The organism is Actinomadura oligospora ATCC 43269 (assembly GCF_000518265.1).
Classification (GTDB): Bacteria; Actinomycetota; Actinomycetes; order Streptosporangiales; family Streptosporangiaceae; genus Spirillospora; species Spirillospora oligospora.
The window spans coordinates 112,553-339,473 of record NZ_JADG01000007.1 but is presented as its reverse complement, the minus strand read 5'-3'; the positions used below and the strand labels follow the sequence as shown (position 1 = coordinate 339,473).

At 71.7% G+C, this 226,921-nt stretch carries 213 protein-coding genes, 3 tRNA genes, 1 other RNA gene and 1 pseudogene (2 of these 218 cut by a window edge); 127 read left to right on the top strand and 91 right to left on the bottom strand.

Features of this window, described 5'->3' with window-relative positions; translation table 11 throughout:
- The 4 genes from P696_RS0110945 to P696_RS44685 all read left to right on the top strand — a co-directional run.
- Positions 1-423, top strand: partial view of a single-stranded DNA-binding protein gene (locus P696_RS0110945; RefSeq protein WP_026412375.1) — the 3' portion only. The gene continues 135 nt to the left of window position 1, outside the view; 423 of the gene's 558 nt are visible here — the last part of the coding sequence; its start codon lies off the left edge, out of view; it ends in the stop codon at positions 421-423.
- Between the two features lie 57 nt (positions 424-480).
- Positions 481-717 carry a 30S ribosomal protein S18 gene (gene rpsR / locus P696_RS0110940; RefSeq protein ID WP_026403973.1) on the top strand — a complete coding sequence of 79 codons (237 nt, stop codon included), beginning with the start codon at positions 481-483 and terminating at the stop codon, positions 715-717.
- A 19-nt stretch (positions 718-736) separates the two neighbouring features.
- Positions 737-1,183 carry a 50S ribosomal protein L9 gene (rplI, locus tag P696_RS0110935; protein ID WP_026412374.1) on the top strand — a complete coding sequence of 149 codons (447 nt, stop codon included), beginning with the start codon at positions 737-739 and terminating at the stop codon, positions 1,181-1,183.
- 235 nt (positions 1,184-1,418) lie between these two features.
- A complete protein-coding gene (locus tag P696_RS44685) occupies positions 1,419-2,321 on the top strand; it encodes a peptidoglycan recognition protein family protein (protein WP_245627601.1) in 903 nt (300 codons plus the stop codon).
- A 50-nt stretch (positions 2,322-2,371) separates the two neighbouring features.
- On the opposite strand, the gene P696_RS0110925 is transcribed toward P696_RS44685, so the two are convergent.
- Positions 2,372-2,806, bottom strand: a complete 435-nt coding sequence (locus tag P696_RS0110925) for a MarR family winged helix-turn-helix transcriptional regulator (protein WP_026412373.1) — start codon at positions 2,804-2,806, stop codon at positions 2,372-2,374.
- Positions 2,807-2,875: 69 nt separating this feature from the next.
- On the opposite strand from P696_RS0110925, the gene P696_RS0110920 reads away from it, so the two are divergent.
- Positions 2,876-3,292 (top strand): PaaI family thioesterase, encoded by a 417-nt coding sequence (locus tag P696_RS0110920; protein ID WP_026412372.1) that lies wholly within the window; start codon positions 2,876-2,878, stop codon positions 3,290-3,292.
- A 41-nt stretch (positions 3,293-3,333) separates the two neighbouring features.
- On the opposite strand, the gene P696_RS44680 is transcribed toward P696_RS0110920, so the two are convergent.
- Positions 3,334-3,528 carry a hypothetical protein gene (locus P696_RS44680; protein WP_034484123.1) on the bottom strand — a complete coding sequence of 65 codons (195 nt, stop codon included), beginning with the start codon at positions 3,526-3,528 and terminating at the stop codon, positions 3,334-3,336.
- A gap of 93 nt (positions 3,529-3,621) precedes the next feature.
- Entirely contained in the window at positions 3,622-4,962 is a 1,341-nt protein-coding gene (locus P696_RS0110910) for an MATE family efflux transporter (RefSeq protein WP_211245691.1), read from the bottom strand.
- Positions 4,963-5,304: 342 nt separating this feature from the next.
- Between P696_RS0110910 and dnaB the strand changes: the two genes are divergently transcribed.
- The 3 genes from dnaB (at position 5,305) to P696_RS0110895 (ending at position 9,089) form a co-directional block, all read left to right on the top strand.
- Entirely contained in the window at positions 5,305-7,929 is a 2,625-nt protein-coding gene (dnaB, locus tag P696_RS0110905) for a replicative DNA helicase (protein ID WP_026412370.1), read from the top strand.
- 15 nt (positions 7,930-7,944) lie between these two features.
- The gene (locus P696_RS0110900; protein ID WP_026412369.1) at positions 7,945-8,487 is read left to right on the top strand and encodes a DUF6817 domain-containing protein; all 543 of its coding nucleotides are present in this window, start codon (positions 7,945-7,947) and stop codon (positions 8,485-8,487) included.
- Positions 8,488-8,651: 164 nt separating this feature from the next.
- Positions 8,652-9,089, top strand: coding sequence for a DoxX family membrane protein (locus tag P696_RS0110895; RefSeq protein ID WP_051467368.1), 438 nt, complete (start codon positions 8,652-8,654; stop codon positions 9,087-9,089).
- Between the two features lie 68 nt (positions 9,090-9,157).
- On the opposite strand, the gene P696_RS0110890 is transcribed toward P696_RS0110895, so the two are convergent.
- On the bottom strand, positions 9,158-9,526 hold the full coding sequence (locus tag P696_RS0110890) for a nuclear transport factor 2 family protein (protein ID WP_026412367.1): 369 nt from the start codon (positions 9,524-9,526) through the stop codon (positions 9,158-9,160).
- A gap of 138 nt (positions 9,527-9,664) precedes the next feature.
- Between P696_RS0110890 and P696_RS0110885 the strand changes: the two genes are divergently transcribed.
- From P696_RS0110885 to P696_RS44675, 3 genes are all read left to right on the top strand, one after another.
- Complete coding sequence (locus P696_RS0110885) at positions 9,665-10,723, top strand: DMT family transporter (RefSeq protein WP_211245690.1); 1,059 nt, start codon at positions 9,665-9,667, stop codon at positions 10,721-10,723.
- A 105-nt stretch (positions 10,724-10,828) separates the two neighbouring features.
- Positions 10,829-12,298 carry an AlkA N-terminal domain-containing protein gene (locus P696_RS0110880; protein WP_026412365.1) on the top strand — a complete coding sequence of 490 codons (1,470 nt, stop codon included), beginning with the start codon at positions 10,829-10,831 and terminating at the stop codon, positions 12,296-12,298.
- Between the two features lie 25 nt (positions 12,299-12,323).
- Positions 12,324-12,836: a methylated-DNA--[protein]-cysteine S-methyltransferase gene (locus P696_RS44675; RefSeq protein WP_051467294.1), complete on the top strand. Its 513-nt coding sequence runs from the start codon at positions 12,324-12,326 to the stop codon at positions 12,834-12,836.
- A 63-nt stretch (positions 12,837-12,899) separates the two neighbouring features.
- Here the strand turns inward: P696_RS44675 and P696_RS44670 are convergent, their stop codons facing one another.
- Entirely contained in the window at positions 12,900-13,442 is a 543-nt protein-coding gene (locus tag P696_RS44670; RefSeq protein ID WP_084337219.1) for a DUF3995 domain-containing protein, read from the bottom strand.
- Positions 13,443-13,671: 229 nt separating this feature from the next.
- Here P696_RS44670 and dnaN point away from each other — a divergent pair, with 229 nt between their 5' ends.
- Positions 13,672-14,820 carry a DNA polymerase III subunit beta gene (gene dnaN / locus P696_RS0110865; RefSeq protein ID WP_026412364.1) on the top strand — a complete coding sequence of 383 codons (1,149 nt, stop codon included), beginning with the start codon at positions 13,672-13,674 and terminating at the stop codon, positions 14,818-14,820.
- Positions 14,821-14,842: 22 nt separating this feature from the next.
- Here the strand turns inward: dnaN and P696_RS0110860 are convergent, their stop codons facing one another.
- The gene (locus tag P696_RS0110860; protein WP_026412363.1) at positions 14,843-15,901 is read right to left on the bottom strand and encodes a WD40/YVTN/BNR-like repeat-containing protein; all 1,059 of its coding nucleotides are present in this window, start codon (positions 15,899-15,901) and stop codon (positions 14,843-14,845) included.
- Positions 15,902-16,036: 135 nt separating this feature from the next.
- Positions 16,037-16,600 (bottom strand): helix-turn-helix domain-containing protein, encoded by a 564-nt coding sequence (locus P696_RS0110855; protein ID WP_026412362.1) that lies wholly within the window; start codon positions 16,598-16,600, stop codon positions 16,037-16,039.
- A gap of 72 nt (positions 16,601-16,672) precedes the next feature.
- Here P696_RS0110855 and P696_RS0110850 point away from each other — a divergent pair, with 72 nt between their 5' ends.
- The 4 genes from P696_RS0110850 to P696_RS0110835 all read left to right on the top strand — a co-directional run bounded on the left by P696_RS0110850 (position 16,673) and on the right by P696_RS0110835 (position 19,544).
- A complete protein-coding gene (locus P696_RS0110850; protein WP_026412361.1) occupies positions 16,673-17,332 on the top strand; it encodes a B3/B4 domain-containing protein in 660 nt (219 codons plus the stop codon).
- Positions 17,332-18,195, top strand: coding sequence for an EamA family transporter (locus P696_RS0110845; RefSeq protein ID WP_026412360.1), 864 nt, complete (start codon positions 17,332-17,334; stop codon positions 18,193-18,195). The genes P696_RS0110850 and P696_RS0110845 overlap by 1 nt, the downstream gene beginning before the upstream one ends.
- A 52-nt stretch (positions 18,196-18,247) precedes the next feature.
- On the top strand, positions 18,248-18,886 hold the full coding sequence (locus P696_RS0110840) for a class I SAM-dependent methyltransferase (protein ID WP_026412359.1): 639 nt from the start codon (positions 18,248-18,250) through the stop codon (positions 18,884-18,886).
- A 160-nt stretch (positions 18,887-19,046) separates the two neighbouring features.
- Positions 19,047-19,544, top strand: a complete 498-nt coding sequence (locus P696_RS0110835; RefSeq protein WP_157429618.1) for a hypothetical protein — start codon at positions 19,047-19,049, stop codon at positions 19,542-19,544.
- Positions 19,545-19,906: 362 nt separating this feature from the next.
- Here the strand turns inward: P696_RS0110835 and P696_RS0110830 are convergent, their stop codons facing one another.
- The gene (locus P696_RS0110830) at positions 19,907-20,152 is read right to left on the bottom strand and encodes a GntR family transcriptional regulator (protein WP_026412357.1); all 246 of its coding nucleotides are present in this window, start codon (positions 20,150-20,152) and stop codon (positions 19,907-19,909) included.
- Positions 20,153-20,296: 144 nt separating this feature from the next.
- On the opposite strand from P696_RS0110830, the gene P696_RS0110825 reads away from it, so the two are divergent.
- Positions 20,297-20,563 carry a hypothetical protein gene (locus P696_RS0110825; RefSeq protein WP_157429617.1) on the top strand — a complete coding sequence of 89 codons (267 nt, stop codon included), beginning with the start codon at positions 20,297-20,299 and terminating at the stop codon, positions 20,561-20,563.
- 119 nt (positions 20,564-20,682) lie between these two features.
- Complete coding sequence (locus P696_RS0110820) at positions 20,683-21,006, top strand: hypothetical protein (RefSeq protein WP_026412355.1); 324 nt, start codon at positions 20,683-20,685, stop codon at positions 21,004-21,006.
- A gap of 74 nt (positions 21,007-21,080) precedes the next feature.
- Here P696_RS0110820 and P696_RS44665 read toward each other — a convergent pair whose 3' ends face one another.
- Both P696_RS44665 and P696_RS44660 read right to left on the bottom strand, forming a co-directional pair.
- Complete coding sequence (locus P696_RS44665) at positions 21,081-21,977, bottom strand: glycosyltransferase (RefSeq protein WP_034484122.1); 897 nt, start codon at positions 21,975-21,977, stop codon at positions 21,081-21,083.
- Entirely contained in the window at positions 21,977-22,831 is an 855-nt protein-coding gene (locus P696_RS44660) for a GntR family transcriptional regulator (protein WP_026412354.1), read from the bottom strand. Before P696_RS44660 ends, P696_RS44665 begins: the two co-directional genes overlap by 1 nt.
- Before the next feature lie 127 nt (positions 22,832-22,958).
- Between P696_RS44660 and P696_RS55775 the strand changes: the two genes are divergently transcribed.
- From P696_RS55775 to P696_RS0110760, 10 genes are all read left to right on the top strand, one after another.
- Positions 22,959-23,120, top strand: coding sequence for a hypothetical protein (locus tag P696_RS55775; RefSeq protein WP_157429616.1), 162 nt, complete (start codon positions 22,959-22,961; stop codon positions 23,118-23,120).
- Positions 23,121-23,167: 47 nt separating this feature from the next.
- Positions 23,168-23,452 carry a WhiB family transcriptional regulator gene (locus P696_RS44655; RefSeq protein ID WP_034484121.1) on the top strand — a complete coding sequence of 95 codons (285 nt, stop codon included), beginning with the start codon at positions 23,168-23,170 and terminating at the stop codon, positions 23,450-23,452.
- A 30-nt stretch (positions 23,453-23,482) separates the two neighbouring features.
- Complete coding sequence (locus P696_RS0110795) at positions 23,483-24,400, top strand: DUF4097 family beta strand repeat-containing protein (RefSeq protein ID WP_026412353.1); 918 nt, start codon at positions 23,483-23,485, stop codon at positions 24,398-24,400.
- Positions 24,400-25,479, top strand: a complete 1,080-nt coding sequence (locus P696_RS52260; protein WP_051467292.1) for a DUF2637 domain-containing protein — start codon at positions 24,400-24,402, stop codon at positions 25,477-25,479. The genes P696_RS0110795 and P696_RS52260 overlap by 1 nt, the downstream gene beginning before the upstream one ends.
- Positions 25,480-25,496: 17 nt before the next feature.
- Positions 25,497-27,713: an FtsK/SpoIIIE domain-containing protein gene (locus P696_RS44645; protein ID WP_245627600.1), complete on the top strand. Its 2,217-nt coding sequence runs from the start codon at positions 25,497-25,499 to the stop codon at positions 27,711-27,713.
- 142 nt (positions 27,714-27,855) lie between these two features.
- A complete protein-coding gene (locus P696_RS0110780; protein ID WP_051467291.1) occupies positions 27,856-28,125 on the top strand; it encodes a hypothetical protein in 270 nt (89 codons plus the stop codon).
- Between the two features lie 72 nt (positions 28,126-28,197).
- Positions 28,198-30,207: a YfjI family protein gene (locus P696_RS0110775; protein ID WP_051467289.1), complete on the top strand. Its 2,010-nt coding sequence runs from the start codon at positions 28,198-28,200 to the stop codon at positions 30,205-30,207.
- 203 nt (positions 30,208-30,410) lie between these two features.
- A complete protein-coding gene (locus P696_RS0110770; protein ID WP_026412350.1) occupies positions 30,411-30,608 on the top strand; it encodes a helix-turn-helix domain-containing protein in 198 nt (65 codons plus the stop codon).
- 16 nt (positions 30,609-30,624) lie between these two features.
- Entirely contained in the window at positions 30,625-31,872 is a 1,248-nt protein-coding gene (locus tag P696_RS0110765) for a tyrosine-type recombinase/integrase (RefSeq protein ID WP_026412349.1), read from the top strand.
- A gap of 74 nt (positions 31,873-31,946) precedes the next feature.
- Positions 31,947-32,198, top strand: a complete 252-nt coding sequence (locus tag P696_RS0110760; protein ID WP_026412348.1) for a hypothetical protein — start codon at positions 31,947-31,949, stop codon at positions 32,196-32,198.
- Between the two features lie 92 nt (positions 32,199-32,290).
- On the opposite strand, the gene P696_RS0110755 is transcribed toward P696_RS0110760, so the two are convergent.
- From P696_RS0110755 to P696_RS44640, 6 genes are all read right to left on the bottom strand, one after another.
- On the bottom strand, positions 32,291-32,800 hold the full coding sequence (locus P696_RS0110755) for a hypothetical protein (protein ID WP_026412347.1): 510 nt from the start codon (positions 32,798-32,800) through the stop codon (positions 32,291-32,293).
- A 406-nt stretch (positions 32,801-33,206) separates the two neighbouring features.
- A tRNA-Ser gene (locus P696_RS0110750) sits at positions 33,207-33,294 on the bottom strand.
- A 10-nt stretch (positions 33,295-33,304) separates the two neighbouring features.
- Positions 33,305-33,742 carry a tRNA adenosine(34) deaminase TadA gene (gene tadA, locus P696_RS0110745; RefSeq protein ID WP_026412346.1) on the bottom strand — a complete coding sequence of 146 codons (438 nt, stop codon included), beginning with the start codon at positions 33,740-33,742 and terminating at the stop codon, positions 33,305-33,307.
- A gap of 111 nt (positions 33,743-33,853) precedes the next feature.
- Positions 33,854-34,291: a tRNA adenosine deaminase-associated protein gene (locus P696_RS0110740; RefSeq protein ID WP_026412345.1), complete on the bottom strand. Its 438-nt coding sequence runs from the start codon at positions 34,289-34,291 to the stop codon at positions 33,854-33,856.
- A 90-nt stretch (positions 34,292-34,381) separates the two neighbouring features.
- Positions 34,382-34,867, bottom strand: coding sequence for a tRNA adenosine deaminase-associated protein (locus tag P696_RS0110735; protein ID WP_026412344.1), 486 nt, complete (start codon positions 34,865-34,867; stop codon positions 34,382-34,384).
- Positions 34,868-35,142: 275 nt separating this feature from the next.
- Entirely contained in the window at positions 35,143-35,541 is a 399-nt protein-coding gene (locus tag P696_RS44640) for a hypothetical protein (protein WP_034484119.1), read from the bottom strand.
- A gap of 980 nt (positions 35,542-36,521) precedes the next feature.
- On the opposite strand from P696_RS44640, the gene upp reads away from it, so the two are divergent.
- From upp to P696_RS44635, 8 genes are all read left to right on the top strand, one after another.
- The gene (gene upp / locus P696_RS0110725; RefSeq protein WP_026412343.1) at positions 36,522-37,160 is read left to right on the top strand and encodes a uracil phosphoribosyltransferase; all 639 of its coding nucleotides are present in this window, start codon (positions 36,522-36,524) and stop codon (positions 37,158-37,160) included.
- Between the two features lie 2,073 nt (positions 37,161-39,233).
- Positions 39,234-39,491: a hypothetical protein gene (locus P696_RS0110720; protein WP_026412342.1), complete on the top strand. Its 258-nt coding sequence runs from the start codon at positions 39,234-39,236 to the stop codon at positions 39,489-39,491.
- Between the two features lie 170 nt (positions 39,492-39,661).
- Positions 39,662-39,820: a hypothetical protein gene (locus P696_RS55770; RefSeq protein ID WP_157429615.1), complete on the top strand. Its 159-nt coding sequence runs from the start codon at positions 39,662-39,664 to the stop codon at positions 39,818-39,820.
- An 8-nt stretch (positions 39,821-39,828) separates the two neighbouring features.
- Positions 39,829-40,356 (top strand): PH domain-containing protein, encoded by a 528-nt coding sequence (locus P696_RS0110710; protein WP_026412341.1) that lies wholly within the window; start codon positions 39,829-39,831, stop codon positions 40,354-40,356.
- A gap of 345 nt (positions 40,357-40,701) precedes the next feature.
- Positions 40,702-42,138, top strand: coding sequence for a helix-turn-helix domain-containing protein (locus P696_RS0110705; RefSeq protein WP_026412340.1), 1,437 nt, complete (start codon positions 40,702-40,704; stop codon positions 42,136-42,138).
- Between the two features lie 174 nt (positions 42,139-42,312).
- Positions 42,313-43,287: an ornithine cyclodeaminase family protein gene (locus P696_RS0110700; protein ID WP_026412339.1), complete on the top strand. Its 975-nt coding sequence runs from the start codon at positions 42,313-42,315 to the stop codon at positions 43,285-43,287.
- Positions 43,288-43,402: 115 nt separating this feature from the next.
- Entirely contained in the window at positions 43,403-44,119 is a 717-nt protein-coding gene (locus tag P696_RS0110695) for a FadR/GntR family transcriptional regulator (RefSeq protein WP_026412338.1), read from the top strand.
- An 841-nt stretch (positions 44,120-44,960) separates the two neighbouring features.
- Entirely contained in the window at positions 44,961-46,262 is a 1,302-nt protein-coding gene (locus P696_RS44635) for a CynX/NimT family MFS transporter (RefSeq protein WP_084337217.1), read from the top strand.
- A 441-nt stretch (positions 46,263-46,703) separates the two neighbouring features.
- On the opposite strand, the gene P696_RS0110685 is transcribed toward P696_RS44635, so the two are convergent.
- The 7 genes from P696_RS0110685 to P696_RS0110655 all read right to left on the bottom strand — a co-directional run bounded on the left by P696_RS0110685 (position 46,704) and on the right by P696_RS0110655 (position 53,349).
- The gene (locus P696_RS0110685; protein WP_026412337.1) at positions 46,704-47,021 is read right to left on the bottom strand and encodes a type II toxin-antitoxin system VapB family antitoxin; all 318 of its coding nucleotides are present in this window, start codon (positions 47,019-47,021) and stop codon (positions 46,704-46,706) included.
- A gap of 195 nt (positions 47,022-47,216) precedes the next feature.
- On the bottom strand, positions 47,217-48,098 hold the full coding sequence (ypfJ, locus tag P696_RS0110680; RefSeq protein ID WP_026412336.1) for a KPN_02809 family neutral zinc metallopeptidase: 882 nt from the start codon (positions 48,096-48,098) through the stop codon (positions 47,217-47,219).
- Positions 48,099-48,240: 142 nt separating this feature from the next.
- Positions 48,241-48,906, bottom strand: coding sequence for a GntR family transcriptional regulator (locus P696_RS0110675; protein WP_026412335.1), 666 nt, complete (start codon positions 48,904-48,906; stop codon positions 48,241-48,243).
- 153 nt (positions 48,907-49,059) lie between these two features.
- Entirely contained in the window at positions 49,060-50,367 is a 1,308-nt protein-coding gene (locus P696_RS44630; RefSeq protein WP_245627599.1) for an MFS transporter, read from the bottom strand.
- Between the two features lie 100 nt (positions 50,368-50,467).
- Positions 50,468-50,812 (bottom strand): hypothetical protein, encoded by a 345-nt coding sequence (locus P696_RS0110665; RefSeq protein ID WP_026412334.1) that lies wholly within the window; start codon positions 50,810-50,812, stop codon positions 50,468-50,470.
- Between the two features lie 329 nt (positions 50,813-51,141).
- Positions 51,142-52,197, bottom strand: a complete 1,056-nt coding sequence (locus tag P696_RS0110660; protein ID WP_026412333.1) for a M4 family metallopeptidase — start codon at positions 52,195-52,197, stop codon at positions 51,142-51,144.
- 141 nt (positions 52,198-52,338) lie between these two features.
- Positions 52,339-53,349, bottom strand: a complete 1,011-nt coding sequence (locus tag P696_RS0110655) for an ArsR/SmtB family transcription factor (RefSeq protein WP_026412332.1) — start codon at positions 53,347-53,349, stop codon at positions 52,339-52,341.
- Positions 53,350-53,518: 169 nt separating this feature from the next.
- Between P696_RS0110655 and P696_RS0110650 the strand changes: the two genes are divergently transcribed.
- Positions 53,519-54,814, top strand: a complete 1,296-nt coding sequence (locus P696_RS0110650; RefSeq protein ID WP_084337215.1) for an MFS transporter — start codon at positions 53,519-53,521, stop codon at positions 54,812-54,814.
- A 200-nt stretch (positions 54,815-55,014) separates the two neighbouring features.
- A complete protein-coding gene (locus P696_RS52255; protein WP_051467285.1) occupies positions 55,015-56,211 on the top strand; it encodes an NBR1-Ig-like domain-containing protein in 1,197 nt (398 codons plus the stop codon).
- A gap of 58 nt (positions 56,212-56,269) precedes the next feature.
- On the opposite strand, the gene P696_RS56855 is transcribed toward P696_RS52255, so the two are convergent.
- From P696_RS56855 to P696_RS0110625, 4 genes are all read right to left on the bottom strand, one after another.
- Positions 56,270-57,217, bottom strand: a complete 948-nt coding sequence (locus P696_RS56855) for a SpoIID/LytB domain-containing protein (RefSeq protein ID WP_170026400.1) — start codon at positions 57,215-57,217, stop codon at positions 56,270-56,272.
- Between the two features lie 38 nt (positions 57,218-57,255).
- Complete coding sequence (locus tag P696_RS0110635; RefSeq protein WP_026412330.1) at positions 57,256-58,155, bottom strand: peptidase inhibitor family I36 protein; 900 nt, start codon at positions 58,153-58,155, stop codon at positions 57,256-57,258.
- 75 nt (positions 58,156-58,230) lie between these two features.
- Positions 58,231-59,061, bottom strand: coding sequence for a peptidoglycan-binding domain-containing protein (locus P696_RS0110630; protein ID WP_026412329.1), 831 nt, complete (start codon positions 59,059-59,061; stop codon positions 58,231-58,233).
- A 379-nt stretch (positions 59,062-59,440) separates the two neighbouring features.
- Entirely contained in the window at positions 59,441-59,752 is a 312-nt protein-coding gene (locus tag P696_RS0110625; RefSeq protein WP_026412328.1) for a cupin domain-containing protein, read from the bottom strand.
- Between the two features lie 178 nt (positions 59,753-59,930).
- On the opposite strand from P696_RS0110625, the gene P696_RS0110620 reads away from it, so the two are divergent.
- Entirely contained in the window at positions 59,931-60,902 is a 972-nt protein-coding gene (locus P696_RS0110620; protein ID WP_026412327.1) for a 1-aminocyclopropane-1-carboxylate deaminase/D-cysteine desulfhydrase, read from the top strand.
- Positions 60,903-61,016: 114 nt separating this feature from the next.
- Here P696_RS0110620 and P696_RS57990 read toward each other — a convergent pair whose 3' ends face one another.
- The 3 genes from P696_RS57990 to P696_RS0110605 form a co-directional block, all read right to left on the bottom strand.
- Positions 61,017-61,214 carry a hypothetical protein gene (locus tag P696_RS57990; RefSeq protein WP_026412326.1) on the bottom strand — a complete coding sequence of 66 codons (198 nt, stop codon included), beginning with the start codon at positions 61,212-61,214 and terminating at the stop codon, positions 61,017-61,019.
- A gap of 946 nt (positions 61,215-62,160) precedes the next feature.
- Positions 62,161-62,248, bottom strand: a tRNA-Ser gene (locus P696_RS0110610).
- Positions 62,249-62,258: 10 nt separating this feature from the next.
- Positions 62,259-62,609, bottom strand: coding sequence for a DUF952 domain-containing protein (locus tag P696_RS0110605; protein WP_026412325.1), 351 nt, complete (start codon positions 62,607-62,609; stop codon positions 62,259-62,261).
- Positions 62,610-62,681: 72 nt separating this feature from the next.
- On the opposite strand from P696_RS0110605, the gene ffs reads away from it, so the two are divergent.
- The 5 genes from ffs to P696_RS0110585 all read left to right on the top strand — a co-directional run bounded on the left by ffs (position 62,682) and on the right by P696_RS0110585 (position 67,500).
- Positions 62,682-62,777, top strand: an RNA gene (gene ffs / locus P696_RS53615) — signal recognition particle sRNA small type.
- A gap of 39 nt (positions 62,778-62,816) precedes the next feature.
- Positions 62,817-65,348, top strand: coding sequence for a DNA polymerase III subunit gamma and tau (locus P696_RS0110600; protein WP_026412324.1), 2,532 nt, complete (start codon positions 62,817-62,819; stop codon positions 65,346-65,348).
- Positions 65,349-65,789: 441 nt separating this feature from the next.
- A complete protein-coding gene (locus tag P696_RS0110595) occupies positions 65,790-66,221 on the top strand; it encodes a YbaB/EbfC family nucleoid-associated protein (protein WP_026412323.1) in 432 nt (143 codons plus the stop codon).
- 138 nt (positions 66,222-66,359) lie between these two features.
- Positions 66,360-66,959, top strand: coding sequence for a recombination mediator RecR (gene recR / locus P696_RS0110590; RefSeq protein ID WP_026412322.1), 600 nt, complete (start codon positions 66,360-66,362; stop codon positions 66,957-66,959).
- Positions 66,952-67,500 carry a DUF5063 domain-containing protein gene (locus tag P696_RS0110585; RefSeq protein ID WP_026412321.1) on the top strand — a complete coding sequence of 183 codons (549 nt, stop codon included), beginning with the start codon at positions 66,952-66,954 and terminating at the stop codon, positions 67,498-67,500. The genes recR and P696_RS0110585 overlap by 8 nt, the downstream gene beginning before the upstream one ends.
- A gap of 126 nt (positions 67,501-67,626) precedes the next feature.
- Here the strand turns inward: P696_RS0110585 and P696_RS0110580 are convergent, their stop codons facing one another.
- On the bottom strand, positions 67,627-68,700 hold the full coding sequence (locus tag P696_RS0110580) for a TolB-like translocation protein (RefSeq protein WP_026412320.1): 1,074 nt from the start codon (positions 68,698-68,700) through the stop codon (positions 67,627-67,629).
- On the bottom strand, positions 68,687-69,232 hold the full coding sequence (locus tag P696_RS0110575) for a SigE family RNA polymerase sigma factor (protein ID WP_084337295.1): 546 nt from the start codon (positions 69,230-69,232) through the stop codon (positions 68,687-68,689). The genes P696_RS0110580 and P696_RS0110575 overlap by 14 nt, the downstream gene beginning before the upstream one ends.
- Positions 69,233-69,403: 171 nt before the next feature.
- Here P696_RS0110575 and wrbA point away from each other — a divergent pair, with 171 nt between their 5' ends.
- Positions 69,404-70,003 (top strand): NAD(P)H:quinone oxidoreductase, encoded by a 600-nt coding sequence (wrbA, locus tag P696_RS0110570; protein WP_342669010.1) that lies wholly within the window; start codon positions 69,404-69,406, stop codon positions 70,001-70,003.
- A gap of 201 nt (positions 70,004-70,204) precedes the next feature.
- Here the strand turns inward: wrbA and P696_RS0110565 are convergent, their stop codons facing one another.
- Entirely contained in the window at positions 70,205-70,546 is a 342-nt protein-coding gene (locus P696_RS0110565; protein WP_026412317.1) for a DUF5713 family protein, read from the bottom strand.
- Between the two features lie 162 nt (positions 70,547-70,708).
- Between P696_RS0110565 and P696_RS44610 the strand changes: the two genes are divergently transcribed.
- From P696_RS44610 to P696_RS0110540, 5 genes are all read left to right on the top strand, one after another.
- Positions 70,709-71,146, top strand: a complete 438-nt coding sequence (locus tag P696_RS44610; protein ID WP_211245689.1) for a hypothetical protein — start codon at positions 70,709-70,711, stop codon at positions 71,144-71,146.
- A 166-nt stretch (positions 71,147-71,312) separates the two neighbouring features.
- Positions 71,313-71,909, top strand: coding sequence for a class I SAM-dependent methyltransferase (locus tag P696_RS0110555; RefSeq protein WP_026412316.1), 597 nt, complete (start codon positions 71,313-71,315; stop codon positions 71,907-71,909).
- 123 nt (positions 71,910-72,032) lie between these two features.
- The gene (locus P696_RS0110550) at positions 72,033-73,307 is read left to right on the top strand and encodes an aspartate kinase (protein ID WP_026412315.1); all 1,275 of its coding nucleotides are present in this window, start codon (positions 72,033-72,035) and stop codon (positions 73,305-73,307) included.
- 132 nt (positions 73,308-73,439) lie between these two features.
- Positions 73,440-74,639, top strand: a complete 1,200-nt coding sequence (locus tag P696_RS0110545) for an FAD-dependent monooxygenase (RefSeq protein WP_084337211.1) — start codon at positions 73,440-73,442, stop codon at positions 74,637-74,639.
- A 118-nt stretch (positions 74,640-74,757) separates the two neighbouring features.
- Complete coding sequence (locus tag P696_RS0110540; RefSeq protein ID WP_034484113.1) at positions 74,758-75,429, top strand: TetR/AcrR family transcriptional regulator; 672 nt, start codon at positions 74,758-74,760, stop codon at positions 75,427-75,429.
- Between the two features lie 28 nt (positions 75,430-75,457).
- Here the strand turns inward: P696_RS0110540 and P696_RS54175 are convergent, their stop codons facing one another.
- The 5 genes from P696_RS54175 to P696_RS55760 all read right to left on the bottom strand — a co-directional run bounded on the left by P696_RS54175 (position 75,458) and on the right by P696_RS55760 (position 80,341).
- A complete protein-coding gene (locus P696_RS54175; protein ID WP_051467283.1) occupies positions 75,458-76,204 on the bottom strand; it encodes a hypothetical protein in 747 nt (248 codons plus the stop codon).
- A gap of 224 nt (positions 76,205-76,428) precedes the next feature.
- Entirely contained in the window at positions 76,429-78,189 is a 1,761-nt protein-coding gene (locus P696_RS0110530) for a S9 family peptidase (protein WP_026412312.1), read from the bottom strand.
- A gap of 17 nt (positions 78,190-78,206) precedes the next feature.
- Entirely contained in the window at positions 78,207-79,163 is a 957-nt protein-coding gene (locus P696_RS44600) for a serine hydrolase (RefSeq protein WP_084337209.1), read from the bottom strand.
- A 167-nt stretch (positions 79,164-79,330) separates the two neighbouring features.
- Positions 79,331-80,131, bottom strand: coding sequence for a MerR family transcriptional regulator (locus P696_RS0110520; protein WP_084337207.1), 801 nt, complete (start codon positions 80,129-80,131; stop codon positions 79,331-79,333).
- Positions 80,132-80,164: 33 nt separating this feature from the next.
- Complete coding sequence (locus P696_RS55760) at positions 80,165-80,341, bottom strand: hypothetical protein (RefSeq protein ID WP_157429612.1); 177 nt, start codon at positions 80,339-80,341, stop codon at positions 80,165-80,167.
- Between the two features lie 221 nt (positions 80,342-80,562).
- Here P696_RS55760 and P696_RS0110510 point away from each other — a divergent pair, with 221 nt between their 5' ends.
- Positions 80,563-81,627, top strand: a complete 1,065-nt coding sequence (locus tag P696_RS0110510) for a pyridoxal-phosphate dependent enzyme (protein ID WP_211245688.1) — start codon at positions 80,563-80,565, stop codon at positions 81,625-81,627.
- Between the two features lie 44 nt (positions 81,628-81,671).
- Here P696_RS0110510 and P696_RS0110505 read toward each other — a convergent pair whose 3' ends face one another.
- Positions 81,672-82,097: a MarR family winged helix-turn-helix transcriptional regulator gene (locus tag P696_RS0110505; protein ID WP_026412309.1), complete on the bottom strand. Its 426-nt coding sequence runs from the start codon at positions 82,095-82,097 to the stop codon at positions 81,672-81,674.
- A 123-nt stretch (positions 82,098-82,220) separates the two neighbouring features.
- Here P696_RS0110505 and rnhA point away from each other — a divergent pair, with 123 nt between their 5' ends.
- On the top strand, positions 82,221-82,667 hold the full coding sequence (gene rnhA / locus P696_RS0110500) for a ribonuclease HI (RefSeq protein ID WP_026412308.1): 447 nt from the start codon (positions 82,221-82,223) through the stop codon (positions 82,665-82,667).
- Here rnhA and P696_RS0110495 read toward each other — a convergent pair.
- Together P696_RS0110495 and P696_RS0110490 are read right to left on the bottom strand one after the other, a co-directional pair.
- Entirely contained in the window at positions 82,650-83,279 is a 630-nt protein-coding gene (locus P696_RS0110495; RefSeq protein WP_051467281.1) for a class I SAM-dependent methyltransferase, read from the bottom strand. The two genes, rnhA and P696_RS0110495, sit on opposite strands and share 18 nt — an antisense overlap.
- A 13-nt stretch (positions 83,280-83,292) precedes the next feature.
- The gene (locus P696_RS0110490; RefSeq protein WP_026412306.1) at positions 83,293-84,117 is read right to left on the bottom strand and encodes an alpha/beta fold hydrolase; all 825 of its coding nucleotides are present in this window, start codon (positions 84,115-84,117) and stop codon (positions 83,293-83,295) included.
- Between the two features lie 94 nt (positions 84,118-84,211).
- Between P696_RS0110490 and P696_RS44595 the strand changes: the two genes are divergently transcribed.
- Both P696_RS44595 and P696_RS0110480 read left to right on the top strand, forming a co-directional pair.
- On the top strand, positions 84,212-84,946 hold the full coding sequence (locus P696_RS44595) for a TetR/AcrR family transcriptional regulator (RefSeq protein ID WP_051467279.1): 735 nt from the start codon (positions 84,212-84,214) through the stop codon (positions 84,944-84,946).
- Positions 84,947-84,962: 16 nt separating this feature from the next.
- Positions 84,963-86,336, top strand: coding sequence for an FAD-binding oxidoreductase (locus tag P696_RS0110480; protein ID WP_245627598.1), 1,374 nt, complete (start codon positions 84,963-84,965; stop codon positions 86,334-86,336).
- Between the two features lie 9 nt (positions 86,337-86,345).
- Here P696_RS0110480 and P696_RS52245 read toward each other — a convergent pair whose 3' ends face one another.
- The gene (locus P696_RS52245) at positions 86,346-86,957 is read right to left on the bottom strand and encodes a TetR/AcrR family transcriptional regulator (RefSeq protein WP_170026398.1); all 612 of its coding nucleotides are present in this window, start codon (positions 86,955-86,957) and stop codon (positions 86,346-86,348) included.
- 102 nt (positions 86,958-87,059) lie between these two features.
- Between P696_RS52245 and P696_RS44585 the strand changes: the two genes are divergently transcribed.
- Complete coding sequence (locus tag P696_RS44585) at positions 87,060-87,476, top strand: carboxymuconolactone decarboxylase family protein (RefSeq protein ID WP_170026396.1); 417 nt, start codon at positions 87,060-87,062, stop codon at positions 87,474-87,476.
- A 105-nt stretch (positions 87,477-87,581) separates the two neighbouring features.
- On the opposite strand, the gene P696_RS0110465 is transcribed toward P696_RS44585, so the two are convergent.
- Complete coding sequence (locus tag P696_RS0110465; RefSeq protein WP_026412304.1) at positions 87,582-88,988, bottom strand: MFS transporter; 1,407 nt, start codon at positions 88,986-88,988, stop codon at positions 87,582-87,584.
- 199 nt (positions 88,989-89,187) lie between these two features.
- Here P696_RS0110465 and P696_RS0110460 point away from each other — a divergent pair, with 199 nt between their 5' ends.
- Positions 89,188-90,318 carry a GDSL-type esterase/lipase family protein gene (locus P696_RS0110460; RefSeq protein WP_026412303.1) on the top strand — a complete coding sequence of 377 codons (1,131 nt, stop codon included), beginning with the start codon at positions 89,188-89,190 and terminating at the stop codon, positions 90,316-90,318.
- Positions 90,319-90,364: 46 nt separating this feature from the next.
- Here P696_RS0110460 and P696_RS0110455 read toward each other — a convergent pair whose 3' ends face one another.
- Both P696_RS0110455 and P696_RS0110450 read right to left on the bottom strand, forming a co-directional pair.
- Entirely contained in the window at positions 90,365-91,366 is a 1,002-nt protein-coding gene (locus P696_RS0110455; RefSeq protein ID WP_026412302.1) for a DUF5954 family protein, read from the bottom strand.
- A gap of 103 nt (positions 91,367-91,469) precedes the next feature.
- The gene (locus P696_RS0110450; RefSeq protein ID WP_026412301.1) at positions 91,470-92,051 is read right to left on the bottom strand and encodes a bile acid:sodium symporter family protein; all 582 of its coding nucleotides are present in this window, start codon (positions 92,049-92,051) and stop codon (positions 91,470-91,472) included.
- A gap of 200 nt (positions 92,052-92,251) precedes the next feature.
- On the opposite strand from P696_RS0110450, the gene P696_RS0110445 reads away from it, so the two are divergent.
- The 3 genes from P696_RS0110445 to P696_RS0110435 are packed head-to-tail and all read left to right on the top strand — an operon-like array spanning position 92,252 to position 95,071.
- Positions 92,252-92,803, top strand: a complete 552-nt coding sequence (locus tag P696_RS0110445; RefSeq protein WP_026412300.1) for an RNA polymerase sigma factor — start codon at positions 92,252-92,254, stop codon at positions 92,801-92,803.
- Positions 92,800-93,873: a hypothetical protein gene (locus tag P696_RS0110440; RefSeq protein WP_026412299.1), complete on the top strand. Its 1,074-nt coding sequence runs from the start codon at positions 92,800-92,802 to the stop codon at positions 93,871-93,873. Before P696_RS0110445 ends, P696_RS0110440 begins: the two co-directional genes overlap by 4 nt.
- 13 nt (positions 93,874-93,886) lie before the next feature.
- Positions 93,887-95,071 carry a hypothetical protein gene (locus tag P696_RS0110435; RefSeq protein ID WP_026412298.1) on the top strand — a complete coding sequence of 395 codons (1,185 nt, stop codon included), beginning with the start codon at positions 93,887-93,889 and terminating at the stop codon, positions 95,069-95,071.
- 46 nt (positions 95,072-95,117) lie between these two features.
- Here P696_RS0110435 and P696_RS0110430 read toward each other — a convergent pair whose 3' ends face one another.
- Positions 95,118-95,897 (bottom strand): ABC transporter ATP-binding protein, encoded by a 780-nt coding sequence (locus tag P696_RS0110430; protein WP_026412297.1) that lies wholly within the window; start codon positions 95,895-95,897, stop codon positions 95,118-95,120.
- Positions 95,890-96,831: an ABC transporter permease gene (locus P696_RS0110425; RefSeq protein ID WP_064744003.1), complete on the bottom strand. Its 942-nt coding sequence runs from the start codon at positions 96,829-96,831 to the stop codon at positions 95,890-95,892. Before P696_RS0110425 ends, P696_RS0110430 begins: the two co-directional genes overlap by 8 nt.
- A gap of 118 nt (positions 96,832-96,949) precedes the next feature.
- On the opposite strand from P696_RS0110425, the gene P696_RS0110420 reads away from it, so the two are divergent.
- The 5 genes from P696_RS0110420 to P696_RS44575 all read left to right on the top strand — a co-directional run bounded on the left by P696_RS0110420 (position 96,950) and on the right by P696_RS44575 (position 104,602).
- On the top strand, positions 96,950-97,582 hold the full coding sequence (locus P696_RS0110420; protein ID WP_026412295.1) for a TetR/AcrR family transcriptional regulator: 633 nt from the start codon (positions 96,950-96,952) through the stop codon (positions 97,580-97,582).
- A 109-nt stretch (positions 97,583-97,691) separates the two neighbouring features.
- Positions 97,692-97,952 (top strand): hypothetical protein, encoded by a 261-nt coding sequence (locus P696_RS0110415; RefSeq protein WP_026412294.1) that lies wholly within the window; start codon positions 97,692-97,694, stop codon positions 97,950-97,952.
- An 80-nt stretch (positions 97,953-98,032) separates the two neighbouring features.
- On the top strand, positions 98,033-100,672 hold the full coding sequence (locus tag P696_RS52240) for a DUF7507 domain-containing protein (protein ID WP_084337201.1): 2,640 nt from the start codon (positions 98,033-98,035) through the stop codon (positions 100,670-100,672).
- A gap of 292 nt (positions 100,673-100,964) precedes the next feature.
- Positions 100,965-103,862: a DUF7507 domain-containing protein gene (locus P696_RS0110405; RefSeq protein ID WP_170026394.1), complete on the top strand. Its 2,898-nt coding sequence runs from the start codon at positions 100,965-100,967 to the stop codon at positions 103,860-103,862.
- Positions 103,863-103,870: 8 nt separating this feature from the next.
- The gene (locus P696_RS44575; RefSeq protein ID WP_051467270.1) at positions 103,871-104,602 is read left to right on the top strand and encodes a L,D-transpeptidase; all 732 of its coding nucleotides are present in this window, start codon (positions 103,871-103,873) and stop codon (positions 104,600-104,602) included.
- A gap of 37 nt (positions 104,603-104,639) precedes the next feature.
- On the opposite strand, the gene P696_RS0110395 is transcribed toward P696_RS44575, so the two are convergent.
- Complete coding sequence (locus P696_RS0110395) at positions 104,640-105,284, bottom strand: LuxR C-terminal-related transcriptional regulator (RefSeq protein WP_026412292.1); 645 nt, start codon at positions 105,282-105,284, stop codon at positions 104,640-104,642.
- The gene (locus P696_RS0110390) at positions 105,272-106,030 is read right to left on the bottom strand and encodes a sensor histidine kinase (protein WP_245627597.1); all 759 of its coding nucleotides are present in this window, start codon (positions 106,028-106,030) and stop codon (positions 105,272-105,274) included. The genes P696_RS0110395 and P696_RS0110390 overlap by 13 nt, the downstream gene beginning before the upstream one ends.
- 506 nt (positions 106,031-106,536) lie before the next feature.
- On the opposite strand from P696_RS0110390, the gene P696_RS0110385 reads away from it, so the two are divergent.
- The gene (locus P696_RS0110385) at positions 106,537-107,736 is read left to right on the top strand and encodes a serine hydrolase domain-containing protein (RefSeq protein ID WP_034484107.1); all 1,200 of its coding nucleotides are present in this window, start codon (positions 106,537-106,539) and stop codon (positions 107,734-107,736) included.
- An 834-nt stretch (positions 107,737-108,570) separates the two neighbouring features.
- Here the strand turns inward: P696_RS0110385 and P696_RS0110380 are convergent.
- Positions 108,571-108,644: transfer RNA gene (locus P696_RS0110380), tRNA-Pro, on the bottom strand.
- Positions 108,645-108,724: 80 nt separating this feature from the next.
- Positions 108,725-109,654 (bottom strand): metallophosphoesterase, encoded by a 930-nt coding sequence (locus tag P696_RS44570; protein ID WP_034484104.1) that lies wholly within the window; start codon positions 109,652-109,654, stop codon positions 108,725-108,727.
- A gap of 101 nt (positions 109,655-109,755) precedes the next feature.
- On the opposite strand from P696_RS44570, the gene P696_RS0110370 reads away from it, so the two are divergent.
- Positions 109,756-110,214, top strand: a complete 459-nt coding sequence (locus P696_RS0110370) for a GatB/YqeY domain-containing protein (protein WP_026412289.1) — start codon at positions 109,756-109,758, stop codon at positions 110,212-110,214.
- A gap of 102 nt (positions 110,215-110,316) precedes the next feature.
- Here the strand turns inward: P696_RS0110370 and P696_RS44565 are convergent, their stop codons facing one another.
- Complete coding sequence (locus P696_RS44565) at positions 110,317-112,629, bottom strand: penicillin-binding protein (RefSeq protein ID WP_157429610.1); 2,313 nt, start codon at positions 112,627-112,629, stop codon at positions 110,317-110,319.
- A 339-nt stretch (positions 112,630-112,968) separates the two neighbouring features.
- On the opposite strand from P696_RS44565, the gene P696_RS0110360 reads away from it, so the two are divergent.
- Positions 112,969-113,280: a WhiB family transcriptional regulator gene (locus tag P696_RS0110360; protein ID WP_026412288.1), complete on the top strand. Its 312-nt coding sequence runs from the start codon at positions 112,969-112,971 to the stop codon at positions 113,278-113,280.
- Between the two features lie 839 nt (positions 113,281-114,119).
- Here the strand turns inward: P696_RS0110360 and bagB are convergent.
- Positions 114,120-115,247: pseudogene (gene bagB, locus P696_RS44560) on the bottom strand (ATPase BagB); the annotation flags it as partial.
- A 166-nt stretch (positions 115,248-115,413) separates the two neighbouring features.
- Positions 115,414-116,409: an ATPase BagA gene (gene bagA, locus P696_RS0110350; protein WP_026412287.1), complete on the bottom strand. Its 996-nt coding sequence runs from the start codon at positions 116,407-116,409 to the stop codon at positions 115,414-115,416.
- Between the two features lie 255 nt (positions 116,410-116,664).
- Here bagA and P696_RS44555 point away from each other — a divergent pair, with 255 nt between their 5' ends.
- Positions 116,665-117,738, top strand: coding sequence for a slipin family protein (locus tag P696_RS44555; RefSeq protein WP_084337197.1), 1,074 nt, complete (start codon positions 116,665-116,667; stop codon positions 117,736-117,738).
- A 62-nt stretch (positions 117,739-117,800) separates the two neighbouring features.
- On the opposite strand, the gene P696_RS44550 is transcribed toward P696_RS44555, so the two are convergent.
- Positions 117,801-119,042 carry an MFS transporter gene (locus P696_RS44550; RefSeq protein WP_034484101.1) on the bottom strand — a complete coding sequence of 414 codons (1,242 nt, stop codon included), beginning with the start codon at positions 119,040-119,042 and terminating at the stop codon, positions 117,801-117,803.
- Positions 119,043-119,116: 74 nt separating this feature from the next.
- On the opposite strand from P696_RS44550, the gene P696_RS0110335 reads away from it, so the two are divergent.
- Positions 119,117-119,608 carry a MarR family winged helix-turn-helix transcriptional regulator gene (locus P696_RS0110335; RefSeq protein ID WP_026412286.1) on the top strand — a complete coding sequence of 164 codons (492 nt, stop codon included), beginning with the start codon at positions 119,117-119,119 and terminating at the stop codon, positions 119,606-119,608.
- Positions 119,609-119,625: 17 nt separating this feature from the next.
- Here the strand turns inward: P696_RS0110335 and P696_RS0110330 are convergent, their stop codons facing one another.
- A complete protein-coding gene (locus P696_RS0110330; protein WP_026412285.1) occupies positions 119,626-120,555 on the bottom strand; it encodes an NADP-dependent oxidoreductase in 930 nt (309 codons plus the stop codon).
- A gap of 148 nt (positions 120,556-120,703) precedes the next feature.
- Between P696_RS0110330 and P696_RS0110325 the strand changes: the two genes are divergently transcribed.
- From P696_RS0110325 to P696_RS0110305, 5 genes are all read left to right on the top strand, one after another.
- A complete protein-coding gene (locus P696_RS0110325) occupies positions 120,704-121,138 on the top strand; it encodes a winged helix-turn-helix transcriptional regulator (protein ID WP_026412284.1) in 435 nt (144 codons plus the stop codon).
- Between the two features lie 10 nt (positions 121,139-121,148).
- Entirely contained in the window at positions 121,149-121,307 is a 159-nt protein-coding gene (gene sp36 / locus P696_RS55755; RefSeq protein WP_117357377.1) for a Sp36 family protein, read from the top strand.
- A gap of 2 nt (positions 121,308-121,309) precedes the next feature.
- Positions 121,310-121,771, top strand: a complete 462-nt coding sequence (locus tag P696_RS0110315; protein WP_026412283.1) for a RidA family protein — start codon at positions 121,310-121,312, stop codon at positions 121,769-121,771.
- Positions 121,772-121,882: 111 nt separating this feature from the next.
- On the top strand, positions 121,883-122,740 hold the full coding sequence (locus P696_RS0110310) for an NUDIX hydrolase (RefSeq protein ID WP_245627596.1): 858 nt from the start codon (positions 121,883-121,885) through the stop codon (positions 122,738-122,740).
- A gap of 126 nt (positions 122,741-122,866) precedes the next feature.
- Positions 122,867-123,658, top strand: a complete 792-nt coding sequence (locus tag P696_RS0110305) for an MBL fold metallo-hydrolase (RefSeq protein WP_051467357.1) — start codon at positions 122,867-122,869, stop codon at positions 123,656-123,658.
- Between the two features lie 77 nt (positions 123,659-123,735).
- On the opposite strand, the gene P696_RS0110300 is transcribed toward P696_RS0110305, so the two are convergent.
- Positions 123,736-124,422, bottom strand: coding sequence for a Crp/Fnr family transcriptional regulator (locus P696_RS0110300; RefSeq protein WP_026412280.1), 687 nt, complete (start codon positions 124,420-124,422; stop codon positions 123,736-123,738).
- Positions 124,423-124,871: 449 nt separating this feature from the next.
- Between P696_RS0110300 and nth the strand changes: the two genes are divergently transcribed.
- Positions 124,872-125,618, top strand: a complete 747-nt coding sequence (gene nth, locus P696_RS44545; RefSeq protein ID WP_051467261.1) for an endonuclease III — start codon at positions 124,872-124,874, stop codon at positions 125,616-125,618.
- Positions 125,619-125,704: 86 nt separating this feature from the next.
- Here nth and P696_RS0110290 read toward each other — a convergent pair whose 3' ends face one another.
- Positions 125,705-126,277 carry a maleylpyruvate isomerase family mycothiol-dependent enzyme gene (locus tag P696_RS0110290; RefSeq protein WP_026412279.1) on the bottom strand — a complete coding sequence of 191 codons (573 nt, stop codon included), beginning with the start codon at positions 126,275-126,277 and terminating at the stop codon, positions 125,705-125,707.
- Positions 126,278-126,599: 322 nt separating this feature from the next.
- Here P696_RS0110290 and P696_RS0110285 point away from each other — a divergent pair, with 322 nt between their 5' ends.
- Both P696_RS0110285 and P696_RS0110280 read left to right on the top strand, forming a co-directional pair.
- A complete protein-coding gene (locus P696_RS0110285) occupies positions 126,600-127,265 on the top strand; it encodes an NUDIX hydrolase (protein ID WP_425394139.1) in 666 nt (221 codons plus the stop codon).
- A 153-nt stretch (positions 127,266-127,418) separates the two neighbouring features.
- Complete coding sequence (locus P696_RS0110280) at positions 127,419-128,615, top strand: MarP family serine protease (RefSeq protein ID WP_026412277.1); 1,197 nt, start codon at positions 127,419-127,421, stop codon at positions 128,613-128,615.
- Positions 128,616-128,640: 25 nt separating this feature from the next.
- Here P696_RS0110280 and P696_RS44540 read toward each other — a convergent pair whose 3' ends face one another.
- From P696_RS44540 to acs, 5 genes are all read right to left on the bottom strand, one after another.
- Positions 128,641-128,964, bottom strand: a complete 324-nt coding sequence (locus P696_RS44540) for a DUF309 domain-containing protein (protein ID WP_245627595.1) — start codon at positions 128,962-128,964, stop codon at positions 128,641-128,643.
- A gap of 152 nt (positions 128,965-129,116) precedes the next feature.
- Positions 129,117-130,040, bottom strand: a complete 924-nt coding sequence (locus P696_RS0110270; RefSeq protein ID WP_026412276.1) for an alpha/beta fold hydrolase — start codon at positions 130,038-130,040, stop codon at positions 129,117-129,119.
- A 13-nt stretch (positions 130,041-130,053) separates the two neighbouring features.
- Positions 130,054-130,506 carry a phage holin family protein gene (locus P696_RS44535; RefSeq protein WP_051467259.1) on the bottom strand — a complete coding sequence of 151 codons (453 nt, stop codon included), beginning with the start codon at positions 130,504-130,506 and terminating at the stop codon, positions 130,054-130,056.
- Positions 130,507-130,665: 159 nt separating this feature from the next.
- Entirely contained in the window at positions 130,666-131,895 is a 1,230-nt protein-coding gene (gene nhaA / locus P696_RS44530) for a Na+/H+ antiporter NhaA (RefSeq protein WP_034484095.1), read from the bottom strand.
- A gap of 305 nt (positions 131,896-132,200) precedes the next feature.
- Positions 132,201-134,168 (bottom strand): acetate--CoA ligase, encoded by a 1,968-nt coding sequence (acs, locus tag P696_RS0110255; RefSeq protein WP_026412275.1) that lies wholly within the window; start codon positions 134,166-134,168, stop codon positions 132,201-132,203.
- A gap of 392 nt (positions 134,169-134,560) precedes the next feature.
- Between acs and P696_RS0110250 the strand changes: the two genes are divergently transcribed.
- From P696_RS0110250 to P696_RS0110215, 9 genes are all read left to right on the top strand, one after another.
- A complete protein-coding gene (locus tag P696_RS0110250) occupies positions 134,561-135,370 on the top strand; it encodes a Fic family protein (protein WP_026412274.1) in 810 nt (269 codons plus the stop codon).
- A 1,092-nt stretch (positions 135,371-136,462) separates the two neighbouring features.
- On the top strand, positions 136,463-137,536 hold the full coding sequence (gene ssd, locus P696_RS0110245) for a septum site-determining protein Ssd (RefSeq protein WP_026412273.1): 1,074 nt from the start codon (positions 136,463-136,465) through the stop codon (positions 137,534-137,536).
- 25 nt (positions 137,537-137,561) lie between these two features.
- A complete protein-coding gene (locus tag P696_RS44525; protein ID WP_034484092.1) occupies positions 137,562-138,728 on the top strand; it encodes a TadA family conjugal transfer-associated ATPase in 1,167 nt (388 codons plus the stop codon).
- Positions 138,722-139,435: a type II secretion system F family protein gene (locus tag P696_RS0110235; protein ID WP_026412272.1), complete on the top strand. Its 714-nt coding sequence runs from the start codon at positions 138,722-138,724 to the stop codon at positions 139,433-139,435. Before P696_RS44525 ends, P696_RS0110235 begins: the two co-directional genes overlap by 7 nt.
- A 1,622-nt stretch (positions 139,436-141,057) precedes the next feature.
- Entirely contained in the window at positions 141,058-141,570 is a 513-nt protein-coding gene (locus tag P696_RS57985) for a type II secretion system F family protein (protein WP_245627594.1), read from the top strand.
- 323 nt (positions 141,571-141,893) lie between these two features.
- Positions 141,894-142,088, top strand: a complete 195-nt coding sequence (locus P696_RS44515) for a DUF4244 domain-containing protein (protein WP_034484089.1) — start codon at positions 141,894-141,896, stop codon at positions 142,086-142,088.
- The gene (locus P696_RS58710) at positions 142,085-142,639 is read left to right on the top strand and encodes a TadE family type IV pilus minor pilin (RefSeq protein WP_342669009.1); all 555 of its coding nucleotides are present in this window, start codon (positions 142,085-142,087) and stop codon (positions 142,637-142,639) included. The genes P696_RS44515 and P696_RS58710 overlap by 4 nt, the downstream gene beginning before the upstream one ends.
- A 493-nt stretch (positions 142,640-143,132) precedes the next feature.
- A complete protein-coding gene (locus P696_RS59240; RefSeq protein ID WP_084337195.1) occupies positions 143,133-143,633 on the top strand; it encodes an Rv3654c family TadE-like protein in 501 nt (166 codons plus the stop codon).
- 261 nt (positions 143,634-143,894) lie between these two features.
- Complete coding sequence (locus P696_RS0110215; RefSeq protein WP_157429609.1) at positions 143,895-145,637, top strand: hypothetical protein; 1,743 nt, start codon at positions 143,895-143,897, stop codon at positions 145,635-145,637.
- Positions 145,638-147,038: 1,401 nt separating this feature from the next.
- On the opposite strand, the gene P696_RS0110210 is transcribed toward P696_RS0110215, so the two are convergent.
- Complete coding sequence (locus P696_RS0110210) at positions 147,039-149,432, bottom strand: DEAD/DEAH box helicase (protein ID WP_084337193.1); 2,394 nt, start codon at positions 149,430-149,432, stop codon at positions 147,039-147,041.
- 255 nt (positions 149,433-149,687) lie between these two features.
- On the opposite strand from P696_RS0110210, the gene P696_RS0110205 reads away from it, so the two are divergent.
- Together P696_RS0110205 and P696_RS0110200 are read left to right on the top strand one after the other, a co-directional pair.
- Positions 149,688-150,041, top strand: a complete 354-nt coding sequence (locus P696_RS0110205; protein WP_026412268.1) for an STAS domain-containing protein — start codon at positions 149,688-149,690, stop codon at positions 150,039-150,041.
- A 16-nt stretch (positions 150,042-150,057) separates the two neighbouring features.
- A complete protein-coding gene (locus tag P696_RS0110200; RefSeq protein ID WP_026412267.1) occupies positions 150,058-150,504 on the top strand; it encodes an ATP-binding protein in 447 nt (148 codons plus the stop codon).
- 204 nt (positions 150,505-150,708) lie between these two features.
- Here P696_RS0110200 and P696_RS0110195 read toward each other — a convergent pair whose 3' ends face one another.
- The 4 genes from P696_RS0110195 to P696_RS44510 form a co-directional block, all read right to left on the bottom strand.
- Positions 150,709-152,067: an ABC transporter permease gene (locus P696_RS0110195; protein WP_084337191.1), complete on the bottom strand. Its 1,359-nt coding sequence runs from the start codon at positions 152,065-152,067 to the stop codon at positions 150,709-150,711.
- The gene (locus P696_RS0110190) at positions 152,064-152,738 is read right to left on the bottom strand and encodes an ABC transporter ATP-binding protein (RefSeq protein WP_026412265.1); all 675 of its coding nucleotides are present in this window, start codon (positions 152,736-152,738) and stop codon (positions 152,064-152,066) included. Before P696_RS0110190 ends, P696_RS0110195 begins: the two co-directional genes overlap by 4 nt.
- A gap of 119 nt (positions 152,739-152,857) precedes the next feature.
- A complete protein-coding gene (locus tag P696_RS0110185; RefSeq protein WP_026412264.1) occupies positions 152,858-153,949 on the bottom strand; it encodes a peptidoglycan-binding domain-containing protein in 1,092 nt (363 codons plus the stop codon).
- Positions 153,946-154,464 carry a hypothetical protein gene (locus P696_RS44510; RefSeq protein WP_051467255.1) on the bottom strand — a complete coding sequence of 173 codons (519 nt, stop codon included), beginning with the start codon at positions 154,462-154,464 and terminating at the stop codon, positions 153,946-153,948. The genes P696_RS0110185 and P696_RS44510 overlap by 4 nt, the downstream gene beginning before the upstream one ends.
- Positions 154,465-154,627: 163 nt before the next feature.
- Between P696_RS44510 and P696_RS0110175 the strand changes: the two genes are divergently transcribed.
- The 4 genes from P696_RS0110175 (at position 154,628) to P696_RS44500 (ending at position 160,463) form a co-directional block, all read left to right on the top strand.
- Positions 154,628-155,284, top strand: coding sequence for a response regulator transcription factor (locus P696_RS0110175; protein WP_026412263.1), 657 nt, complete (start codon positions 154,628-154,630; stop codon positions 155,282-155,284).
- Entirely contained in the window at positions 155,281-156,657 is a 1,377-nt protein-coding gene (locus P696_RS0110170; protein ID WP_026412262.1) for a sensor histidine kinase, read from the top strand. The genes P696_RS0110175 and P696_RS0110170 overlap by 4 nt, the downstream gene beginning before the upstream one ends.
- Before the next feature lie 480 nt (positions 156,658-157,137).
- Entirely contained in the window at positions 157,138-159,606 is a 2,469-nt protein-coding gene (locus tag P696_RS44505) for a sodium-translocating pyrophosphatase (RefSeq protein ID WP_084337189.1), read from the top strand.
- 386 nt (positions 159,607-159,992) lie between these two features.
- A complete protein-coding gene (locus P696_RS44500) occupies positions 159,993-160,463 on the top strand; it encodes a SixA phosphatase family protein (RefSeq protein ID WP_026412261.1) in 471 nt (156 codons plus the stop codon).
- Between the two features lie 63 nt (positions 160,464-160,526).
- Here the strand turns inward: P696_RS44500 and P696_RS0110150 are convergent, their stop codons facing one another.
- The 6 genes from P696_RS0110150 to P696_RS0110125 form a co-directional block, all read right to left on the bottom strand.
- On the bottom strand, positions 160,527-162,875 hold the full coding sequence (locus tag P696_RS0110150; RefSeq protein WP_026412260.1) for an FUSC family protein: 2,349 nt from the start codon (positions 162,873-162,875) through the stop codon (positions 160,527-160,529).
- A gap of 285 nt (positions 162,876-163,160) precedes the next feature.
- A complete protein-coding gene (serB, locus tag P696_RS0110145; protein ID WP_034484297.1) occupies positions 163,161-164,366 on the bottom strand; it encodes a phosphoserine phosphatase SerB in 1,206 nt (401 codons plus the stop codon).
- Between the two features lie 96 nt (positions 164,367-164,462).
- Complete coding sequence (locus tag P696_RS0110140; RefSeq protein WP_034484084.1) at positions 164,463-165,494, bottom strand: S-adenosylmethionine:tRNA ribosyltransferase-isomerase; 1,032 nt, start codon at positions 165,492-165,494, stop codon at positions 164,463-164,465.
- Positions 165,495-165,658: 164 nt separating this feature from the next.
- Positions 165,659-167,125, bottom strand: coding sequence for an MFS transporter (locus tag P696_RS44495; protein ID WP_051467253.1), 1,467 nt, complete (start codon positions 167,123-167,125; stop codon positions 165,659-165,661).
- Positions 167,122-167,826, bottom strand: coding sequence for an SDR family NAD(P)-dependent oxidoreductase (locus P696_RS0110130; RefSeq protein ID WP_026412257.1), 705 nt, complete (start codon positions 167,824-167,826; stop codon positions 167,122-167,124). The genes P696_RS44495 and P696_RS0110130 overlap by 4 nt, the downstream gene beginning before the upstream one ends.
- A gap of 84 nt (positions 167,827-167,910) precedes the next feature.
- Positions 167,911-169,086, bottom strand: a complete 1,176-nt coding sequence (locus P696_RS0110125) for a hypothetical protein (protein WP_157429608.1) — start codon at positions 169,084-169,086, stop codon at positions 167,911-167,913.
- A gap of 686 nt (positions 169,087-169,772) precedes the next feature.
- Here P696_RS0110125 and P696_RS54155 point away from each other — a divergent pair.
- The 5 genes from P696_RS54155 (at position 169,773) to P696_RS0110095 (ending at position 175,276) form a co-directional block, all read left to right on the top strand.
- Positions 169,773-171,449, top strand: a complete 1,677-nt coding sequence (locus tag P696_RS54155) for a GAF domain-containing sensor histidine kinase (protein ID WP_245627593.1) — start codon at positions 169,773-169,775, stop codon at positions 171,447-171,449.
- Complete coding sequence (locus P696_RS0110110) at positions 171,446-172,141, top strand: response regulator (RefSeq protein WP_051467249.1); 696 nt, start codon at positions 171,446-171,448, stop codon at positions 172,139-172,141. Before P696_RS54155 ends, P696_RS0110110 begins: the two co-directional genes overlap by 4 nt.
- A gap of 40 nt (positions 172,142-172,181) precedes the next feature.
- Complete coding sequence (locus tag P696_RS0110105) at positions 172,182-172,973, top strand: PP2C family protein-serine/threonine phosphatase (protein WP_026412253.1); 792 nt, start codon at positions 172,182-172,184, stop codon at positions 172,971-172,973.
- A gap of 1,043 nt (positions 172,974-174,016) precedes the next feature.
- Entirely contained in the window at positions 174,017-174,466 is a 450-nt protein-coding gene (locus P696_RS44485; protein ID WP_245627592.1) for a DUF2752 domain-containing protein, read from the top strand.
- 90 nt (positions 174,467-174,556) lie between these two features.
- Entirely contained in the window at positions 174,557-175,276 is a 720-nt protein-coding gene (locus P696_RS0110095) for an RDD family protein (RefSeq protein ID WP_211245686.1), read from the top strand.
- A gap of 79 nt (positions 175,277-175,355) precedes the next feature.
- Here P696_RS0110095 and P696_RS0110090 read toward each other — a convergent pair whose 3' ends face one another.
- A complete protein-coding gene (locus P696_RS0110090) occupies positions 175,356-176,189 on the bottom strand; it encodes a hypothetical protein (RefSeq protein WP_051467353.1) in 834 nt (277 codons plus the stop codon).
- Positions 176,190-176,277: 88 nt separating this feature from the next.
- Between P696_RS0110090 and P696_RS0110085 the strand changes: the two genes are divergently transcribed.
- From P696_RS0110085 to P696_RS0110075, 3 genes are all read left to right on the top strand, one after another.
- Positions 176,278-177,066, top strand: a complete 789-nt coding sequence (locus P696_RS0110085) for an ABC transporter ATP-binding protein (RefSeq protein ID WP_026412250.1) — start codon at positions 176,278-176,280, stop codon at positions 177,064-177,066.
- A gap of 192 nt (positions 177,067-177,258) precedes the next feature.
- Complete coding sequence (locus P696_RS0110080; protein WP_026412249.1) at positions 177,259-178,023, top strand: sulfite exporter TauE/SafE family protein; 765 nt, start codon at positions 177,259-177,261, stop codon at positions 178,021-178,023.
- A 76-nt stretch (positions 178,024-178,099) separates the two neighbouring features.
- The gene (locus tag P696_RS0110075; RefSeq protein WP_026412248.1) at positions 178,100-178,351 is read left to right on the top strand and encodes a hypothetical protein; all 252 of its coding nucleotides are present in this window, start codon (positions 178,100-178,102) and stop codon (positions 178,349-178,351) included.
- A gap of 162 nt (positions 178,352-178,513) precedes the next feature.
- Here the strand turns inward: P696_RS0110075 and P696_RS44480 are convergent, their stop codons facing one another.
- Positions 178,514-179,116 carry a MarR family winged helix-turn-helix transcriptional regulator gene (locus P696_RS44480; RefSeq protein WP_084337185.1) on the bottom strand — a complete coding sequence of 201 codons (603 nt, stop codon included), beginning with the start codon at positions 179,114-179,116 and terminating at the stop codon, positions 178,514-178,516.
- A gap of 75 nt (positions 179,117-179,191) precedes the next feature.
- Between P696_RS44480 and P696_RS0110065 the strand changes: the two genes are divergently transcribed.
- Complete coding sequence (locus P696_RS0110065) at positions 179,192-179,884, top strand: DUF4386 family protein (RefSeq protein ID WP_026412247.1); 693 nt, start codon at positions 179,192-179,194, stop codon at positions 179,882-179,884.
- Positions 179,885-180,182: 298 nt separating this feature from the next.
- Here the strand turns inward: P696_RS0110065 and P696_RS0110060 are convergent, their stop codons facing one another.
- Positions 180,183-181,103: a Rieske (2Fe-2S) protein gene (locus P696_RS0110060; protein WP_026412246.1), complete on the bottom strand. Its 921-nt coding sequence runs from the start codon at positions 181,101-181,103 to the stop codon at positions 180,183-180,185.
- A gap of 541 nt (positions 181,104-181,644) precedes the next feature.
- Entirely contained in the window at positions 181,645-184,248 is a 2,604-nt protein-coding gene (locus P696_RS57970) for a molybdopterin-dependent oxidoreductase (protein WP_245627591.1), read from the bottom strand.
- Positions 184,249-185,407: 1,159 nt separating this feature from the next.
- Between P696_RS57970 and P696_RS44470 the strand changes: the two genes are divergently transcribed.
- Positions 185,408-185,866, top strand: coding sequence for an NfeD family protein (locus P696_RS44470; protein WP_051467351.1), 459 nt, complete (start codon positions 185,408-185,410; stop codon positions 185,864-185,866).
- Positions 185,863-186,942 (top strand): SPFH domain-containing protein, encoded by a 1,080-nt coding sequence (locus P696_RS44465; RefSeq protein WP_051467247.1) that lies wholly within the window; start codon positions 185,863-185,865, stop codon positions 186,940-186,942. The genes P696_RS44470 and P696_RS44465 overlap by 4 nt, the downstream gene beginning before the upstream one ends.
- 40 nt (positions 186,943-186,982) lie before the next feature.
- Here P696_RS44465 and P696_RS0110040 read toward each other — a convergent pair whose 3' ends face one another.
- The gene (locus P696_RS0110040; protein WP_026412245.1) at positions 186,983-188,431 is read right to left on the bottom strand and encodes a catalase; all 1,449 of its coding nucleotides are present in this window, start codon (positions 188,429-188,431) and stop codon (positions 186,983-186,985) included.
- A gap of 319 nt (positions 188,432-188,750) precedes the next feature.
- Between P696_RS0110040 and P696_RS44460 the strand changes: the two genes are divergently transcribed.
- From P696_RS44460 to P696_RS44450, 4 genes are all read left to right on the top strand, one after another.
- Entirely contained in the window at positions 188,751-189,869 is a 1,119-nt protein-coding gene (locus P696_RS44460) for a CapA family protein (RefSeq protein WP_034484079.1), read from the top strand.
- Between the two features lie 92 nt (positions 189,870-189,961).
- Positions 189,962-190,771, top strand: coding sequence for a MerR family transcriptional regulator (locus P696_RS0110030; RefSeq protein WP_026412244.1), 810 nt, complete (start codon positions 189,962-189,964; stop codon positions 190,769-190,771).
- The gene (locus P696_RS44455; RefSeq protein WP_051467246.1) at positions 190,768-191,358 is read left to right on the top strand and encodes a GyrI-like domain-containing protein; all 591 of its coding nucleotides are present in this window, start codon (positions 190,768-190,770) and stop codon (positions 191,356-191,358) included. The genes P696_RS0110030 and P696_RS44455 overlap by 4 nt, the downstream gene beginning before the upstream one ends.
- Before the next feature lie 55 nt (positions 191,359-191,413).
- Positions 191,414-193,300, top strand: a complete 1,887-nt coding sequence (locus tag P696_RS44450; protein WP_084337183.1) for an SDR family oxidoreductase — start codon at positions 191,414-191,416, stop codon at positions 193,298-193,300.
- Between the two features lie 8 nt (positions 193,301-193,308).
- Here the strand turns inward: P696_RS44450 and P696_RS0110015 are convergent, their stop codons facing one another.
- Positions 193,309-193,542, bottom strand: coding sequence for a hypothetical protein (locus tag P696_RS0110015; RefSeq protein ID WP_026412243.1), 234 nt, complete (start codon positions 193,540-193,542; stop codon positions 193,309-193,311).
- Between the two features lie 312 nt (positions 193,543-193,854).
- Between P696_RS0110015 and P696_RS44445 the strand changes: the two genes are divergently transcribed.
- Positions 193,855-195,051 carry an LCP family protein gene (locus P696_RS44445; protein ID WP_084337181.1) on the top strand — a complete coding sequence of 399 codons (1,197 nt, stop codon included), beginning with the start codon at positions 193,855-193,857 and terminating at the stop codon, positions 195,049-195,051.
- 5 nt (positions 195,052-195,056) lie between these two features.
- On the opposite strand, the gene P696_RS44440 is transcribed toward P696_RS44445, so the two are convergent.
- A complete protein-coding gene (locus P696_RS44440; RefSeq protein ID WP_034484275.1) occupies positions 195,057-196,670 on the bottom strand; it encodes an MFS transporter in 1,614 nt (537 codons plus the stop codon).
- Positions 196,671-196,742: 72 nt separating this feature from the next.
- Here P696_RS44440 and P696_RS0110000 point away from each other — a divergent pair, with 72 nt between their 5' ends.
- Positions 196,743-197,738, top strand: coding sequence for a GlxA family transcriptional regulator (locus tag P696_RS0110000; protein ID WP_026412242.1), 996 nt, complete (start codon positions 196,743-196,745; stop codon positions 197,736-197,738).
- A gap of 215 nt (positions 197,739-197,953) precedes the next feature.
- Here P696_RS0110000 and P696_RS0109995 read toward each other — a convergent pair whose 3' ends face one another.
- Positions 197,954-198,886: an NADP-dependent oxidoreductase gene (locus P696_RS0109995; RefSeq protein ID WP_211245685.1), complete on the bottom strand. Its 933-nt coding sequence runs from the start codon at positions 198,884-198,886 to the stop codon at positions 197,954-197,956.
- A gap of 166 nt (positions 198,887-199,052) precedes the next feature.
- On the opposite strand from P696_RS0109995, the gene P696_RS0109990 reads away from it, so the two are divergent.
- Positions 199,053-199,676, top strand: coding sequence for a TetR/AcrR family transcriptional regulator (locus tag P696_RS0109990; RefSeq protein WP_084337179.1), 624 nt, complete (start codon positions 199,053-199,055; stop codon positions 199,674-199,676).
- 347 nt (positions 199,677-200,023) lie between these two features.
- Here P696_RS0109990 and P696_RS52235 read toward each other — a convergent pair whose 3' ends face one another.
- From P696_RS52235 to P696_RS44430, 3 genes are read right to left on the bottom strand one after another with little or no spacing between them, the layout of a single operon-like run.
- Complete coding sequence (locus tag P696_RS52235; protein ID WP_051467239.1) at positions 200,024-201,277, bottom strand: CE1 family esterase; 1,254 nt, start codon at positions 201,275-201,277, stop codon at positions 200,024-200,026.
- Entirely contained in the window at positions 201,268-201,873 is a 606-nt protein-coding gene (locus P696_RS0109980; protein ID WP_026412239.1) for a response regulator transcription factor, read from the bottom strand. The genes P696_RS52235 and P696_RS0109980 overlap by 10 nt, the downstream gene beginning before the upstream one ends.
- Positions 201,870-203,132: a sensor histidine kinase gene (locus P696_RS44430; RefSeq protein ID WP_051467238.1), complete on the bottom strand. Its 1,263-nt coding sequence runs from the start codon at positions 203,130-203,132 to the stop codon at positions 201,870-201,872. The genes P696_RS0109980 and P696_RS44430 overlap by 4 nt, the downstream gene beginning before the upstream one ends.
- Positions 203,133-203,488: 356 nt before the next feature.
- Here P696_RS44430 and P696_RS0109970 point away from each other — a divergent pair, with 356 nt between their 5' ends.
- From P696_RS0109970 to P696_RS58705, 3 genes are all read left to right on the top strand, one after another.
- Positions 203,489-204,595, top strand: a complete 1,107-nt coding sequence (locus tag P696_RS0109970; protein ID WP_026412238.1) for a ferritin-like domain-containing protein — start codon at positions 203,489-203,491, stop codon at positions 204,593-204,595.
- A gap of 348 nt (positions 204,596-204,943) precedes the next feature.
- Positions 204,944-206,206 (top strand): hypothetical protein, encoded by a 1,263-nt coding sequence (locus P696_RS0109965; protein ID WP_026412237.1) that lies wholly within the window; start codon positions 204,944-204,946, stop codon positions 206,204-206,206.
- A gap of 484 nt (positions 206,207-206,690) precedes the next feature.
- Complete coding sequence (locus P696_RS58705) at positions 206,691-207,296, top strand: septal ring lytic transglycosylase RlpA family protein (protein ID WP_026412236.1); 606 nt, start codon at positions 206,691-206,693, stop codon at positions 207,294-207,296.
- Positions 207,297-207,317: 21 nt separating this feature from the next.
- On the opposite strand, the gene P696_RS0109955 is transcribed toward P696_RS58705, so the two are convergent.
- The gene (locus P696_RS0109955; protein WP_034484074.1) at positions 207,318-208,256 is read right to left on the bottom strand and encodes an arginase family protein; all 939 of its coding nucleotides are present in this window, start codon (positions 208,254-208,256) and stop codon (positions 207,318-207,320) included.
- Between the two features lie 106 nt (positions 208,257-208,362).
- A complete protein-coding gene (locus tag P696_RS55745) occupies positions 208,363-209,250 on the bottom strand; it encodes an alpha/beta hydrolase family protein (RefSeq protein ID WP_064743988.1) in 888 nt (295 codons plus the stop codon).
- A 563-nt stretch (positions 209,251-209,813) separates the two neighbouring features.
- Between P696_RS55745 and P696_RS0109945 the strand changes: the two genes are divergently transcribed.
- Positions 209,814-210,176, top strand: a complete 363-nt coding sequence (locus P696_RS0109945; protein ID WP_026412234.1) for a YkvA family protein — start codon at positions 209,814-209,816, stop codon at positions 210,174-210,176.
- Between the two features lie 94 nt (positions 210,177-210,270).
- Here the strand turns inward: P696_RS0109945 and P696_RS44420 are convergent, their stop codons facing one another.
- Positions 210,271-211,026 carry an IclR family transcriptional regulator gene (locus tag P696_RS44420; protein ID WP_034484071.1) on the bottom strand — a complete coding sequence of 252 codons (756 nt, stop codon included), beginning with the start codon at positions 211,024-211,026 and terminating at the stop codon, positions 210,271-210,273.
- A 1,668-nt stretch (positions 211,027-212,694) separates the two neighbouring features.
- Between P696_RS44420 and P696_RS0109930 the strand changes: the two genes are divergently transcribed.
- From P696_RS0109930 to P696_RS44415, 5 genes are all read left to right on the top strand, one after another.
- Entirely contained in the window at positions 212,695-213,147 is a 453-nt protein-coding gene (locus tag P696_RS0109930) for a hypothetical protein (RefSeq protein WP_157429606.1), read from the top strand.
- A 293-nt stretch (positions 213,148-213,440) separates the two neighbouring features.
- The gene (locus tag P696_RS0109925) at positions 213,441-215,249 is read left to right on the top strand and encodes a fatty acyl-AMP ligase (RefSeq protein ID WP_026412232.1); all 1,809 of its coding nucleotides are present in this window, start codon (positions 213,441-213,443) and stop codon (positions 215,247-215,249) included.
- Between the two features lie 57 nt (positions 215,250-215,306).
- Positions 215,307-217,931, top strand: coding sequence for an MMPL family transporter (locus P696_RS0109920; RefSeq protein WP_026412231.1), 2,625 nt, complete (start codon positions 215,307-215,309; stop codon positions 217,929-217,931).
- Positions 217,921-218,952, top strand: coding sequence for an alpha/beta hydrolase (locus P696_RS0109915; protein ID WP_051467235.1), 1,032 nt, complete (start codon positions 217,921-217,923; stop codon positions 218,950-218,952). Before P696_RS0109920 ends, P696_RS0109915 begins: the two co-directional genes overlap by 11 nt.
- A gap of 114 nt (positions 218,953-219,066) precedes the next feature.
- Positions 219,067-219,759 (top strand): TetR/AcrR family transcriptional regulator, encoded by a 693-nt coding sequence (locus P696_RS44415; protein WP_064743986.1) that lies wholly within the window; start codon positions 219,067-219,069, stop codon positions 219,757-219,759.
- Here the strand turns inward: P696_RS44415 and P696_RS44410 are convergent.
- Complete coding sequence (locus P696_RS44410) at positions 219,726-220,307, bottom strand: TetR family transcriptional regulator (protein WP_051467231.1); 582 nt, start codon at positions 220,305-220,307, stop codon at positions 219,726-219,728. The two genes, P696_RS44415 and P696_RS44410, sit on opposite strands and share 34 nt — an antisense overlap.
- A gap of 158 nt (positions 220,308-220,465) precedes the next feature.
- Here P696_RS44410 and P696_RS0109900 point away from each other — a divergent pair, with 158 nt between their 5' ends.
- The 3 genes from P696_RS0109900 (at position 220,466) to P696_RS52230 (ending at position 223,541) form a co-directional block, all read left to right on the top strand.
- Positions 220,466-221,068 (top strand): hypothetical protein, encoded by a 603-nt coding sequence (locus P696_RS0109900; RefSeq protein WP_026412229.1) that lies wholly within the window; start codon positions 220,466-220,468, stop codon positions 221,066-221,068.
- A gap of 87 nt (positions 221,069-221,155) precedes the next feature.
- Complete coding sequence (locus tag P696_RS0109895) at positions 221,156-221,458, top strand: hypothetical protein (RefSeq protein ID WP_026412228.1); 303 nt, start codon at positions 221,156-221,158, stop codon at positions 221,456-221,458.
- Between the two features lie 193 nt (positions 221,459-221,651).
- Positions 221,652-223,541, top strand: coding sequence for a Vgb family protein (locus tag P696_RS52230; RefSeq protein ID WP_051467229.1), 1,890 nt, complete (start codon positions 221,652-221,654; stop codon positions 223,539-223,541).
- 60 nt (positions 223,542-223,601) lie between these two features.
- Here the strand turns inward: P696_RS52230 and P696_RS52225 are convergent, their stop codons facing one another.
- Complete coding sequence (locus tag P696_RS52225) at positions 223,602-224,084, bottom strand: ATP-binding protein (protein WP_084337173.1); 483 nt, start codon at positions 224,082-224,084, stop codon at positions 223,602-223,604.
- Positions 224,084-224,422, bottom strand: coding sequence for a hypothetical protein (locus P696_RS56845; RefSeq protein WP_026412227.1), 339 nt, complete (start codon positions 224,420-224,422; stop codon positions 224,084-224,086). Before P696_RS56845 ends, P696_RS52225 begins: the two co-directional genes overlap by 1 nt.
- Positions 224,423-224,574: 152 nt before the next feature.
- On the opposite strand from P696_RS56845, the gene P696_RS52220 reads away from it, so the two are divergent.
- The 5 genes from P696_RS52220 to P696_RS0109860 form a co-directional block, all read left to right on the top strand.
- The gene (locus tag P696_RS52220) at positions 224,575-225,414 is read left to right on the top strand and encodes a helix-turn-helix domain-containing protein (protein ID WP_051467225.1); all 840 of its coding nucleotides are present in this window, start codon (positions 224,575-224,577) and stop codon (positions 225,412-225,414) included.
- Entirely contained in the window at positions 225,411-225,614 is a 204-nt protein-coding gene (locus tag P696_RS0109870) for a DUF397 domain-containing protein (RefSeq protein WP_026412226.1), read from the top strand. The genes P696_RS52220 and P696_RS0109870 overlap by 4 nt, the downstream gene beginning before the upstream one ends.
- 190 nt (positions 225,615-225,804) lie before the next feature.
- Complete coding sequence (locus tag P696_RS56840; protein WP_170026390.1) at positions 225,805-226,119, top strand: hypothetical protein; 315 nt, start codon at positions 225,805-225,807, stop codon at positions 226,117-226,119.
- Positions 226,058-226,576, top strand: a complete 519-nt coding sequence (locus P696_RS0109865; protein ID WP_026412225.1) for a DUF6879 family protein — start codon at positions 226,058-226,060, stop codon at positions 226,574-226,576. Before P696_RS56840 ends, P696_RS0109865 begins: the two co-directional genes overlap by 62 nt.
- 2 nt (positions 226,577-226,578) lie before the next feature.
- A protein-coding gene (locus P696_RS0109860) for a helix-turn-helix domain-containing protein (RefSeq protein WP_026412224.1) crosses the window boundary here: on the top strand, positions 226,579-226,921 show its 5' end (the start). 503 nt of this gene lie beyond the right edge of the window; only the first 343 of its 846 coding nucleotides appear in the window; it begins with the start codon at positions 226,579-226,581; its stop codon lies beyond the right edge, outside the window.

The window sequence follows — 226,921 nt, the reverse complement described above, 5'->3', positions numbered from 1 at the left end:
GAGTGGAAGGACGGCGAGGCCCTCTTCCTCACCTGCAACGTCTGGCGGCAGGCGGCGGAGAACTGCGCCGAGAGCCTGCAGCGCGGCATGCGGGTGATCGTCCAGGGCCGGCTCAAGCAGCGCTCGTACGAGACGCGCGAGGGTGAGAAGCGCACCGTGTTCGAGGTCGAGGTCGACGAGGTCGGCCCGTCCCTGCGCAGCGCCACCGCCAAGGTCAACAAGACCCAGCGGCAGGGCGGCGGCGGCGGGGGCTTCGGCGGCGGTGGCGGCTTCGGCGGCCAGGGCGGCGGCCAGGGCCAGTCCGGCGGCGGTTTCGGCGGCGGCGGCCAGGGCGGCGGCCAGTCCGGCGCCCCGGACAACGACCCCTGGGCCACCGGCGGCGGCGGTGGGGGCGGCGGGTTCTCCGACGACCCCCCCTTCTAACCATTCACACCACGTCCATTCCCGCGTGAGCGGGGCTCTCCCCAAAGGAGCACCACGATGGCGAAGCCACCTCCGCGCAAGCCTAAGAAGAAGGTTTGCGTGTTCTGCCAGGAGAAGATCTCCTACGTCGACTACAAGGACACGGTCCTGCTGCGGAAGTTCATTTCCGACCGCGGCAAGATCCGCGCCCGTCGCGTGACCGGCAACTGCACCCAGCACCAGCGCGACGTCGCCACGGCGATCAAGAACGCCCGTGAGATGGCGCTGCTGCCCTACACCAGCACCGCGCGCTGAGTCAGGGGGAAGTGACATCATGAAGCTCATCCTGACCCAGCAGGTTTCCGGCCTCGGCGAGCCCGGAGACGTCATCGAGGTCCGTGACGGCTACGGCCGCAACTACCTCGTCCCGCGCGGCTTCGCGATCCAGTGGACCCGCGGCGCCGAGAAGCAGATCGAGTCGATCAAGAAGGCGCGTGCGAGCCGCGAGATCGCGACCGTCGAGCACGCCAAGGAGATCGCCGGCCGGCTCCAGGCGCTCAAGGTCAACCTGCGCACCCGCACCGGCAGCAACGGCCGCCTGTTCGGCGCCGTGACCGCCGCCGACATCGCCGCCGCGGTCCAGGCCGCCGACGGCCCCGAGCTGGACAAGCGCCGGATCGAGATCGGCAACCCGATCAAGACCGTCGGCACCCACCGGGTCAGCGTCCGGCTGCACCCGGAGGTCAGCGCCTCGATCGACGTCAACGTCCTCGAGGGCTGAGTCCGCCCCGGAATCTGACGACCGGATCCCCGTTTCGGGGGTCCGGTCGTTTCCGTTTCATGTGAAACGTCAGTGAACCGCCGGGTGCTTGGGGCCGGACCCGCGTGGGGGCTACTTTCCGTAACCACACTGTTGGTTCGAAAGGGTCGGCATGCAGGGTCTCACCTCGGAAGAGCCCGAACACCCGGATCGGCCGGATCGGTGCGATCCGCGGAGCTCGCCGACCCGGCCGGCGGTGGTGACCCGGCGTGGCCTGCTCGGCGGCGTCCTCGGCCTCTGGACGGTGGACGCGCTGTGCGGGCCGCAGAATATGGCCATGGCGGAGAACGTCCCGGGGCCCCGTCCCACGTCCGATGTCCACGGCGACCGCAGTGGAGGCGGTGGCGGCTCGCGGCAGCCCAGAGCGCCTCGCGCCGCTCCACGGGAGCCGATCCCGGACGGCTCGCCCCCCGAAGCCGATGTCATGCCCGGTCACGGAGGCGGCATGCCGTACCCGGACGTGTCCACGCGTCTGGAGTGGAAGGCCCGTCCACCGATCCACCCGGCCACGGTCCTCGACCGGAAGCCGGACCGGATCATCGTGCACCACACCTCGACGCCCAACTCGCCCGACATGTCCCTCGATCACGCCTTCCGGCTGTCCCGCGACATCCAGCGGTTCCACATGCAGGGACGCGGCTGGGCCGACAGCGGGCAGCAGCTCACCATCAGCCGGGGCGGCATCGTGATGGAGGGCCGGAACCGCAGCCTGGCGGCCATACGCGCAGGCAAGCACGTCGTCGGGGCGCAGGTGCTGGGCCACAACTCCCACACGATCGGGATCGAGAACGAGGGCACCTACATGACCGAGGACGTCCCCGACGCCCTCTGGGGCTCCCTCGTCGAGGTCTGCGCCTGGCTGTGCGTCCGTTACAGGCTCAAGCCCGCCAAGGCGATCATCGGCCACCGGGACCTGAACAACACCGACTGCCCGGGTGACCGCCTCTACGAGCGCCTGCCCGACCTGCGCACCGCCGTCGCCCTGCGCCTCGACCCGCAGGCCGTGCTTCCCTCGCCCATCCCGGACGCGTCGGACGGCCCCGAGGCGTTCACCTCGGACGACGTCAACGGCACCGTGCCGCCCTTCCGCCTCAAGTAAGAGGCCACCCTGGCAGGAGCCGGGTCCTGCCGTGGGCAGTCGGCGGCGGGTCAGGCGGTGGTGGGGCGGTCGGCGGCGAGTCGGCCGAGGGCGGCGGCCGTCTCGGAGAACGTCGCGTCGCCCAAGAGGGCGCGCAACTCGCCGTTGAACTGGTCGATCGCGGGTTGCGCGGCGCGCAGGGCGGCCTCTCCCGCCGCCGAGAGCCGCAGCACGACGGCCCGGTGCTCGTCCGGGTGCGGCTCGCGGACGACCAGATCCGCCGAGGTCAGCCGGGCGACGAGCGAGGTGACGGCGGACTCGCGCAGGCTCAGCGTCCGGGCGAGCTCCCGCTGCGTGAGGCCGGGCCGGTCCTGGACCGCGAACAGCGCGCCGAGCTGGGCCGTGGTGATCCCGGCGGCGTCCATGCAGCGCCGGTCGGCCGCGAGCCGCAGCCTGTGCGCGGCGCGCTGCAGCAGGAAGAAGAGGCGCTCCTCGGGTTCGGCCATGCGTCGATCTTGACAGAGCCGAGGCCGCCGGGCCATTGTCGCTTCACTAGTGAAGTGAGGACTGAGCGCATGGAACTCGACCTGGACCTCGCCCGTCAGGTGCTGGACGCGCAGCCGTTCAGCCGCCTGCTGGACGCGCGGATCACCGCCTTCGGCGACGGCGCGGCGACCCTCGAACTCGACATCCGCGACGAGCTGCGGCAGCAGAACGGCCTCGTGCACGGCGGCGTCCTCGCGTACGCGGCCGACAACACGCTGACCTTCGCCGCCGGGACGGTCGCGGGCCCGAACCTGATCACCGCGGGCTTCACCATCGACTACGTGAAGCCCGCCCTCGGCGCGACCCTCCGGGCCCACGCCGAGGTCGTCCGCGCCGGACGCACGCGCGTCATCTGCCGCTGCGACATCTCCGCGCTGGACGCCGATGGCGGCGAAACCCTGTGCGCGGTGGCTCAGGGAGCGATCGCCGTGGCGTCGGGCGGCTGATCCTCGGGCGCTGTCGGGGGCGCTGCCGTCCTGTGCCGCCGCTACTCGGAGCCGCGTGGCCGGTCGTAGAGGGAGCGGCGGCGGGCGATCTCGGGATCGAGGTCCCCGACCAGGGACCACAGACCAGCGATGCGGGCCGTGGCCTCCTCAGGGGTGAGCGCGCCGGAGGCGGCGTCCGCGAGATCGTCGATCGCGTCGGCCAGGCGGTCGATGCCCTCGCCCTCGGGTGAACACATGTTCGAATAGTAGCGACTGGGGTCGGCGGGGCGCGTGAGGCTGACGCTTTGTCCGCAAAGGTCGTCCACGACGCGGGATGGGGCGCTCCCGGGTCACGCGACGGGCGTGTCCTCCCGTGCGCGACGGACCGCCCCGGTCACGAGCCAGGCGTCGCCTCGTGCGCGCACGCCCAGCGTGAGCATCCTGGTCAGCATCCACAGGCCGATCGCGCTCCAGAGGCCGACCAGGCCCCACTCAGCCCAAGAGGTGGCCAGGGCCGCGGGCAGGAAGACGACCGTCGCCAGGAGGGTCGTCCACGCCAGGTACGCGCCGTCGCCCGCGCCGATGAGGATTCCGTCCAGGACGAAGACCACGCCCGCGACGGGCTGCAGCACGGCCACGAGGAGAAGCGATGTCAGCAGAAGGTGCCGGACGTCCTGATCCGACGTGAACAGCGCGGGCAGCCACGGACGGACCGCCACAATCGCCAAACCGAACACGATGCCACAACCCACGCCCCAGACGACCATCCGTCGCGTAACCGCGCGCACACGAGCCACGTCGGATGCGCCCAGATAGCGCCCGGTGATGGCCTGACCGGCGATGGCGAGCGCGTCCAGGGCGAACGCCAGCAGCGTCCACACCTGGAAACCGACCTGGTAAGCCGCGATCTCGGCGTCCCCCATGCGCGCGGCCACGGACGTTCCGACGATCAGGACGATGCGCAACGCGGCCGTCCGTACGAACAAGGAGGCCCCGGCCGATGCCGCCGTCCGCAGACCCGCCATGTCCGGACGCACGCTCGCGCCATGTCGGCGGGCCGCACGCACGACGACGACCACGTAGACCGCCGCGCTGCCCGTCTGCGCGATGACGGTTCCCCAGGCTGATCCGGCGATACCCCAGTCGAAACCGAGCACGAACACGGCGTTCAGAGCCAGATTCAGCGAAAAGCCGCCGAGCGAGACGAGCAGCGGGGTGCGCGTATCTTGAAGGCCCCGCAGCACACCCGTCCCAGCGAGCACCACCAACATGGACGGAACGCCGAACAGGCTTATCGCCAGGTACGTGCGCGCGTACGAGTCGACCTCACCGGACGCCCCGAACACGTCCACCAGCCACGGCGTCAGGGGCAGCCCCACAGCGACCACGCCCAGGCCGATGACGAGCGCGAGCCACATGCCGTCCACGCCTTGGCGGATCCCGGCGCGCACATCGCCCGCGCCCACCTGGCGCGCGACCCCCGCGGTCGTCCCGTACGCGAGGAAGACCGACAGGTAGACCAGCGTGTTCAGGAGCTGGCTGGCGACGCCCAGGCCGCCGAGCTGCGCGGTTCCGAGCGTCCCGACGATGGCCGAGTCGGACAGGAGGAACAGCGGTTCGGCGACCAGTGCCCCGAACGCGGGCACGGCCAGCCGCAGGATCTCGCGGTCCTGCCTGCGGGATGCGCTCATGGCCCTCGTCACGCCGATGGTGGGTAATCGACGTTTATGGTACTGCCCTTACTTGGGGTGACTTGCCCGACTTTCTTTCCCACACACCCGGTGGACAGTGTTCCCGCAGGTCAACGACCCGCTGTGGAGAAGTCGCCGAAGATTTCCCCAGGGTTGTCCACAGGTCGTGCACAACCTTCACGGCGTGTCTGCACAGGGACTCCACAAGCCCGTCCACAGATCCTTTTGGTCTCCGGCGCGGCGGCCCGGGAGAATGTCCGAGCCCTCGGATAGATGTGGGCTGGACGGACGGCGACGAGGCGGGCGGGGCCGCTGGCGCCCGAGGTGAGGGGGATGCCCGGGATGAGTGTTTCCGAACTCGAACCCGGCGACCGGGAGTTCGAGCGGACACCGCCGCACGACATCGCGGCCGAGCAGGGAGCGCTCGGCGGCATGCTCCTGTCCCAGGACGCGATCGCCGAGGTGATCGAGGTCCTGCGGACCGCCGACTTCTACCGCCCCGCGCACCAGATCATCTTCGACGCGGTGCTCGACCTCTACGGCCGAGGCGACCCCGCCGACGCCGTCACCATCGCGGGCGAGCTCACCAAGCGCGGCGAGATCGGCCGCGTCGGAGGCGCCCCCTACCTGCACACCCTCATCTCCTCGGTGCCCACCGCGGCCAACGCCGGCTACTACGCCAGAATCGTCCGCGAGCGCTCCGTCCTGCGCAAGCTCGTCGAGACCGGCACCCGCATCGTCCAGATGGGCTACAACGCCGACGGCGCCGACGCCGACGAGATCCTCGACCGCGCCCAGGCCGAGGTCTTCGCCATCGCCGAGAAGCGCTCCGGTGAGGACTACGTCCCGCTTTCCGAGATCATGCCCGGCGCCCTGGACGAGATCGAGGCGATCGGCAGCCGCGGCGGCCAGATGGTCGGCGTCCCCACCGGCTTCGCCGACCTCGACGCCCTGACCAACGGCCTCCACCCCGGCCAGATGATAGTCGTGGCCGCCCGACCTGCGATGGGCAAGGCGTTGGATTTGTCCACAATTGTCCCAACTCCAACGGGTTGGACGACTATGGGCGAAATCGAGGTTGGCGATTTCGTGATCGGCGCGGACGGCAAGCCCACCCGGGTCGTCGCCGCGACCGAGGTCATGCACGGCCGCCCCTGTTATGAGGTCGAGTTCTCCGACGGCGAGGTCATCGTCGCCGACGCGCAGCACCAGTGGCGAACGACCACGCGCGCCAGCCGCCGCCAGCAGAAGGAGGGGCAACGGCCCTCGTACTACTGGCCGGACGAGGCGATCAACCGGGTTCGCTGGGCCACGGCCGACGCCAACGGCGGTCCGCGTCGCCTCATCACGCATCGCGAGGCGATGGCCGAGGTCGGGGCGGAGTTCAAGCACGCCCTCTATTCGGTGACCAGGGAACTTGGGCATCAGGGAAGGGCGGACACCAGTCTTTCCAAGCGCCAGCCGCGGTATGAAGCCACGAGCCTTTACCGTGGACTGCTCGGGCATGCGGTGCGGATGAAGAACCAGACGACCAGAGCGGTGCATCGGCCCATCAAGACGACCGCGGAGATCGCTGCCACGGTTCGGTGTGGTGGCGACCATCGTCCCAACCATGCGGTCGCCCTCGCCGAGCCTTTCCAACTGGACGAAGCCGACCTGTCCGTCTCGCCGTATGTCCTCGGCGCCTGGTTGGGCGACGGGGACAGCTGGCACGGGGCGATCACCTGCTTCGACGAGGAGATCCTCGGCGAGATCGTCGCCGAGGGACAGCAGGTGACGCGCCACAAGGCACCGGGGCGATTCGGGTTGCCCAGGCTTGTAGGACGCCTCAGGAAACTCGGGGTTCTTCGGAACAAGCACATTCCGGCGGAGTATCTGCGGGCGTCGGAGGCGCAGCGGCGGGCGTTGCTGGCCGGGATGCTCGACACGGACGGGTATGTCTCCGAGATCGGTCAGGTGCAGTTGGCGTTCGTCAACAAGCGGCTGGCCGAGGACGCGCACGAGCTGATTCTCAGCCTCGGCTACCGGGCGACGATGACGACCAAGCCGGTGAAGGGGCGCTGCGAGGAGACGTCGACCTTCTACCGGATCAATTTCACGCCGCACGATCCGGTGTTCAGGCTGCCGCGGAAGCTGGCGCGGCAGCGTAAGCGGGTGGATCCGAAGGCGCGTGTTCGTTACATCGTGGATGTGCGGCCGGTGGCGAGTGTGCCGGTTCGGTGCATTCAGGTGGACAACGCCGATCACATGTACCTGGTCGGGCGGTCGTGCGTGCCGACGCACAACTCGACGCTGGCGCTCGACTTCGCGCGGGCGGCGTCCATCAGGCATGGGTTGACCTCGGCGTTCTTCAGCCTGGAGATGGGGCGTAACGAGATCACGATGCGTCTGCTGTCCGCGGAGGCGCGGGTGGCGCTGCACGCGATGCGTTCCGGCACCATGCAGGACGAGGACTGGACGCGGTTGGCGCGGCGGATGAGCGAGGTGGCCGAGGCGCCGCTGTTCATCGACGATTCGCCGAACATGTCGATGATGGAGATCCGTGCGAAGGCGCGGCGGCTGAAGCAGCAGCACGATCTTCGGCTGGTCGTCATCGACTATCTGCAGCTGATGACGTCGGGTAAGCGGGTGGAAAGCCGTCAGGTCGAGGTTTCGGAGTTCTCTCGTCAGCTGAAGCTTCTGGCCAAGGAACTGCAGGTCCCGGTGATCGCGCTTTCGCAGCTGAACCGTGGTCCCGAGCAGCGGACGGACAAGAAGCCGATGGTGTCCGACCTTCGTGAGTCCGGAAGCATCGAGCAGGACGCCGACATGGTCATTCTGCTGCACCGTGAGGACGCCTACGAGAAGGAGTCGCCGCGTGCGGGCGAGGCCGACCTGATCGTGGCGAAGCATCGTAATGGCCCCACGGCCACGGTTACCGTGGCTTTTCAGGGGCACTACAGCAGGTTCGTGGACATGGCTCAGTAGGGACCGGGGGCGCTCATGTGGGGTGCGATCGCGCTGTTGGAGGGCAAGGGCGCCGGGGTGATCCGGCATCCGGGCGGGACACTGCTGGCCCATCTACGGCGGGTGCATGGGCGGCTCGAGGAGTGGGGCGCGCGCGAGGAGTTGCGGGTCGCGGGTTTGTGTCACGCCTTTTACGGGACGGACGGTTTTGTTGTCTCGTTGGGTGATGTGGCGCGGCGGAACGAGCTTTCCGTGGTGATCGGGGCGGCTGCTGAGCGGCTGGTCTATGTGTACGCGTCTTGCGATCGGGGACGGTCGTATCCAGGGCTTGTCGCCGGTGGTGAGTTCGTTGATCGGTTCACGGGTGAGAGCGTCGAGCTGGCGGGCGGGGAGCGGCGGGATTTCGCCGAACTCACGGTCGCCAATGAGCTGGACGTCGTCGATGCCGGGTCGTTGAACGCGGACCAGACACGCGGTCTGTACGAGTTGTTCGGGCGGTGGCGGCCGTTGTTGAGCGCCGGTGCCGCCGAGGAGGTGGAGCGGCGACTCTCAGGTTCGCCGGGACGGGGAGACGGCTAGGCCGGGCGGGCTTGGCCGTGCTGGTGTTGTGGCGGGTCAAGGGGCGGGCAAGTTCTGGGCATCGGGCGATTCCACCCGGTCGGGGTGGGAAGGGGAGCCCCAGCGGGCCCGGACCGTCGCCGCCCGGGGCCGAGGTGCTCCTGTCGCGCGATCGGAAGGCCGTCATGTCGATTCTGGCTCGTCCGCACCAGATGCCGATGCGGATCATGACCGGGGCGTTCATCCTGAACTCCGGGCTGGGGAAGATCCGCAACACCGAGGAGATGGCGGACGGCATCCATGGCACCGCCGTGACCGCCTACCCGTTCCTGAAGGACTGGGAGCCGCAGAAGTTCACCCGGATGCTCGGCACCGCCGAGGTCGCGATCGGTGCGACGCTGCTGACGCCGTTCGTCCCGTCGCTCCTGGCGGGGGCGGCGTTGACCGGTTTCTCCGCCGGGTTGCTCGGGCTCTATCTGAAGCTTCCGGGGATGCGTGAGGAGGGCGGCCTGCGCCCGACCCAGCAGGGCATTCCCTTCGCCAAGGACTCCTGGCTGCTGGGCATCGGGCTCTCCCTGGTCATGGACGCGTGCAGCGGGAAGAAGCGCCGCGGCCACCACTGACCACCGGGTAGGGCGGCGGGGTGGGCGGATGTCCGCCACCGCCCCGCCGGTGCCTGTGCCCGGGCGGCTCACGCGGCCGCGGGGACCTTGTCCAGGAAGCCGTGGACCTGGACGATCCGGCCGTCCGCGTCGAGCACCGCGACGTCGAAGCCGACGACGGGGGCCTCGGTGCCCTCGGGGCCGAGTTCCCAGGTGAAGCGGACGATGTCGTGGTGCGCGTCGACCGGGCCGAGCAGGCGGAACACCAGACCGGGGAACTGGCCCTGCGCCCCGGCGATCAGCGCGTCGATCGCGTCCCGGCCCTCGACCGCGGCGAGCGGGTCGGTGTAGGCGGCGCCCTCGGCGAAGATCTCGTCGATCGCGGCGCGGCGCGCGGTGGCGTCGGTCTCGTTCCAGGTGGCGATGTAGCGCTCGATCTGCTGCTGCACGTTGTTCATGATCTTCCCTTCCCGTCGGGGCCGTCCCGACGTGTTCAACTCTGGCGTGGTGCGCGAGGAAGATCGATTACCTCCCGGGTCATGACGTCCGGTGTATCTCGTCCCAGGTAGGGTCGGCCGTCCGAGGAGGGGGTGCGGTTGAGCGCTGGGACGATGACGATGGCGGACGCGCGGGCCTGGGGGCGCGCGGCGGCGCGGCGGCGCCGGATGGGCGCGACGTGGCCGGGCGGCGGCGCGACGGCGTCGATCGGGCTGGGCGTGCTGGGCGCGCTGTTCTTCTCGTCGTCCTTCATTGCGAACCGGTTGATGGCGGTCGGCGGCGGCGCGTGGGAGTGGACGGCGTCGCTGCGTTTCCTCTACTCGTTGCCGATCTTCCTGGCGATCGTCGCGGTGCGCGGTGCTCGCGCGAAGGGCGCACTCGCCTCAGATACGGCTCCGGGTGTGGGGCTGGCGCCGGTCTTCGGGGCGCTGCGGGCCGCGCCGGGGCGCTGGATGCTGTGGAGCACGGTCTGTTTCGGCCTGTTCTACGCGCCGCTGTGCTTCGCGGCGACGACCTCGCCTGGGTGGATGGTCGCGGCGACGTGGCAGGTCACGATCGTGTGCGGGGTCGTCCTGGCGCCGCTGCTGTACGGACGGGGCGACGAGCGCGGCCGGGTGCCGATGCGTGGGCTGGCGCTGTCCGGACTGATCCTGGCCGGGGTGTTCCTGACCCAGCTCGGCGGCGGGCAGTCCGCGCTGACCTGGAAGGCGGCGCTGGGCGTCGGGGCCGTGCTGTTCGGCGCGGTCGCGTACCCGGTCGGCAACCGGCGCGCGATGGACCTTGCCGGGGACGGTCTGGACACCTTCCAGCGGCTCGCCGCGATGTCCCTGGCGAGCCTGCCGTTCTGGCTGGTCATCGCGGTGATCGGCGGGATCCGGGCGGGGCTGCCGACGGCCGGGCAGATCAGCGCGACGGCCGTCGTCGCGGTGTTCTCGGGCGTGATCGCGACCACGTTGTTCTTCGCGGCGACCCACCGCGAGCGCTCCCACCCGATGCGGCTCGCCGCCGTGGAGGCCACCCAGGCCGCCGAGGTGGTGTTCGTGGCGATGCTGGAGCCGGTCCTGCTGCGCTCGTCCGCGCCGGGCATGATCGGCTGGGTGGGAATCGGGGCGATCACGGTCGGGGTCATGCTCTATGCGCTTGCCGGGAAGCGTTGACCTGCGGCGACATGAGGTCCTCGCGGGGGCGGGCGAGGTGGCGGCGGTGATGTTGATGTCGGTTTTCCGCTAGTGAAAGGTCCGGTCCTCGGTGATGCTGGAGGCATGCATGAGGACACGGAACGGTGCGTGCGGGCCGTCCAGGCGAAGGACGCCCGGTTCGACGGGTGGTTCTTCACCGGGGTGGTGACGACGGGGATCTACTGCCGTCCGAGCTGCCCGGCCGTCCCGCCGAAGCCGCAGAACATGCGCTTCTACCCGAGTGCGGCGGCGGCGCAGCAGGCCGGCTTCCGGGCCTGCAAGCGGTGCCGCCCGGACACGAGCCCCGGTTCGCCGGAGTGGAACCATCGCGCGGACGTCGTCGGCCGCGCGATGCGCCTGGTCGCGGACGGCGTCGTCGACCGCGAGGGCGTGCCGGGACTGGCGACCCGGCTCGGCTACAGCACCCGGCAGATCGAGCGGCAGTTGCGCGCCGAGCTGGGCGCCGGGCCGCTCGCCCTCGCCCGGGCGCAGCGCGCGCAGACCGCGCGGCTGCTGATCGAGACGAGCGCCCTGCCGATGTCGGACGTGGCGTTCGCTTCCGGATTCGCTTCGATCAGGGCGTTCAACGACACGATTCGTGAGGTCTTCGCCCAGACGCCGACCGAATTGCGTGATCGGGTGGCTCGTGGCCATCCGGCCGCCGCGAACGGGACGTTGTCGCTGCGGCTGCCGTTCCGCCAGCCGTTCTATCCGGACAACCTGTTCGGGCACCTCGCCGCCACCGCCGTCCCGGGTGTGGAGGAGTGGCGGGACGGCGCGTACCGGCGGACGCTGCGCCTTCCGCACGGCCCCGGCGTCGTCGCGCTGAAGCCGACCCCGACGTACGTGGCCTGCACGCTCACCCTCACCGACCTGCGTGATCTCACGATCGCGATCAGCCGCTGCCGGTGGATGCTGGACCTGGACGCCGACCCGGAGGCCGTGGACGAGCTGCTGTCCGCCGACGAGGTGCTGGAGCCGCTCGTCCGGAAGGCTCCCGGACGGCGCGTGCCACGGACGGCCTGTGGTGCGGAGTTCGGGATCCGGGCCGTCCTGGGGCAGCAGGTGTCCACGGCCGCCGCGCGCACCCACGCGGCGCGCCTGGTGCGCGCGCACGGGGAGCCGGTGGAAGACCCGGGCGGCGGCCTCACCCACCTGTTCCCCATGCCCGAGGCGCTCGTGGGGCTGGATCCGGAGAACCTGGCGTTCCCCGAATCCCGCCGGACGACCCTGAAGGCCCTGGTCACGGCCCTCGCGTCGGGCGACCTGGACCTCAGCGTCGGAGCGGACTGGGACGAGGCCCGGGCGAAACTGGGGGAACTGCCCGGTATCGGGCCGTGGACGACCGAGACCATCGCGATGCGGTCGCTCGGCGACCCGGACGCGTTCATCGCCTCTGACCTGGGGATCCGGTACGCCGCGCGGGCCCTCGAGTTGCCCGTCACCCCGGCCGCGCTGACGAGGCGCGCGGCGGCGTGGCGGCCCTGGCGCTCGTACGCTGTTCAGCACCTGTGGGCGACGGGCGACCACGCCATCAACACGATTCCCGCATGACATCCCGCACGAAACGAGATCTGCTGTGAACACCCACGTCGTGATCGACAGCCCGGTCGGGCCGCTGACGCTGGTCGCGGACGGTCCGGAACTGGTCGGGCTCTACATGAACAAGCAGCGGCACCGTCCGGAGGAGGGCACCTTCGGCCTGCCCGGAGATCCCGGGGACGAGCCGTTCGCGTCCGTCGCGTCCCAGCTCACGGCCTACTTCGCCGGTGAGCGGCACGAGTTCGAGCTGCCGTTGAAGCTGAAGGGGACCGAGTTCCAGCGCCGTGTCTGGGACGCCCTGACCCGGATCCCGTACGGCGAGACCGTGACCTACGGCGAGCTGGCCACCGAGCTGGGCAACTCCGGCGCGTCCCGCGCGGTCGGCCTGGCCAACGGCCGCAACCCGATCGGGATCATCGTCCCGTGCCACCGGGTCGTCGGCTCGACGGGCAGCCTCACCGGCTACGGAGGCGGGATCGAGCGCAAGCGGTTCCTGCTCGACTTCGAGCGTTCGCACCAGTCCGCCGAGGAGTCCGCTGTTCTTTTCTGACCGTCAGGCCACGTACGTGTGACCGTCAGGCCCCCCAAGGGCGGGGTCTGGCGGTCGCCGCGTCTAGAAGGTCCGGCGACGGCGCATGAGCCAGGTGGCGAGGCCGAACAGCACGCCGCCCGCCATGAACCACGGCTCGTACAGGAACGTGACGAACCGCTCCTCCGCGCTGAGGGCCGCCGCATCGCGCGCGCCCGTGGAGAGCGCGACCCAGTCGGGGACGCTGGGCAGCGCGTGGAGGACGAGCAGCCCCGTCGTCCCCCAGAGGGCGGCGTTGAGCGTCCGCTGCGGCAGGCGTTCTCCCCAGGGGCGGATGAGCGCGAGCGCCATTCCGGCCGCGACGAGCGACGCGGGGATGGCGATCACGTCGATGACGAGGAGCGCGGGCGTCCCGTAGATGCTGCGTCCGTTGGGGAGCCCGAGCCGTCCGTCGGCGAGCCAGTACACGTGGACGGCGGAGAACAGCACACCCCAGAGCGCGGACGCGTGGACGGCGACCCGTCCGAGCGGGGATCGCGGCCCGGTCGTCGCGCGACGGCGTCCACGCTCGGTCAGGACGTCGGTGAGGGGCCGGACGACAGCGGGGCGGGCTGTGCTGATCTGCATGCTTCGATCCTGCTGGGACGGCCCTGGCCCGTGCTTCCCCCGCGTCGGCGATCCGGGTCCCCCGTGCGGGTGAGTTCCGGCGTGAGGGTTCGCGTGGCGTGAGGGTTCGCGTGGCGTGAGGTTCGCCCGGCGTGAGGTTCGCCCGGCGTGAGGGTTCGCCCGGCGTTCTGTCGGTGGCGGCCGCTAGGGTTCGGGGCGCTGCCGGATTTCGACCAGCGAGGGGGAGAACATGGAGTTCCGGGTTGACCGTGGGGCGCTCGCCGACGCCGTGGCCTGGGCCGCCCGCACGCTTCCCGCGCGTCCGGCGCAACCCGTCCTCGCGGGCCTGCGCCTGGTCGCGGACGCGGGCGGCGGCCTGGAGCTGGCCGGGTTCGACTACGAGGTGTCCGCGCAGGCCAGGGTGGACGCCGACGTCAGCACGCCCGGCCGCGCCCTGGTGCCCGGACGGCTGCTCGCCGAGATCGTCCGCAGCCTGCCCGCGCAGCCGGTCGAGTTCCTGACCAAGGACGCCGAGCTCGTGCTGCGCTGCGGCAGCGCCGAATTCGGCCTGCAGACCATGCCCGTCGAGGACTACCCCACCCTCCCCGAGCCGCCCGAACGCGCCGGGACGGTCGCGGGCGACGCGTTCGCCGCCGCGGTCGCGCAGGTCAGCCCTGCCGCCGGGCGCGACGACACGCTGCCCATGCTCACCGGCGTCCGGCTCGATCTCGACGGCGACACCATGTGGCTGGCCTGCACCGACCGGTACCGCATCGCCGCCCGTGAGCTGACCTGGTCCCCGGACGCGGCCGACTTCCGCGCGGGCGTCGTCGTGCCCGCGCGGACGCTTGCCGACACCGCCAAGGCCATCCGGCCGGGCGCGACCGTGTCGCTGGGCCTGTCCGGCAAGGACGACACGCTGATCGGGGTGTCCGGCGGCGACCGCAGCATGACGACCCGCCTGCTCGACGACCAGTACATCGACTACCGCAAGCGGATCACAGGCGACTGGACGTCGGTGGCCCGCGTCCGCGCCGCGACGTTCGCGGAGGCGATCAAGCGCGTCGCGCTGGTCACCGAACGGAACACCCCCGTCCGGCTGGCCTTCACCGGCACCGAGGTCAACATCCGCGCCGCCTCCGGCGACGCCGCCCGCGCGAACGAGTCGATGTCCGCCGAGCTCGACGGCGACGGCATCGACATCGCCTTCAGCCCCCAGTACCTGCTGGACGGCCTCGCCGGCATCCACTCCGAGTACGCCCGCCTCGAATGCGCCGGCCCGACCAAGGCCGCCCTGCTCACCGGCATCCCCGACCCCCAGAAGGACGGCGAGGAGCTCGATCTCGACGCCGACACCGGCTTCCGCTACCTCGCCATGCCCGTCCGCCTGACCTCTTGATCTCCGGCCCTGATCACGGCCGTCAGACGTCGTTGGGCTGGGCCGTGACGGCCGTGGGGTCGGACGCGTCGGAGGCGCCCTCGTCCGTGCGGGTGCCCGCCAGCCAGAGGGTGTGGTCGGGCGCGAACGCCGAGGCCATCCAGACGGTCGACCCGCGGCTGGGCAGGACGGTCCAGCGGCGTCCGTCGAAGCGGGCGGGGCCGCCGTCACCACCGGCGATCCAGACGTTGTCGGAGGCGCGCGCTGAGACGGTGTTCGCCGAGGTCAGAGGGGTCTTCACGCGAGACCAGCGACGCCCGTCCCAGTGCAGGACGCCTTGCCCGCCAACGGCCCAGACGTCGTCGGGCGAGACCGCCGAGACACCGGTCAGCGGCCCCTTCGCGGGGCTCGGGACGCGGGTCCAGGCACGCCCGTCGAAGTGGAGGACGAGGCCGGCGCGGTCGGCGGACCCGACGGCCCAGACGTCGTCCGGGGCGACGGCCGTGACCGCGACGAGCCGTCCACGCGGGATATCGGGAATGTCGGACGGCTCCCATGACGTGCCATCCCAGCGGAAGGCCCGCGGACCGTGCGGAGTGGCATGCCCCACCGCCCAGGCGCACCCGGACGGCCCCGCCGGCGCGACCGCGGTGAGGACGAGGCCGCGCAGCAGGTCAGGAGCGTCCCAGGACGTCCACGCCGAACCCGTCCAGTGCCGGATGAGGCCCACGTCGACCCGCTCCAGCCGGTCGTAGGCGCCCCCGACGGCGATCACCGTCCCGCCGTCCGGACGGGGTGTGGACGCGGGCGCGGGAACACAGGCGACGGACCGCAGGCGCGCCCCCACAAGGGCCGCGGACGCCAGGGACGACTCGGACGGATCCGGAATGACCGTCCAGGACGTGCCATCCCAGCGCGCGGCGAGTGGCTTCTGGCCGACCAAGCCCACGACCCAGACGGCCGACGGGCAGGCGGCGATGCCGGAGAGCAGGGACCCCGTGCCGGGAAACGGCGGCAGCCCGCCCGAGGACGCGGTGCCGGGGGAGAGCGACATCACCGCGCCGGTCAGTCCCGTGCGGGCCCGGGTCGCGTTCCGGTTCACCGTGTGCAGCCCCTCGTGAAGGTGAGAACGACATTCCCGTCGAAGGATCATCAACGGTCCGGGGGCGTCTTGACAAGCGTCCCCCACCTCGTCAACGCGTGAGCCGCTTTGGCCCGTTCCAGCTGATCCGGCCGGTTACAAGTCCTGTACCGCGAGGATGAAGCGCACTGTCTCGGAGGTGTCGTTTCCGTAGCCGTGCCCGCGGTCGCCGGGGAAGAGCGCGGCCGATCCCGCGGGAACGGGTTCGGCGTGGCCGTCCACGTGCAGCGTGAGCGTGCCGGACTCGACGTGCACGATCTCCTTCGTGCCCGGCTTGTGCGCCTCGCTCTCGCGCAGCTCGCCGGGCCGCAGCTCCCAGCGCCACAGCTCCATGGTCGGGCCCGGATCGGTGCCCGCGAGCAGTGTTCCGGTGCCGCCGGACTCGCCGTGCCACAGCACCGCCTGCCGCGCGGGCGAGAACAGCCGGATCGGCGGCTCGTCGGCCACCTGCACCAGCCGGACGAGCGGCACGCCGAGCGCGTCCGAGACCCGGATCAGCGTGCTCAGGTTGGGGTTGCCGCGCCCCTGCTCCAGGTTGACCAGCACGCCCTTGCTGACGCCCGCGCGCTCGGCGAGCTCGTCGAGGCTCCAGCCGTGACCGGTGCGCAGCGTCCGGACGGTCCGCGCGACGGCGCCGCCGACCGCCTGCTGTTCGCTCATCCGCGTCACCCTACCTTCGGTCGATATAATGGTATACATAGTTCGCTGAAATGACCGGAAGGGGTGCCCGCCATGCTGGACCAGATCGTTGTCGACGCCACGGTACGCGAGCTGCGTCCCGACTTCGCCGTGCTCCTCATGTCCGCGGAAGGCCTGGTCAACGGCCCTTCGGACGCCACGTCCGAGGGCTGGTTGAAGGCCGCCGCGTCCGCCGCCGACCCGTCCGACCCGCATGTCCAGGCGTGGCACGAGGCCTACACCGCGTTCGGCGCGAAACCCAAGCGCACCCGTCCGTCCGTGGACGCCCTGCTCCGGCGCGCCGACGCCCTCCCCGCAATCAACCGCGTCGTGGACGCCTACAACGCCGTCAGCGTCGAATACGCGCTTCCCATCGGCGGCGAGGACATCGACCACTACGAAGGCCCTGCCCGCCTCGTGCGCGCACGCGGGAACGAGCCGTTCGACGTCATCGTCAGCGGCGAACCGGCCGTCGAGTACCCGTCCGAGGGCGAAGTCATCTGGCGAGACGACAAGGGCGTGACCTGCCGCCGCTGGAACTGGCGGCAGTGCGTCCGCACCCGCATCACCGAGGACACCAAGAACGCCCTGTTCCTGTTCGAACGCCTCGAGCCGTACCCGATCGACCGCCTCCGCGCCGCCGGCGACGCCCTCGCCGACCGCCTCCGCGTGATCTCCCCGGACGTCCGGATCGCGACCAGGCTGCTCGACTGATGGTGACGCTCCTCGCGCTCGGGGCCGCCCTGTCCTACGGCGTCGCCGACTTCCTCGGCGGCCTGGTCACCCGCCACTCCAGCACGTTCAAGGCGCTGCTCTGGTGCGTCCCTGCCGGGCTCGCCGTCCTGTTCGTCTCCGCGCTGCTCACCGGCCGCGTCCCCACGACCGCCTCGCTGGCCTGGGGTTTCGCGGCCGGGATCGCGGGCGGCGCGGGCCTGATGACCTTCTACCGGGCGCTCGCCCGCGGCCCGATGTCGGCCGTCGCGCCCGTCTCCGCGCTCGCGTCGGCGCTGCTGCCGATCGGGGTCGGCGTCGCGCGCGGCGAACGCCTGGACCCGACCGTCCTCTCCGGCGTCCTGCTCTGCCTCGTCGCGATCGGCCTGGTCAGCATGGAGAAGTCGGACGGCCCGTCCGAGAGGTCCCGCAACCGGTTCGACAACGGGCCGCTCATGGCGGTCGTCTCCGGCGTCGGCTTCGGCCTGTTCTTCATCATGGTCAAGGCCGCCGGGACGGACGGCGGCCTCTGGCCCCTCGTCGCGGCCCGCGCCGGAAACCTCAGCATCGTCGCGATCGCCCTCGCCGTGGTCCTCGCGCGCGGGGGAGCCCCCGGGACGGGCGTCTCCGGACGCCGCCTGATCGGCCTCGCCGTCCTGTCCGGCACCCTCGACGCGTCCGCGAACGCCCTGTACTACCTCGCGGCCAACAGCGGCCTCCTCAGCCTCGCGGCCGTCCTGACCTCGCTCTATCCGGCGATCACCGTCCTGCTCGCCCGCATCGCCTTCAGCGAGCGCCTCCGCGCCGTCCAGCGCCTGGGCCTCGCCCTGGCCGCGACGGGTGTGACCCTGGTCACCGTCGGCTGATCTCCCCGAACGGCCGTCCGCTCATGATCGCCTGACCCTAGAGTGGACGGCCGTGCCCGAATCCTCCTCATACGTCAGCGCCACCGCGGCCGCCTACGACGCCGTCGCCACCGTGTACACCGAGTTCGTCCAGGGCGTCCTCGACGACCAGCCACTCGACCGCGCCGTCCTCGCGGCATTCGCCGAACTCGTCCGCGCGTCCGGCAACACCACCGCCGTCGAGGTCGGCTGCGGACCCGGCCACATGACCGCCCACCTGCGCGAACTCGGCCTGGACGCGTTCGGCCTCGACATCGCCCCCGCGATGATCGACATCGCCCGCGCCGCCTACCCGGGCCTCCGCTTCGACCTCGCCTCCATGGACGCCGTGGACGCCCCCGACGCCTCCCTCGGCGGCGTCATGTCCTGGTACTCGGCCATCCACACGCCCCCGGCCGAACTCCGCCCCTACCTGGACGAGTTCCACCGCGTCCTGGCCCCCGGCGGCCACCTCCTGCTCGGCTTCTACTCGGTCGACGGTCCGGACGTCGTCCCCTTCGACCACAAGGTCGTCACCGCCTATCGCTGGCCCCTCGACGCCCTCGCCGCGCTCGCGGCCGAGACCGGCTTCACCGAGGTCGCCCGCGCCCGCCGCGAACCGGCCCCCAACGAACGCCACCTCCAGGGCCGCCTCTTCCTCCGCCGCACTTGATCACCACGTTCCGGACGTGAAGGATGAATCGCCACGACCGGTGCGGCTCCGTCCCTCGACGACCTGACGGAGTCGTACCGGTCGCGGCCGTTCGTCCGGCAGGAAACCTTCCGGCTCGCCGCCGACGCGCCGGACGTGAGGAAGGGGCGGATCCATGTCCATGACGACCCAGGCCGCGCTCACGGTGCTCCCTGTGACGGCCGGCGCGTTGATCGGATTCGTGCCCACCTACCTGATGGAACGCCGCCGCGAGCGCGAAGCCCTCAGAAAAAGGTGGGACGAGCCGATGCACCAACTCTGCTCCGAAACCGTGGTGTGCGTCCGGAAGATCCTTTACGGACGCAACCAGGTCAAGTATTCGGACGCCGACAAGGACGTCGTGCTCAGCGAAATGGAGGACGACTACCAGCGGCTCCCCCTGCTCGTGGAGCAGATCAGACTCCTGGGGACCAGGGATCTGCAGGTGGCGGCACGTCTGATGCTGCGCCACGCCTACGCCGTCCGGCTCGAGGCCCGCGGAGAGCCCGACCCGAGGGCCGACGAGTACTCGAAGATCCCCTACGAACGCCTCGTCGACGCGGTCCAGCAATTCCGCGTCGAAGCGCGAAAGCAGCTCCGCGTGGAAACCCCCGAAGAGATCGCCCGGGAAGAGCCCTGACCGTCAGCCCACGCCGAGCCGCCGCGCGCCTCACCACCCCGGCCCCGAACAACGGAAAAGACCGCTGAGCTGCAGCTCAGCGGCCGTTTTCGCCAGCGGTGGCGGTGGGATTCGAACCCACGGAAGCTTGCACTTCACACGCTTTCGAGGTCTGCGTGTCCTCGTACGCGCATGATCGCGCTGGTACGGACTGCCAGTTCACGGCCCCTCTGCCAGTCAGGCGAAGTCTTCGGCGCACCCGCCCGAACGAGCCCGAACGCAGCGCAATTGAGACTAGAACTGAGACTGTGCGGCTTTCTGTCGTCCCAGGTGAACGGACTGTCGGGCCGGGCTTGCGCCCCATTTAGCGCAGGGGCCGCGCGTCAGTCCTCGGCCTCTGGAGCGGTGACGAAGGTGCCCTTGCCTCTCACGGTGTGGACGAGGCCGCGTTCGACCAGGAGGGCCACGGCGGAGCGGGCGGTTGGGCGTGAGACGTCGAACTCGTCGCAGATGGCGGCCTCTGACGGGATGCGGCGTCGGGGCGGGTAGGTGCCATCGGCGATCCGAGTAGCCAGGACCGTCGCGATCTGCTCGTAGAGCGGTTCGGGACCATCAAGATCGATGCTCACAACACGACCGTAGGCAGGCTAGGACGATGCTTATCGTCATGTGATGTGAGCTGACAACACCTGACAAGTGTTTTACGCTTGGCCCACATCCAGCGGAAAGACGGCCTCGGCCGTCCTCGCCGCACATGACCGATGGGGGTCTCGATGCAGGGCCGCATGTGGACGCCGCCGCCGATCTACTCATGGGACGTCACCACGGACGACGCTTCGGAGGGCGGCGTGACGGGTGACCGAGAGGAAGCGCTCGCGGCCGTTAAGGCGGCGTTGCAGCGTGCTCCGCGCGGCGCTGAGGGCGTGGTGGATCGGGTCGCGCTCTCCCCGCTCGGCTGGACCACGTACGTCCCGCTGAACCCCATCGCACGCGCTCGGCGTGACCGCGAATCCGGCGACGTGGTGTGGGCAGAGCTATGAACTGGGGCCCGCCTCGCTTCGCGGAGCCGCCGTCATGGCGCGCTCACCGTCCCCTCCCGACCGCTCCGGCCTGGCACGGGAGGGCCAGGCCGGAGCCATCAGCAAGTGAGGTACCGACTGTGACCGACACACCCACTACCGCAGATCCGCTCGCGGCCTTGGCCGCGCTCGCCGTCCGCCTGGCCGTCCACGGACTCCGGACCGAACTCGTCGAGGCCGGACTCCGCGTCTCCAATCCCAATGCGCCCGGCTGTTGCGACGACGTTCGGCACCCCAGCGACGTCATCACCTGCCGCCCGCACTCGGCAGGTTCCTCGCAGCGCTGGTTCTTCACCAGTTGGGGCGAGGCCCTCGCTCCTGCTCACCACCTGGACGACGCGCTTGCCCTCATTCGGGCCAACCTCACTCCGGCCGACGACCGTGAGCAGGAGGCGGTGACGTAGCGGCCCGGAGCCGACTCATGCGAGAGGGCCGGCCTCCCCCACTCGGGGAGACCGGCCCTCTTCAGTTGTTGTGGCTACTTCGAGGCGAGGCGGCGGTACAGGGCCGTACGGGACTCGGCCAAGATCTCGCGCTCGAACTCCTGCGGGTCGTGCTCCTCGGACCGGTAGCGCGCCATGAGGGCGTGTGCGTCCTCGTACCAGTCCAGCAGGGGCCGGACTTCGGCTTCGGCGATTCGGCCTCGGCGCTGTGCTTCTGAGATGAGCAGTTCAAGCTCTTGGTGCATGAGGTCAGGCTTGGGGCGCTGTGGGTTCACCCAGTCGTCCGAGAGCACTGGCCTCAGCGTCTTCGCGTGCTCGTTCCAGTGCAGCAGGATGGCGAGGTCTGCCGTGAAGTCCTCGGGCATCGTTGTGGGCCATAGGTGCCGCAGGGCCGCCCTTTGGCCGGACCACGGGCTAGAGCCGATGCGAGGCAGCATTTCCGGGAAGAGGTATCCGGCCACCGGGGCGAAGAACGCCTGTAGCCAAAGCTGCGGGTACAGCGGACGCCAGTACAGATCCGAGATGCATGCATCGGCGATTCCGTTGAGAAGCGGGTCGATGAGGGTGGCAGCAAGGGGCGGGTCGCCGAAGTACTGAATGTCGCCGTCGATCAGACACACGATGTCGCCGGTGGTGGCTTCCAGCCCGGCCGTCATCGCCGCGCCCTTGCCAACAGGAGCCTCTACCACTCGGGCGCCCGCGCGGGCAGCGAGCTCGGCCGTCGCGTCCGTGCATCCGCTCGCGCTCACGGTGACATCGCCGGATACGTTCAGGACCTTGAGCGCGCGCTGTGCGTCGCTCACGACCTCAACGATGGTGGCTTCCTCGTTGTGCGCGGGGATGACGATGCTGACGCTGGCGTCGGACCGCGCAAGAGTCCGCTCGGGTTTGAGGTCGAGACCCAGGGCCGGATCGATCGTGGGGCGCTTCACTAAAGGTCTCCCTTTTCCAGGTCGAACCGAGGATGGTCTTCGGGCCAGCGCGTCAGCGTCTCGGTGAAGACGAGTTCTGTTCTGTCGGCGGGGTACCAGGCGTCGGATACCTCGACCACTCTGTCGTTGATGTCGATCGACTGAGTGCGAGTCCGGAGCATCGGGATGCCTTCTTCCATCCCCCACCGCTGGCGGTCTCCCGCCGTGGGCTGCTCTGCGATGACTGACCGGACGAACTTTCCGAGCTCGATTCCGACTGTGTAGAGCTGATGCGTATGCCCTCCCGGCCACGGCTCTTTCGTCTCGTCCAAGAGGTCGGGATTTCCGTGGATCAGCTCCACGGGGATGTACGAGATGCTGAAGGACAAGCGATGTCCCGACTTCGGCTCGGTCATCTCATACGTCCGCTGGCAGAGGTCGCTCCCTTCCGGGATGCTGAACTCCTTGGCCAGCTCAGCACTCGCAGGAATGATCTCGTAGCGCGTCGTCGGGATGACCTCTTCGATGGGGACGCCGGAGATCATCTCGATTGCGCCGCGCTTGGCCCGCTCGGCACGAGGCCGCAACGCTAGGTCCTTCTGCTCCTGCGCGAAGCCCGTCCAGAGCTTGGCCCGGGTCGGCGGAGTTCGGACGGTGGACGGCTTGCCTCGCGAGCTCGTGATGAGCCCCTCGGCGCGAAGCACACCCAGGGCCTCGCGGACGACCCCGTCCGCACAGCTCCATGCCTGCTGTAGTGCGCCGATCGTGGGGAGCCGGTCCCCCGGTCGCAGCTCTCCCGACTGGATGCGTTCGCGCAGGTCGTTCGCGATCTGGTGATGGACCGGGAGCACGCCGGTCGCTGGCTCTGCCCTCATGCACGCCACCTTACAAGGTTCGCTAGTTCGGTACCGAACCCTTGCGTTGATCGACTCGGCGGGTTACGGTCATCGCAAGTTCGGTACCGAAGTACCTAACTAGCGAACAACCCCCCGGAGGCTCTGCATGTTCCCCCAGCAGACGAACAAGCTCCCGCAGTACCTGATCACCGGCGTCGTCGTGGTCTTCGTCTGGACCAACCCCGAGCAGGCGGCCGACATGGTCAACCACCTGTTCCACGTCATCCAGGTCATGGCGAACAAGCTCGGCAGCCATCACGCCGGTTGATCCACGGCTCTCGCCAATCCCCCCGACTCTCGACCTGCGAGGAACTCATGAACCTGCACCCGAGCAAGCTCTCCGCCACCGACCTCATCGCCGCCGGACTGGTCGGCGCGGAATGCGCCTACGACTCCGAGCTCCACACTGGCCCGCGCCTGGTCATCGAGACGACCGAGGAGAGGGCCGCCCGGGAGGACGTCGCCAAGGACGTGTGCCTCTCCTGCCCGGTCCGCTCCAAGTGCCTCGTCCGCGCCCTCGGCGTCGCGCCGCGCTCCGGCGTCTGGGCCGCCGTCTCCGCCAAGGACATCTCGCGCCGCTCGCTGAACACCGCCGCCTGACTCGCCGCCCGTCCAGCAAGGAGATTCCCGATGACCTTCCGTTCTCTCTCCGCTCCCAAGTCCGGCCCGGTCTACCTTTCCGTTGACCTCCCGATCGGGTCCGTCGAAGTGATCTCCGAGCCCGGCCGGACGGTCGCCGAGGTGACCGTTACCGCGACGGGGACGAGTCCGGCGCTCGCCGAGGCCGTCCAGGACGCCACGCTCGTGTGGGACTCCGAGCGCGACACGCTCTTCCTCCGCGTGCTCGACGCCGCGAGCGGCTCGCAGACCGTCATCCAGACGAACGGCTCCGTCCACGTCGGACGGGGCACGGTTGTGACCCAGATCGGCAGGGTCAACGGCACGCTCGACTTCGGCGGCGACGACATCACCATCAACGGGGTGAGCGTCGGCGGAACGACGGTCATCGGTGGAGACGCCGGAGACCTTCGGGTCACGGCGCGCGTGCCGGAGCTGTCCAGCGTCGTCGTCAAGACCCGCGCGGCCGACCTGGACGCGTCCGGCCTCTACGAGGGCATCAAGTTCGAATCGACCTCGGGCCATCTTCGCGCCGGACGCACTCGGCACCTCATCGCCGAGACCGTCTCGGGGAGTGTGCGCGCTGATGTCGCCGAGCACGCCAACGTGCGCAGCACCTCCGGGCGGGTCCGCGTCGGCCGGACGGCCGACATCCGGGCGAAGAGCGTGTCGGGTGACATCGACGTCCACGCATTCCACAGCGCCGGGACGACCGGCGTCGCCTCGCTCACCGCAACGTCCGGGGACGTCACCGTCACCGCGACCGGCCCCGGAACGGTCGAAGCGGAGTCCGTGTCCGGGGACGTCGAGGTCATCGCCGGTCCGGACTGTGACGTGGACGCGCTGCGTGTGGACGCCCGTAGCCGGGTCGGCCGTGTTCGCACCCCCGCCGTCTTCGCCGCCACGAGCCGCGCCTTTGGAGGCTTCTGATGACTGTCACGTCGATGTCCCCGCCGCCGTCTTTCGGCGACTCCGCCGAGGCGGACGGGCCGTCGCTTCGTCGGCTCACTCAGAACGAGTTCACGGCTGTTGCCACCGTGGCCGCTCTGGTCACTGTCCTCGGTCTCCTCGGGTTCGTGAACAGCTTCGCGGCTGTCGCCGAGGCTGCGCGTCCGTCCTTTGGACGGCTGTCCTGGTCGGTGCCGCTCGGGATTGACCTCGGGATCGCGATCTTCGCCGCGCTGGACATCGTCCTTGCTCGGCTGGACATGCGGGTTCGGTGGCTGCGGTTCATCCCGTGGACGCTGACGGCCGCGACCGTGTATCTCAACGTTGCGGAGCAGGGGACGCCGTTCGGGAAGGTCGCTCACGCTGTCCTGCCGTGCCTGTGGGTGCTGGCGGTGGAGATCGGGGCGCATGTCGTCCGGGTTCGGGCGGGGGTGGAGAACGGGACTCGGATGGACAGCATCCGGCCTTCTCGCTGGTTGCTGTCTCCGTTGCGGACGGCTGCGCTGTGGCGTCGGATGGTGCTGTGGGAGATCCGTTCCTACCGGGACGCCCTCGCCCGTGAGCGCGCCCGCCTTCTCGCCCTGACCGAGCTTCAGGACTCCTATGGAGCGATCAAGTGGCGGTGGAACGCTCCTCGCCGTGTCCGGACCCTGTACCGGCTCGGCGAACTCGTCCCGGCCGCCGTCCCGGACGAGACCCCCGCGATCGAGGCGGGACCGTCCGAGGACGAGAGCGCGGACGAAGAGCCTGAGCCGTCCGGGACGGACGAGACGCCCCGTCCGCCGAAGCCCACGCGGACGAGTCCGCGCCCGAAGCGCGGACGCTCTCGCCGTCCGTCCCGGACGGACGCGCCGGACGTGAGCGACTTGTTGCCGCTCGGTTGGCGCATCGTCGCCGACCTGGACGCCAAGGGCGAGGCGCTCACGCGGGACACCCTCGCCGCTCAGCTCCGCGACGCTGGACAGCCCGCCGGTAACGCCCGTGTCGGTGCCCTGCTGACCCGCCTCAAGACCGAGACCCCCGCTGAGCCGAGCACGCCCACCACGGAGGAGGCAGCCTGATGAGCTTCCCTGAGCCCATGGCCGAAGTTGTCCGCCTGCCGGTCCGTCACACGGACGACGAAGCCCCGGACGCTCCCGAGGCTGGCATCCCGAACCTCCCCGGAAGCGGTGAGCCGCCGTCCCGTCCGCGACGGTTCGACCGCGTGCTCGGCGACGACCAGGGCGACGCGAACCGCGCGGTCTTGGAGGGGCGCGTCCTGGTGGACGCGCCCGACTCCGGCCGCCGTCCCGATGTCCGGGCCCGGCGTGCCGAGGCCGAGCGCGCGGAGCGTCGTCCGATCGTCGCGCCGTGGGTCCGTGACCGTGATGAGGCGTCCGCGACCGTCCGGTGGGCGCTCGGCTACGCCGGACACGTCGCCGGGTACCACGCCGCTCGCGTCCCGTTGTACGGCTTCAGGCTCACGGTCCGTTCGCCCCGCGGCTTGTTCCGCGTGGTGCGCGGTACGTGGCGGTGGACGTTCGACGCCGAGGGCATGCCGCTCCGCACTCACGCCGTGGACCACAACGACATTGAGGCGTACCTCAAGCTGGTTCGCGAGCGGAACGACCGCGTCCGCTGGCGGCGCCTCATGGCCCTGACCGGAGCCGCCGGCGGAGGGCTCGGCATCGCCGCCGTGGCCGCCGCCGGAGGCGTCACGCAGGCCACCGTCTTGGCCGCGCTCGTTCTCGTCCTCGGCTGGATCGGGACGCCGGAGTACAAGCGCGTCCTGGACGTCGCCGTTGTCGAGCACAAGGCACCCAAGCTCACCTCGGAGGTAGTCATCCGGGCGCTCGGCGCCCTCGGTATCGGCGAGATCAACAAGGCCATGGCCAAGGGCGGCGGCGGGATCACCTTCCCCGCCCCGATCACCCGGGACGGTCCCGGCTGGCGCGCGGACGTGGACCTTCCGTACGGGGTGACGGTCTCAGACATCATGGAGCGCCGGGACCGCCTAGCCTCGGGCCTGCGCCGTCCGCTCGGGTGCGTGTGGCCAGAACCGGCGAACGAGCAGCACGCGGGACGCCTGGTCCTGTGGGTCGGCGACCAGGACATGAAGAGCATCAAGCCGCCCGCGTGGCCGCTCGCCAAGTCCGGCCGCACCGACCTGTTCAAGGCCGTCCCCTTCGGCACCGACCAGCGCGGACGCCCGGTCACGCTCACGCTCATGTACGCGAACGCCCTCATCGGCGCGATGCCGGGAGCAGGCAAGACCTTCGCTCTCAAGCCCCTGCTCCTGGCCGCTGGGCTGGACCCCACGGCACAGGTTCGCGTGTTCGAACTCAAGGGCACCGGAGACCTGGACTTCGCCGAGAAGTACGCCCACCACTACGCGTCCGGCGCGGACGACGAAACCAAGCGCGCTTGCCTCGCTTCCCTCAACGAGGTCTACGCCGAGCTTGAACGCCGCGCGAAGACCATCGCAAGCCTGCCCAAGGACGTCCGGCCAGAGAACAAGGTCACGCCCGAACTCGCCGCCAAGCGGTCTCTCCAGCTCTTCCCCCTGGTCCTCGCCATTGACGAATGCCAGGAGCTCTTCGCCGACGATGAAGTCGGGAAGGACGCCGGAGAGAAGGCCATCGCCATCATCAAGCGTGGCCGCGCGCTCGGCATCATCCTCCTGCTGGCCACGCAGCGCCCGGACAAGGAGTCCCTCCCGACCGGCGTCTCCGCCAACGTCGGGCTCCGGTACTGCCTGCGCGTCATGGGACAGACCGAGAACGACATGATCCTTGGCACGTCGATGTACAAGAACGGCGTCCGCGCGACCACGTTCACCAAGCAGGACAAGGGCATCGGCTACCTGGTGGGCGAAGCCGACGACCCGCAGATCTGCCGCTCGTACTACATCGACGGTCCGGCCGCCGATGCCATCGCCGCCCGCGCCTGCGCAGTCCGCAAGGCGATGGGCACCCTGACCGGCTACGCGGCCGGAGAGGACACCACCCCGGCCAACGACCAGGGCACCAACCTCTTGGAGGACGTCCTCGCCGTCCTGGCCCCCGGTGAGGACAAGCTCCACTCTCAAACCATCGTGGACCGCCTCGCCGAGCTTCGCCCGGTCACCTACGGCGCATGGGCCGACCTGGATGGCAAGGGCAAGGCGACCCAGTTGTCCAACTCCCTCAAGCCGCACGGCATCGCCACGCCCCAGGTCTGGGGACAGGACGAGACCGGCAAGGGCCGGAACCTCAAAGGCGTCCACCGCGAGCACGTCCTCAATGCCCTGGACAACACCCGCACCCGGAGCCGCTGACGCTCCGCGACCGCCTCTAGGTCTAGAGGCCGCCCTCTCTAGACCTAGACCCCCCTCTAGAGCCCTATCCGCGCTCTGACCAGCGATCTAGCGACTAGACCCCCACCAGCGCGAACCTCTCCAACCGGTCAGGAGGACTCCTTTGTATGCCCTCATCGCCGCCTCTAGCCACCACTCGTCCAGCCCCGGAATCTGGTTCCTGCTCCTCCCCGCGCTCACGGTCGGCTACCTGATCCACTGCGCGATCTACCCGTTCCGGCCGTGCCGTCGCTGCGACGCCGGACGGCTCCGCTCGGCCTCCGGCAAGGCGTGGCGCTACTGCCGCCACTGCCAGGGCACCGGCGGACAGCTCCGCATCGGACGCCGCGTCCTGACCGGCCTCAAGACCACGCGCGACCGCGCCAAGAAGTAGCCGTCCGGGTGCCGCCTTCGGGCGGCATCCGCACCGGCCGCCCGCACCCCGCCGCATCCTCCGGAGGCCACCGTGAACACCACGCCCTCACTCCGCCTGATCATCGACAGCGCGGACGCCTCACCCGACGGGGCCGACTTCATCCGGCCCCTGCCGCACAGCATCGAAGCCGAGCAACACGTCCTCGGCTCGGTCATGCTCTCGGCCGTCGCCCTCGGCGAAGCCCGCGCCCTGCTGGACGGCTCGGAGTTCTACCGCCCCGCCCACACCCAGATCTGGGAGGGCATCCTCAGCCTTGCCGACCGGGGCGCACCTTGCGCCCCGGTCGCCGTGGCCGCCGCCATCGGGCCGCACAACCTGGCCAAGGTCGGCGGAGCGCCCTACCTGCACACGCTTATCTCGCAGGTCCCGACGACCGTGAACGTGGCGCACTTCGTGCACATGGTTCGGGATCTGGCCTATGCCCGGAAGGTCGTCGCCACGGGCACGCGGCTCGCCCAACTCGGATATGCGTCGTCCGGCGACGACATCGCCGAGCTGCGCGCCGCCGTGGCGACCGAGGTCACCACCGTCACCGCACCCGACACGCGAGGGTGGCCGGCCCCGGCTCCGCTGTGGGGCGGAGCGTCCGACGACCTTCCCGCGTTCCCGGTCTGGTCCTTCCCCGGCTGGCTCGGTGACTACGTGTCCGCGCTTGCCGAGGCGACGCAGACTCCGGCCGATCTCGCCGGGTCGCTCGCCCTCGCGGTCCTGGCGGTCGCCGCAAGCGGGAAGGTGTGGGTGCGAGGAACGACTTGGACCGAGCCGACCAACCTGTACACGGTCGTCGTACTCCCTCCGGGCAACCGCAAGTCCGAGGTCTACAAGGCCATGACCGCACCGCTCAAGGCCGCCGAGTCCGACCTCATCCGCGCCTCCGCGCCGCTCATCGCCGAGGCCAAGCTTGCCCGGAAGGTCGCCGAGGCTGACGCTGAGAAGGCCGAACGCGCCGCCATGAGCGCCGGGGATGAGATCCTCCGCGCCGAACGTCTCGCCGAGGCCCAGGACGCCGCGCTCCGCTTGGACGAGACCGTCATCCCGGCCGAGCCGAGGCTCTTCACCGCGAACGCGACCGTCGAGAAGCTCACGTCGATGTTGGCCGAGCAGGGCGGGCGCTTCGCGATCCTCGCCCCCGAGGGCAAGATCTTCTCCATCCTCGCCGGACGCTACTCCGGAAGCCCTGATCTTGAGGTGTTCCTCTCCGGCCACGCCGGAGAGGAGATGCGCACCGACCGCATGGGCCGCGAAGGCGAGGACATCACCGCCGCGACCCTCACCCTCGGTGTCTGCATCCAGCCCGGCGTTCTGGCCCGCCTCGGCGAAACCCCCGAGTTCCGCGAGCAGGGCTTCCTGGCCCGCCTGCTCTGCTCGGTCCCCAAATCGCTTCTCGGATTCCGGCGTGCCGACCCCGACCCGGTCCCGGCCGCCGTCCTGGACACCTACGCGACCAACATCAAGGCCCTGGTCCTGTCCCTGGCTGACCTGAACGAGCCGCACACGCTCCGCTTCACCCCGGAGGCCGAGGCCGCCATCATCGCCCTGCTGCGCGATACCGAGGAGCGGTTCCGGCCCGGAGGCGACCTCGCCCACATGCCCGACTGGGGCGGCAAACTCGTCGGCGCCATCCTCCGGATTGCCGCCCTGCTCCACCTCGCCGAGCACCTCCGCACCGGCTGGGACCGCCCGATCACCCTCGCGACGTTCACCAACGCCCACCAGATCGGCGAGTACTTCACCCAACACGCCCAAGCCGCCTACGACACCATCGGCGCAGACCCCGCCGTCGCCGACGCCCGCGCCCTCCTCGAATGGATCCGGCGCACCGGCACCGAACGCTTCACCGCCCGCGACGTTGTCCAGGCGCTTCGGTCCCGCTTTGCCAAGGTTGCCGCCACCGAGCCCGGACTTCGCGTCCTGGAGTCCCACGGTTGGATTCGCCGCCTCCCGGCACCGCCGCCGCGCAAGGGTGCGGGCCGGACGCCGTCCGTCGCATTCGAGCCCCACCCCGACGCCTTCGGAGACACCCCCGAGGCGTCCCGTTGACCGCGCCCCGGACACCCCTCGCCGGGTCCTACAACGCCGCAACGGCACAACAAAATACACAGAAATCGATTGTTGTGAATTTTGTTGTGCCGTTGCGCCGTTGTAGACCCCCGCCGCGCTGACCGCCGACGTCCGCCACGGTGCCGCGCCGTAAGGCACCGGAACCCGCCGCCGCTCACCTCTGGAGGGTCCCAGTGACGACCATGACCACCGCTGACGCCGACCTTCTTCTCACGGTCGAGGAGGCCGCCCGCCGCCTCCGGATCGGCCGAACCCAGATGTACGCCCTCATCACCTCCGGCGAGGTCCCGAGCGTCACCATCGGACGCTTGCGCCGCATCCCGGCCGAGTGCCTCGCCGCCTACGTCTCCGGCCTCCTGGCCGCCGTCCAGTCTCGCTGATCAAGGAAGGTTCGCCATGGGCCGCAGCGCCAACGGAAGGTCCAGCATCTACCTCGGGAAGGACGGGTACTGGCACGGTCGTGTGACAGTCGGGGTCAAGGACAACGGCCAGGCCGACCGCCGTCACGTCATGGCCAAGACCAAGGCCAAGGTCACGAAGAAGGTCAAGGACCTGGAGGAGCTTCGCGACAAGGGGCGGGTGCCCAAGGCGGGGGAGCGCTGGACCGTCGAGAAGTGGCTCACGCACTGGATCGACACGATCGCCGTCCCGCCGAGGATCTCGGAGAACGCCCACTCCGGATACCGCGTGGACGTCGAGAAGCACCTCATCCCCGGCCTCGGCGCTCACCGCCTGGACAAGCTCGCGCCGGAGCACTGCGAGAAGCTGTACGCCAAGATGCAGGAGGGGCAGGGACTCTCCGCCGGGACTGCTCACCACGTCCACCGCACCATCCGGAACGCCCTCAACGTGGCCGTCAAGCGCGGGCACCTCAGCACGAACCCCGTGCTTCTCGCCACGGCCCCGAAGCTGGACGAGGAGGAGCCGGAGCCGTACGAGATCGGCGAGATCAAGAAGCTTCTCAAAGTCGCCGAGGAACAGCCGCGCAACGGTGCCCGCTGGGTGTTCGCGCTCGCCCTCGGGCTCCGTCAGGGCGAGGCCCTCGGCCTCAAATGGGAGGACGTGGACCTCAACACGGGCATGATCCGGATCAGGCGAGGCCGTCTCCGCCCCAAGTACGCCCATGGGTGCGAGAACGGCTCCTGCGGTCGGCTCAAGGCAGGCTACTGCCCCAAGCGTCAGGAACTCCGGGCGGAGACCGGCCGCACCAAATCGAAGGCTGGACGGCGCATGATCGGCCTGCCTGCTCCGCTCCTGGAACTCCTCAAGCGCCACAAGTCCAAGCAAGAGGCGGAGTGTGCCGAGGCACGCCAACTCTGGAAGGACAAGGGGTACGTCTTCGCGAGGCCGGACGGGGAACCGCTCAACCCCTTCACCGACTATCACGAGTGGAAAGACTTGCTCGTGAAAGCCGAACTCCGCGAGGCCCGGCTCCACGACGCCCGCCACACCGCTGCGACGGTCCTGCTCATCCTCGGTGTCCCGACGCCTACGGCGATGGCCATCATGGGATGGTCGAGCGCGTCCATGGCCAAGCGCTACCAGCACATGAGCGACGCCATCCGGAACGACGTCGCATCGCGCGTCGCGGGTCTGCTCTGGGAGCCTGCGGAGGACCGCGATGACTCAACCGACGATGGGTAGCAACGCAACTGCACTGGGTAATGGTTGGGGTGGATCGGATTCCCTTCCGACCTGGATCCCGAGGGGGCTCGGCCATGACAGTGACCACGACCGCGATCAGGGCCATGGCCTGGCGGGCGGCCAGCGCCGCCCTGTTCGCCGGTGTCGCCGTGCTGGCCGGGGCGGGAACCGCGCTCGCCGCCCCCGCCGACACCAGTCTCGCTCGGCAGCACATCACGGCGGCGATGTGTCTGGGCGGAGGCGGCATCGTGCAGCCCACAGGACCGGTCACGGGCCTGTGCGTCGGCGGTGTTTACAACGGCTACGTAGTCAGTCTTTCCCGCTAGCCGTCGGCGCGGAGGGCGCTGGCGCGACCGGGGGCGGGTGCGCCTCTCGGCGCGCAGGTCGGTGTGCCTGCGCGCCGAGATTGAGAACGGGGTTAGACGAAGCGCCACTTCTGCCGGGGTTCGCCGCCGCGGTCGGCCACCACTACCCGGTAGCGGCCGGGCTGCTCCTCCCGCAGCGTGACGGCCTTGGTGGGGTCGCCGGGGAAGAAGTAGCCGTCCTCGGCCCGCCACTGGGTCTGGCCCTGCTGTCCGTGCCCCTTCACCGTGACCTCGTCGTAGCGGCCGTGGATGTTCAGCTCGGCGGCCAGGGCGTAGGCGGTGCGGATGTCCTTGGCGCAGTTGACCAGGTGGTAGAACTCCAGGCCACGGGAGTTCTTGCGGTCGTCGAAGTACCAGCGCTCGTAGTTCTTGCCCGAGGGCTCGGTGGCCAGGCCCAGCACCTGCTTGCCGGTGTGGCTGTAGTGCACCGTCTCCTTAGCACCCTCCAGCCAGTCGGTCTCCTGCTGCGAACCAGTGACCCGGTCGCCGGGCAACGAAGCCAGATACAGGCCGGTGTCCTCGTTAACGATGCAGAACTCCCCGTCGGGGAACCCGTTGGACATCTGCTGCTCTCCTCACATGTGGGGGTGGTGCCTGGCCGCGCTCAGTTGCAGAAGCTGCGACCGGAACGGGACCCCACGCATTTTAACTATGAGTAGCAGATTGATTACGTTATGCCAGTGTCTGGAAAGAGTGCGAGAACTGTGGCGACGCGGACCTGGACCTTCACCAGTTCGACCGAGGCACACCATCTCTGGGGTTTGCCCACTGCCGTCGGCGCGCGGTGGTGCTCCGTGCTGCGCCGGAGCGCGGCGTCACTGAGGTCTGGGTGTCCATGCCGTCGCGGGCCCGGCCGGGCGAGCGGGAGCGCGGAAGGCAACTGAGACTGAAACTGAGACTAGGAAAACGCCGAGGGCGGCACCCGTAGGTGCCGCCCTCGGCGTTTGGCCAGGTCATAGGCCATCTAGATGGCGGTGGCGGTGGGATTCGAACCCACGGAAGCTTGCACTTCACACGCTTTCGAGGCGTGCGCCCTCGTCCACTAGGCGACGCCACCGCGGAAGAGCCTACCGGACTCTGCGGGATGCGAAGAACTCGATTAGGGGGGCGGCGCACTCCTCGGCCAGGACGCCGACGATCACCTCGGGACGGTGGTTGAGGCGGCGGTCGCGGACGACGTCCCACAGCGAGCCCACCGCACCGGCCTTCTCGTCGATCGCGCCGTACACGACGCGGTCGAGACGGGCCTGGACGGCCGCGCCCGCGCACATGGTGCACGGCTCCAAGGTCACCACCAGCGTGCAGCCCGAGAGCCGCCACGAGCCGAGCGCGGACGCGGCCTCCCGCATCGCGACGATCTCGGCGTGCCCGGTCGGATCGCAGGTCCGCTCACGGTCGTTGTGGCCCCGTCCGAGGACGTCCCCGTCCGGGCCGAGGACCACCGCCCCCACCGGCACGTCTCCGGCCCGCGCAGCGAGGCGCGCCTCGTCCAGCGCGAGGCGCATGCTCGGTTCGTACTCGCGCGCGGCCTCGTCCGTCGCCGGGATGCCGAACTCCACGTCCCCTCAACTCCTGTTCACGCCGTGCGCCGCACGGCACGGCGTTCGCGGGCGTCGTCAGTCACGGAGCCGGTCGAACTCCTCGCCGAAACCCACGCGCTCGGCGATCGTCAGCAGCGCGTCCCCGGGCAGGACGCGTTCGCCCAGCTCGGCGAGTTGCTCGGAGTTCACGCCGAGATCGGTGAGCAGGGACGCGTCGCCGGACGGATCGCCGTCCGGGGCCTCGCCAACGAGGGGCTGGAACAGGGCCGCGAGCCGGTCGTCGCGGACGGCCGACACGTACGCGCGCGGCTCGTCGTCGCCGTCCAGCCGGACGATCGCGAACCAGTCGTCCTCCTGCTCGGCCAGCAGCACGACGGCGTCCCCGTAGGACTCGACGGCGGCCTCGCGCAGCTGGTCGGCGATGTCGTCGACGCTCTCGGCCTCGGCGAGGGCGGCCTCGGTCCCCAGCCAGCCCTGGGGCGTCCTGGCGAACACGGCGGCGAAATGCGACACCTGTTCATTGTGGACCACGACCTTCGACCGGTCACACCCCCGGGCCGTCCGCAGCGGAACGGACCCGGACGGATCGGGCGGCGGGAGGCGTCAGGCGACGGCGTCGAGGGCGCGTTCGAAGGCGGCGGCGAAACCGAGGCGACCGGCGATGCTCAGCAGCATCTCGTCCGGGTACAGCTCGAGGTCGCCGGAGATCGCGCCGAGCTCCATCTCGTCCAGGCCCAGGTCGGAGAAGATCGACATGTCGCCGACGGGGAGGACCTGGTCCAGCTCCTCGTCCTCGGGGACGGGGATGTCGAGGTACTCCAGGACCTGCTGGGCGAGCGGCCAGTCCACCGAGGCCGTGACGTCGGACAGGAAGACCATGTCGTCGTCGCCGAGCAGCCGGATCGCCACGAAGAAGTCGTCGCCGACCGAGACCAGTCCGATGGTGCCGCCGAGACTCGGCTGCTGGCGGAGGGCGTGGATCAGCCCGTCCAGGTCCTCGGTCAACGCCACCGGGAGGATCTCGGCCTCCCAGCGCGCGTCCTCGCGGTACACCACGACGGCGAAATCCGCCGCGTCCACATCCGTCATGTCCACCCCACCGGCGCGCGTGTCCTGCGAGGGCTGGAGCACGGACGCGCCCCGGCCCCTCGCGAACCCCGCCGCCGTGCCGGGCGGGGTGCCACGGCGTCCGGCCGGACACCGCGCCGTCCGAATCTACTCGATCCGGCCCCGCCGGATGTCTCGGATGGCCACCCGGCCCCTACTCCGTGGAGGTTCGAGCGCCCGGCGGGGACGCCGGGACCCCGCCGAGCCTCGAATTCCACCGGTTTGATCAGGTGATACGGCGCAGCGCGCGGCAGGGGTCAGCCGAAGAAGCGGAACGTGCGGCGGCGGAGCGCGGCGTGGATCTGCTTGCGCCGCGCCCGATGAGGGGTGACCCGTTCGCGCAGCTCACGGGCCTCGGCGAGCTCCCGCAGGAACCGCGCGCGCCGACGCAGCCGCTCCTGCGACTCCTCCGGGGTGAGATGCAGCACCCCCGCCTCCTGGGCGCCCGCGGCCGTCGGCCGCGACGCGTCGTCCCCGTTCTCCCCGCCGTCCGGACGGGGGGACGAGGAGGCCGCGTCGAGGTCGTCCTCGTCCGCGTCATCGTCGGCCGCCGAAGCCGAGCGCGCCCCGTTTCGCCAGACGACGCGCTTGGTCTCCGAACGTCTCCTGCGCTCGGCGCCGAGTTCCAGATCCAGATGGGCGACTTTCCTGGCCATGACCCCAGGATCACCCATTCCGGACACTGCACCTGTGTGCCATGACTCACGCCGGGCCGCTGAGGCACCCCGGCCGCCGGGCTCGCCCCCGGGCCGGGGATCCGCCTCGCCGACCACAGAAACCCCCTCCGACCAGGAGTTCCCCCCATGGCTCCCGGCAAGGTCACCGACCTCGGCATCCGAACGCCCGCTCGCTCCTTCCTGAGACCTCCGAGCCATCTCGGTCTCAGCCCGCGGCGAATGCTGCACCGGCACGTTCGCCGCCCCCGCACTCCGAGCGTTCCGGCCAGCCCCCAGGCCCCGAGCGCCCCCAGCCCCCTGCTCAGAGGGCAGGCCCTCCCCAGCCCCCTCCTCGGACCGCCGCACACTCCCAGCCTTCCGCTCGGCTGGCCGCGTGCCCCCGATCTCCTGTCTGGCCGGTCCCGCGCTCCCGACCTCCTGCTCGGACGGTCGCGCGCTCCCGACCTCCTGCTCGGACGGTCGCGCGCTCCCGACCTCCGACTCGGATGGCCGCGCGCTTTTGGCCTCCTGCTCGGACGGCCGCGTACTCCCGACTTCCGACTCGGATGGCCGCGCGCTCCTGGCCTTCTGTTCGGATAGCCGCGTACTCCTGGCTTCCCGCTCCGGAGGTCGCGTGCTCTGGGCCTCCTGCTCCGGAGGCTGCGTGGGCCCGGTCGCCTGCTCGCGTGCCGGACGGTCCGACCCGGCGCGCGCCGGGCCTCGATGCGCTTCGACAGGTGTCCCCGGACTCTCCGCGACGGCCGGGTCGTCCACGTTCCAGGTGGCCGCTCCGACACGCACCCGCGGGCTCTCCTTCCCGCAGGGCGGGTCAGGGGCGGGCTCCCGGACGGGCCGGGAGCCGCCTCTCGGGCGGACTTCACGATCGCTGTCCATATCGCCATGGTGCCCAGCGGTTCGGCGTCCTATCCGCAGGCCGGGCGCGATCTGATCAGCCATCCGGGGTCGGCTACCGTGAACACATGCAGACCCTTGCCGTCGACCACCCGCTCGTCGCCCACAAGCTGACCACGCTGCGGGACGTGCGCACCGACTCGCCCACCTTCCGCCGTCTGGCGGACGAGCTGGTGACCCTTCTCGCCTACGAGGCGACCCGGGACGTGCGGGTGACCGACGTCACCGTCCAGACCCCGGTGGCCGAGGCCCACGGCGTCCAGCTCGCCAGCCCGAAGCCGCTGGTCGTGCCGATCCTGCGGGCCGGTCTCGGCATGCTCGACGGCATGACCCGCCTGCTGCCCACCGCCGAGGTCGGCTTCCTCGGCATGATCCGGGACGAGGGCTCGCTCCAGGCGCAGACCTACGCCACCCGGCTTCCGGACGACCTGTCCGGCCGCCAGTGCTACGTCCTCGACCCGATGCTGGCCACCGGCGGCACCCTCGCCGCCGCCATCAAGCTCCTGCTCGACCGCGGCGCCCGCGACGTCACCGCCCTGTGCCTGCTCGCCGCCCCGGAGGGCCTGAAGCACCTCGAGGAGGCCGTCGGCAGCATCGACGCCCCGATCCGCGTGGTCACCGCCGCGATCGACGACCACCTCAACGAGCACGGCTTCATCATCCCCGGCCTCGGCGACGCCGGCGACCGCCTCTACGGCGTCGTCTGACCCACCAGCCCAAGACAACGTCACACCCCTGAGCCCCGCGCCGTCCCCCACAGCCACACGAACCGAGGGGACGGCCGGCTCTCCCCTCAAGCGGCAACTCCCCAGACCCCAACGCCGCCCCATCCCGGATTCCGGCCCCGCGGGACGTCGTCTGCCACGTCCCCAACGTCGGCAAACACCGACCGGCCACCTCGCCGACCACACCCGCAGCCTGCGAAGGCCCCCGCAGCGGACGCCCAGTAGCGAAAGCCCACCAGCCGAGCCCACGCGCCAGGCACCAGGAACAGAAGCAGCGCCGGAGCCCTCACCAATCCCGCCCCAACGCCCACTCACCAGCGCCCACTCACCCACCCGGCCACTCCTTCCGGGCCACGCCTACGCAGCCACGCTCCCCGGCCACGCCTTTCGGCCACGGCCGCCCACTCGGCGGGGCCTGCGCACCCAAGTCCACTCCTCCTGGGCACGCCTGTCCGGCTGCGCGTGCGCGGCCCCTCCCCTTGGGCACGCCTGCGCGGCTACGCCTTGCCCGGCCACATCTCCCGGGCCGCGGATCCCCGGCCACGCCTCCCGGCCACGCCTCCCGGCCACGCCTCCCGGCCACGCCTCCCGGCCACGCCTCCCGGCCACGCTCCCTGGGCCCGTTCGCCTGCTCGGCTGCGCCCGCCCGGCAGGGTCTGCGCGCCCACGTCCGCCCGGCCACGCCTTTCGGGCCATGCCAGCGCCGCCACGCCTCTCGGGCCACGCCTGCGAGGCAGATGCCAGGAGCAGAAGCAGCGCCGCGACCTTCGCCAACCCGCCCATCCCACGATCGCTCGCCAACGCCCACCCCGACGCCCACCAGGTCGCTTCTCCCGAGCCGCGTCCGCCCGGGCCACGCCTGCCCGGCCACGGCCCCTGGCCACGTTCGCCCGGCTGCGCCTGTCCGGCCACGTTTCCCAGGCCGCTCCTCCCTGGCAGTTCGCCCGCTCAGCGGAGGCAGCCCGGCGGAGCCTGCGCACCCACGTCCGCCTGGCAACGCGTCTGCACGGCCGCGCTCGCCCGCCCGGCTGGTCTGTGTGGCCACGTCTGCGCGCCCAGGTTCGCCCGGCAACTCCTCCCGCGCCTGCCCGGCTGCGCCTGCCCGGCTGCGCCTGCCCGGCCATGCCTGCACGGCTGCGTCTGCCCGGGCCGTACGCCTCCGGGCACGTTCGCTCGCCTGGCCACGCCTTGCGGCTGCGCCTGCGCGGCTGCGCCTGCCTGGTCACGTCTCCTCGGGCGCGTTCACCCGTCCGCTACGCCCTATGCCCCGTCCGCCCGGTTGCTCCTCCTGGTCCACGCTCGCCTTGCCACGCACACGCGGTCACGCTTGACCGCCTACGGACGCTTGCTCGTTTTTGCGAGCCGGTCGGTTTGCTGAACTTGGACTTGGGGTGTTTGCGCCGCGCGCAAAGCCGCGGATGTTCGCCTTGCTAACGCCGCGAGTTGTGCGCAGGCCCAGGTGGTTCGGTTGTCGCGGCGGTGCGTAGGTCCGGGCGGTGCTTTGGGCCGCGTGGGTGGGGTGGCGTTGCCTTGGTCTTGGTAATCGGCTCTCAGGCTCGGTCGCGGGTGATGGCTCAGGGGATGGCTGTGAGCGTGGTTGGGGAGATGGGCCCGTGGCCAGCATCCGCTGCCGTCGTGGTTGAGCACGGTCGGTGGGCTGTGGTGGACGGGCGTTCGGTCTGTGGGGACTTCGGCGCGACTGCGGTTCGGTGGTCGTTGAGAGCGAGGCATTGCCTATGCCAATCCTTCCTGCGCCGCTCAAAACGTGTTCCGCTTCTCTGGTTCTGCTCTGGGAGGCGGGCATTCGCGCAGAGGCGCTGGGCTGGGCTTGAGGGGGAGGGGCGGTTGGCCACGGCTTTAGGCGGGGCGGCTGTGTCAGGCGGGGGGTGTTCGGTCGGGTCTCTCGGGGTGTTGGTGATCTTGTGTGGTTCGGGTTTTGGTCACCATGGGTAGTAATGGATTTACGGAACGTCGAGGGGCGTTCCTCTCCGCCGCTTCGGCACAACGGGGACGGTTCAGGATCGGGGCAGGGGGAGCGAGCTTGGGGGATGCGTCATGGCTCAGCGTCCGAACTCCGAACCGCCATTCGGCGAGATCGGCGAGCGTCTCGCCCGCGAGTTCTCAGGTGTGCACGACGGACGGACCGTGGAGCGGTGTGTGGCCGCGGCGCGGTTCGGGGCACTCGAGGTGACCGGCGCGGCGTCGCCGGATTTGGTGGAGCGCGTCGCGCGCAAGCACCTTCAGGTGCTCGCCGTCGTTGCCGCCGAGAAGAAGCGCCGTTCACCGCGCACCTCACTGGGCAACACCCCCTGACCCTTCCGTCTCCGTCGTCCCTCACCCCACAGAACGAACGGCCGCCCCGAAACGTTGGGGCCATGTTCTGGTGACACGGCGGCGGAGGCGTCGCGCGAATGCTTTGCCGGGCCTGGACGCTGTGCGAAACTGACCGAGGGTCTGTGGGACGTCCGCTCAGGGAGGCATGAGTGCCCGCCAAGAAGTACGTCGCCTGGGCAGCCGCCGCGGTCGCGGTGGTCTACCTCGTGCAGCAGCCCGACGGCGCGGCGCGCGCGGTCGCCCGCGTCGCCGACGGGCTGACCTCCGCCGCGGACTCCCTGGCCACCTTCCTCGACGCGCTCGGCTGAGGTCTCACATGCGCCTGGTCACGCCCGGTGACTCCGCTCCGGCTTCGGTCAACAAGTACCTGCTTCCGCACGAGACCCAGGTCATCACGGTCCGGCGCCATCCGGCCGTGCTGATGCTGCCGGTCGGGCTCGTCCTCGGCGGCCTGATCCTCGCCGGGGTGCTCAGCAACACCCTCGCCAGCGACGCCGGCACGGTGATCAGCTGGATCTGGTGGGGCTGGCTGATCCTGCTCGCCTGGTTCGTCTGGCGGGTGGCCGAGTGGTCGGTCGACTACTTCGTGATCACCAACCAGCGGATGCTGCTCACCACCGGCCTGATCACGCGCAAGGTCGCGATGATGCCGCTGGCGAAGGTCACCGACATGAGCTTCAAACGCACCGTCGCGGGCCGGATGCTCGGGTACGGCGAGTTCGTCCTGGAGTCGGCCGGTCAGGACCAGGCCCTCTCGGCCGTCCCGTACCTGCCCTACCCGGAGCAGCTGTACCTGGAGGTCTGCGAGATGATCTTCCCCAACAAGAACGCCTCCGACGACTGATCTCTCGAGTGTGATCTACATCACACGATGACCTGATCGGGTCGGGCCGCAGCCCTGGGTGGACGGGGCGACACGCGGTGTGGCGTGCGACTTCTCGACGGCGGGCACGACGATTCCCACGCGGGACGGCCGATCGGGGCGGGCCCGGCGAGGTCTCGCGGTCGTGGTACGGCTTCCGTGCGCGGCGTCCGTCGAGCATGATCTACTGGGTTGAACCGTTATCACCGCCAAAGCCGTATCTAGGGACGACTGGGACCGCTTCGTTACTCTCGACGTGCGATAACCGACGATGTGCAATTATGTCGGAACCCCAGCCGCCTGTTTACTTCCGCTAAGTGAGTGCTCATGCCGGGTCCAGGCAACGTCGGGGAGCGCGTCCGCAACCTGCGGCTGACCAGACGCTTGTCGCAGGCGCAGCTCGCCGGACACGACCTCTCCGACAGCTATATCTCGTTGATCGAGTCCGGCAAGCGGACTCCCACACCCACCGTCCTGCGGATGCTGGCCGAGCGACTCGGCTGCACGCCCGAGTACCTCGCCGAGGGCGTGGAGCCCGAGCAACGCGCCCACCTGGAGGTTCGCGAACGCCACGCGCATCTGGCCCTGCTGGCCGGTGACCCGCGAGGCGCCGCGTCCGTCTTCGAGGACGTCATCAAGCGCAGCGACGACCCGGACCTCACCGCGCGGGCGCGCGAGGGACAGGCCCACGCGCTCGAGCGCCTCGGCCGGGTCGACGACGCCATCGCCCTCTTCGAGGAACTGCGTGAGCAGGCCGAACGCGACCCCGGGCGCACCAGCTGGCTTCCGCCCGTGATCGCGCTGGCCCGCTGCTACCACGCGGTCGGCGACCTCGGCCAGGCCATCGCGCTGGGTGAACGCACCCTCGCGCGCCTGGACGAACTCGGTCTCGAGCGCGGGCACGAGCGGATCGAGGTGGGCCGCATGCTGCTGCTCGCCTATGTGGACCGCTCGGAGTTCGAACGGGCGCACGCGCTCGGACGGACGCTGCTCGCAGCCGAAGAGGCCGGACGCACCGGGGACGGCGCCACGCTGAGCGCCTGCTACCAGAGGGCCAGCGTCAACGCCCTCGACCAGAACGCGATCGGCGACTCGCTCTACTTCGCTGATCAGGCCCTCTCCGCGCGTGGGGAGGGCACTCGTCCTCGTGCGCTCGCGCGTTTGGACCTCGCTGCCGCGAAGGCCCTGTTGCGCGGTGTCCCGGCGTTCTCCTCCGAGACATCGGTCCGGGAGGACATGCCGTTGGGCGCGTCCCCTGCCGCAGCCGAAGAGGCTCTGCGCCTCCTCCAGGGTGCGGAGGACCTGGAAGGCGCCGAGGTCACGGAGCGCACCGTTGAAACGGCACGTGCGCTGGTGATCCTCGGGCAGCCCGCACAGGCGATCTCCGGTCTGGAGGAATTCCTCGAAACCGGCATGGCTCTGGCTGCGCCCCACGAGGACGGCCTCAGCACCCTTGGCCCGCCACCGGACACCGATTTCGCCGCACGGACGCACAAGGTGGCGCAGGCCCGCCTCGTCCTCGCGCGCGCACGAGTGGCGCAGCAGGACCCGAAGGCCGCGCTCGTGGTGCTTCGGGCCGCGTCCGTGCAGCTCGACGAGCTTCCGGCGAGCCGCGCGTCCGCACGTTTGTTCCACGAGCTGGGGGACCTCTTCCAGTTCGCGGGCGACACCTTCGCCGCCACCACGGCCTACCGCCGGGCGCTCGAAGCCGTGGGTCTCCGTGCGGCCCGTCCTCGCACCGCCCCCTGCGACATCGGAGTCTGATCCGCCGCGACATGTAGCGACCGCGCCCGCCCGCCTGGCTTTTGCGGGCGGGCGCGATCGTCTTCTGGTGTCCGGAATGCCACGTCCTGGCCGATGGCCACTCCAGGGCGATGGATGCCGGGACTGCGTGGCGGCGGGCGCAGGATTGTCGGAGGCGGGCGGTACGGTTCGGCCGTGATCGTGCTTTCGCGGGCGGACGTCGAGGAGTTGCTGGACATCGGGGCGCTGGTGGACGCCTTGGCGCCCGCGATGGCCGATCTTTCGGCGGGCAGGGCCGAGGTCCCCGCCCGCACGGCGGCGCCCGTGCCGGAGGCGGACGCGCTGCTGCTCGACATGCCCGGGTACGCGCCGTCCGCGAACATGCTGATCAGCAAGCTCGTGTCGGTGTTCCCGGGGAACGCGGGGCGCGGCCTGCCGGTTCGTCAGGCGGTCGTCGTCGCGTTCGACCCCCGAACGGGAGAACCCGCGGCGTTCATGGACGGGACGTACCTCACGGCGGCCCGGACGGGGGCGTGCGCGGCTCTTTCGGCGCGCCTGCTGGCCCGTGCGGACGCCTCGGTCGCCGCCGTCCTGGGGACGGGACCGCAGGCCCGAGCGCACGTGGAGGCGCTGCCGTTCGCCCGTCCGTTGCGGGAGATCCGGGTGGCGGGCCGCGATGTCGACCGGTCGCGGGCGTTTGCGGAAGAGATGTCGGGCGGCGGGGTTCCGGTGCGCGCCGTGGCGTCCCACAAGGAAGCCTGTGACGGCGCGGACATCGTGTGCGGAGCGACCTACGCGGTCGAGCCGGTGATCCGGCGCGAGTGGATCGCTCCCGGGACGCATGTCACGTCGGTCGGCTACAACCCGCGCGGGCGTGAGGTGGACGACGCGACCGTCGCCGGATCCGCGCTGTTCGTGGAGTCGCGTCGGGCGGCGCTGGAGGCCGTCCCACCGAACCTCGATCTCGCCGATCCGCTCGAGAAGGGCCTGATCAAGGCGGACCATGTCCGCGCTGAGCTGGGCGAAGTAATCGAAGGCACACGTCCGGGGCGGATGAGTCCGGACGAGATCACGCTTTACAAGTCTGTCGGCGTGATTCCGCAGGACATCGCGGCGGTTTCCCTCATCTTGGCCGCCGCACGCGCACGGGGTCATGGGGTGGTGACGTAGCCGACATCCCGGGATTCCGCGCGGGGTTGGCGGATCAGGGGGCGGACGTCCTAACATGGAGACATGGGATGATTGGCTCATTGGGAGTCATCCAGTACTGCTCGGGAGGGGGAACGTGACACTGCGAACAGCTCGCCGCTCGTCCCTGGTCGAGCAGGTGATCGAGCAGCTCAAGGGCGAGATCGTCGCGGGCACGTGGCCGGTCGGCGGCCGGATCCCGCCCGAGCCGGTGCTGTCGGAGAGCCTCGGCGTCGGACGGAACACCGTGCGCGAGGCCGTCCGGGCCCTGACCCACGCCGGGATCCTGGAGAGCCTCCAGGGGGACGGCACCTACGTGCGCGCGACCAGCGAGATGTCCGGCGCCATGCGGCGCCGGCTCGAGCGGGCCGAGCTCGTCGAGACCCTGGAGATCCGGCGCGGCCTCGAGGTGGAGGCGGCCCGGCTCGCCGCCGCCCGCCGGACCCCGGCCGATCTCGCGACGATCCAGGCGGCGCTCGCCCGGCGCGACGAGGCGTGGTCGGCCCGCGAGCACCCCGAGTTCGTCGAGGCCGACCTCACGTTCCATACAGCCGTCGTGGAGGCCACCCACAACGGCATGCTGATCGAGCTGTACCGCGACTTCAGCGCGGCCCTGCGGGCGAGCATCGGCGCCGCCGGAGCCGTCGTCGAACACGCCGACATCCCTCACGGACCCATCGCCGCCGCCATCGCAGCGGGTGACAGCGAAGCCGCGGCCTCCGCCGCGCGCCGATGTCTCGACCAGATCATGGACGAGGCGGACGACCACAACACCGACGACGAAGTCGAACGTTCCGTCCCCGACGTTCCCTGACCCCGGACCGGCCCCAGACCCCGGACCGGTCTCCGTCCTGAACACTCAGGCTGGCCGGCCGCTACGCAGGGTTCCTGAATCCGCCTGGACCGCACACCGGTCCGCCCGGCGTGACATGCGTCGCCTCAGGGCAACGCATGCGCCGTGACCAGGTGCGATCCGATGCGGCATGGGACTCGCGTCGTGCGGGTGCCAGCGGTCTCGCCGAGAGCCAGAGGCCCCGGGGCGTTGGCGATGGAGCCGCGCCGGGGAACGGCCTCCGGCCGGTGTGCCAGATCCATGCGACGCGCGGATCGGACTCACTACGGGCTCCGAATAGTGGGGTTCGTCGGTCCCTTGACCCTGCATCTGGGCTCGCCCGGTGCACGGACGCAGCTCGCAGCACGAATGGGGTGCTGGGCCGTCCAGCGGCCTTGTGTGGGTGGGGTTTCTGGCGATGCTCGCTGGCCGGGCGGCGCGCTGTGGCGTTCGGGGGCTGCGCCAGGTCCCGAGCATGTCCAGCGCGGATCGGGCTGGCTCATTCAGCGGGACGCCTGTCGCGCCGCGTATGGGCGCTGGGCTGGCCTGATGTGCGGACCGGGCTCCCACGGCATGTGGGCGCGGGGTGCTCGTGGGACGGGCCTGCGGCTCGTGTAGGCCCGCGCCAGGCAGGGCTCCGGGGCGAGTGCGTGCGATGCGTAACAGGGGTGCCGCTGATGTGGGGCCGCTTTGCTCTGCGTGGCGCGCGTGGGTTGGACGTCGAGCTTCGGGCAGGGGCGGCGTCTGGCCGTGGAACCAGGCTGACCAGACAGAACATTCACGACGATGGCGCCGCTGTGGCGGCGCCCGGAACCGAAGGATCATGAAGACCAAGGCATCGACCACTCCGCCGGCCGCTTCCCGGCTGACGACGATCTGGACCCTTGTCGGGCTCATCCTGCTGACCGTGAACCTGCGGGCGGCGATCACCGGTGTCGCGCCCGTGCTCAGTGACCTGAAGGAGTCGCTGCACCTGAGCGGCATCGAGGTCAGCGTGCTGACCACGCTGCCCGTGCTGTGCCTCGGGGTGTTCGCCTCGATGGCCCCGGTGCTCGCGCGGCGCGTCGGACCCGAGGTGGCGATCACGGTCGCGCTGGTCCTGATCACGAGTGGGATCGTGCTGCGGGTCGTTCCCGCGCAGATGGCGCTGTTCGGGGGGACGGTGCTCGCGGGCGCGGGCATCGCGATGGGCAATGTCCTGATGCCCGCGATGATCAAGAGCGCCTTCCCGCGCCGGGTGGGCTCGCTGACCGGCCTCATGATGATGCTGATGGCGAGCAGCGGTGCGATCGCCGCAGGGCTGGCCGTGCCGCTGGACAGCACGGGCGGGTGGCGCCTGGCTCTGGCCGTGTGGGCCGTCCCGTCGCTGGTCGGGGCCCTGGCCTGGGGGCCGCTGGCACTCCGGACGCGCCGCGATCGGCGTTCGGTCAATGCGGAGCCCGCCGCCGACCGTTCCGCTGGTGCTGAGGGCTCGCTGTTGCGGTCGCCGCTGGCCTGGGCCGTCGCCGGGTTCATGGGACTGGCGTCGCTGATGTTCTACGTCCTGATGTCGTGGCTCCCGCAGATCATGCAGGACCACGGGTTCGCGGCGGGCGAGGCCGGCGCGATGGTCTCGGTGATGATGCTGATCGGTATCCCGCTGGGCTTCGCGGCTCCGGTCGCGGCGGCCCGGATGCGCCGTCAGGGCGCGCTGGTGATCGTGGTCGCCGCGACGATGGTCCTGGGCATCGGCGGCCTGCTCGTCGCGCCGTCCGCCGGGTGGCTGTGGGTGGCCTTCCTCGGCCTCGGCACCGGCAGCGCGTTCCCGCTGGCGTTCACCCTGCTCAACCTGCGCTCGCCGAGCCCGATGGTCGCCGCGCGCCTGTCGGGGATGGCGCAGACCGCGGGCTATCTGCTCGCCGGGGTGGGCCCGTTGGCCGTCGGCCTGCTGCACGACCTGACCGGCGGCTGGACGATCTCCCTCGGCCTGCTGTTCGTCCTGATCGTGCCCGAGGTGATCCTCGGCCTGCTGGCCTCGCGGCCGCGGTTCGTGCGGCCCAGCGGGACGGTTGCCGAGGCTGAGTTCGCGCGCCTGGTCGAGTCCGGCGCCATGGAGTCCGTTCGCGAGCCCGCTCGAGCCCGCTGACGCGAAGCGCGAACGCGAAGCGCGAACGCGGAGGCGAACGCGAAGCCCGAACACGGAGGCGGACGCGAAGCCCGAACACGGAGGCGGACGCGAAGCGCGGGCGCGGAGGCGGAGCGCGAACGCGGAGGGCGGACGCGAAGCGCGGAGGCGGAGGGCTGAAGCGGAGGGCTTACGCGAAGCGCTGACGTCGGACGGGCGAGCGATGCGACCGAGAGGCTCTGATCCAGGGCCCAGTCCTGCCGCCGTTCAGGGCGCCGTCGTCGCCTTGCCTTGGGCTTCAGCCGGCGCGGCACGGGGGGCTTGGTCAGGGCGTGTCTCGCGCCTTGTGGGCAAGCGTGTGCTCGCCTTCGGCTGACCGGAGTCGGCCTGGCGTTGGGTGCGGTTGGGGGAGATGGGCGGGTGGAGGCGTGGACGGCCTCCGGGGAAGGCGCTTGCTGTGGATCAGCCGGGGTCGCCCAGGTCGACGACGTCCAGGTCCAGGATGCGGGCGTGCAGGACGAGGCGTTGCTGCAGGGCGGCGCGGAGGGCTCGGTGCAGGCCGTCCTCCAGGTAGAGCTCGCCCTTCCAGTGGACGACGTGGGGGAACAGGTCGCCGTAGAAGGTGGAGTCCTTGGCCAGGAGGGACTGCAGGTCGAGCTCGCGTTTGGTGCTGATGAGCTGGTCGAGCCGGACCTGGCGCGGAGGGATCTTGGCCCAGTCACGGGAGGACAGGCCGTGCTCCGGATAGGGCTTTCCGTCACCGACCGCCTTGAAGATCACGGTTTCGAGTCTACGGTCTCGGGGGCCGTGGGCAGCGTGGTCGCCGCCCGGGCCCGGCCGGTGTCGCCTAGGAGCGAGGGCGTGCGGGGAGCGGATGCTGGGAATCCGGGTATGGCGGACGTCTCGGGCGCCGGGTGTCGGCGATCGGCTTGGTGGTGCCTGGTCATGGGCGTCCTCGGGTGGTGGCGGGACGGCTCAGATGGAGCCGGAGAAGGTGTCGCATCGGCTGGGATCTCCTGTCTGGTAGCCGGTTGAGAACCACTTCTGGCGTTGGGCGGCGGTGCCGTGGGTGAAGCCCTCCGGGTCGACGCGGCCCTGCGCGCGCTTCTGGATGCGGTCGTCGCCGACGGCCCCGGCGGCGTCCAGGGCGTCGCTGATGTCGCTTCGGGTGAGGCGGGTCAGGAAGCCGGTGGACACGGCGTGGTTGGCCCAGGCGCCCGCGTAGCAGTCGGCCTGAAGCTCGAGGCGGACGGAGCCGCCGGTCGCGCCCTTCGCGTTCGCCTTCACCCTGGTCATCGTGCCGAGCAGGTTCTGGATGTGGTGGCCGTACTCGTGGCCGACCACGTACGCCTGCGCGAACGGGCCGCCCTTCGCGCCGAAGTCGTGCTGGAGGTCGTCGAAAAAGGACAGGTCGAGGTAGACGCGGTGGTCGGCGGGGCAGTAGAACGGGCCGACCCTCGAGGTGGCGTGGCCGCAACCGGTCTGGGTGGCGCCGCTGAAGAGCCGTGTCTTCGCGGGCGAGTAGCGGCGGCCCTGGTCGGTGAACTCCCGTGACCAGTACTTCTGGACGCTGTTGACGGTGCCGACGATGCGGCAGTCGGCGGACTGGTCGGCGTCCGCGCCCGTGCGGCACTTGGCGGCCAGGTTCGACCCGGAGCCGATCTGGCGCTGCCCGCCGGTCGGGTGGGAACCGGAGCCGCCGGTCAGGTCGAGACCGAACACCAGCGCGACGATCGTCACGACGACACCGACGGCCCCGCCGCCGATGATCATGCCGCCCGGCATGCCACCGCCGCCTCCGCCGCGCGCGTCCTCGACCTGGGAGGCGTCGAGCTCGGCGTCGTCTCTGAAGTCCATCCCGCCCCTTCTCTCCGGCGCCCTCGCGGCCGAGGGCGTCCTCACCAGGGTGGCACGGACGCCGGAGACCCCGCGTCGTCCGCTCCGAGTTGTGGATAACTTCGCGGTCAGGCCGGTTGAGCAGGGGTGATGCGGGTGTCGGTCAGTTTGCGGGGGGAGGCAGGCGGATGTCCTGCCCGCCGAGGCCGAGCCGCCTGAGGATCCCGCCCGCATGTTCCTGGAGCAGTCTTCGCGCGCGCGGGGCGTCCGCGTCGCGGAGCGCGGCGGCGATCAGGCCGTGCTCTTCGACGTCCTCGGCCGCGTTGTCCGGGTCGGCGACGGAGCCTGCCGTGAGCCGGAGCTGCTTGTTCCACAGGCGCGCGTACATGTCCTGGACGACGGAGTTCCCCGCCGCCGCCAGGAGCCGGTTGTGGAAGGACGCGCCCATGTCGACGAAATCGTCGTCCCGGACGGGACGGCTGGGGTCGGCGTCCGGGGCGAGCGCGTGCCCCAGTTCCTGGAGCCTGTCCGTGCCCATGGCGGCGACACGGTCGAGCGCGAACAGCTCCAGGAGCAGGCGGGCCTCCATCGTTTCCCGGCCTTCGGCCAAGGTCACAGGGACGACCAGCCAGCCGCGCTTCGGGTAGAGCCGGAGGAATCCCTCGGCTTCCAGCCGGTGCAGCGCTTCGCGTACCGGGGTCCTGGAGATGTCCAGCTGGTCGGCCAGCGCCCCCTCGGACAGCAGCGTGCCGCCGGGATGCGTGCCGTCCAGGAGGCGCCGCCTCACATGCGAGTACGCGCGTTCGGCGGCGGGGGTGCGCATGGTCATATCGTCATCGTCCCGCAGATCGCGCGCTGCTTTCAGCGTCTGGAGCGCACTGGGGACGCAGGACGCTCCGTCCGCCCCTCGGGCCTGCGCGTCCACCTGCGCCTGGCTCGTATACGTGGGGGCGTGGGCCCTGTGTGCCCGTCTGGTCCTGGCTCATGCCTGCGCGTCTGCTCGGTCCAAGCGCAGCGTGCTCTGCGGGGTGCCCGCGAACTTGCTCTGAGGGAGGTGGCGGCGAGAGTTGGTCGCCACGACGGTCAGGCAGGCGAGCACGACGGCCGTCACCAGAAGCAGAAGGACGGTGTAGGAGAGGGCAGAAGAGAGAAGTGCCAGCGTGGCGGGCAGGAGGAAGCCCGTGTAGGTGAGGGCGTAGAACACGCCAGTGAGCCCGGCCAGGTCCCGTCCGGTGGCGATGCGCTGGATTTCCAGAAGTCCGTTGACGAGTCCGATGCTGTAGCCCGCTCCTAGGACGACCGCCAAGGCCAGCCCTGCCCAGGGCGAACGGGGACCGGCGTTCAGCGCGGCCATGAGCGTGCCCAAGCCGACGAGGCCCAAGGCGACCATCGCGCCGCGCGCGGAGGAAACAGAGTCAAGCCGCTTGGCGATGGGCTGGACGGCCACGCCCGTCCCCAACGTGAGGACGGTCAGCGCCGTCGCGTAGACGAGCTGCCAGGTGCCCATCCGGTCGGCTTCCAGCTGAGGGGTGATGGCGTAGGCGATACCGGCCGCGCCGAAGATCCACGGGGCCGTGGGGAGCACGACCCTGACGAACCGCCGGTGCCCGGCGGCCGGAACGCGCAGATCCCGCCAGAGCGGTCCTTCGATTCGTCCAGGAGACAGTTGTGGCACCTTCGGCAACATCATCAGCACCGCGATGGAGAGTGCGATCGGCGGCAGGTAGGGGAGCACCATGGGCCACGGAGCCCACTGAGCCAGGACACCCGCGACACCCGCCCCCATCCCGAACCCGGCCGTGAGCGCCAGCGACGCCCGTCGTGCGCCCGCGGCGGGTGCCGCGTCCGGATCGAAGGGAGCCCCGGAGAGTTCCTTGACCCAGCTCGTGCCGACCGCCATCGCGACGCCGACCGCCACGCCCGTCAGCATCCTGCCCAGGAAGATCGGGCCGACGCCGAGGGGACCGGCGGCGAGCACCGCGCACGCGATCGCCGACAGGGCCGTCCCGAGGAGCATCAGCGGCCTGCGTCCGTAACGGTCCGAGGCCGGGCCGCCGACCAGCAGGCCTGGGACCAGGCCGAGGACGTACGCGCCGAGCATCGCGTCCACGGTGAGGGGCGAGTAGCCGCCCAGCTTCCGGTACATCACCAGCAGCGGCGTGAACTGGTTGCCCGCCCACCCGCAGCAGAACATCGCGGCGGCGACGGGCCGCCAGGCGGACGTGGCGGGACGCGGTTCGTCGGGTCCGGGCATCGCGGCGGGGATCTCTCGTTCGGGGGATACTTGCATCCTAAGAATATGCGACTTGTATACAAGATGGCCGTGTGGGAGGTGAAGAGCCATGTAGACGGTCTGTGACCTGTGTCTTCGAGCGCGCTCGCGGGTTCGGTCAGCGCCGGAGGTAGTCGTAGCGGGACGGCGCCCGATCGACGAACACCTGACCGTCCCTGACCTGCCATTCGGCCTGGCCGGTTCCGTCGCGCTCGTCGAAGACGAGGAGGAGCCCGCTCACCCGGTCGCCGTCCTCGTCGGTGGCCGGGAGCGCCGCGACCCTCCGGACCAGCGCGAGCACCTCGTCGGGCGAGCGGACGGCCCGGGCGAAGCACGCCGCGTCCAGCCAGCCGCCCTCAGGAAAGCTCCATCCTTCGCCGCCTTCGGCCTGGATGATCCGCTTCGCCTCGGCCTCCTGCCCCGAGAACTCCAGCCACCCACGGACGTACACCCACGCACCCATACGCCTGATGATGGCAGCGCCGATGCGGCGGTTTTGCGCGCCGCGAGGGCGGCGCCCAGGGGCACGAAGCGGTGCCTTGGTGTGCGAGGGCAGTGCCTGGAGCGCGCGGGCGGTCACCGGGGTTGCGAGGGTGGTGCCCGGAGGCGAGGGGGATCCGAGCAGCATTGTGTTGCAGTTCTCCGAGAGTCAGCGGTTCTTCACGGAGAGGAAGGGCGGGGTGTTCGCGGGGACCGGCCCGCCCACGCATGAGCGGGGCGGGCCGGGAGATGCCGACCGGGAAGGCGTTCCGCGCTACTCGGCTAGTGCGGGGGCGTCCTCGGACGGAGGTGTCAGAGGCCGGGGATCTGCCGGGCGGCGAAGGCGCGGCGGACGGTCTCGGCGGCCTGGTCGCCGTACATGGTGCGGGCCGTGGCGACCGTGGTCTTCGCGGCGGCGCTGAAGCTGGTGTCCGGCGCGAACGAGAACTGGGCGTTGACGATGATCCGGTCGGCGACGCGGGCGCCGAGGGCCTGGCGGATGTCCCACAGGGCGTTGGACCAGATCTCGCCGTCGGCGTGCACCTCGCCCACTTTGTCGCCGTACACCTTCCCGGTGTCGAGGCGGCGCAGGCAGTGCGGGGTGCCGGAGGTGTAGCCGGTGGAGTCCCAGTCGGCGACGCAGGGCTCGGGGGTCAGGCGCGGCCAGCCGTACCGGGCGTCCGCGGCCAGGCCCACCTCGACGCCCAGGTAGTCACCCCAGGCCTCGCCGATCGCGCCGGCCTCCTCCGACGTGCCGAACCCCGGCACCTGGGCCTCGTGCACGGCGTGCCCGTACTCGTGGACGACCACCTCGGCGTCCTCGGCGTCGTCCACGCCGCCCTTGCCGAAGCGGATCTCGTTCTTCTTGTCGGTGAAGAAGGAGTTGTCGGAGCCCCACTGGTTGATCCGGACGTTCTGGGGCTTGTCGTTGGCGCCCGGCAGCTCGGAGCCGAAGCCGAGGCCCTGCAGGTACTCCTGGGCCTCGTTGACCCAGAAGTAGGCCATGACCTGCTCGAACTGGTCGGCGTCGCGGGTGAACCGGAAGTCGCCGGTGGTCGAGAACGCGGGCGCGCCGGTCTCCGAACGGACGACGGCCCACCGGCCGGAGAGGTTGCCGCTGCCGTCCAGGTTCCGGAGGGCGACCGTGGTGTAGGCGGAGGCGGGGACGGCCGAGGCGGCGTCCTTGCCGTCCGTCAGCCCCTCGTTCCCCGAGGACTGGACGGGGTTGACCATGAAGATCTGGCCGGTGGCGCTGGTGGTGTTCGCGCCGGGCGCGGCGAGCGCGGGGGTGGCGGCGAGGCCGGACGCGGTGACGACCGCGCCGACGGCGGCCAGCGCGAGGCGTGGTGCGCGGATGGAACGGGACAAGGCTCCTCCAGGGGCGGACCGATGGACCGGCCGGGGGGCAGACCCGGTCTGTTCGGGGATCATGCCCCACCTCGGGAGCTCTTGGGTAGAGGGGTGCGCGTTCCGGCCAGTCTGACCGAAAGGTCCCGCGCTGCCCGGGCGTCAGTCCAGGGGACCGCCGTCGGCCAGGAGGCGTCGGCCGAGTTCGGTGGTGGTGTGCCGGACGCTCCGTCCGGCGCGGTGGGTGGTGATCAGACCCGCCGCGCGAAGGGCGGACGCGTGCTCGGACGCCGTGGACTTCCCGACTCCGAGACGTCCGGCGAGTTCGGTGGTGGTGGCGGTTCCCTGGACGGCGCGCAGCGCGCGGGCCCGTCCGCGGCCGACGAGGACGGTGAGGGCGTCGCGTCCGTGCGCGGGGCCGGGCGTCGGGGCGGTGGCGTGGTAGGCGATGACGGCCTGGCGGGAGGAGGTCACCGACCCCGTGATGGCGAGCGAATCCGGACCGGTGAACGGGCTCGGCATGAGGAGCAGTCCGTGGCCGGACAGGCTGATGGTCCTCTCCTCGGGACCGTGCGTCCGGCGGCATGCGTTGAACGTGAGCGTCAGCGTGGCGTCGTCGCGCCAGGTGAGCCGGGAGCTCAGGCCGGACAGCATGGACGCGGGCCCGGCGGTGGCCATCTGGGCTCCGCGCTGGGCGATGTCCGCGCGCAGCCGCTGCTCGATCCCCGGCCAGTCCTCGGCCAGGCAGGCGCGGAACAGCGAGCGGGCCCCGTCGACCAGCCCGGCCAGACGGCGACCCGATCCCTCACGCAGCTCGCGCACGCTGCGCGGTGCCCGGGGGAGGGCGTCGACGTACCGGAGGTCCTCCAGGATCCGCGCCTCGGTGAGGGAGCGCAGGGCCTCCAGCTCGGTGGCGAACGAAGGACCCGCCCCGTCCCGCGGCGCGGGGAGCACCGGCGTGAGGAAGTCGGGCACGTACCAGGGGTGCGCGTTGATCAGTTCCAGGAGCGGTGCGGCGGCGTGCGGGACGAGCCGTCGGCGGGCCCGTTGCCACGCCCGTGCCTCGCGTGAGGGCTGGTGTCCCCAGAAACCGATGACCAGGTTCTGCAAGGGGGACACCGCGATCCTGGTGTGGCCCAGGTCCTGAGTCTCCGCGACCAGGTTCAGCCGCAACGGGCACCCCTTTCCCCTGGTGGCCGTGTACGCCCACTGGCGCCGTCCACGGTAGCCGCGCCCCGGGACGGCCGACGGTTCGGGGCCGCGCCGAACTGTTGGCCCTGCGCTGGGCCGGAGTGTGAATCTGGCGGCTCCCCAGATCGACGCACCGTGCAGGAGAGTTGTGATGCAGGACCAGAAGGAGGCGGTCGGCGTCGATGTCGTCCTTGACGTTGGCGAGCGTCAACGGACGTCCGCCGACGCGAGTGGACGCAACGCCCGGGTGCTGGTGGCCTTCACCGCCGTGACGAACCTGACCGACGGCGTCACCAAGGTCGCGCTGCCGCTGCTCGCCAGCTCGCTGACGAGGTCTCCGGCGCTGGTCTCCGGGGTCCTGTTCACCATGACGCTGCCCTGGCTCCTGGTCTCGCTGCACATCGGCGTCCTGGTCGACCGCGCCGACCGGCGGCGGCTGCTGTGGACGGCGAACGCCCTCCGCGTCGCGGCGGTCGGCGTCCTCATGGCCGCCGTCGCGTCGGACGCGATCGGCCTGCCGCTGCTCTTCGCCTGCGCGGCGGTCCTCGGCGTGGCGGAGGTCATCGCGCTGACGTCGGCCTCCGCGCTCGTCCCCGACGCCGTCGCACCCGAGGGACGAGAGCGCGTCAACGCGGTGATGACCGGCGTGGAGACGGTGGCCAACGAGTTCGTCGGTCCCTTCGTCGGCGGCATGCTCGTGGCGGTCGGCGCGAGCCTGGCGCTCGGGGTGTCCGCCGGCGGCTACCTGGCGGCGACGGCGCTCCTGCCCCTGCTGGTCGGCCGGTTCAGGGTCGTCCGGGCCGACGGCGGACCGAAGGTCTCGGTCAACCGGCAGATCGGCGAGGGGGTGAGTTTTCTGTGGCGGCACCGGCTACTTCGAACGCTTTCCCTGTCGGTCACCGTCCTGGTGACCTGCTGGGCCGCGTGGTTCGCGCTGATGCCGCTGGTCGCGACGCGGGTGTGGGCGCTGAGCCCCACCGGTTACGGCGCGCTGGTCGGCGCCCTCGGCGTCGGTGGACTGGTCGGCACGCTCGTCGTGGGCTTGGTCAACCGCCTGCTCGGCCGCCGCTGGGCGATGTTCGCCAACATCTTCGCCGCGGCCTCGATGGTGACCGTCCCGGCCGTCACCGCGAACGTCTGGGCCACGGGCGCGGCGGCGTTCCTCGGCGGTCTCGGCAGCACGTTGTGGGTGGTCAACGCGCGGACCATCGGCCAGACCCTGGTGCCGCCGGACATGATGGGCCGTTTCAGCGCGGCGTCCCGGCTGTTCGGATGGGGGCCCCTGCCCCTGGGGTCGGCCGCGGCCGGCGCGCTCGCCCAGGCGGTGGGATACCGGGTGGCGTTCGGAGCCTTCGCCGTCGCCGCGTTGACCGTCGTCGTCCCGTTCCTCCGGAACCTCACTCCCGAAGCCCTGGCCGACGTCGAGGCCCGCATGCCGTCCCGCTGAACGCGCTCACCGCACGCCGGATCACCTCTGTCCGCGCAGGTGGACGGGGGTGGCGCGGCGGTTCGGACGATGCCCTGACCTGACGGTTACCGAGGGGACACCGAGGATGCGCCTACCGGTCGGCTGGGGTTCGTCCGCAGGGCGGAAGTTCAAGCTTGAGTAAAACGTGTGGCCGCTGTTAGCTTCACTCGGTGGACCGCATGCGTGAGCGAGCGGAGGCGATTGAGCACTTCGCGGCAGTTCTGCGGGAACTGCGCAACTCCGTGGGCAATCCCTCTTTCCGGGAGATGTCCGGCCGGTCAAGGGCGATCTCGCACGCGACACTTCACGAGGCCACGCGGGGCAACCGGCTCCCGAGCTGGGCCACCACCGTCGAGTTCGTCAAGGCGTGCGGCGGGGAGCCCGAAGCGTTCCGCGAACGCTGGGAGAAGGCGAACCTCACGGTCAGGTCCGTGACCACCGGGGGCCACCCCATCGTGGACATCCCGGCGGACGGCACCGCCGAGGACACAGCGAACGCCGCCGCAGGAAGCACCGGGCACGACGCTGCGAACAGCGCCACGCACGATGCTGCGAACGGCATCGAGAACGACGCTGCGAACGGCGACGGAAACAGCATTGGGCACGGCGTTGGTAACGGCGCTGCGGACGAGGCGTTCGGCGAAGCGCTCGGGTTCGGAAAGGGACGGCCGTCCGATGGGCCCGCGGGCGAGATCCAGGCGTCCGACCAGCTCAGCGGCGAGGTTCTGCTGGCGGACGGCGGCGGCGCGGTGCAGACCCGGCAGGTCGAGCCGATCGCCGGTGACGTCCTGCTCGCCGTCCCGGCGACGGAACGGCGAGGACGGTTCCGTCTGACTCGTCCGCTCACGGCCGTGTTCGCGGCGGGCGCCGTGGGGACGGTCGTCATCTGCGCGGTGGCCTTCACCCGCGGCTCCTTCGCGCCCGCCGGACACGACCTGAACCCGTCCGGCGCGACGGCGGAGGCCGCTCAGTCCTGCCCGGTGAAAGCGCCGCAGCCGTCGGACACCCCGCCCGCGCACGACGGCGACGAGTCCATCTTCGTCGCCGACGTCACGTTGTCCGACTGCACGCACGTCCCCGCGGGCAAGACCGTCACCAAGGTCTGGCGGCTCAAGAACATCGGGACCGTGCCATGGAAGGGGTACTCGCTGGTCCGGCTCGACCTGCCGCAACACCCCGACCAGTGCCAGACGGCCACCAACATCCCGATCAACGACACACGGCCCGGCGAGCTGGTCGACATCTCCACCGACGTCGTCACGCCGGGCAAAGCGGGCCTGTGCTACCTGCGGTTCAAGATGCTGGACGCGACGGGCACGGTCGCGTTCCCCGGAAAACGCCCGGTCAACCTTCAGATCATCGTCGACGAACCCTAGTCCTCCGCCGCGACGCGGGAGCCGCGGCGGAGAACCAGGGATGTCGGCTTTGACGGGATCAGGAGAGGGCGATCCCGCGGTAGTAGTACTTCAGGATGCCGCTGTAGCTCCAGCCCGCGTTGGCCTTGTCGCGCGAGCCGTTCTGCGACAACCACTCCCCGTCCCGCCATGCGCCGCACGCGGTCGGCTTGGAGCAGTACTGGGCCTGGAAGACGGCTCCGCTCCGGGTCATCCGGGTGCCCCACGTCGCGTCCACGGCGGCGCTGGTGGACCCCGTCGCGGACCCCGGACGGTACACCTGGCTCGACGTGGTGTCGTAGACGTCGAAGCACGCGCCCCAGGACGTCTTGCGCGTCGAGTGCATCGCCCAGTACCAGCCGTAGCTCTTGACGGCCATCGCCCCGGCCCTGAGCGACTCCCTCGGCCAGCTCGGCACCCACTCGTTGGGCAGGACGTTCTTGACGTACGTCCTGAAGTCCACCCGCTCCACGCGCCGTTGCGACACCCGGTACACGAGGATCGACGACGGGGCCTTGCTGTTCGTGCCGTCGGTCTTGCAGCCGGACGGCGGCGGAGTGGTGGAGCCCAGGAACTGGTGCGAGGCGTTCTGGTTCTTCAGCGTGGCGTCGAGATTGCCGCGGGCGCCCGGAGCGAAGTCCTGGGAGTGGCCGCCGTAGCGGCTGTTGAAGTAGACGCGGACGGTCTTGCCACTCCGGTTCCACACCGACGCGGCGTTGTTCTTGACGCACACGCCCTTGCCGGTTCCGGCGCTCTTGAAGTCGTAGCAGGACGGCTGCTTGGCCCCGTAGTCGGCGACCGACCCGGTGAAGTCCGAGAGCGAGCCGTTGTTGTTGCTGTTGAAGTAGTAACAGAACTCGCCGCTGTCACAGACTCCGTCGCGTCCCGCCGCCATGGCGGGCGAGGCGGTGGCGAGCACCGCTCCGCCGAGCGCCACCGCCGCGGTCGCCGCGGTGAGCCCCGGGACCATCCGTGCGGTCCTTCGCATCGACACACCCATCCTTCGCTCGAGTAGCCCGGGACGCGTCATCGGACGTTGTAGCCCTGGGAGATCCAGAACGAGGTCGGGTTCGGGTTGTCGAGGTGCCAGTCGCTGACGCTCTTCGCCGCGAGCGTCGTGCGGCCCGGCCGCATCTCGACGTGGGTGTGCGCGCCGCCGGACGACGAGATCCCGCGGTACGACTCGACGGCGATGACCTGGCCCCTGCTGATCGACTGGCCGATGCGCAGCGAGCCCGACGGGGCGGAGTGCAGGTAGATGATCGTCTTGCCCAGCGAGGAGTTGTAGACCGCGATCGTGGAGAGGCCGCCCGAGCCGGTGTGCCCCCAGACGACGTTGATGACCTGCCCGGAGACCAGGGCGTGCACGTTCGAGCCGATGCCGCGGGCGATGTCGATGCCCTCGTGGCGTCCGGGGGTGCTCGTGTAGCCGTCGAAGCCGCAGGTGATCCGTCCGCCGCCGGTCTGGTACAGCGCGTACGACATGTTCGTCTTCGACGACGGCGGGTTGGAGCCGAGGAACTGGTGCGAGGCGTTCTCGTTCTTCAGCGTGGAGTCCAGGTTGCCCCGCGCGCCCGAACCGAAGTCCTGGGAGTGGCCGCCATAGCGGCTGTTGAAGTAGACGCGGACGGTCTGGCCGCTGCGGTTCCACACCGAGGCCGCGTTGTTCTTGACGCACACGCCCTTGCCGTTGCCCGGGCCCTTGAAGTCGTAGCAGGACGGCTGCTTGGCGCCGTAGTCGGCGACCGACCCGGTGAAGTCCGAGACCGAACCGCCCTGGTTGCTGTTGAAGTAGAGGCAGAACTCGCCGGGGTCGCAGACCCCGTTGCGTCCCGCCGCCATGGCGGGCGAGGCGGTGGCGACGACGGCCCCGCCGAGCGCCGCGGCAGCGGTCGCAGCGGTGAGGACCTTCTTGAAGGTGCGCATGACTGATCTCCTTCTCTGCGGTGCGGGTGCGGTGCGGGCGGGGGGCGGGTCTCGGGTCACGGGGAGCTCGGGTGGTCAGCGAAGGCGCAGGTACTCCTCCCACGTGCGGATGGGCACCTTCGGCCCGTCGTCCGGGCCGTGGTTGGCGAGGCCGTTCTCGCCGAGGTAGTAGTCGCCGATCTGGTGCTGGGCCGGGCTGGACAGATCGGTGTCGCTGATCGCGGCCGCGTGGATGTGCCACGGCCAGTCGCCCTGGCTCGGGTTGCGGACCCAGGCGGCGAACCCGACCTGGCGCAGCGCCTTGGCCACCCTGGTGCGCGTGGCGGCGCTCATCCCCTTCACGTTCACGTCCACGACGCCCCCGCCGTCGTGGGTGCCCGCGGACGTCGGGTCGCCGCCGGGGTTGTAGGACCCCTGGTCAAGCACCAGGTTCCGGTGCAGCAGCCGCTTGGCCTCGGCGAGCATGGCCTGCGTCCGGGCGTCCACGACGAACCTTCCGGCCTGCACCCGCGCGCCCGGCGTGATGACGTGGGTGACCCGGAATCGTCCTTCGCCGAGCTTGGCGAGCGACGTCCTCCCCGGCAGGCCGTTGGCCCCGAGACCGCTGTAGCCGAGCGACTTCTGGTACTTGGTGTAGGCCGCGATCGTCGTGGTGCCGAAGTAGCCGTCCACCCACTTCGTGTCGAGCAGCTTCCTGTCCGCGAGTGCCTTCTCGACGAGAAGGACACTGGCCTTCGCGCCCGGCGTCAGCGTGTTGTCGGGCCGCCGCGGATCGATCTGCGCCGCCTTGACGACGGCCTCCATGTTCACGCTCGGAAGCGCCCTGGCCGGAGACGCCGACGCCTCCGTCGCGGAGGCGAGCAGCACGGCCGCCGCGAGCACGGCGACGCTTGAGGACAGCTTCATCGGTTCTCCCCGTTGCGGACGTGGGCGAGGCCCAAGACCGAGCCACCGCCACCGATGGCTCACAAGCCCGAAGCGTCACGGATTTCGCGAATGTCAACAACGGATCGGTGTCGTCAAACTGTCAGAGACGCCTCTGAACAGGGCGAATACAAACCTGCTGACCGAATGCTTGACGTTCCCTGGACATGATCAGCACGCCTGCCGCGCACGCCCGCGGTGCTCCGCGGACCGACCAGGCCCACGCGCTGCGGCCGCGGGCGCAGCGGCGGCGCCGGGTTGTGGACGGCTGCGGGGCGGGAACACGAGAGGGCCGTCCCTGATCGGGACGGCCCTCTCACTGAGCTCGCCGATTCGGCGGCCCTGGCATGCGGGGAGGGGGCTAGATGCTGCCCTTGCGCTCGATCACGAGGATGCGCGCCTCGGGCGCGGGGTGGGCGACGTGTTCGTCGCCCACGTCGGCGTAGCAGATACGGCCGGGGGTGAGGCGCTCGACCAGCTCCTGGCCGTCCTCGCGGTAGTGCATGTCAACGGCGCCGTCCAGGACGACGAAGACCTCCGGGCCATCGTTGAGGTGCCAGATGTAGGGCTGGTCGGTCCAGTGCAGCCTGACCGTGGCGTTGTCGATCTCGGCGATATCGAGCGCGCCCCACGCGCGGTCGGCGGTGAAGGCGCTGGAATCCATGAAGCGCATGCCGCGATCATGGCACCGGAGAGTACGAGCCGATTCAGCAGGGCCGAAACGGCTGACTCGGTGTACTCAAGGGACTGGACGAGGGCGCGACCGCCTCGGAGCGTTAGGTGGTGCTTGGCCACAGTCGCTCCGAGGGGCGGTTCGCGAACGCCGACATCCGACGCGTGCTGGGAGAGGTATGACCGACAGAGCGCTACTGCACCAGCGTTGCCCCACGCTTGAGCGAACCCTGCCCTTCCTCCGGCTCGGGGACGCCCCGACGCCGGTGCGAGAGCTCACCGGGACCACCCGGACCGACCTGTGGTGCAAGGACGAAGCGGGATACGGCTCCGGCGGCTGGGGTGGGAACAAGGTCCGCAAGCTGGAATGGCTCCTGCCCGAGCTGCGTCGGCGCAAGGCGCGCACCGTCCTGACCGTCGGCGCGACCGGGACGAACTGGGGCCTGGCGGCGGCGCTGTACGCGCGCGAACTCGGGATCGACACCGTCCTCGCGCTCATCGACCAGCCCGAGGACGACCATGTGCGCGAACAGCTGCGCAGGCTGCGGCTGTCCGGCGCGACCCTGCACTTCACCCACAGCAAACCGCTGACGATCGCCGCCGCGCCGTGGCTGTTCCTGCGGCACGCGCGAGGGCTGCGGCTTCCGTACTACCTGCCCGCCGGAGGTTCCGCGCCGATCGGTGTGCTCGGCTACGTCGAGGCGGGCCTGGAACTCGCGGAGCAGGTCGCGGCGGGTGATCTACCGGAGCCCCGGCACATCGTCGTGCCCGTGGGCTCGGGCGGGACCGCCGCAGGCCTGGCCCTGGGCTGCGCGCTGGCCGGGCTCCGTTCACGGGTGCTGGCGGTGGTGGTCAACGACACGCTGCCGCTGGCCGCGAGCGATCTGACCAGGCTCGCCGGCCGGACGGCGACCATCCTGCGCAAGCGCGGCGCGGCCCTCGACATTCCGCCGCTGAGACTCGCGTCGACCCGTGACCACCTGGGCCCCGGGTACGGCCACCCGACGTCCGAGGCGACCGCCGCCGCGGACGTCGCCGAGGCCACCGGCCTGCATCTCGACCCCGTCTACACCGCCAAGGCCTTCGCCGCGGCACTGAAAACCGACCTCGACGGCCCGGTGCTGTTCATGAACACCTACGGCCCAAGATGATGACCTCGGACCACCCCACAACCGGCCGCCGAGACGGCCGGACGGGATGATCAACGCAGAGGGTCCCGCGCCGGATTCCGACGCGGGCTTCTCTGCATGCGGAGCAGGTCCGAACTATCCGACCGGCAGGCAGATCGCCCATGCATGGATTGCGGCACCGGCCGTGTTGTCCAGCGGGCTGGTGACCTCCCAGCCTGTGTTGGTGCTGTTGGGATGCCCTTTCTCGCCGATTCCCCCGTAGGTGTTGGGGCCGTCGGATGTGTACCCGCCGCCGACCAGGGTGTAGCCGGTCGGACACTCGACCGTGGCCACAGCCACCCCGTTTGCGGGAACTGACAGCCCGTTCACCGTGATGCTGGGCCCCGACACGCCGTTCGCCCCGGGAGGACCCGCCGGACCGGTCAGACCCGTCAGGCATTGGGCCCCTGTCGGCCCTGTCAGGCCTTGGGGCCCTGCTGGACCTGCCATGCCTTGCAGCCCTTCAGGCCCTACCGGTCCTTCCGGGCCACATCCGTGGTGCCTGTGGCAGGAGCCCGGGCATCCGTGATGCCGAGGGCAGGAGCCTGGCTTCCATGGTGCCGATGGGGGCCCGAAGTCCCGCGAACGCGGCTGTTCTCCGCCGTTGCCCCACGGGCGACCATCGGCCGCCGTCACTGCCCCGGGCCTGGACGATCACCATCGCGTGCGAACGCCAAGCCCTGTCAACCCCTGGCTGACCAGCAACGACGCTCTGTTCCAGAGATCATCTCCCCAAGCGGAGCATGAGAAACCCGGCGCTCACCCGACCTGACGGCCGGACCGAAGGCATGCCCGCACTGGCCGGACGAGCCGAAACGGCCCGCCGGATGACCGGCGCACCGTCACAGAGGCTCGAGGCTTGTCCAGCTCCCCGGCCCTGATCGAGAAGGACCCAGAACCGATCGAGGGCGACCTCGCTTCGATCACCGACGGGGCATCTGCGTGGGCGGCGTCTACGACGGTCGGCTCGTCCACGACGACAGCTGACCACGGGCGCTCCCGGCTTCCGAGGTGCGTGGCGGGATGACGCGTGCCTGGCCATAGCGGAGGTCATGGGGGTGCGGTGGGCCCCGTCCCCGGCATTCGCGATCTACTCGGCTCACACCAGGCGAGGGCCGCTGCCTCCGGTCAAGGAGGCGCCTGGGGGCCTGTGGCCGCCTCTGACGGCCCATTTGAGACCCAAAGCAGTGAGGGCGGCACCCGGTGGGTGCCGCCCTCAACGTGCTTAGCCCTTTCGGGCTGGCGGAGGATACGAGATTTGAACTCGTGAGGGGTTGCCCCCAACACGCTTTCCAAGCGTGCGCCCTAGGCCACTAGGCGAATCCTCCGCGGGCAAGCTTACCGGGTCTCGGGGACTGCTCGGACATCAATTACGGCCGAGGGCGGGATCGGGCCGTAGACGTGGGGGAAGAGGCGGCCGTCGGCGGGTTCCAGGCGGACGTCCAGGCCGGTCGTCCTGATCGTCAGGAGGGCCAGGTCGGACGGGGGGACGTCGCTGTAGAAGGCCGCGAGGACGGCCCGGACCTGGTCGAGGTCGGAGGAGCAGTGGATGAAGCCCTCGTCGTCCAGCGTCCGGCCGCGGGTGGACATCGTGTACGGCGCGCCGGAGGAGCTGGCGGATTCCCAATGCAGGCGCTCGGCGATGTGCAGGACGGTTTCGGGTGGTGGGGAGGGGGTGTGGTCCGTCATGGTGGCGGAGCTTACGTCCCGGCGGTGTCCGGGAGGAGGCGCGAGCGGGACCGGGGATGCCATAGACTCTGGGCAGACCCCTCGCACGGCGTCACCCTGTGAACCTCCCCAGGGCCGGAAGGCAGCAAGGATAAGCAGGCTCTGGCGGGTGTGCGGGGGGTCCTTTTCGCTTCTGACGCTCTGCTGCTTCAGGGAGGGCGGCCCCCGATGAGCCTGGCTCTGTACCGCAAGTACCGTCCAGCGACGTTCGCCGAACTCAAGGGGCAGGAACACGTCGCCGAGCCGTTGCAGCAGGCGTTGCGCAACGGGCGCATCAATCACGCGTATCTCTTCAGCGGGCCCCGAGGGTGCGGCAAGACCTCGTCCGCGCGCATCCTGGCGCGATCGCTGAACTGTGAGCAGGGCCCCACGCCCGATCCCTGCGGGGTATGCGACTCGTGTGTCGCGCTCGGGCCCACGGGGACGGGCCACATCGACGTCATCGAGATCGACGCCGCGTCCCACGGTGGCGTCGATGACGCCCGTGACCTGCGAGAACGTGCTTTCTTCGCGCCGGTGGCCGCGCGCTTCAAGGTGTACATCATCGACGAGGCGCACATGGTCACCCGGGAGGGCTTCAACGCGCTCCTGAAGCTCGTCGAGGAGCCCCCGCCGCACCTGAAGTTCGTCTTCGCGACCACCGAGCCCGAGAAGGTCATCGGGACGATCCGGTCACGCACGCATCATTACCCGTTCCGGCTCATTCCGCCGGGGACGCTGCAGGAGCTCGTCGAGGAGATCCTGAAGAGCGAAGACGTCCCCTACGAGGCCTCCGCGCTGCCGCTCGCGGTGCGGGCCGGGGCCGGGTCCGCGCGGGACACGCTGTCGATCCTGGACCAGCTGCTCGCCGGGTCGGACGAGAAGGGCATCACGTACACACGCGCGGTGTCGCTGCTCGGGTACACGGACTCGGCGCTGCTGGACGAGGTGATCGGGGCGTTCGCGGCGCGGGACGGCGGGGCCGTCTTCGCGGCGATCGACCGGGTGGTCGAGAGCGGGCAGGATCCGCGGCGGTTCGCCGCCGACCTGCTGGAACGCGTCCGGGACCTGGTGATCCTGTCGAACGTGCCGGAGGCCGGGGGATCGGGGCTGCTGAACGTCCCGCCGGACGAGCTGGAGCATATGCGGCGGCAGGCGTCGTCGCTCGGCCAGGGGGAGCTCACGCGGGCCGCCGACCTGCTGCACACCGGGCTGACGGAGATGCGGGGGGCGACCTCGCCCCGGCTGCTGCTCGAGCTGATGGCGGCGCGGATCCTGCTTCCGGCGGCGTACGGGGACGAGGCGTCCCTGATGGCGCGCCTTGACCGGCTTGAGCGGGCCGCGGCCTCCGGGGGCTTGGCGCAGGGCGCGGGGATGACTTCGGGCGGGGTGGCGCAAGCTCACTCGTACCCGCAGGCTCACGCGCCTCAGCAGGCTCACGTGTCCCAGGGGCACGCGCCCCAACAAACTCACGCGCCTCAGGCTCATGCGCCCCAGCAACCCCCGCCCGCCCAGGGGGGCGACCCCACTTCCAGTGTCCAACGCCCCACGGGGGCGGTGGAAGGCGAGCGCGGTTCTGTGGATAACCGCGGAGCCGGTGGTGCGAACGCTGCGGATGCTGGCGCTGCGAACGCCGCTGCTGTGAGCGCTGGCGTTCCGAGCGCTGGTGCTGTGGGCGCTGGTGGTGCGAATGCCGCCGGTTCGGCGGCTGGTGTCCCGGGTGCTGGCGGTCCGGGTGCTGGTGGTCCTGGAGCCGGAGGCTCGGGGGCCGCGGGCGCTGGCGTTTCCGGGCCCGTGGGCTCCGGTGGCTCGGGTTCCGGTGCAGGAGGCTCTGGGGGTGCGAGCTCCTGGAGTGCTGGGGGCTCGGCTTCCGCTGGGGGCGCTTCCGGCGGATCTGCTTCCGGACGGCCCGCCTCGGGCGGGGGCGCGGGTGCCTCCGCTGACCAGGCCGGGCAGGACGGCGGCGACGTGTCGATGGTGCAGCAGCGCTGGCCGGAGATCGTCGAGGCGGTGAAGTTCAAGAGCCGCGTCGCCTGGGTCTCGATCACGAACGGGGTCCGGCCGGTCGGGCTGGTCGGGAACCAGCTCACCCTCTCCTTCGAGGCCGAGGGAGCGCTCAAGAACTTCACCGCGGGCAACCGTGACACCGTCCTGCGCGAGGTGCTCCGGGAGCGGCTGGGCGTCGACTGGCGTATCGAGGCCGTCCTCGGCGGCGCCGCTCCGGCCGGTCCCGGAGGCGGACGGTCCGGACCCGCCGGAGGCTTCGGCGGAGGAAACGGCGGAGGCGGCGGCGTCCCGGCGGCGGGATTCGCCGGCGCGTCCACCCCGGCCCCGCCGCCCGCTCAGGGCCCGCGACCGTCCGGACCTCCGCAGAGCCCGTCCGTCCCGTCGCCCGCTCAGCCCTCCCCGCCCGCTCAGGCGGCCTCCGGATCGTCCGGCCCGGGTCGGGCAGGACAGGGTGTCCCGGCCAGCAGGACGGGCGGCCCGGGCAGCGGCGGCGGCTCCAACGGGGCGTCCGCGTCCTCCTCGGACCCCGGCCCGCTCCCGCCGCCTCCGGACGAACCCCCACCGCCGTCCGAGCCCGGTCCGCCGGACGACATCGACGTGGTCGACCCGGAAGGCGACGCCGACTACGACGGCACGGAGGCCGAGGCCGGCGGCATGGCGCTGATCCAGCGCGAACTCGGCGGCACGATCATCCGCGAGATCGACAACACCTGATCGACAAGACCTGATCGGCGACGTCAGCGCTTCGCCGATTGTGCTTTGTTGTCCGTGCCTTCGCCGCCTCGGCCGCGGCGGCGAAGGCGGATCAGGCGAGGACGTGCCAGGTGGGGACGAGCGGGCGCGACGCGCGGCGCGACGGCCAACGCGGTCGCCCTCGGCGTTCCCTGTTGTGCTCTGGTGGTACGTCCCGAAGGTGCCGGGACGGTGAGGGCGGCGGACGCCCGGAGCGCGGGGGAGAAGTCCGTCCTGTCGGGCGTTCGGGACGGTGTGCTCCGTGGAACGATCGGACGCGGCGCCCGATCCGAGGCGCCGGGGCGGTGAATACCGCATCCGGTTTCAAACCCGTAGTCTCAGGTAGACAAACGTCCGGTGCCGGGCGGACGGGCCGGACACGGTCCGCGTCCGGTTGAGGGATGCGACGGAACGGAGCTCACCGTGGAACCCGGTGGATTCAACATCCAGGACCTGTTGCAGCAGGCACAGCGCATGCAGCAGCAGCTTCTGGACGCCCAGCAGGAACTCGCCGACGCCGAGGTCACCGGCACGGCGGGCGGCGGGCTGGTCACGGCCACGGTGAACGGCCAGGGCGAGGTCACCGGCCTCACCATCGACCCGAAGGCGATCGACACCGACGACCCGGTCGACACCGCGGAGACCGTCGCCGACCTGGTCCTCGCCGCGATCCGGGACGCCGGGCGCGCCGCCCAGGAGCTCCAGCAGGAGACGATGAGCCCGCTCACCGAGGGACTGCCCGGCGGCATCCCCGGCCTGGGAGACATGGGTGGCGAAGGCGGCTTCCCCGGCCTCCCGGGCTTCCCCGGCGCCGGTGGAATCGGCGGACCCCAGAAGCCGGGAACGTCCGACTAGACCGTTCGTCCCCTCCCCCCGAGCACGCACGAGCCCGGACCCGGACCCAGACGCCAGAAGAACGCCACCACCCTCCGCGTGGGCGGACAGCCCGCCCACCACCCCCCCCAGCCACCCTGACCAGGAAGGATGCGACCGTTGTACGAAGGGGTCGTCCAGAACCTCATCGACGAACTGGGCCGTCTGCCCGGCGTCGGCCCCAAGAGCGCGCAGCGGATCGCCTTCCACCTCCTGGCCGCGGACCCCGCCGACGTCGAGCGCCTCGGTCGGGCGCTCAAGGAGGTCAAGGACAAGGTCCGCTTCTGCAGGACGTGCGGCAACGTCGCCGAGGAGGAGGAGTGCCGCATCTGCCGTGACCCGCGTCGCGACCCGCAGGTGATCTGCGTGGTCGAGGAGTCCAAGGACGTGGTCGCGATCGAGAAGACCCGCGAGTTCCGCGGCCGGTACCACGTGCTCGGCGGGGCGATCAGCCCCATCGAGGGCGTCGGCCCCGAGGACCTGCGGATCCGCGAACTGATGCAGCGGCTCGCGGACGGGACGGTGACGGAGCTGATCCTGGCGACCGACCCCAACCTGGAGGGGGAGGCCACCGCAACCTACCTCGCGCGGCTCGTGAAGCCCATGGGCCTCACCGTCACCCGCCTCGCCAGCGGCCTTCCGGTGGGCGGCGACCTGGAGTACGCGGACGAGGTCACGTTGGGCCGCGCATTCGAAGGACGGAGGCTGCTCGATGTCTGACGCAAACAGCCCGCAGGACTGGAACACCCTGGCCGAGCGCGTGGCCTGCCACGTGGAGAACTACCTGAGCGGGCTGGAGGCCGTCGCGCGCGGCGAGGCCGGGTCCCACACCGTGCCGATGCTGCTGCTGGAGGTGTCCCAGGTCATCCTGGCGGGCGCCCAGCTCGGCGCGAGCGCGGACGTGATCCTGCCGGACAACTGGGAGCCCGAGGTCGGCGACGACCCGGACCTCGACCAGGTCCGCCAGGGCCTCGGCGAACGGCTCCACGACCTCGACGAGTACGTCGAGGTCTTCGACCCCTACAAGGACACCGAGCCCACCGCGTACCGCCTGTCGGACGACCTGGTCGACGTCGCCAGCGATCTCGTCCACGGCCTGCGCCACTACCAGCAGGGACGTCCGCTGGAGGCGCTCTGGTGGTGGCAGTACTCCTACTTCAACCACTGGGGCAACCACGCCGGAGCCGCCCTCCGCGCCCTGCACGCGGTCGTCGCGAACGCCCGCCTGGACGTGTCCGAAGAGGCCCCGGCGGCCGTCTGAACAACAGCGCTTCGGAACCTGCGGCGCTTCGGAACGGCGGTGCCTTTGAACTGCGCCGCTTCTGAACGGCGGTGCCGGGTCGGCGGACTGTTCAGGGCCCGCCGACCCGGGGGCGCCGGGCGCGGGTTACCAGGCGGCGTCGGTGTAGTCGGTCGCCGAGGACACCCAGGAGAACGCGCCGTCGTCGACGCGTCCGAGGCGTCCGTCGATGATCTGCAGGAAGTGCCGGCCGGTCGGGTCCGGCTTCACGAAGAACGAGTCGGTGGGCAGCCGGGCCGTCCAGCCGGTCGGCTGACCGGTGGCCGCGGAGAGCCGGACGAGCCGGTAGTCGGCGTCGTCCCCGGGGCCGTGTTTGGCGCCCTGAACCTGGGCGGTCAGCGTGCGGCCGTCCGGGTCGACGACGAAGACGTTGATCAGCGCGTCGTCCGGCATCGTGGCGCTCCGCAGGACGCGCGGGGTGAGCTGGTCCTGGCCCGTGTCGAGCAGGTACAGCGCGGGTCGGCCGTCCTCGCCCTCGGCGATGTAGCCGAGTGTCCGGTTGTCCGGCGCCCAGGTCGCGCTGGACGCGGGAAGGGCGCGGCCGACCTCCTCCATGTCGTGCTGGGCGCCGGTGCGGACGTCGATGACGACGATCCCGGACCGTCCGCCGTTCGCGCCGACGAGGGCGAGCTTGGAGCCGTCCCGGCTGGCCGCGAAGCGCTCCGGCTTCCCGAGGCCGGAGTCCATCCGAACGGGGTCGTCCGTCCTCACCTTCTCGGGACCCGACGGCGTGCCGTTCGCCCCGAGGGTGACGCGGTAGAAGGTGTAGGACGACTTCCCCGACGCCGACGCGGACGCGAGGAAGAACACGCGTCCGTCACCCGTCGCGGCGACGGCCTCGTAGCGCTCCCCGCCGATCCGCGCGATGGGACGTCCGGCGCCGTCCTCGACGAGGGCGCGGCCGTTGCGGATCGCGAGCACATGGTCGGGCGCGCCCGAGAGGATCCGCGAACCGGCGGCCGGACGAGGCGACATCCTCCCGGCCACCAGCGACGTGCCGACCAGGATGAGCCCGAGCACCCCGGCCACGACGATCGGCACGCCCCAGAGCCGCCGCCTCCTCCTCGGGGACGGGACGGTGAGCGGCGTGAGGGATCCTGGCCGGATGGTCTCGGCGGCGCCCTGGAAGGCGTCGCGGAGGCGGTCTTCAGTCCTGGTCATGCTTCTCCCCGAGACGCGTGGCGAGCGTGGCGAGCGCCCGCGCGGTGGTGGACCTGACGGTGCTGCCGCGAATCCCCATGACCTCGGCGATCTCGGATTCGCCCAGGTCCAGGTAGTAACGCAGCACCAGGACCTCGCGCTGACGGCGCGGGAGGCCCTGTAAGGCGAGGAACACCTCGCGGCGCTCCTCGCCGAGGATCGCGGCCGACTCGGCCGACCACACGGGAGGCTCGTGCACGCGTGCGAGGGAGAACGCGAGCTTTCGCCTCCGCAGGACGCTCCGGCACCGGTTCACCACCGAGGCCCGGATGTAGGGCAGCATCCGGTCCGGGTCGCGGAGCCGTCCGATCCGGCGGTGCGCCTCGACGAAGGCGTCCTGGACCACGTCCTCGGCCGTCGCCCGGTCACCGACGATCATCAGGGCCGTCCGCGCCAGCCCGAGCTGGTGTTCGCGGAACAGCCTCACCAGCTCGGCCACCGGCGCGTCGTCCGCGCGTTCACGCTCGTGCGTGCTTGATCGGGGAGGACGCATCGCTCCCACCATGTCGCTTTCCACGCCACTTACACGCCCGGCGCCCCGGATCCGCTGCTTCCGCGCCCAAGGAAAATCGCCGCGGGACGCGGGCTCGCCTCACAAAGCGGTGGGGCGCGTCGTCGTGAGGGGAGAACCGCGAAGCGAGGGAAGGACACGATCTTGGACGCCGTGAACGTCGCGATCATCTACTACAGCGCCACGGGCAACCTGCACGCCCTGGCCGAGGCCGCCGCCGAGGGCGCGGAGAAGGCGGGCGCGAACGTCCGGCTGCGCAAGATCGCCGAAACGGCCCCGCCGGAGGTGATCGACACGCGTCCGGAGTGGGCCGAGCACGTCCGGAACACGGCGGACGTCCCGGAGGCCGTTCTCGACGACCTGGCCTGGGCGGACGCCGTGCTGTTCGGCTCCCCGACCCGCTTCGGCAACCCGCACAGCGCGCTGCGGGCCTTCATGGAATCCGCCGGGCCGCTCTGGTTCCAGGGCAAGCTCGCGGACAAGGTCTACTCGGCGTTCACCGCGTCCAACACCGCGCACGGCGGGCAGGAGTCCACGCTCCTGGCGCTGGCGAACACCTTCTACCACTGGGGCGGCATCATCGTGCCGCCCGGCTACACCGACCCCGTCCAGTTCAAGACGGGCAACCCGTACGGGACGTCCCACGTGGCAGGCACCGGAGCGCCCAACGAGGACACCCTCCAAGCAGCCCGCCACCAGGCCGGACGCGTCGTCCAAACCACCGCCGCGCTCAAAGCCGGACGCGCCGCCTGACCTTCACGGACGGCCCGACCCGTGCGCCGCACCCGATCCGGCGCGCACAGGTCGGGCCGTCCACAGCTCGACCTGCCCGTGCAGGTTGAGCTGTGCGCGCAGGTCGAACGGTGTGCGCAGGGCGAGATGTGCACGTTGGGTGATCCGCGCGTGTGAGACGAGGTGCGCGGGCCTGGCATCCGCCGGGTGCCGGGGCGGGGGTTACCAGTCGCGTTCGGCGACTAGTTCTTCGTGGTCGGCGTCCTCGAAGCCGTAGGACTGGGCCACGAAGTAGAAGTCCGCCGCGATGGCCTCCCGGGCGACGGTCTCGATCTCGCTGTCGGCCTCGAAGAACTCGTCCTGGAGGTCGTTGAACAGCTTGGTCGCGGTGTTCGTCAGGACGTACAGGGCGGCGAGGTCGGCCGGAGGGTCGGCCTCGATGCGGGCGCACAGCCGCCGCAGGATCGCCTGCCCCCTCGCGACCAGGTGTTCCGGGTAGTAGCCGTCGCCGACCATCCCGTCCAGGAACGTGTGCCCGACCACCTGAGCATTGGTGATTCTCACGGGCGCGATACTGCCGGACGCCACCGACAGAACGGCGGAGCAGCCCGGCGACCGTGACATTTGTACTGCCGAGGACCGGAGGGATGTTCCTGCCGCCGGACGGGCCCGCCGCGACAGGATTCAGGTGTCGGCAGGACGCGGACACGGACCCTGGAGAAGGACATGAGCGAGACCCTCGGACAGAACGACATCAAGCCCCTTCCGATCTGGTTCTTCGCCTTCGAGGGGTCGATGGGGGCGGTCTACGACCTGCTCAAGGCGTGGGACGGCGCCTGGATGGTGCTCGCGGCGCTCGGTGCGGTCAACATGGTCGTCGGGCTGACCGTCCTGCGGCGGCGCAAGAGGCTCATCAAGGCGATGCTCAAGAACGGCCGGACGCGGAAGATCTTCTTCGCGCTGATCGGGCTCCGCCTCGGGGTGCACGTCGTGCTCGGCGCGGTCGGCGCGCAGGTCACGAGCGCGCCGTTGCACCTGGCGCTCGGTCTCACGATGGCGGCGGTCACCATGGCGCTGCTCTGGTTCGACCAGCGCGTCACCTTCCGGGCCCTCGGCCTCACCGGGACCACCCCCAGGATCGCGTCCGTCCAGGCAGCGGCCTGACGCCCCGACGAGTCCGGCGGACTCGACGGTGTGACGGCTTCGGGGGGTGTGACGGGTCTGACAGCGTGGGGCCTTGGCGGCTCGGCGAGTGGTGGTTCGTGAAGATCGACTCTGGGTGTGGCAGCCTCGGGGGCGGCAGCGGCGGGACGGTGCGGGAGGCGGGCACGTGAGGGGCGATGAGCGGTGGAACCACAACATCCACTACCACCCGCGCATCCTCGGGGCAGTGCCCGAGGGGGCGCGGACGGCGCTTGACGTGGGTTGTGGCGAGGGGATGCTGGCCCGCGCTCTCCACCGGACGATCCCGGAGGTCACGGGCATCGATCTTGACGAGTCCGGCATCGAGCGGGCCCGCGGGCAGTCGCCTGGCATCGACTACGTCGTCGGGGACTTTCTTGATCATCCCTTCGAGGCCGCGTCGTTCGACGTCGTCGCGTCCGTGGCGACCCTGCACCACGTGGACGCCGCCGCCGGGCTGGCCCGGATGCGGGAGCTGGTCCGTCCGGGAGGGGTGCTGGCCGTGGTCGGTCTCGCCCGGGAGGAGATGCCCCGGGACCTGCCGCTCGGCCTGGCCGCCGTGGTGGCCGGGTACGCGCACCGGGCGCGGAAGGGGTACTGGGAGCATCCGTCCCCGACCGTGTGGCCGCCGCCGGTCACCTACCGGGAGATGCGGGATCTGGCCGCCGCGACGCTGCCCGGATCCGAGTACCGGAGGCACCTCCTGTGGCGCTACAGCATCGTCTGGCGGCGGCCGTCCGAGTGACCGGTGTCTCGTATTGTGGACGCTTCGTCTCATGCTGACGGTTACCTGGTCGTAATGACACCCCCCGGCCTCGGTAGACTCTCGTCGGCAAGCCCCTGACCCCGAACCCGAGGAGCGCTGCCCGTGGCCCTTGTCGTGCAGAAGTACGGTGGCTCCTCCGTCGCCGATGCCGAGCGCATCAAGGCGGTGGCCCAGCGGATCGTGGCGACCCGGAAGGCGGGCAACGACGTCGTCGTCGTGGTGTCCGCGATGGGTGACACGACCGACGACCTGATCGACAAGGCGAAGCAGGTGTCCCCGCTGCCCCCCGGGCGCGAGCTGGACATGCTGCTCACCGCCGGCGAGCGCATCTCGATGGCGCTGCTCGCCATGGCGATCTCCAACCTGGGCCACGAGGCCCGCTCGTTCACCGGCTCCCAGGCCGGCGTGATCACCGACGGCTCGCACGGCAGGGCGAAGATCATCGACGTCACGCCGGGCCGGATCCAGACCGCCCTGGCCGAGGGCTCGATCTGCATCGTCGCCGGGTTCCAGGGCGTGTCCCAGGGCACCAAGGACATCACCACGCTCGGCCGCGGCGGCTCGGACACGACGGCCGTCGCGCTCGCCGCGGCGCTCGACGCCGACGTCTGCGAGATCTACACCGACGTGGACGGCGTGTTCACCGCCGACCCGCGGATCGTCCCGGCGGCGCAGCGCATCCCGCGCATCTCCTACGAGGAGATGCTGGAGATGGCCGCGTCCGGGGCCAAGATCCTGCACCTGCGCTGCGTGGAGTACGCGCGCCGTTACAACATGCCGATCCACGTCCGGTCCTCCTTCTCCACGAAGGTGGGGACCTGGGTCGTCGACAGCAGCGAGATCGAAGGGCACGAGATGGAGCAGGCGATCATCTCCGGCGTCGCGCACGACCGGAGCGAGGCCAAGATCACCGTGGTGGGGGTGCCGGACAAGGTCGGCGAGGCCGCCTCGATCTTCTCGGCGCTGTCCGAGGCCGAGATCAACATCGACATGATCGTGCAGAACGTGTCCGCGGCGTCCACCGGGCGCACCGACATCTCGTTCACGCTGCCGGTGACCGACGGGCAGGCCGCCCTGACCTCGCTGAACAAGCTGAAGGACCGGATCGGCTTCGAGTCGCTGCGGTTCGACGACCGGATCGGCAAGGTCTCGCTGATCGGCGCGGGCATGCGCTCGCACCCGGGCGTCACCGCCAAGTTCTTCGGCGCGATCGCCGACGCGGGCGTCAACATCGAGATGATCTCCACCTCGGAGATCCGGATCTCGGTCGTGGTCGCGCAGGACGACGTGGACACCGCCGTCGCCGAGGCGCACCGCGCGTTCGACCTCGACACCGAGCAGGTCGAGGCCGTCGTCTACGGTGGCACCGGCCGCTGACCAGGTGAAACGCGAAGGGCCGTCCGGCTGACCGGACGGCCCTTCGCGCTGTCAGCCGGTGGTGCGCGGACGGTCAGCGCGTCCGGCGAGTCTCTGTGTCATCGCAAGGAACGACGACACAGGGAGCACGTCATGAAGGTTCTGATCTCGGGTGCGAGCATCGCCGGTCCGTCCCTCGCCTTCTGGCTGGCCCGGTACGGGCACGAGGTGACCGTGGTGGAGCGGGCGCCCGGCATCCGCCCCGGCGGGCAGGCGGTCGACTTCCGCGGCCACGTCCACATGGACGTCCTGACGAGGATGGGGATCCTGGACGAGATCCGGGCGCACCAGACCGGGAACGGGCCGCTGCACCTGATCGACGGGCGTGGCGACGACCTGGTCACGCTGCCCGAGTCGTTCACCGGCGGGCAGGTCGAGATCCAGCGCGGCGACCTGGCCCGGATCCTGTACGACCGGACGAAGGATGCCGCCCGGTACGTGTTCGACGACTCGATCACGTCCCTCCAGGAGACCGCGGACGGCGTGTACGCGACCTTCGAGCGGAGCGCGCCCGAGTGGTTCGACCTGGTCGTCGGCGCGGACGGCCTGCACTCCAACGTCCGGCGGCTGACCTTCGGCGACGAGGCACAGTTCGTCCAGGACTCCGGGTACAACGTGGCGATCTTCAACGCGCCGAACCGGCTGCGGCTCGAGCGCGACGCCCTTCTCTACAGCGAGCCCGGACGCGGCCTGTCGGTCTACCCGCTGGACGGCGGGACGTCCGCGAACGTGATGTGCGTGTACGCCGCGGGTGAGGGCGCGAACGTCGACCGGCACGACCACGAGGGGCAGAAGCGGCTGGTCGCGGAGCGGTTCGCCGGGATGGGCTGGCGCGCGGACGAGGTCCTCGCCGACCTGCGGAGCGCGCCGTACTTCTACCACGACTCGGTCGGCATCGTCCGGATGAAGTCCTGGACGAAGGGCCGGATCGCGCTGCTCGGGGACGCCGGATACGGCGCGACCTGCGGCGGCATGGGCACCGGGCTCGCGGTCGTCTGCGCCTATGTTCTCGCGGGCGAGCTGGCCGCGGCGGGCGGCGACCACCGGGCCGCGTTCCCCGCCTACGAGGCGGCGATCCGGAAGCTCACCAAGGCGTGCCAGCAGGTCGCCGGGGGCGTCGGGCCGTTCTTCGCGCCGAAGACCGCGCGCAGCCTGCGCCGCCGCACCCGGATCTACAAGGTGCTCACCGCCGGTCCGCTGCTGCGGCTGCTGGACAAGCTGACCACGAAGGCCGCGACGTCCATCGAGCTCAGGGAGTACCCGGCGGCGGCCGGTGTCCCCGCCCACGCGTGAGTCGCGGTTGTCGGTCATGGACGGGAATCCGGCGGGGCCGGGGTGGGCACCGCCACGCCCCGGCCCCCAAATTCGCCCTTCGGGGAACGGTCAGGTTCCTCCGCTGGCCTTTAGGGTGATGGACGTGACCGAGACCAGAGCCGTCAGGTCCGAGACGCGGACACAGATCGTCCAGACCGCGCTCCGCCTCTTCCGGGAGCGCGGATACGAGGCGACGACCATGCGCGCCATCGCCAAGGAGGCGGGGGTCGCGGTCGGGAACGCCTACTACTACTTCGGCTCCAAGGAAGAGCTGCTCCAGGCGTACTACGACCAGCTGCAGGACGAGCACGAGGAGGCCTGCCGTGCCGTCCTCGCCCGCGAGCGCGACTTCGCCTCCCGGCTGCGCGGCGTTCTACGCGCCCGCGTGGACACGATGGTCCCGTACCACGAGTTCGCCGGGAAGTTCTTCAAGTTCGCCGCCGAGCCCGACAGCCCGCTCAACCCGTTCAGCTCCGAGTCCGGGTCCGCCCGGCACGCCGCCGTCGCGCTGTACCGCGAGGTGGTGGACGGCTCGAACCTGAAGATCGACGACGACTTCCGCGCCGAGCTGCCCGAGCTGCTGTGGCTGTACTCGATGGGCGTCGTCCTCTATTGGGTGCACGACTCCTCCGACGGCTGCCGCAAGACCTACCTGCTCGTGGACCGGACGGTCCCGCTGGTGAACAAGATGGTCTCGATGTCCCGGCTGCCCGGATTCAAGTCCGTGACCCGCGACCTGGTCGGGATTATCCGCGACGTCCGCGCCTGACGGGCCCCTGGCGTCGGGGAGGTCGGCGTCACGGCATGAGGATGTCCCAGTGGCTCGCCTCGCGGGCGAAGACGTCGCCGTCGCCGGAGCGGTAGAGCTCCGCGTTGTCCCCGCGCAGCCCGATGTGCCGGAAATGGCCTGGGATGAAGCGGTCCAGGCACGCGTTCGGCATCACGTCGATCTTGTGGCCGGTGCCGTGGCTGAGCCGTCCCCGCGCGTGGCCGCGCTCGGTGCCTCCGGAGACCGTGAGCGGGCAGCCGCTGAGCCGCCCGAAGGCGAACAGGTCGTCCAGGGAGCCGTGCAGCAGCCCCTGGAAGGACGTGCAGGACGGGTTCTCGCGGTCGCTGCAGTTCCCGCTGGACCGCCAGCGGATGTGGTGGGCGAACAGCATCGATTCGGCCGTCGACTGCGTGAGCCGGATCCCGCGCACGGCGCGCGCCATGCGGACCGTGAGGTCCGACAGGCGTTTGGGCAGGTCACCCAGGGCGAACGGGGCCGACGTCTGCCGCCCCTCCGGCCTTTGCGCCGAGTCGCGCGCTGACCCCCGCCTCCAGGACCGTGCCGAGTCGCGAGCCCGGCCGTGCTCCTGGGAACGGGTCCAGGCGCGGGCCCAGGTGCGGGCGGCGGCGTGGGGTTTTCGCGGGTTCGTCCTGCCGTCCGACGCCATCGCGCGGGGCGCCAAGGGCGGCTGCTGCGGCCATGACGACACGGGCGCGGCCACCGCCGCGATCGGCAGGGCGGCCGTGGCCAGCCCGCGGATGATCCGCTTTCTCACCAGGTCCTCCCGGCTTGCTGGTGACCGCCGGGGGGACGGCGCTTCGGGCGTCGTGCGGCATTCGGGCGGAACGATTCCCGGGCCGCCCGTCCGCCAAACAAGATCGTTGCGCGCGCACAGGTCGGCCCGCCCGGGCCGGGTGCCGGAGCATGGTGTCCGGTATGCCGAAAACGCCGGTTCCTGTGGGGTTTTCGGCGCGGGCCGGGCGGGCCGCGAGTGATGTGTTAGAGATTCTTCAGGGCGAAGCCGATCTCCGTTTCCATCTGCTTGATCCGCTCCTCGACGACCAGCGAGCCGTGCCCGGCGTCGTACCGGTACACCTCGTGCGGACGGTCGAGTTCGGCGAGCCTTCCGAGGTAGTTGTCGATCTGCCGGATCGGGCAGCGCGGGTCGTTCTCCCCGGCCAGGACGAGCACCGGCGCGCGCACCCGCTCGACGTAGGTGATCGGGGAGGACTCGCGGTACCTGTCCGGAACCTCGTCGGGCGAGCCGCCGAACAGCGACCGGTCGAACGACTGGAGCGCCTCCATCTCGTCCTCGTACGCGGCGACGTAGTCGGCGACCGGGACGGCCGCGACCGCCACCGACCAGTCGTCCGGCTGCGTCCCGATGCCGAGCAGGGTGAGGAAACCGCCCCACGACCCGCCGGTCAGGACGAGGCGCTCCGGGTCGGCGAGCCCGGACGCGACGGCCCAGTCGCGGACGGCCTTGACGTCCTCCAGCTCGGTGAGCCCGACGCGCCCCTCGATGGCGTCCCGCCAGGCCGAGCCGTAACCGGTGGAGCCCCGGTAGTTGACCCTGACGACCGCGAACCCGTGGTCGACCCACGCGGCGACGGTCGGGACGAACGAGTCGTCGTCCTGCGCGGTCGGCCCGCCATGGACGTCGAACACGGTCGGGAACGGGCCCTCGCCCTCCGCCGGACGGCTGACCAGCGCGTGGATCCGGCCACCGGGACCGTCCACCCACGCGTCCTCGACCGGCACCGACGGCGGCGCGGCCGGGCCCTCGGGCGTCAGCACGACCTCGCCCGACGTCGACCGGATCACCTGCGGCTCGGCCGCCGACGACCAGGCGAACTCGACCGTGCCGTCCGGACGGGCCGCGGCGGCGCCGATCGACCCGCGCGGCGTGTCGATCGGGGTCAGCCCCCGGGACGACAGGTCGTACCGGTACAGCTCGTCGCGGGCCTCGTGCGAGTGCGTGACCAGCAGGGCCGTCCCGTCCGGGAACCAGACGGCGTCGATCTCGCCGGGCAGGTCGAAGGTGATCTCGCGCTGCTCGCCGACGACGGGGTCCCAGATGAGGATCTCGTCGCGACCGCGGCGCTCGTGGTTGACCAGCAGCCGCGTGTCGCCCGGGACCGGCGCGAACCCGACCGTGTACACGCCCTTGCCGGGGCCGTCCCACAGCTCGCCGACGGTCGAGCCGTCCTCGGTGCGGACGACGCGGATCGCCATGTGGCGGCTGTCGCCGTGCTCGCTGTGCCCGATCGCGGTGAGCGACTCGTCCCGGGACAGGGCTCCGACGTGCGCGTCCTCGGCGTGCTCGTACAGTGCGCCGAGGACGCCGTCACGGTACCTGTGGACCGTGCTGCCGCGCTCTCCGGACCGTCCGACCAGCACCGTGCCGCGGCTGCCGAGCGCCAGCCCGGACGGGTACGACGCGTCCAGCCCGGGGACGGCGACCTCGGCGTCCCCCTCACCGTCGAACGGGCTGCGCTTCCACACGCCGAACTCGTCGCCGTCGGTGTCGTCGAACCACCACACCCACCGGCCGGACGGGTCGACGTCGCCCATCCACGTGCCGTTCGTCCGGTCGGTGACCTGACGCCGCTCACCGGTCTCCCGGTCCCAGACGTAGATCTCCCACGTACCGGTCGCGTTCGACCGGTACGTGCTCCGATGCGGCGCGTCACGCGCCCACCTGGGAAGACTCACCCGCGCGGCACGGAACCGCGCCTTCCAGCGCTCCTCGTCGACCATTCCCCCAGTATCGGGGATCAGACGTTCGGCGGGACCGATCCGTCCGACCGCTCCCACGGGATGTTCGGCACGGACTCGGTGGACATGCTCCTCATGCCCGGGTTCAGCCCGTGGTGCACGGCCCGCGCGACCCGCTCGATGGTCGAGACGCCGTACGCCATGGACGGGGTGTCACGCGTCAGCACGACGATCGTGTACGACTGGCCGCTGCCGGTGAACGCGCCGAGGCTGTGCACGCGCCAGTACTTGTTGTGGCGCGGAAGCCAGCCGTTCTTGACGTGCCAGGTGATCCCGGACGGGGTGCCCGCGGGCGTGCCCCAGCGCTGCGACGGGACGACCTGGTGCATCAGCCCGAGGCCGTAGTTGCGGGCCTTGTCGGTGAGCAGCTTGTTCGGTTCGGTGAACTTGCGCAGCAGGACGATCTCGTCCCGGGCGGTGATCTGGGTGAGACCCCAGTAGCCGCCGGACCCGAGCCTGGTGTGCGTCATGCCCGCCTGGCCGAGGAAACGCTGCATGCGGGTGCGGCCGACGTGGTTCCAGAGCTTGGTCGTGGCCGCGTTGTCCGACTTGGTGATCATGCTCTTGGCGAGCGACAGCTCGGACGAGGTCATCTTGCGCCTCTCGTCCAGGACCTTGCGCAGCAGCGCGCCGAGGACGGTCGCCTTGACGGTGCTCGCGGAGTCGTAGTGGGTGCCGGACCCGACGCCGCACCAGAGCTTCCGCTTGAGGTCGTAGACGGCGACGGACTCGGATCCGGACCGTCCGCGCAGGGCGGCGGCGATCGCGGAGCCGACCCGCTTGGCGGTCGTCGGCGAGACCGAGGAGGTGCAGATCGCGGCGGACGCCGAGACGTCGGCCGCGAGGGTCGAAGGGACGCCCCGCGCGGGAGCGGCCTGGGCGGCTCCGGCGGTGGACGTGATCGCTGCGGTGGTGAGGAGTGCGGCGGTGAGCGCACGCGGGACGCGTCGTGTCACGCCTGTCACGCTAGAGATGATCCGTCACTCCTTGAGCCGGTCCGGCGGTAAAGGTTTGATATCGGTGGAACAGGATGTTCGATGCGGGTTCGCAGTGATCGGTTCGGGTTCGCATCGAGCGAGGTGATGGGCGGGATACGACGGGCGGGATATGACGGGCCGGGTGTTCAGTCCGTGGGCGCGGCGAGCCCGCCCAGGACGCGGTCGATCTCGGCGCGGACCTGGCGGTCCATCGCGGCGGCGAACCCGGCCTCGACGGTGACCTGCGCGCCCGGACGCAGCCGGGCGAGGGTCTCGGCGAGGTCGCCCGGGTCCTTCCCGGCGGGGCCCGCGACGACGTACTGCGAGGTCAGCCGGACGAACAGGGCCGCCAGCTCGTCCAGCCTGCGGCGCAGTTCCATCCCGGCGGCGAGCACCTCCTCCAGCGGCACGCCCGCGCGGACGAACGCGACCGACGCCTCGAGATGGCGGCGGCTCCAGTGCGTGATCCGGTCGCCGTCCACCTCGAGCAGCCCCGCCTCGGCGACAGCGCGCAGCCGCTCGCGGGTGACCTGCCCGGGGAACAGCGCGGCGAGCTCGTCGTAGCTCATCGTCACCGGGATCTCGCGCGACCACGGATCGGTGACGGCCCGCTCGACGCCGAGGACGCTGTGGATGTCGCGGCCCTGCTCCCACGCCGACAGCAGCTCCCGGATGCCCTCCAGGGTGTGGCCGCGTTCCAGCAGGCCGCCGATCATGCGCAGCCGGGCGAGGTGCTCCTCGGAGTACAGGCCGATCCGCCCGGTGCGGCGCGGCGGAGGCAGGAGCTTGCGCTCCTGGTAGTAGCGGAGCGTCCGGACGGGCAGGCCCGCGGCGTCGGCGAGTTCGCCGATGCGGTACTCCCGGCCCTGGTCCCGGTCCTGGCGGGGTTCCGGGCCGTTCTCCGGGCCGCGGGCGCCCTCGGCCTTCGGATCCCGTTCAGCGCGCACCGGGTCAGCATAGTTCGCCCGGCCGCTCCGTGATCACGTGGTGTTGCGAAGGGTGCGCGGTGCGCGTGCTCTGCGACGTGTCCCCCGGTTCGCGGAGACCGTCCTGTCGTCGGAGGGGGCGTCGGCGGACGGGTCGGTGGACATCAGCTCGGAGAGGGTGCGGGGCGCGACCCTGCGTTCCGGACGGTCGGCGAAGGGGGAGCGGCGCATTCTGACTCCTCTCGGTCGTGGTCTTTCCCTGCTATCGACTGTGACGGCCATGCGGGCTCCGCCGCATCGGTGAAAACCCCCATTCGCCAGTGGAGCCGACCCTCATGTCCGTCAGGTGAGTCGACTATGGCCGCCATCCGGCACGCGAGCGAGAGTGTGCTGGACCGGGGAATCGGTCGTGCGGGATCGTCGTTCCCATGCAGCCGCCCGCGCCTCACGCCATGACCTCGACCGACTGGTACGCCGACCCGGCGGCGCGTTCCTGGACGTGCGCACCGCCCGCCCGCGAGGTCGCCGCCTTCCACGCCGCGCTGCCCGGATACGCGCCGACACCGCTGGTCGAGCTGCCCGCCCTGGCCGCCGAACTCGGCGTCGGACGGCTGCTGGTGAAGGACGAGTCGTCCCGGCTCGGGCTGCCCGCGTTCAAGATCCTCGGTGCGTCGTGGGGCGTGCACCGCGCGCTGACCGGCCACTACGGGCTTCCCGCGGACGCGACGCCGGACGCCGTCCGGGCGACGGTCGCCGAGCGCGGCCCGGTCCGGCTCGTCACCGCGACGGACGGCAACCACGGTCGTGCGGTCGCGCGCATGGCGCGGACGTACGGGGTGCCCGCGCGAGTGTTCGTCGCCGGGGGCGTGCACCCGTCGGCGTGCGCGGCGATCGAGGGCGAGGGCGCGGAGGTGACGGCGCTGGACGTCCCGTACGACGAGGCCGTGCGGCGCGCCGCCGCGTCCGGCGGGCTGCTCGTGCAGGACATGGGCCTGCCCGGCTACACCGACGTGCCGCGCTGGATCTGCGAGGGGTACACGACGCTGTTCACCGAGATCGACGAGCGGCTCGGCGGGCCGCCGGGGCTCGTCGCGGTCCCGGTGGGCGTCGGGTCGCTCGCGCAGGCGGCCGTGACGCACTACCGGAGCGGTCCGGGGGCGCGTCCGGCGCTGCTGTCGGTCGAGCCGGACGCCGCCGCGAGCCTGCTCGCCTCGCTCCGCGCGGGCCGCCGCACCAGCACCCCGCCCGGACGGACGATCATGGCGGGCCTCAACTGCACCACGCCGTCCGAGACCGCCTGGCCGCTCCTGCGCGCCGGGGTGGACGCCGCCGTCGCGGTCTCGGACGACGAGGCCGCGCGAGCCGTCCGCGACCTGGCGGACCTCGGCGTCGACGCGGGCCCCTGCGGCGCGGCGTCGCTCGCGGGGCTGCGCGCCGCGCTCCCGCGCCTGCCCGAACAGGGCACGGTCGTCCTCCTCAGCACCGAGGGAAGCGCGGCCAACCCCGCCCTGACCTAGGGCGTGTCTCAAAGCCACCTGCCCTACTGCGCGACGCCCGGGTCTCAGTCGCGGCGTCCGGCGAGGGGACGAAGGGTGGCGAGCAGGGCGTCCCGGTCGGGGGCGGCGGCGAAGAACGCGGTGTCGGCGGCTTCGACGGCGGCGATCGCGCCTTCGGCCAGGATGCGGCCCTGACCGGTGATGCGCAGGCGCTTGGCGCGGGTGTCGGCGGCGTCGGTCTCGCGGACGAGCAGGCCCTTGCCCTCCAGCCGCCGGACGACCTGGGAGGTCATCTTCACGTCGGTGTCGGCGTGCTGCGCGAGGGCGAGCTGGTTCGGGCTGACGCCCTCCCGGTCCAGCCACCACAGGCTCGCGAGCAGCACGAACTGGACGTGGGTGAGGTCGAACGGGGCCAGCGTCGCCGTGATCTGCCGCTGCCAGCGCAGCGTCGCGCGCCACAGCAGGTAGCCGGGGCTGTCGCCGGGGTCCATGTCGCCCTCCACATCGGCTCCGCGTAGATGGTCTCCGCAGATCCTAATGGTGGCGGGGCGGGGACGTCCGCCGGGCGGACGGTAGGGTGGCGTCGCGTCGATCGATCGTCCGCTGGAGCCGCGTTGTCCGAACCCGTGATCATCCACACCGACGGCGGGTGCAGCCCGAACCCGGGCGCGGGCGGCTGGGGCGTGGTGCTCCGCTACGGCCCGCACGTGAAGGAACTGCACGGCGGCGAGGCCGACACCACCAACAACCGGATGGAACTGACCGCGGCGATCGAGGCCCTCGAGCACCTGCGGCGTCCGTCCCTCGTGCACCTCCACACCGACAGCCAGTACGTCCGGCAGGGCATCACGCAGTGGATGAACTCCTGGAAGCGCAACGGCTGGCAGACCGCCGCGCGCAAGCCCGTCAAGAACGCCGACCTGTGGCGGCGGCTGGACGAGGCCGTCCGGCGGCACGAGGTCGAGTGGTTCTGGGTGAAGGGCCACGCGGGCGACCCGGGCAACGAGCGCGCCGACGAACTCGCGACCCTGGGCCGCACCGGCTCACGCGTCGGCTTGTAGGTGGAAGACGGCGGCACGGGTCGTGTCGCGTTCTTCGAGGTTGCCGGTGTTCGGGACGTCGTATTCGGCCTCGGCCTTGAGGTCGCGCGGCAGGTAGGCGCGTCGCGGGTCGCCGACCAGGACCTTCGCGCCGCGCGCGGCGCACGTCCGGAGGACGGCGAGCATGGGTGGGGCCATGTCGGGGTCGTAACAGACGTCTCCGGCGAGGACGACGTCCGCGTCGTCCGGCGGGGTGGTCGTCACGTCGGAACGGACGGCCTCCAGCGCGACGCCGTTCAGGCCGGCGTTCTCGCCGATGGCGGTCAGGGACAGCGGGTCCACGTCGTAGGCGGTGACGCGGCGCGCGCCCGCGAGGCAGGCGGCGATCGCGACGAGGCCGGAGCCGCTGGCGATGTCGGCGACGTGGCGTCCGGCCACGACGTCCGGACGGTCGAGGACGAACCGGGCGAGCGCCTGCCCGCCCGCCCAGGCGAAGGCCCAGAACGGCGGGTCCTCGGCGCGGGTGGCGGCCCAGGTCGTGAAGGGTTCTTCGGCGAGCCGCAGCCGCACCTCCGGAACCAGCGGGGGAGATGCCGTCCGGGTGAGTTCACGCACCACCGCTCGCTGATCCACCCGGCAACCGTAGTCAGTGGGCGGGGGCCGCGTCCCAGAACGTGGCGAGGACGGTGTTCAGGGCGTCCGGGGCGTCAACGTGCGGATAGTGCGCGGCGCCCGGAATCGACATGTGCCGCGCGCCGATGCGTTCGGCCGTGACGCGCGCGCACGCGAGGAGCGGCCCGCTGCCGCCCTTGCGATACAGGTCGGGCGCGTTCTCCCATGCCCCGGAGACGACGAGCTTGGGAAACGGCGCGACGCTCAGGGCGGCGACCGGGATCCCGGCCTCCCAGCACACGCGCTCGCTCAGCGCGCTCGCCGCCGCGCGGAGCCGGGTCCCGGTCGGTTCCATGGGAGGCAGGCCGACCGAGTCGGTCGCGGCGCGCAGCCACTGCTCCGGGGTCAGCTCGGGGAGGCTCGCGTACGCCTCGCGGTTGGCGCGCAGCGCGTCCGCGACCTGGGGATCGTCCGCGGCGGCCTGGTAGCAGCCCGGTTCGATCAGCGTCAGCGACCGGACGGCCTCGGGGCGGCGCGCCGCCGCGACCATCGCGCCGACCGCGCCGTAGGAGTGGCCGACCAGGTGCGCACCGTCCTCGAGGAGTTCGGCGATGTCGTCGGCGTCGGCGAGGTGGTCGCTGCGGAACGCGGGCCCGGCGTCCGGGCTTCCGCCGTGCCCGCGGCGGTCCATCAGGACGAGCCGGAACCGGTCCGCCAGCGGACGCTGCGCCGCGAACCCCGAGACCGGGTCGTCGCCCCAGCTCAGGGATCCGTGGACGAGGACCGCGCGCGGGCCGTCCGGCGGGCCCAGGACGGTCGCGTGCACCGCGCCCCGCAGCTCTCCGTTCGCGCGAAACATGAACTGACCTCCTTAAACACCGTTCAATACCCTTGAACTCTGTATAGGTCGCCAGGTCACGGCCGTCAACCCCCGGGGCCGGTAGCGTGGACGCGTGCCGTCCTTCGACTCGGTGTGGCTGCGGCCGGACCGTCCGCCGCGCGACCGGCGGCTCGACCGCGACCGGATCGTCGCCGTCGCCGTCGCGCTGCTCGACGCGGGCGGGCACCGCGAGCTGTCGATGCGCCGCGTCGCGGACGCGCTCGGCGTCACCGCCGGGTCGCTGTACTGGTACGTCCGCACCAAGGACGAGCTGCTCGAACTGGCCCTGGACCACGTCCTCGGCGAGGTCGCGGCCGACCCGGACGAGACCGGCTGGCGGCGCGCGGCCGCCGGGCTGGCGCGGAGCCATCGCGCGATGCTGCTCCGGCACCGGTGGGTGCTGTCCGAGCTGACCGTCCGGCCGAATCTGGGGCCCAACGCGTTCGCGCTGGCCGAGGCCGGGCTGCGGGCCATGTCGCGGGCGGGGTTCGCGGGCGACGAGCTGGACGCGGCGCTGGCCGTGGTGAACGACCACGTCGTGGGCGCGGTCGTCGCCGAGCTCGCCTGGCGGGACGCCCTCCAGGACGCGGGGACGGACTGGGCCGAGACGGTCGGCGACCACCTGCGTGAGGCGGTCAGCGGCCATCCGCTGCTCGCCGAGCGGATGGCCGCCTCGGGCGGTGTCGACGCCGAGCGGGAGAGCGAACGGCGCTTCGCGTTCGCCCTCGACGTCCTGCTGGACGGCCTCGCCGCTCGCCGCCCGCGGAACGACGACGTGAGTGAGAGCGGGGGACACCGTGTCGGCTGAACGGCTGGGAAGGGCGTTGCCCGGCAGCGTCCTGGTCACCGACGTTGACGTGCTGAAAGGGCTCGGGCGGGACGAGGCGGAGTGGGCCCCGGCCGGGACACCGGCCGCCGCGTTGCGCGCGACGGACGCCGACGAGGTCTCGCGGGCGGTCGCGGCATGCGCTGAGCTGGGCATACCGGTGGTGCCCCGGGGCGCGGGCACCGGGCTGTCGGGCGGGGCGAACGCCGTGGACGGGTGCCTGGTGCTCGACCTGTCGAAGATGGACGCGATCGTCGAGATCGACGTCGAGAACATGGTCGCGGTCGTCCAGCCGGGTGTGGTGAACGACGACCTGAAGGCGGCCGTCGCCGCGCACGGGCTCTGGTACCCGCCGGATCCGGCGAGCTCGCCGTGGTCGACCATCGGCGGGAACGTGTCGACCAACGCGGGCGGCCTGTGCTGCCTGAAGTACGGCGTGACCCGCAACTACGTGCTCGGGATGGAGGCCGTCGTCGGCGGTCCTGGCGGCGCGTACGGCGCCCGGCTCCCGCTCGGCCGCCGGACGACCAAGGGCGTCGCCGGATACGACTTGACCGGCCTGTTCGCCGGGGCGGAGGGCACGCTCGGCGTGATCACCGAGGTGACGCTGCGGCTGCGTCCGGCCCGGCGGGACGCGCCGCGCACGGTCGTGGGCGCGTTCGACGACCTGGTGACCGCCGGACGCGCCGTCGCGGCGGTCACCGCGCGGGGGCTCGTCCCGGCCGCGCTGGAGCTGCTCGACCGGTTCTGCCTGGAGGCGGTCGAGCAGTGGAAGCACCTGGGGATCGGGGCGTCCGCCGAGGCGCTGCTGCTGGCCAGCGTCGACACGCCCGGCGCGTCCGGGGACCAGGACGCGGCGTCGGTCGCGGCGGCCTTCCGGGACGCGGGCGCGGTGTGGGCCGAGCAGTCCACCGACCCGGTCGAGGCGGAGGCGCTGTTCCAGGCGCGCAAACTCGCCTACCCGGCGCTGGAGCGGCTCGGCCCGGTGCTGACCGAGGACGTGTGCGTGCCGCGTTCGCGCGTCCCGGAGATGCTCGCGCGCACGGGGGAGATCGGCCGCAGGCACGGCGTCCGGATCGCGACGATCGCGCACGCGGGCGACGGCAACCTGCATCCGCTGCTCATCACCCCGCCCGGTGACGACGCCGCGCGCGAGGCCGCGCAGGCAGCCTTCGAGGACCTGCTCACCGCCGCGATCGACCTCGGCGGCACGGTCACCGGCGAGCACGGCGTCGGCCTGCTGAAGCGGCGCGGGATGCAGCGTGAGCTGCCGCTCGGCGTCCGGGCCATGCAGAAGGCCGTCAAGGACGCGCTCGACCCGCTCGGCCTGTTCAACCCCGGCAAGGTCATCGGCGACGACCCCGACCTGTGACCACGCGGGTCAGCGTGGTGTGTCGCCGGGGGTGAGACCCCCCAGCAGGACGGCCAGGCGGTTCTCCAGGGTCTCGGTCAGCGGGAAGGCGGCGCCGCCCGCCAGCCAGCGGCCCAGCGTGCCGAGGTAGGAGTCGTAGAGCAGTTCGGCGGCCACCTCGGGCGGGACGCCGGGACGAAGCTCGCCCCTCGCCGCGGCGCGTTCGAAGGCGGTCTTGAAGGAGACGGGCACGGTCGCGCCGTCGGTGAAGACGGCGTGCAGGATGCCGCTGTCGTAGAAGTCCTTGGTGAGGGCGTAGTCGCCCTCGGCTCCGTTGAAGGACGCGAGGACGCGCAGCAGCGAGGCCACCAGCTCGAACAGCGGCGCGTCGGCGTCCGCGGCGAGGGCGAGTTCGGTCAGGCGGCGGTGGCGCAGCTCGACCCAGCCCCGGACGAAGTCCTCCTTGCGGGGGAAGTGGTTGAACGCGGTCTGGCGGCTGACGTCCGCGCGCGCGGCGATGTGGTCGTAGGTGGTCGCGGAGTAGCCCTGCGAGCCGAACAGCTCCAGCGCCGCCTTCAGCAGTCGTTCGCGTGTCTCGCGCCTGCGGCGTTCGCGCCGTCCCTCCGCATTCGTCACGGTCACCTCGGAAAGGGTACTTGCATCCAAAGTTGTACTGGAGTACACAATTGTACTCGAGTACATCTTCGCGAGGGGCGAATGATGGCCGTCGAACGGGGAGCGGACATGAGCGAGCTGCACGTCGAGGATCTGGTGCCCCTGCTCCTGCGGGCGGGGCAGGGGGAGCTGCCCGTGCGCGAACGCGAACTCGCGATCCTGCGGATCTCCTACCTCACCGAGACGTCCGGCGCATGGGAGCGGCACGTCCGGCTCGGGCTCGACGCCGGGCTCACCCTCGACGAGGTCGCCGCCGTGCGGTGCGGCCCGGAGCACCCCGACTGGTCCTGGTCGGAGGCCGTCCTGCTGCGCGCCGTGGACGAGCTTCACCACGACGCCGCCCTGTCCGAGCCGACCCGGGACCTGCTGACCGTCCACCTGGAGCGGCCCGAGGTGCTGGAACTGATCGCCCTGGTCAGCGTGTACGTGCTGGCCGGATACGTCCTCGGGACGTACGACGCCCGCCTGGACGACCGCCTCAACTGACGGTGGTTGTCGGCGGGGGCGCCGGGGCCGCGGAGGACGAAGGCGTACAGCTCCTCGAAGGCCCCGCCGAAGAACCGGCGGGGCCCTCTCGCTGTTCGGCCGGGGTCACCGGGCCTTGGGGAGTGCCTGGACCAGGGCCGCGACCAGGACGTCCAGGACGAGGAGGAAGACCAGCCCGGCGGTGAAGGCGTGCGGGACGCCGCCGTGGACGCCGTAGAAGACGACCCCGACGAGCGCGACGCCGATCGCGCCGCCCGCCTGCTGCGCGGTGCTCAGCACACCGGACGCGGCGCCCGCGTGCTCGGCGTCCACGCCGCTCAGCACCAGGGCGGGCAGCGGCGCCATGACCAGGCCCATCCCGGCGCCCGCGACCACCAGGCCGGGGATGATCCACCCGACCGCGCCGTCCTGCCCGAGGTCGGCCGAGGTGATCGCGAGGACCCCGTAGCCGACGGCCATGGCGAGCGCGCCGACCGCGACGGCCTGCCGTCCGAGCCGCTCGGCGACGGCGGCGGCCCGAGCCGAGGAGACGAAGTAGCCGAGACCGAGCGGGAGGAAGATCAGGCCGGACTCCAGCGGCGACAGCCCGCGTCCGAGCTGCAGGTAGAGGGCCAGGATCAGGAAGAACGCGCCCATGGTCATGGAGTGGATCATCGAGACTGCCGCCCCCACCGGGAACGAGCGGTGGCGGAACAGGGTCGGGGAGACCAGCGGGGTCGCGGCGCGGCGCTGGTGCAGGGCGAACGCGGCGAGCAGGACGACCGCGGCGCCGAGGCACTCCCAGGTCCACATCGGCCAGCCCTGCTCACGGCCCTGGACGAGCGGGATCACGATGGCGACGAGACCGAGCGAGGCGAGGACGGCGCCGGCCAGGTCGAGCCGGGCCGCGCCCTTCGCGCGGGACTCCGGGACGAGCCGCGGGACCAGCGCGAGCGCCGCCGCGCCGACCGGGACGTTGATCCAGAAGATCGCGCGCCAGCCCATGCCGAGCACGTCGGCCTTGATGAGCACACCGCCGATGAGCTGCCCGAACACCCCACCGAAGCCCATCGCGACCCCGTAGGCGTTGAACGCCTTCGCCCGCGCCGCCGGGGCGGTGTAGACGGTGTTGATGATGCCGAGCACCTGCGGCATGAGGATCGCCGCGCCGACGCCCTGCGCGACCCGCGCGGCGATCAGCATCCCGGCCGACGACGCCTCCGCGCAGGCGGCCGAGGCGAGGGTGAAGGCCGCGAGGCCGACGGCGAACATCCGGCGCCGTCCGTAGAGGTCGCCGAGGCGGCCCGCGGTGATCAGCCCGGCGGCGAGCGCGACGCCGAACCCGGCGACGACGAACTGGATCTGCGACGGGGTCGCGTGCAGGTCCCGCTGGGTCGCGGGGATCGCCACGTTGACGATGAAGAAGTCGAGGGTGGTGATGAAGACCCCGGTGAGCAGGACCAGCAGGGTCCCCCACCCGGGGACGGCGGCCACCCGGGCGGGGGCCGATTCCGGTGCCGAGACGGCGGTCATGTCGCGCTCCTGCGAGTTGCTGTTCCGCTGACGACCACGAGCCTGCCGCCGGACCCCGCGACGCGGCGATAACGCGGGACGTCATGGAACGTCCGCGTTTTCCGGACGAGTTCGCGACCGACCTCGGCCAACCGGGAATCACTGCCGGTCGTCCCGGGTTTCCAAGATCGACTCATGGGATGAACGAGACGAGGCACACATGTCGCAGCAGTGGGTGGCGGGCTTCCGTTCCGCCGTGATCAGCCCCCACGAGCAGTTCAGGTTCGTCGAGGCGCGCGGGTTCGCGGACCAGACCGTCCGGGAGCCGCTGCTGCTGGCGGGCGGCGGCGAGCGGATCCGGGTCCGGCTGACCAACCGGTTCGGGCGGGAACCGCTGCGGATCGGCGCGGCCCGCGTCGCGCTCCAGGCGAAGACCGACGCGATCGTCCCGGAGACCGACCGTGAGCTGCGGTTCGACGGCCGGGCCGAGGCCGTGATCCCGCCCGGCGGCGACATCGTGAGCGACGAGGTGCCGCTGGCCGTCGAGGCGGGCAACCTGCTGTCGCTGAGCCTCTACCTCCCGGACGACACCGGCCTCGCGACCCACGCGCACATGCCGATGGAGCGCGCGTACACCGCGTCCGGGAACCAGACCGCCGCCGTCGAGCTGGACGCGCCGGAGACCCTGGAGACGCGCGTCTTCGTAACCGGCGTGGACGTCCTCGCGCCGGAGGGGACGCCGGTCGCGGTCGCGTTCGGCGACTCCTGGTTCGAGGGGACGGGCACGACGGTCGGCGCCGACCGCCGCTCGGTGGATGTGCTGAACGAACGCCTCGACCGCGGCTGGGTCGTCAACCAGGGCATCTCGGGCAACCGCCTGCTCGCCGACGGGACCGGTGAGCACGCGCTGTCCCGGCTGGAACGCGACGCCCTGTCGGTGCCGGGCGTGACGCACGTCCTGCTCCACTTCGGCATCAACGACCTCGGCCTTCCCGGCCTGTACGGCCTGCCGATGCCCACGGCCGAGGACCTGATCGCCGCGTACACCGAGCTCGCCGTCCGCATCCACGCCGCCGGGCTGCGCGTCCTCGCCGGGACGATCGGGCCGTTCGGCGGCGCGATCTACGAGGGCGTCAGCTCGCCCGAGGGGCTGGAGATCCGCCGCGAGGTCAACGAGTGGATCCGCACGACGGACGTGTTCGACGCCGTCTTCGACTCGGCCCGCGCCGTCGAGGACCCGGACGCCCCCGGCTACATCCGCCCCGACCTGGACTCGGGCGACGGCATGCACCTCAACGACGACGGCGCCCACGCCATGGCCGGAGCCGTGAACCTCACCGACCTCTGGTGACCCAGGCCCACCCGGTCGGTCACCCGTCCGACCGGGTGGTGGGGGTTCAGCCGTAGCGCTCCTGGTCGGACGGCCGTGGCGGCTCCGGGCCGTCCCGGCCGACGCGGATCATCCGGCCGATCCGGACGATCCGGAACCGCCGTGGCTCACCGCAGATCGTGACGTTCCACTCCGGGCCGGGCTCCGCGTCGATCCGCGCCGCGGCGGACGTCCAGTCCGCGAGCTCCTCCTCGGACGGCGGGTCGCCCTGGAACTCGCGCAGCATCGGCAGCAGCTGCGAGAAGTGCCCGCTCAGCCGCTCCTTCGCGCTCGCCGGGCCGTGCCCGCCGGTCAGCGGCTGCCAGCCGCCCGCGGGCGTGACCTCGACGACCGAGAACGTCGGCGGCAGCATCACGATGCCCGGATGCGTCAGGCAGGCGTGCCGCGCCTCCGCCTCCACCTGCTCCGGCGCCGTCCCCGGGATCGGCCCGAACCCGGCCAGGTTGAGCCGCAGCTGCGCCTCCCAGAACCCGGCCGCCGCGCCCGGGTCGATCGGGTGCCCGCGCAGCAGCGACGGCTCGTCCGGCGGCTCGGCGTCGCTGGACCTCGGCGGCTCCATCCCGTCCGAGTTGATCAGGACGAACTTCTCGATCCGGATGACCCGGTAGCGGCGCTCGCCGATCTCCCACTCGTCCTTCGGCAGCTGCTCGCCGTCCTCCGGATCGAGCCGGTCGGCCGCCGCGAGCATCGCCCGGACGGTCGAGGCGTCCCGTTCCCGCCGCACCCCGCGCGCCACCGGCCCCTCCACGGCCCCGGCGGACTTGCGCAGCGTCGCGGCCAGGTCGACGCGCGCCGAGCACGGATCGCTCGCGCCGGTGCACAGCACCCGCCAGCCGTCGCCGTGCTGCTCGGCGCTGCCGAAGTCCGGCGACCCGCCGGGCAGCATCTTGGGGAAGGCGCGGATCCGTTCCCCGAGGTCCGCGTCCCGCATCGCCGCCATCGGCTCCAGCTCCGTGCTGACGTTGATGGTGTCGAAGCCGCGCATCAGCGGGAACGCCCCGACGTTCACCGCCGGCCGTCCCGTTCCCGAGTGTCCATGAACTCATCGTGACGCTCCCCGCACCCTTCGTGCCCGCGAATCCGGGAAACGGTCCGGATCCCCGGAAATCCGGTCAGTCCCCGGCGGGACGGCGGGAGAACCAGGCCGCGACGAGCGCCCCGGTGACGTTGTGCCACACCGAGAAGATCGCCGCCGGGAGCGCCGCGAGCGGGCTGAAGTGCGCGGTCGCCAGCGCCGCGGCGAGCCCGGAGTTCTGCATCCCGACCTCGAACGTCAGGGCGCGGCTGCCGCGCTCGCCGAGCCGTCCGGCGCGTCCGGCGAGGTAGCCGAGCAGCAGCGTGGACACGGTGCCGATCGACACCGCGAGCGCCACGTCGCCGCGCGCCAGGTACGCCACGACGTTGGACGCCGTCCCGCTCGGCGCGCAGCCGACCAGGATCAGCCCGGCCGCCAGCTGCGGCGACAGCCCGAGCGCGTTCGCGATCAGCCATCCCAGGCCCGGCATGATCACATAGTGCGCGACCAGCCCCAGCCCGACCGCCCACGGCCGCCGCACGACGCCCCGGAAGTCCTGTCCGGTCATGGTCAGGCCCATGCAGAACATCACGACGCCCAGCAGGTACGGCACCGCCTCCTTCCCGCCGCGCAGGGTGTCCGGCATGAGCAGCCCGAGCGCTCCGGCCAGCAGCACCAGGACTGGGAAGACGGTGACGGCGCGGCGCGCCCCATGGTCGGGCGCGGTGTCCCCCGGTGTGGACGTTTGTTCTGTCTGCACCCGTCTGAGGAAATCGGCTCCGCCCGGCGCGGCGCAAGATGATCTCGGCGACCTGACGTAATCCTGGGCCGTCTTCTCCGACTTCTCGGCGTTACGGCCCCGAGGAGAGAGGAGGTGGCGTGGACGAGCGCGAAGCCAGGTTCACCCGCCTCTACGAAACGCATTACCGCAGCGTGTTCGGCTACGTCGCGCTGCGCGTCGAGCGCCAGGCCGCGGAGGACGTCACCGGCGAGGTGTTCGCGGTCGCGTGGCGCAAGGTCGACGAGATCCCGGAGCGGGCGCTGCCGTGGCTGCTCGGCGTGGCGAAGAACCTCGCCCGCCGGTCGCACGGCGCGACCGACCACACCCGGCGCCTGGTCGACCGGCTGGCCGCCCTGACCGACACCGCGTCCGCGGACCGGGACGCCGCCGACGGCGTCATCGCCCGCGACCAGGCCCTTTCCGCGCTGGCCGCGCTCTCGGCCAAGGAGGCCGAGGCCGTCACGCTGACCGCGTGGCACGGCCTCGACCCCGCCGAGGCGGCCCGCGTCGCGGGCTGCTCCCGGGCCGCGTTCCTGGTCCGGCTGCACCGGGGACGCCGCCGCCTGGCCAGGACGCTCGACGCGTCCGCGGGCGACAGGGAAACGCCCGAACCGATCGTCCGCCCCCGAGTCAGTACGGAGAAGTCGTGAAGAGCGACCAGGTCAACGCAGTGATCAACGCACTGAAGCCGGCGGTGGACGAGCTCGCCGACGCGGCCTACGAGCGACGCCCGGCCCCCTCCGTCCTCCGCGCCCGCGAGGTGACGGCGTCGGTGCGGCGGCGCCGCCCCGTTCGCGGGATCGCCCTCGGCCTCGGCGCGGTGACGGCCGCCGCGGCCGTGGCCGTCGCCGCGACCCTCCCGAGCGGCGGGAGCGGCCACCACCAGGCGACCCCGTCCGCCGCGATCGACACCCGCGCCTTTCTGCTGGCCAGCGCCGACACCGCCGCCAAGCAGCCCACCACCCACGGGACCTGCTGGTACAAGCGCACCCGCATGTCCCAGGAAGTGGGCGGGCCCCTGCCGAGCAACGTGAAGCCTGGGGCCAGGCCGCTGCCGTTCCGGGCGAGCACCGCGGCCAGCCACGAGGACTGGATCTGCGGCCTCCCGGGCACGACCGATGTCCGCCTGCGCTCGCGCGGCCCGCTGGACGCCCGCGCCACCTTCCCCACCAAGAAGGACGAGGCGGCCTGGCGCGCGGCGGGCTCCCCGCCCCTGGACGTCAACGGCGGCACCACCACGACCAAGCCGTTCACCGTGACCTACGACAAGCCCTCGCACATCGCGAACCCGGTCATCGGCTCCTTCGAGATCCCGTGGAAGTCCGTCCCGAACCTGCCCGCGACGAAGGCCGATCTGAACTCCCACCTGCGCGGACTCTGGCAGCAGGACCGCAAGGGCGGCGCGCACGGCTACACCGCGCCCGCCGACTACTGCCAGTACGTCTTCGTCGCAGCGTGGGACCTGTTCATGGCCCCGACCTCGTCCGGGACCAGGTCGTCCCTGTACCGGATCCTGGCCGACTGCCCGTCCCTCCGCGCCACCGGACGCGTCACCGACTCCCAGGGACGTCGCGGCGTGGCCCTCACCTCCGAGGGCGTCCGCCTCGTCGTCGACCCGGCGACCGCGCGGCTCATGGAGTTCGACGAGACCGGCGGCGACCGGCTCACCTTCGAGAAGCAGGGCTGGGTCGACACCATCGGCGCCCTCCCCACCCGCTGAAAGGAAACCTCACATGCGCAGATCCGCGATCGCCATGCTCACGCTGGCGCTGACCGCCACGGCGGCGCCGGTGTCCGCCGCCACGGCCACCGCCCCGAAATGGCAGCGGTTCGACGTGCCCGCCGAAATCGGCACGAACATCCTCAGCGTCAGCGCGACCGGCCGCGACGACGCGTGGGCGGGCGGGCTCGTCCTCAAGGAGGACAGCGGCACCCCCATCCCGAAGCCGCCCGAACTGCGGCGGTCGAGCGTGAGAGACGACGAGGAGTGCGACTCGGCCGGGATGTTCAGCTCCCTCATGCTCCACTGGAACGGCAGGGCGTGGACGAAGGTCGCCATGCCCGAGGTCGGCCGCGTCAACCAGGTCAGCGCCTCGAGCGCGAACGACGTGTGGGCCTCCGCGGACTGCGGGCTCATGCACTGGGACGGCCACGCCTGGACCAAGGTCGCGTACGAGCCGATCCCCGGAGCCCAGCAGTCGGGGAGCGAAGCGGTCAAGGCCGTCACCGCCCGGGACGCCTGGATGACGGGCGGCACCTACGACTCGAGGACGGAGGTCGAGCGCGGCTTCGTCCAGCACTGGGACGGTAAGCGGTGGCGGAACGTCCCGCTGCCGGAGCTCGGCGACTCCTTCTCGCTGAAGGGCATCGACGCGCGTGGACCGGACGACGCCTGGGCCGTGGGCACGGACCTCACGGAGAACGACACCCGGCCCGAGAGCCTGATCCTCCTGCACTGGGACGGACGGGTCTGGAAGCGCGTCCCCGCACCGGCCACCGGCGACTGGGTGAACCGGGTCACGCGTGTGCGGATGGTGTCCGGAAACGACGTCTGGATCTCCGGCATGGTCAGACGCGGCATCCCCATCGAGGAGGTCCGGCGTCCGCTGCTCCTGCACTGGGACGGGCAGGCATGGACCACCGCGAAGGTGCCGGACGGGCGCGGAGAGCTGCAGGATGTCGCCGTGAGCGGCGACCGTGCCCTCGCCGCCGGTGACACGTTCACGCCGTCGATGGGGGACGACTACACGTCCTTCACCCTGCGCCGGACCTCCCCGGGCTGGGAGGAGACCACCTCCCCGGTCCCGGGGACGGCGACCGTGGAGGGCCTGTCCGCGATCCCCGGCGGCGGCATGTGGAGTGTCGGCGTGAGCGGTGACGACGACCACATGCGCCCGTTCATCGCACGCTGGAACTGACAGGGCAGGGGCCGGGACGGACGTGGGCCGCGTCCCGACCCCTCGCCTACCCGCCGCGCTTGGCGAAGTCCTCGTAGGCGGCCAGGACCTCGTCGGTCGGGCCGTCCATGCGCAGGACGCCGGACTCCAGCCACAGCGTCCGGTCGCAGGTCTCGCGGATGGTGCCGTTGTTGTGACTGACCAGGAACACCGTTCCGGCCTCCTGGCGGAGTTCCTCGATCCGCTCCTTGCTGCGCCGCTGGAAACCGCTGTCGCCCGTGGACAGCGCCTCGTCGATCAGCAGGACGTCGTGCGTCTTGGCGGCGGCGATCGAGAACCGCAGCCGGGCGGCCATGCCGGACGAGTAGGTCCGCATCGGCATGTGGATGAAGTCGCCGCGCTCGTTGATCCCGGAGAACTCGACGATGCCGGGGTAGCGCTCGCGCACCTGCTCCGGGGTCATGCCCATCGCGAGGCAGCCGAGCGCGACGTTGCGTTCGCCGGACAGGTCGTTCATCAGGGCCGCGTTGACGCCGAGCAGCGACGGCTGCCCTTCGGTGTAGACGCGTCCGCGCTCGGGCGGGAGGAGCCCGGCGATCGTCCGCAGCAGGGTGGACTTGCCGGATCCGTTGGTGCCGACCAGCCCGACCGCCTCGCCCCGGCGGGCGACCAGGCTGACGCCCTTGACGGCGTGCACCTCCCGCGTCCCGGGCAGGCTCCGGCGGGTGGCGAGGCGTCCGAGCGCGGACGTGGCGCTGCCGCGTCCCGTGCCCGAACCGTGCACCCGGTAGACGACGTGGACGTCCTCCACGATCACCGTGGGCGGGGGTTTCCGCTGGTCAGCCACGACCGTACGCCTCCTCGGCCTTCCAGAACCAGACGTAACCGCCGACGCCGACCACCAGGGCCCAGCCGAAGGCCAGCGCCCACACGTGCGGGGGCAGGCTCGACGTCGGCACCGAGCGCATCAGCGCGTAGCGCATCAGGGCGATGAAGACGTGCGCGGGATTGGCCTCCAGTAGCGCCCCGGCCCAGGCGGGCGCGTGCTTGGTGAGCATGGTCAGCTCGTAGAAGACGCCGGAGAAGTACAACCAGGTGCGCGTCACGAACGGCACCAGCTGCGCGGCGTCGGTGAACCGCGCCCCGACCCGCGCCATCGCCAGCGCCAGGCCCATGGTGAACAGCGTCTGCGCCAGCAGGACGACCGGGACGAGCAGCCAGCGCGCCGTGAGCGGCTCCCCGAACGCCAGGACGATCACCGCGAGCACCCCGGTCGAGAACAGCGTCTGCTGCAGCTGGTTGAGCGTCAGCGCGATCGGCAGGCACGCGCGCGGGAAGTGCAGCGCCCGGATCAGGCTCAGGTTCCCCTGGATCGAGCGCGTCCCGGCGAGGACGGCCGACTGCGTGAAGGTGTAGACGAACACGCCGGTGCACAGGTACGGGATGAAGTGCGTGACGCCGTGCCGGGTGCCCATGAGCACCCCGAACATCAGGTAGTAGACGCCCGCGTTCAGCAGCGGGGTCATCAGCTGCCAGAGCTGGCCGAGCCTGGCGTTGGCGTACATCGAGGTGAGCCGGGCGGTGGCGTAGGCCGTGACGAAGTGCCGCCTGGACCACACCTGCCGGGTGTAGTCGAGCAGCCCCGGCCTGGCCCCGCTGACGCCGAGCCCGTACAGAGCGGCCAGGTCGCCCGGCGGAAGATCGTCCTCGTCGATCCCGGGGCCGACCCCGGGATCGGCCGTGGACGACGGCGGTGACGTGCGGATTCCCGAATGGATCATGGTGCTCGCCTTCGGCACGATGGATAGAACGGTACCGTTTCGTCGCTTCGCTTTCACGGTAGGGCAGGCGATGGACAGAACGCAACCGTTTCGTCCACTCGGGATAGGGTCGGCGTCCATGACGACCCAGCCCCGACCGCGCCGGGCCCCGAGCGGGGCCGCCGTCCTGCGCGAGGACATCACCGACTCCCTCCGCGCCGCGGTCTTCGAGGAACTCGCCGTCTCCGGCTACGGCCGCCTGTCGGTCGAGGCGGTCGCGCGCCGCGCCGGGGTCGGCAAGACGGCCGTGTACCGGCGCTGGCCGTCCAAGCTGGAGCTCGTCATCGACGCCGTCTCCGCCGTGGCGTCGCTCCGCATCCCCGTCCCGGACACCGGCTCCCTGCTCGGGGACGTCCGGATCCTGCTGAAGATCCTCAGCCGCGCGCTCCGGCACCCGCTGGCCGCCCAGATCGTCCCGGACCTGCTCGCCGAGGCCGCCCGCAACCCCGAGATCGCCCAGACCCTCGAGAAGGCGCTCCGCGACACCCAGCGGGACATCACGTCCCAGGTCTTCGGCCGCGCCGTCGAACGCGGCGAGCTGCCCGCCGCCGAGCCCGCCGACGGCGCTGACGCGCCCGGCGCCGACCTCGCCCTCGACCTGCTGACGGGCCCGCTCTACTGGCGGATGACCGTCCTGCGCGCCGCCCCCACCCCCGCCTACCTGGACGAACTCGCCGCCACGGTGGTCGCGACCCTCACCGGCCGCGCCTGAGGTCACGTCCGAGAGGCACGCCTTGACGATCAATGCCCGGACGCGCCGGATCGCCGCCGACACGCCACCAATACCGGCCGTCCTCGAACAGGTGTTCTAGTATGAGGCCATGCACCTCGACCAATCCGTCACCGCGGTGACCAACGCGTCAGGGCGGCCCGTCCGCCTCACGCGCCCGGACGGCAGTCACTTCGGCGTCCGCCGCGTGATGGCCGAATGGCAGTCGCCCGGCGCCCCGCGCCTCCTCCGGCTCCAGGTCACCACGCCCACCGGAGCCCTGGCCATCGCCGAGGTCACCGCGTCCGCCCCGGACGCGTCGGACCCGTCCGGCGTCCAGCCCGCCTGGCGCCTGCGCCAACTCTGGACCTGACCCGCCCGGGGCCCGGGTTCCTCATGATCGGTAGCGGGTAGATCACGCTCCGTATCGATCATGCTGGTCCTGGGGGAGACATGGGTGGTCCACGCCGTGGCGGAGCGTTCCGCGGGCTGGGGAGGACGAGGGCGTTCACCGCGGCGGTGGTGTGCGGCGCGATGCTGGCGGCGTCGTTCGCGCCGATGCCCGCCGCGCAGGCGCGTTCCGAAGCCGCGGCGCGAGGGCGCGCCGCCGCCGTCCCGACGACGACGCCCGGTCTGCCCGGCGCGCCGCAGCCGTTCACGACGGTGTTCGGCGAGGACTTCCAGAACCGGCAGTCGACCCTGCCCGTCCGGCTGAACAACTACACCGGCATCTTCGGCATGACGTACACGGCCGACCAAGCCTGGTTGCAGAACTGCAACGGCTGGGTCGCCCGCTACCAGGATCCGGCCGGGGGCAACGCGTCCGTGCAGCCCCAGGTGAACGACTGCGCTCCCCAGGGTGGTCCGGGCGCGACGGGGGCCAACGCCTGGAACCACGTCCGGGAGCTGTCCCGGGCGCTCGGCGTCCTCAACGGGACGAGCCCGGCGGCGGCCAACCTCGCGGTCAGCGCCTACACCAACGGGCACATCAACAACGGCGACCCCGGGGCGAACAAGGTCGAGTTCCAGACGGGCCAGGAGATCCCGCTGCCCCAGAACGGCCGGTTCCTGACGTTCTCGGTGAACGCGGCCGAGACCAGCTGCGACACCAACCACAACCACGCCCTGCTCGACTTCTACCTGTACCACGGGACGAGGGAGACCCCCGTCACCAGCCAGTCCGTCAACCCGTGCACGCGGGGGACGCAGATCCAGCCCGGGTTCTGGGCGGGCACCTTCCCGGGCGACGCGCCGATCCTGTACACCGACCCGTCGGTGGGGATCATGATGCGCAACGCGCAGGGCAGCGGGAACGGCAACGACCACGCGTTCGACGACGTCCGGCTGCTGGACGTGTCGCCGCAGCTCGACAAGTCCTTCAGCCCCACCCAGGTCGAGGTCGGCCAGACCTCGACGATGCGGATCACCATCACCAACACCGACGACCTGCTCGCCAAGAACGGCTGGTCGTTCACCGACACGCTCCCGGCGGGACTGCGGCTGGCGTCACCGGCCAACGCGAGCACGACCTGCCCCGCGGGCACCCTCACCGCGCCCGACGGCGGCACGCAGGTCTCCATGGACGACGGCTCCCTGAACGCGGGCCAGCAGTCCTGCACGGTCACCGTCAGCGTCACCTCCGACACCGCGGGCACCTACACCAACGACGCCTCGAACATCACCGACTCGGTCGGCCTCAACCCGCCGGGCGAGTCGACGGTCACCTTCAACGAGGTGCCCTTCGCCTCGATCTACATGACGAAGGACGCGGACCGGTCGTTCTACTCGGCCGCGGACCAGACGATCCACTACACCTACACCGTCACCAACACCGGATCCGAGCCGCTGACCGACGTGCACGTCGTCGACAACCTGCCCGGCCTGTCGCCGGTCGTCTGCGACGAGACGGACCTGCTCCCGGGCGCCAGCACGGATTGTTATGCCACGTACGTCACGACACAGGCGGACGTGAACGCCGGATACCTTCCGAACACCGCGCTGGCGACCGGGACCCCACCGGACGGACCCGACGTCACCGACGACGCGAACCTGACGATCCCGGCCGCCGTCACCACCGGGCTCACCCTGGACAAGTCGGCGGACGAGTCGTCCTACTCGGCCGCGGGGCAGACGATCACCTACCGGTACCACGTCGTCAACGACGGCAACGTCACCCTGAACAACGTGACCGTCTCCGACGCCCGGATCGGGCAGTACGCGATCCCCTGCATCCCGTCCACGCTGAGTCCGGGTGAGGCGGCGGACTGCACCGCGACCTACACGACGACGCAGGCGGACGTGGACGCGGGTTCCATCACCAACGTGGCGGTCGCGCGCGGCACCCCGCCGGGCACGAGCGAGCCCACGGTGTCGGACCCGGACGACGTCACCGTCCCGGCGGCCCCGGGCCCGGCGATCAGCGTGGACAAGTCGGCCGACCGGTCGTCCTTCTCCGCGGCGGGCGAGACGATCACCTACACCTACGAGGTCACCAACACCGGGAACCTCACGCTGGAGGACGTGGGCGTCGCCGACGACCTGCCCGGCCTGTCCGAGGTGACCTGCGAGGCGACGACGCTCGACCCGGGCGAGAGCGCGACCTGCACCGCGACCTACACGACGACGGAGCAGGACGTGGCGGCCGGTGCCGTCCACAACGTGGCGACCTCGCACGGCACGCCGCCGGGCGCGACCGAGCCGGTCGAGTCGGAGCCGTCGGACGTCACCGTCCGTTCCAACGCCAAGGCCTCGATCAAGGTCCACAAGGTGGTCCACCCGAAGAACTTCACCCACGTGGGACAGGTTCTCCACTACACCTACCGGGTGACCAACACGGGCGACGTGACGCTCAACGCCGTCCGCATCGACGACAACCTGCGCGGCCTGTCGGCGATCCGCTGCCCGAAGCGGACGCTCGAGCCCGGCGAGTCGATGACCTGCACCGCGACGTACCGCGTCCGCGCGAGGGACCTGAGGGCGAGGGTCGTGCGGAACCGCGCGGTCGCGCAGGGGACGCCGCCGGGCTCGCACACTCCGGTGCGTTCAAGGTCGTCGTCCGCGGTCTCCTACGGACACGTCCCGGTGACCGGATAGCGAAAGGGCGCAGAGCGCTTCGCCTTTCGATGGCCGTTAGGGCCTGATGCCGTTCTCGGCATCAGGCCCCCGGCATGTTCAACACCACCAACCCACCGTCCTGGCCTGCGGAAACATGGCTTTCGCTTGGCTTTCCCAGGGCGGTTCCCTGCAATCTGTGACAGGTAGGCTACGCCGCGTATTGATCATGCTGGGCCTGGGGGAGAACATGGGCGGTCCACACCGTGGCGGAGCGTTCCGCCGACTGAGCAGGTCGAGAGCGTTCACCGCCTCGGCGCTCAGCTGCGCGCTGGTGACCACGGTGGTGATGCCCGCGGCGACCGGCCGGAGCCGCGCGGACGCGGCGGCCCGGAGGCCCGTCGTCCCGGCGACGGTCCCGGGCATGCCGGGCACGCCGCAACCGGCCACGACGGTGTTCGGCGAGGACTTCGAGAACCGGCAGTCGACCCTGCCCGTCCGGCTGGACGACTACACCGGCGCGTCCGGCATGACGTACACGGCCGACCAGGCGTGGCTGCAGAACTGCAACGGCTGGGTCGCCGCCTTCCAGGACCCCGGAGGCGCCGATCCGTCCGTCGCGCCCCAGGTGAACGACTGCGACCCCCAGGGCGGCCCCGGCACCCCGGCGAACCAGGCGTGGAACCACGTCCGGCAGCTGGCCCAGGCGCTCGGCGTCCTCAACGGGACGAGCCCCGCGAGCGCCAACCACGCCGTCAGCGCCTACACCAACGGCCACATCAACAACGGCAACCCCGGCGCGAACCACGTCGAGTTCCAGACGGACCAGGAGATCCCGCTGCCCCAGAACGGCCGGTTCCTGACGTTCTCGGTGAACGCCGCCGAGACCAGCTGCGATGTCAGCGCGAACCACGCCAGGCTCGACTTCTCCCTGTACCACGGAGCGGCGGAGACCCCCGTCACCAGCCAGTCGATCGTCCCGTGCGACAGGGGCTCGCAGGTCTCGTCCGGGTTCTGGGCGGGGACCTTCACCGGGGACGCGCCGACCCTGTTCACCGACGCGTCGGTGGGCGTCAGGATGCGCAACGCGCAGGGCAGCGGCAGCGGCAACGACCACGCGTTCGACGACATCAGGCTGATGGACGTCACGCCGCAGCTGGACAAGCACTTCGAGATCGACCACGCCCGGGTCGGCCAGCCCGTGCGCATGATCTTCACGATCACCAACACCAGCGACCTGCTCGCCAAGAACGGCTGGTCGTTCACCGACACGCTGCCGCCCGGCATGAGGGTGGCCTATCCGGCCAACTACGGCACGGACTGCCCGTCCGGGACCATCACGGCCAACGAGGGGAGCAACACGATCTCGGTGACCAACGGCTCCCTGAACGCGGGCCAGGCGGCCTGCCGGGTCGCCGTCGACGTCACGTCCGACTTTCCCGGCTCCTTCCTCAACAACGCCGACAACATGACCGAGCTCGTCGGCCTGAACCCGCCGGGCGACTCGTACGTTCACTTCACCCCCGCGCCCTACCAGTCGATCTCCCTGACGAAGTGGGCCTCCACGGACTACTTCAGCGCCGCGGGCGTGCCCGTCACGTACTACTACCAAGTCACCAACACCGGCGACGGGGACCTGTTCAACGTCGGCGTCTACGACGACCTGCCCGGCCTGGGCCCGATGAACTGCCCCACGTATGTGCTGCGCCCGGGAGAGTCGATGGTCTGCCAGGCCGACTACTTCACGACGCAACAGGACCTGGACCGGGGCTACGTCCGCAACGTGGCGTACGCCTACGGCATGGACCCCTTCGACGGCAGGTTCTACACGTCGCCCCAGGCGGAGTACGTCATCAAGGCGCTCATCAACGCCTCGCTCCGGATCCAGAAGGAGGCCAACCCGGGCACCTTCTCCTACGTGGGCCAGGCCATCGACTACCTGTACCGCGTCTACAACACCGGGACCACGACGCTGGACAACGTCCACGTCACGGACGACCTGCCCGGCATCTCGGCGGTGGACTGCGAGCGGACGACGCTGGCTCCGGGCGAGTACATGCAGTGCAAGGCGACGTACACCGTGACCCAGACCGATCTCGACGCCGGTTCCCTCCACAACAGGGCGGTCGCGCGGGGCACCGCGCCCAACATCCCCGATCCCGTCGAGTCGCCTCCGGCGGACCTCACCATCCCGTCCACGGCCGACCCGTCGATCACGGTGGACAAGTCGGCCGACCCGACGACCTTCTCCGGCGCGGGCGAGACGATCAGGTACACCTACCACGTCGTCAACACGGGCAACGTGACCCTGGACAACGTGGAGATCAACGACGACCTGCCGGGACTGTCGCAGGTCACCTGTGACACGACGACCCTGGCGCCCGGCCAGGACACCGACTGCAGGGCGACCTACACGACCACGCGGGACGACGTCGACAACGGCTCGATCCACAACTCGGCGACAGCCTCCGGCACCCCGCCGGGCGCCACCGAACCGGTCGAGTCGGAGCCGTCCGAGGCGACCGTCCACGCCATCCCGCCGTCCGAGACGGGGATCGCGGTGCGCAAGAGCGCCGACCCGACGACGTTCTCCAGGGCGGGCGAGGAGATCCATTACTCCTACCGGGTGACGAACACCGGTCAGGTGCCTCTCGACGACGTCGGAGTCACCGACCGGCTGGACGGCCTGTCGGACGTCAACTGCCCGCAGCGGGAGCTGGAACCTGGCGAGTCGATGACCTGCACGGCCACGTACACGACGACCCAGGACGACGTGAACCGCGGCTCGATCCGCAACGTCGCGACCGCGCACGGCACGCCGCCCGGCTACGACACGCCCATCACGTCGGAGCCGTCCGAGTCGACCGTGCACAGCACCGCCAAGCAGGGGATCGCCATCCACAAGAAGGTCCGTCCGAAGACCTTCTCCAGGGTCGGCCAGCTGCTGCACTACAGCTACCGGGTGACCAACACCGGGACCGTCGCCCTCGACGGCGTCCGTGTCAACGACAGGCTGCACGGCCTGTCCGCGATACGTTGCCCGAAGCGGACGCTCGCACCCGGCGAGTCGATGACCTGCACGGCGACCTACCGCGTCCGTCCCAAGGACCTGAGGTCCCTGGTCGTGCGGAACCGCGCCGTCGCCCAGGGGACCCCGCCGGGATCACGCGTCCCGGTGGCGTCCAGACCTGCCAAGGCGGTCGCGTACGGACATGTCCCGGTGACCGGATAACGGAGACCATGACGCACCCACTCAAGGCGCTTCTGGCCGGCACGGCGGCTGCGACGATCACCGCCGCCGTGCTGGCAGCCGCCCACCCAACTCCCGCGAACGCGTCCCCGCCGTCCAGCGGACGCGCACCACGCCCCATCGGCACCCAGGTGGCCACGCTCACCATCGACGCGTCCCGGTACGCCCGTCCGGGAAAGCGCGAGGGAGGCAAGGTCCCGGCCCGCTGGTTCGGCCGTCCGTCCGCGCTCCCGGTGATCGCGTCCCGTCCGGGCTGGGTCCGAGTCCGCCTGGCGCAACGGCCGAACGGCTCGACCACCTGGCTCCGCAGCGAGGACGTGAAGCTGAGCCGCACGCCCTACCGCATCGTCATCGACCTCTCCACCAAGCACCTGAAGCTCTACAAGGGAGACCGAGGCGTCATGTCGGCTCCGGCGGGCATCGGAGCCCGGGACGACCCGACCCCCACCGGCAGTTTCTTCGTGGCCTTCCGCCAGGGCCCGCCCCGTCCCAACCTGGGCTACGGCCCGTTCATCCTCGTCACGTCCGCCCACTCCGGCCGCATCGCCAACTGGGAACGCTCAGGCGACGCCGTCATCGGCATCCACGGCCCCCTTGGCCGCGACCGGGCCATCGGAACCCGAGGCGCCCGCATCTCCCACGGCTGCATCCGCCTCCACAACAGATCCCTGACCCGCCTCCGCGCCGTCCCCCCAGGCACCCCGATAGACGTCACCCACTGACCCGCCTGGGCACGGCCTCCACGGGCGTGCCCAGGGGTCACTGGCGGCTGAGGTAGGTGAGGACGGCGAGGACGCGGCGGTGACCGCTGTCGGCGGGGGAGAGGCCGAGCTTGGCGAAGATGTTGCCGATGTGCTTGTGGACGGCGTTCTCGCTGATGACGAGCCGGGACGCGATCGTGGCGTTGTCGGTCCCCTCGGCCATCAGGGCGAGCACCTCGCGCTCGCGCGGTGTGAGGGCGGCGATCGGGTCGTGGGCGTTGCGGGTGAGGAGCTGCGCGATCACCTCGGGGTCCATGACCGTGCCCCCGGCGGCGACCCGCCGCAGGGCGTCGACGAACTCGCTCACGCGGCTCACCCGGTCCTTGAGGAGGTAGCCGACCCCGCCGCGTCCGTCGGAGATCAGCTCGCCGGCGTACTGCTGCTCGACGTACTGGGAGAGGACGAGCACCGGCAGGCCGGGGTTGTCGCGGCGGGCCTGGAGCGCGGCGTGGATGCCCTCGTCGCGGAAGGACGGCGGCAGCCGGACGTCGACGATCGTGATGTCCGGACGGTGCTCGGCGACGGCGGCGAGGAAGCCGGGACCGTCCTCGGCGATGGCGGCGACCTCGAAGCCCCTGGACGCCAGCAGCAGTTCCAGGCCGCTCGAGAGCAGGACGTTGTCCTCGGCGATCACGACCCGCACGGCAGGCTCACGGTGATCGTGGTCGGGCCGCCGACCGGGCTGTCGATCGCGAACGCGCCGTCGAGCGCCAGGACGCGCCGCCGGATCCCGGCGATGCCGGTGCCGAGCGTCTCGTCCGCGCCGCCGATCCCATCGTCGGTGACCTCGACCGACAGCCGGTCGCCGTCACGCGAGACCCGGACGGCCGTCCGGACGGCCTGGCTGTGCTTGGTGGCGTTGGTGATCGTCTCGGCGACGGTGAAGTAGGCGACCGCCTCGACCGCCGCGGGGACCGTCCCGACGTCGCCGATGTCGAGTGTGGTGTCGATCGCCGACCGGGTCCCGAGGGCGATCAGCGCCCCGGCGAGGCCGCGGTCGGCGAGGATCGGCGGATAGATCGTCCGGATCACCTCCCGGAGTTCCACCATGGCCTCCTCGGTGCCCTCGTGCGCCTCGCGCAGGAGCCTCTCCATCATCTGGGGATCGTCCAGCGACTCACGCGCCGCGCCCAGCCGCATCGCGATCGCCACCAGCCGGGCCTGGGTGCCGTCGTGCAGGTCGCGTTCGATCCTGCGAAGCTCCGCGCCGTGCGCGTTCATGGCGCCGGCCCGCGTCTCGGTCAGCGTGTCCACACGCTCCGCCAGTTGCTCCGCGGCCGAGGGCGACAGCAACACGACACCGATCCGGGCGTGCAGCCGCGCCAGCAGCGGAACCAGCCGGTAGGTCAGTGCCGCGAGGACGACGAACTGCGCGACCCCCAAGGTCAACGCCGTCCCCCACCCGGACACGGGAACACCCGCGCCGAAGCCGCCCGCACGGGTCCCGTCAGGCAACGCCCACCACAAAGGCACTGTGACGGCCGTCGCCACCGCGTTCCCGGCACACAACACCGCGACCAGCCCGAACGCCAGACTCGTCACAATCCATGTGCCCAGCCACCCGAGCACGCGCCACCCACCAGCACGGACGGGACCGGTCTCCGAAGTTCTCAACAACCGTTCACCGCGCCGCCGATGCCAGCCCGCCCAGCCGCGAGTCACGGCCGGGACGACGAGAACGGGCAGCGCGGGCAGGGCGACAGCGGCGGTGAGCAGGCTCCCCAACAGGTAACCCAGCCCCCGCCACATCGCCGAAAGCCGACCGGCCCCATGGTGGTTCATTCGTCCTAGTTTGAGCCATCGCGCCCGACCTCGGCACTACAGCCCACTACCCCTTCCTCTCACTGGTGAGCTGTATCGTCCGCGGCCCCCTGCCAGACCTAGCGTCGTTGCCCATGACGACCTCACCACGACGCCCCCGCCGAACCCTCCTGGCCGTGGCCGCCCTCGCGGCCGGAACCCTCGCCACCGGATGCGCGTCCGGCGCGAACGCCGTCGGCGCGAGCGCCAGGAACGACCAGACCCCGCTCCAGCGCGACGCCGACGCGATCACCGCCCTCGGCGTCCCCGGCGTCCAGGCCCGCGTGCTCACCGCCGACGGCCGGAACCTGACCGCCACCAGCGGCGTCGCCGACCTGAACACCCGGCAGCCGGTCTCCCCGGACGGCTACTTCCGCATCGCCAGCGTCACCAAGGCGTTCACGGCCACCGTGATCCTCCAACTGGTCGGCGAAGGCAAGCTCCACCTGAGCGACCCGGTCGACCGCTGGCTGCCCGGCGTGGTGTCCGGGAACGGCAACGACGGCAAGGCGATCAAGATCCGCCACCTGCTCCAGCACACCAGCGGCATCCACGACGACTACCCCGACTACACCTCGGCCAAGGACTTCGAGGAGCACCGGAACGACACCCACACCGCCGCCGAACTCGTCGCCAAGGCCATGACCCACCACCCGGACCTCAAGCGCCCCGGCAAGGGCTGGATGTACTCCAACACCGGCTACGCCCTGCTCGGCATGATCATCGAGCGCGTCACCGGACACCCCTGGCACGAGGAGGTGCGCACCCGGATCGTCCAGCCGCTCGGCCTCCAGCACACCTTCTGGCCGGGCAGTTCGCCCAAGCTGCCCGAGCCCCACGCCAAGAGCTACCAGCAGTTCAAGCCCGACGAACCCCTCGTGGACGTCACCGAGCAGGTCAGCCTGGCCAACAACGGAGAGGCCGGACTCGTCTCCACGACCGCCGACCTCGACCGCTTCTTCCAGGCCCTCCTCGGCGGACGCCTCGTCCCCCAGGCGCAGATGGCCCAGATGAAGCACACCGTCCGCATCGCCAAGCAGTTCGAACCGCTCATGCCCCGCGCCCGTGACGGACTCGGGATCTTCTCCCACCCGCTCCCGTGCGGCGGCACCTACTGGGGCCACGAGGGCGGCGACTCCGGCTGGATCACCGCCACCGGCGTCACCCCCGACGGCCGCCGCAGCGTCACCGTCTCCCTGACCGGCGTCCAGGCCAAGTCCGAAGAATCCGTCCTCAAAATCTCCCAAGCCGAAAACAAACTAGTAGAAAACGCCCTCTGCCAGCCCACCGCCTAGAAGATGTATCGAAGGGGCGGAATGAGACAGCAAATCCCAAGACCACCAGAAACCCCGCCCCCTAATACTTGAACCCTCGGCGGACTCCGAGACGGCCTGGTCCCAAACGCAGGAGCGTGACGGCAGTGAGCATCCGCCCAGCGCGCCCCGCCACTCCAGGCGACAGCTTGATCAGCCGGACGCTGGCAGCCCACCCGGGCGACGTACAGGCCGTCACCGACCGAGCCCAGAGGACGTCTTGCCCGGCCAGCTGGCTGCCCTACCTCCGCCACGACCGACCACGCCGGGACGGCAGAACATCCCCAGAGTCCGGATACCTAGATGCCGTGGCGGAGGCGACGCCCACGAATCCGTCGGCCCAGGTCGCCCGAATACGCGACACCCGGGCACCAGCACGACGACCAAGCACACCCGAGCGAAGAAACCGCTCCTCGACGACGGCCGCACCCACCCGCATAACAGCCAGCCTCAGCACGTACACACAAAGCGAATGGTCGGACTGGCACCCGCACACGCGAATTCGCCAAACTCGGCCAGTTCCCTGCAGGGTCATCCGCACCGGCGACAGCCATCACATCGTCATCGGTTGCCGGCCACGTGATCGCTGCTCCGCACGAGGCGGCTCCACCTCGGGGCAGTCCCTCGCGCTCTTCCTGAACGCTAAGGGATCGGCAGCAGCCTGAAGAGAGGCTCATGCCGGCGGCAGGGGTGTCCACGCCTCGACGGCACGGACGACGCCGGGGATGACGTCCAGCTCCGGGGTCGAATCACTGACAAACGATCAAGAGGCCGGGTCTCCGTGAGGAGAACCGGCCTCTGACCTGCTACAACCTGTCGGGGTGGCGGGATTTGAACCCACGACCTCTTCGTCCCGAACGAAGCGCGCTGCCAAGCTGCGCTACACCCCGGTTGGTGGCTGCCCGGGAGTCGTACGTTCTCCCGGCGCCTGAACCAACTCTAGCGGATGCCGGGGAGTGCTGTGGACGGGTTATCGGGGGGAAGTGGGCCCCTCCGCCGGGTTCGGGCGGGGGACGAGGGTCAGGAGGGTGGCCTCCGGGGGGCAGCAGAAGCGGATCGGGGCGGTCGGGGAGGTGCCGAGGCCGGCGGAGACGTGGAGCCAGGCGCCGGAGTAGGGGTGCAGGCCCTTCACACGGGGGCGGTCGATGCCGCAGTTGGTGGCGAGGGCGCCGTAGAAGGGGACGCAGACCTGGCCGCCGTGGGTGTGCCCGGCGAGCATGAGGTCGTAGCCGTCGGCGACGAAGCGGTCCAGGTTGCGGGGCTCGGGGGAGTGCAGGACGCCGAGGTGGACGTCGGCCTGGGGGTCCACCGGGCCCGCGATCTTGTCGTAGCGGTCGCGGTCGATGTGCGAGTCGTCGATGCCGCCGAACTCGACGTCCAGGTCGCCGACCTTGAGACGGCCGATGCGGTTGTTCAGGTCGAGCCAGCCCGCGGCTCGGAGCGAGGACGCCAGCTCGCGGTACGGGAGGTCGGGCTCGCGGCGGCGCTTGGCGTAGTCGGACTTGCTGGTGCGCCAGACGTACCGGAGCGGGTTCTTGAACGTCGGCGAGTACAGGTCGTTCGAGCCGAAGACGAACACGCCGGGACGGTCCAGGAGGGGGCCGAGGGCGTCCAGGAAGGGGCCGACGGCGTCGCGGCGGCCGAGGGAGTCGCCGGTGTTGACGACGAGGTCCGGCTCCAGGGCGTCCAGGGCGCGGACCCATTCGATCAGGCGGCGGCGGCCGGGGGTGAGGTGCGCGTCCGACACGTGCAGGATCCGGACGGACGGACGGCCCTGCGGCAGGACGGGGACCTCGACCCGGCGCAGCCGGAACCAGTTCCGCTCCACCAGTGAGGCGTACCCGAACGTCGCGGCGCCCGCGCCCGTCAGGGCCAGGGGCACGCTGTAGAGCTTTCGCACGGTTCTCCCTCCGGCGGATGGTCGCCCCCAATGGTTCCAGAGTCCCGGGCCACGCGGTAATCCTGGTGAGGCCACCGGGGCGCAGCGGGCATCATGTGACCATGAGTGCCCTGAAGGAGAAGCTGGAGGCCGACCTCTCGGTCGCCATGAAGGCCCGCGACGAGGTGCGCACCCGCACCCTGCGGATGGCGCTGACGGCGGTCAAGAACGAGGAGGTCGCCGGAAAGCAGGCCCGCGAGCTGTCCGACGACGACGTGGTCCGGGTGCTGACCCGGGAGGCGAAGAAGCGGCGCGAGGCCGCGCAGGCGTTCGCGGACGCCGGCCGGACCGAGCAGGCGCAGGCCGAGCGCGACGAGAACGAGGTGCTGGACGGCTACCTGCCCGCGCAGCTCGCCGACGTCGAGCTGACCGCGCTGGTCGCCGACGCGATCGCCGAGACCGGAGCCGAGGGCCCGCGCGCCATGGGCCAGGTCATGAAGGTCGTGAACCCCAAGGTCGCCGGACGCGCCGAGGGCGGTCGCGTCGCCGCCGAGGTGAAGCGCCAGCTGGCCTCGTCCTGATCCACGGGTCGTGGACGGCCCGGGAAACGCGGAGGCCCTGGGAAACGCGGAGGCCCCGGCGGCGGATCGCTGCCGGGGCCTCGTCGCGTTCGCGGCCGTGGATCAGAAGGGCCAGGGCCACCCGCCGCCCTGGTTGGGCGGCTGCTGTCCCTGACCGGGCTTCCGGTTCTTCGCGGAGCCGTTGCTCAGGTAGATGATCACGACGGTGTTGGTGTCGGCGTCGGTGCCCGCGCCCGGCGAGGTGGACGCGACCGTGCCCTTGGGCTGGTCGGAGTTCACCGGCTTCGGCGAGACCTTCACCTGGAACCCGGCGGACCTGAGCGCTGCCTGCGCCGCGCCGAGCGCCTGGCCCTTCAGGTCCGGGATCTTGGTGGTGTCGCCGAAGTTCTTGGTGGGCGAGGTGAAGCCGGGGGCGGGTTTGCCCGCGAGGGCGCCGCGCATGGACCGCGCCCAGATCGGGGCGGGGATGTCGGCGCCGTAGACGCCGTAGACCGGGTGCGACCAGGGCCCGCGGAAGTCCCAGTAGGCGACCGCGGCGGCCAGGTTCGGGGTGTGGCCGGCGAACACGGCGCAGGTGAAGTTCTCGCAGGTGCCTGTCTTGCCGGCGGCCGGACGGCCGATGCCGCCGATGTTGGACGCGGTGCCCTTGGTGAGGACGCCGGTGAGGATCGAGTTGACCTCGTCCGCGACGCTGGAGTCGACGGCCTGGTGGCAGTCCTGCGCGGGGAGCTTCAGCGACTTGCCCTGCGGGTCGACGATCTGGGTGATGGCGACCGGCGAGCAGTACCTGCCGCGCGCCGCGAAGCCCGCGTAGGCGGCGGCGAGGTGCACCATGTCGATGTCGTTGGTGCCGAGCACCTGGGACGGGTTGGGGTCGAGCGGCGCCCCGGTGGCCTTGCGCAGGCCGAACTTCTCGGCCATCTTCACCGCGTTGCAGACGCCGACGCGCTTCTCCAGCTCGGCGTAGAAGGTGTTCACCGAGTGCCAGGTGCCGCTCTTGAGGTTGAAGTTGCCAGCCTCGGAGTCGCCGGCGTTGCTGACCGAGGGCCAGGGGCCGCCGCCGCTGAGCTTGCCGATCTTGCACATCGGAAAGTTCACCGAGGTGGTCTGCGGCGAGTTGATCGTGGTGCTGACCGGGATGCCCTGGTCGAGCGCCTCGGCGAGGGTGAAGACCTTGAAGGTCGAACCGGCGGAGACGCCCGCGCCGCCGCCGTGCGCGGTGTCGGCGGCCAGGTTCAGGCTGGTGCGGCCCTTGGAGTCGCCGAACCGCTTGCTCTGCCCCACCGCCAGGAGCTTGCCCGTGCCGGGCTGGACCATCGCCTCGGCCGCGACCCGGTTGCCGCCCGGCGCGACGGTGCTCCGCAGCGCGGTGTCGAGGGAGCGCTGGGCGTCCATGTCGAGCGTCGTGCGGACGGTGTAGCCGCCGCGGTTGAGCTTGTTGACGAACTCGACCTGCTGCTTGCCGGGGAGCGACCAGTACTTGCCGTCCGAGAGCACGTTGAGGATCTCGTACTTCACGTACTCGCAGAAGAACGGGGCCTTGCTGGTCTCGCAGCCGCCGGTCGGGTCGGTGCGCTTCAGCTTGATGGGCTTGGCGACGGCGGCGTCGGCCTGCGCCTTGGTGATGTGCTTGAGCTGCTCCATGCGGCGCAGGACGGTGTCGCGGCGCGACTTGGCGGCCTGCGGGAACCGGATCGGGTCGTAGGCGTTCGGGTTCTGCGTGATGCCCGCGAGCAGCGCCGCCTGCTCCAGGGTGAGCTGGGAGGCGGGCTTGGTGAAGTAGCGCATGGACGCGGCCTGGATGCCGTACGCGCCCGCGCCGAAGTAGGCGATGTTGAGGTAGCCCTCGAGGATCTTGTCCTTGGACATCTTGCGCTCGATGTCGAGGGCGTAGCGCAGCTCGCGCAGCTTGCGGCCGGCCGTCGGGGCGGTCGCCTCCTGGTACTCCTTCTGGTTGCGCGCGCGGTCGACCAGGATGTTCTTGACGTACTGCTGCGTGAGGGTGGACCCGCCCTGCGTGCCCTCGGACTCGACGTTCGACGCCAGGGCGCGGATGGTGCCCTTCAGGTCGAGGGCGCCGTGCTGGTAGAAGCGGTAGTCCTCGATGTCGACCATCGCGGTGCGCATGATGGGCGTGACCTGGTCGAGCCGGACCGACTCGCGGTACCGGTCGAAGAAGGTCGCGATCTGGGTGCCGGCCGCGTCGTAGACGACCGTCTTCTCCGACGGCGGGGTCGAGTCGAGCTTGCTGTCCATGCTCTCGAAGTTCTCCGCCGCGTCCCGCGCCGTCATGCCGGTCGATCCGACCCCCGGCAGGACGATCAGCGCGACCAGGACGCCCGCGGCGACGCTCGCCGCGAGCAACCGGATCAGCGTGAGGACGACGTTCCCCCGACCACCGTTCGCATCATGCACCCGACTAGAGTACGCGGGACGACCAGTGCATTCGGGACGGGTTACCCCGCCACGCCGCGATTTAGCCCGAACATGGTCCTCCCCACCGGTACGTTCCCGTAGGCGTGTCCCAAGCGTGGGACAACCGGCGGCATGCCTCGCGCGTCAAGTACAGGTAACTAGTCCGTTCCGGCGGTATGGCCCCGGTGGGCTATATCGAGAATGGGCCCATCGGGGACTGTTGAATCGTCCCTCGCTTCCGTAAGTTCTTCCCCACGGCTTTCGTTTGGCGGCCCGACGTCCGCGCCCGTCTGGCCATAGAGCGCAAATCGACACAGACCCTAGGGGAGTGGGGCCAAGATGTGGATCACGGATTGGACCGCCCGCGCCGCCTGTCGTAACGCGGATCCGGACGCCCTGTTCGTGCAGGGTGCGGCGCAGAATCGGGCCAAGCTCATCTGCCGTGGCTGCCCGGTGCGGACCGAGTGCCTCGCCGACGCCCTCGACAACCGGATCGAGTTCGGTGTGTGGGGCGGGATGACCGAGCGGGAGCGGCGCGCGTTGCTCCGGCGGCGACCGGACGTGCACTCGTGGCGCGAACTGCTGGAGACCGCCAAGGAGGAGTACGAGCGGTCGGTCGACGGCGACGAGAGCGAACTCGTCGCCAGCTAGGCCCGTCCCGCCGCGTCCGGCGAGGGAGCCTTCGCGCGGAGCGCGTTCCTGGGAGGGCGGTCGGCTGCCGCCGACCGGACACGCGAACTCCGCGCACAAGCACCATGCGAACCCATCGGACGCGCACACCGCGGACGCGGACGTGAACATCACGGCCGCGCACACCGCGGACGTGAGCATCGCGGACGCGTGAGCGTCGGGCATCGACCCGGGCGCGAACGCGACCGCACCGGACGCGAGCACGGACGACATGACGCACGGCCGCGGACCCGAATCGTCCCCGAGACGGGTCCGCGGCCGTTGTCGTCCCTGGTCAGGCCGCGATTTCGGATGCGCCCGAAACTGAAAGGACGCCTTACCGCAACGCGCTATGACCGTATCCGGTCACGGTCTTGTGGTTTGTGCGTCGGTTGCTACGGAGACTGCCGATCCGACGCGCGTCACGACGGTAGGACGGCGAATGCCCGGCGGGGGCCATTCACCCCCCGGGCATTCGCCGTTAATCCGGATGTATGCCGACGATTGCGGCGCGTCCCGAATTTCTCGGAAGAACTCCGCAAATCCCCAGGTCAGGCCGCCGGAGATCCGGCCGATCCCGCCGCGCCCGTGGTTCCGCTCGTCCCGCCGGACGCGCCGTCCGTCTCGTCCCCACCGCCCGCGTTCGCCGCGCCGTCCGCGTCAGACGTGTCGTCCGCGTTCGGCGCGCCGTTGGCGTCGGACGTGCCGTTCGTGTCAGACGCGCTGTTCGCGTTGGACGTGCTGTTCGCATCGTTCGAGACGTCTGCGCGTGTCGTGTCGTTCGCGTCGGAGCCCTGCGTGGTGGCCTCCGTGCGGCGTTCGCCCGCCATGTCGGCGCCCACGCGGCGGAGTCCGTCGAGGTCGTGGACGTCCTCGGCCTGCGCGGGGACGGCGACGACCGGGACGGTCGGATGCGCGGACGAGAAGTGCTCGCGCAGCCGGGCCTCGCGCGCGGCGAGCTGGACGCGGTCGGTGTGCAGGCGCAGCAGGGCGGCGGTGAGCGGGTGCTCGCCGCGCTCCTCGAGCGTCTCGGCGGCGGCCTGGGAGCGCGCGGCGGACAGCAGGGCGTCGGCCTCGTGCACGCGGTTGACGACCAGTCCGGCGAGCGGCATCCGCTCCTCGGCGAGGCGTTCCACGAAGTAGGACGCCTCGCGCAGCGCGTCCGGCTCGGGGGCGGCGACGACGAGGAACGCGGTGCCCGGCGTCTGGAGCAGCCGGAAGGTCTTCTCGGCGCGCTCGCGGAACCCGCCGAACATCGTGTCGAACGCGGCGACGAAGGTCTGCACGTCGCGCAGCAGCTGGACGCCGAGCACCTTGTTGATGACGCCGGTGAACATGCCGAACCCGGCGCTGATCACCTTGACCCCGAACCGGCCGCCGGTCTTGGCCGGGGCGGCGAGGATCTTCATGAACCGGCCGTCCAGGAAGCGGCCCATCCGCTCGGGCGCGTCCAGGAAGTCCAGCGCGTTCCGGGACGGCGGGGTGTCGACGATGATGAGGTCCCAGGCGCCGGAGCGGTGCAGCTGGCCGAGCTTCTCCATCGCCATGTACTCCTGCGTCCCGGACAGGGACGAGGAGAGCGACTGGTAGAAGGGGTTGGCGAGGATCTGGCGGGCCCGGTCCGGGTCGGCGTGCGCCTCGACGATCTCGTCGAAGGTGCGCTTCATGTCGAGCATCATCGCGTGCAGCTCGCCGTCGCCGCCGACCTCGATCCGGCGCGGGCTGTTGTCCAGTTCGGACAGGCCCATCGACTGGGCGAGCCTGCGGGCCGGGTCGACGGTGAGGACGACGACGTCGCGACCGCGCCGGGCGGCGCGCACGCCGAGCGCGGCGGCCGTGGTGGTCTTGCCGACGCCGCCGGAGCCGCAGCAGACGATGATCTTGGTGCGCGGATCGTCCAGCAGCTCGTCGACGTCCAGCGCGGGCGGGGTCTTGCCGGTCGGGCTCATCAGACAGTCTCCGTCGAACCAGTGGTCGTGCGGCGCGTCCGGACGCCGCCCTCCTCCTCACGTGCCCGCGCGTCCGCCGCATGGCGCGGCGCGTCCGCCGTGACGCTCGCCTCGTGCGCGTGTGAGGGACGCACGAGGCGGACGTGTCCGGCGCCGGGGCGCGGGGTCATGCGGCGCCTTGGGCGCGGAGGGACTCGGCCAGGTCGTAGAGACCGGCGAGGTCCATGCCGTCCGGGAGCAGGGGGAGGGTGTAGCGGGGGAGGTCGAGGCCTTCCAGGCGCTCCTTCTCGCGGGCCTGGAGGGCGGTGCGGCGGGCGTGCTCGGCGGCCTCGGCGGTGAGGACGGCGGCGATCTGCTCGGCGTCGTGCTCCAGCCCGGCGGCCTTCACCCCGCGGACGATCTCCTCGGCGTCCAGCCCGTCCGCGGCGGCCTCGGCGAGGGCCTCCGGCGGCAGGACGGGCTTGTGCTCCATGTTCACGATCACGCCGCCGACCGGGAGCCCGGCCTCGCGCAGGTCGTGGATGCCGTCCATGGTCTCCTGGACGGGCATCTCCTCCAGCAGCGTGACGAAGTGGACGGCCGTCTCGGGGCTGCGCACCACCTTCATCACGGTGTCGGCGTGGTTGCGGACCGGGCCGACCTTGGCGAGCCCGGACACCTCCTCGTTGACGTTGAGGAACTTGGTGATGCGGCCGGTCGGCGGGGCGTCCATGACGACGGCGTCGTAGATGAACGAGCCGTCCTTGTTCCGCCGCCGGACGGACTCGGAGGTCTTCCCGGTGAGGATGACGTCGCGCAGCCCGGGGGCGATCGTGGTGACGAAGTCGACGATGCCGAGCTTGGTCATCGCCTTCCCGGCCCGCTTGAGGTTGTAGAACATCTCGAGGTACTCGATGAGCGCCTCCTCGGTGTCCACGGCGAGCGCGTGGACGTCGCCGCCTTCCGGGGCGACCGCGACCCTCCGTTCCTCGTAGGGCAGCGGCGGGACGTCGAAGAGCTGGGCGATCCCCTGCCGCCCCTCGACCTCAACCAGCAGTACCCTGCGGCCTCCCGCCGCCAGGGCCAGGGCGAGGGCCGCGGCCACGGTGGTCTTGCCCGTGCCGCCCTTCCCCGTGACCACGTGGAGGCGTACGCCGTCCCAGTCGGTGTCTCTCGCGCTCACCCGATCGACCATATCGTTCGCTCGGCAAGGACTTCAGAGCCCGGCTCCCGGTACATAAGTGATCCCTGACACGATGCCCTCCCGACGTGCGGACCGTTGTCTCGGACGTGCCCACGCGGTTAGCTGGGAAACGCGAACCGGACGCAGGTCCGCCGTGTCCGATCACCGCGACCGGGCAGGGCGCGACGCCGGGCGGCCGGTGCGCGCGGGTCCGGGCGTCGGACCCGGGGCAGTTCGGCTGAAAGGTGGCCCGCCATGGAGGTGGTCCTCTTCCTCGTCATAGTCATCGGGGTGCTCGGACTGATCGGACTGGGCTCGTCGGCCCGGGTCGTCCAGCAGTTCGAGCACGGCATCGTCTTCCGGTTCGGCCAGGTGCAGCGCGGCGGCCAGCTCCGCCCGGGCGCGGTGCGCAGGCCCGGCCTGACCTTCATCGTGCCGTTCGTCGAGCGGATGCAGAAGGTCAACCAGCAGACGGTGACCATGGGCGTGCCCGCACAGGAGGGCATCACCCAGGACAACGTGAGCGTGCGGGTGGACGCGGTCGTCTACTTCCGGGTGGTGGACCCGGTGAAGGCGATCGTGAACGTGCAGAACTACGGCTACGCGGTGTCCACCGTCGCGCAGACCTCGCTGCGGTCGATCATCGGCCAGTCCGACATGCAGGAGCTGCTGGGCGAGCGCGAGAAGATCAACGCGCGGCTGCGCGGGATCATCGACAACATCACCCAGGACCCGTGGGGCATCCTGATCGAGCGCGTCGAGATCAAGGACGTGTCGCTGCCGGAGGGCATGAAGCGGTCGATGGCCCGGCAGGCCGAGGCCGAGCGTGAGCGGCGCGCCCGGATCATCACCGCGGACGGCGAGTTCCAGGCGTCCAAGCGGCTGGCCGCGGCGGCCGAGATCATGTCGCAGGACCCGGCGGCCCTGCAGCTGCGTCTGCTGCAGACCGTCGTCGAGGTGTCGGCGGAGAAGAACAGCACGCTGGTCATGCCGCTGCCGGTCGAGATCCTGCGGTTCTTCGAGCGCGCGGCGGGCGGGTCGCTGTCGGCTCAGAGCAGCGGCGAGAGCAGCCCGAAGCAGGACCTGAGCGAGCGCCTGGCCAAGGCTGAGCAGGACCTCGCCAAGGCCACCGAGAAGGGCTCGGAGATGGAGGCGGTCGAGGACGTCCCGCCCGTCCTGGGCCTGGACGAACCGCAGCGCCGGGAACTGGACGAATCGAAGCCGCGAGATGAGCGCGGTGAGGACACTCCGGAACTGACGCGCCGGGAGTACCCGCGCCCCATCGAGGACACCAACGGCGGTCAGTCGGAACCCCGTCCTCCGCAGTAGGCCGTGTGGCGTCCCCGGCTTTCCAGTGCCCCGGGGACGCCGCACTCCCGCGCGCCCGCGCGTTAGGCGGGCTGGTGTTCGGGGGTTGGGCTGGGTTCTGTGGCGTCCAGGGTAAGGCGGCGGACGCCCGGGGCCGCCAGCGTGCCCAGGCAGGATGTGGCGACCAGGACGGCCGCTACCAGGAGCGGAGCGCGTGGCCCCCAGATCGAGGCGGCCCAGGGGCCGAGCGCATAGCCGAGGGGCGCGGCGGCCAGGGACAGTAGCCAGTCGTAGGACGTGACCCGTGCGAGGGTTTCGGTGGGGATAACGGCCTGGACGGTCGTTTCCCAGGTCGGATTGAGGAATCCGAGGCCCGCCAAGGCCAGCGCGTAGCAGGGCACGAAGACCATGGCCGGTGCGTAGAACGCCAGCACGGTCAGCGGGATCGCGTAGGCGGCAAGTCCCGCGTTGGCAACGGCCACCGGACGGCGCGGTCGGAAACGTCCCGCTATCAGGGACCCGATGACGAGCCCGACCGCACCGGCTTCCGTGGTGACGATCCAGACGGTCTCGCCGCCAAGACGCTGGACGGCGATCACCGGCGCGAGCGTGAGCATCACGCCCTGCGCGCCGTTCCACATTCCGTGCGCGACGAGGCTCGTCCAATACCAGTCGCGGGCGCGGACCTCCGTCCATCCCTGCTTCAGGTCGGCGCGTAGAGAAATCGCCGGTTCTTCGGTCGCAGGGCCCCTCCGCTGGACGCGCGCGCATGAGATCAGGGCGGCGCTCGCCCCGAAGGACGCGGCGTCGAGCAGGAACGTCCAGCCGGGGCCGATCGTGAGCACGAACGTGCCCGCGATGGCCGGGCCCAGCAGCTTCGTCGCGCCCGCGACGGTTCCCAGGAGCGCGTTCGCGCGGGGCAGGGCGTGCGCCGGGACGGTCCCCACGATCATCGGCGACAGAGCCGGGAGGGCCAGGCCGGACGCGGCGCCGCCGACCGCCTGCGCGACCGCGAGCTGCCACAGGGACGGATGCCCGCCGAGCAGCAGGAACGCCGTGCAGAGCTGGGCCGCGCAGGCGAGCGCGTCCGTGGTGATCGCGATCGGGCGGGCGCCCCGGCGGTCGGCCAGGACGCCGCCGAGGGGGAGCGCCACGAGCTTGGGGAGCATCGCCGCGGCCAGCACGATCGCGAGCGAGGAGCCCGAGCCGGTCACCCGCAGGACGGCCAGCGCCAGCGCGGCCGGGACGACGGCGTCCCCGGCCAGGGAGAGCGTCCGGGCGCCGAACAGCAGCCGGAAGTCCCGGCCGCGGAGGGGGTGTGTCATGGCGACCGAGATTAGTTCGGCAGGGAATTATTCGTCAACGAATTAACTCGGAGGGCGGCCTGTACCCTCTCCGCATGCCGACGCGCGACCAGGTGGACGATCATGTGGACCGGTGGATGCCGATCGTCCCCGACCTCGATCCCGACGTGGAGGGCGCGATCACCCGCGTCCACAAGATCTCCGCGCACCTGCGGAAGGTCAAGGAGCGGGCGCTGGCGGACGGCGACCTGCACGTGCACGAGTACGACACGCTCCAGGCCCTGGGCGGCCGGGACGGCCGGGCCGCCCCGTCGCAGCTCGCGGCCGACCTCGGGATCGCGCCCAACTCGGTCACCGGACGCCTCGACGGCCTGTCCGCGCGCGGCTTCGTCCTGCGCACCCCCTCGGAGCTCGACCGCCGCCGCGTGATCGTCGAGCTCACCGAGGAGGGCCGCGCCGCCTGGCTCGGCGCGATGGGCGCCCAGGGCGTCGAGGAGCACCGCATCCTCGAAGCCCTGGACCCGGACGAGCGCCGCCTGCTGTCCGACCTCCTCCGCCGCGTCATGATCCGCGCCGACGAGCGCTGACCCGCAGCGGTCCGCGCTCAGGGCTGGAGGACGAGGCGGCCTCGAAGGCCGCCCTCGGCGAGGCGGATGTGGGCCTTCGCGGCGTCCTCCAGGGGGAGGACGCCGGCGACGCGGGTCGTGAGGCGGCCCGCGTCCGCGAGGGCGACGAGGTGTTCGAGCTGCGCGGCGTCCGCGTGGAACCAGACGTTCCGGACGCGGGTTCCGCGGAGGTTCACCGGCACCGCGTCGCCGCCGTTGACCGCGACGAACGCGCCGCGGTTGCGCAGGGCGTCCAGGGCGCGGACGCCGAGGCAGGCCGCGTCGAGGACGCCGTCCACCCCGCCGGGGACCAGGTCCCGGACGGCCCGTCCGAGCGGCTGGTCGCGTCCGACGACGTGCGTGGCGCCCGCCTCGCGCAGCGCCGCCTCGTCCGCCGGGGACGCCGCGGCGACCACGCGGAGGCCGCGCAGCGCGGCCAGCTGCACCGCGAACCCTCCGACGGCTCCAGCGGCCCCTGTGACCAGCACAGAGGCCCCCGGACGAAGATCCAGTAGATCCAGGCCCTGGAACGCGGTCAGGCCGTTCAGCGGCAACGTGGCCGCGTGTGCGGCGTCCAGGGTCCGGGGCGCGTGGACAACGGCGTCCGCGTCCAGGACGATCGCCTCGGCGTGCGCGCCGGTCGGCATGAGCAGCCGGTCACGCAGGCCGACGACCCTGTCGCCGGCGGCCAGCCGGTCGACGCCCGGGCCGACGGCGTCGATCTCGCCCGCCGCGTCCAGGCCGAGGCCGAGGGGCAGGTCGGGGGCGATGGCGGCGAGGTGGCCCTCGCGGGCTGCCAGGTCCACGGGGTTGACCGTGGCCGCCTCGATCCGGATCCGCACCTGCCCCGGACCCGGGACGGGCTCGGGGACGTCCGCCACCCGCAGGGTCTCCGGGCCGCCGTACTCCGTCACACTGATCGCGCGCATGCCAAAGACTCCCTGGTCAGATGTGTTTTTCGGGAAAATCCCGTGTGCAGACGAGCATGCGCGGAAGACGCGGCGGCCGGAAGGGGTTACCTCGGAGTGCGTACCCGACCCGGGGGTGAGCGCGCCGGAAGCCGGAGGTGGGAGGACCATGGCCACGATGACCGCCGAGCAACGCCGTGCGGAGGCGAAGGCGGAGTTCGACGCGTACATGGAGACGTGCCCGACGAGCCGTCTCATGGCCGTCCTCGGGAACAAGTGGACGACGACGCTGCTGAACCGGCTCGCCGACCACGGCACCATGCGGCACGCCGAGCTCGCCCGGTCCGTCCCCGGGATCAGCGCGAAGATGCTCACCCAGTCGCTCCGCGCGCTGGAGCGGGACGGCCTGGTCACGCGGCACGTCACCGCCGCGGTCCCGGTCCAGGTGGACTACACGCTGACCGTCCTCGGGGAGACCCTGATCCCGATCGTGGCGACCGTCCGGGCCTGGGCGGACCGGCACATGCCCGACGTGGAGGCCGCGCGCGGCCGCTACGACGGCGCCCGGGCAGGGGAGGCGGTTCCGTCTCCGCGCGATCGCTAGGCTGAGCGCCATGAAGAAGTGGGAGTACGCGACCGTTCCTCTGCTGGTCCACGCGACCAAGCAGATCCTCGACAACTGGGGCCAGGACGGGTGGGAGCTCGTCACCGTGCTGCCCGGCCCGAACCCGGAGAACCTGGTGGCCTACTTCAAGCGCGAAGTGGAGCCGTAAAGGTGAGCACTCCTGAGGAGCGGATCGTCGAGCTCGGGCTCGAGCTGCCCGAGGTGGCCCGTCCGCTGGCCGCCTACGTCCCGACCGCCCGCACCGGATCGCTGGTCTACACGGCCGGCCAGCTGCCCGTGGTCAAGGGCGAGCTTCCGGTGACCGGCAAGGTCGGCGCCGAGGTCACCCCCGAGCAGGCCGCCGAGCAGGCCCGGATCTGCGCGCTGAACGCGATCGCGGCGCTGAAGGCCGAGGTCGGCGACCTGTCGCGGATCGTGCGGATCGTCAAGGTCGTCGGGTTCGTCGCGTCCACCCCGGACTTCACCGGCCAGCCGCTGGTGCTCAACGGGGCGAGCGACCTGCTCGGCGAGGTGTTCGGCGAGGCGGGCGTCCACGCGCGCAGCGCGGTCGGCGTCGCGGTCCTGCCGAAGGACGCGCCGGTCGAGGTCGAAGTGATCGCCGAGGTCTCCTGACCCAGGCGCGAAGCTCCCGGACGGCCGTTCCCGACCGCGCCGACGTGGCAGGTCCTTGATCGTCGGGTCTTCGGCCGCACCCCCGGCACCCTTGACGGAACGTGATTCGGTATGCCCGAATGGGGCGTCATGAACGGGTTGAGGTTGCCGGCGGAGTTCCGGAAGCAGATCGAGGGCATCGCGGCCGGGACGATCGAGCCGGTCCGGCCGCGGCACGCCGCCACGGTGGTCGTGCTCCGCGACCACGCCGAACACGGGCTGCAGGCGTTCATGCTGCGCCGCGTGGGCTCGATGGCGTTCGCGCCCGGCGCGTACGTGTTCCCCGGCGGCTCGGTCGACCCGCGTGACGGCGAGGCGAGCCCGGCCTGGACCGGGCCGTCCCCGGCCGACTGGGGTCGGGCCTTCAAGGCGGACGAGCCGCTCGCCCGCGAGCTGGTCTGCGCGGCCGTCCGGGAGACCTTCGAGGAGACCTGCGTGCTGCTCGCCGGGCCGACCGGCGAGTCCGTCGTGGACGACACGCGTGGCGACGAGTGGGAGCGGGGCCGCAAGGCGCTGCTCGACCGCTCCCTCTCGTTCGCCGAGTTCCTGGACGAGCGCGGCCTCGTCCTGCGCTCCGACCTGCTGCGTCCCTGGGCGCACTGGATCACCCCCGCGATCGAGCCGAAGCGCTACGACACGCGGTTCTTCGTCGCGGCCATGCCCGAGGGGCAGCGCGCCCGCGACGTCAGCACAGAGGCCGACAGGACCGCGTGGGTGCGTCCTGCAGAGGCCGCCTCGCGCGGGCGCGCGGGCGAATGGCCGATGCTGCCCCCGACCATCGCCACGCTGGACGACCTGTCCCATTTCGACACGGTCGCGGACGTTCTCGCCGCGCCGCGCGAGATCACCGTCCTGGAGCCCGAGGGGCAGATCATCGACGGCGAGCCCTACCTCGTCCTCCCCGAGGACGCGGCGCGCTACGACGCGTAGACCGGCATGGCGGGGATGGGGGCCCGGCTGACCTGGTCACTCGGGCTCCGCCTGGCCGGGACGTCCCTGCCGCGACGGCCGGCCCGCCTCGGACTCGGCCCCGGATGGTCGGGCAGGATGGGGCAGATGAGGGATATCGACGGGACTGGTACGGATCGGGCGAGATGTGTGCTCGCTCCGAATCCGTCCCCGATGACGCTGGACGGCACCAACACCTGGATCCTCGGCGAACCCGGCGCCGAGGAGGTCGTGGTCGTCGATCCCGGCCCCGAGGACGGCGTGCACCTGCGCCGCGTCCTGGCCGAGGCGGAGGCGGACGGACGGCGCGTCGGGCTCGTCCTGCTCACCCACGGCCACCCCGACCACTCGGCGGGCGCGGCCACGTTCGCCGGGATGGCCGGACGCGACGTCAAGGTGCGGGCGCTCGACCCCCGGCACCGGCTCGGCGGCGAGGGCCTGGTCGAGGGGGACGTGGTGACGACCGGAGGGCTCGAGCTGCGGATCATGGAGACGCCCGGCCACTCCGACGACTCGCTGACGTTCTGGCTGCCCGCCGACCGCGCGATCCTGACCGGGGACACCGTGCTCGGCTACGGATCGACCGTCCTTGAGGGAAGGCTCGGCGACTACCTGGCGTCCCTGGACCGGCTGCGCCGCTTCGCCGACGACAACGACGCCGTCGCCGTCCTGCCGGGCCACGGCCCGAAGCTGGACGACCCGCTCGGCGCGATCGGCCACTACATCCGGCACCGCCGCGAGCGGCTGGCGCAGGTGGAGGCCGCCGTCCGGGGCGGAGCCCGGACCGCCCGCGAGGTCGTCGAGGTCGTGTACGCCGACGTGGACCGCAACCTGTGGCCCGCGGCCGAATGGTCGGTCCAGAGCCAGCTCGACTACCTGGCCGAGCAGAAAAACCCCTGAAACCTGCGAACGCGCGCGCATGAGCGGGGCTCGTGCGCGCGCGTTCGCGGCCGTTCGTCGCCTGGAGAGGCGGTGTGCTACTTGGAGCGCTTGCGGAGGCGCTCGATGTCGAGGATGACGACGGCGCGCGCCTCGATGCGCAGCCAGTTGCGCTGGGCGAAGTCGGCGAGGGCCTTGTTGACCGTCTCGCGGGACGCCCCGACGAGCTGCGCCAGCTCCTCCTGGGTGAGGTCGTGGTGGACGTGCAGCCCGGCCTCCGACGGCTGGCCGAAGCGCTCGGCCAGGTCGAGCAGCGCCTTGGCGACGCGTCCCGGGACATCGGTGAAGACCAGGTCGGCCATCACGTCGTTGGTCTTGCGGAGCCGCTGGGCGAGCGCGCGGAGCAGCTGCACCGCGACCTCCGGGTGGCCGGTCAGCCACGGCCGCAGGTCGTCGTGGCCGAGCCCGGCGAGGCGGCACTCGGTGACGGCGACCGCGCTGGCCGTGCGGGGCCGCGGGTCGAACAGCGACAGTTCGCCGAACATCTCGGACGGACCGAGCACGCTCAGCAGGTTCTCCCGGCCGTCCGGCGCCGTCCGGGTGAGCTTGATCTTGCCCTCGAGCACGACGTACAGCCGGTCGCCGGTCTCACCCTCGTTGAACAGCGTCTGACCGCGGGCCAGCCGCACCTCGGTCACGTTGGCGCGCAGCGCCTTGGCACCCTGCTCGTCCAGGGCCTCGAACAGCGGAGCCCTGCTCAGAACGTCCACGTCGCGGTCGGTCACGCTTCTCCTCCTCGAACACCCACATGCCTAGTGTGACGTACGTCCCACCGCGTACGTGAAGGCAGGGTCCACGGCGCGCCGAAACCGGACGGTCCGGGCCCTCCACCCCGCCTTCACGGCGGTGCCTCCGGCTGATCGTCCCCGCAGCGGCGTCCGGTTCCTGAACGTCATCTGCGCATCCAGTGTACGGATCCGCGGGTGAATGCGGTCACAAACGTACCGTTTCTCCTCTTCGGACGTGGTTACCCGCCAGTCACATACTGTTCCCGAAGGGGCCTCCAGGGCGTTACATCGCCGTCGCCCAGGGGGAATCGGGCGTTCCAGCGCGTTCCTCGTGCGCGTGCGGGTTGCGGACGATCCCGTGACGTGCGCCACGCCCACCTGGGCGTCTGTGGACGAGAAAGCCGCTACAGGCACGGCCTTTGGCATCTGGTTCTAGGCTGAACGCCATGGCGACGAACACGGAGAGCGGGCCGCGTCCTCGTGCGCGCAAGTGGCAGGAGGAGACGCGCCTGGGGCTCGTCCGGCGCGCGCGGCGGATCAACCGGGAATTGGCCGATCTTTACCCGAACGCGCACTGCGAGCTGAACTTCACGTCGTCCTACGAACTGCTCATCGCCACCGTCCTGTCCGCGCAGACCACGGACAAAAGGGTCAACGAGACGACGCCGGCGCTGTTCGCCAAGTACCCCACGCCCGAGGACCTCGCCGCCGCGAACCCCGAGGCCCTCGAGGTGATCCTGAAGCCGCTCGGATTCTTCCGGTCCAAGACCAAGTCGATCATGGGCCTGTCGAAGGCGCTGGTCGAACGGTTCGACGGCGAGGTCCCCGGCCGGATGAAGGACCTGGTCACGCTGCCCGGCGTTGGCCGCAAGACCGCGAACGTCGTGCTCGGCAACGCCTTCGGCGTCCCGGGGATCACCGTGGACACCCACTTCGGCCGCCTCGCCCGCCGGTTCGGCTGGACGACGTCCGACGACCCGGTCAAGGTCGAGCAGGACGTCGCGGACCTCATCCCCCGCAAGGAGTGGACGATCCTGTCGCACCGGATGATCTGGCACGGCCGCCGGATCTGCCACTCGCAGCGTCCGGCGTGCGGCGCGTGCGCGATCGCGCACCTGTGCCCGTCCTATGGCGAGGGGCCGACCGACGCGAAAACGGCCGCGAAGCTCGTCCGCGACCGTTCCTTCGCCTGAGGGGGCCGTTCTGGCCGTCCGCCTAGGGGTTGCGACGAAATTCGGCGTTCCCAGGCGGGGGGCTCAGGGCGTCCTAGACGGCTGGTTCAGGGCGTCCAGTGCGGGTCGCGGCCCAGGTAGCGCATGAGGGAGGCCACCTCGTCGCCGGACGTCGCGGGCAGCGCGGTCGCGTAGGCGCCGAAGGCCCGCAGCGGCTCGACGATCTGCTGCGCCACGGGCAGGAGGTCGCGCGCGAGGGTGGTCGGCAGGGGCGTGGGCGCTCCGGCGGACTTCGCGAGGTCCCAGGCGTGGACGGCGGCGTCCAGGGCGCACGCGCCCACGCCGAGCCCGGCGGGCATGTCGTTCGGCGGGACCGGGACGCGCACCTTCTCGTAGCTGGTGGCGACGCCCGCCCACGCCTCGGCGGCGAGCTTGAGGGCCGGTTCGAGCAGGTCACCGGGCGTGCCGTCGAGCGTCCCGGACGGCGAGAACGGGTCGAACGACGGCCCGGGGCCGCCGGTGAGGAAGGCCGCGAACCCGATCTGGTCGCCCGCCGCGTGCTGGAGCACCTGCGCGGCGGTCCAGTCCGAGCAGGGCGTCGGGGCGTCCCAGTCGGTGACCGCGGCCACCGCGGCGCGCAGCGCGTCGTGGGACTGCGCCAGGATCGGCCAGTTGGTCATGTCATCTCCTGCCGGGTCGGATCCCGGCCGAAGACGATCAAGCCGGTCATCGGGGTTTCTATCGCGAATCGGAGCCGTTTGGCAGTGCTTCCGGGCATCGACTTCCGAGGTGGGACGCGGGTGCGCGGATCGGGTGCGCGGCGCGGGGCGGCCGTGCCAGGGTGAAGCGCGGCCGATCCGGGGAGTCCGTATCGGATTTCTCCGGATCCGCCCTGGCCGCCGGCGGCCGTCACCGGTTTCGAACGGGTACGGCCACCGGGTTCCGGACGGTCGAATTTCGGACGGCGGGAAGCAACGGGCCCGCCGCCGGGTTGGGAGAGATGTGATCGACGCCGCTTCCCCCACGTATCCCGCCTGGCTGGAGCGCTTCGTCCACGAGGCGCCGCGGATGCCGGTGCCCGACCGCGCGCCCTCCCTGGGGCAGGGCGGACGGCGCGCGGCGGTGCTGATCCTTTTCGGCGACGGCCCGCACGGTCCCGACGTGCTGCTCACCGAGCGCGCGGCGACGCTGACCAAGCACGCCGGGCAGCCCGCGTTCCCCGGCGGACGCATCGACCCGGAGGACGACGGCCCGGTCGCCGCGGCGCTGCGCGAGGCGCAGGAGGAGGCCGGGGTCGTCCCGGCGGGCGTGGACGTGCTGGTCACGCTGCCCGAGCTGTACCTGTCCCACAGTGAGCACCTGGTCACGCCGGTGGCCGGCTGGTGGCGCGAGCCGTCCGAGGTCGCGCCCGGGCATCCCGGCGAGGTCGCGACCGTCGCGCGCGTCCCGATCGCCGAACTGACCGACCCGGCGAACAGGCTGACCGTCCGGCACCCGTCCGGGCTGCGGCTCGGTCCGGCGTTCCGCGTCGGCGGCATGCTGGTGTGGGGGTTCACGGCCGGGCTGCTCACGGCCGTCATCACCGCGGGCGGCTGGGAGCGTCCGTGGGACACCGGTCACGTGGAGGACCTCCCGCCCGACGTCCTCTCCCTCTCGTTCCGGAGCTGACCGAAGCGCGCATGCGCCCCGCACACCGGGCGTTACGGGCTTCCGTGACTGCTCGTGCGCGCGCGTGCATCGCCCCGGATGACTAGACGCGTACGGTGAAACTGGTACAGCGAGGGGACGTGCGCAGCCCCGTTGTCGCTATACGGTGAAGCGGTGCTGGGCGACCACCTTCTGGATCTGATCCTGTTCGTGCTGATACTGCTGTTCGCGGTGTCCGGCTACCGGCAGGGCTTCATCGTGAGCCTGCTGAGCTTCGTCGGCTTCGTCGGCGGCGGTGTCGTGGGCGTGCTGATCGCCCCGCCGATCGCCGAGGCCACGGTGAGCGGCGCCGCGCAGCAGGCGCTGCTGGCCATCGTCATCGCCTTCCTCGCGGCCACCCTCGGGCAGCTGCTCGCGTCGTCGCTGGGCGCGGTGCTGCGCAACCGGGTGACGCACAACAACGCGCGCACGGCGGACGCGGTGGGCGGCGGCGTCGTCTCGGTCCTCTCCCTGCTCATCGTCGCCTGGTTCTTCGGGTCGCTGGTCGCCAACTCGGAGTTCAAGTCGGTGCGGACGCAGGTCAAGGGGTCGTCCATCATCAGCGGCGTCAACGACGTGATGCCGCAGCAGGCGCAGACCTGGTTCTCCTCCTTCCGCGGGTTCGTGGCCAGCAGCGAGTTCCCGCAGGTGTTCAACGGCCTCGGCGGCGAGTCGGTGGCGAAGGTCCCGCCGCCGAACGACGCGATCCTCAACACCGGCGCGCTGCGCGCGGCCAAGCAGTCCATCGTGAAGATCACCAGCACCGCGCCCGACTGCCAGCGCCGCATCGAGGGCACCGGCTTCGTGTTCGCGCCCGAGCGCGTCATGACGAACGCGCATGTGGTCGCGGGCGCGCGAGGCTCGTCCCAGATCGACTCGCTGGACGGCAAGCGCCACGGCGGCAAGGTCGTCCTGTACGACCCGCAGCGCGACGTGGCCGTCCTGTACGTGCCGGGGCTGAAGTCGACGCCGCTGAAGTTCGCCGGGCCCGCGCGCGTACGAGACGACGCCATCATCGCCGGGTACCCGAAAAGCCGTCCGTTCACGGCCCTCGCCGCCCGGATCCGGGCCCGGCAGATCTCCCGGGCACCGGACATCTACCACTCGCCGCAGGTCACGCGCGAGATCTACGCCATCCGCGGCGACGTGGAGCAGGGCAACTCCGGCGGTCCGCTGCTCACCAGCAACGGCCAGGTCTTCGGCGTCATCTTCGCCGCCGCCCTCGATTCGCCGCAGACCGGCTACGCCCTGACCGCCAACGAGGTCTCGCCGGACGCGCGCGCGGCACAGGGCGCGACCATCTCCGTCTCGACCGAAGGCTGCGCCGACTAGCGCCGACCACCCCCGAGCATGGTGCCTAGCGGAGGCGTAGCTTGACGGCGGTTTCGAGCGGGAGTTCCTCTGCGAGGGCACGGACGGTGGACGTCAGCCTCGGGACGTCGATGCCGTGTGTGTCGTCCGCATCTCTCGCGTACTCGTCGAGTCGGTCGGCGGCGCGTGAGAGAAGAGCCTGAGCGCCGCGTGGGTTGCCTCTGCGTAGGTGCGTGATGCCGACGGCCACCTGCGCGAGGGCACGCCACAGCTCGCGTTCGTTTTCCGGGGACGACTTCCAGACCGCTTCGAGCACCTCGTGCGCGTGGAAGGGACGGTCCGCGTCCAGGAGCCGCTGGGCCTCTGCCAACGCTTCGTCCGGTGGCAGGTCGAAATCGTCCGGCGTGGTGGGGATACCCGCCGAGCCATGGGGGAGCGGACGTCCGTATGCGTCGCGGGGACGCGCGTTACGCGCCCGCCCCCGCGCGTCCCGATCCCGCTGGTCGTTGGGCTCGGACATGGTCAGCGTTCGGGTTCGGGGTCGTTGAGCCAGCCGATGAGTTCGGCATCGAACGCGCGCGGACGTTCCTCATGCGGGAAGTGACCGGCACCGTCGATGAGCTTCCAGCGGTAGGGCGCGGTGACGTACCGTCCGGAACCCTGGGCGCTGGCAGGGAGAGTGCAACGGTCGAGCGCCCCGTGCAGCTGAAGCGTCGGGACCTGGATGGGCGCGCGCATGCGGCGCGCATAGCGGATCCCGTCCGGGCGCGGCTGCGACCGGACGAGCCAACGGTGGTACTCCAACGCGCAGTGGGCGACGCCGGGGATGCGTATCGCGTCGCGCACGAGGCGCTCGGTGCGTTCGTCCGGCCAGCCTGGGCCGGACCAGTCGTGTAGGAGCCGTCCAACAAGCGCAGCGTCGTTCTGGACGAGACGACGCTCCGGCCATACGGGAACCTGGAAACCGAGCGTGTGCCGGGTCGCCCAGAGCTGACGGCTCGGATTCCCGCGAAGCGACTGGCGCAGCCGAAGCGGATGCGGCGCGCCGACCGTCACCAGCCTCTGGACGACCTTGGGATGGTAGGCCGCCATCGTCCACGCGAGCAGCCCGCCCCAGTCGTGGCCGACGACGATCGCGTTGGCCTCTCCGAGCGCGCGCACGAGGCCCGCCGCGTCCGCGGCGAGGGTGACCAGGTCGTAGCCGCGCGGCGGCTTGTCGCTGGCGCCGTAGCCGCGCAGGTCGACGGCCGCCGCGCGGAACCCGGCGGCGGGGAGCGACACGAGCTGGTTGTGCCAGGTCCACCAGAACTCGGGGAACCCGTGCAGCAGGAGCACGAGCGGCCCCTCACCCGCCTCCGCCACATGGAAGCGGGTGCCGCCCGCGCTCACCGAGCGGTGCGTCCAGGGTCCGTCGATCTCGACCAGCGAGGCGTCCGGTGCGGCCATGGTGCGTGTCCGCTCAGTCCGCCAGGGCCGGGGTGTCCGGGGCGTCCTCGACGGCGTCGTCGCCGCCGCGGTGGCGGAGCATCTCGAAGTCGGCGCGCAGCTGCGCGCGCGTCCGCTGCGCCCCGCGGATCTTGCGGATGCGCAGGTAGCCGATGCCGACCAGGGCGGCGGCGACCAGCAGGTAGACGCCCGCGACGATGAGGAACGCGGCCCAGTGCCAGACGCCGAGGGCGACCAGGCCGTAGGCCGCGGCGATCGACAGCAGGATCACGATGAGCCCGGCGCACAGACCGGCGATCGCGAACATGCCGCTGCCCAGCGCGGCCTTCTTGGCGTCGTCCTTCAGCTCCAGCTTGGCCAGGTCCAGTTCGGCCCGGATCAGGCTGGACACGTTGCTGGACGCCATCGCGACGAGCTCGCCGAGGGACTTGTCCTCCATGCGTTCGCCCGGCAGTGCCTCAGACATAGCGCTCTCTCCTTCCAGGACCCCGGTCACCAGGGCCGAACCCAGCCTGGCAGCTCGTCCGCCGCCCCGGCCAATCGGCCCGTCCGCACGGCCCGTCCGCACGGGCCGTCCGCACGGGCCTTCCGCACGGGGGCCTGTCCTGTCCGACACGCCAGGACATCAGCCCGCCCTCACCGAACGGGCACGCTGCCGCACCCGATGCCTGAAGACCGCGGACGCGGCCACCGACGCGACGAGGCTCGCGATCAGGACCGCTGTCGTCACTCTCTCGAATTGTGCCGGGTCGGGGTAGGCCAAACCGCCGATCAACAGCGAAACGGTGAAGCCCACTCCGGCCAGCGCCGCCACTCCCGCGAGCTCCCGCCAGTGCAGTCCCTCGCCGAGCGAGGCCAGTCCGAGCCGGACGGCCGTCCACGCGCCGCCGAGGACGCCGACGAACTTGCCCACGACCAGCCCGGCGATCACGCCGATCGCCACCCGGTCCTGGAACACCGCGCCGAGGGCCGCCCCGCTGAGCGCCACGCCCGCGCTGAGGAAGGCGAACAGCGGCACGCACAGCCCGGCCGAGACCGGGCGCAGGACGTGGGCGGCCCGCTCGGCGTTCGTGGGCCGCTCGTCCGGCGTCTCCCTGGTGGAGGTCAGCATCCCGAGCGCGACGGCCTCGACGGTCGCGTGGATGCCGCTGCGCTGCACGAAGTACCACCCGAGGAGGGCCAGCGGGACGTACACCCACGGCGTCCGGACGCCCCTGGCCTGCAGCACCCCGTACACCGCGACGAGCGCGACGCCCGCCAGGAGCGGCGTCACCGCGAGGCCCGAGGTGTAGAAGATCGCGATGATCAGGATGGCGATCAGGTCGTCCACGATGGCGAGCGTCAGCAGGAACGCGCGCAGCGGGCCGGGGCAGTCGGAGAACGTCACCGCGAGGACGGCCAGCGCGAACGCGATGTCGGTCGCGGTCGGGACGGCCCAGCCGCGCATGCCGTCCCCGGTCCCGGCGGTGATCGCGAGGAAGATCAGCGCGGGCGCGGCGACGCCCGTGGCGGCGGCGATCACGGGCAGGGCGGCGTCCCGCGGGTCGCGCAGCGCGCCGTGCGTGAGCTCCTCGCGCAGCTCGAGCCCGGCGATGAAGAAGAACACCGCGAGAAGCCCGCTGGACGCCCAGTGCGACAGGTCCATGTGGTGCAGGCCGAGCCAGTCCGGGCTCAGCTCGTAGTCCCGGATGCGCGTGTACGCCGCCGACCAGGGCGTGTTGGCCCAGATCAGCGCGGCGACGGTCGCCAGGAGCATGATGACGCCGCCCACGGTCTCCGTCCGCAGGGCCTCGGTCACGTTCTTGGCGTACCGGACGGTGGGCCGGGCATGTCGGCTGTCTCGTGCGCGCGTCAAAGGAATCCCCCGAGTGGCAGGCGAACGTCGTCCGGGGACGGAGCCGGCTCGTGCGCGCACGAAACCGGATGCCCCCCCTCACCGACCAGACTTCCCGGCACACCTTTTTCGAGCCTACCGGGATGATCGTCGCCTAAATCCCTTGTGCCCGCCTCTGACCGTGCGAAACGGGCGCCGATGGTGTCGTCGGCACCCGTTTCGCATGCGCGCGCGAGGTGTTCGCTACCGGCGCTTCACGCGTTCTGTACGCGCGTGAGCGACCTGTGCACGTGTGGGGGACCTTGTGCGCGTGTGAGGGACCGCGTTCAGTCCTCGGACTTGGCGCTGGGGAGCTTCTCGGCGATGAGGTTCATCACCGTGCTGTCGGCGAGCGTGGTGACGTCCCCGACGCTCCGGTTCTCCGCGACGTCCCGCAGCAGGCGGCGCATGATCTTGCCGGACCGGGTCTTGGGCAGCTCCGGGACGATCATGATCTGGCGCGGCTTGGCGATCGGGCCGAGCGCCTTGGCGACGTGGTCGCGCAGCTCCTTGGCGAAGTCCCCGCCCTCGACGTCCTCACCGGCGGAGCCGCGCGGGATGACGAAGGCGACGATCGCCTGCCCGGTGACCGGGTCGGTCGCGCCCACGACGGCGGCCTCGGCGACCTTCGGGTGCGACACCAGCGCCGACTCGACCTCCGTGGTGGAGATGTTGTGGCCGGACACCAGCATCACGTCGTCCACCCGGCCGAGCAGCCAGATGTCGCCGTCCTCGTCCTTCTTCGCGCCGTCCCCGGCGAAGTACAGGCCGTCGAAGCGCGACCAGTACGTCTTGACGTACCGCTCGTCGTCGCCCCAGATCGTCCGCAGCATGGACGGCCACGGCTCCTGCAGCGTCAGGAACCCGCCGCCGCCGTTCGGCACCGGCCGCGCCTGGTCGTCCACGACGTCCGCGGCGATGCCCGGCAGCGGGCGCATCGCCGCGCCCGGCTTGCCCGCCGTCACACCCGGCAGCGGGCTGATCATGATCGCGCCGGTCTCGGTCTGCCACCAGGTGTCCACGACCGGGCAGCGGTTCGCGCCGATGTGCTCGCGGTACCAGACGTAGGCCTCGGGGTTGATCGGCTCGCCGACCGACCCGATGACGCGCAGCGAGGACAGGTCGTACTGCGCGGGGATGTCGTCGCCCCACTTCATGAACGTCCGGATCGCGGTGGGCGCGGTGTAGAAGATCGAGACCTTGTACTTCTGGATGATCTCCCACCAGCGTCCCCGGTGCGGCGTGTCCGGGGTGCCCTCGTACATGACCGACGTCGCGCCGTTGGCGAGCGGCCCGTACACGATGTAGGAGTGCCCGGTCACCCAGCCGATGTCGGCCGAGCACCAGTACACGTCGGTCTCCGGCTTCAGGTCGAAGACCGCGTGGTGCGTGTAGGCGACCTGCGTCAGGTAACCGCCGGTCGTGTGCAGGATGCCCTTGGGCTTACCCGTCGTCCCGGACGTGTAGAGGATGTACAGCGGGTGCTCGGAGTCGTGCGGCTCGGCCGTGTGCTTGTCGTCCTGCCGGTCCACGATGTCGTGCCACCAGACGTCGCGGTCGTGCTCGTCCACGGGCTCGCCGGTACGGCGGACGACCAGAACCTTCTCCACGGACGGGGTGCTCTGCACGGCCTCGTCCACGGTCGGCTTGAGGGCGGACGCCCTGCCGCGCCGGTATCCGCCGTCCGCCGTGATGACGACCTTGGCCTCGGCGTCGTCGATGCGGGTGCGCAGGGCGTCCGCGCTGAACCCGCCGAAGACGACCGAGTGCGTCGCGCCGATGCGCGCGCACGCGAGCATCGAGATCGGCAGCTCGGGAATCATCGGCATGTAGATGGCGACGCGGTCGCCCTTGCTGACGCCAAGCTCAAGGAGGGCGTTCGCCGCCTTCGCGACCTCCTTCTGGAGGTCGGCGTAGGTGAGCGTGCGGGTGTCGCCCGGCTCGCCTTCCCAGTGGTAGGCGACCCGGTCGCCGTGCCCGTTCTCCACATGCCGGTCAACGCAGTTGTAGGCGATGTTCAGCTCGCCGCCCACGAACCACTTGGCGAACGGGGGGTTGCTCCAGTCGAGCACCTCGTCCCAGCGCTTCGTCCAGGTGAGCCGGTCGGCCTGCTCGGCCCAGAAGCCCAGACGGTCGGCGGCGGCCCGCTCGTAGGCCTCGTCGGTGACGTTGGCGGACTCCGCGAGCTCGGCCGGCGGGGGGAAGCGCCTCGTCTCCTGCAGGAGGTTCGACAGTGTCTCTTGGCTCTCGCTCACGCGTACTCCTCGCTGTTCAAAGAGGGGGGCGCACCTTCCACGGCCCACTCCATCAGCGATCGTCCGGTTCGGACAAGGGCTTGCCGGTTTTGTGGGCGCAAGGGGCGAAAGGGGCTCCCCGGCTTCGGGTTGGATGCTATGTGATGCCAGCCACACGTGGCCTTCCCAGGTTCGGCCTCCGGGAATCCGCGCATGATCCGATGTCTGGTGTGGGCGGGACAGTTCCGCTCTGACCTGCGACGATGCTGCTCGCGCGGGGCCCGGATTACTCGAAACAAACTTTCCGATTTCGGTCTTCGGGGGCGTGTGGGGCACGTGGTGGCGACGGTGCCCGGAGCATGGGCGGAGGGCGGCGGACGGGGCCGCCGTGGTGACCGCATAAGGTCGGGCGCGTGACCGATGTCGATGCCTTTGCCAACGTCGCCGACCTGCCCGGAGTGGAGGAGGCCGTAGCCGACGCCCGCAAGGCGGTGGACCGTCTGCTGGGCCACCGCATCCTGAGGCGGCGCAGCGCGGAGGTCTCCACCGAGTCCGCCCTGCGCGGGGCTCGCGCGTCCGCGGAGCTGGAAGGCGCGTCCGTCACGCTGGAAGAGCTGCGTTCCGCTGCGGAGGGGCATGCGGCGCCCATCGTGCAGGGCTCGCTGCGGGTCACAGCCGAGCTCGGCTCGCTGGCCGAGACGTGGCGCAAGGCGCCGCGACAGGTGCTCGCGCGCCTGCACGTCCTGGCCGCCGCCGATCTGCTGGACGAAGCGGACCTCGGACGCCCGCGTTCCGGGTCCGGCGGCCCTGGCGAGGTCTCCGATCCGCTGGGTCTGGGTCCGGCGCCGTCCCCTGCCGAGGTGGCCTCGCGGCTGGACGCGCTGTGCGACCTTCTCGTCCGTCCCAGCAAGGCCCCGGCCCTGGTCATCGCCGCTCTGGTGCACGGGGAGCTGCTGACGCTCCGCCCGTTCGGCGTCGCGGACGGCGTGATCGCGCGCGCGGCGCAGCGGCTCACGTTCGTCGCGCGCGGGCTCGACCCGAAGTCCCTGACCGCGCCGGAAGTCGGCCACCTCGAACTCGTGGCCGAGTACCCGGACGCCCTGCGCGCCTACGCGTCCGGCACGTCCGAGGGCATGGTCCGCTGGATCCGGCACTGCGCCGACGCCACGGTCGCCGCCGCGCGCGACTCCCAGGCCATCTGCGAGGCGTACCTCCGCGGCTGACCGCGGGCGGGCCTGACCGTCCCGCTTGACGTGCCCGCGCACGTGGGTGTGGTGCGCTTGTGCACGTGGGTTGTGGCGTGCCCGCGCACGTAGGCGGGGTGTATGTGGTGTGGTGCGCTCGTGCGCGTGCGAGGGATGACCCGTGCGTGGTGGGCGTGGTGAAACAAATGAACGGCACCCCGCACTTGGCGGGGCGCCACCCTAGTCACGTCACACCGGGTTACCAAGCGTGCAACTGATATTCGTCTGAGCGGGTCAAGCCCGACTCGACGCGCCTCCCGCGGCTGGTCGCGCGTGGGTACCCGGCTGCCGTGCGCGGACACCTGGTCCGTAGAACCTGTCTACGCCTCATTTGTCCAGCTGACAAGCCCTCAATCGGTAAAGGAAACGTTCCGGCGGCACCCCTCGTTCGGGGAACGGAGGAGTGGCCGGAGGGGCCGGTTGTGACGGCTCGGGCCCTTCGGCGGACATGGAACGCGCCATTCTCCGACCCTTCACGATCGCCGATTCGATCACTCAGTGTGATCGCTTCTCTTTTCGTCCGCTCGTGCCCGCGCGTGCCCATGCGGGCGGACTCGTGCGGGACTGTCCGGCTCTGTGCCCGGCCCGGCGGGGGCGGGGTGAAGGCCCCATGCGCGCGGGAGTACGGTCTTCCCAACCAGGCTAGAAAAATTCGTCCTCGTTGAGGGACTTTCCCGCTCGACGGAACTCTCGACGATCGGGCAGCATATGTTGTAACTGCCTAGACTGTAGATGGCGCGATTGCTACTCCCGTAGATCAAACTGGTGTACCACTTAGTGCGATCTGCCCGAGACTTTTCTGGGATAACGGGCCGGCTCTACCCCCCCCGGAGCCGGACCGTTCGGCGACCCCCGCTCTCCCCCCCGGCGGGGGTCGCCCTACGTGAACGGCCCGGGTGGCGGTTACCGCCCCCCGGAACCCCACCCGGGCCTTCACAAAACTCCTCGGCACACGATTGACCTGTGGTTTCTCCTGGCTGAACGGAAGTTATCCACAGTTCGGGAGTGCGCTTCCGAGGAACGTGGCGCGCGGCGCATCGTGGAACTCCACCGATGCGAGAGGAGAGCGCGATGACCGCCGCGCTGATCGTCACCGAAGACCCGGCCACCGCCGACGACCTGCTGAGACTCGCCGCCGCGGCCGACGCGCCCGCCGAGGTCGCGGGCTCCGTGGGCGACGCCCGGGCGGGCTGGTACCAGGCCCCGCTCGTGCTCGTCGGCGCCGACGTCGCGGACGGCCTGGCCGCCGCCGGGCCGCACCGCCGTTCGGGCGTCGTGCTGGTCGCCCGTCCCGGGGAGGGGGCCGACGTGTACCGGCTCGCCCTCGGCGTCGGGGCCGGTGACGTCGCCGTGTTGCCGGACGACGAGCCCTGGCTGACCGACGCGATGGCCGCCGCGGCCGAGCCCGCCGACGCCCGCGGCGTCATCGTCTGCGTCACCGGCTCGCGGGGCGGTGCGGGCGCGAGCGTCCTGGCCGCGGCCTTGGCCCACTGCTCCGCGCGGGACGGCCTGCGCACCCTCCTCGTGGACGGCGACCCGCTCGGCGGCGGCGCCGACCTCCTCGTCGGCCTCGAGGGTCACGAGGGCGCCCGCTGGCCCGATCTCGCCGGGCGCCAGGGACGGATCAGCGTCGCCACCCTTCGCGACTCACTGCCGAGCTCGGGCGACCTGTCCGTCCTGTCGTGGGGCAAGTCCGAGCCCGTGGCGGTGACCCCGGACGTCGTGCGCTCCCTGCTCGACTCGGCGTCCCGCGGCTTCGACCTGACCGTCGTCGACGTGCCCCGCTACCTGGGCGACATCGGCCGTCCCGCGCTGCGCGCCGCGCACACCTGCTACCTGGTCGTTCCTGCGGAGGTTCGGGCCACGGTGGCCGCCGATGTCCTTGCCGGCTTCCTGCGTCGCGAGACCGCCGACGTCCGCCTCATCGTCGGTGGCCGTCCGTCCGGTGGCCTTCGGCCAGACGCGGTGGCCCGGCACCTCGACCTGCCCACCGTCGGCACCCTCGACCGCGACCGCCGGGTCCCGCCCGCCCTCGAGCAGGGCGGCGTGTCCCGAATAGCCCGACGGGGTCCGCTGCGCGACCTCTGCGACCACCTGCTCGATGCGCAGTCCCTGGCCCCCGCCACCACCTCGAAGGCCGCCTGAGGCCGGCCCGCCGGAGGAGAGCACGATGAACACCAGGTTCTCTGAAGCCGTACGCGGCAGACTCGCCGAAGGCGGCGTCGAACCGACCGCCGGACGGGTGGCGGCGGCCCTGCGCGCGGAAGAGCGCCTGCTCGGCGACCGCGAGGTGCTGGCCCTCGCCGACGAGTTACGCGCCGAGTTCGTCGGCGCGGGCCCGCTGGAGCCGCTGCTGCGCCTTCCCGAGGTCACCGATGTGCTGGTCAACGGCCCTGACCAGGTGTGGGTCGACGCCGGTTCCGGGCTGGTCCGAACGGCCACCCGCTTCGCCGACGAGGCCACGCTGCGCCGCCTCGCCCAGCGCCTCACGGCCGCCGCGGGACGTCGGCTGGACGACGCGTCCCCGTACGCCGACGCCCGCCTGCCCGGTGGGGTGAGGCTCCACGCCGTCCTGCCGCCGGTCGCCCCGAACGGCACGTGCCTGTCCCTTCGCCTCCCCCGGCGTCGCGCCTTCACCCTGGACGAGCTGGTCGCGACCGAGACCGTCCCGCCCGCGGGAGCGGCGCTCCTGGCAGCCCTGGTCACAGCCCGCGTCGCGTTCTTGATCAGCGGAGGCACGGGCACGGGCAAGACGACGCTGCTGAGCTGCCTGCTCGGTCTTGCCGGCCCGGCCGAGCGCCTGCTGCTGGTCGAAGACTCGGCCGAGCTGAGGCCCGATCATCCGCATGTCGTCCGGCTGGAGGCACGACCGCCGAACGTGGAGGGCGCGGGCGGCGTGACGCTGCACCAGCTCGTCCGGCAGGCCCTGCGCATGCGTCCCGACCGCCTGGTCGTGGGCGAGGTCCGGGGCGCCGAGGTCGTCGACCTCCTGGGCGCTCTGAACACCGGCCACGAAGGCGGCTGCGGCACCCTGCACGCGAACGCCGCGACGGACGTCCCCGCCCGCCTCGAAGCCCTCGCCTGCGCTGCCGGCCTGAGCCGCGAGGCCGTCCACAGCCAGCTGGCCGCCGCCCTCGACGTGGTCGTCCACCTGGTCAGAATCCCGGGCACCGGCAAACGCCAGGTGGCCGAGGTCTGCCTTCTGCACCGTGCGCCCGACGGCTTCGTCACCGCCGTCCCCGCCGTGACCTTCACCCCGTCCGGCGTGCTGGAGCCCGCCGAAGCGGCCCCTGCCCTGTCCCGCCTCCTGCACCCGCACTGGCCGCTGCCATGGTGATCGCCGCCATGATCTGCGCCGCGATGGCCGCGTGGCTGCTCTACGGCCCGTCCCAGGCGGCCGTCCGCCTGCAACGAGCTCTGCCGTCGCCCGTGATGTCCACGCCGATCTCAACCCTGCTCAACCGGGCCGCCGCCACGCGCACGCGCCTCCTCGACAAACGCCGGGCCCCGGCCCGATGGCGAGCCTCCGTGATCGAACTCTGTGAGGGGATGGCCGCCGAACTCACCGCAGGCAGGACCCCCGGGGAGGCATTCTCCACCACAGCCGCCGTCCTGAGTCCTCCCATGGCCAGGGCCTTACGAGCCCCACCCCACCACGACCCCATCAAGCACCTGGAGCGTCTCGCCGCCACCCGTCCAGGCGCAGAGTCCCTGAGACTCCTGGCCGCGACCTGGCGCCTGGGCGCCGAACGAGGCGGCACCCTGGCCACCGTCCTGGACGGCCTGGCCGCCGCCCTCCGCGACGAGGAAACCCAACGCCAGGAGATAGCCGTCCACCTGGCAGCCCCCAGAGCCACAGCCCGCCTGCTGGCCGTCCTCCCCGTCCTGGGCCTGGCCATGGCCGCAGCCCTGGGCACCAACCCCCTCCCCTTCCTCCTGACCACCCCACCCGGCCTGGGCTGCCTGACCACCGCCCTGGCCTTGGACACCGCCGGCCTCTGGTGGACCCATCACTTGGCCACCAAAGCCGCCACCCATCCCTGACCACCGACCACATCCAAACCAGAGCCCCATGCACAGCCCACCGCCCCCACCCACCCCGCACCACCCCACCAACCACCACCCACCCGGACGCCCACACCCTCAGCTCCAGCACCTCACCCACGAATCGACAACCCAACGGGCCCCGCCGGAACTCACCACATCGCACGCCAGGGCCCTCGTGCCAGGCCAAACCCGACACGCCACCGTCGCCCACAACCCATCGCCGCCACCGCACGAGAAGCCCGGCAATCTCGTGATCACCAGGCGCTGTGCGCCCGAACGACGGCGCGCACCTCAGAGATCTCCCCAACCGAGACTCGCGGGGCAGGCGGCGGCGACCGTGTCACCAGTTCCGCCGCGCGCAAAATGCCGTCCCCACATCCACCCACCACCCCGCCCGCCGTTCCGCCGGACTCGCTCAGCTCACCAACGCACACGCCTCGCGACACCCACGCAGAGACCGTATGAGGAGACCCCACGCCAGAAGGAGCCCACACATCCCGACGACAGCGCACAACAAGCTGCCGCGCCAAGGACAAGCCGAACCGGCGCCGACGGTCCCAGGCCGACGGTCCCGATCCCACGAGGTGCGGCTCATGCGGTCGGTCCCACGAGGTCGGTCCCACAAGGCGGGGCCCACGAGGCGAGGCTCATCAGGCCGGGCTCATCAGGCCGGGCTCACAAGGTGCGGCCGACGAGCCCTGACCCACGAGGTCCGACTCAGGAGGTGAAGGCACGGGCCCTGTCCCGTTCGACTCACTCGACGGGGCGGGAGCAAGGCCAAGCGGTCACTGCACGACGGAGGGGAGCTCCCGCCGCCGCAACCATGATCGCCTCTGCGGTGGCCTCTGGGTCCTGGGCCTGAGCCGGTGCCACGGCGGCAGGACTTCGTGACTTCGAGGTGCGTGATGGGCGTTGCCGTTGAGGCAACGACCTGAGCGACCGCCGTGGGCGGCGTCTGTCTCGCCTGGCTGCGTGTTCGCCTCTTCGGATCAACCACCAGACGTTCAGGAGTGCACATGCTGTGGATGGCCGTTCTCTGCTTCGGCGTCTGCGCGTTCTTAGCTGCGAAACCATCGCGGTCGGCCGCTCGTCGGCTTGCCGCTCTTCGCTCGTCCAACAGGGCCCGAGAGCAGGTGGAGCAGAGCCACGCGCTCGGACGGAAGTGGGCGTGGGGCGGGCTGTGGCGGCGAAGACCTGGTCGAAGCGCAGGTCCTGCGCCGGAGGTGTCCCGCGGAGTTGTTCAGTTCAGGGGTTCGGGTGTCGACGACCTTGATCGCTGGTCTAGTCGATTGCTGCCCCGCGGATCGGCTTCCCAAGGCGGATACCGCGCTGCTGGTGTTGGTCCTGTTCTTCAGCGACCGGGCGGAGGTCGGGGCAACCGAGCGTCGCCTGTGGGGACGAAGACGCAGGAGGTAGATCGAGGTGGGAAGACTCGCGGTCTCCTCAGACTGAACACCGGTGCTGGCATCGCGTGGAGCGGCCCATCGTCCACCGCTGGAGGCTCCGCCTCGACGAGGACGGAGCGGGAGTGGCTGCTTCGGGGCGCGGCTGCGCTGGTTCCGGCGGCGGTCGCGGTCTGGGTGGTCGGTGGTTTGGGCGGATGGGTCGTCGGAGTCGTCGTGGCGGTGGTCCTCACCAGGTGGTCGGTGAACCTGGGGAAGGGCGACGATCGGGAACGGCGGAGCCGGATCGTCCACGAGCTTCCGGTGACCGTCGACCTGCTGGCCGCCTGTCTCAGGGGTGGGATGCCGTGGGACGAGTCGGTCGAGGCCGTCGCGTCCACCATTGGCGGCCCGCTGGGTGAGGAGATCGGCGCCGTCTCGGTCCAGATCCGCCTGGGGGCCGACCCGGTACGAGCCTGGCTTGACCTGGGCGAACGGCAACCGGCGCTGGCGCCGTTGGCACGCACCGCGGTGCGCGGATCGCGCAGCGGGACGGCACTGGCACTCTCGCTGGGACGCCTTGCTCAGGAGCAGCGGAGGACGGCCAGGACGGCAGCTGCCGCGCGGGCCCGTTCGGCGGGTATTCGTGCGCTGATGCCGTTGGGCTTGTGCTTTCTTCCGGCCTTCGTGTTGCTGGGGATCGTTCCGGCCATTGTTGGAATCGCTTCGTCGATGTCGCTCCCTTGGTGAGAACTTACGTGCAATTCTCACGCGAGCCGGAGGCCGCTTCCTCCTCCGTGATTTCGCCGGAGTACGGGAGCACTCTTAGCGCGGCTAGAGATGTCGCGGCGTATGTCTCAGGCGGACTCCGGCGCGGGGCGTGCGGCACTCGCTGAGGAGACGCAACGCGTCCGGTGGCGCGCGTGTTGATTTCCCCTTGACCAGGGAGTTTGTGCCCTGTGTCTACCAAGGTGAGCGGAGTTATCCACAGTTCGGCGGTCGGCTTGGGGCGCGAGCCCTCGTGGAGCAGGCTGGTTACAGGGCGTGAGAAGCCCGAACGAGAGGAGAGCAAGATGACGAGCATTGCTCGGATGATCAGGCGTCGGTGCCGTGTCGCTGGCGACGCGGGCATGTCCACGGCCGAGTACGCGGTCGGCACGATCGCCGCCACCGCGTTCGCAGGCATCCTGTACAAGATCGTTACTAGTTCTGAAGTGCAGAAAGCCCTGTTAGGGATCATCCAGAGAGCACTGCAGATGGCCGGATGAACATGTGTCGGCGGCGCGATCGCGGCATGGCGACTGCGGAGATCGCGGTCGCACTGCCCGCGCTGGTCCTCGTCACAGTCCTCGCGCTGTGGGCGGTAGCGGTCGCGTCCACACACATGTCGTGTGTGGACGCTGCCCGCGCCGGAGCCCGTGCCGCTGCACGAGGGGAGTCCCTGGACGCCGTCCGCGCCCTTGTGACTCGGTCGGCTCCCAAGGGGGCGACGGTTGCTGTGCGACGTGATGTCGACCGCGTCCAGGTGACGGTGTCGACGGCCGTCCGTCCACCGGCTCTGTCCGGCCTGCCGGCCCTCAACGTCCAGGCCCATGCCGAAGCCGAGACCGAGCCGGGAGCCCAGCCCGCCCCAGAGGGCCAGGCCGTGTTTCGAAGTCCCGGCCCACTTCCCTCGCCCAGAGGCTCTCTACGTGACCGTGCCTGGGCGAACGCGGCATCGCTTCGCGATCTGCCCGGTCACGCTCGCCTCCGGCATCGCCGCACCGGGCAGGTCACGCGTTCGCGCACGTGGCCAGAGCCACTTCGAGACACGCCCTAGCCCCTCAAGGCTCCCCCGCGACAACCGGCCGGAGCTGAGCCACCACACGAGGCCCCCGAGGCCCAGCCCCTGGTCGGCGGCAGTGCAACGCGCGCGCGTGTGGGTGTGGTGCAACGCGCGCGCGTGTGGGTGTGGTGTGGCGACGCGCGTGTGGGTGTGGTGTGGCGACGCGCGTGTGGGTGTGGTGTGGCGACGTGAGGATTTGTGGCGCGGCGTGGAGTGTGGCGGTGCGGGTGTGGGCCTGGGGACCGGTGCGGTGAGGGGGTGTTACGTGGCGCGGAGGCGTGGTGGTGGACGGAGGCGTGGTGCTGCAGGGCGGCAGCGCCAGCGCGGTGGTGCGGCGAATGGGGTTGAGGTGATGTGGGCGGAGCTGTGGTGTGGCGCGGGGATGTGGGCGTTACGGCGCAGGGCGTGGAGGGGGTGGTGTGGCGCTGTGCGGGGGCGGGGTTGAGATGCGGCGTGGTGCGGAGGGGCGTGGAGCGTACGAGGGGGCGTGGAGCGCGTGCGAGGTGGCGTGGTGGGGCGGGGCGTTGGGTGTGTGGGGTGGCGCGGTGTGGGGGTGGGTGTGGTGAGGAGAGGGTGTGGGCGTGAGGCGGGGTGTGGGGTGGGGAGGTTTTGTGGGTGGAGGGGGAGTGGGGCGGATCGAGGGGCGGGGACGGTGTGGGTGTTGGCGTTTTTGGGGGTGATCTGGGTTGTGGGGGTGGCGGCGATGGTGGTGGGGGGTGTGCGGGTTGCTCGGCATCGGGTGGAGGCCGCGGCGGATTTGGGGGCGTTGGCAGGGGCCGGGCGCGTGAGTGAGGGGGAAGGGGTGGCGTGTCGCGTGGCGCGGGAGGTGGCGGCGGATTCTGGAGGACGGGTCGCGTCGTGTGTGGTGCGTGGGAGGATCGTCGAGGTCTCGGCGGACGTCGTGGTGCGGTTGCCGTTCGGGATGCGTGAGGTTCGGGTCGTGGCGCGGGCCAGGGCTGGTCCTGCGGAGCGCGACGGCGTACCCTGACCGGTCTCGACTCTTGAACCGGATGTCAATAGGGAGCCCGGAAGGGCGACAGGGGCCGGTGACGGTCAAAGTCGCGTGGCTTTGTCACTCTTCCGTGACTTTCGCTACCAAGTAGTACGTTACGCTGCCGTAAGCCCAGAGTTATCGCGTGAAACGGTGGCTGCTACGGCCCCTCGCCCCTCCCCGAGGCCGGACACCCCCAGACGGGCTCGGCTGCGCGGACGGTGCGGGTCCGGTCGGGTGCTTTGGAGGTATGAGGCTGTGACGAGGATTCGCAGGATCGGCGTGATCGCCCTCGCGACGCCCCTTGCGATGGCCTTCCCCGTGTTCGGCGTGATGCCCGCGGTGGCGTCCAACGGGATCTCCGCGCCGCAGAACGGCAGCGTCATCACCAGCGGCTCCCAGGTGACCGTCCGGGCGACGTACGACTTCGCGTTCCAGATGCAGCTGCGGGCCAAGACCCCGGGATCGGGCGACACCTTCCTGACGTCCGGCGGAGTCCTGGAGCACTCGCTCTCCGCGCCGCTCTCGCTCGACCGCAACGGCCGCTACACCGTCTACATCAAGGGCAGCCAGACCGGGCACGTCTACGCGACCAGCACTTTCACGGTCAGGATCGCGCCGTCCGCGCCGACCGGCGTGTCCGCGTCCGTCTCCGGCGGCCGGATCAAGGTCAACTGGAACCTCGGCCAAGAGGACGACCTGACGGGCTACTCCGTATCGTCGTCCGGCGGGGGCTCGAAGAGCGGCAGCGTCGGAAGCCTGTGCTCCGGCTCCAGCTGCTCGGCGTCGATTCCGGTCGGCTCGGCGAGTGGATCGGTGTCGGTGCGGGTCCAGGCGCGTCGGTCGACCGGGTTGGGTGGATCGGTCACGTCCCCGACCTCGTCGGCGATCGTGTCCGTCGGTGGTGGCTCCGGGAACGGACCGAACACGAGTGTCCCGCCCGGGACGACGGTGCCTCCCTCGGGGGGCAACGGAACCAACCGGAACACGCCGCTCACTCCGTTCAACAACCAGTCGCCGGTCACGCTGCCGTCCGTCCAGCCGACGGACGCGACTCCGGGGTTCGCCTACCCGACGCCGCAGGTCGCGTCCAGCCAATCGCCGAAGGCGGAGAACGCCGCCGCGTCCACTCAGCTCCAGTGGGGCCGCAGCATCGGCATCGCGCTCGTGCTGCTCGTCGTCGCCGCCCACCTCGGCACCTGGACGCGCCGCCTGCGCACCGCCCAGGCAGGGGTGAGCGAGAAGGGCATGGCCGCCCGCCTGGCCCGCAGCGGCTCGGCGCGTAGTCGCGTCCGCAACGCCAAGCAGCACATCGCGCAGGCGGAAGCGAAGGCGAAGACCACCGTCCTCACGCCCGCGGCGTCCGGCATGTCCGCTGCGTCTTCGGGTGACGCCACGGTGAGCCCTGGTGCCGCTGACGCGAATGTGGGTGTGGCGCAGCCTGGAAGCACCGCTGCCTTCACCGCGCCGACGGGCGCGGGTGCCGAGGCCTCCGATGATGGGTCGAACGCCTCGACCGGGACTCAGAGTGTCGTCCAGGGTGCTGCGGCGAAGCCCGGTCCGCGCCGATCGTCCCGACGTCCTGCCCGGCTCGGCAAGCGTCCGGGCGGCGTCGACGTCCGCATCGCGGACAAGCGCGGAGGCGTCGCCGCCGACCCCACGTCTGGTGACTCTGCTTCCAAGCTCCTCGATGACTCGTCCGCAGGCCTGCCCGCCAGCGCCGCCGCCGAGACCTCGGGCGCTGCGGCCTCCAGCGCTCCGAGCGATCCGATCGGTGGCCGATTCAGCGACGCGGCGTCTACGCGTGTTCCGGCCGAGGGCGCTGCGCCTGCGGGCGCCGGGGACGCGGGCACGCGTCCGTTGAAGCAGCGGGACATCTTCAGCGTGGAGTCCGCTGTCGAGGGCGTGTCCGAGGCGTCCGACTCGTCCACGAAGGATGCCGTGGCCCCGGAGAGCAAGCCCAAGGAACGCCGCGCCGGACGAGGCCGCCGCCGCAAGTAGCCCATCCGCGGAGCCCTCAGCGAAGGCCCGTGGACGTTCCAGCGCGTCGTTCAGCCGCGGGTGGCTGGGCCTGAACGGGACGTGATCGCTCGGGCTCCTCTGCGTGTTTGGACAGCCACGGCTGGGTGGAGTGCGTGCGCCGCCGCGATCTGCTCGGACCGGTTGCCCTGCGCCTCCCGGGTTGGGCGCCGTCCAAGGAGCGCCGGTCTGGATGTGGCCGCCGACGCGGTGAGTGGTTCGTCGTGGATGCGCTGCGAGGGCCCCGGGGATGTTGAGGCAGGTGCCCCAGCCGAGGGTGTGGGGCCTGGATGGGGGCGTGATAGCTCCGCCATCTGGTGACCTGGTCACCATGCCGCCCACGCCGCCTGCGGCTGCGAGGCCCACCCCATCCTGCCGTCTGAACCGCCGCGCCGTCCGCGCCGTCTGCACCGCCGCGCCGTCTGCACCGTCTGCACCGCCGCGCCGTCTGCACCGTTGTGCCGTCTGCACTGTCTGCACCGTTGTGCCGCCCGCACCGTTGTGCCGTCCGCGCCGTCCGCGCCGTTGTGCCGTCTGCACCGTCGTGCTGTCCGCGTGGCCGAGCCGTCTCCAGCGCTGCGCTTCTCCAGCACTGCGTGCCTGCAGGGCTGCGTGCCTGCAGGGCTGCGTGCTTGCACCACTGCGGTGCCACCACGCCGCCGTGCCACCACGCCGCCGTGCCACCACGCAGCCGTGCCACCACGCAGCCGTGCCGCTGTGCGGGCCGCGTTGCTGCGCCGTGCACATCGCCGTGCCGTCTGTGTCTCAAGCCGTCGTGCCGTCTGAACTACGGCGCCGCTGAGCAACCGCGCCGTTGTGTGGTCTGTGCCACTTGGGTGGCATGCCGTCTGCGCTGCTGCGGCGCCTGTCCCGTCCGCGCGCGGGGGCGGCGCGGCACCTTCTCCTATGTGGGCCAGACCATCGATGTCCCGTCCGCGCGCGGGGCGGCGCAGTCACATCAGCCTCGCCCCATGTGTGGGGCCCGTCCGCGCGCGGGGGCGGCGCATGACCGACTGGAACGGCGTCGACGTGCGTCCCGCGTCCCGTCCGCGCGGGGGCGCGACTCCCAGCGGGATCGGGCGGGGGGCGCCTCACGTCCCGTCCGCGCGGGGCGGCGCGAGTTGCTCGCGGACGCGGAGGTCAGCTCGTTCTATGTCGGCACCCGCGCGGGGGCTGTGCCCGCTGTGCTGGGTGGTGGGGTGGGTGCTTTGCAGGAGGGGTTGGTGCGGCTGGTGAGGTTGGGGGGAGATGCGTTGGTTGTGATTGCTGCGCTGGTTGGCGCGCGTCACGGTTCTCGTGGGCGTGGGACTTGGGCGGGATTGGCGCGAGCGTTACTGGGGGGTTGCGGCGCTCGGGTGTTGCTTTCCACGGTGGGGCGGGGGGTTAGGGGTGGGGGAGGAGGTGGGCTAGGAGGGTTAGGGCGCCTTGTTTGTCCAAGGGGTCGTTGCCGTTGCCGCACTTGGGGGACTGGATGCAGGAGGGGCAGCCGGTTTCGCATTCGCAGGAGGCGATGGCGTCGCGGGTGGCGGTGAGCCAGGAGAGGGCGTCGCGGTAGCCGCGTTCGGCGAAGCCCGCGCCGCCCTCGTGGCCGTCGTAGACGAAGACGGTGAGGAGGCCGGTGTCGGGGTGGACGGCGGTGGAGACGCCGCCGATGTCCCAGCGGTCGCAGGTGGCGAACAGGGGGAGGAGGCCGATGGAGGCGTGTTCGGCGGCGTGGGCGGCGCCCGCGAGGTCCAGGTCGCCGAGGGTGTCCACCTGGTCGGCGGAGAGGGTCCACCAGACGGCGCGGGTGCGCAGGGTGCGCGGCGGGAGGTCGAGGGGTTTCTCGCCGAGCATCTCGCCGGTCTGGAGGCGGCGCATCTGGTAGGCGACGACCTGGTGGGTGACCTCGACGGCGCCGTAGTGCAGGCGGGCCTCGCCCCACGGCGTGGAGCGGAGCTCCTCGACGATCCGGATGTCGGTGACGTCGCGCGCGGTGGTCGAGTAGTCGGGGTCGGCGGCCTCGACGAGGGCGACCGAGTCGTCCAGGTCGAGGGTCTGGACGACGAAGGACTCGCCCTGGTGGAGGTAGACGGCGCCGTCGTGCACGGTGGTGTGGGCGGACGACTCGTCCACGGTGCCGAGGAGGCGGCCGGTGGCGAGTTCGACGACCTGGACGGGGGCGCCGCCCGCGCCGCGGATGTCGGCGAGGTCGGCCGGGTTGTCGCGGCGCGTCCAGAACCATCCGGCGGGACGGCGGCGGAGCATGCCGCGCCGGACGAGGTCGGGCAGCAGGTCCCCGGCCGTCGGGCCGAACAGGTCGAGGTCGGCGTCGTTCAGGGGGAGTTCCGCGGCGGCGGCGCACAGGTGGGGGCCGAGGACGTAGGGGTTGTCCGGGTCCAGGACGGTGGCCTCGACGGGGGTGCCGAAGATCGCCTCGGGGTGGTGGACGAGGTAGGTGTCGAGCGGGTCGTCGCGGGCGACGAGGACGGCCAGGGCGGACTGTCCGGATCGTCCGGCGCGTCCGGCCTGCTGCCAGAGCGAGGCGCGGGTGCCGGGCCAGCCGCAGACCAGGACGGCGTCCAGGCCCGAAACGTCCACGCCGAGTTCGAGGGCGTTCGTGCTGGCGAGGCCCACGAGTTCGCGGGTGCGCAGCGACTTCTCGAGCGCGCGGCGCTCCTCGGGCAGGTATCCGGCGCGGTAGGCGGCGACCCGGCCGGTCAGCTCGGGCGCGGCCTCCTCGAGCGCGCGCCTGGCGCCGAGCGCGACGGACTCCGCTCCCCGCCGGGACCGGACGAACGCCAGCGTCTGGACGTTCTCGACGACGAGGTCGGCGAGCAGGTCGGCGGCCTCGGCGGTGGCGGTGCGGCGGACGGGCGCGCCCTGCTCGCCGCGCAGGTCGGTCAGCGGCGGTTCCCACAGCGCGAAGGTCGCGGGGCCGCGCGGGGACGTGTCGTCGTCCACGGCGATCACGTCCAGGCCGGTGAGGCGGGACGCGGCGGTCGCGGGCTCGGAGGTCGTCGCGGACGCCAGGACGAACGTGGGGGACGCCCCGTACCGGGCGCACACGCGGCGCAGGCGGCGGATGATCTGCGCGACGTGCGAGCCGAACACGCCCCGGTAACCGTGCGCCTCGTCGATGATCACGTAGCGGAGGCGGCGCAGGAACCCCGACCAGCGGGAGTGGCCGGGCAGGATCGAGCGGTGCAGCATGTCCGGATTCGTCAGCACGTAGTTGGCGTGCTGCCGGACCCATCCGCGCTCGTCGCGTGGCGTGTCGCCGTCGTAGGTGGCCGCACGGACCCGCGGCAGCCGGAGCGCCCGGACGGCTCGGAGCTGGTCCGCCGCGAGTGCCTTCGTCGGGGACAGGTAGATCACGGTCCCCTCGCCCACGGTCCGTCCGAGCGCGCCTGTGGGCCTTCGGCCCGGGGCGGCGGCCTGCGCGGGTTCGGTGACCTGCGCGGGGGCGGCCTCGCGGGGGGTGGGGATGGTGGGGGCGGTGTGGACGGCGGCCAGGGCCGGGAGGAGGTAGGCGAGCGACTTGCCCGAGGCGGTGCCGGTGGCGATGATCACAGAGCGCCCGGCGTGGGCGAGTTCGGCGGCCTCGGCCTGGTGGCGCCAGGGGGCCTCGATGCCGGCGGCGGCGAGACGGTCGAGCAGCTCCGGCGGGGTCCAGGACGGCCAGGGGGCGCGGCGGCCCTGACGTGCGGGGACGTTCTGGACATGCGTGATCCGCCCACGGCGGGTGGGATCGGCGAGGAGGCGGTCCAGGGGCTCGGGAGATCTTTGGCCGGGCATGAGGTTTTCAGTGTGCCAGCCGGGGGACAACGTTGAGAACGCCCCGCCGCCGGAGGCTGGCCTCCCCATGCCATCACCGGCAGATCACCAGGTCAGACGCGATGGCCCGAAGTTTCGTCCCAGTAGGCGATAACCTGCCTGTAGGGCGGCGGAGCGTGGTTGAATCTCGACGGAGTTCCGTCGTCCCGAAACCGGACTGTCCGGGGGGATCGGGGCGTGCGGAGTGCAAGTTTGCTGCACGGCGCTGGAGGACCTGTGGACCTGAAGGTGAACGACTACACCACCGATGACGGCCTCACCGTCATCACCGTGGAAGGCGAGATCGACGTCTACACGGCCCCCAAGCTTCGCGAGAAGCTGATCGACCTGGTGAACAAGGGCAAGTTCCACCTGCTGGTGGACATGGAGAAGGTGGAGTTCCTCGACTCGACCGGTCTCGGCGTCCTGGTCGGCGGGTTGAAGCGGGTGCGCGCGCACGACGGCTCGCTGGAGCTGGTCTGCACCCAGGAGCGCATCCTCAAGATCTTCCGCATCACCGGGCTGACCAAGGTCTTCGGGATCCACAAGACGATCGCCGAGGCCGAGGAGAAGCGCAAGGGCGCCAAGTAGGCGGCCTGACAGAGAGATGGCGACCGTCGAACTCTCTTTCAGCGCGCTCCCCGTCCACGTCCGGACGGCCCGTCTGATCGTGACCGCCGTGGCCCGACGCAGCGGCGTCGACGAGGCGATCATGGACGAGGTCCGGCTGGCGGTCGGGGAGGCGTGCTCGCGCGCGGTGGAGGCACACCGCGCGCACTGTCCCGACGAACCGGTGCGGCTCGAGCTGAGCGACACGGCACACCGGTTCCAGGTGATCGTCAGCGACTCGGTCCCGGCGGACGAGGCGGAGGGCGGACCTCCCTCGGCGCCGCGGCCGGACGACCTCCCGGCCCTGGCCCTGGCCGGGGACGCCGATCTGGGTCTCGCCGTCATCGCCGGGCTGGCCGATGACGTGGAGATCTCGAACACCCCCAAGGGCGTCCAGATCCGGATGAGCTGGCCGGCCGACCGGCCCGCGCCTCCGGCGACCTGACCGGCGACCCCCCGAGCCGGTCGCGCGACGTCATGCGACAAGGCCCCGCCCTCACCCGAGGGACGGGGCCTTTCGTCGCGCCGAGCCGTCGTGCGCCGGTCGGCATGTGCCGGTCGTTATGCGCCGGTCGTCGTGCGGCCCGGTCGGCTTGTGCCGGTCGTCGTGCGTGAGTCGTCGTGTGCGGGGCTTCGGGCGGGCGTCGCCTCAGGGGCTGGTCAGGGCCTCCGTCGGGGGGAGGCGGGCGGCCCGGAGCGCGGGATAGAGGCCCGCGACGGCGCCGATGAGGAGGGTGGCGGCCAGTCCGCCCGCCATGGCCCAGGGTGGGACGACCGTGGGCCAGCCCTGCGCGACCGCGAAGCCGAAGGTGACGAGCGCGCCGAGTGCCACGCCGCCGAGCCCGCCGAGGGCCGCCAGCAGCTGCGACTCGGTGAGGAACTGGAGCCGGATCTGGCCCCGGGTGGCCCCGAGGGCGCGGCGCAGGCCGATCTCGGCGCGGCGTTCCAGGACGGAGATGACCATCGTGTTCGCGACCCCGACGCCGCCGACCAGCAGCGCGACGCCGCCGAGTCCGAGCAGCAGCGCGGTGAAGGTCTGGTTCGCGGCGTGCTCGGCGGCCAGCGCGTCCGACGGCCGGGACACCTCGATCTCGTTCGGCGACTCCGGGTTGGCGGTCGCGGCGAGCAGGTCCCGGACGCGTTCGACGGACTTCTTGGCGGTCCGCGTGTAGACCGTGGTGGCGTGCCCGTCGAAGCCGAGCCGGGAGACCGCGGCGTCCCAGCCGACCAGCGCGGACGAGTCCAGTTCGGGCGCGAGCGCGTTCGGGGCGAGGACGCCGACGACGGTGAACCAGCGTCCGCCGAGCCACACCTGGCCGCCCGCGCCGGCGACGCCGAGCCGGTCGGCGGCGGCGGAGCCGAGGACGACGGCCGGGTAGCGGCCGGTCGCGGCGTTCAACCAGGATCCGGAGCGCAGGGTGAGACCGATCGTGCCCGGGAGCCGCAGGTCGGCCGCCATGACGGAGATCCCTCCGGTCTCGTTGGGGTCCATGTGGTCGTTGCGGTAGACGTGCGTGTCGCTGAGCTTGCCGGTGGCGGCGGCGGACTCCACGTCGGGCATCCGCGCGATCATGCCCGGCGCGGTGAACGGGAGCTGCGCGTTGCTGCCGAAGAAGTCGCGGCCGGGGGTGACCGTCAGCAGGTTGGTGCCGAGGCGGTCGAGGGTGGCCTGGAGCTGCGCCCGGCTGGACGTGGAGATCCCGACGACGCCGATCATGGCGGCGATGCCGATGGCGATGCCCAGTGCGGAGAGGACGACGCGAAGGGGGCGCGACCGCAGTCCGGCCGCTCCGACGCGCAGGACGTCCCGTGCGCCGAGGCGTCCGGCCCGGTCCACGCGCCGGCCGCGCTTCGATCGCCGTTCGCGTTCGGACCGTTGCTCGCGGTTGGGCGGCTGCTCGTGTTCGGGCCGTTGGTCGCGGTTCGGCCGCTGCTCGCGTTTTGGTTGTTTCGCTCTTCGCTCCAGGCGGCGCAGGCCGCGGCCCGAGGGGGCGTCGGCGGCGGTCATGCGGGGGACTCCGCGGTGTCGGAGACGACGCGCCCGTCCCGCATGGTGACGTTGCGGGGGATCTGGGCGGCGATGTCGCGGTCGTGGGTGATGAGGACGACGGTGGTGCCGCCTCCGGAGAGCTCGCGCAGCAGGTTCAGGACGACCGTGCCGGACGCGGTGTCGAGGGCGCCGGTCGGCTCGTCCGCGAGTAGCAGCCCAGGGTCGCCGACGACGGCGCGGGCGATCGCGACGCGTTGCTTCTCGCCCCCGGACAGCTGGTGCGGACGGTGCCCGAGCCGGTGTCCGAGGCCGACGCGTTCCAGCGCCTCGCGCGCGCGTGCGCGTCGGCGGGAGATCGGGACGCCCGCGTACAGCAGGCCGTCCGCGACGTTGTCCACGGCGGAGACGCCCGCTGCCAGGTGGAACTGCTGGAACACGAACCCGATGCGGCGCGCGCGCAGCGTCGACAGCCGCCGGTCCGAGAGGCGGGACACGTCCTGGCCCTCGAACAGGACCGTCCCGGTCGAGGGACCGTCGAGCGTGCCGAGCAGGTTCAGCATCGTGGACTTGCCCGACCCGGACGGTCCGACCACGGCGACGAACTCGCCCGGCGAGATCGTCAGTGACACGGCGTCCAGGGCGGTCACGTCGCCGGGATAGGACTTGGTGACCTCGCGCAACTCGACCACCGCGAAGTCCGGCCCCTCGGAGGCGGGGGCCGGGCCGTCCGGCGAGTGGGTCGCGTCCGTGTCCGAGATGACCTTCTCGGGACGCGTCGCGGTGGACGGGAGGGTCTCGTCGTGGAGGTTCACGTGGGCACCACGACCTTCGTGCCCTCGGTGACGCCGGAGCCGGTGACCTCGACCTTGCCCTGGGCGAACACGCCGGTGTCCACCTTGACGGTCCGGACGGGGGCGGACGCGCCGGGCACGACCTGGACGCCGTAGCCGCCGCCCGGCAGCGCGACGAGCGCGCCGACCGGGACGGCCAGCACGGACGCGTGCTTCGACGCGGTGAGGTAGACGTCCACGGGGGCCTTGTCGTAGGAGCCGAGGGCGCGCTGCCGGCCGATCTCGACGGTGACCTTGACCGTGGTCGGATCGTCGGCCTTGGCCTGGGTGGCGACCTTGCCGACCGAGCTGATCGTCCCCTTGGTGGAGCCGCCGTCGGGCAGGTCGATGGTGACGCCCGCGCCGGCCTTGGCGAGCTTCTGGTACTTGACGTCCAGGTTGACGGTGACGACGCGCGTGGTGCCGGTGTAGGTGAGCAGCTGACCGCTCGCGCGGTCGCCGGCCTGCGCGCGGCGCTCGGCGACGCGGATCTCGTCCCGCGCGACGACGACGGATCCGGGCGCGACCTGGCCGGTCTCCTCCATGCCCAGGTCCTCCTGCCACTCCTTGACGGCGGTGGCGGTGGCCGAGGAGTACTCCTTGTCCACGTCGAAGCCGCTGTAGCCGAGCGCGGCGAGGTTGCGTTCGAACTGGAGGACGTCCGTGCCCGAGACGCCGTCCTTGAGAGTGCGGTAGAGCGGCATCCGGCCGTACAGCAGCGGCACCGGACGGTTGTCCACCCGGTAGGCGGGCTCGCCGCGTCCGATCTTCGTGCCCGCGGACGGCAGCCAGGTGATCGTCCCGCTGGACGATCCCCCACCCCCCTTGCCCGAGCCGCCCGAGCCGCCGGAGGCGGCCGACAGCGCGGTCGTGTCGCCGTAGCCGAGGGTGCCGTCGACCTTCTGCGTCTCGGTCAGCGTCGTCCGCTCGACGGCGGCGGTCGCGGGCACCTTCGGCCCGCCGGACGACCCGGACCCGCCCCCGCCGCCGAGCCCGGCCGTGGCGAGGCCGGCGCCGCCGACGGCCGCCACGGCCAGGACGCCCAGCGCGATCGCGCGGGATCGTCTCACTTGGGTCCTCCGGGCTGGAGCTGCTTGCAGGCGTCCTGCGCGGCCTTGAGCTTCGGATCGTCGGCGATGTCCTGCTTGGCCCCGCCGGGCGGCGCGGTCCTCTTGATCTTCATTCCACCGTCCGCGCCGGGGTCCTGCATGTCGATGCCGTGCTCGCGCATGCACTTGGCGAACTTGCGCATCTTGTCCTGGTCCTGCGGGCTGGCCTGGCGTGGCTTGCCGCCGTTCGGCATGAGGCTCTGGCACGCCTTCTGCGCGGCCTGCATCGCCTGCTCGTCGTTCGCGCCCGGCTTGGCCGTCTGCATGACGGTGATCCGCCCGCTGCCGTCCGGGTCCTTCATGTCGACGCCGTGTTCGCGCATGCACTTAGCGAAGTTGCGCATCTGGGTGGCCTCGTCGGCCTTCTTCGCCGACTCGGTGGCGAGCTTGTCCTTCGAGCCGCCGTTCCCGCAGGCCGTGAGGCCGAAGGCCAGAACGGGCACCAGCAGCAGGCCGGCGAGCCGTGGGGTTCGCATCGTGGTCTCCTTGTCCGCGCCGGGTGGTTCCCGGCGATCGAGGAGAAGTTCAGCGGGAGGCCGGTAACCCGGCCGTAACCCCATCGCGTTATGCGGACATTACGCGTGATCCAACAGGCTCGTCCGAGGACGCGGCGGTGCCGCTGACGGGGAGGGTGGGACTGTGCGGGTGCTGGTGGCCGAGGACGAGCGGATGCTCGCCGACTCGATCGCGGAGGGATTGCGCGCCGAGGCGATCGCGGTGGACGTGGTGTACGACGGGGACGCCGCGCTGGAGCGGCTCGGCGTGAACGACTACGACGTGCTGCTGCTCGACCGGGACCTGCCGGTCGTGCACGGCGACGAGGTGTGCCGGGCGGTCGCGGGGTCGGACGCGCACGTGCGGGTGCTGATGCTGACCGCGGCGTCGTCGGTGCCCGCACGGGTCGAGGGGCTGAGCCTCGGCGCGGACGACTATCTGCCGAAACCGTTCGCGTTCGAGGAACTGCTCGCGCGCGTGTACGCGTTGGGCCGGCGCGCCCGGCCCGCCGACCCGCCGACGTTCGAGCGCGCGGGGATCCGTCTCGACCCGTCCCACCACGAGGTGTTCCGGGACGGCCGGTACGTCCACCTGGCGCGCAAGGAGTTCGCGGTGCTCGCCGAGCTGCTGCGCGCGAACGGCACGGTCGTGTCCGCCGAGCGCCTGCTGGAGAAGGTGTGGGACGAGCACACCGACCCGTTCACCAACACCGTCCGGGTGACCCTGATGAAGTTGCGGCGCAAGCTCGGGGAGCCGGCCGTCATCGAGACCATCCCGGGAGTGGGGTACCGGATCCCATGAAGCCGACCATCCGCATGAGGGCGACGATCCGGGCGCGGCTGGCCCTGCTGTACGGGGGCATGTTCGTCGCGGCGGGGATCGTCCTGCTCACGCTGACCTACGTGCTCGTCCAGAACAGCCTCCAGGGGCCGCGCGGGCAGCTGGTGAACCAGGTCGTCATGTCCTCGCAGGCGCTGGACGGCACGCCGATGCCGGGCGGGACGCCGGACCCGCTGCGGCTCCTGCAGGCCCCGACGGGCCGGACGCCTGATCCGCTGGCGCTCATGCAGTCCCCGGTGGTGACCGCCAAGACGCGGAACCAGCCGAAGGGGCCGGTCAGGGTCGGCGGAGGACCGCTGACCGCGATCGGCACGGTCGGCCCCAAGGATGGCACCAGCGTGAAGGCGGCCTACCTGATCCAGCGGCAGCGGGTCGGCGGCGCGGCGGACGACTTCCAGAAGGCGACGCTCGACTCGGTGCTGACGCAGGGGGCGATCGCGCTCGGCCTGGTGGCGCTGGCGGCGCTCGGGCTCGGCTGGCTGATGGCCGACCGGGCGCTGCGGCCCGTCCAGCGGATCACCGAGACGGCGCGGCGGGTCGCGCGCAGCCACGACCTGACCGAGCGGATCGGCTACGACGGGCCGCGCGACGAGGTGCGCGAGCTGGCCGACACCTTCGACACGATGCTCGGACGGCTGTCCAGGTCGTTCGACGGGCAGCGCCGGTTCGTGGCGAACGCCTCGCACGAGCTGCGCACCCCGCTCGCGATCAACCGGACCCTCGTGGACGTCGCGGTGCGGCGGCGCGGCGCGTCCGAGGACGTCCGGCGGCTGGGCGAGTCGCTGCTGGTGGTGAACGAGCGGCACGAGCGGCTGATCGACGGGCTGCTCACCCTCGCGGGCGGCGAGAACGAGGTGACCGAGCGGATTCCGCTGGACCTCGCCGACGTCGCCCGGCACGTGGTGGACCTCGCGGCGGCGGAGAACGGCGAGGCGGCCGACCGGGACGTCACGGTGCGGGGCGAGTTCGCCCCGGCGCCGACGGCCGGTGATCCGGTGCTGCTCGAACGGCTCGTCCAGAACCTGGTGGAGAACGCCGTCCGGCACAACCACCGCGGCGGGACGTGCCGGGTGATGACCGGCGTGCACGACGGCTGGACGGAGCTGACGGTGACCAACACCGGGCCGGTCGTCCCGGCCTACGAGACCGAGACGATCTTCGAGCCGTTCCGGCGGCTGGGCGCGGAGCGGGTGCGGTCGGACCGGGGCAGCGGCCTCGGGCTGTCGATCGTCCGCGCGGTGGCGGGCGCGCACGGCGGGACGGCGGTCGCGTCGCCGAATCCGGGCGGTGGCCTTCGCGTCACGGTGCGCCTGCCGAATTCGGGACAGAAGTGATCCGGGGTGTCACTGGTGCGTGTGGGAGGAACGGTTATGAGATCGTTCTCTCGTCGATCTTCGCGCCGTTCGGATAACGGCCGGAGTCCATTTACCAATTACGGATGTCTATAACTGGGAAGCGTGGGGTCCGCGGGGATGGCGTGACGCGATTATGGCTATGAGGTAAGAGAAAGCTTACCCTGTCTGACCAGCCCGGACGGACGGACCGGGGCGGACGCGAGCAAAACCCGGGCCCTCGGGTATTGCCATTCCAGTCCGCCTCCGGGAGGTCCCGGACGGTCTTCTCAAACCCGTCGCCACCTGCGTACACTCCCGGCACCCGCGTAGCCGTGCGCAGTGACTGATTCGGCGTTGCCGCCGAGGGGTGCAGGGGGCCCGTCCCTCCTCGGAGACATTGAACCGGCCGCTCGCGGGGTACGCGGTAAAGATCGTCCGTTTGGACGATCCGGATCGCCACGCCCCTGTCGAGGAGGACGGATGTCTGGGCTTTCCCTGTCAAGCCCGGCCGTTGCGAAAGCCGCGGACGTCAGTCTCGGCGGCGGTGACCTCACTTTGGTGGTCGTCGTCGCCGTGGTCGCGCTGCTGGCACTGGCCGTCGCCGCAGGACTGGTACGGGAGGTCCTGGCCGCGGGCCAGGGCACCGAGAAGATGCAGTCCATCGCGCGGGCCGTCCAGGTCGGCGCGCTCGCCTACCTGAAACGCCAGTTCCGCACGGTCGCCATCTTCGTTGTCGTCATCCCGTTCCTGCTGCTCCTGCTGCCCGCCGACAGCACGGGCGAGCGGATCGGCCGGTCGGTCTTCTTCGTCGTCGGGGCGCTGTTCTCGGCGGTCACCGGGTTCACCGGCATGTGGCTGGCGGTGCGCGGCAACGTGCGCGTCGCCGCCGCCGCCCGGGACGCCGAGGGCGGCGAGCGCAAGGCCATGCGCATCGCCTTCCGCACCGGCGGCGTCGCGGGCATGTTCACCGTCGGGCTCGGCCTGTTCGGCGCCGCCGTGGTCGTCCTCGCCTACAAGGGCGAGGCGCCGAAGGTGCTCGAGGGCTTCGGCTTCGGCGCCGCGCTGCTCGCCATGTTCATGCGGGTCGGCGGCGGCATCTTCACCAAGGCCGCCGACGTCGGCGCCGACCTGGTCGGCAAGGTCGAGCAGGGCATCCCCGAGGACGACCCGCGCAACGCCGCGACGATCGCCGACAACGTGGGCGACAACGTCGGCGACTGCGCCGGGATGGCCGCCGACCTGTTCGAGTCGTACGCGGTCATGCTGGTCGCCGCGCTCATCCTCGGCACCAACGCGTTCGGCAACGAGGGCCTGGTCTTCCCGCTGATCGTCCCGATGATCGGCGTGATCACCGCGGTGGTCGGGATCTTCGCGGTCGCGCCGCGCGCGTCCGACCGGTCCGGGATGTCGGCGATCAACCGCGGGTTCTTCATCTCCGCGATCTTCTCGGCCGTGCTGGTCGCGATCGCGGCCTTCGCCTACCTGCCGTCCTCGTTCGCCGACCTGCACGGCGTCACCGACCCCAAGATCCAGGGCCTGGACGCCGACCCGCGCTGGGTCGCGCTCGGAGCCGTCCTGATCGGGATCCTGCTGGCCAGCGCGATCCAGCTGCTCACCGGCTACTTCACCGAGACCAACCGCAAGCCGGTCAAGGAGGTGACCGGAAGTGCCCGCACCGGCCCCGCGACCGTGATCCTCTCCGGGATCTCGCTCGGCCTGGAGTCGGCCGTCTACACCGCCCTGGTGATCGCCGGCGCCGTCTACGGCGCGTTCCTGCTCGGCTTCGGCAACACCACGGTCGCGCTGTTCGCCGTGGCGATGGCCGGAACGGGCCTGCTCACCACGGTCGGCGTGATCGTGTCCATGGACACCTTCGGCCCGGTCTCCGACAACGCGCAGGGCATCGCCGAGATGTCCGGCGACGTCCAGGGCGAGGCCGCCGCGGTGCTGGAGCGGCTGGACGCGGTCGGCAACACCACCAAGGCGATCACCAAGGGCATCGCGATCGCGACCGCCGTCCTCGCCGCGACCGCGCTGTTCGGCTCGTTCCGGACGACCGTGGTGAACGCGCTCGGGCACGCCTCGCCCTCGGCGAAGGACGCGCTCGGCGACTTCAAGGTGTTCTCGCTGTCGATCGACAACCCGAACGTGCTGATCGGCCTGGTGATCGGCGCGGCCGTGGTGTTCCTGTTCGCGGGCCTGGCGATCATGGCGGTCGGCCGGGCGGCCGGACGCGTCGTGGTCGAGGTCCGCAACCAGTTCCGGACCCGTCCGGGGATCATGGACGGCACCGAGGAGCCCGACTACGACCGGGTCGTGTCGATCTGCACCCAGGACGCGCAGCGCGAGCTCGCCACTCCCGGGCTGCTGGCGATCATGACCCCGATCGCGGTCGGGTTCGCGCTCGGCTACGCCCCGCTCGGCGCCTACCTGGGCGGCGCGATCGCGGCCGGGGTGCTGATGGCGGTGTTCCTCTCCAACTCCGGCGGCGCGTGGGACAACGCCAAGAAGCTGGTCGAGGAGGGCAAGCTCGGCGGCAAGGGCTCCGAGGCGCACGCCGCGACCGTGATCGGCGACACCGTCGGCGACCCGTTCAAGGACACCGCGGGCCCCGCGATCAACCCGCTGATCAAGGTGATGAACCTGGTCGCGCTGCTGGTCGCCGACGCCGTGGTCCGCTACGCCGGGAACACCTGGCTGCGCGTCGTCGTCGCGCTCGTCGCGATCGCCGTGGTCGTGGCGGCGATCGTCATCTCCAAGCGCCGCGCCGACCCGATCGGCGAGATGGCCGAGGCCGAGGCCGAGGAGCCCGTCGAGACCGCCGTGTCCAAGCCGCTTCCGCCGCCGGGCGGGGCGCCCTCGGCCGAGACGGTCACCGCGGGCGGGGAGGCCACCGTGGCCGAGGCCAACGGCACGACCCGCACCGCCGACCCCACCACGAAGGAGTGACCCACTGAGCCCCACTCGCGCCCGCCCGTCGCGAGGACGGCTCCCCTGGAGCCCGCCTCGCTGAGGCTCGCATCGCGCCCCCGTCCGGCCCGTCCGGACGGGGGCGCGTCATGTCCCGCCGACTGGGCGGGCTGGTCGTGTTCGGCCGCCGGGTGGGCGGTTCTGCCGTCGGACCGGGGGTGTGGCATGGCCCTGGATCCGGGGCACGGGGGTCCGGCCGTACGCTTGTACGACACCACATCGAAACGCGGGAGGCGCGGCCTTGAGCGGCGAGAAGTCCACCCTGTCCGGCCCGAAGGGGTTCACCCTCGTCCTCGTCGGGATGCTGGCGATCATCGGCGTGCTCTTCCTGCTCGCCTACCTGGTCGCGCCGTAGGACCCCGGGGATGCCCACGCTGATCGTGCTCCGGCACGCCAAGACCGAGGACGGCTTCGGGAAGGCCGACGCCGACCGGGAGCTCACCGGGCGGGGACGGCGCGACGCGTCCGCCGCCGGAGACTGGCTCCGCGCCCACGGCCGCGCGCCCGGCCTGGTGCTCTGCTCGCCCGCCGTCCGCACCCGGCAGACCCTCGGCGAACTGAAGATCGACGCCGGCGTCCGGTACGAGCCGCTGATCTACGCCAACGACGCCGACGAGCTGCTCGGGCTCGTCCGGGAGACCGGCGACGAGGTGGGCACGCTGCTGCTCGTCGGCCACAACCCCTCGGTGCACCGGCTCGTCCACGACCTGGCCCCGGACGAGGCGCCGATGGGCTTCCCCACCTGCTCGCTCGCCGTCATCGGCCTGCCGGACGCCTGGAGCGCCGTCCGCCCCGGCACCGGCGACCTGATCGTCTACCGCGACCCGAAGAGCTGACCTCCGGCCACCGCGCCCCGAAGAGCTGGTTTCGGCTACAGCGTCCCGAAGGCTGATCTTCGGCTACCGGGACTCCTGGAGCCGGTCGTCCGGCTCGGGCTCGGCCTCGGGACCGGGGGCCGGGGACGGCCTGGGCTCGTCCGGCAGGACGGCCTTCCGCGCGCTGTCGACCAGCGCGTCGGTGTCGCGGCGCAGGGACCGCAGCGCGTAGCGGGTGCCGGAGACCTCCAGCAGGGTGTGCCGGAGCGGCGTGAACGTGTCCGGCCCGACGCCGCCCTTGACCTCCTCGCGGCGGCGCCTGGCGATCGTGGCCAGGTGGTCGTCGAGATCGGAGAACTCCTCGTCCAGCCGCTCCTCGGTGGACGGCCCCTCGGCCGCGGCGGGATCGGGCGGCGGGTCGGCCATCAACGCGGCCGACTCCTCCAGCAGGTCGGCGATCCGGTCCAGGATCTCCGGGACGGGCCCGACGTCGACCTCCTGCTCGCGGGTCATCCGGCCGACCGCGATGAGGTGGTCGCGGATCCTGTGCGCGGCGGCGATCGCGCCGCGCAGCTCGCGGATCCGCCGCTCGTCGGGGACCCGCTCGCGGCCGAGCATGGTGCGCGTCTCGGAGACCTCCTCGGCGCTCTCCTCGGCGGTGACGATCTTCTCGTGCGGCAGCTGCTCGCGCTCCCCGACGACCACCTCGGCGGTCGCCCGGACCAGGTCGGCGTGCATGCGGAGCAGCTCGCGCAGCTGGCGCGGAAGCCGCTCGAGGTGCCCCGTCGGCCAGAGCAGCCGGACGGCCAGCACGGTCAGGACCCCGCCGAACAGGGTGAGCCCGATTCGCTCCGCGGCGGCCACCCAGTTGGACGGCGTGGAGAAGTCCAGCAGCATCAGGCCCAGCGGCGTGCCGAACAGGAACCAGTAGGTGATCGCGATGTCCCGCACCGTGAACGCGACCAGGGCCAGCGGGAACACGAAGTACGCGACGGTGAGCGGGTCCGGGGCGAAGCCGAGCAGCACCGCCGCGATCACCGCTCCGAACGCGGTGCCGATCACGCGCTCGATGACCCGGTCGATCGTCTCGCCGTAGGTGCCGCGCAGGCTGAGCATCGCGGTGATCACCATCCACTGCCCGTGGTTCAGCTTCATCACGGCCGAGATCGACATGGCCACGAACGCGGTGACGGAGATCCGCGCGACCTGCCGGAACGTCGGCGACCGGGTGCGGACGGCCCGGCTGATCCGGTCCCACAGCGACACCGGGTCCGGCGTCGGGAGCTGCGGCGGCCCGAACCCGAGCCGCAGCCCGGCCTTGACCAGCCGCCGCGCGGAGTCCACGGCGCCCGCGATCCGGTCGATGGACCGCAGGATCTGGTCGGTCAGCGCGACCGCGACCATGTCCTCCTCCCCGGTCTTGCCCGCCCGGCGGATCCGGTCGCTCTGCCGGGCCAGCCGCCGGATCGCGGCCGAGTCCAGGTCGCCGAGCGGCGCGCCCAGCGGGGACTCCCCGGCGGTGCGGACCGCGCCCGACAGCAGCCGCAGGCGGGCGGCCAACGCGGAGATCGCGACGTGCGCGTCCAGCTCCCACTCGCGGTTGCGGTCCGGCGGGCGGCCCCGCTCGGCCTCGACGAGGGCGCGCAGCGCGACGGTCTCGTGCAGGATGCGGGACAGCGCGTCCAGCAGGCGTTCCGGACGTGTCGGCTCGTCCTGGCCGCGGCCCGTCCGGTACATGGCGTAGGTTCCGCGCGCCTCGGTCAGGGCCTCGGCGGCGGAGCGGCGCTGCTCCTCCCAGTCGACGGTGTGGACGACGGCGGCGAGGTCCGGATTGGTGATCTGGACGGCGTCCAGGGCGGCGGCGTCGGGGGTGCCGATCTCCTGGGCGACCGCGTCGAGCGCCCCGGCGACCTCGTCCGCCGCGTCCGAGAGGGCGTCCCGCAGCGGACGCAGCCGCCGCGCGGGCCAGGGCGCCAGCACGATCACGCAGAACAGCACGCCGCCGAGCAGTTCCAGGAACCCGATGTACACGACGTCGTCGGGGTGCGGCCGGACGGCCGCCAGCAGCACCGCCAGGCCCGCCGTCGAGCCGATCCAGGGCACCGCCGACCCGAGCGCCACCACCGGCGGGACGACCACGACCGACAGCCAGACGTGCCCGCTGAGCAGCCCGCCGAGGGCCGAGCCGACCGCCACCAGCATGACCGCGCTGCCGAGGTTGCGGGCCTGCGCGCCGTACGGCCCCTCGGGCGCGCGCTGCGCCACCAGGAACGCGCCCAGGGCGATCATCGCGCCCGTCGCGGCGCGGTGGGTCATCACCCCGGCGATCAGCGGCGCGGTCACCGCGAGGGCGGCCGAGAGCCCGTAGAAGGGCGTCGCCTCGCTCCCGAACGAGCCGATCGAGGCGTACGCCTGCCGGACGCGCTTCAGCATCGCGGCACCGCTCCCCCCAACCCGCGACGGACCAGGGAAGGTATACCCCGTCTCACCTGGATGATCACCAGTTGGCGATGTCCGCCCGATGACCTTCCGTCCCGGAAGGGGGGACGGGAGTAAAGGGCGCGGTGGACCCCGGCCGTTTCGCGGCGTCCAGGGAGACCCGCGGAAGGCGCTCCCGCTCGTCCGTGGAGCCCCGGTGGCCCGTGCCAGCGGTCACCGCCGCTGGCCGTCACCGCTGCGGGTCGACTCCGCTGGCCGTCCCGGGGACGGCCGGTCGCGTCAGCCGACGGAGGGGTCGGCGGCGTCGGCCGCCTCGACGTCCTCGCGGCTGATGCCCAGCAGGAACAGGATCGTGTCCAGGTACGGGACGTTCACGGCGGTGTCGGCGGCCTGCCGGACGACCGGCTTGGCGTTGTAGGCGATGCCGAGGCCCGCGGCCTGCAGCATGTCCAGGTCGTTCGCGCCGTCGCCGATCGCGACCGTCTGGCTGATCGGGATCCCGGCCTCCCGGGCGAACCGCTCCAGGGCGGCGGCCTTGCCCGCCCGGTCGATCACCGGCCCGACGACGCGTCCGGTGAGGCGGCCGTCCTGGACCTCCAGGGTGTTGGCGGCCGAGTAGTCGATCCCGAGGTCCTCCACGAGGGCGTCGGTGACCTGCGTGAACCCGCCGGAGACGATCGCGAACTTGTAGTCCAGCCGCTTCAGCGTGCGGACCATCGTGCGCGCCCCGGCGGCCAGTTCGATCTTCTTCCGGACGATCTCCAGCGCGCCCGCGTCCAGCCCGGCCAGCAGCGCGACCCGCTCCCGCAGCGACCCCTCGAAGTCCAGCTCGCCGCGCATCGCGGCCCCGGTGACCTTGGCGACCTCGTCCAGGCAGCCCGCCTGCTCGGCGAGCAGCTCGATGACCTCGCCCAGGATGAGGGTGGAGTCCACGTCCATGACGATCAGCCGCTTGGCCCGGCGCTGCAGCCCGCCCGGCTGGACGGCCACGTCGACCTGCCGTTCGGCGGCCTCCTGGGCGAGCGCGGCGCGCAGGGTGGTCTTGTCGGCGCCCGAGACGTCCATCTCGATGCAGGTCACGGGGTATCCGGCGAGCCGCTCGATGCGGTCGATGTTGGCGCCGTTCGCGGCGATCCGCCCGGCGATCCCGGCCATCGCGGCGGGCAGGAGCGGGGCGCCGAGCACGGTCACGTGCAGCCGCCCGCGGCGCCGTGGCACCGCCCGGTCGCGCCCGGTGGACAGCTCGACCTCCATGTCGAGGTCCGTCGCGACGCGTTCGGCGGCCGTCCAGACCCGTCCGATGTCGGCCCCGTCGGCGTAGGAGACCAGGACGCCGAGGACGAGCCGGCCGCGGATCACGACCTGCTCCACGTCGGCGACCGTGACGGGGAAGCCCGCAAGGGTGGCGAAGAGCCGCGACGTGACCCCGGGGCGGTCGCGGCCGGTGAGCGTGATGAGGAGCGTGCGCTGTGCTGTGCCGTCCATGCTGTTCACCACGGTACCGGCCGTGCCACGCGCCCGTCTGTGACGTCCACCATGCGGACGCCGAGCGTTCAGCCCGTCCTGCCCGGGGTTCACGGGCTAGTCGGGCAGGACGAGGTTGAGGTCCCCGAATTCGTGCCAAAGGTAGCGCTCGTCGAGGGCGGCGGCATAGAGGGCCGACAGGAGGGGGCGTCCGGCTATCGCGGTCAACATCATCAGATGGGACGATTTCGGCTCGTGCAGGCCGGTGAGCAGGCCGTTCACGGCCTGGACGCCGCGCTCGGGGGTGACGACATGGTCGGTCCAGCCGGTGAGGGGGCCGCCCGCCGCGACGGTCTCCAGAGCGCGGACGACCGTGGTGCCGACGGCGATCACCCGTCCGCCGTGATCACGGATGTGGCGGACCAGGTCCCAGGTCGGCTCCGGGACGCGGTAGCGCTCGGCGTACGGCGGCTCGTGCGCCTCGGGGGACGCGACGCCGGTGTGCAGGGCGAGCGGCGCGACCAGGACGCCGCGCGCGACGAGCCCGGTGACCAGTTCGGGCGTGAACGGGCGGGCCGCGCTCGGCATCTCCGCGCCGCCGTCGGCCCGGTCGAGCGCGAAGGCGGTCTGGTAGGCGGCGGTCGGCCAGTCCCGCCGGACGTAGCCGTACCTGATCGGGACGCCGTTCCGCCGCAGGTAGGGGACGACGGGGGTGCTGAGCCGGGCGTGCCACAGCCGGTCGCTGTGCCGCCGGACGAGCCGCAGCGTGACGCCGTCCGGCATCGGGATCCACTCGCCGGGGCTGCCGCCGTGGTAGGGGGTGCTCCCCTTGCCGGAGCGCCGCCGCAGCTCGACGAGCCAGTCGCGGCCGTCGGAGCCGGGGCCGTCCACGTCGGGGACGGGGGTGGAGAAGTGCACGGCGAGCCGGTCCAGCCGGACGGCGGCGGGCAGCGTCGCGGACGTGTTGACCACCAGCAGGTCCCCGGGTCGCAGCAGGCCGGGCAGCTCGCGGAACGCGTGGTGGGTCACCGCGCCGGTCGCGGCCCGTCCCACCAGCAGCCGGACGCCGTCGCGGGTCTGTCCACGCGCCTCGGGCGGCTCGTGGGCCTCCAGGTCGGCTGGAAGGGCGAAATCCAGGGTTTCGGACATGACGAACTCCAGGGTCGGCCCCCGAGGGCGGAGGCCGGGAGAAGGAAGGAGACGTTCTCTGCCGCGCCCGCCCGGGACGCGGCAGTCCACTCGGAGCCGTCCGCCGGACGGCGGGCGGAAAGGCCGTCACAAGCCGCGGCGGACGGTGGCCGCGACGCGTCCGGTCAGGTCGTCGGGCGTGGCGTGACGCGGAGGGCGGCGATGACGCCGACGGCGGCGAGCGAGGTCAGCAGGACGCTCGAGACGCCGAGGCCGGTGCCGAGGCGGTCGGTGCCGATGGCGGCGACCAGGGCGCTCGCCGCCCCGACGAACAGCGAGGAGCCGAGATTGTCGGCGATCTGGAGCGCGGCCGAGTTGACGCCCTGCTCCTCCTCGGGCGAGTTGTTCAGGATCAGGACGCTGAGGCTGCTGATCGCGAAGCCCATGCCCGCGCCGCCGAGGGTCCAGGCGGGCGCGGCGGCCCATCCGCTGATCTGGACGGCCACGGCGGCGCCCGCGATCCCGGCCGTGACCAGCACCGCGCCCAGCCGGACGAAGAACTGCCGGGACCGTTTGGACCGGCCCTGGATCTGCGACGCCCCCGACCAGCCGAGCGCGCCGAGCGTCATCACGACGCCCGCCTCGGCGGGGCTGAACTTGTGCAGGCTGGTCAGCGCGAGCGGGATGAACACCTCCATCCCGGCGAACGTGCCGGACAGCAGGCCGCGCACCAGCACCACGCTCGGCAGCCCGCGCCGGAACCGCAGCGTCCCGGCGGGGAGCATTTTCGGCAGGCCGAAACCCAGCCCGGCCAGCCCGGCCGCCACGCCGAGCACCATGATGATCCCGGGGTGCTGGAAGCCGAACAGCAGCACGCCCGCGCCGCCCGCGACGGCGACCGCCGCGACGTAGCGGGCGGTCGTGGTGCGCTGGGCCGCCTGCTCGCTCGGAAGGATGTTCCGCAGCGCCGGGACCAGCATCGCCGCGGCCGGAATGACCAGCGGGATCAGCCCCAGGAACACCCAGCGCCATCCGGCGTGCTGGGCGACCAGCCCGCCGACCGCCGGGCCGATCAGCCCCGGCAGGACCCACGCGGCCGACAGCGCCGCGAACACGCGCGGGCGCAGCTCCTCGGGGTAGACGCGGGCGATCAGGACGTACATCGAGACCATCGCGATCCCGGTGCCGAGCCCCTGGAAGGTGCGCGCCCCGATGAAGATCCACATGGTGGGCGCGGCCCCGGCCGCCGCGAGTCCCACGACGAACAGCGCCAGCCCGGTCATCAGCGGACGACTCGGCCCGGAACGGTCCACCCAGCCGCCGGACAGCACGGTGGTCAGCAGGCTCGCGATCAGCGTCGCGCTGAACCCCCAGCCGTACAGCGAGAGGCCGTCCAGGTCGCGCGCCGTGACCGGCATGACCGTCCCGACGGCCATCGCCTCGAACGCCAGCAGCGTCACAACGAGCACGATGCCGAGCGTCGGCACCAGCATCCTGCCGCTCCAGACGCCGCCCGTCCGCTCCTCGGCGACGCCCTCCGGCGACGGGTCGACGACCGCGTCGGTGGGGGCGTCTTCGGTACGGGTGGCGGTCTCGGCGAGGGCGTCGTCCGACGGTTCGGTGGGGGGATCGGGTTCCAGCACAGTCGTCATTGTGCGCTGCCTTCCGAAATGGTCGGGTTCGCGAGGTCGGCGACGCGGTGACGTCCGCTCGGGCGGCGCTCCTCGATCAGGGTGCGCAGGGCGGCGGCGGCGTGCTCGGGCGGCGGCGCGGCGTCCGCGTCCTCGCCGGAGGCGCGCAGCATGTCGGTGCGCATGTCGCCCGGCTCGACCCACCAGACCGCGAGGCCCGGCTCCTCGGCCGCCAGAACGTGCGAGAGCTGCTCGAGGGCGGCCTTCGTGGAGCCGTAGCCGCCCCACGTCTCGTAGGGCTTCACCGCCGCGTCCGAGCTGATGTTGAGGATCGCCCCGCCCCGCTCGCGCAGCCCCGGCAGGAACGCCTGGATGAGCGCCAGCGGCGCGGTGACGTTGGTGCGGAACGCGGCCTCGAGGTCGTCCAGGGGCTGGTCGGCGAGGCGCGGCAGCGGCGTCGTGCCGAGCGTGCCCGCGTTGTTCACCAGCAGGTCGATCCCGCCCGCCTCGGTGACGGCCCGGACCAGATCGTCCCGGTGCGCCGGGTCGGTCACGTCCCCGGGGACGGTCACGACGCCCGGCCCGAGCCCGGCGGCGGCTTCGGCGAGGGCCTCCGCCGACCGTGCGTTGACGATGACCGTCCAGCCATCGCGGACGAGTTCGGCGGCGAGCGCACGGCCCAGCCCCTTGGACGCTCCGGTGATCAGTGCGGTCTTCGTCATGCCGACGACGCTATTTCGCGCGCCCGCGCGGCACATCGGCCACGCGGGCGCCCGAGCCTCAGCCCTTGGTCCTAGGGCCCCGGGTCAGTGGTTCGGCCGGTAGACCGCCACGGCCGCCTCCGAGGCACGGGAACCGGTCAGGGAGCCTCCGACCAGGATTGTCCCGCTGCCGCGCAGCGGAGCCGTGTCGCCCCAAGGCTCGAAGCCGCGTCCGGCCAGCTTCTGCGGGACGACGTCCACATGCCATTTACCGGTGCTCTTGCGATAGAACATGATCGCGCGCTCGCGGTAGGCGGGTGGGGTGTTCTCGCTGACCAGCATCGTGATGAACGCGAGCTCGCCCCGGTCGGTGAGGAACGGACGGGACCTCGGCCCGAGGTCGGTCGCGCCGGGGATCCGCTCCCGGCGCCAGCCGCGCCGGTCCCGGACGAAGGCGTAGGTCTGGTTGGTGATGCCGTCGCCGGTCACCCAGACGCGGTCGCGGCCGGCGGTGATGCCGGAGAAGTTCACTTCACCGGAGGGAAGGGGAAGACGCTCGCGCCTCCAGGAGCGTCCGTCGAAGTGCAGGATGACTTCGTGGCCGTCGTCAGAGGTCTCGAAGGCCGCCGCCCAGATGTCCCGTGACGATCGGACGGCCACGCCAGTGACCATGGTCTTGGTGACCGTCCGCTTCCAGGTCTTGCCGTTGTAGCGCCACATGATGGCCGTCGGATCGCCCTTGCCCATCAGCATGCCGAAGATCCGGACGTCGCGTGCGCCCGGAGCGGCGATGGCCGTCACCGTCGTTCCCGGGAACGACTTCATGGTCGTCCAGGAGCGTCCGTTCCAGCGCAGGACGCGCGCCGGGACACGCTTGACACCGGCTGCGGCGGCGGAGCGCAGGGCTGGACGTTCGGCGAGGAGCCGGTTCACGGAGGCCGCGGGCGGGGCCGGAAGCTCCCCCATCGTCGCGGCCCAGACGTTCCGGTCGGACGAGGCAGCCGCTTCGATGACAGGACTGTCGACCGTCCGGGGCAGGGCGGAGGCGCGCCACCTGCCGCCGGACAGGTGGAAGGCGCGAGCCTTGGAACCCTGGTCGTTCGTGGTGAACGTCCAGGCGGTCCGCTTGGACGTGGCGACGGTCGTGGTCGCGGTCGTCCCGGCGGACGTGTGGAGGGAGACGCGCCACGTGCCCTTTGCGGCAGCGGAGGGTACAGACGCGTGCGCGGGGGAAGGGACGACCGTCAGGACGGTCGCAGAGGCGGCGGTGAACACGGTCACCGACCGGAGGGAAAGCCTCAAGGAAACCCCGATCTCGAAGATCATGAAAATCGGCGAATACTACCGAAAGACGGTCATAGCGCTGAAGGGGGAGGGGCGTGGACGCGAGGCTCGTCCGGGCGGATGACGGGCGGACGGCGGAGTCCGGCCCACGGGCTGATTCGCCGTATGGCGTCCACCGAGTACGGTCTTCACAGGCGGGCGCACGGGCGCTCACCGACGACGGTGAAGGGCCGGACGGGACCGGTATGGGCGCATCCGAGGTGGGCTGCGGAAACGCGCGCGCGGGCGCGAACGCGAGCGCTCGCGCGCCCGCAGACGCGGACGCGGATGCCCGCGTGCCCACGGAAGCCGGTGCCCGCGTGCCCGCAGGCGCGGATGCTCGTGAGGCCAGGGAAGCTAATGCCCGTGTGGCCTCGGACACGCGCGTGCCTGCGGACACGGATGCGTGCGTAGCTGCGGAAGCCGGTGCCCGCGTGGCGGCGGAAGCTCGCGTGCCCGGGGAAGCCGGTGCCCGCGTGGCGGCGGAAGTTCGCGTGTCCGGGGAAGCCGGTGCCCGTGTGGCCTCGGACACGTGCGTAGCTGCGGAAGCCGGTGCCCGTCTGGCCGCGGATGCTCGCGTGCCTGCGGAAGTCGGTGCTCGCGTGGCCTCGGACGCTCGTGTCCCTGCCGAAGCCGGTGTTCGCGTGACCGCGGGCACGTATCCGGGCGAGCCCGGCTCGCGGACGGGCGAGGAAGCCACGCTGCACGCGGTCAGCTCCGCCGTCCTCGCGGTCACCCGGCACCTGTCGGTCCGCGAGGTGCTCCAGGTGATCGTCCGCGCCGCCGCCCGCCTGCTGGACGCCCGCTACGCCGCCCTCGGCGTCCCGGACGACCAGGGCTCGTTCGCCGAGTTCGTCGTCGAGGGCGTCAGTTCCGCCCAGTGGGACCGGATCGGCCCCATGCCCCGCCAGCACGGCATGCTCGCCGCGATGCTCCGCGACAACGAGCCCAAGCGGCTCGCCGACATCCGCCGCGCCCCCGAGTTCGAGGGCTGGCCCGCCGCGCACCCCGTCCTGAAGGACTTCCTCGGCGTCCCGATCCGGGACGGCGACCAGGTGCTCGGCATCATCTTCCTCGCCAACCGCCGCCAGCCCTCGTCCCGTCCTCCCACGGTCTGCGCCTACGCGAGCGGAACCTGCACCAGCAGCACCTGCACCAGCGGCCCCGCCCCAAGCGGGCTCGCCACGAGCGCCCCCGCCCCAAGCGCCCCCGCTACGAGCGGCCCTGCCACGAGCGGGCTCGCTACAAGCGGCCCTGCCACGGGCGGGCCTGCGACGAGCGGTCCTGCGACGAGCGGTCCTGCGACGAGCGGTCCTGCGACGAGCGGCCCCGCTACGAGCGGGCCTGCTACGGGCGGCCCCGCCCCAAGCGGGCCTGCTGCGGGCGGCGCTGCCACGGGCGACAGCGGTGCTCCCAGCAGTGACGGCACTCCCAGTGGCGGCGGGGCTTCCGGTGGTGGGGGCGCTGTGGGCGGCGACGGGGCTTCGGGTGAGGGTGGTGCTCCGGACTGTACGGAGGCGGGGCCCGGGTTCTGCGCGCGGGACGAGGAGTTGCTGACGCTGTTCGCCGCGCACGCCGCGATCGCGATCACCAACGCGCGGCTCTACGAGGCGAACCGTGAGCTGACCGTCGTCGCCGAGCGCACCCGGCTCGCACGTGAGCTGCACGACGCCGTGGCCCAGAAGCTGTTCTCCCTGAGGCTCACCGCACGCGCGGCGTCCGCGCTGGCCGAGCGGGATCCGGCGCGGGCCGTCCAGGAGCTCGACCAGGTCGAAAAACTCGCCGCGGACGCGCTCGCCGAGCTGCGCGCGGTGATCTTCGAGCTGCGTCCGGCCGACCTCGCCGACGGGCTCGCCGCGTCCCTGCGCAAGCACGCGGAGGTCCTCGACCGCGCCTTCGACGCGCGCGTGGTGTGCGACGCGGACGGCGCGGTCGGCCTCCCCGAAGAAGCCGAGCTCGGCCTGTTCCGGATCGCGCAGGAGGCCCTCCACAACGCGCTGCGACACGCCGGGGCGAGCACCGTGCGCGTCCGGCTCGCCTCCGCCGCGGACGCCGTCACGCTGGAGATCGCCGACGACGGTAGGGGGTTCACGCCGTCCGACACTCCCGCGAAGTCCGACACGCCCGCGAACCGCGCGGGCGTCGGCGTGCGGAACGGCGCGGGAAACGGCTCCGGAAAAGGCGACACGCCCGGGAGCGGAGGCCCGAACGGCCTCGGACTCGACTCGATGCGGGACCGTGCGCACTCGATCGGGGGCACACTGTCGATCGACACCGCGCCCGGCCGGGGCACGGTGGTCCGTGTGGAGGTGGCCCTGTGAGCGGCCCTGTGACCGACACCGGCGGAGGCGCGGCGCGCACCTCCGCCGCGATCCGGGTGCTGATCGCCGACGACCATCCGGTCGTCCGGCAGGGGCTGCGCACCTACCTCGGTATCCAGGACGACATCGAGGTGGTGGGCGAGGCCGCGGACGGCGTCGAGGCGGTGTCCATGGCCGAGCGGCTGGAGCCCGATATCGTGCTCATGGACCTGAAGATGCCGGGCGCGGGCGGCCTGGCCGCGCTCACCGAACTGCGTGCTCGCGGGGTCGCGGCGAGGGTGCTGGTGCTCACCAGCGTCACCGAGCGGGGCCACGTGCTGCCGGCAGTACAGGCGGGTGCGGCTGGGTATCTGTACAAGGACGTCGATCCGCGGGCGCTCGTCCAGGCGATCCGCGCGGTCCACGACGGACACGTGCTGTTCGCGCCGGACGCGGCCGAGGCGGTGCTCGGCGCCGACGCGGCCGGCGACGGACGGCATGACGACCGCGGCCTGGCCGCGCTGACCGACAGGGAGCGTGAGGTGCTCGTGCAGATCGCGCGGGGCAGGTCCAACCGGGAGATCGCGCGCGCCCTCGTGGTCTCCGAGAAGACGGTCAAGACGCACGTCAGTAATCTGCTCATGAAACTGGGAGTGCAGGATCGGACGCAGGCGGCGCTCCATGCCGTCCGGCACGGACTCGTCGCGGACTGATAGAACAACTTCCACTGACAGGATCGTCATCGAAATCGGTATGAACGTAGCAATCAGGTACGCAGCAGGCAGCGACATCGGATGCAGCCGGGAGAACAACGAGGACTCCGGCTACGCCGGGGCCCGGCTCATCGCGGTGGCGGACGGTATGGGCGGCTACGCCGGCGGCGAGGTGGCGTCCTCGACCGTCATCGGATCGCTGCGCTCACTGGACGCCGAAGCCCCCGTCGAGGACCTCGTCGGGGTGCTCGGCCGCGCCGTCGCCGAGGCCAACGAGAAGCTCCGCATCGTCCGCGAAGAACGCCCCGACCTGTCCAGGATGGGCACCACGCTCACCGCCATGCTGTGGGACGGCACCCGCGTCGCCCTCGCCCACATCGGCGACTCGCGCGGCTACCTCCTGCGTGACAACGAGCTGTTCCAGATCACGCAGGACCACACCATGGACGAGCTGCTCAAGGCCGAGGCCGAGCAGTCCGGCCAGACCCCGGACCCGGCCGAGACGTCGAGGCTCTCGCACGTCCTCTACCGCGTGCTGGACGGACGCGAGGACCGCGAGCCCGACCTGCGCCTGCGCGAGGCCCGCCTCGGCGACCGCTACCTGCTGTGCTCGGACGGCCTGTCCAACGTCGTGGACCCGCAGACCGCCTACGAGGTCCTCGCCGCGGAACCCGACCCGGCCCGCGCGGTCCACCGGCTCATCGGCCTGGCCCGCGACGGCGGCGGCCCCGACAACATCACCGCCGTCATCGCCGACGTCGTCGAGGCCGACCACCTCGCCGCCGTCCCGCAGGCCGCCCCCCTGACGGTGGGCGCCGCGGCCAACTCCTGACGCCGCGCGCCCACCGACCCCCCAGGCCGCACCACCACACCACCGCGCCGCGCCGCCCGCTCCCACGGGCGTCCTCCCACACCCCGGCCCGCGGTCTCCACACCCCCACGCGCCGCACGCGCGCTCGCACCCCGAGCAACGCGCCCCTTCGCGCAGACCGATCCAGCACCCCGTGCCCTTCCGCGCGCCTCCACGCCCACGCGCACGCCAACACACACCCTCCGCACCACCCCCACGCCACAGCCCGCGCCCTGACGCACTTTCCGGGTGTCGCCTTCGTGTCGCGGTCGTTGCTCTGACGCGTCCTCCGGCATCGCCTTCGCGCCACAGCTCGCGCCACAGCTCGCGCCACAGCTCGCGCCACAGCTCGCGCCACGGCCCGTGCCACGGCCCGTGCCACGGCCCGTGCTCTGAGGTGTCGTCCGTGCCGCCCGTCACGCCACGGCCCGTGCTCTGACGCGCTTTACGGTGCCGCCTTCGCGTTGCGGTCGTTGCTCTACGCGCCCTCCAACGTCGCCCTCGCGCCACGGCCCGTGCGTTGATGTGTCGTCCGTGCCGTTCATCACGCCACGGCCCGTGCGCTGATGCGCCTTTCGCTGCCGTCCTCGTGCTGCGCCGTGTGCTCGGGCGTGAGCATTCCGGTGTTGTCTTCGTGTTGTGGTGGGCGTTCTTTTTCCGCGTTGCTTGAGGCGAATCTTCGGTCGGGGGCGCTGGGGGTTCATGGGGTGGACATCTCGGGGCGGCGTGGGTGTTCCGTGTGCTTCACGGGGGCTCTACCGGCGGTTTCAGGGGCTTGGAGGGCAGGTGCTGCGTATGCGCACGTTCTGTTACGCTGTCCGACCGGTTGCGGGCTGACCTGCTAAGTCCTATCCCGTTAATCGCGCACCCCGTTGGGGTGGAATGTCCTACCCTGCTGCCAGGGTGAGACCGGTCATGCGCCAGGTAACGGTCGCATCGCGGATACCTGTGCCGACTTGACCCAGCGCGGGGTGGACCCGATATATGGGTCAACTGGACAAAGTGTCATCGAGGCGGAGGAATCGGTGGGGGGAACGACCGGCCCGACGGTCGCCGGCGGGCCGCGGGGCGCGCTCGGCGGCATCGTCGACCGGAGCCTCGTCGCCGCGCGGCGCGGCCCCCTGGGCGTCGCCCTGCGGGTCGCCGCCATGGCCACGGCCGCGGTCGCCGCGGCCTGGGTGCACCGCGTCCACGACCCCGGCGTGATCTGTCCCCTCCGGACGGTCACCGGGATCCCCTGTCCCCTGTGCGGGGGCACGACCGTGTTCCTCGAGTTCGGCGCGGGCCGTCCCGGCCAGGCCGTGCTCGCGAACCCGGTGGCGCTCACCGGAGCCGTGGCGATCGCCCTGGCTCCGCTCGGGCTGGGGGCCCGGTGGTGGGGGCTGGCCCCGAAGACCCGTAGCCGGGTCCTCGCGGCCGCACTCGTCATCTCGGAGCTCTGGCAACTCGTCAGGCTCGGCGTCCTGCGGGTCTGAGCAGGCGTCCGTCGTCGGCCAGATCCGTGGAGTCCCTCCAGGTCCGGCGGACGTCACAAAACCACAGGGTCAATCAATCAAGGAGCGAGTGTGGGCAACCCCTACGACCCGTACGGCCAGCAGCAGCCGGGGTACGGCCAGCAGCAGCCCGGCTACGGTCAGCAGCCCCCGGCGCAGCCGGGCTACGGCCAGCAGCAGCCTGGATATGGACAGCAGCCCCCGGCGCAGCAGCCGGGTTATGGCCAGCAGCCCGGTTACGGTCAGCAGCCTGGCTACGGTCAGCAGCCTGGCTACGGCCAGCAGCAGCCCGGATATGGCCAGCAGCCCCCGGCGCAGGCGGGTTACGGCCAGCAGCCCGGCTACTACGGCGGCGCGCCCGCCGGAGGCGGCCAGCTCGCCGAGTGGGGCTCCCGCGTCGGCGGCTACTTCATCGACGGCCTGATCGTCGGCATCCCGGCCGGGGTGCTGTACTTCCTCGGCTCCCTCATCGCGACGGGCGGCAGCGGCGGCGCGGCCCTGTTCGGCGTCCTGCTGATGCTCGTCGGCGCGGCGGCCGCCTTCGGCCTCGGCCTCTGGCTGCTCTACCAGGAGGGCACCACCGGCCAGACCATCGGCAAGCGCCAGATGGGCATCAAGCTGGTGAGCGCCGACACCGGTCAGCCGATCGGCTTCGGCATGGCCTTCCTGCGGAAGATCTGCCACGCCGCCGACAGCTTCGCCTGCTACGTGGGCTGGCTGTGGCCGCTGTGGGACGAGCGCAAGCAGACGTTCGCCGACAAGATCGTCAACACGATCGTGGTCCGCGCCTGACGGGGACCACCTCCGCGACGGGGCGTCCTCCCACAGGGAGACGCCCCGTTTTTGCGTTCCCGGGCCAGGCCCCCGCAGGTCAGGGGACGGGGTCGAAGACGCTGTCGCAGGCGGACACGACGGCGCGCCGGACGGCCCGGTCGAGCAGCCGCAGGGCCTCGTCGCGACGGCGCATCTGCGGGGCGTCCAGGCCGCGCGCGTCCATCCGGCGCGCCAGCCGGACGACCGTCGCGAGGTGGACGGCACGGGCCGCGGTCCGCTGCGCGCGCGGCGGATACCCGGGCGCGAGCGGCGGCTCGTCCGCCCCGGCCGAGCGCAGGTTCATCAGCTCGTCGGCGATCTCCGGCGGGACGGGCGCGACGTCGTTCACCGTGACCAGCGCCTCGGTGGCCTCGCGCATCGCCATCGTCAGATCCCGCTCGGCCTCGGGCAGGGACGGCACGTCGGGCCGTCCGCCCGCCGCCACCGACACCTCCCACCGGACGCCCGCGTAGGACGAGCCGCGAAGATCCACGCGCGGGACGAACCCGACGGCGTGGTCGGCGAGGACGGCCACGACGGCGCACTCCGCGTCGATCGCCGCGCGGTTGAACGCGGCGGGGCCGGTCAGTCCTAGCGGATCGCCCGGCACGGGCAGCGCCAGTCGCAGGGCGGCCATCCCCTCCACCCGCAACTCGCCGAGCGCCCGCCGCAACGGAACGTCCCCCGCCGCCCCGGGCAGCGCGAGATCCGGGCCGGACGACGGGTTCCGGTCGTCCGGGGAGGCGACGACGATCTGCGGCCCGGCGGCCTGCTCGACCGCGTCCACGGCCTCGTCCAGGCCCACGTGTCCGGCCAGCCAGGCGTTGCCCCACGCGCACAGCGCGGTCGCCGCGTCGCGCGTCGAGCCCGTTCGGTCAGCCCCTGCGTCCATGCCGACCACCATAAGCGCTGCGAATCGCATAGGTTCTCTCTTGCGAATCGGATCACCTGAGAAGTCGGATTGGGGACAAAGGCGCGCGATGGCCGGCGAGGTACTGCGACTCCGGGGAGTCGGCGTCAAGCGCGAGGGAGCCTCCCTTCTGCGCGACGTCACATGGACGGTGGACGAGGGCGACCGATGGGTCGTCGTGGGGCCGAACGGGGCGGGCAAGACGACGCTGCTCCAGATCGCCGCCGCGATGCTCCATCCGAGTGAGGGGTCGGTGGAGATCCTCGAGGAGGAGCTCGGCCGCACCGACGTGTTCGAGCTGCGGCCCCGGATCGGGATCGCGAGCTCGGCGGTCGCGCAGAAGGTGCCGGCGGGGGAGACCGTCCTCGACGTCGTCCTGACCGGCTCGTACGCGATCCTGGGCCGGTGGCGGGAGGAGTACGAGTCCACCGACCTGGCGCGCGCGATCGGGCTGCTGGACGCGCTCGGCTGCTCCGAGCTGGTCAAGCGGCGGTTCGTGACGCTGTCGGAGGGCGAGCGCAAGCGGGTGCAGATCGCCCGCGCGTTGATGCCGGACCCCGAGCTCCTCCTGCTGGACGAGCCCGCCGCGGGCCTCGACCTCGGCGGACGCGAGGACCTCGTGCGCCGGCTCGGCGTCCTGGCGAACGACCCGACCGCCCCGACGACCGTGATGGTCACCCATCACGTCGAGGAGGTCCCGGACGGCTTCACGCACGCGCTGCTGCTGCGCAAGGGCGAGATCGTGGCGGCGGGCAAGGTGGACGAGGTGTTCACGCCCGCGCACCTGACCGACTGCTTCGGCATCCCCCTCACCGTGGACCGGCAGAACGGCCGCTGGTACGCGAGAGCCGCCTACTGACGGCCTCCCGCGGGGCCCTCCCCGGCGGCCCTCCCGTGGGGCCGCTCCCCGGCGGCCTCCCGTGGGGCCGCTCCCGGACGGGAACGGCGTTCGTCTCAGCATGTGGGCGGACGACCCCGACCAATCCGGTGAACTCGCCCTTCCCTACCATCGGGTGATTGCAGGACGCTCGGCATACGGGACGTGACGATCGTGAACTGGTTCGACGCGGGCGCGGTGTTCGCCGCGGGGATCGCCGCGGGAGGGATCAACACCGTGGTGGGCTCCGGCTCGCTCATCACGTTCCCGACCATGGTCGCCCTCGGCTTTCCGCCCGTGACCGCGAACGTCTCGAACAACATCGGCCTGGTCCCGGGGTCGGTGACCGGCGCGTACGGCTACCGGGACAAGCTCACGGGCCAGCGGGGACGGCTGCTGCGGCTCGGCAGCGCGTCCGTGCTGGGCGCGGCGCTGGGTTCGCTGCTGCTGCTGGAGCTGCCCGCGTCGGCGTTCGACGTGATCGTCCCGGCGCTGATCGTCCTCGCGCTGGTGCTGGTGATCGTCCAGCCGAGGCTGGCGGCGTACCTGAAGGACCGTCCGAAGCGGCGGGAGCACGGCGGGCCGGGGCTGTGGTCCGGGGTGTTCGGGGCGGGCGTGTACGGCGGGTACTTCGGGGCGGCGCAGGGCATCGTCCTGATCGGGCTGCTCGGGACGGGCCTGAACGAGGACCTGCAGCGCGTCAACGCCGCCAAGAACGTGCTGTCCGCGCTGGTCAACGGCACGGCGGCGGTCGTGTTCATCGGGTCGTGGGCGACCGGCCGGACCGACATCGACTGGCTGGCCGTCCTGCTCATCGCGGCCGGATCGACCCTCGGCGGGCTGCTCGGCGCGAAGGTCGGGCAGCGCATCCCGTCGAACGTCCTGCGCGCCGTGATCGTGGTCGTCGGGCTCGTCGCGCTCTACAGATTCCTGTTCTGACCTGCGTTTTTGACGGTTGCGGGCCCCTTGATCTGGGTATGAGTCGAATATACGTTCGACAGTGCGAGGGGTGCTCATGAAGGGCGACAGGGTCGAGATCGTCATCGACGCGGGCGGCGAGGGCGTCCGCACCTACGAGGTCATCGCCACCCGCGCCGGCCGCCGCGTGGAGGTCGACACGCGGCGCGGCGTCGTCGAGGTCAGCGAGGTCACCCGCACCGGGACCCCCGTCCGCACCGCCCGTTTCATGGCCAGCCGCGTCCTCGCTCTGGTCGAGTACCCGATCTCGGACGAGGGGCCCGACACGTCCGAGACGTCCGGGGGCTGACGCTGGGGTCGAGGCTCGGCGGGGTTGATCTCCGGGGCCGGTTGATCGTGGCTTCGGGCTTCGGGCTTCGGGCTTCGGACTCGGGGTTCGGGTTCGGGGTTCGGGGTTCGGCGAGGGTGAATCCTCGGGCGGGGGCGGGGTGGGTTGATCCTCGGGTGGGGGTCAGCGGGGGCGGACCGAGCGGTAGCCGGGGTGGACGCCGGGCGTCAGGTCCCGGTCGGCGGCGATGCGCTGGAGAAGGCCCGTGAGCTGCCGGTGCTCCTCGGGTGACAGCGCGGAGGCCAGGTCCGCCTCGTGCGCCATCGCGATGGAGCGCAGCTCGTTCAGGAGGGACTCGCCCGCCTCGGTGAGGTAGAGCGCGTGCAGGCGGCGGTCGTCGGGGTTGCGGCGGCGTTCGACCAGCCCGCGCTCCTCCATCGTGTCCACGAACGGGACGAACCGGCTCGGCGGCATCCCGAGCCGGTCGGCGAGTTCGCGCTGGCTGCACCCGGGGCTCGCCTTCAGCATCCGCAGCAACCCCGCCTGCGGCGGAGTCAGGTCCAGCGTCCCGATCCGCTCCGCGAACAACGCCGCCGCATGCGACCCCAGCTGCGCCAGCAGGAACGCCACGCCCACCGGCGGCCCTTGCGCGGGCTGTGCGGCGGTCGTCTGTGCGGACGCCTCGGCGGCCGAGGACGTCCCCGTGGACGCGGCGTCGCGCGGGCCCTCCCCGTGCGCGGACGCGGGTGGGGTGGCCTGCGCGGGGCGGGGCTGGTCCGTGGTCATGCCCTGGATCGTACCCGGTTGACAATCGTTCCAATCTGTAATCATTATCAGAGTGGAACGATTTGAGGAGCTGACATGACCACCGCGTCCCCACCGACCGCCCCGGCCGCCTCGCGCCGCCGTGCCCCGCACGGACCCCCGCTGCTCGTCCCCGTCCTCGTCTACGTGGCGCTGACCATCGCCTACGTCGCGGTCAACGCGTCCACGCCGCAGCCGACGGCCTCCGCGGCGGACGTCCTGCGGCACGACCTGGACCACTCCGCGCAGATCAAGGTCGGCGCGTTCCTGCTGATCGCCTCGGCGACGCCGCTGACGGTGACCGCCGCCTTCCTCTACCGGCGGCTGCGCGCCCTCGCCGTCAACGCGCCGGGCAGCGCGATCGCCCTGGCCGGAGGCGTCCTCGCCGCGTCCTCGCTGGCCCTCTCGGGCATGGCCGCCTGGACCGGCGCGCGCCTCACCTCCGACGCGAGCCCCGCGCTCGCCCGCGTCCTCGCCGACCTCTCCTTCGCCGCCGGTGGGCCGGGCTTCTCCCTCACGTCCGCCCTGCTCATCGCGGGTGTCGCCGTGCCGGGCACGGTCGCCCGCCTCCTGCCGCGCCCGCTGGCCGTCCTCGGCCTGGTGATCGCCGTCGTCGGCGTCCTGTCCTCGCTGACCTTCGCCGTTTACGGCTTCGTCTACCTGGTCCCGATCGTCCGCTTCGGCGGCACCCTCTGGCTCATCGCGACGGCCATCCTGCTTCCCCGCACTCGTCCGCGCGCCAAGGAGTGACCGTCCGGCCGGCGCGGTCATGTTTTCCGGGTCCTCGTCCGCGCGCGATCGTCGCTGGACGGCGGAGGCCGCTTCTCGTGTGGCGGCTTGTGTCGCGTGGAATCCGCTCGACGCCCTCGCGACGCTCTCGGGACGCCCTCGCGACGCTCTCGGGACGCCTCGCGACGCTCTCGGGACGCCTCGCGACGCTCTCGGGATGCCTCGCGACGCTCTCGGGATGCCTCGCGACGCCCTCGCGACGCCCTTGGGACGGTCTTGGGACGGCCATCGGGGCCGCTGCCAGGGCGTCGCGGCCGGGTCAGGAAAGGGGACGGACCTGGACGATGCCGTCCTCGTTCACGCGGGTCTCGAAGGCGGGCTGACGGCTGGTCGCGGGGCCATGGACGACCGAGCCGTCCGCGACGCGGAAGGTGCTGCCGTGCCAGGGGCAGACGACGCAGGTCTCGCCGTCGTCGTCATTGGTGATCCGGCCCTGGTGGAGGGGCCCGGCGAGGTGGCTGCAGCGGTCGGTGAGGACGTGGATGTCGTCCTCCTCGCGCAGCACGAACAGGCTGATGTAGCCGAGGGTGCGGCGGACCGGCCAGCCGTCCGGGAGGTCGGTGGCGGGGCACAGGTCGTGCCAGCCGAGCGTGACCAGGTGGGAGACCTGGTCGGCGTGGTTGGCGCCTGCGGCCTGCCGGAAGGCGAGGTGTCCGCCGAGGTAGCCGCCCGCGAACAGCGCGCCGAGGCCCGCGAGGCCCAGTGTGCGGCCCGCGCCGTCCCGGCCGCGCAGGCGGGCGACCAGGGACGCGCCGTACAGGGCGCTCGCGGCGGCGGTGCCCATCGCGTGGACGAGCCCGACCCGCTGCTGCTCGCGGTGCAGGGCCGACCAGTCGGCTATGCCCGTCAGCGCGGTCGGCACGGCCCCGGCGAGACCGACCGCGACCAGCGCGGACGACGCCCGCCGCGTGCCCGGGACCAGGTCGAGGACGGCCGAGGACACCCAGCAGCCCATCGGCAGGTCGGTGAGCGGCGGATGCGCCGGATGCCCGACCGGGACGCCGTGGAGCGCGTCCTTGACCGGGCCCTCGGGGAGCGCCCGCTTGACGCCGGTGGAGATCGTCCGGATGGCGCGATCGAGGAATCCCGCCTGTTCCAGGTTCTCGGCCATGTCCACCGGATGCGGCCTGACCTGCGGCCGGGGGCCGCGCCGGAAGATGCTGCTCGTCCGTCGGTTCAAGGTCGTCCCCTCCTCGGGTGCGTGCCTCGCGTTCGGCTCCGGCGGGCCTGGCCCGGCCTGGCCCGGCTTGACCTCGGTCCCGGTTCCGGCTCCGGGGTCTCCGGTTCCGGACCCGGTGGATTCCCTTTTCCGGCGGCCGAAACCGTCCGTCCTCTGGCGTTCCCGTCCGTCTCCGGCGGACCGTCACCGCCGGTGACGCCAGCGACGCTGGTCGCCGTCCCGCCCGGCGACCACCCGAGGCGGCCGGCCCGGACGACCGGTTCGGACGACCGGCCCGTGCCCTTTGCCCTTGCCCTCCGTCAGGCGGATCGTCCACGCCGAGGGGATTCCTACCTGTGGGTAAGCGTCCCTAAACCCGGTATCGACCACCCACTACCAGTGCAAAACCAATCAATCACCGCAGGTTGGACGCTGAGTGGCCGTCCCGGCACGGCTCGGCGGGACTCCGCTGAACGGAGCCGGGCGGGGGCTGGGGCGCGGCGGTCGGCCCCGGCAAAAGATCTTGGTGAACGGCCCCAACGTTCTGCCGGGCCCGGACGTTTTACAGGGGTGAGGGCAGCGGGGTGAGGGTGACGGGGACGCCGTTGAACGCGGCGTTCCCAGAGAGGGGGTCGATGAGCCGATCATCGGTGATGGCGTTGACGTTGACTCCGGGCCGGGCTGCGGCGACCCGGGCGCGGGTGCCGGGGAGGTCGTGGCCCCAGCCGTGGGGGAGGCTGACGACACCGGGCATGACGGTGTCGGTGGGTGAGGCGACGGCCTCGACGGCGCCGGTGCGGGACGTCACACGGACGCGCGCGCCCTCGCCGATCCCGAGTCGCTCGGCGTCGGCCGGGTTCAGGTGCAGGGTGCAGGTGTTGGAGCCGCCGAGCAGCTCCGGGACGTTGTGCAGCCAGCTGTTGTTCGAGCGCAGCTGCCTGCGCCCGATCAGGACGAGGTCGGGGCGTGGGGCGTCCAGGGCGGCGGCGAGCCGGTCGGTGTCCGCGGCGAACGCGGGCGGGCACAGCTCGATTCGCCTTGACGCGGTGCACAGCACCTCGTGCAGGCGCGGCTTGAGGGGGCCGAGGTCGAGGCCGTGCGGGTGCTCGTCGCGGAGCCGGGCGAGGGTGAGCCCGTTCGGGTTCGCGCCGAAGCCCTCGCCGTAGGGGCCGAGTCGCAGCATCATGTCCAGCCGCTGCTCGGTGGTGGACGACCCGTCCGCCAGCACCTTGCGCAACTCGCCGGGATCCCGCCCATGAACCGGCGACCCTGCCGCCGCCACCGCCCGCCCGAGCGTAGACATGATCACCAACTCATCCAGCCCCCCAAGCCCCGCCCCCACCCCGCCCGGAGACCCGCTGCCCTCGGCCGGGGAGACCCCGGCTTCCGCACGGGACGCGTCAGCCACGGCCGGGGAGCCGCTGTCCCCGGCCAAGGAGGCATCAGTCCCCGCGCGGGCCGCTTCGGCCACAGCCGGGGAGCCGCTCACTACGGCCAAAGATGCCTCGGCCACGGCAGGGGAGCCGTCGACCGTGGCCAAGGAGGCCTCGGCCACGGCAGGGGAGTCGTCGACCGTGCTTGTGAAGGCGCCGCCCCCGGCGGGGGCGGCGTCGGCCTTCGAGACGGGGGCGTTGGCGTCGGCTTGGGCGGACGTGGCGTTGGCCTCGGCTGGGGAGGCGTCGGCCCCGGCGGGGGCTGGGGAGGTGTTGGGGTGGGTGAGGTTGGGGTTGGCGGCGAGGGTTGCGAGCCGGGCGAGGATCTCCGTTTCCGCCGGACGGCCGTCCGGGAGCGGGACGGCGGGTGGCGAGTAGCGGGCGTAGTCGCGCACGGTGAACGCCAGCAGCGCCAGGTCGTAGTGCGGGGTCTGCGCGGGGCGCGGCGGCGGCAGCACGACGTGCGCGTGCCGGGTCGTCTCGTTCAGGTACGGGTCGACACTGACCACCAGGTCGAGAGAGGGAAGGAGGCGATCGAGACGGGCACCGTCGGGAGCGGACAGCACAGGGTTGCCGCCCACCGTGATCAGGGCGCGGACCTGGCCCTCGCCAGGGGTCTCGATCTCGTCCGCGAGCGTCGCGACCGGAAGCTCGCCCATGGCCTCGGGCAGCTCGCGCACCCGGCTGCGCCAGCGGCCCGTGGTGAACGGCCGCCGCCGCCGGTAGACCGGCACGTGCGCGGGTCGGGGGAACATCGCGCCGCCAGGGTGGTCGAGGTTGCCCGTGAGGATGTTCAGCACGTCCACGAGCCAGCTCGCGAGCGTCCCGAACTCCTGCGTACACGTCCCGATGCGTCCGTACACGGCGGCGCGTTCGGCGGCGGCCAGTTCGCGGGCCGTCCGCCGGATCACCTCAGCCGGGACGCCCGTGACCGGCGCGACCCGCTCCGGCGAGAACCCGACGACCAGCGCGCGCAGCTCGTCCAGCCCGTTCAGCGGCAGCCCCTGGGGCACCGCCGTCAACTCCTCGGCGAACAGCGTGTGGACGAGCGCCATCAGCAGATGCGCGTCCGTCCCGGGCCGGACGAACAGGTGCTCATCGGCGAGCGCGGCCGTTCGGGTGCGGCGCGGGTCCACGACGACGACGCGTCCGCCGCGCGCGCGGATCGCCTTCAGCCGTCCGCCGAAGTCGGGCGCCGAGCACAGCGACCCGTTCGACTCCAGCGGGTTCGCGCCGAGCATCAGCAGATGATCGGTCCGGTCAAGGTCCGGCACCGGGATCGCGAGCGGGTCCCCGAACAGATGTCCGCAGCTCACGTGCTTCGGCATCTGGTCGGCGGTGCTGGCCGTGTACACGTTCCGCGTGCCCAGCGCCTTGATCAGCGCCGACCCGTACAACGGCCCGGCCACCGAGTGCGCGGCCGGGTTCCCGACGTAGATCGCGACCGCGTCCCGCCCGTATCGCGCGATCACCTCCGCCAGCCCGTCCCGGACGGCCGAGAACGCCTTGTCCCACCCGACCGGCACCCCGCGCACCAGCGGCTCGTCCAGCCGGTCCGGATCCCCGTCGAGCCGCCCGAGCGTCGCCCCCTTGGGACACAGGAACCCCGCGCTCAGCGGATCCTCCCGATCCCCCCGCACGGACGTGATCGCCCCCGCCCCGTCCACCGTGAGCTCCAGCCCGCAGAGCGCCTCACAAAGCGGACAGGTCCGATACACCGTGCGGCTGCCCATGCCCGAACTCCTTGTCGCCAACCCCGCCCCCATGATGCTCCGCCCCCACCCCCCACGCCACCAACTCACCCCCCCCCCCCCCCCCCCCCCCCCCCCCCCCCCCCCCCCCGCGCCTGGCTCTTATCGTCCGTGTCCGCCCCGCGCCTGGCCCTTCCGTCCGCGCCCGTCCTGCGCCCGGCCCCTCCGTCGGCCTCCCGCCCCCGCCCGTCCTTCACACGTCAGCACCGCGCCTGACACCCCACCCCTCCAAGCCCGTACCTAGCGCCCGTGGAACACTCGCCCGCCGCCCGCACGTTACGTTCCACCTCTGATCCGTCTCGCTCGCCCGTCGTCCGTCCAGCGCGTCCGTCCAGTCCGTGCGTCGCCCGCGCTTGCCGCGTCCCGGCCCCCGCGTCACGGCCTGCGTTTGCCGCGCAAGCGTCCCCTGCGCGTGCCGCCCCGCACGCCGTCCCCACGCCCGCTCCGCACTGCTGGTGGCGCTGCCCAGTGTTCCCACCAGGGCCCCTGCCTCATGTCCCACGTCCGCCCCGCCCCGAGTCGCTCGGGCCGCTGCTCAGTGCTCTCGCCAGGGCCTTTGCCTGGCATTCGACGTCTGCGTTGCACTGGTGCCCTGCCCTGCCCTGCCCTTTGCACCGCGCCTGACGCGTCTATCCAGCGCCCGCGCATTGCCCGCGTTCGTGCCGCGCGTTCGTGCACACGGCCCGCCCCGCCTCGCCTCGCCCCGTCCTGCGCCTGCTGGGTCGTGTCCTGCTCACGCTCCGCGCCTGTGCTGCGCCTGCGCGCCTGCCCGTCTGCGTGGCGTCTGGTGCCCTGCCTTTCGTGCCGCGTCTTGCGTTCGCGCCCCGGGCCTTGCCCTGGCCGTGCGTTCAGTGTCAGCGCGCTGCGCATTCCGTCCTTTGGCGTCCGTCCTGTGCGTCCATTTGGGGCGCTCGTTGGGTTCCGCTGCCCTGGCATTTACCTCGTGTCTCGGGTCTGTGCCGCTTTCTCGGGTCTGGCGTTCGTGTTGTGTGGGCGTCCCGCATCTCCTGCGTGCGCCCTTGTCGCGGCCTGTGCTGCGTGCCCATCGCGGTCCTGTGCTGGGGGTCGGTGGGTTGGGTTGGGAGGGGGGTGGAGTTAACGTGAAAGGGAGGACATCGACCGCCTCTGGGAGATGACGCGGATGGAGGCGTGGGTCGCCTGGTTGCTGGCCGCGGCGTTGCTTGGTGTGGCTGAGCTGTTGACGTTGACGCTGGCGCTCGGGCTTCTCGCGGTGGGGGCGTTCGCGGCCGGGCTGACGGCCGCGGCGGGGCTTCCGGTCGTGCTTCAGGCGGCGGTGTTCGCTGTGGTCGCGGTCGGTGGGATCGGGGTGGTGCGGCCTCTCGCGCGGCGGCACGTCCGGCAGCCGCCGAAGATGCGGTCCGGGACGGCAGCCCTGGTCGGACGTGAGGCCGTGACGCTGACGGAGGTCAGCCGGACGGGCGGGCGCGTGCGCATCGGCGGCGAGGAGTGGACGGCTCGTCCCTACGACCCCGACCTGGTCATCCCCGCCGGGGCGACCGTCGACGTGATCGCCATCGAGGGCGCGACGGCGCTGCTGTATCCGGTGGGACCGGCCCGGATCCCGGAGGGGGAGCCATGACAGATGTCGCCATCGCGCTGCTGGTGGTGCTGCTCGCGGGGATCGCGGTGCTGGTCATCGCGACCGTGCGGACGGTCTGGATCATCCCGCAGGCGCGAGCCCGGAACGTGGAGCGGCTCGGCCGGTACCACCGGACGCTGGAACCGGGCATCACCTTCGTCGTGCCGTTCGTGGACCGCGTGAAGGCTCTGATCGACCTGCGCGAGCAGGTCGTGTCGTTCAAGGCGCAGCCGGTGATCACCGAGGACAACGTGGTGGTCCACATCGACACCGTGCTGTTCTTCCAGGTCACCGACCCGCGCGCGGCGGACTACGAGATCGTCGACTACATCAAGGCGATCGAGCAGCTCACCGCGACCACGCTGCGCAACGTGATCGGCACACTGGACCTGGAGGCCACACTGACCTCCCGGGACAGGATCAACACCGCGCTGCGCGGCGTGCTGGACGACGCGTCCGGCAAATGGGGCATCCGCGTCACGCGCGTGGAGATCAAGGCCATCGAGCCGCCGCCGTCCATCAAGGACGCGATGGAGAAGCAGATGCGGGCGGAGCGCGAGAAGCGCGCGGCGATCCTGACCGCGGAGGGCGCCCGGCAGTCCAAGATCCTCACGGCGCAGGGTGAGAAGCAGGCGGCGATCCTGCGCGCCGAGGGCGGCAAGCAGTCGGCGATCCTGGAGGCCGAGGGCCAGGCCACCGCCATCCAGAAGGTGTTCACGGCCGTCCACCGCGCCGATCCCGACCCGAAGCTGCTCGCGTACCAGTACCTGCAGACGCTCCCGAAGCTGGCCGAAGGACCGAACAGTACGTTCTGGGTCATTCCGGGTGAGCTGACGTCCGCGCTGGAGGCCATCACGCAGGCCTTCGGCGGGGATGCCGGGTCCGCCGCCCGTCGTCGCCTGGCCGACGCGGCCTCCAGTGAGGACGATCGTCCCGCGGTCGAGGCGTCCGAGGACGAACCCGACCGCGAGCTCGAGGCGTCGGGAGACGGCGGACGGTCCCGGCCCCGAGCCCTGGCCTCGTCCGAGTCCTCCGCCAAGGAGGAGGGTCGTTCGGGACCGGCTGCGCGTCACTGACGTCAAGGCCGTGCATGTTCGGGACCGGGTGGGGCGGGTGTCAGGTGCCGAGGCCCTTGGCTACTCGGTCGCCGAGGTCCTTGTGGACGTTGCGCCAGTACTCGGCGACGCGTTTCTTCATGTCGGCGGTGACCTCCGGGGTGGAGGCGTGGCCGACGATGTTGGAGACGAGGTGGTCGCGGTCGGTGTCGGACAGGACCCTCTCCCAGAGGGCGCGCGGCTGGGAGAAGTCGTCGTCGTCGCGGTGCAGTTCGTAGGCGTGCCGGATGATCTCGCCCGCGACCTCGTAGGACTCGCCCGACCAGGTGTCCGGGCCGGCGGCGACCGGGCCGCCGACCGAGTTCGGCGCGTAGACCGGGTCGGTGGGGTTCTGGAAGGTCATCGGGCCGTCGAAGTTGTAGCTGTCGACCCGGCTCTTCGGACGGTTGACCGGGAGCTGCAGGTAGTTCGGGCCGATGCGGTACCGGTGGGTGTCGGGGTAGGAGAACAGGCGTCCCTGGAGCATCTTGTCCGGGGACGGGCCGATGCCCGGCACGAAGGCGGACGGCTCGAACGAGGCCTGTTCGATCTCGGCGAAGTAGTTGTCGGGGTTCCGGTTGAGCGTCCAGCGGCCGATGGTGATCTCCGGGTAGTCCTCGTGCGGCCAGACCTTGGTGAGGTCGAACGGGTTGAACCGGTAGTCGGCGGCGTCCTCGAACTTCATGATCTGCACGTTCACCGTCCAGGACGGGTGGTCGCCGCGGTTGATCGCGTCGTGCAGGTCGCGGATGTGGGAGTCGGGGTCGGTGGACTGGAGCTCGGCGGCCTCGGCGTCGGTGAGGTTCCTGATGCCCTGGTCGGTCTTGAAGTGGTACTTCACCCAGAACTTCTCGCCGGACGCGTTGTACCAGAGGAAGGTGTGCGAGCCGAAGCCGTGCATGTTCCGCCAGGACGCGGGGGTGCCGCGGTCGGTCATCAGGAAGGTGACCTGGTGCGCGGACTCCGGTGACAGCGTCCAGAAGTCCCACTGCATGTTGTGGTCGTGCAGGTGGTTGTCCGCGCGGCGCTTCTGGGTGTGGATGAAGTCGCTGAACTTCTGCGGGTCGCGGACGAAGAAGATCGGCGTGTTGTTGCCGACCAGGTCGTAGTTGCCGTCCTCGGTGTAGAACTTCATCGCGAAGCCGCGCGGGTCGCGCGCCGAGTCGGCCGAGCCCATCTCGCCCGCGACCGTGGAGAACCGGACGAACGACTCGGTGCGCGCGCCCTTCTGGAACAGCCTGGCCTTGGTGAACTGGCTGACGTCCTCGGTGATCTCCAGGACGCCGTAGGCGCCGCCGCCCTTGGCGTGGACGACCCGTTCCGGCACCCGTTCGCGGTTGAAGTGGGCCATCTTCTGGACGAGGTACTGGTCCTGGAACAGCAGCGGGCCGTTGGGGCCGACGGACTGCGAGTGCTCGAGGCTCGGCGCCGGGTTGCCGCCGTCGGTGGTCGCGATGCGTTTGTCGGACATGGGCGCGTTCCTCCTTGCTCGTCGCTGAATCGGATCCGCGCGGGTGTGCCCCGCGGTCGGCTGCTGCGATGTCTGGAATGCCGGGTTTCAGGCCGCTAGCGTGATCGATTCAATGAAGCGAGTCATCCGGGTTTCCGGGCTGTTTCCCCAGGTGGTATGCCCGCGAGGCGTGGCGGGTACTGGTCGCCACCCCTGATGTTTCTTGTGAAACCAGGTAAAGGGAGGGCCGTGTCGGCCGCCGCTCATCTGGCGAAAACCACTGAATTGTCCGTCTCGTCTGCCATTCTTGGGCGAGCCGATCATGGAGGTGGGGGCACCCATGCGGGACGGACGGGGCTTCGCCCTGGTGGCCGTGGGATGCGCGGTGGCGCTCGCCGCCTCGGCCTGCGGGAGCGACGGCAAGGGCTCCAAGAACGACGCGAAGGATAAGACGTACTCGCGTCCCGGCAGCGCTCCGACCAGCGGCGGGGTCACGCGACAGGGTCAGGGACGCCAGCCGATCACGATCGCGTTCGGCGGCGACACCCACTTCGAGGGCGCCCTGCGCGGACGGCTCGCCTCGCCCCGGACCGCGCTCGGCCCGATCGCCGCCACGCTGCGGTCCGCCGACTTCACCATGCTCAACCTGGAGACGGCGATCACCACCGGCGGGACGCCCGCGCCGAACAAGGAGTACCACTTCCGCTCCCCGCCGTCGGCGTTCGCCGCCCTCCGGGGGGCCGGGGTGGACGTCGTGTCCATGGCCAACAACCACGGCATGGACTACATGGAGTCCGGCCTCCGCGACTCGCTCCGCGCGATCAGGAAGAGCGGCTTCCCCGTCGTCGGGATCGGCAAGGACGAGGACGAGGCGTTCCGTCCGCGCCGCTTCGTGGTGAAGGGCAACAGGCTCGCGGTCGTCGGCGCGACGCAGGTCCTCGACGACCACCTCATGCGGGCGTGGACGGCGACGCCGAGCAAGGGCGGCCTCGCGTCCGCGAAGAACGTGCCGCGGCTCGTCCAGGCGGTGAAGGAGGCCGCGAAGGGGTCCGACTACGTGATCGTCCACCTGCACTGGGGGGAGGAGATGCGGAACTGCCCGCTGCCCCGGCAGCAGGCGCTCGCGAAGACCCTCATCGCGGCGGGCGCGGACATCGTGGTCGGCGGGCACGCGCACGTCCCGCTGGGCGGCGGCTTCATGGAGGGCAGGTACGTCCACTACGGGATGGGCAACTTCGTGTTCAACGGCGTGGCCGGGAAGACCGACACGACCGGGCAGACCAAGCTGTCGGGCGTCCTGCAGCTGCGCCTGGACGGCGGCAAGGTCACCAAGGCCGCCTGGAAACCCGCGCGTCTCTCCGGCGGACTCCCCATCCCGATGAAGGGGGCGGCGGGGGCCGCCGAGCTCAAGCGCTGGAACGGCCTGCGCGCCTGCACCGGCCTCACCGCCCAACCCTGACCGCCGCCCGACCTCCGATCCTCGAAGACTGAACCGGCACGTTTCGGCCGCTGTTGGACTCTCCCATGGTGGGAGAGGAGACAGTGGGGGACGTGAGCGAAGATCTCCTTCCGATCGGGCGGTTCGCGCGGCTGTGCCGGTTGAGCGTGAAGCGGCTGCGGCACTACGACGACCTCGGGCTGCTGGCCCCCGCGCGCGTCGACCCCGCGTCCGGATACCGGTACTACCGGCCTGACCAGGCGCGGGACGCCCTCGCGATCGGGCTGCTGCGGACGCTGGACGTCCCACTGCCGATGATCGCGCGGACGCTGGCGGAGGACGACCCGACCGGTCCGCTGACCGAGGTCCGGGACCGGCAGGCCGCCGAGCTGGCGCGCCGCCGCCGTGCCCTGGACGTGCTGGAACGCCTCCTCACCGAGGGGCTGCCCGCGCCGCCCGTCACGGTCGTGGACGAGCCCGCCCGCACGGTCGCGATCGCCCGCGACACCGCGTCGCTGGACGAGATCGGCCCGGCGATGGGGCGCTGCGTCGCGCGACTGCTGGACGTCCCGTCCACCGAGCCCATGATCGGGCTCTTCCCGCTGGACCCGACCGAGGAGTTCCCCGTCGCGCTCGCCGCCGTCCTCCCGGACGCGCCGGACGCGGCGGACGGGCCGGACGGGCCGGACGTGCCGCCTGGGACGCGGCGCGAGGTCCTGCCGGGCGGGCCGTTCGCGACGGCCGTGCACGTGGGGCCGTTCGACCAGGTGGGGCTGGTGGTGCACGGGCTGCTGGCCTGGTGCGCCGACCACGGCCACACCCCCGGCGGGACGACCCGGGAGACCTACCTCGCAGACCCCGAACGCACCCCGCCGGAAGACCTGGTGACGCGGGTGCAGATTCCCCTGGAGGACGAACGATGACCAACACTCGGAGCACGACGCCCGACACCCGGAAGGGCGCGTCCGACCGCTGGTACGCGGCGACGGACGAGCCGGAGCTCGTCGAGTTGGACGCCGTCCGGGGCCTGTCCGTCAGCGGGCTCGGCGATCCCGAGGGGCCCGAGTACGCCGCCGCGATCGAGGCCGTGTACGCGGTCGCCGGGGCGATGGGCACGCCCGGCGCGCCGCTGGAGGCGCGCTGGTGGGTGGAGGACGAGCGTCCGCCGCTGGAGGTCCCGCGCGCCGAGTGGCGCTGGCACCTGTTCCTCAAGGCGAGCGGAGAGATCACCGCCGAGCAGGTGGAACGTGGCCGGGACGCCGTCCGGCCCAAGGTCGCGGCGGCGGCGCGCGTGCAGCTGGCCGAGTTCGCGGAGGGGCTGTCGGTGCAGGTGCTGCACCACGGCGGCTACGCGGACGAGCCCGCCACGCTGGCCCGCATGGACGCCTTCATGGCCGAGCGGAACCTCGTCCCGCGCGGGCTGCACCACGAGATCTACCTCAGTCTCGGCGAACTGACCATCCTGCGCCAACCGGTCGCGAGGGTCGAACTCGGAGGCGACCGGGCGTAGGTTCGCAGGAGGCAGGCGAGAAGGGCGCACCCTCCGACGGAGAAGGTGATTCGCGGTGCGGGATCACAGGGTGAGGTCGGGCGACGTCGAACTGGCCGTGCGCGAACGCGGTGAGGGCCACCGGCCCACCGTCGTGCTCGTGCACGGGTACCCCGACACCGGCGCGGTGTGGGACGAGGTCGCCGGGGCACTGGCGGAACGGTTCAGGGTCCTCACGTACGACGTGCGCGGGGCCGGGGCGTCCACCGCGCCCGAGGATCCGGACGATTACCACGTCCAGGCGCTGCTGGGCGACCTCGCCGCCGTCCTCGACGCGGTGGGCGGCGACGCGCCCGTCCACCTCGTCGGGCACGACTGGGGATCGGTCCAGTGCTGGCCCGCCGTGACCGACGGCCCGGACGGCGAGCCCTTCCGCGGCCGGATCGCGTCCTTCACCTCCATCTCCGGCCCCGACTGGCGGCACGTCGCCGAGTGGGCCCGTCGCGAGACCCTCGGCTCCCGTCGCGAGACCCTCGGCTCCCGCGACGGGACGACCGCGCCGCCGGTCGCGGGCGGGCAGGCCTGGGCGGTGCGCGAGGGAGCCGAGCGGGTCCGGGCGCGCGCCCGGCGGACGGCGCGGGTGCTCGGCCAGGCCCGCCGCAGCGTGTACATGCCGGTCTTCGCGGCTCCCAAGGCGGGCGAGGCGCTCGCGCGGGTCGTGACGGCGACGTTCGCGCGCGGGCTGAAACGCGTCGAGGGCGCCGAGCCGAGGCCCGGGCACCCGGCGCCGACGCTCGCCCGCGACGCGCGCAACGGACTCGGGCTGTACCGCGCCAACCTGCGGAAACTGCCCGCCGGGGGCGCGACGGCCCAGGTTCCGGTGCAGGTGGTCGTCCCCACCCGCGACCGGTACGCGCTCCCGGACGCGCTGCTCTCCGCGCGCGGGCACGCCGACCCGCTGTACGTCCGGCGTGTCCCGGCCGGGCACTGGGTCGCCCGCACCCATCCGGACCGGCTCGCGCACTGGATCACCGAGTTCATCGACCACCTCGCGGGCGGCCCGGACACGCCCGACCTCGTCCGCGCGCGTGCCGCCGGACGTCCCGGCGGCGAGTACACCGGACGGCTCGTCGTGGTGACCGGCGCGGGCAACGGCATCGGCCGCGCGACCGCCCGCGCGTTCGCCGACGAGGGCGCGACGGTCGTGGTCGCCGACATCGACGAGGCCGCCGCCAAGCGCGTCGCCGAGGAGATCACCGCCGCCGCGGACGGCGTCGCGCACCCGTACGGGGTGGACGTCGCGGACGCCGAGGCCATGGAACGCTTCGCCGAGCAGGTCACGGCGAACCTCGGCGTTCCGGACGTCGTCGTGAACAACGCGGGCATCGGGGTGGCAGGGCCGCTGCTGGAGACCGGCGAGGCCGACTGGGCGCGGATCCGGGCCGTCAACCTGGACGGCGTGTACCGGGGCTGCCGCCTGTTCGGCACGCGGATGGTCGCGCGCGGCGAGGGCGGGCACATCGTCAACGTCGCGTCCATGGCCGCGTTCGCGCCGGGCGCGCAGGTCGCCGCGTACTCGGCGACCAAGGCGGCCGTGCTCCAGTTCAGCGAGTGCCTGCGCCTGGAGCTCGCGGACGAGGGGATCGGCGTCTCCGCGATCTGCCCGGGCGTGATCGACACCGGCATCGTTCACCGCACTCGGTACATCGGGATATCGGGCGCTGAGGCGGACGCGATGCGCGCGGGCCTGGCGAAGGCGTTCGCGCGCCGGGGCTACCCGCCCGAACGCGTCGCCCAGGCGATCCTCCGGGCCGTCCGGAACGACCGTCCGCTGGTTCCGGTGGCCCCCGAGGCGCACCTCGCCCTCGCCCTGGACCGGTACGCGCCGCCGCTCAACCGGGCCGTGGGCCGCATGATCCGCCGCGCGGGCGAACGGTACCGGAGCGGCATCGCGGCCGACTGACCCTCAGGTCACGCGTCCGGGAAGCGCCGCTTCTTGGCCTCGTCCAGCACCACCAGGAGGACGGCGGCGGTCACCAGGGCCGCCGCCGCCACGATCCACCACGCCGGCGAGGGCATCCGGGACGGCAGCGACAGCAGCGGCGTCCAGCCGAAGTACTTGGCGGGGAACGGCAGCAGCCCCTCGTAGAAACCGGCGAAGAACACGATCGACTGCAACCCGTCATACGCCTTCGGATCGTTCATTTCCCCAGCGTCCAGGCAGGGGCGCTCGGCCACCAGCGACCAAGGTCGACGCCCGGCGCACCAAGGGCGTTCTCCGGACATCCCCTCGTGCCGCGCCCGGATCCCGCACGCCTCCGCAGGAACAGGAGAGTTGTCCGGTTCGTTATCAGTGCGGGCGGTGACACCACCGCCGTCCTGGAACGGCGCCCAGCGGGGGCGGGCGCCGACCGGACCGCCCGCGGTCACGCCGCGAACCCGGCCGGAGGAGGGAAGAACCGCGCCGAATGCCCTCTGACCAGCGCGTTCGGCCACACGCAGACAAGAGGGGCGTAGATGACCACCACCGGGGACGGCCAGAAGCGCCACCAACCGAACGGCCCAGCCGACCACGCCCGCACCGACACCGGAGCCTGGACCACCCCACCCGCCCCGAACAACCCCACCACCGCAGGCGGTCCCGCTCAGGCGGACGGTTCTGGGGGTGGGGCCTCGGGGGTGGGCGACGTGTCGGAGAACAGGGCGTTCTGGGGTGAGGACGGCGAGGGTGGGCGTGACTCTGGGCGTCGTTCGGGTGGGTATCGGACGCGGCGGTTGCGGCGGCGTCGGCGGATTCGGCGGCTGGTGCCGGTCGGGGTGCTGGCCGTGATGGGGCTCCCGATCGCCGGGTACGGGCTGTATTCGCAGGTCGAAGGCAACATCCGGCATGTCAGCGCCGAGGACCTCGGGCCCCGTCCGGCCAAGCGGACGAAGGCGGAGAACGTCCTGGTCGTCGGCTCGGACAGCAGGCAGGGAGCGAACGCCGAGTACGGCAGGGACGAAGGCGCCCGCACCGACACCATGATCCTCTTCCACGTCCCCGCGGACGGGAAGAACGTGCGGGGGATCAGCCTGCCGCGCGACTCGATGGTGCAGATCCCCGCCTGCCGGAAGGGCGGCAGCGGCGGCGCGACCGTCCCGGCCCGCACCGGCATGATCAACTCTGCGTTCAACGAGGCCGGGCTGGCCTGCGCGTGGAAGACCGTCGAGTCGGCCACCGGGGTCCGCGTCGACCACGCGCTGCAGATCGACTTCACCGGGTTCAAGTCCATGGTGGACGCGCTGGGCGGGGTCGAGGTGAACGTCCCGGCGAAGATCGACGACGCCAAGGCCGGGCTGCACCTGGCCGCCGGACGGCAGAAGCTGAACGGCGAGCAGGCCCTCGGGTACGCGCGCGTCCGGTACAGCGTCGGCGACGGCTCCGACCTGGGCCGGATCCAGCGGCAGCAGCAGCTCATGACCGCGATGGCGGACAAGGCGCGCGGCCAGCTCACCAACCCGGCCCGCCTCTACTCCTTCCTGCGCGCCGCGTCCAAGTCGGTCGTCACGGACAAGGGGCTCGGCCTGAAGCAGATGTTCGACCTGTCGTCGAGCGTCGGAGACACCGGGAAGATTCGGTTCGGGACGGTTCCGGTCGGTCCGTACCCGGGCGACCCGAACCGCCTCCAGTGGACGCAGCCCGGGGCCGACCGGCTCTTCCAGTCCCTCCGCTGACGGCATCAGGCGCGCCGGAAGCGGAGGCAGGCGACGGCGGAGGCGACGCCCGCCCCGGCCATCAGGTACCACCCCAGGCGGTAGTCCGCGATCTCCGGACGGCCGCCCAGCACGAACGTCAGCACCGCCACACCCAGCGCGGACGCGATCTGCCGCGTGGTCATCAGCACCGCAGAGCCGAGGGAGATCCGGTCGCCGGGCAGCGCGGTGGACGCCCCGAACAGCGGCGGCTGGAGCAGCGCCGTGCTCGCGCCGAACAGCACCGCGCCGGGCAGGTAGCCGAGCGCGTAGCCCCGCCCGATGCCGACCGCCCACCACGCCGCGCCGACCGCGAGGGTGAGTCCGCCGAGGACGGCCGACGCGCGTCCGCCGATGCGCCCGACGACGCGTCCGGACAGCGGGGACAGCACCACGCACGCCAGCGGGACGGGCGCCAGCGCGAGTGCCGCCGTGACCGCCGACCAGTGCCTGACCTGCGTGAAGTACAGCGTCGTCGCGAGGAGTCCGGCCGCGAACGCCAGGTAGTAGAGCCCGACCCCGGCGACGGCGACCGCGAACGTCCGGTTCCGGAACAGCGCCGGGTCGATGATCGGGTCCCGCGCCCGCATCAGCCGCACGGCCAGCAGCGGCGCCAGCACCGTGAGCAGCGCCCCGGAGACGATCGTCGGCACGGACGGGAAGCCCCACTCGGGCCCCTGCGTGAGCAGCGCGGTCAGCGTCCCGGCCGTCGCGAGCAGCAGCGCCGCCCCCTGAAGATCAAGCCCCCGCCGCGTCCCCCGCCCCACCTCACCGGCCCGCGCGCCCGCGTCACCGGCCCGCGCGCCCGCGTCACCAGCCTGCACGCCCGCCTCATCGACCCGCGCGCCCGCCTCATCGACCAGCGCACCCGCCTCACCGGCCCGCGCGCCCGCCTCACTGGCCGGTGCGCCTGCCTTGTCGACCAGCCTGTTCGTTCTGTGGTCCGCCTCGGTGGGGGGCTTGGCCGGTCCTTGGTCGGCGGCGGGCGTGTCGCGGGGGAGGAGGCGGCGTCCGGCGATCACCGCGGCGATCGTGATCGGGAGGTTGATGAGGAAGATCCAGCGCCATCCGGCGAGGAGCAGGAGCCCGCCGAGGACCGGTCCGCACCCGGCCCCGGACGCCGCGACGGCCGTCCAGATCCCCATGACCGTCGGGTGCTCGCGGCTCGGGAACGCGGGCAGCGCCAGCCCGAGCGACGTCGGGATCAGCAGCGCCCCGGCCACCGCCTGGACGACCCGGGCCGCCACGAGGATCCCGAGCGTCGGGGCCACCGCGCACGCGACCGACGCGACCCCGAACAGGGCCATGCCGAGCAGGAAGACGCGCCGCCGTCCGGCGTCGTCCACGATCCGGCCCGCGGGGACCAGCAGCGCGGCCAGCACGATCGTGTAGGCGTTCAGCACCCACGACACGTCCGCCAGCGAGGCTCCGCCGAAGCCCTCCCGCAGCGCGGGGAAGGCGATGTTGACGGCGAACAGGTCGAGGATCGCCAGGAACTGCGCGGCCGAGGCCACCCCGAGGACCCACCACCTCCGGCCGTCCGCGGACGGGACCGCGGGAGAGGCGGGCGGCGCCGCCAAAGAAAGGATCTTGGTGTTCATGAAGGACAGCCTCGGCGTGACCACCCACCCCGGACGAGTGGCAGAAATGACGCGATGCGCTAGATTCCTGCCATGTCCCTTCTCGCGGTCGTCGTCATGGACGAGGCGCCGGTCTTCGAGGTCACCATCCCATGCCAGCTGTTCGGCACGCCCCCGCCCGGGCACACCGGACCCTGGTACGACCTGCGCATATGCGCCGAAGGCGGACCCCGCCACGTGCCCATGCGCGGCTCGTCGGGACACCACGACCTGCCCGGCCTGTTCGGCGTGCACGCCGCGCACGGCCTGGACGGGCTCCGCGACGCCGACACGATCGTCGTCCCGGCGACCGCCGACGTGAACCGTGATCCGTCCGGGCCGCTGCTCGACGCCGTACGCGAGGCGCACGCGCGCGGGGCCCGGATCGTGTCCCTCTGCTCCGGCGCGTTCGTCCTCGCCGCCGCCGGTCTCCTGGACGGCCGCGCCTCCGCCGTCCACTGGAAGCACGCCGAGAACCTCGCCCGCCGCTTCCCGCGCGTCCTGGTCGACCCGGCCGTCCTGTACCACGACCACGGCGACCTGCTCACCGGCGCGGGCAACACCGCCGGGATCGACCTCTGCCTGCACCTGATCAGGCACGACTTCGGCGCGGAGGCGGCGACCGCCGTCGCGCGGCAGATGGTCGTCCCGCCGCACCGGTCCGGCGGGCAGGCGCAGTACGTCGAGTCGCCGATGCCCCGCGCGGGGAGCGGCGACGGGCTCGGGCCCGTCCTGGACTGGGGCGTCGAGCACCTGCACGAGCCGCTGACGATCGCGGGCCTCGCGTCCCGCGCGGGGCTGACCGTCCGCACCCTGCACCGGCGCTTCCAGTCCGAGCTGGGCATGACGCCGCTCCGCTGGCTGCTGACCCAGCGCGTCCTACGTGCCCGCGAGCTGCTCGAACGCACCGACCTCCCGGTCGACGCCGTCGCCGCCCGCTGCGGCCTGGGCAGCGCGCCCAACCTGCGCACCCACTTCTCCCGCGAGATGGGCGTCTCCCCAAGCGAATACCGCCGCACCCACCAAACCCGCACCCCCATCCCCGCCTGACCCCCGCCAGGCGCCGACCGCACTGACCGGTGACCGCGCCGACCGCTGACCGCGCCGACCGCTGACCGCGCCGACCGGTGACCGCGCCGACCGGTGACCGCGCTAGCTGGTGACTGCGACAACGGGTGACTGCGCCGACTGGTGACCGTGTCGAGTGGTGACTGCGCCGGTCTGCTGGCATGACGAACGGTGACGCGGCGACCCGGCGGCGGTGGTCAGAGGGTGATGATGACCTTTCCGGGGACGCCGTTCTTCTTGGCGTGGAAGGCGGCGCGGGTCTCGGCGAGCGGGAAGGTCGCGCCCACGCGCGGACGGATCCGGCCGTCGGCGGCGCGCGCGACGATCTCGGCGAGCTGGTCGCGGTTCGGCTCGACGATGAAGACCACGCCGCGCGTCCCCTCGGGAAGCTCGGGCGGCGGAGCCGTGATCGACACCAGGACGCCGCCCGGACGGACGACCGAGGCCGACCGCGCGAGCACGTCGCCGCCGATCGTGTCGAACACGACGTCCACCGGCCCGGCGTCCTCGAAACGGGCGGTCTCCAGGTCGACGAACTCGTCCACGCCCAGCTCACGGGCCAGATCGGCGTCGCGGGCGCGTCCGGTGCCGATCACGCGCGCCCCGGCCTCGCGGGCGAGCTGCACGATGAGGGAGCCGGTTCCGCCGCCCGCGCCGTGCACCAGCACGGACTGCCCGGACGTCAGCCCGGCGTGCGTGAACAGGCCCTGCCACGCGGTCAGCGCCGAGATCGGGAGCGCGGCGGCTTCGGTGAAGGACACCTCGTCCGGAAGCCGGGTCAGGTTGCGCGCCTCGACCGCGATGAACTCGGCCGCGCCGCCGTCGCGGTGCCAGTCGGCGAGGCCGACCACCCGGTCGCCCACCTCGAAGCCCGTCGTCCCGTACCGGACGGCCGCGACGACGCCCGCGACCTCGTGCCCGGGGACGCTCGGCGCGCGGTCGCGTCCGGCGCGGTCGGACCAGGTGCCGGGCCAGGACAGCTCGTCCGGGACGATCCCCACGGCGCGGACCTCGACCAGCACGTCGCCCGTGGCGGGACGCGGCACGGGGACGGTCTCGACGGTGATGCCGTCCGCCGGACTCTCGGGAGTGTGCGCGAGCGCGGCCCGCATCGTCTGCTCAGTCGTCATGACGCCTCCTTGGTCACGGGTGCCTGCCGGGACAACCCGGCCCCGCCCCCGATGATTCCGCGTCCCGGCACCGGACGTCCGGGGACAGGCGGCTGCCGTCCGCGCCGGGGTGTGATCTCGACTTCGTCATGTCCGCGGACGGCGCGGAGGGGCGACAATGGGGGGTGTGACCGACATCCGAACCCCGCTCCGCCGCCGTCCCGCCCAGCGCCGCAGCGCCGAACGCGTGCAGCGGATGCTGGACGCCTGCGCGGAGATCCTGGACGAGGACGGCTACGACGGCCTCACCACGACCCGCATCGCGCAGCGCGCCGAGGTCGCGATCGGGTCGGTCTACCAGTTCTTCCCCGACAAGCGCGCCGTCGCGCAGGCGCTCGCGCTGCGCAACCTGGAGCAGTTCGAGCAGCGGGTGTCCGAGCGTCTCGGCGGCGGCGGCTTCGACGACTGGTCCGACACGGTCGGCGCCATCATCGAGATCTTCGTGGACATGCACCGCTCCGTGCCCGGGTTCCGGGTGCTGCGGTTCGGCGACGTCGCCGACGTCCGGCTGCTGGACGAGGGCGCGGAGAACAACTCGGTCGTCGCCGACCGGCTCCGCGAGCTGATCGTCGACACCTTCGGCATCGCCGAGACCCCCGGCCTGGCGCGCGCCCTCGCGATCGCCGTCGAGGCCGCCGACGCCGTCCTCAAGCTCGCCTTCCGCCGCGACCCGTCCGGCGATCCCGACATCCTCGCCGAAGCCGAACGCCTCATCCACGGCTACCTGGCCGCCCACATCACCACCACCTGACCCCCACCCCCACACCCTCCGACCTGCGCCTCCGCGCACCCCCCGACCGGCCACCCGCGGACACGCCCGCGACCTGCGCCTTCGCGCGCACGCCTTTTGCGCGCGGGTCCCGCGACCTGCGCCTCCACCCGCACACCCTCGACCTGCACCTCCGCGGCGCACGCCCCCGACCGGCCGCCCGCGGGCACGCCCGCGACCTGCGCCTCCGCGCGCACGCCTTTTGCGCGCGGGTCCCGCGACCTGCGCCTCTATGCGCACGGACCTCGACCGACACCCGTGCGTTCGTCTCCCGGCTGACCGTTCTCCAACGAGGCTCCGCCCTTCGCCCTGATGACTGGGCGGGGTACTCAGGGGGAGGCGTTCGGGTCTGGGGACGTGGGTTTCTCGGGTGGTGCGGACGGGGCCGGGGGGCGTCCGGCGCGTTCGCCTCCCGCGTCGCGTTCGCCGATTCCGTCATGGTCGTCGGTTCCGCGCGGGCCGTCCGCGCCGGTGACGCCGGCGGTCGGGGGGAGGTGCCGGAAGCCGTGGCGCAGGACGCCGTTCGCGAAGGCGTCCAGTGTGACGGCGGTCGCGTCGATCTTCTTCGTGGACGGGCCCGCCCCCACGGCCAGGGAACCGGGCCAGGCGTGGCCCGCGCCGCTGACCGTGTAGAGGTCCACCCGCGCGTCGCGGCGACAGGCCGTCCAGGTGCGGCGCCGGACGCCGGACGCGGGCTCCGCCGAGACCGTCTTCCCGCAGCTGAACGCGCGCCCCCAGGCCGCCGCCGAGGCCGACACGGACGGCAGGTCGAACGACCCGTCCGCCGGGACCATCCACGACGGGACCAGCGACCGCCGGCCGCCGAACGGCTCGCCGCCCCCGTACGGGACGACCGGGTCGGACGTGCCGTGGAACGCGACGATCGTGGTGGGCGTGGGCCGCGCGCAGGGCCGGGTCAGGTTCAGCCCGGAGACGGCGGCGACCCCGGCGAGCCGTCCGCCGAGGCCGCAGACCAGCGCGGTCGCGAGGCCCGCGCCGTTGGAGAAGCCCGCCGCGAACTCGCGCCGCCGGTCCAGGCAGAGGCCCTTCTCCAGGTGGTCGAGCAGCGCGCTCACGTAGCCGATGTCGGCGTGGCCGTCCGGCATGCCGGGAAGCCTCCAGCCGGCCCGGCCGGGCGCGCCGTCGGGTTCGACGACGACGAACCCGCGCGCGGGACCCGCGTCGCCGAGCCGTCCGTAGACCGCCTGCTCGAACCCGGACGAGCCCAGCCCGTGCAGGTCGAGGATCAGCGGCATGGGGCCGCTGTCCTGCGGGTCCTTCCGCCGCCTGTCCGGGACCTTCACGAGGAAGTCGCGCCCCTGGAACCGGTGCCGCCCGGTGGTGATCGTCCCGCCGGCGCAGCCGATGCTGGCCCAGCGCGGCACGGCCGGGGCGGGCCCGACCGGCGTCGCCTTGATCGTCCCCGGGTCGCCGCTGTGGCAGGCCGCGACCAGCGCCCCGGCGAGGAGCAGCGCGCCGACCCGCGACCCCGCGCGGCGGACGGGCGGGCGGCGGCCGGGTGCGGTCGCCGCTCGGTGGGGCCCCCACGCGGGGGCCCGGTGGTCACGGGGGCTCAGAGCCATCCCCGCGCCCGGGCGGTGCGGACGGCCTCGACGCGGTCACGCGCCCCCACCTTGTCGATCGCGGACGAGAGGCGGTCGCGGGCCGTGTCCTCCGGCAGGCGCAGCCGCGCGGCGATGTCGGCGACGGACGAGCCGTCCGCGCCCGCCGCGAGGACGTCCCGCTCGTGCGGGGAGAGGGGGCCGGCGTCCGGGTCCAGCGCGCTGGCGGCGAGGTTCGGGTCGATCACGCGCTCGCCCGCGACCACGCGGCGGATCGCGTCGGCGAGCTCCCGCCCCGGACCGTCCTTCACCAGGAAGGCCGAGGCGCCGGCCTCCATGGCGCGGCACAGGTATCCGGGACGGCCGAATGTGGTCAGGATCATCACCCGGCAGGACGGGACGGCGGCCCGGATCTCCGCCGCGGCGGCCGGGCCGTCCTTGCCGGGCAGCTCGATGTCCAGCAACGCGACGTCGGGCCGCTCGCGCTGGGCGAGCAGCACCGCCTCGACGCCGCCCGAGGCCTCGGCGACCACCTCCAGGTCGTCCTCGAGACCGAGCAGCGTGGCCAGGGCGCCGCGCACCATGCGCTGGTCCTCCGCCAGCATGACCCGGATCACGACGCAGACCCTACTGCCGGCCGGGAGTCCCCGCCGTCGCCCGTCGAACCGGTCCCGTTCGCGGGCGGACGCCCCGGACCGCAGCCGGACGACGACTCCGGGGCGCCGGACGACGAGGTGAGCGGCAGCCGCGCGGTCACCGCGAAGCCGCCCGACGGACGCGGCCGGGCGGTCACGGTTCCGCCCGCCGCGTCGATGCGCTCGGCGAGCCCGGTGAGGCCGTTGCCCGGGACGAAGGCGGCCTCGGACGCCGTCCCGTCGTCGGTGACCGACAGCACGGCGGACCCCGGATCGCGGCGTCCGCCCGGCTCCCGGCCGACGACGATCTCGCAGCGCTTCGCGCGGGAGTGCCGGACGACGTTGGTGACCGCCTCGCGGACGGCCCAGCCGAACAGGCCGTCCGCCTCGTCCGGGAGCGGGGTGCCGGAGGTGCGGACGACCGGCTCGATCCCGGCGGCGGTGAGCACGGCCCGCGCGCCGTCCAGCTCCCCGGACAGGTCGCGCCGCCGGTAGCCGGAGATCGTGGCGCGGACGTCGCGCAGCGCCTCCCGCGCGACCGACTCGATGTCGTTGACCTCGGCGATCGCGCGGTCGACGTCGCGGGCGGCCATCCGCCGCGCCAGCTCGCTCTTCAGGACGATCAGGGAGAGGCTGTGCCCGAGCAGGTCGTGCAGGTCGCGGGCGATGCGCAGCCGCTCGTTGGCGGCGGCGAGCCGGGTCGCCTCGGCGCGCGCCTCGCGGAGCTGCGCGACGAGCGTCCGGGCGTGCCGGAAGGCGAACATGAACAGGCCGAGCGACAGCGTCGTCATCGTGATCGTCAGCAGCCCGTCCCGGCCGACGTCGAGCCACCAGCACTGGACGACGGCGACCAGGGCCGCCGCGGCCACGCCGTACGGGACGGTCCGCAGCGGCAGCGACATCGCCACGAGGATCGACAGGTAGATCGGCATCCCGACCCAGGCGGAGCCGAACGCGAACGGCAGCCCGGCGCACAGCGCCGCGAACAGGGCGACCAGCGCGTGGGTGAGGCGGCGCGGCGGCTCCATCCAGCTCGTCATGGTCAGCGGCGTGGCCATGTACACCGTGACGTACAGGACCAGCGCGAGCGCCGCCAGCACCAGCCGCAGGCCGGCGTACCCGCTGACGACCTTGACCACCGGAACCAGGTAGATCAGCCCGAACGAGGCCCAGAACGCGCGGCGCACCCGGGATCTCCCCGGGTCGTCGCCCGCGATCGTCTCCTTGAACAGCCCGCTCATGGCCCGCTTCCGTCGCTCGGTCAGGTCCCTCGAGTCCAGTATTTCCTGTCGCGTCCCTTTCCGTTTGTCATGCCCATGTGGCCGACGGCGGACCAGGGGCGTCGGATCCGTCCGCCCGGGGCGCGAGGCCCCCAGAATGGACAGCGAGAACGAGCAGCTCAGTGTTACCGTCCGCGTCGCCTCCGGCCCGCCGCGGCTTTCGCCGTGGCCGCCGGAGCGGGTTCCGGACGGAGGGAAATGGGTCTGTTCGCCGGGTGCTTTACATGTTACGAAGTGATGTAAAGCGGTGGGCGGCACCACCCCGCGCCGACCCGCGGTCGCCGAGGTCCGCGGGAGGCCCCTCCCGGGAGGTTGGCATGACCTCGTACGACTTCTACGTCTCGCCCGTCCCGAAGGAGACCTGGGACGTCCCGATGTCCGGCGACGCCCGGTTCACCTGGGAGTACGACGACGGCCGCGACCGGCTGCTGAACCTGTACCAGAAGGGCAAGGACAAGCAGTGGGACGCGCAGAAGCGCATCGACTGGGACATCGAGGTCGATCCCGACAACGTCGCCGGCCTGCCCGAGCAGTTCAACCCGCTCGTCGGCTCCGACATCTGGGACAGGATGTCGCAGGCCGAGCGGGACGAGTTCGGACGCCACCAGGGCGCGTGGCTGTTCAGCCAGTTCCTGCACGGTGAGCAGGGCGCGCTGAACGTGTCGGCGCGGATCGTCCAGTCGGTCCCCGACCTGGACTCCAAGTTCTACGCCGCCACGCAGACCATGGACGAGGCGCGGCACGTGGAGCTGTACTCGCGGTTCCTGCGCGAGAAGATCGGCATGTACTACCCCATCAACCAGGACCTGGCGAAGCTGCTCGCCGAGTCGCTGGAGGACTCCCGCTGGGACCTGCCCTACCTCGGCATGCAGGTGCTGATCGAGGGCCTCGCGCTCGCCGCGTTCGGGTTGTACCGGGACATGTCGACCAACCCGCTGGTCAAGCAGCTGCTCGCGTACGTCATGCAGGACGAGGCGCGGCACGTCGCGTTCGGACGGCTCGCGCTCCGCGACTTCTACGCCGAGCTCACCGAGAAGGAGCGCGCCGAGCGCGAGGAGTTCGTGGTCGAGGGCTGCTACCTGATGCGCGACCGGTTCAAGGGCCGGGAGGTCTTCGAAACGCTCGGCATGCCGGTCGACAAGTGCATGGAGTACGTCAACAACTCCGACATGTACACGCTCTACCAGTCGCTCCTGTTCTCCCGGATCGTCCCGTGCGTGAAGGACGTCGGACTCTGGGGTGAGAAGGTGCAGGCGGCCTATCTCGACATGGGCGTCCTCGACAACGCCAAGGCCGACCTCGAGGCGCTCATGAAGCAGGACGAGGACATCGCCGAGGCCGTCGACCGCGAACGCTACGAGAGCGAGCTCGCCGCCCGCCGCACCGAGGTGGACGAGGCGATCTCCCTCGGCGAGGGTGCGTAGGACGGCTCCCCGGCGGAAGGGAAGACCACCGCCGGGGTAAGGACGGTTAAAAGCGGGGACGCCGTTTCGGCGTCCCCGTTCCGCTTTCTCGGCCATGGAAACGCAAAAACATTTTGGCGAAGCGTGCTGAAATGCCGAAGATGTCACTTCATAACGGACGCGCCTGAAGCGGTCCAGTCCTTTCACTCGATCATTCCCGCGCCACTCGACTTCCTTCGGGAAAGAGCTGTGCTCGGCCATCGGCTGTACTAACGTCCCCGACCGGAAAGCCGGTGCACGTCACCGGACGGCTCACAGGGGACCGATGCGCCCCGGCCGTGCAGGATCAATCCGACAACCGGGGGAAACATGAACCGTTCCGCGCGGAGCCTGATCAGGGCCGCCGCATTCACGCCGCTCTGCGTCGCCGTGGCCACCCTGTCCGGGCCGGCGTTCGCCGACGGCGGCCGCACACTCGCGACGCCCGTGCCCATCCCGGGCGCGCCCGGCGGCGGCCAGCACGGCGCGCCCGTGCCGCACGCCCCGATGCCCGGCGTGAACATGCCCGGCGTCGACATGTCCGGGTCGGGCGCGCACATGCCGCGTCCCGGCATGGCGCCCGGCGCGAACCTGCCCGGCGGCCAGCTCGGCATGCCCGGCCGTCCGCTCGGCCCGGCGAACGGCGTCGCCCCGCGCGGCCCGCTCGCGACGCCGGTCCACTCGATCCACGCGGGCCCCTCGGGCCTGACGGACCCGCGCCATCCGGTCCCGACGCCCGGCCGCGTCCAGCGTCCGGGCCACGCCGGGCACGTCGTCCCGCACGTCCCCGGGCACAGGGGCCACGTCCTTCCGCACGTTCCGGGGCACCAGGGGCACGCGGTTCCGAACGGCCAGGCCGGGCACGCGGGCCACGCGGTGCCGCACCAGCCGAGGGGCCGCGCCGCCGCCGAGCGCGTCATCGCGGACCCGGAGCCCGATGAGGCCACAGGGGGCCCGTTCGACGCGATCCCGCTGGTGGGCCCGCTCCTGGGCAAGCTCAATTCGAAGAACCAGGGGCAGGCCCCGCGGCCCGGCAGGCCCGGCCAGCAGGGTCAGCAGGGCCTGGGTGGACGCCCCGGTCAGCTGGGCAGGCCCGGCGGGCAGCAGGGCATGCCGTTCGGCCCGGGCGGCCCGGGTGACCGCCTGGCCGGTCCGCGGGACGGCTCCGACGAGACGACGGACGACGTCCTGGAGCCCGGCGAGGGCATGATGCCGCCGTCGTCCCAGCAGCAGCCCTGGGGCGAGCGGGTGTCCGCCGGTGACCGGAGCCCGAACCCGAACCCGAGGCAGGGCGAGGAGTCGGACTCCGAGGGCCCGGACGTGAAGAAGGAGACCCCGCTCGGCGGGAACCTCCTGAGCGGGCTGACCGGCATACTGAACGGCCTCAAGGGTGGCGGGGAGTCCGGGATGCGCCGCGCCACGTCGAACGAGCGCGGCACCTCGAACGAGCGCGTCGCGTCGCCCGAGCGGGGCGCGCAGGCGCCCTCGGAGCTCCCGCCGGTCCCCGTCCTCGGGGACGTGCTGAAGAGCCTGAACGGCGGAGCGTCGCCGGCCAACCTGGGCGGCCTGCCCGGCCTGAAGGGCTCGCACTAGGCGGTCCCTTGATCCATCCCACGACGGGACGTCCGCGCCACGCCGGCGCGGGCGTCCCGTTCGCCTGTCCGGGGTAATTACACCGTTGTTATTCCGCCGAGATAGGCGGCCGAAATCTTGACGCAGCGCACTAGATCCACTTCGTAGCGACAAAAACGGGGTGACAAACCCCACAAAGCCAATCCTTTTGCTTGCTTCAAGCGGATCACAACGTACGGTCAAGAACTTGTGTGCGGCCCCACGCGTGAGAGCTCTGGTTCGTCCAACTGAAGATGGCCGGGAGCCGCACTGCCGGACGTCCGGTCCGCCGAACGGCGGACCCGTGGAATCACCGGTGCCGAAAGCGGGCCGCGAGGCGGAGAACCCCTCGCGCGAGCACATCCCGCACGGAGCATGCGACCAGCGACGAAGCCGTCGTCGGCGTGCGCCCGGAACACGGCGCGGCGGACGTCCGGGGTCCTGTCCCCGATCAAAGGACTCCTTCGTGGGTAAGCACCGTCCCCGATTCCGGCTGCGCACCATCCTGGTCGCGTCCGGCCTCGCAGTCGCCGTTCTCGCCGCGGGCGCCGCGGCGCTCCTGACGGGAGGCGGCTCCGGCGGCTCCGCCGACGCGGCGCAGGCGCGCCAGGCCGCCGTCCCGCCGCCGACGACCCCGTCCCAGACCCCGCTCGCAGACAAGCCCCGCGCCAAGCCGAGCAAGGCCAGCCGCGGCGCGAAGCGGGACCCCGAGCCGCAGCCGGTGGAGATCACCCAGGCGCCCAAGGCCAAGCCGAAGCCCAAGAAGCCGAAGTACACCGTCCTGTCGTCCGGCGCCTGCCAGGCGTCCTCGTACGGCGAGGGGCAGTCGACGGCGAGCGGCGAGCCGTTCGACCCGAGCGAGCTGACCGCCGCGCACAAGACGCTCCCGTTCGGCAGCAGGGTCCGCGTGACCAACAAGAACAACGGCGAGTCGGTCGTCGTCCGCATCAACGACCGCGGCCCGTTCGTGTCCGGCCGCTGCCTGGACCTGTCGACCGCCGCGATGAAGCAGGTGGACGGCATGAGCGCGGGCGTCATCCCGGTCCGCTACGAAGTCCTCTCCCGCGGCTGAGCCGGTCAGCCGGTCAGCAGGTCAGCCGGCCGTCGTCATGCGCGCCTCGGCGAAGGCGTTGGCGAGGACGCCGGTCAGCGCCGCCCCCGCGGCGCCGTCCGGATCGACGTCCGGGTCGTAGATCGCCACGTTCATCCCGATCGCGCGCGGGCTCTCCAGCAGGACGGCCAGGAGCCCGGTGAGCGCGTCCAGGGACAGGCCGTCCGGGTTCGGCGAGTCCACGGCCGGCATCACGCTCCGGTCGAGCACGTCCGCGTCCAGATGGATCCAGAAGCCGTCGGACGCGGGGTCCTCCAGGACGTCCAGCGCGGCCCTGGCCGTGGCCTCGGCGCCGCGCGCCCGGATGTCCGCGCTGGAGTGCTTCGGGATCGCCGAGGTCTCGAAGAGCTCGGACGCGACGTCCACGTGGTCCTCCGGCTCCCACTGGTAGCCGAGCGCGACGGCCCGCTCCTCGGCGACGTAGGGGCGCAGGCCGTCCAGGTCGGCGAGTCCGGCGGGGCCGTGGCCGGTGGCGAGGCGGAGCGCGTAGCCCGCGACGTTGCGGGTCCCGTGCGCCTTCGCGCGGTCGCGCGGGGGCGCGTAGTCGGCGTGTCCGTCGAGGTAGGCGAGCCCGTGGTCGCCGCGTCGCCGCAGCGCCAGCAGCGGGCCGAGCAGGATGCCGCAGTCCCCGCCGAGGACGAGCGGGAAGCGGCCGTCGTCGAGCAGCTCTCCGACGCGTCCGGCCAGCAGCCTCGTGTACGCCGTGTGCGCCGGGCCGTTCCTGTACCCCGTGACCGGGTCCGGGACGGACGCGTACGGCGGCGGTTCGACGCGTCCGGCCTCCTCGGCGTCGAGCAGGTCGGCCAGGCCGTGGGCGCGCAGCGCCTCGGGCAGGTGGCGCGCGCCCGGCACATGCCCGTCCCGCAGTGGCCGCAGCCCCAGGTTGGACGGTGCGTCCAGCAACCACACCCGACGGCTCATCACGCGCCTCCCGTCACCACCTAAACCGTTTAGCTGGTGTCGAAGATCAGCATAGCCTCCACGGGACGAACCGGTCGAGACGCGGAACGGGCGGGGACGTCGCCGGTCAGGCGGGGGCGCTGCCGGTCAGGTGAAGGGAGACGGGCAGGGCGGACGCGGAGGCCGGCTCGGCGAGCCGCTCGCGGAACCAGTCGGTGAGCACGCCGTCCACGCGGACGGCCTCGGTGATCGGCGCGCGCGCCTCCGTGCCGGGCGCGGCGGCGAGCGCGTGCCCCATCCGGAAGGTCGCGGCCTCCACGGCCGGGGCGCCGCACCGGGCCAGGAGGTCGCGCAGCGCGGTCACCTCGGCGGGCGGGACGATCCGGTCGCGCGCGCCGCCGATCAGCAGCAGCGCGGCGTCCGACTCGGCGATCCGTCCGGCGTGGGCGGAGAGGTCGAGGCGTTCGGCCAGCTCGTCGGCGGCGGGGCTCCAGGTGCGTTCCCGCCCGGCGCGTTTCTCCACCGCCCGCGCCAACCGCGTGGGCGACACGACCGGCGCGACGAGCGCGGCCGTGCTGACCTGCACGTTCTGGTGTGCGAGGGCGAGCAGCACGACCGCCGCGCCCGCCGAGAACCCGGCCAGCGCCACCGGACCCGCCGGGACGCCCAGGTCGCGATGCAGATCGTCCAGGACGGCGGGCAGCCGGGTCGCGGCCTCCTCGACGGACGTGCCGAACGCCGTGAGGCCCGCGTCCGTGAGGAACCCCTGCGAGTCGAGCCCGGTCGGCAGGACGGCGGCCGGGTCGTCCTGATGCGGCAGGTCCAGGAACACGCGCCAGGTCGGGACCCCGGTCATCGGCAGCGCCGTGGCCATCGACGCGGCGGTGCGCGGCGCGTCGAACCCGGGCCAGCACAGGATCAGCCGCGTCGGCCCGGTCGCGCGCGCGTCCACGGCCGTCGGCGGAAGCGCGACATACGCGAGGCCCGCGGCCGTCCCTCGGACGGGCCACATCATCTCCGCCTCGGCAGCGTCCCCAAGGCTCGACCACTCGGCCCCGGCCGGGGATCGTACGAGCTCACCGGTCGCGCCCCGGGGCTGTGTGGACTCACCGGTATCCGCGGACGGCCGATGGGTGGCCGGAGGGTGGGTGGGCCCAGGGGAGGGCTTGTGAGGATCGGGGCGGGCGGGGTGGGCGGTCATCGTCCTGCTCAGCTCCTCGCGGTCGCGGCGGTCGCCTGCGCGGACACCGCCGTTTCCCGGGGCCCGAAGTCCGAGGGCGTGGCGTCCGCGGACGGACGGGAGGCGGCGCCCCTCCCGCGAGTCCGGAGTTCCCGAAGGTCATGTTTCCAGCGGACGGCGAATAATGCCCCCCAATCCGCACACTCTGTTCCCGAGGGACAGCAAACTGTCACCTCGCATCACCGTCCTGAGGCCCGGTGGCGAGATTGAGACGGCGCTCACCCCGGACGGGCGGGGACGGGCAGGAGGGACGGCGAGGGAACAAGATAGGTCGCGTTTGCGTCGTAGTTGGAGACGGGCGGTGTCGGATCGCCCGCGTCAAGGACCTGGGAGGACGCGTGAAGGGGAAGCGAGGAGCAGCGGCGGCGGGCCAGGCGTGGCAGGTCTACAGCGAGACGCTCGAGGACGGCGCGCCCCGCCTCGGCGAGCGCGTCCGCGCGGTTCCGAGGATGCTCAAGTCGGTCATGCGCGGTGACTACAAGGGCATGTCGGTCGGATCGATCGGCCTGCTCGTGCTCGGGCTCGTCTACATCATCTCCCCGATCGACGCGATCCCGGAGGTGCTGCCCATCGTGGGCGTCGTGGACGACACGGGCGTCGCGCTCTGGATGGCGACCGTCCTGATCCGCGCGGCGGGCGACTTCGTCGCCTGGGAGCGCGGGGGCCGCCCCCACGTGGTCGTCGGCGACATCGTCGACTGACCCGGCGACAACGACCCACACCGCAAGGGCGACTTACTGGATTGCTGGCAAGGCCGACGGTTCGCGCCGTCGGCCTTTCGCCTGTCTGCGGGGGTCAGGGGCGAGGGGTGGTGAGGTCGGCGGCGAATCCGGCGGCGACGGCGTGCATGACCGGGACCACCTCGAGGACGGCCTCGTGGGTCATTCGCGCGGACGGCCCGGACACCGAGAACGCCGTGAGCGTCGGCGTGCCCGGCAGGGGGACGGCCACGCAGCGGACGCCGATCTCCTGTTCCTCGTCGTCCACGGCGTAGCCGCGCTGGCGCACGCGCGCGAGCTCGTCCACCAGGGCGTTCGGGTCGGTGAAGGTGTTCGGGGTGCGCGCGGGCATGCCGGTGCGGGAGAGGATCTCCCGCACGCGCTGCTCGGGCAGCTGCGCGAGCAGCGCCTTCCCGACGCCCGTGCAGTGCGGCAGGACACGCCGTCCGACCTCGGTGAACATCCGCATCGAGTGGCGGGACGGCACCTGCGCGACGTACACCGCCGCGTCGCCCTCCAGGACGGCCATGTTCGCGGTCTCGCCGACCTCGTCCACCAGGCGGGCGAGTGCGGGGCGCGCCCAGGAGCCGAGCAGCCGTCCCGCGCCGTCGCCGAGCCGGATCAGCCGGGGGCCGAGCGCGTACCGCTTGTTCGCCTCCTGGCGGACGTAGCCGTGGTTCACCAGCGTCCGCATCAGCCGGTAGATCGTCGGCATCGGCAGCCCGGACACTTCGGTCAGTTCCGACAGCGCCATCTCGCCGCCCGCGTCCGCGAGGTGTTCCAGCAGCTCGAAGGCGCGCTCCAGGGACCGTACGGCCTCCGCCACCGCCATCTCCTCTCCACAGTGATCCGGCCCATCTTACGGAGAGCCGATTTCACTGTGCGAAAGACGATCGTGTGGTTACGGTCCGTGCCCGAGCGGTTATAACAGCGGGTGCCCCCCGGCGAGACCTGACCGAAACGGCGCAGCGGAGAGGACCCGGCGATGGGGCACGAGTCGATGCGACGCCGTGGACCGAAGAGTCGGCATCACGGCGTGGATCGCGGCGTGGATCCCGGGGTGAGGGGACGCCGCGCGCGGAGAGGGCGACGCCTCGGCCTGGCGGTGCTCGGAGGCGCGCTGGTTGTTCCTTCGACCGTCGCCGTTTCCTCGGCCTCGGCCGTGGACGGGCCGCCCGATCCGGCGGAGATGACCACCTCGTCCCCCATGGGGCCGGAGGGGGGTGCCGAGCCTGCGCAGGGCCCGGCGGACGCGACTTCGGCTTTGGATCCGTCCTTGTCGCCGGAGGAGGAGAATCCGCAGCTGACGGACGTCCGGCTGGTGGCCACGGCGGAGCCGAAGGGGGAGCGCCGTCGCGGCACGGAACGCATTTTCCTGTATCTCGTGGCGGTTCGGCCGGTGGGTGGGGTGGCGCGTGACGCGTCGCTCGCGCTGGCCGTGCAACGCCCGCTGAGCTGGGCCGAACACTCCTCCGCCTGCGCCCTCGACCAGGACCGGACCGAGCTGGACTGCGCCCTCGGCGATCTCAGCGAGCGCCGCGTGGTCCCGATCGCCATCAGCGTCCCCGGTGGCCTGGACGTCCAGGGCGAACGTCGTACCGCCATGCCGCGCGTGATGATCGTGGCGGGCGCGGGCAACGCGTCCACGCCCACCGTCCTGTCCCTGACCCCGCGCCTGGACGGCTCGAATTCCGGCCCGACCGTAACCAGCGAACGCGAGGAGCCGCCGCTCTCAGCGAACCTGGACGCCTCCACACCGAGCCAGGGCCTCACCCAGACACCGTCCAGCGGCGCGACCCCGAATCCCACCCCCGCCACGCCCGACCGAACAGGCCAGAAACACCACCCCACGATCCCGCAGAACCCCACGCCCGCCGCCCCGCCGCGCACTGTCGTCCGCCCGCAGGCTGTGGTTCCGCACGGCAGCGGTGGCCAAGCCAACCCTTCACACGCCGCCAAGCCGCACGAGGCTGATGCACCCGCGACGGGGCCACGCGGTTCGGGAACACACCCGGCCAAGTCGCACAGCGTTGGGGCGCAGGGGACCTCACCACGCGGTTCGGGGGCGCACGCCGCCAAGTCGCATGCCGCCGGGGCACCCGGGACGGGGCCACGCGGTTCGGGAACACACCCCGCCGAGTCGCAAAGTGTTGGGGCGCAGGGGATGGGCCCGCGCGCCGGGACGCCGCATGAGGCTGGTGCACCCGGGACGGGGCCACGCGGTTCGGGTTCGCACGCCGCCAAGTCGCGCAACGCCGGGACGCAGGGGACGGGGCCGCGTGGTTCGGGCCCGCGCTTCGGGACGTCGCACGCGGCGGATCCAGGCGGCGGGGCGCGGGGGACTGGGCCGCGGATCGTGGGTCCGCCTGTTGGGGGTGGGGTGCGGGTTCAGCCGGGGCCGGAGGTGCGCGTGCCGCCCGCGCCTGCGCCTGGGCCGGGGGTGCCTGCTGCGCCTCCGCCGAGGGTGCGGGTGCCGTCTGGGCCGGGGATGCAGGCGCCCATGCCGCATGAGAGCGTGACGCCGCTGGTTCCGCAGGCTCCGCCGGCGCTGCGGGGGACCGGGCCGTCCAGGCTTCCGGCGTCGGCGCCGCCGTCTCAGCAGGGGCCGGTGGACATGCCGACGGCCGGGGCCGGTGGCGTGCCGGGGCCCGGCGCGCTGCTGCCGACGCTCGCCCCCGGACCGCCCGGGCAGAACGACGTGCTTCCCGGGTCGGCCGGGGAGTCGCAGATGACACTCGTCTCGCCCATCAGCGACATCAAGGACGCCCGGGACTGGGCGGTCGTGCTCGGGATCGTGCTGGTCTCCGAGGTGGTGCTGCTGTGGGGCGTGGCGTGCGTGTCGCTCATGCGGCGGCGGTTCGCGCTGAGCCGTCCGGGAGCCCCCGGGGCCGGGGGCGGGGACGCGGACGGCCCGTCCCGGCGGAGCGTGTGGGCGCGGCTTCGCCGGTCCTGAACTGGGAAGACGGCCTCACGGCGCGGGGACGGCACGGTCGCGGGCGAAGGCGGCATCGTGCGCATTTCGCCCAAGGACGGTTGTCACCGGAGTGACAAAGCCGGTCGGCGGTAATGTGCGTCGGGGCTAATGCCCGCCGGGGCTACTATCCGGTAGCTTCACGCTGCACGATCTTTGCCGCCACCGAAACGCACCCGCCGGGACACCGGCGAACCGCCGGGCGGCGCGCACGTCCGCCGACGGCGTCCCGGCCCCGCGGCCGCCGTCCGGCCCATCCCCCGGGAGTTGGATCCATGGCACTGGGCTCGCTGCTTCCCGAACTCGCGCCCGGCGGCTCCGGCCGGGTCCCGCTGGTGCAGCGGGTGGCGCGCTGGGCGAGGGAGAAGCCGGACGCCCCGTCCTGGACGTTCGTGGAGTACTCGGCCGACCCGTCCGGGACCAGGACCACGCTGACCTGGGCGGAGACCGACCGGCGCGCCCGCGCGATGGCGACCCGGCTGCGTCGGGCCGCCGAGCCCGGGGACCGGGCCGCGCTGCTGCTGCCGCAGACGCTCGACTACATGATGACGATGCTCGGCGCGATGTACGCGCACGTCGTCGCCGTCCCGCTGTTCTCGCCCGACCTTCCCGGATACGCGGACCGCCTGATCGGCGCGTACACCGACGCCGAGCCGGCCGTGATCGTCACCTCGCGCGGCGCGCTGCCGCACGTGGAGCGGTTCCTCGCGGGCCACGACGTGCCGCGGCCGAAGGAGATCGTGATCGCCGAGGACGTCGACGCGTCCCTCGCGGACGCCTGGGCCGACGAGCCGATCGACTTCGACGACCTGGCGTACCTGCAGTACACCTCCGGCTCGACGCGCCGTCCGGCCGGGGTGGAGATCACGCACGGGAACGTCACCGCGAACGCCAGCCAGCTGTGGGCGGGCTGGGCGCCCGAGCGGCCGGACCCGGAGCTGGTCAGCTGGCTGCCGCTGTTCCACGACATGGGCCTGATCGCGACGATGGCGCTGCCGCTGGTGAACGGCGACCACGCGATCTACACCGAGCCGATGGCGTTCATCATGAACCCGATGCGGTGGATGCGGCTGATCGCCGAGCGTCCGAACAAGAACGTCTACACGGCCGCGCCGAACTTCGCCTACGAGTACGTCGTCGCGCACGCGACCCCGCAGAAGCTGGACGGCCTGGACCTGTCCGGCCTCGTGACCTGCCTGAACGGGGCCGAGCCGATCCGTCCGGCGACGCTCGCGGCGTTCGCCGACAAGCTCGCGCCCGCCGGACTGCGGGCGGGCGCGCAGGCCCCCGGCTACGGCCTGGCCGAGGCGACCGTGTTCGTGTCCGCCGCGGCCGAGGACGCCCCGCCGAAGGTGATCACCGTCGACCGGGAGGCGCTCACCCGGGGACGGGCCGTCCAGGTGGCCGAGGACGCGGCGAACGCCAACCCGCTGGTCTCCTGCGGACGTCCCGTCGGGCAGATCGTCGCGATCGTCGACCCCGAGACCCGCCGCGAGCAGCCGGACGGCGACGTCGGCGAGATCTGGGTGCACGGCCCGAACACCGCGCCCGGCTACTGGCGCAACTCCGAGCGCAGCCAGGACACCTTCGGCGGACGCCTCGCCGAGCCCGGCGACCTGCCCGAGGGGCCCTGGATGCGCTCCGGCGACTATGGCATTGCACACGAAGGTGAGCTTTATGTCACCGGCCGTATCAAGGACCTCATCATCGTGGACGGCCGCAACCACTACCCGCAGGACGTCGAGCTGACGGCCGAGGAGGCGCACCCGGCGGTCCGCGCCGACCACGTCGCCGCGTTCGCGGTGCCGGGCGGCGAGACCGAGCTGCTGGTGGTCGTCGCCGAGCGGAACCGGCGGGTGCCGCTCGCCCGGCTCGACCTCGCCGAGGTCGAGAACGCGGTGCGCGGCGCGGTCAACCTCGAGCACGAGATGAGCGTCCACGAGTTCCTGCTCATCGAGCCGGGTGGCGTGTCGCGCACCTCGTCCGGCAAGATCGCCCGAGCCGCCACCCGGCAGCGCTACCTCGCCGGGGAGCTCGCCACCACCGAGGCGAGGCTCGCCACGAGGGCGGCGGCGCGCGGGTAGCGGCCCGCCGACAGCGTCCCCGGCGCCGGGGACCCACGAACGACTTTCGGGAGGATCATGCTCGGGGGGCTGGGCCGTCTCATCCAACGGCAGCGCTGGACCAGCCTCGTCCTGATCCTGCTGATCTCCTTCTTCGCGGCGGCCTGGGGTTCGGGCGTGCTGGCGAAGTTCAAGCAGGGCGGGTTCGAGGATCCCAAGGCGTCCTCGACCCTGGTCGCCAGGCTCGGCCAGAGCTATTTCGGCAGCACCAACCCCGACATCCTGGTCGTCTACAAGAGCGACACGATGACGGTGGACGACCCGCGCTACGAGGCGGCGGTGATCGGCACCGTGGCGCGGCTGCCCAAGCAGAACGTCAGCCAGATCATCTCCTACTGGTCGTTCGCGAAGAAGTCGGACGCCGACAACCTCGCCTCGCACGACCGCCACCGGACGATCGTCACGATCAAGGTCGCGGGCACCGACGACGCGACCCGCGTGAAGAACTACACCGAGGTCAAGGACCGGCTGAACGCGCCCGGCCTGGAGACCCGGCTCGGCGGCGCGTTCCCGCTCGGCACCGAGTTCGGCGAGCGGGTCGTCGCGGACATCGTGCACGCCGAGGCGATCACCGCGATCCCGCTGTTCTGCCTGCTCGTGCTGCTGTTCGGCGCGGTCACCGCGTCCGTGCTGCCGCTCGTGGTCGCGCTGTTCTCCATCATCGGCGGGCTCGCGATCCTGCACCTGGTGACGTTCGTCGCCGACGTCACCTCGATGGCGCTGGAAGTCGTCACGATGATGGGCGTCGGCCTCGCGATCGACTACTCGCTGTTCGTCATCAGCCGGTTCCGCGAGGAGTTGGAGAAGGGCCAGAAGACCGCCGGGCTGCCCCCCGGGAAACCCTGGAAACAGGGCGCGACGCGGGCGGAGCGTAAGGCGGCGAAGCAGGCGTACCGCGCGCTGTCGCGGGACGGGCGGCGGACCGTCCGCAAGGAGTACAAGAACGCGCTCAAGCCGGTCGTGCGCGGCGCGCTCGGCCGGACGCTCGCCACCGCCGGACGGACGATCATGGTGTCCGGTGTGACCGTCTCCGCCGCGCTCGGCGGGCTCCTGCTGTTCCCGCAGATGTTCCTGCGGACGATCGGCCTCGCCGGGATCGCGACCGTGATGGTCGCGGTGTTCGGCGCGACCGTCCTGCTGCCGACGATGCTCGCGCTGCTCGGCCCGAAGGTCGAGTTCGGCCGGATGCCGTGGCGGCGGCCGAAGCCGGACCGCGATCCCGACCGGGGGTTCTGGTACCGGCTCGGGGCCGTCGTCATGAAGCACCCGGCGCCGTTCTTCCTCGCCGTCGTGGTGATCCTCGGCGTGATGTTCGTGCCGTTCGCGAAGGTCCAGTTCGGCCCGGTGGACGCGCGCGTGCTGCCCAAGGACAGCCCGTCCCGCGCGGTGTACGAGACCGTCCAGAGCCAGTTCCCGAACCAGACGGCCGAGCCGATCGACGTCGTCCTGTCCGGCGACCTCGTCCCGCGGCACTGGGCCCCGTCCAGGAAGGGTGACAACATCCCGCCCTTCCTGGAGGACTTCCGGAAGCGGCTGACCACGCTGCCCGGCGTGACGGGCGCCAAGTTCACCGGCTACGCGGGCGACTACCCGGGCGTGCGGATCTCGGTCACGCACCGGTACGGGCCGATGGACGAGCGGGCCCAGAGGATCGTCAAGGAGATCCGGGGTCTGTCGGTCTCCAAGGACGGCGTCCCGATGCACATCTACACGGGCGGCACCACCGCGTCGCAGATGGACCTGATGTCCAGCCTGATGCGCACCCTGCCCAAGATGGCGCTGTTCGTGGGCGTCTCGACGTTCCTGCTGCTGTTCATGTTCTTCGGCTCGGTGGTACTGCCGCTGAAGGCGATCGTCATGAACGTGCTGTCCATCGGGGCGTCGTTCGGCGCGATCGTCTGGGGCTTCCAGGAGGGGCGTCTCGCCGGGCTGCTGAACTTCACCCCGACGGGCAGTGTCGAGGCGACGTCGATGATCCTGATCCTCGCCGTCGTCTTCGGGCTGTCGATGGACTACGAGGTCTTCCTGCTCTCCCGGATCCGGGAGGAGTGGGACCGTAGCCACGACAACCGGCTCGCCGTCGCGCGCGGCATGCAGAAGACCGGCTCGATCATCACCAGCGCCGCGCTGCTGTTCCTGATCGTGATCGCCGGGTTCGCCACGGCCGGGATCACCGTGGTCAAGCTGATCGGCGTCGGCATGTTCGTCGCCGTCACCGTGGACGCGGTGCTCGTCCGGTCGCTGCTCGTCCCGGCGACGATGCGGTTCATGGGACGGGCGAACTGGTGGCTTCCGGGCTTCCTCGCGGGCCTGCACTCCGCTCTCGACCTGCGCGAACGGGACGAGGAGACGCCGGGGACGCCGTCCCGTCCGGCCGCCGCGATCGCGGTCGACTGGAAGAGCACACCCACCGCGCCGAGTGGTGGCGTGGTGGCGGGTGCCGGGGAGGTGCCTCCGGCTCCGCGTCCGGGCACGTCGCAGCCGGTGCCGGACACGTCAGAACAAGGGCCCTGGCGGCCGTGGGCGGGCGGACGGCCGGAAGCGGGAACCGCCCTTCCGGGCGACGCCAAGCGTGAGATAGTTCCCAACCACGATGGTTCGGGTTGGCGCTGGAACACCGTCAAGGAGAACGATGACTCGTAGGCCGCGTCGCGACGTCTCCCGCACGATGACGACGGTGGCCGCGGCCACCGCCGTCGCCGCCGGTGCGCTCCCCCTCCTCGGGACGGCCGGGACCGCCGAGGCGGCGTCCTTCAGGAAGGCCGACGACGGCGCGTCCATCGCCTCGTACAAGTGGCTGAACAAGGCGAGGACCGCGTTCGACTTCACTGTGAACTCGCCCGCGCTCGGCGCGAAGCGGAACGTCCGCGTGCTGCTGCCGAAGGGCTGGAAGTCCTCGTCCGCGAAGGCGTGGCCGGTCGTGTACGCCTACCACGGCGGCAACGACGGCTACGTGTCCTGGACGCGCAGCACCGACATCCAGAGCGTGGCGTCCAAGTGGGGCGTCATGGTGGTGATGCCGGAGGGCGCGAACGGTTCCTACACGAACTGGTTCAACTACGGGAAGGGCGGCAACCCGCGCTGGGAGGACTTCCACCTGCGGGAGGTCCGCCAGCTCGTCGAGCGGAACTACCACGCGGGCGCGTCGCGCGCGGTCATGGGCATCTCGTCCGGCGCGCAGGGCGCGTGCACCTACGCCGGACGGTCGCCCGGCACGTTCCGGTACGCGGCGTGCTTCAGCGGCATCCTCTCGATGAGCCTGCCCGGCATCCCGGCGCTGCTGATGTACACCAACACCAAGCCCGGCACCGACCCGAACGCGATCTGGGGCGTCCCGCGCATCCACCAGGCGAACTGGGACGCGCACGATCCGGTGAAGCTGCTGTCCAAGGTGCGCGGGACGCGGTTCTACGTGTCGGCGGGCAACGGCACGCCCGGCCCGTTCGACAAGCCGGGCACCGCGCCGTGGGACATCGGCTACCTCAGCGAGAAGGCCATCAACCCGACCGTCCAGGACTTCGTGAACCAGGCGCGGAAGCTGCACATTCCGATCACGGCGCACATGTACGGTCCCGGACGCCACTCCTGGCCGTACTGGAAGCGCGAGATGCACACCGCGTGGCCGCAGATGATGCAGGCCATCGGCGCCAAGCCCGTCCGCTGACCTGGAACGGGCCCGTCCGCGGGGCCTTCGCGCCGACCTCGGGGGAGCGTGCCTTCGCGTCCAGCAAGTAGGGTGGGCGGCGACGGCTCGTGAGCGGAGGAGCGCGCGGACGCCATGTTGGGGCTCCCGGAAATGCCACTGCCCGGCACCCGTTCCGCGCTGGAGCCCGGCCGGGCCATCAAGCCCGGACGGCACGGGCTCCCGCCGGAGACGGTGGCCGCCATCCAGCGTGACCGCCTGATCGACGCGTTCGTCCAGGTCGTCGCCGAGCGCGGGTACGCGGGCGCGACGATCGGCCGGATCACCGACGCCGCCGGCGTCACCAAGAAGACGTTCTACACGCACTTCACCGAGCTGGACGACTGCTTCCTCGCCGCCTACGAGCGCGGCACGGAGATCGTCCTGGAGCGCATGGCCGCGGCGTTCGGCGCCGAGCGCGCCTGGCCGGAGGGCATCCGCGCCGCGCTCCGGACCGTCCTGTCCATGCTGGCGGACGCGCCCCCGTTCGCGCGCATGGCGATGGTCGAGGTGAACGCGGCGGGTCCGCGCGTCCGGCGGGCGCGGATCGAGTGCATGGAACGCTTCCGCGCGTTCTTCGCCGGTCCCGGCGAGGTCGCCGTGCCGACCGTGGTGGCGGACGCCGTCGTCGGCGGCGTCTACAGCGCCATCTACGTGCAGATCGAGAACGGCGAGACGACGGACCTGCTGGACCTGCTGCCCCAGCTCACCTACTTCGCGTTGATGCCCCTGATCGGACGCCGCGCCGCGTCCCGCTACCTGGAGGCCGCTCCGGAGGTCGCGAAGTAGCCGAGCGCGAACCCCGCGAGCGCGGGGGCGAGCTCGGGGAGTTCACGCGTCCGGCCCGCCGCGACGCGTGCGTAGACCGTCCCGTAGAGGCCGCCGATGATCGCGTCCCGGACGACGTCCGGCGGCACGACGGGGCCGGGACCGCGGAGCAGGACGCGCAGGCCGCCGAGGAAGCGCACCCGCTCGCGGCGGACGCGCGGACCGGCCGAGCTGACGTCCAGCACGCACGCGTGCGCGTGCTCCGGGGACGCGGCGATCATCGCGAGCACGGTGTCGAGCGCGGCGGAGAACCCGGCGCGCCAGTCGGATCCGGCCGCCCGGAACGCCGCGTCCGCGCGCGCCCGCAACAGCTCGGTGCAGTGCCGGTACAGCGCGACGAAGCAGTCGTCGAGATCGGTGAACCGGGCGTGGAAGGCCGCCTCGCTCAGCCCGGCGGCGGCGGCCACGTCGCGCGGCCTGGTCCGGGGGTAGCCGCGCTCGGCGACGGTGCGCGCGAAGGCGCCGAGCAGCAGCTCGTGCTCGTGATCGGGGGTGGTCGATGTTCTCATCGAGGGCTCCGCTTCGGACCGCCGCTCCCCGGCGTCCGGATCCGGACGCCTTCCTGACTCAGGTTGACATGAAACACCACTTGGTTTCTAGTGGCACTCAGAACTCCCGCATCCGGCCGGTGCATCCACCCCACCCGTCCCGAGAGAGGACGCAGCGCATGCCATCCCGGATCATCAGCACGGTCATGACCGCCGTAGCCGCCACCACGGGCCTCGTCGCCCTCGCCGCCGTCCCGGCCTCCGCCGCCGGCACCGGCATGAGCCCGACCGGCACCCTCATCACCTTCAACAGCAGCGACGTCACCTTCAAGGGGACGCTGTCGGGGATCCCGTTCTCGGTGTCCTGCACGGCGTCGAGCTTCAGCTTCACCACCCCGTCCCCGATCGGCTACGGCGCGGTCAACACGACCGACCCGGTCTTCGGCGGGACGTGCAAGGACACCTTCGGCGGCACCGCCACGGTGCACACCAACCACACGAACGGCCCGTGGACCTGGCTCGCGATCCAGGCCGGCCCCGCGGGCACGGCCACCATGCCCAAGGCCGGCGCGACGTTCAGCACGGCGACCCTGCCCGGATGCACGGTCACCGCGGCCCCCACCGGACCGGTGGGGCTCAACGGGGCCTACAACAACTTGACGCACACGTGGACGCTCAACAACGCCCCCGTGCCGTTCTCCGCCGTCGGCTGCGGATCGGTGAGCCCGACCGGCACCGTGTCGGGCCACTTCGTCTCCACCCCGGTGATGACGATCTCCTGACCGTCACACGAACGAGCCGCCCGGCGACACCGGGCGGCTCGTTCTGCCTTCCGGCATTTCTCGGGGAGCCCGAGGTCCACCGGCTGCGTGGACACCTACGCGGGCCGGGCGACTGTCACGGCCGCGGGAACCCGGACCTGGACGGCCGTTCCCGGATCACCGGGCACGATGCGGATCGGCGTTCCGGCGGCCGGACTGAAGCTCACCTCCACGGCTCTGCCGGGTTGCGCGATCAGCCTCGGCCCGGGGCAGGTCGCCATCCGCGTCGTAGGAGGCATGGTCCTCAACGTGTCTCTCCCGGCCGGCCTCGTTGGGTGCGGCGGTGTGTCGACGCTGCCGTCCACCTTCTCCGGCACCTTCAGCGTCACCCCTCAGATCCTGATCGGGTGACCGCTCCTCGGCCGCCGGTGAACGGACGTCCGCCGCGTCTGTGTTCGGGTGGGGCGGACGTGGTGGGGCGGGGGCGGTTGACACGGGAGTGCGGAATGGCCGGTTGAGGTCGCTGTGCGGTGAATGTCTTGACCTGAGACACCCCCAGGTTTCTATTGGGGCCACTCGGATCTTGACAAAAGGAGGCGATGGCATGCGCCGTCGACGCAATCGCGCCGCGGCCGTGGCGCTCACGGCCGTCCTCGGCACGGCCCCCATGGCCCTGCCGTCCCCCGCCCACGCGGCGGACGCCAAGGAGTACGGGCTGCCGATCCCGGACGTGACGCCGACCGGCATCGCGGCGGCGAGCGGCGGCGGCGCCTGGTTCACCGAGGCGCAGGGCGGCATCGGCCGGGTCGACGCGAAGGGCAAGATCACCGAATACCGGATCCCGAACAACTCGGCCAAGGGGACCGGCTTCCCGGACGCGATCGCCACCGCCTCCGACGGCGCGGTGTGGTTCACCGACGGCTCCCAGTTGGTGTCGCGGGTGGGACGGGTCGACCCGGCGACCGGCGCGGTGTCGACCTTCGAGATGCCCGCGGACTCGCTCCCGAACGCCAGGATCACCGGGATCGCGGCGGGCGCGAACGGCGCGATGTGGCTCGCGACCACCGACAACGGGTCGATCGTCAAGATCACGGCCTCCGGCTCGGCGGGCGTCCTCACGACCTTCGCCACCGGCCTCAACCCGTACTCGGTCACCGTCGGCCCCGACCAGGCCGTGTGGTTCACCTCGCAGGACGGCCAGGTCGGACGGCTCGACCCGGCGACCGGCGCGGTCACCACCTACGCCCCGCCCGGCGCGATGGGCGGAGCCCCCTCGATCGGCGAGATCACCTCGGGCGGCGGCAAGATCTGGTTCACCGAGCCGGGCAACGGCAAGATCGGCTCGATCGACCCGGCGTCCGGGGAGATCAGCGAGTTCGCCGTGCCGACCACCGACGCGCGCCCGACCGGCCTGACGGTGCGTCCGGACGGTTCGGTCTGGTTCACCGAGTCGTCCTCGTCCAACATCGGCATGCTCGACCCGTCCACCGGCCAGATCAACGAGTACCCGCTTCCGGCCACCCTCTCGGGCCCGTTCCGGGTGACGAGCGGCGCGGACGGCAAGCTCTGGTACACCGCGCCCGGCCGCGGCCGCGTGGGTAACGTCGACCCGGCCGACCCGCCGTCCGGCTTCCCGCACTCGGCGACGCCCGGCTACGGTCCCGGCTTCCCGACCATGATCTCGGCGACCCAGAACCGCTGCCCGAGCAACAGCCTCTGCATCTCCCAGGTCACCACGGGCGGCAACACCAAGATCGGGTCGTTCGCGCTGGACCTGCCCCCGTCGGCGATCCGGATCACCGGGTACATCGGCGACCCCGACTCGTCCGGCCTGCCCGTCCTGAAGCCCCCGGTGACCGGCAAGCAGTTCGAGGGGAAGCCCGTGGACGTGCCGGGCGGCATCGTCGGGCAGTTGCCGCTGATCGGCCCGATCCTCGGCAAGACCCCGGCGGCGATGTGGGCGGTCAACAAGCTGACCGTCACCCAGAGCCTCGCCGGCCCGGTCCACCTCCTGCAGGTCCCCGGCGGGTTCGGCGCGGAGACCAGCATCAACATCAAACTCAACAACAGCCTGCTCGGCGACAACTGCGTGATCGGCCCGGTGCCCGCCAGCCTCGCCCCGACCTTCACCGGCGGCAGCTTCGCCAACGACCCGCAGCTCGGCTGGGCGGGCGGCCAGATGGACATCAAGGCGCCGATCGCCATCCCCAAGGCGCACGGCTGCGGCCCGTTCGGCATCCTGGACGGCGTCATCAACCAGATGATGGGCCTGCCCTCGCCGGCGGCGAACAACAGCATGAACCTCACCGGCATCCTCACCTTCGGCATCGGCAGCAACGCCTCCAACGTGCCGGACTCGCTGAAGGCCAACTCCAACCCCACGGTCGCCAAGCTCCGCGCCGCGCTCCAGGCCCAGAACGCCAAGAAGCACACGGCCAAGCCCGCCGCCCACATCGCCAAGAAGCACACCTACAAACTCAAGGCCCGCCACTGACCCCGCCTGCCGCCTAGCCTGAGCAAGGGACCAGCCTGATGTCCGCAGGCTGGTCCCTCCCTAGGAGACGGCCATCAGCGACAACGGCTCGACCGGCGGCTTGTCCAGCGCGACCTCGATCCAGACCTTGTGGCCGAGCGCCGGGCTGCCCTCAACACCCATCCGCTGGACCAGCTGCGACACCATGTACAGGCCGCGTCCGCTGGTGGCGAGCAGGTCCACCGGCTCCAGGACGGTCGGGACGCCGTGTCCGCCGTTGTCGACCACGGCGATGTACGCGGGGTCGTCGTACACCAGCTCCAGCCCGAACCATCCGCCGTCCTCGCCGCTGCGGGTGTGCCGGATCGTGTTCGCGGCCAGCTCGGCGACCGCGAACTCCACCACGTCCACGCATCCCGTCCCGGCGAACATCCCAGCGGCGAACTCGCGCGCCGCCGCAGCCTCCTCCGGACGCCCGGCGAACGTGCGCCGCCACCGCATCTCGTCCGGCCCCCACAACCACTCACCAGCCGACCTTCGCGGCAACTCCCGGACGCTCGCCATCACGCGTCCGCGATGTGCTCGGCGTGCTTGCCCTTGAGCCACACGAGGACCGACTTGAGGTCGTCGGACTCGGCGATCCACTCACCACCGTCGCCGTAGAACCACGTCCGTCCTCCGTCCCCCGCCCGCCTTCCGTGGAAGACGCGAGCTGGAGCGTGGCGTCCACGGTCGAGCCGGACGTAGAAGTTCCGTCCGCCGTCACCGGTGCTGACCTCGACGGGCAGCAGGTGGGCGCGTGCCGCACCGTGCAGGACGACCAGGCGCGGATCCGGCTCGCCGTGAAGCCCCTCTGGGGGCGCACTGGATAGCGGATCGTTCGGTCGATCGAGACTGGCCATGCGAAATCTCCGTCCTCGAAAACGCGGAAACCACCCTCGGAGTCTGTGACGGTGTGCCTACGCTCGGCTACGAAGCACAACAAGGACCGCAGCAAGCGACGCCCGCTGATTCCCAAGCCGGGCCGTCCTTGCTAACCCTCGGAGGTCACGACGTGCCACGCCGAAGCCCCCCGATCCACGCCTACGACCTGCCCAGCTTCTTCGCGGCGCAGCTCCGGAAACGCCGTGACAAAGCGGGGCTGTCCATGGACGCCCTCGGTGAGGAGATGGGTTACACGGGCACCTGGATCTGGCAGGTGGAGAACTGCGCCGAGAAGCCGTCCCGCAAGTTCGGCACGGACTGTGACACCTACTGGCAGACGGACGAATGGTTCGAGGACCTGGCCAAAGCCATCGAACGCCCCGGCGAACCCACGCCGACCCCAGTCCCGGGGTTCGAGGAGTTCCAGGCGCGCGAGCTTCAAGCTTGCTCAATTCGCAGGTGGGAGGCCGATCTGATCGCGGGCCTTCTCCAGACCGAGGACTATGCGCGCGCGGTCTGCACGTCAGCGCAGCGCACCGCAGCGCAGACGGACGCGATGGTGCGACGACGCATGGAACGCCAGGCGGCCGTCCTCGACCGTGACAATCCGCCGCGCCTGTGGGTCATCCAGGACGAGCACGCACTTCGCTCGGCGGTCGCGCCACCCGACGTGATGCGCGCTCAGTGGCAGCACCTCATCGAGGTCGCCAACCGCCCTCGGGTACATCTTCAGGTCGTCCCGGACGGCATCGGCTACCACGAAGGAAAGGAAGGCTCGTTCACCGTCCTGAACTTCGAGCACGGCATACACGATGTCGCCTATATGGAAGCGGGCGGCCACGGCCAGTTGCTCGAGGAGGTGGAAACGGTAGCCTCCTATGCGGAACGGTTGGAGTTGATCAGAAACGTCGCGCTGACGACGTCGGCGACGATCGAGCTGGTCACGGCCCTTTGGGAGAGCAGCCAGTGAACACCGATCCCACTCGCGCCACCTGGCGTAAGAGCAGCTACAGCGGCGGCAGCGGCGGAGAATGCGTGGAGGTCGCTGACCTCACGGCCGTCGTCGGAATCCGGGATTCCAAGGATTCCGGCGGCCCGCGCCTGACGTTGGGGACTGCGCAGTTCGGTGCGTTGGTCCAGGTGCTGAAGTCCGGTCGGCCCTCGCGATAAGGGCTGGTCGGACAACGTTTCGTGAGCCTCGGTCGTCCTTGTGGGACGGGCGGCCGGGGCTTCCGTGTGAGCGGGATGCCGCGTGCACATCGCTTTCTGGTGGACGACATGTTCGTTCCGCATGGACACCAATGCCGCTCGTTCCTTGACCGTGCAGCAGTATGCGGCGGACGCTCTCCGCTGAGAGGCAGTGAGCATCATCGAGCATCCACCCGGCTGGAGACGCGATATGGCTCTACGGTTGATCGGCGGAGACGACAAGAGCGAAGGCGGCGGCTCTCCCGCCGTGTGGGTGGACACCGACACTCACGAGATCCTTGTGCAGGGGCTGACCGGGGACGAACCGACCAGGGCCGAAGCGCGGGCGACGGGGAAGCTGACGCCGGATCACGAGTCGATCGTCCGGTTCCCTGATCGGCTGTACCGGTTGCTGGCGGAGGCGCATGGTGTCATCGCAGAACTTCGAGGAGACCTTCGCGGCGATGCTCCGCGAAGCGGACCGTGAGGCCCTGCATCTGGAGTTGAGAGACTTCTACGGCCCTCCGTCCAGGACGTTCGCGGACTGGAAGGCCGGGGTCGACTACGACCCTGCGGACAGGTTCGCGTCCTGGGTGTCGCTCGTCCGGGAGGCCGTGGCGCGTGGTGTCGCGGTTCGCCGCGCCCGTATCGTCGGGACTCCTGTCAGTGAGTACACGCGGTACCTCCACTGGACGACGAGCATGAACATCGGAGCCGGTGAGCAGGTCCGATGGTTGGCCCGGCGTGACGCGGCCGATCTGTGTCTGACCGGCGCGGACTTCTGGCTGATCGACAGGTCCGTCGTCTACTGGAATCACTTCTCAGGGGACGGCGTCCTTGGCGAGGTCGAACGAGATGCCCGGGAGGCGTCGGCCGAGCTGGCGCGTTCAGCTTTCGAGGCGGCCTGGGCGAGGGGTGTTGATCATTCCGAGTTCAAGCCCTGACGGTGGCCCACTCTCCGACACCGGCGGTTCGGGAGGCGCGGCGCGCCATCGCGGTGCGCCTGCGGGACATTCGCCGTGATGCGAACCTGAGCGGGACGGCGTTGGCGCGGGCCGCGAACTGGGATCGGACCAAGGTCTACAAGATCGAAGCGACCACGACCGCGCCGTCCGAGCTGGACATCCGCACCTGGTGCGCCGTGTGCGGCGCGGAGGATCAGATCCCTGATCTGATCGGGATGGCCCGCGCCGTCGAGACGATGTACGTCGAGTGGCGACGGGCCGCCCGGTCCGGGTTGAAGGCGGTACAGCGAGGAGCCATTCCTCTCTACGAGAAGACCACGAGCT

What these genes read in the sequence shown, in the direction of transcription:
- P696_RS0110795 (WP_026412353.1), top strand. Translation starts at nt 23,483, where the DNA reads ATGACCTTCCGTTCTCTCTCCGCTCCCAAGTCCGGCCCGGTCTACCTT.
- P696_RS44500 (WP_026412261.1), top strand. Translation starts at nt 159,993, where the DNA reads ATGCCCACGCTGATCGTGCTCCGGCACGCCAAGACCGAGGACGGCTTC.
- P696_RS44660 (WP_026412354.1), bottom strand. Translation starts at nt 22,831, where the DNA reads ATGAGGGCAGAGCCAGCGACCGGCGTGCTCCCGGTCCATCACCAGATC.
- P696_RS44645 (WP_245627600.1), top strand. Translation starts at nt 25,497, where the DNA reads ATGGCCGAAGTTGTCCGCCTGCCGGTCCGTCACACGGACGACGAAGCC.
- P696_RS0110075 (WP_026412248.1), top strand. Translation starts at nt 178,100, where the DNA reads ATGAAGGGCGACAGGGTCGAGATCGTCATCGACGCGGGCGGCGAGGGC.
- P696_RS44455 (WP_051467246.1), top strand. Translation starts at nt 190,768, where the DNA reads ATGACCAACACTCGGAGCACGACGCCCGACACCCGGAAGGGCGCGTCC.
- P696_RS0109925 (WP_026412232.1), top strand. Translation starts at nt 213,441, where the DNA reads ATGGCACTGGGCTCGCTGCTTCCCGAACTCGCGCCCGGCGGCTCCGGC.
- P696_RS44480 (WP_084337185.1), bottom strand. Translation starts at nt 179,116, where the DNA reads ATGACCACGGACCAGCCCCGCCCCGCGCAGGCCACCCCACCCGCGTCC.
- P696_RS0110310 (WP_245627596.1), top strand. Translation starts at nt 121,883, where the DNA reads ATGCCCGAATGGGGCGTCATGAACGGGTTGAGGTTGCCGGCGGAGTTC.
- P696_RS44670 (WP_084337219.1), bottom strand. Translation starts at nt 13,442, where the DNA reads ATGCAGATCAGCACAGCCCGCCCCGCTGTCGTCCGGCCCCTCACCGAC.
- P696_RS57970 (WP_245627591.1), bottom strand. Translation starts at nt 184,248, where the DNA reads ATGGGCAGCCGCACGGTGTATCGGACCTGTCCGCTTTGTGAGGCGCTC.
- P696_RS0110170 (WP_026412262.1), top strand. Translation starts at nt 155,281, where the DNA reads ATGAAGCCGACCATCCGCATGAGGGCGACGATCCGGGCGCGGCTGGCC.
- P696_RS44655 (WP_034484121.1), top strand. Translation starts at nt 23,168, where the DNA reads ATGAACCTGCACCCGAGCAAGCTCTCCGCCACCGACCTCATCGCCGCC.
- P696_RS0110880 (WP_026412365.1), top strand. Translation starts at nt 10,829, where the DNA reads ATGCATGAGGACACGGAACGGTGCGTGCGGGCCGTCCAGGCGAAGGAC.
- P696_RS0110675 (WP_026412335.1), bottom strand. Translation starts at nt 48,906, where the DNA reads ATGACCATGCGCACCCCCGCCGCCGAACGCGCGTACTCGCATGTGAGG.
- P696_RS44510 (WP_051467255.1), bottom strand. Translation starts at nt 154,464, where the DNA reads ATGCGAACCCCACGGCTCGCCGGCCTGCTGCTGGTGCCCGTTCTGGCC.
- P696_RS0110770 (WP_026412350.1), top strand. Translation starts at nt 30,411, where the DNA reads ATGACCACCGCTGACGCCGACCTTCTTCTCACGGTCGAGGAGGCCGCC.
- P696_RS0110490 (WP_026412306.1), bottom strand. Translation starts at nt 84,117, where the DNA reads ATGTTTCGCGCGAACGGAGAGCTGCGGGGCGCGGTGCACGCGACCGTC.
- P696_RS0110140 (WP_034484084.1), bottom strand. Translation starts at nt 165,494, where the DNA reads ATGTCCGAAACCCTGGATTTCGCCCTTCCAGCCGACCTGGAGGCCCAC.
- P696_RS0110290 (WP_026412279.1), bottom strand. Translation starts at nt 126,277, where the DNA reads ATGACCAACTGGCCGATCCTGGCGCAGTCCCACGACGCGCTGCGCGCC.
- P696_RS0110370 (WP_026412289.1), top strand. Translation starts at nt 109,756, where the DNA reads ATGAGTGCCCTGAAGGAGAAGCTGGAGGCCGACCTCTCGGTCGCCATG.
- P696_RS0109920 (WP_026412231.1), top strand. Translation starts at nt 215,307, where the DNA reads ATGCTCGGGGGGCTGGGCCGTCTCATCCAACGGCAGCGCTGGACCAGC.
- P696_RS0109865 (WP_026412225.1), top strand. Translation starts at nt 226,058, where the DNA reads ATGGTGTCATCGCAGAACTTCGAGGAGACCTTCGCGGCGATGCTCCGC.
- P696_RS44535 (WP_051467259.1), bottom strand. Translation starts at nt 130,506, where the DNA reads ATGTCTGAGGCACTGCCGGGCGAACGCATGGAGGACAAGTCCCTCGGC.
- P696_RS0110415 (WP_026412294.1), top strand. Translation starts at nt 97,692, where the DNA reads ATGCACCTCGACCAATCCGTCACCGCGGTGACCAACGCGTCAGGGCGG.
- P696_RS0110755 (WP_026412347.1), bottom strand. Translation starts at nt 32,800, where the DNA reads ATGTCCAACGGGTTCCCCGACGGGGAGTTCTGCATCGTTAACGAGGAC.
- P696_RS44525 (WP_034484092.1), top strand. Translation starts at nt 137,562, where the DNA reads ATGAACACCAGGTTCTCTGAAGCCGTACGCGGCAGACTCGCCGAAGGC.
- P696_RS52260 (WP_051467292.1), top strand. Translation starts at nt 24,400, where the DNA reads ATGACTGTCACGTCGATGTCCCCGCCGCCGTCTTTCGGCGACTCCGCC.
- P696_RS0110200 (WP_026412267.1), top strand. Translation starts at nt 150,058, where the DNA reads ATGGCGACCGTCGAACTCTCTTTCAGCGCGCTCCCCGTCCACGTCCGG.
- P696_RS0110630 (WP_026412329.1), bottom strand. Translation starts at nt 59,061, where the DNA reads ATGAAGCTGTCCTCAAGCGTCGCCGTGCTCGCGGCGGCCGTGCTGCTC.
- P696_RS52225 (WP_084337173.1), bottom strand. Translation starts at nt 224,084, where the DNA reads ATGGCGAGCGTCCGGGAGTTGCCGCGAAGGTCGGCTGGTGAGTGGTTG.
- P696_RS44640 (WP_034484119.1), bottom strand. Translation starts at nt 35,541, where the DNA reads ATGGCCAGGAAAGTCGCCCATCTGGATCTGGAACTCGGCGCCGAGCGC.
- P696_RS0110585 (WP_026412321.1), top strand. Translation starts at nt 66,952, where the DNA reads ATGTCTGACGCAAACAGCCCGCAGGACTGGAACACCCTGGCCGAGCGC.
- sp36 (WP_117357377.1), top strand. Translation starts at nt 121,149, where the DNA reads ATGAAGAAGTGGGAGTACGCGACCGTTCCTCTGCTGGTCCACGCGACC.
- P696_RS44575 (WP_051467270.1), top strand. Translation starts at nt 103,871, where the DNA reads ATGACGCACCCACTCAAGGCGCTTCTGGCCGGCACGGCGGCTGCGACG.
- P696_RS0110210 (WP_084337193.1), bottom strand. Translation starts at nt 149,432, where the DNA reads ATGCCCGGCCAAAGATCTCCCGAGCCCCTGGACCGCCTCCTCGCCGAT.
- dnaN (WP_026412364.1), top strand. Translation starts at nt 13,672, where the DNA reads ATGGAGTTCCGGGTTGACCGTGGGGCGCTCGCCGACGCCGTGGCCTGG.
- P696_RS0110085 (WP_026412250.1), top strand. Translation starts at nt 176,278, where the DNA reads ATGGCCGGCGAGGTACTGCGACTCCGGGGAGTCGGCGTCAAGCGCGAG.
- P696_RS44610 (WP_211245689.1), top strand. Translation starts at nt 70,709, where the DNA reads ATGAGCGAGACCCTCGGACAGAACGACATCAAGCCCCTTCCGATCTGG.
- P696_RS0110105 (WP_026412253.1), top strand. Translation starts at nt 172,182, where the DNA reads ATGAACGTAGCAATCAGGTACGCAGCAGGCAGCGACATCGGATGCAGC.
- P696_RS44445 (WP_084337181.1), top strand. Translation starts at nt 193,855, where the DNA reads ATGACCACCACCGGGGACGGCCAGAAGCGCCACCAACCGAACGGCCCA.
- P696_RS0110605 (WP_026412325.1), bottom strand. Translation starts at nt 62,609, where the DNA reads ATGACGGACCACACCCCCTCCCCACCACCCGAAACCGTCCTGCACATC.
- P696_RS0110895 (WP_051467368.1), top strand. Translation starts at nt 8,652, where the DNA reads ATGTCGATTCTGGCTCGTCCGCACCAGATGCCGATGCGGATCATGACC.
- P696_RS0110900 (WP_026412369.1), top strand. Translation starts at nt 7,945, where the DNA reads ATGTGGGGTGCGATCGCGCTGTTGGAGGGCAAGGGCGCCGGGGTGATC.
- P696_RS0109995 (WP_211245685.1), bottom strand. Translation starts at nt 198,886, where the DNA reads ATGACGACTGAGCAGACGATGCGGGCCGCGCTCGCGCACACTCCCGAG.
- P696_RS0109955 (WP_034484074.1), bottom strand. Translation starts at nt 208,256, where the DNA reads ATGAGCCGTCGGGTGTGGTTGCTGGACGCACCGTCCAACCTGGGGCTG.
- P696_RS44515 (WP_034484089.1), top strand. Translation starts at nt 141,894, where the DNA reads ATGACGAGCATTGCTCGGATGATCAGGCGTCGGTGCCGTGTCGCTGGC.
- P696_RS0110540 (WP_034484113.1), top strand. Translation starts at nt 74,758, where the DNA reads ATGGACGTGACCGAGACCAGAGCCGTCAGGTCCGAGACGCGGACACAG.
- P696_RS0110435 (WP_026412298.1), top strand. Translation starts at nt 93,887, where the DNA reads ATGCGCAGATCCGCGATCGCCATGCTCACGCTGGCGCTGACCGCCACG.
- P696_RS0109970 (WP_026412238.1), top strand. Translation starts at nt 203,489, where the DNA reads ATGACCTCGTACGACTTCTACGTCTCGCCCGTCCCGAAGGAGACCTGG.
- P696_RS0110270 (WP_026412276.1), bottom strand. Translation starts at nt 130,040, where the DNA reads ATGGCCGCACCGGACGCCTCGCTGGTCGAGATCGACGGACCCTGGACG.
- P696_RS0110090 (WP_051467353.1), bottom strand. Translation starts at nt 176,189, where the DNA reads ATGGACGCAGGGGCTGACCGAACGGGCTCGACGCGCGACGCGGCGACC.
- P696_RS52240 (WP_084337201.1), top strand. Translation starts at nt 98,033, where the DNA reads ATGGGTGGTCCACGCCGTGGCGGAGCGTTCCGCGGGCTGGGGAGGACG.
- P696_RS0110150 (WP_026412260.1), bottom strand. Translation starts at nt 162,875, where the DNA reads ATGCTGAAGCGCGTCCGGCAGGCGTACGCCTCGATCGGCTCGTTCGGG.
- P696_RS0110000 (WP_026412242.1), top strand. Translation starts at nt 196,743, where the DNA reads ATGTCCCTTCTCGCGGTCGTCGTCATGGACGAGGCGCCGGTCTTCGAG.
- P696_RS0110845 (WP_026412360.1), top strand. Translation starts at nt 17,332, where the DNA reads ATGGTGACGCTCCTCGCGCTCGGGGCCGCCCTGTCCTACGGCGTCGCC.
- P696_RS0110650 (WP_084337215.1), top strand. Translation starts at nt 53,519, where the DNA reads ATGCAGGACCAGAAGGAGGCGGTCGGCGTCGATGTCGTCCTTGACGTT.
- P696_RS44505 (WP_084337189.1), top strand. Translation starts at nt 157,138, where the DNA reads ATGTCTGGGCTTTCCCTGTCAAGCCCGGCCGTTGCGAAAGCCGCGGAC.
- P696_RS44495 (WP_051467253.1), bottom strand. Translation starts at nt 167,125, where the DNA reads ATGACGACTGTGCTGGAACCCGATCCCCCCACCGAACCGTCGGACGAC.
- P696_RS0110335 (WP_026412286.1), top strand. Translation starts at nt 119,117, where the DNA reads ATGCCGACGCGCGACCAGGTGGACGATCATGTGGACCGGTGGATGCCG.
- P696_RS52255 (WP_051467285.1), top strand. Translation starts at nt 55,015, where the DNA reads ATGCGTGAGCGAGCGGAGGCGATTGAGCACTTCGCGGCAGTTCTGCGG.
- P696_RS0110635 (WP_026412330.1), bottom strand. Translation starts at nt 58,155, where the DNA reads ATGCGCACCTTCAAGAAGGTCCTCACCGCTGCGACCGCTGCCGCGGCG.
- P696_RS44555 (WP_084337197.1), top strand. Translation starts at nt 116,665, where the DNA reads ATGGAGGTGGTCCTCTTCCTCGTCATAGTCATCGGGGTGCTCGGACTG.
- P696_RS0110575 (WP_084337295.1), bottom strand. Translation starts at nt 69,232, where the DNA reads ATGCGTCCTCCCCGATCAAGCACGCACGAGCGTGAACGCGCGGACGAC.
- P696_RS0110855 (WP_026412362.1), bottom strand. Translation starts at nt 16,600, where the DNA reads ATGAGCGAACAGCAGGCGGTCGGCGGCGCCGTCGCGCGGACCGTCCGG.
- P696_RS0110760 (WP_026412348.1), top strand. Translation starts at nt 31,947, where the DNA reads ATGACAGTGACCACGACCGCGATCAGGGCCATGGCCTGGCGGGCGGCC.
- P696_RS0110545 (WP_084337211.1), top strand. Translation starts at nt 73,440, where the DNA reads ATGAAGGTTCTGATCTCGGGTGCGAGCATCGCCGGTCCGTCCCTCGCC.
- P696_RS56855 (WP_170026400.1), bottom strand. Translation starts at nt 57,217, where the DNA reads ATGCGAAGGACCGCACGGATGGTCCCGGGGCTCACCGCGGCGACCGCG.
- P696_RS0110325 (WP_026412284.1), top strand. Translation starts at nt 120,704, where the DNA reads ATGGCCACGATGACCGCCGAGCAACGCCGTGCGGAGGCGAAGGCGGAG.
- P696_RS44585 (WP_170026396.1), top strand. Translation starts at nt 87,060, where the DNA reads ATGAGCGAGCTGCACGTCGAGGATCTGGTGCCCCTGCTCCTGCGGGCG.
- P696_RS44460 (WP_034484079.1), top strand. Translation starts at nt 188,751, where the DNA reads ATGCGGGACGGACGGGGCTTCGCCCTGGTGGCCGTGGGATGCGCGGTG.
- P696_RS0110360 (WP_026412288.1), top strand. Translation starts at nt 112,969, where the DNA reads ATGTGGATCACGGATTGGACCGCCCGCGCCGCCTGTCGTAACGCGGAT.
- tadA (WP_026412346.1), bottom strand. Translation starts at nt 33,742, where the DNA reads ATGCGCCTCGCGCTGGACGAGGCGCGCCTCGCTGCGCGGGCCGGAGAC.
- P696_RS0109900 (WP_026412229.1), top strand. Translation starts at nt 220,466, where the DNA reads ATGCCATCCCGGATCATCAGCACGGTCATGACCGCCGTAGCCGCCACC.
- P696_RS44440 (WP_034484275.1), bottom strand. Translation starts at nt 196,670, where the DNA reads ATGAACACCAAGATCCTTTCTTTGGCGGCGCCGCCCGCCTCTCCCGCG.
- ssd (WP_026412273.1), top strand. Translation starts at nt 136,463, where the DNA reads ATGACCGCCGCGCTGATCGTCACCGAAGACCCGGCCACCGCCGACGAC.
- P696_RS0110530 (WP_026412312.1), bottom strand. Translation starts at nt 78,189, where the DNA reads ATGGTCGACGAGGAGCGCTGGAAGGCGCGGTTCCGTGCCGCGCGGGTG.
- P696_RS0110850 (WP_026412361.1), top strand. Translation starts at nt 16,673, where the DNA reads ATGCTGGACCAGATCGTTGTCGACGCCACGGTACGCGAGCTGCGTCCC.
- P696_RS0109965 (WP_026412237.1), top strand. Translation starts at nt 204,944, where the DNA reads ATGAACCGTTCCGCGCGGAGCCTGATCAGGGCCGCCGCATTCACGCCG.
- P696_RS0110385 (WP_034484107.1), top strand. Translation starts at nt 106,537, where the DNA reads ATGACGACCTCACCACGACGCCCCCGCCGAACCCTCCTGGCCGTGGCC.
- P696_RS0110195 (WP_084337191.1), bottom strand. Translation starts at nt 152,067, where the DNA reads ATGACCGCCGCCGACGCCCCCTCGGGCCGCGGCCTGCGCCGCCTGGAG.
- dnaB (WP_026412370.1), top strand. Translation starts at nt 5,305, where the DNA reads ATGAGTGTTTCCGAACTCGAACCCGGCGACCGGGAGTTCGAGCGGACA.
- ypfJ (WP_026412336.1), bottom strand. Translation starts at nt 48,098, where the DNA reads ATGGACTTCAGAGACGACGCCGAGCTCGACGCCTCCCAGGTCGAGGAC.
- P696_RS0110665 (WP_026412334.1), bottom strand. Translation starts at nt 50,812, where the DNA reads ATGGGTGCGTGGGTGTACGTCCGTGGGTGGCTGGAGTTCTCGGGGCAG.
- P696_RS0110425 (WP_064744003.1), bottom strand. Translation starts at nt 96,831, where the DNA reads ATGATCCATTCGGGAATCCGCACGTCACCGCCGTCGTCCACGGCCGAT.
- P696_RS0110600 (WP_026412324.1), top strand. Translation starts at nt 62,817, where the DNA reads ATGAGCCTGGCTCTGTACCGCAAGTACCGTCCAGCGACGTTCGCCGAA.
- P696_RS0110465 (WP_026412304.1), bottom strand. Translation starts at nt 88,988, where the DNA reads ATGACCGCCGTCTCGGCACCGGAATCGGCCCCCGCCCGGGTGGCCGCC.
- P696_RS0110710 (WP_026412341.1), top strand. Translation starts at nt 39,829, where the DNA reads ATGCGCCTGGTCACGCCCGGTGACTCCGCTCCGGCTTCGGTCAACAAG.
- P696_RS44465 (WP_051467247.1), top strand. Translation starts at nt 185,863, where the DNA reads ATGACAGATGTCGCCATCGCGCTGCTGGTGGTGCTGCTCGCGGGGATC.
- P696_RS0110510 (WP_211245688.1), top strand. Translation starts at nt 80,563, where the DNA reads ATGACCTCGACCGACTGGTACGCCGACCCGGCGGCGCGTTCCTGGACG.
- P696_RS0110235 (WP_026412272.1), top strand. Translation starts at nt 138,722, where the DNA reads ATGGTGATCGCCGCCATGATCTGCGCCGCGATGGCCGCGTGGCTGCTC.
- P696_RS44415 (WP_064743986.1), top strand. Translation starts at nt 219,067, where the DNA reads ATGTTGGGGCTCCCGGAAATGCCACTGCCCGGCACCCGTTCCGCGCTG.
- P696_RS0110420 (WP_026412295.1), top strand. Translation starts at nt 96,950, where the DNA reads ATGACGACCCAGCCCCGACCGCGCCGGGCCCCGAGCGGGGCCGCCGTC.
- P696_RS52235 (WP_051467239.1), bottom strand. Translation starts at nt 201,277, where the DNA reads ATGGCTCTGAGCCCCCGTGACCACCGGGCCCCCGCGTGGGGGCCCCAC.
- P696_RS0110460 (WP_026412303.1), top strand. Translation starts at nt 89,188, where the DNA reads ATGTCGCAGCAGTGGGTGGCGGGCTTCCGTTCCGCCGTGATCAGCCCC.
- nth (WP_051467261.1), top strand. Translation starts at nt 124,872, where the DNA reads ATGGCGACGAACACGGAGAGCGGGCCGCGTCCTCGTGCGCGCAAGTGG.
- P696_RS0110620 (WP_026412327.1), top strand. Translation starts at nt 59,931, where the DNA reads ATGACCGACAGAGCGCTACTGCACCAGCGTTGCCCCACGCTTGAGCGA.
- P696_RS44470 (WP_051467351.1), top strand. Translation starts at nt 185,408, where the DNA reads ATGGAGGCGTGGGTCGCCTGGTTGCTGGCCGCGGCGTTGCTTGGTGTG.
- upp (WP_026412343.1), top strand. Translation starts at nt 36,522, where the DNA reads ATGCAGACCCTTGCCGTCGACCACCCGCTCGTCGCCCACAAGCTGACC.
- P696_RS0110015 (WP_026412243.1), bottom strand. Translation starts at nt 193,542, where the DNA reads ATGAACGATCCGAAGGCGTATGACGGGTTGCAGTCGATCGTGTTCTTC.
- P696_RS0110330 (WP_026412285.1), bottom strand. Translation starts at nt 120,555, where the DNA reads ATGCGCGCGATCAGTGTGACGGAGTACGGCGGCCCGGAGACCCTGCGG.
- rpsR (WP_026403973.1), top strand. Translation starts at nt 481, where the DNA reads ATGGCGAAGCCACCTCCGCGCAAGCCTAAGAAGAAGGTTTGCGTGTTC.
- P696_RS0110130 (WP_026412257.1), bottom strand. Translation starts at nt 167,826, where the DNA reads ATGACGAAGACCGCACTGATCACCGGAGCGTCCAAGGGGCTGGGCCGT.
- P696_RS0110040 (WP_026412245.1), bottom strand. Translation starts at nt 188,431, where the DNA reads ATGTCCGACAAACGCATCGCGACCACCGACGGCGGCAACCCGGCGCCG.
- rplI (WP_026412374.1), top strand. Translation starts at nt 737, where the DNA reads ATGAAGCTCATCCTGACCCAGCAGGTTTCCGGCCTCGGCGAGCCCGGA.
- P696_RS0110890 (WP_026412367.1), bottom strand. Translation starts at nt 9,526, where the DNA reads ATGAACAACGTGCAGCAGCAGATCGAGCGCTACATCGCCACCTGGAAC.
- P696_RS0110835 (WP_157429618.1), top strand. Translation starts at nt 19,047, where the DNA reads ATGACGACCCAGGCCGCGCTCACGGTGCTCCCTGTGACGGCCGGCGCG.
- P696_RS0110920 (WP_026412372.1), top strand. Translation starts at nt 2,876, where the DNA reads ATGGAACTCGACCTGGACCTCGCCCGTCAGGTGCTGGACGCGCAGCCG.
- P696_RS44410 (WP_051467231.1), bottom strand. Translation starts at nt 220,307, where the DNA reads ATGAGAACATCGACCACCCCCGATCACGAGCACGAGCTGCTGCTCGGC.
- P696_RS44420 (WP_034484071.1), bottom strand. Translation starts at nt 211,026, where the DNA reads ATGGCGGTGGCGGAGGCCGTACGGTCCCTGGAGCGCGCCTTCGAGCTG.
- P696_RS0109930 (WP_157429606.1), top strand. Translation starts at nt 212,695, where the DNA reads ATGCCGCATGAGAGCGTGACGCCGCTGGTTCCGCAGGCTCCGCCGGCG.
- P696_RS44680 (WP_034484123.1), bottom strand. Translation starts at nt 3,528, where the DNA reads ATGTGTTCACCCGAGGGCGAGGGCATCGACCGCCTGGCCGACGCGATC.
- serB (WP_034484297.1), bottom strand. Translation starts at nt 164,366, where the DNA reads ATGGACGGCACAGCACAGCGCACGCTCCTCATCACGCTCACCGGCCGC.
- P696_RS44550 (WP_034484101.1), bottom strand. Translation starts at nt 119,042, where the DNA reads ATGACACACCCCCTCCGCGGCCGGGACTTCCGGCTGCTGTTCGGCGCC.
- P696_RS0110720 (WP_026412342.1), top strand. Translation starts at nt 39,234, where the DNA reads ATGGCTCAGCGTCCGAACTCCGAACCGCCATTCGGCGAGATCGGCGAG.
- P696_RS0109915 (WP_051467235.1), top strand. Translation starts at nt 217,921, where the DNA reads ATGACTCGTAGGCCGCGTCGCGACGTCTCCCGCACGATGACGACGGTG.
- P696_RS44430 (WP_051467238.1), bottom strand. Translation starts at nt 203,132, where the DNA reads ATGAGCGGGCTGTTCAAGGAGACGATCGCGGGCGACGACCCGGGGAGA.
- P696_RS58710 (WP_342669009.1), top strand. Translation starts at nt 142,085, where the DNA reads ATGAACATGTGTCGGCGGCGCGATCGCGGCATGGCGACTGCGGAGATC.
- P696_RS55775 (WP_157429616.1), top strand. Translation starts at nt 22,959, where the DNA reads ATGTTCCCCCAGCAGACGAACAAGCTCCCGCAGTACCTGATCACCGGC.
- P696_RS0110625 (WP_026412328.1), bottom strand. Translation starts at nt 59,752, where the DNA reads ATGCGCTTCATGGATTCCAGCGCCTTCACCGCCGACCGCGCGTGGGGC.
- P696_RS0110705 (WP_026412340.1), top strand. Translation starts at nt 40,702, where the DNA reads ATGCCGGGTCCAGGCAACGTCGGGGAGCGCGTCCGCAACCTGCGGCTG.
- P696_RS44630 (WP_245627599.1), bottom strand. Translation starts at nt 50,367, where the DNA reads ATGCAAGTATCCCCCGAACGAGAGATCCCCGCCGCGATGCCCGGACCC.
- P696_RS55760 (WP_157429612.1), bottom strand. Translation starts at nt 80,341, where the DNA reads ATGCGCCGCTCCCCCTTCGCCGACCGTCCGGAACGCAGGGTCGCGCCC.
- P696_RS56845 (WP_026412227.1), bottom strand. Translation starts at nt 224,422, where the DNA reads ATGGCCAGTCTCGATCGACCGAACGATCCGCTATCCAGTGCGCCCCCA.
- P696_RS55745 (WP_064743988.1), bottom strand. Translation starts at nt 209,250, where the DNA reads ATGATGTGGCCCGTCCGAGGGACGGCCGCGGGCCTCGCGTATGTCGCG.
- P696_RS0110735 (WP_026412344.1), bottom strand. Translation starts at nt 34,867, where the DNA reads ATGACGGATGTGGACGCGGCGGATTTCGCCGTCGTGGTGTACCGCGAG.
- P696_RS44635 (WP_084337217.1), top strand. Translation starts at nt 44,961, where the DNA reads ATGAAGACCAAGGCATCGACCACTCCGCCGGCCGCTTCCCGGCTGACG.
- P696_RS0110765 (WP_026412349.1), top strand. Translation starts at nt 30,625, where the DNA reads ATGGGCCGCAGCGCCAACGGAAGGTCCAGCATCTACCTCGGGAAGGAC.
- P696_RS0110505 (WP_026412309.1), bottom strand. Translation starts at nt 82,097, where the DNA reads ATGGACCCCGGCGACAGCCCCGGCTACCTGCTGTGGCGCGCGACGCTG.
- P696_RS0110305 (WP_051467357.1), top strand. Translation starts at nt 122,867, where the DNA reads ATGAGGGATATCGACGGGACTGGTACGGATCGGGCGAGATGTGTGCTC.
- P696_RS0110910 (WP_211245691.1), bottom strand. Translation starts at nt 4,962, where the DNA reads ATGAGCGCATCCCGCAGGCAGGACCGCGAGATCCTGCGGCTGGCCGTG.
- P696_RS0110925 (WP_026412373.1), bottom strand. Translation starts at nt 2,806, where the DNA reads ATGGCCGAACCCGAGGAGCGCCTCTTCTTCCTGCTGCAGCGCGCCGCG.
- P696_RS52230 (WP_051467229.1), top strand. Translation starts at nt 221,652, where the DNA reads ATGCGCCGTCGACGCAATCGCGCCGCGGCCGTGGCGCTCACGGCCGTC.
- P696_RS0110065 (WP_026412247.1), top strand. Translation starts at nt 179,192, where the DNA reads ATGACCACCGCGTCCCCACCGACCGCCCCGGCCGCCTCGCGCCGCCGT.
- P696_RS0110580 (WP_026412320.1), bottom strand. Translation starts at nt 68,700, where the DNA reads ATGACCAGGACTGAAGACCGCCTCCGCGACGCCTTCCAGGGCGCCGCC.
- P696_RS0110825 (WP_157429617.1), top strand. Translation starts at nt 20,297, where the DNA reads ATGCAGGGCCGCATGTGGACGCCGCCGCCGATCTACTCATGGGACGTC.